Source organism: Roseovarius sp. THAF8 (assembly GCF_009363735.1).
GTDB lineage: Bacteria > Pseudomonadota > Alphaproteobacteria > Rhodobacterales > Rhodobacteraceae > Roseovarius.
Window position 1 is genome coordinate 3,496,415 of the sequence record NZ_CP045410.1, and the last position, 220,140, is coordinate 3,716,554.

Annotated in this window: 227 protein-coding genes, 1 tRNA gene, 1 other RNA gene and 2 riboswitches (2 of these 231 only partly in view); of the genes, 117 read left to right on the forward strand and 112 right to left on the reverse strand. The window is 65.2% G+C overall.

Annotation, left to right across the window (positions count from 1 at the left end; genetic code table 11):
* Positions 1–586 carry the 5' portion of an SDR family NAD(P)-dependent oxidoreductase gene (locus FIU85_RS17020; protein ID WP_254702933.1) on the reverse strand. It extends 182 nt beyond the left edge of the window, so the window shows 586 of its 768 coding nt (coding positions 1–586); the start codon lies at positions 584–586; its stop codon lies beyond the left edge, outside the window.
* The gene (locus FIU85_RS17025; RefSeq protein WP_254702934.1) at positions 583–1,368 is read right to left on the reverse strand and encodes an MBL fold metallo-hydrolase; all 786 of its coding nucleotides are present in this window, start codon (positions 1,366–1,368) and stop codon (positions 583–585) included. The genes FIU85_RS17020 and FIU85_RS17025 overlap by 4 nt, the downstream gene beginning before the upstream one ends.
* Before the next feature lie 171 nt (positions 1,369–1,539).
* Here FIU85_RS17025 and FIU85_RS17030 point away from each other — a divergent pair, with 171 nt between their 5' ends.
* From FIU85_RS17030 to FIU85_RS17040, 3 genes are all read left to right on the forward strand, one after another.
* Positions 1,540–2,472: an ABC transporter substrate-binding protein gene (locus FIU85_RS17030; RefSeq protein WP_152497737.1), complete on the forward strand. Its 933-nt coding sequence runs from the start codon at positions 1,540–1,542 to the stop codon at positions 2,470–2,472.
* A gap of 75 nt (positions 2,473–2,547) precedes the next feature.
* Positions 2,548–3,630, forward strand: a complete 1,083-nt coding sequence (locus FIU85_RS17035; RefSeq protein ID WP_152493203.1) for a glycine betaine/L-proline ABC transporter ATP-binding protein — start codon at positions 2,548–2,550, stop codon at positions 3,628–3,630.
* Positions 3,627–5,690 carry an ABC transporter permease subunit gene (locus tag FIU85_RS17040; protein ID WP_152493202.1) on the forward strand — a complete coding sequence of 688 codons (2,064 nt, stop codon included), beginning with the start codon at positions 3,627–3,629 and terminating at the stop codon, positions 5,688–5,690. Before FIU85_RS17035 ends, FIU85_RS17040 begins: the two co-directional genes overlap by 4 nt.
* A 39-nt stretch (positions 5,691–5,729) precedes the next feature.
* Here the strand turns inward: FIU85_RS17040 and bchO are convergent, their stop codons facing one another.
* Genes bchO through crtA form a run of 4 tightly spaced genes read right to left on the reverse strand, consistent with a single transcriptional unit; the run spans position 5,730 to position 10,019 of the window.
* Positions 5,730–6,593 (reverse strand): alpha/beta fold hydrolase BchO, encoded by an 864-nt coding sequence (gene bchO / locus FIU85_RS17045; protein ID WP_152497738.1) that lies wholly within the window; start codon positions 6,591–6,593, stop codon positions 5,730–5,732.
* A 5-nt stretch (positions 6,594–6,598) separates the two neighbouring features.
* Positions 6,599–8,269, reverse strand: coding sequence for a magnesium chelatase subunit D (locus FIU85_RS17050; RefSeq protein WP_152497739.1), 1,671 nt, complete (start codon positions 8,267–8,269; stop codon positions 6,599–6,601).
* Positions 8,266–9,270 (reverse strand): magnesium chelatase ATPase subunit I, encoded by a 1,005-nt coding sequence (gene bchI / locus FIU85_RS17055; RefSeq protein WP_152493199.1) that lies wholly within the window; start codon positions 9,268–9,270, stop codon positions 8,266–8,268. Before bchI ends, FIU85_RS17050 begins: the two co-directional genes overlap by 4 nt.
* Entirely contained in the window at positions 9,267–10,019 is a 753-nt protein-coding gene (gene crtA / locus FIU85_RS17060; RefSeq protein WP_152493198.1) for a spheroidene monooxygenase, read from the reverse strand. The genes bchI and crtA overlap by 4 nt, the downstream gene beginning before the upstream one ends.
* A gap of 100 nt (positions 10,020–10,119) precedes the next feature.
* Here crtA and FIU85_RS17065 point away from each other — a divergent pair, with 100 nt between their 5' ends.
* From FIU85_RS17065 to FIU85_RS17080, 4 genes are read left to right on the forward strand one after another with little or no spacing between them, the layout of a single operon-like run.
* Positions 10,120–11,673 carry a phytoene desaturase gene (locus FIU85_RS17065; protein WP_152493197.1) on the forward strand — a complete coding sequence of 518 codons (1,554 nt, stop codon included), beginning with the start codon at positions 10,120–10,122 and terminating at the stop codon, positions 11,671–11,673.
* Positions 11,670–12,728 (forward strand): 15-cis-phytoene synthase, encoded by a 1,059-nt coding sequence (gene crtB, locus FIU85_RS17070; RefSeq protein WP_152497740.1) that lies wholly within the window; start codon positions 11,670–11,672, stop codon positions 12,726–12,728. Before FIU85_RS17065 ends, crtB begins: the two co-directional genes overlap by 4 nt.
* On the forward strand, positions 12,725–13,201 hold the full coding sequence (locus FIU85_RS17075) for a TspO/MBR family protein (protein WP_152497741.1): 477 nt from the start codon (positions 12,725–12,727) through the stop codon (positions 13,199–13,201). The genes crtB and FIU85_RS17075 overlap by 4 nt, the downstream gene beginning before the upstream one ends.
* A gap of 51 nt (positions 13,202–13,252) precedes the next feature.
* On the forward strand, positions 13,253–14,284 hold the full coding sequence (locus FIU85_RS17080; protein ID WP_152497742.1) for a sodium:calcium antiporter: 1,032 nt from the start codon (positions 13,253–13,255) through the stop codon (positions 14,282–14,284).
* Between the two features lie 57 nt (positions 14,285–14,341).
* Here FIU85_RS17080 and crtC read toward each other — a convergent pair whose 3' ends face one another.
* Positions 14,342–15,220: a carotenoid 1,2-hydratase gene (crtC, locus tag FIU85_RS17085; protein WP_302849166.1), complete on the reverse strand. Its 879-nt coding sequence runs from the start codon at positions 15,218–15,220 to the stop codon at positions 14,342–14,344.
* The gene (gene crtD / locus FIU85_RS17090) at positions 15,217–16,764 is read right to left on the reverse strand and encodes a 1-hydroxycarotenoid 3,4-desaturase CrtD (RefSeq protein WP_152497743.1); all 1,548 of its coding nucleotides are present in this window, start codon (positions 16,762–16,764) and stop codon (positions 15,217–15,219) included. The genes crtC and crtD overlap by 4 nt, the downstream gene beginning before the upstream one ends.
* Before the next feature lie 96 nt (positions 16,765–16,860).
* Here crtD and FIU85_RS17095 point away from each other — a divergent pair, with 96 nt between their 5' ends.
* From FIU85_RS17095 to FIU85_RS17160, 15 genes are all read left to right on the forward strand, one after another.
* On the forward strand, positions 16,861–17,730 hold the full coding sequence (locus tag FIU85_RS17095; RefSeq protein WP_152497744.1) for a polyprenyl synthetase family protein: 870 nt from the start codon (positions 16,861–16,863) through the stop codon (positions 17,728–17,730).
* A 123-nt stretch (positions 17,731–17,853) separates the two neighbouring features.
* The gene (locus FIU85_RS17100) at positions 17,854–18,867 is read left to right on the forward strand and encodes a methyltransferase (protein WP_368372969.1); all 1,014 of its coding nucleotides are present in this window, start codon (positions 17,854–17,856) and stop codon (positions 18,865–18,867) included.
* 145 nt (positions 18,868–19,012) lie between these two features.
* A complete protein-coding gene (bchC, locus tag FIU85_RS17105) occupies positions 19,013–19,954 on the forward strand; it encodes a chlorophyll synthesis pathway protein BchC (protein WP_152497746.1) in 942 nt (313 codons plus the stop codon).
* Positions 19,951–20,955: a chlorophyllide a reductase iron protein subunit X gene (locus FIU85_RS17110; RefSeq protein WP_152498295.1), complete on the forward strand. Its 1,005-nt coding sequence runs from the start codon at positions 19,951–19,953 to the stop codon at positions 20,953–20,955. The genes bchC and FIU85_RS17110 overlap by 4 nt, the downstream gene beginning before the upstream one ends.
* Entirely contained in the window at positions 20,942–21,076 is a 135-nt protein-coding gene (locus tag FIU85_RS22555; RefSeq protein WP_302848993.1) for a hypothetical protein, read from the forward strand. The genes FIU85_RS17110 and FIU85_RS22555 overlap by 14 nt, the downstream gene beginning before the upstream one ends.
* Positions 21,073–22,635 (forward strand): chlorophyllide a reductase subunit Y, encoded by a 1,563-nt coding sequence (gene bchY, locus FIU85_RS17115; protein WP_152497747.1) that lies wholly within the window; start codon positions 21,073–21,075, stop codon positions 22,633–22,635. The genes FIU85_RS22555 and bchY overlap by 4 nt, the downstream gene beginning before the upstream one ends.
* Before the next feature lie 100 nt (positions 22,636–22,735).
* A complete protein-coding gene (bchZ, locus tag FIU85_RS17120) occupies positions 22,736–24,235 on the forward strand; it encodes a chlorophyllide a reductase subunit Z (RefSeq protein ID WP_152497748.1) in 1,500 nt (499 codons plus the stop codon).
* Positions 24,228–24,452: a cytochrome PufQ gene (pufQ, locus tag FIU85_RS17125; protein WP_057794646.1), complete on the forward strand. Its 225-nt coding sequence runs from the start codon at positions 24,228–24,230 to the stop codon at positions 24,450–24,452. Before bchZ ends, pufQ begins: the two co-directional genes overlap by 8 nt.
* A gap of 133 nt (positions 24,453–24,585) precedes the next feature.
* Positions 24,586–24,735, forward strand: a complete 150-nt coding sequence (gene pufB / locus FIU85_RS17130; RefSeq protein WP_057794645.1) for a light-harvesting antenna LH1, beta subunit — start codon at positions 24,586–24,588, stop codon at positions 24,733–24,735.
* 13 nt (positions 24,736–24,748) lie between these two features.
* On the forward strand, positions 24,749–24,916 hold the full coding sequence (gene pufA, locus FIU85_RS17135) for a light-harvesting antenna LH1, alpha subunit (protein WP_152493186.1): 168 nt from the start codon (positions 24,749–24,751) through the stop codon (positions 24,914–24,916).
* A gap of 110 nt (positions 24,917–25,026) precedes the next feature.
* Positions 25,027–25,866 carry a photosynthetic reaction center subunit L gene (gene pufL / locus FIU85_RS17140; RefSeq protein WP_152493185.1) on the forward strand — a complete coding sequence of 280 codons (840 nt, stop codon included), beginning with the start codon at positions 25,027–25,029 and terminating at the stop codon, positions 25,864–25,866.
* 3 nt (positions 25,867–25,869) lie between these two features.
* Complete coding sequence (pufM, locus tag FIU85_RS17145; protein WP_152493184.1) at positions 25,870–26,856, forward strand: photosynthetic reaction center subunit M; 987 nt, start codon at positions 25,870–25,872, stop codon at positions 26,854–26,856.
* A gap of 3 nt (positions 26,857–26,859) precedes the next feature.
* Positions 26,860–27,954: a photosynthetic reaction center cytochrome PufC gene (gene pufC / locus FIU85_RS17150; protein ID WP_152497749.1), complete on the forward strand. Its 1,095-nt coding sequence runs from the start codon at positions 26,860–26,862 to the stop codon at positions 27,952–27,954.
* A gap of 104 nt (positions 27,955–28,058) precedes the next feature.
* Positions 28,059–29,987: a 1-deoxy-D-xylulose-5-phosphate synthase gene (dxs, locus tag FIU85_RS17155; RefSeq protein ID WP_152493182.1), complete on the forward strand. Its 1,929-nt coding sequence runs from the start codon at positions 28,059–28,061 to the stop codon at positions 29,985–29,987.
* Positions 29,988–30,148: 161 nt separating this feature from the next.
* Positions 30,149–30,949: a MauE/DoxX family redox-associated membrane protein gene (locus tag FIU85_RS17160; RefSeq protein WP_152498296.1), complete on the forward strand. Its 801-nt coding sequence runs from the start codon at positions 30,149–30,151 to the stop codon at positions 30,947–30,949.
* A 6-nt stretch (positions 30,950–30,955) separates the two neighbouring features.
* Here FIU85_RS17160 and FIU85_RS17165 read toward each other — a convergent pair whose 3' ends face one another.
* The 16 genes from FIU85_RS17165 to bchF form a co-directional block, all read right to left on the reverse strand.
* On the reverse strand, positions 30,956–31,492 hold the full coding sequence (locus tag FIU85_RS17165) for a putative glycolipid-binding domain-containing protein (RefSeq protein ID WP_152497750.1): 537 nt from the start codon (positions 31,490–31,492) through the stop codon (positions 30,956–30,958).
* Positions 31,493–31,624: 132 nt separating this feature from the next.
* Positions 31,625–32,047: a cytochrome c family protein gene (locus FIU85_RS17170; RefSeq protein WP_152493180.1), complete on the reverse strand. Its 423-nt coding sequence runs from the start codon at positions 32,045–32,047 to the stop codon at positions 31,625–31,627.
* A 125-nt stretch (positions 32,048–32,172) separates the two neighbouring features.
* Positions 32,173–33,387: a 5-aminolevulinate synthase gene (gene hemA / locus FIU85_RS17175; protein WP_152497751.1), complete on the reverse strand. Its 1,215-nt coding sequence runs from the start codon at positions 33,385–33,387 to the stop codon at positions 32,173–32,175.
* Positions 33,377–34,195 (reverse strand): putative photosynthetic complex assembly protein PuhE, encoded by an 819-nt coding sequence (puhE, locus tag FIU85_RS17180; protein ID WP_152497752.1) that lies wholly within the window; start codon positions 34,193–34,195, stop codon positions 33,377–33,379. The genes hemA and puhE overlap by 11 nt, the downstream gene beginning before the upstream one ends.
* A 121-nt stretch (positions 34,196–34,316) precedes the next feature.
* A complete protein-coding gene (gene acsF / locus FIU85_RS17185) occupies positions 34,317–35,447 on the reverse strand; it encodes a magnesium-protoporphyrin IX monomethyl ester (oxidative) cyclase (protein ID WP_152497753.1) in 1,131 nt (376 codons plus the stop codon).
* Positions 35,444–35,740 (reverse strand): hypothetical protein, encoded by a 297-nt coding sequence (locus FIU85_RS17190; protein WP_152497754.1) that lies wholly within the window; start codon positions 35,738–35,740, stop codon positions 35,444–35,446. The genes acsF and FIU85_RS17190 overlap by 4 nt, the downstream gene beginning before the upstream one ends.
* Before the next feature lie 17 nt (positions 35,741–35,757).
* On the reverse strand, positions 35,758–36,231 hold the full coding sequence (gene puhC / locus FIU85_RS17195) for a photosynthetic complex assembly protein PuhC (RefSeq protein ID WP_152497755.1): 474 nt from the start codon (positions 36,229–36,231) through the stop codon (positions 35,758–35,760).
* Between the two features lie 17 nt (positions 36,232–36,248).
* Positions 36,249–36,908 (reverse strand): photosynthetic complex putative assembly protein PuhB, encoded by a 660-nt coding sequence (gene puhB / locus FIU85_RS17200; protein WP_152497756.1) that lies wholly within the window; start codon positions 36,906–36,908, stop codon positions 36,249–36,251.
* Between the two features lie 31 nt (positions 36,909–36,939).
* On the reverse strand, positions 36,940–37,713 hold the full coding sequence (gene puhA / locus FIU85_RS17205; RefSeq protein ID WP_152497757.1) for a photosynthetic reaction center subunit H: 774 nt from the start codon (positions 37,711–37,713) through the stop codon (positions 36,940–36,942).
* Positions 37,714–37,740: 27 nt separating this feature from the next.
* The gene (locus tag FIU85_RS17210; RefSeq protein ID WP_152498297.1) at positions 37,741–39,102 is read right to left on the reverse strand and encodes a PucC family protein; all 1,362 of its coding nucleotides are present in this window, start codon (positions 39,100–39,102) and stop codon (positions 37,741–37,743) included.
* A 74-nt stretch (positions 39,103–39,176) separates the two neighbouring features.
* Complete coding sequence (gene bchM, locus FIU85_RS17215) at positions 39,177–39,857, reverse strand: magnesium protoporphyrin IX methyltransferase (protein WP_152493172.1); 681 nt, start codon at positions 39,855–39,857, stop codon at positions 39,177–39,179.
* A 112-nt stretch (positions 39,858–39,969) separates the two neighbouring features.
* Positions 39,970–40,866: a ferredoxin:protochlorophyllide reductase (ATP-dependent) iron-sulfur ATP-binding protein gene (gene bchL / locus FIU85_RS17220; RefSeq protein WP_152497758.1), complete on the reverse strand. Its 897-nt coding sequence runs from the start codon at positions 40,864–40,866 to the stop codon at positions 39,970–39,972.
* 28 nt (positions 40,867–40,894) lie between these two features.
* Entirely contained in the window at positions 40,895–44,458 is a 3,564-nt protein-coding gene (locus FIU85_RS17225; RefSeq protein WP_152497759.1) for a magnesium chelatase subunit H, read from the reverse strand.
* Entirely contained in the window at positions 44,448–45,977 is a 1,530-nt protein-coding gene (bchB, locus tag FIU85_RS17230; protein ID WP_152497760.1) for a ferredoxin:protochlorophyllide reductase (ATP-dependent) subunit B, read from the reverse strand. The genes FIU85_RS17225 and bchB overlap by 11 nt, the downstream gene beginning before the upstream one ends.
* Positions 45,974–47,260, reverse strand: a complete 1,287-nt coding sequence (locus FIU85_RS17235) for a ferredoxin:protochlorophyllide reductase (ATP-dependent) subunit N (RefSeq protein WP_152497761.1) — start codon at positions 47,258–47,260, stop codon at positions 45,974–45,976. Before FIU85_RS17235 ends, bchB begins: the two co-directional genes overlap by 4 nt.
* Positions 47,257–47,757: a 2-vinyl bacteriochlorophyllide hydratase gene (gene bchF, locus FIU85_RS17240; protein WP_152497762.1), complete on the reverse strand. Its 501-nt coding sequence runs from the start codon at positions 47,755–47,757 to the stop codon at positions 47,257–47,259. Before bchF ends, FIU85_RS17235 begins: the two co-directional genes overlap by 4 nt.
* 330 nt (positions 47,758–48,087) lie before the next feature.
* On the opposite strand from bchF, the gene FIU85_RS17245 reads away from it, so the two are divergent.
* The 12 genes from FIU85_RS17245 to FIU85_RS17300 all read left to right on the forward strand — a co-directional run bounded on the left by FIU85_RS17245 (position 48,088) and on the right by FIU85_RS17300 (position 63,330).
* Entirely contained in the window at positions 48,088–48,897 is an 810-nt protein-coding gene (locus tag FIU85_RS17245) for a B12-binding domain-containing protein (protein ID WP_152498298.1), read from the forward strand.
* 79 nt (positions 48,898–48,976) lie between these two features.
* Complete coding sequence (ppsR, locus tag FIU85_RS17250; protein WP_254702935.1) at positions 48,977–50,359, forward strand: transcriptional regulator PpsR; 1,383 nt, start codon at positions 48,977–48,979, stop codon at positions 50,357–50,359.
* 122 nt (positions 50,360–50,481) lie between these two features.
* The gene (chlG, locus tag FIU85_RS17255) at positions 50,482–51,384 is read left to right on the forward strand and encodes a chlorophyll synthase ChlG (RefSeq protein WP_152497763.1); all 903 of its coding nucleotides are present in this window, start codon (positions 50,482–50,484) and stop codon (positions 51,382–51,384) included.
* Positions 51,381–52,631 (forward strand): BCD family MFS transporter, encoded by a 1,251-nt coding sequence (locus tag FIU85_RS17260; RefSeq protein WP_152497764.1) that lies wholly within the window; start codon positions 51,381–51,383, stop codon positions 52,629–52,631. The genes chlG and FIU85_RS17260 overlap by 4 nt, the downstream gene beginning before the upstream one ends.
* Positions 52,632–52,634: 3 nt before the next feature.
* Complete coding sequence (locus tag FIU85_RS17265) at positions 52,635–53,813, forward strand: geranylgeranyl diphosphate reductase (RefSeq protein WP_152497765.1); 1,179 nt, start codon at positions 52,635–52,637, stop codon at positions 53,811–53,813.
* A complete protein-coding gene (gene idi / locus FIU85_RS17270; protein WP_152497766.1) occupies positions 53,810–54,343 on the forward strand; it encodes an isopentenyl-diphosphate Delta-isomerase in 534 nt (177 codons plus the stop codon). Before FIU85_RS17265 ends, idi begins: the two co-directional genes overlap by 4 nt.
* Before the next feature lie 84 nt (positions 54,344–54,427).
* Positions 54,428–55,318: a LysR family transcriptional regulator gene (locus tag FIU85_RS17275; protein ID WP_152493161.1), complete on the forward strand. Its 891-nt coding sequence runs from the start codon at positions 54,428–54,430 to the stop codon at positions 55,316–55,318.
* 85 nt (positions 55,319–55,403) lie between these two features.
* Positions 55,404–57,089: an NAD(P)H-dependent oxidoreductase subunit E gene (locus FIU85_RS17280; protein ID WP_152497767.1), complete on the forward strand. Its 1,686-nt coding sequence runs from the start codon at positions 55,404–55,406 to the stop codon at positions 57,087–57,089.
* Between the two features lie 3 nt (positions 57,090–57,092).
* The gene (gene fdhF, locus FIU85_RS17285) at positions 57,093–59,855 is read left to right on the forward strand and encodes a formate dehydrogenase subunit alpha (protein WP_152497768.1); all 2,763 of its coding nucleotides are present in this window, start codon (positions 57,093–57,095) and stop codon (positions 59,853–59,855) included.
* A 189-nt stretch (positions 59,856–60,044) separates the two neighbouring features.
* Positions 60,045–60,740 (forward strand): GntR family transcriptional regulator, encoded by a 696-nt coding sequence (locus tag FIU85_RS17290; protein ID WP_152497769.1) that lies wholly within the window; start codon positions 60,045–60,047, stop codon positions 60,738–60,740.
* Positions 60,741–60,744: 4 nt separating this feature from the next.
* On the forward strand, positions 60,745–62,019 hold the full coding sequence (gene frc, locus FIU85_RS17295; protein WP_152497770.1) for a formyl-CoA transferase: 1,275 nt from the start codon (positions 60,745–60,747) through the stop codon (positions 62,017–62,019).
* Between the two features lie 327 nt (positions 62,020–62,346).
* The gene (locus FIU85_RS17300) at positions 62,347–63,330 is read left to right on the forward strand and encodes a tripartite tricarboxylate transporter substrate binding protein (RefSeq protein WP_152493156.1); all 984 of its coding nucleotides are present in this window, start codon (positions 62,347–62,349) and stop codon (positions 63,328–63,330) included.
* A 383-nt stretch (positions 63,331–63,713) separates the two neighbouring features.
* On the opposite strand, the gene FIU85_RS17305 is transcribed toward FIU85_RS17300, so the two are convergent.
* From FIU85_RS17305 to FIU85_RS17330, 6 genes are all read right to left on the reverse strand, one after another.
* The gene (locus tag FIU85_RS17305) at positions 63,714–64,697 is read right to left on the reverse strand and encodes an NAD(P)H-quinone oxidoreductase (RefSeq protein WP_152497771.1); all 984 of its coding nucleotides are present in this window, start codon (positions 64,695–64,697) and stop codon (positions 63,714–63,716) included.
* Between the two features lie 106 nt (positions 64,698–64,803).
* Positions 64,804–65,547: a proteasome-type protease gene (locus FIU85_RS17310; RefSeq protein ID WP_172978910.1), complete on the reverse strand. Its 744-nt coding sequence runs from the start codon at positions 65,545–65,547 to the stop codon at positions 64,804–64,806.
* 12 nt (positions 65,548–65,559) lie between these two features.
* Positions 65,560–66,357, reverse strand: a complete 798-nt coding sequence (locus FIU85_RS17315; protein ID WP_152497772.1) for a transglutaminase family protein — start codon at positions 66,355–66,357, stop codon at positions 65,560–65,562.
* A 4-nt stretch (positions 66,358–66,361) separates the two neighbouring features.
* The gene (locus tag FIU85_RS17320; protein ID WP_152497773.1) at positions 66,362–67,303 is read right to left on the reverse strand and encodes an alpha-E domain-containing protein; all 942 of its coding nucleotides are present in this window, start codon (positions 67,301–67,303) and stop codon (positions 66,362–66,364) included.
* Position 67,304: 1 nt separating this feature from the next.
* Entirely contained in the window at positions 67,305–68,729 is a 1,425-nt protein-coding gene (locus FIU85_RS17325) for a circularly permuted type 2 ATP-grasp protein (RefSeq protein ID WP_152497774.1), read from the reverse strand.
* Positions 68,730–68,849: 120 nt separating this feature from the next.
* Positions 68,850–69,764 (reverse strand): LysR family transcriptional regulator, encoded by a 915-nt coding sequence (locus tag FIU85_RS17330; protein ID WP_152497775.1) that lies wholly within the window; start codon positions 69,762–69,764, stop codon positions 68,850–68,852.
* A 113-nt stretch (positions 69,765–69,877) separates the two neighbouring features.
* Between FIU85_RS17330 and FIU85_RS17335 the strand changes: the two genes are divergently transcribed.
* From FIU85_RS17335 to FIU85_RS17345, 3 genes are read left to right on the forward strand one after another with little or no spacing between them, the layout of a single operon-like run.
* Positions 69,878–70,810, forward strand: a complete 933-nt coding sequence (locus FIU85_RS17335) for a ring-cleaving dioxygenase (RefSeq protein WP_152497776.1) — start codon at positions 69,878–69,880, stop codon at positions 70,808–70,810.
* 4 nt (positions 70,811–70,814) lie between these two features.
* Positions 70,815–71,417, forward strand: coding sequence for an alpha/beta hydrolase (locus FIU85_RS17340; RefSeq protein ID WP_152497777.1), 603 nt, complete (start codon positions 70,815–70,817; stop codon positions 71,415–71,417).
* Positions 71,418–71,431: 14 nt separating this feature from the next.
* Complete coding sequence (locus FIU85_RS17345; RefSeq protein WP_152497778.1) at positions 71,432–72,403, forward strand: pirin family protein; 972 nt, start codon at positions 71,432–71,434, stop codon at positions 72,401–72,403.
* A 301-nt stretch (positions 72,404–72,704) separates the two neighbouring features.
* On the opposite strand, the gene FIU85_RS17350 is transcribed toward FIU85_RS17345, so the two are convergent.
* Positions 72,705–74,048, reverse strand: coding sequence for a YihY family inner membrane protein (locus FIU85_RS17350; RefSeq protein ID WP_152497779.1), 1,344 nt, complete (start codon positions 74,046–74,048; stop codon positions 72,705–72,707).
* Positions 74,049–74,208: 160 nt separating this feature from the next.
* On the reverse strand, positions 74,209–75,804 hold the full coding sequence (locus FIU85_RS17355) for a GMC family oxidoreductase (RefSeq protein ID WP_152497780.1): 1,596 nt from the start codon (positions 75,802–75,804) through the stop codon (positions 74,209–74,211).
* Between the two features lie 105 nt (positions 75,805–75,909).
* Here FIU85_RS17355 and FIU85_RS17360 point away from each other — a divergent pair, with 105 nt between their 5' ends.
* The 7 genes from FIU85_RS17360 to FIU85_RS17390 all read left to right on the forward strand — a co-directional run bounded on the left by FIU85_RS17360 (position 75,910) and on the right by FIU85_RS17390 (position 83,104).
* Positions 75,910–77,142, forward strand: a complete 1,233-nt coding sequence (locus tag FIU85_RS17360) for a TRAP transporter substrate-binding protein (RefSeq protein ID WP_152493146.1) — start codon at positions 75,910–75,912, stop codon at positions 77,140–77,142.
* 103 nt (positions 77,143–77,245) lie between these two features.
* Positions 77,246–77,914 (forward strand): TRAP transporter small permease, encoded by a 669-nt coding sequence (locus FIU85_RS17365; protein WP_152497781.1) that lies wholly within the window; start codon positions 77,246–77,248, stop codon positions 77,912–77,914.
* On the forward strand, positions 77,914–79,272 hold the full coding sequence (locus tag FIU85_RS17370; RefSeq protein WP_152497782.1) for a TRAP transporter large permease: 1,359 nt from the start codon (positions 77,914–77,916) through the stop codon (positions 79,270–79,272). The genes FIU85_RS17365 and FIU85_RS17370 overlap by 1 nt, the downstream gene beginning before the upstream one ends.
* A gap of 12 nt (positions 79,273–79,284) precedes the next feature.
* Positions 79,285–80,058, forward strand: a complete 774-nt coding sequence (locus FIU85_RS17375) for an IclR family transcriptional regulator (protein WP_152497783.1) — start codon at positions 79,285–79,287, stop codon at positions 80,056–80,058.
* Positions 80,059–80,074: 16 nt separating this feature from the next.
* The gene (gene hisD, locus FIU85_RS17380) at positions 80,075–81,382 is read left to right on the forward strand and encodes a histidinol dehydrogenase (RefSeq protein ID WP_152497784.1); all 1,308 of its coding nucleotides are present in this window, start codon (positions 80,075–80,077) and stop codon (positions 81,380–81,382) included.
* Positions 81,375–82,136 carry an SDR family NAD(P)-dependent oxidoreductase gene (locus tag FIU85_RS17385; protein WP_152497785.1) on the forward strand — a complete coding sequence of 254 codons (762 nt, stop codon included), beginning with the start codon at positions 81,375–81,377 and terminating at the stop codon, positions 82,134–82,136. Before hisD ends, FIU85_RS17385 begins: the two co-directional genes overlap by 8 nt.
* Positions 82,133–83,104 carry a zinc-binding dehydrogenase gene (locus tag FIU85_RS17390; RefSeq protein ID WP_152497786.1) on the forward strand — a complete coding sequence of 324 codons (972 nt, stop codon included), beginning with the start codon at positions 82,133–82,135 and terminating at the stop codon, positions 83,102–83,104. The genes FIU85_RS17385 and FIU85_RS17390 overlap by 4 nt, the downstream gene beginning before the upstream one ends.
* A gap of 1 nt (position 83,105) precedes the next feature.
* On the opposite strand, the gene FIU85_RS17395 is transcribed toward FIU85_RS17390, so the two are convergent.
* Both FIU85_RS17395 and FIU85_RS17400 read right to left on the reverse strand, forming a co-directional pair.
* Positions 83,106–83,513 carry a rhodanese-like domain-containing protein gene (locus tag FIU85_RS17395; RefSeq protein ID WP_152497787.1) on the reverse strand — a complete coding sequence of 136 codons (408 nt, stop codon included), beginning with the start codon at positions 83,511–83,513 and terminating at the stop codon, positions 83,106–83,108.
* 25 nt (positions 83,514–83,538) lie between these two features.
* Positions 83,539–83,760, reverse strand: a complete 222-nt coding sequence (locus FIU85_RS17400) for a hypothetical protein (RefSeq protein ID WP_152497788.1) — start codon at positions 83,758–83,760, stop codon at positions 83,539–83,541.
* Positions 83,761–83,896: 136 nt separating this feature from the next.
* Here FIU85_RS17400 and FIU85_RS17405 point away from each other — a divergent pair, with 136 nt between their 5' ends.
* The 13 genes from FIU85_RS17405 (at position 83,897) to FIU85_RS17465 (ending at position 96,711) form a co-directional block, all read left to right on the forward strand.
* The gene (locus FIU85_RS17405) at positions 83,897–84,820 is read left to right on the forward strand and encodes a hypothetical protein (RefSeq protein ID WP_152497789.1); all 924 of its coding nucleotides are present in this window, start codon (positions 83,897–83,899) and stop codon (positions 84,818–84,820) included.
* A gap of 138 nt (positions 84,821–84,958) precedes the next feature.
* On the forward strand, positions 84,959–85,912 hold the full coding sequence (locus FIU85_RS17410) for a MoxR family ATPase (RefSeq protein ID WP_254702936.1): 954 nt from the start codon (positions 84,959–84,961) through the stop codon (positions 85,910–85,912).
* Positions 85,909–86,811 (forward strand): DUF58 domain-containing protein, encoded by a 903-nt coding sequence (locus tag FIU85_RS17415; RefSeq protein WP_152497790.1) that lies wholly within the window; start codon positions 85,909–85,911, stop codon positions 86,809–86,811. The genes FIU85_RS17410 and FIU85_RS17415 overlap by 4 nt, the downstream gene beginning before the upstream one ends.
* A complete protein-coding gene (locus FIU85_RS17420; RefSeq protein WP_152497791.1) occupies positions 86,808–87,170 on the forward strand; it encodes a hypothetical protein in 363 nt (120 codons plus the stop codon). The genes FIU85_RS17415 and FIU85_RS17420 overlap by 4 nt, the downstream gene beginning before the upstream one ends.
* Positions 87,163–88,128 carry a VWA domain-containing protein gene (locus tag FIU85_RS17425; RefSeq protein WP_152497792.1) on the forward strand — a complete coding sequence of 322 codons (966 nt, stop codon included), beginning with the start codon at positions 87,163–87,165 and terminating at the stop codon, positions 88,126–88,128. The genes FIU85_RS17420 and FIU85_RS17425 overlap by 8 nt, the downstream gene beginning before the upstream one ends.
* A complete protein-coding gene (locus FIU85_RS17430) occupies positions 88,125–89,018 on the forward strand; it encodes a VWA domain-containing protein (protein ID WP_152497793.1) in 894 nt (297 codons plus the stop codon). The genes FIU85_RS17425 and FIU85_RS17430 overlap by 4 nt, the downstream gene beginning before the upstream one ends.
* Entirely contained in the window at positions 89,015–89,689 is a 675-nt protein-coding gene (locus tag FIU85_RS17435; protein WP_152497794.1) for a hypothetical protein, read from the forward strand. Before FIU85_RS17430 ends, FIU85_RS17435 begins: the two co-directional genes overlap by 4 nt.
* Positions 89,690–90,045: 356 nt before the next feature.
* Positions 90,046–91,257 (forward strand): hypothetical protein, encoded by a 1,212-nt coding sequence (locus FIU85_RS17440; RefSeq protein WP_254702937.1) that lies wholly within the window; start codon positions 90,046–90,048, stop codon positions 91,255–91,257.
* A gap of 154 nt (positions 91,258–91,411) precedes the next feature.
* Complete coding sequence (locus tag FIU85_RS17445) at positions 91,412–92,125, forward strand: response regulator transcription factor (protein WP_152497795.1); 714 nt, start codon at positions 91,412–91,414, stop codon at positions 92,123–92,125.
* Between the two features lie 37 nt (positions 92,126–92,162).
* The gene (locus tag FIU85_RS17450) at positions 92,163–93,287 is read left to right on the forward strand and encodes an FIST N-terminal domain-containing protein (RefSeq protein WP_254702938.1); all 1,125 of its coding nucleotides are present in this window, start codon (positions 92,163–92,165) and stop codon (positions 93,285–93,287) included.
* The gene (locus FIU85_RS17455) at positions 93,287–95,581 is read left to right on the forward strand and encodes a PAS-domain containing protein (protein ID WP_254702939.1); all 2,295 of its coding nucleotides are present in this window, start codon (positions 93,287–93,289) and stop codon (positions 95,579–95,581) included. The genes FIU85_RS17450 and FIU85_RS17455 overlap by 1 nt, the downstream gene beginning before the upstream one ends.
* A gap of 15 nt (positions 95,582–95,596) precedes the next feature.
* The gene (locus tag FIU85_RS17460) at positions 95,597–96,271 is read left to right on the forward strand and encodes a hypothetical protein (protein ID WP_368372970.1); all 675 of its coding nucleotides are present in this window, start codon (positions 95,597–95,599) and stop codon (positions 96,269–96,271) included.
* 113 nt (positions 96,272–96,384) lie between these two features.
* Entirely contained in the window at positions 96,385–96,711 is a 327-nt protein-coding gene (locus tag FIU85_RS17465; protein WP_152498305.1) for a hypothetical protein, read from the forward strand.
* Positions 96,712–96,718: 7 nt separating this feature from the next.
* Here the strand turns inward: FIU85_RS17465 and pqqE are convergent, their stop codons facing one another.
* The 7 genes from pqqE to FIU85_RS17500 form a co-directional block, all read right to left on the reverse strand.
* Positions 96,719–97,828 carry a pyrroloquinoline quinone biosynthesis protein PqqE gene (pqqE, locus tag FIU85_RS17470; protein WP_152497797.1) on the reverse strand — a complete coding sequence of 370 codons (1,110 nt, stop codon included), beginning with the start codon at positions 97,826–97,828 and terminating at the stop codon, positions 96,719–96,721.
* Positions 97,825–98,100, reverse strand: a complete 276-nt coding sequence (gene pqqD / locus FIU85_RS17475; protein ID WP_152497798.1) for a pyrroloquinoline quinone biosynthesis peptide chaperone PqqD — start codon at positions 98,098–98,100, stop codon at positions 97,825–97,827. Before pqqD ends, pqqE begins: the two co-directional genes overlap by 4 nt.
* A complete protein-coding gene (gene pqqC, locus FIU85_RS17480) occupies positions 98,100–98,849 on the reverse strand; it encodes a pyrroloquinoline-quinone synthase PqqC (protein WP_152497799.1) in 750 nt (249 codons plus the stop codon). The genes pqqD and pqqC overlap by 1 nt, the downstream gene beginning before the upstream one ends.
* Positions 98,846–99,742: a pyrroloquinoline quinone biosynthesis protein PqqB gene (pqqB, locus tag FIU85_RS17485; RefSeq protein ID WP_152497800.1), complete on the reverse strand. Its 897-nt coding sequence runs from the start codon at positions 99,740–99,742 to the stop codon at positions 98,846–98,848. The genes pqqC and pqqB overlap by 4 nt, the downstream gene beginning before the upstream one ends.
* Positions 99,743–99,770: 28 nt before the next feature.
* Positions 99,771–99,869, reverse strand: a complete 99-nt coding sequence (gene pqqA, locus FIU85_RS17490) for a pyrroloquinoline quinone precursor peptide PqqA (RefSeq protein ID WP_057796095.1) — start codon at positions 99,867–99,869, stop codon at positions 99,771–99,773.
* A gap of 87 nt (positions 99,870–99,956) precedes the next feature.
* Complete coding sequence (locus FIU85_RS17495; protein WP_152497801.1) at positions 99,957–100,643, reverse strand: response regulator transcription factor; 687 nt, start codon at positions 100,641–100,643, stop codon at positions 99,957–99,959.
* A gap of 47 nt (positions 100,644–100,690) precedes the next feature.
* Positions 100,691–102,259 carry an ATP-binding protein gene (locus FIU85_RS17500; protein ID WP_254702940.1) on the reverse strand — a complete coding sequence of 523 codons (1,569 nt, stop codon included), beginning with the start codon at positions 102,257–102,259 and terminating at the stop codon, positions 100,691–100,693.
* A gap of 168 nt (positions 102,260–102,427) precedes the next feature.
* Between FIU85_RS17500 and FIU85_RS17505 the strand changes: the two genes are divergently transcribed.
* Positions 102,428–102,631, forward strand: a complete 204-nt coding sequence (locus FIU85_RS17505) for a hypothetical protein (RefSeq protein WP_152493123.1) — start codon at positions 102,428–102,430, stop codon at positions 102,629–102,631.
* A 6-nt stretch (positions 102,632–102,637) separates the two neighbouring features.
* Here the strand turns inward: FIU85_RS17505 and FIU85_RS17510 are convergent, their stop codons facing one another.
* The 9 genes from FIU85_RS17510 to FIU85_RS17550 all read right to left on the reverse strand — a co-directional run bounded on the left by FIU85_RS17510 (position 102,638) and on the right by FIU85_RS17550 (position 109,366).
* Positions 102,638–103,429 carry an ABC transporter permease gene (locus FIU85_RS17510; protein WP_152497803.1) on the reverse strand — a complete coding sequence of 264 codons (792 nt, stop codon included), beginning with the start codon at positions 103,427–103,429 and terminating at the stop codon, positions 102,638–102,640.
* Complete coding sequence (locus tag FIU85_RS17515) at positions 103,426–104,145, reverse strand: ABC transporter ATP-binding protein (protein ID WP_152497804.1); 720 nt, start codon at positions 104,143–104,145, stop codon at positions 103,426–103,428. The genes FIU85_RS17510 and FIU85_RS17515 overlap by 4 nt, the downstream gene beginning before the upstream one ends.
* Positions 104,142–104,762, reverse strand: coding sequence for an ABC transporter ATP-binding protein (locus FIU85_RS17520; protein ID WP_152497805.1), 621 nt, complete (start codon positions 104,760–104,762; stop codon positions 104,142–104,144). The genes FIU85_RS17515 and FIU85_RS17520 overlap by 4 nt, the downstream gene beginning before the upstream one ends.
* Positions 104,759–105,505, reverse strand: coding sequence for an ABC transporter permease (locus FIU85_RS17525; RefSeq protein WP_152497806.1), 747 nt, complete (start codon positions 105,503–105,505; stop codon positions 104,759–104,761). Before FIU85_RS17525 ends, FIU85_RS17520 begins: the two co-directional genes overlap by 4 nt.
* On the reverse strand, positions 105,506–106,426 hold the full coding sequence (locus tag FIU85_RS17530; protein WP_254702941.1) for an ABC transporter substrate-binding protein: 921 nt from the start codon (positions 106,424–106,426) through the stop codon (positions 105,506–105,508).
* A gap of 75 nt (positions 106,427–106,501) precedes the next feature.
* Positions 106,502–106,753, reverse strand: a complete 252-nt coding sequence (locus FIU85_RS17535; protein ID WP_152497808.1) for a PepSY domain-containing protein — start codon at positions 106,751–106,753, stop codon at positions 106,502–106,504.
* A gap of 13 nt (positions 106,754–106,766) precedes the next feature.
* A complete protein-coding gene (locus FIU85_RS17540) occupies positions 106,767–107,216 on the reverse strand; it encodes a hypothetical protein (RefSeq protein ID WP_103764963.1) in 450 nt (149 codons plus the stop codon).
* A gap of 17 nt (positions 107,217–107,233) precedes the next feature.
* Positions 107,234–108,208 carry a YVTN family beta-propeller repeat protein gene (locus tag FIU85_RS17545; RefSeq protein WP_152497809.1) on the reverse strand — a complete coding sequence of 325 codons (975 nt, stop codon included), beginning with the start codon at positions 108,206–108,208 and terminating at the stop codon, positions 107,234–107,236.
* A 9-nt stretch (positions 108,209–108,217) separates the two neighbouring features.
* A complete protein-coding gene (locus FIU85_RS17550) occupies positions 108,218–109,366 on the reverse strand; it encodes an ABC transporter substrate-binding protein (RefSeq protein ID WP_152498306.1) in 1,149 nt (382 codons plus the stop codon).
* Between the two features lie 177 nt (positions 109,367–109,543).
* Here FIU85_RS17550 and FIU85_RS17555 point away from each other — a divergent pair, with 177 nt between their 5' ends.
* The 4 genes from FIU85_RS17555 to FIU85_RS17570 are packed head-to-tail and all read left to right on the forward strand — an operon-like array spanning position 109,544 to position 112,311.
* Complete coding sequence (locus FIU85_RS17555) at positions 109,544–110,050, forward strand: DUF3280 domain-containing protein (protein WP_152497810.1); 507 nt, start codon at positions 109,544–109,546, stop codon at positions 110,048–110,050.
* On the forward strand, positions 110,047–110,589 hold the full coding sequence (locus FIU85_RS17560) for an SRPBCC family protein (protein ID WP_152497811.1): 543 nt from the start codon (positions 110,047–110,049) through the stop codon (positions 110,587–110,589). The genes FIU85_RS17555 and FIU85_RS17560 overlap by 4 nt, the downstream gene beginning before the upstream one ends.
* On the forward strand, positions 110,573–111,505 hold the full coding sequence (locus tag FIU85_RS17565) for a YncE family protein (RefSeq protein WP_152497812.1): 933 nt from the start codon (positions 110,573–110,575) through the stop codon (positions 111,503–111,505). The genes FIU85_RS17560 and FIU85_RS17565 overlap by 17 nt, the downstream gene beginning before the upstream one ends.
* Positions 111,502–112,311, forward strand: a complete 810-nt coding sequence (locus FIU85_RS17570; RefSeq protein WP_152497813.1) for a quinoprotein dehydrogenase-associated SoxYZ-like carrier — start codon at positions 111,502–111,504, stop codon at positions 112,309–112,311. Before FIU85_RS17565 ends, FIU85_RS17570 begins: the two co-directional genes overlap by 4 nt.
* A gap of 49 nt (positions 112,312–112,360) precedes the next feature.
* On the opposite strand, the gene FIU85_RS17575 is transcribed toward FIU85_RS17570, so the two are convergent.
* From FIU85_RS17575 to FIU85_RS17610, 8 genes are all read right to left on the reverse strand, one after another.
* The gene (locus FIU85_RS17575; protein WP_152497814.1) at positions 112,361–113,911 is read right to left on the reverse strand and encodes a hypothetical protein; all 1,551 of its coding nucleotides are present in this window, start codon (positions 113,909–113,911) and stop codon (positions 112,361–112,363) included.
* A gap of 101 nt (positions 113,912–114,012) precedes the next feature.
* Positions 114,013–114,468: a PQQ-dependent catabolism-associated CXXCW motif protein gene (locus FIU85_RS17580; RefSeq protein ID WP_254703065.1), complete on the reverse strand. Its 456-nt coding sequence runs from the start codon at positions 114,466–114,468 to the stop codon at positions 114,013–114,015.
* A gap of 86 nt (positions 114,469–114,554) precedes the next feature.
* Positions 114,555–115,340, reverse strand: a complete 786-nt coding sequence (locus FIU85_RS17585) for a substrate-binding domain-containing protein (RefSeq protein WP_254703066.1) — start codon at positions 115,338–115,340, stop codon at positions 114,555–114,557.
* 67 nt (positions 115,341–115,407) lie between these two features.
* The gene (locus FIU85_RS17590) at positions 115,408–115,935 is read right to left on the reverse strand and encodes a c-type cytochrome, methanol metabolism-related (RefSeq protein ID WP_152497816.1); all 528 of its coding nucleotides are present in this window, start codon (positions 115,933–115,935) and stop codon (positions 115,408–115,410) included.
* 106 nt (positions 115,936–116,041) lie between these two features.
* Positions 116,042–117,841: a methanol/ethanol family PQQ-dependent dehydrogenase gene (locus FIU85_RS17595; RefSeq protein WP_152497817.1), complete on the reverse strand. Its 1,800-nt coding sequence runs from the start codon at positions 117,839–117,841 to the stop codon at positions 116,042–116,044.
* Between the two features lie 120 nt (positions 117,842–117,961).
* On the reverse strand, positions 117,962–118,339 hold the full coding sequence (locus tag FIU85_RS17600) for a cytochrome c family protein (RefSeq protein ID WP_254703067.1): 378 nt from the start codon (positions 118,337–118,339) through the stop codon (positions 117,962–117,964).
* 52 nt (positions 118,340–118,391) lie between these two features.
* Entirely contained in the window at positions 118,392–119,219 is an 828-nt protein-coding gene (fghA, locus tag FIU85_RS17605; protein ID WP_152498309.1) for an S-formylglutathione hydrolase, read from the reverse strand.
* Between the two features lie 7 nt (positions 119,220–119,226).
* On the reverse strand, positions 119,227–120,354 hold the full coding sequence (locus FIU85_RS17610; protein ID WP_152497818.1) for an S-(hydroxymethyl)glutathione dehydrogenase/class III alcohol dehydrogenase: 1,128 nt from the start codon (positions 120,352–120,354) through the stop codon (positions 119,227–119,229).
* A gap of 163 nt (positions 120,355–120,517) precedes the next feature.
* Here FIU85_RS17610 and FIU85_RS17615 point away from each other — a divergent pair, with 163 nt between their 5' ends.
* The gene (locus FIU85_RS17615) at positions 120,518–121,132 is read left to right on the forward strand and encodes a hypothetical protein (RefSeq protein ID WP_152497819.1); all 615 of its coding nucleotides are present in this window, start codon (positions 120,518–120,520) and stop codon (positions 121,130–121,132) included.
* 3 nt (positions 121,133–121,135) lie between these two features.
* On the opposite strand, the gene FIU85_RS17620 is transcribed toward FIU85_RS17615, so the two are convergent.
* Positions 121,136–122,167 carry a quinoprotein relay system zinc metallohydrolase 2 gene (locus tag FIU85_RS17620; protein ID WP_152497820.1) on the reverse strand — a complete coding sequence of 344 codons (1,032 nt, stop codon included), beginning with the start codon at positions 122,165–122,167 and terminating at the stop codon, positions 121,136–121,138.
* Positions 122,168–122,274: 107 nt separating this feature from the next.
* Here FIU85_RS17620 and FIU85_RS17625 point away from each other — a divergent pair, with 107 nt between their 5' ends.
* Positions 122,275–123,084 (forward strand): quinoprotein dehydrogenase-associated SoxYZ-like carrier, encoded by an 810-nt coding sequence (locus tag FIU85_RS17625; RefSeq protein WP_152497821.1) that lies wholly within the window; start codon positions 122,275–122,277, stop codon positions 123,082–123,084.
* A gap of 84 nt (positions 123,085–123,168) precedes the next feature.
* On the opposite strand, the gene FIU85_RS17630 is transcribed toward FIU85_RS17625, so the two are convergent.
* From FIU85_RS17630 to ectA, 4 genes are read right to left on the reverse strand one after another with little or no spacing between them, the layout of a single operon-like run.
* Positions 123,169–124,602 (reverse strand): aspartate kinase, encoded by a 1,434-nt coding sequence (locus FIU85_RS17630; RefSeq protein WP_152497822.1) that lies wholly within the window; start codon positions 124,600–124,602, stop codon positions 123,169–123,171.
* Positions 124,603–124,606: 4 nt separating this feature from the next.
* Complete coding sequence (locus FIU85_RS17635; RefSeq protein ID WP_152497823.1) at positions 124,607–125,008, reverse strand: ectoine synthase; 402 nt, start codon at positions 125,006–125,008, stop codon at positions 124,607–124,609.
* Between the two features lie 5 nt (positions 125,009–125,013).
* Positions 125,014–126,303 (reverse strand): diaminobutyrate--2-oxoglutarate transaminase, encoded by a 1,290-nt coding sequence (ectB, locus tag FIU85_RS17640; protein WP_152497824.1) that lies wholly within the window; start codon positions 126,301–126,303, stop codon positions 125,014–125,016.
* 52 nt (positions 126,304–126,355) lie between these two features.
* Positions 126,356–126,880 carry a diaminobutyrate acetyltransferase gene (gene ectA, locus FIU85_RS17645; RefSeq protein WP_152493099.1) on the reverse strand — a complete coding sequence of 175 codons (525 nt, stop codon included), beginning with the start codon at positions 126,878–126,880 and terminating at the stop codon, positions 126,356–126,358.
* A gap of 246 nt (positions 126,881–127,126) precedes the next feature.
* On the opposite strand from ectA, the gene FIU85_RS17650 reads away from it, so the two are divergent.
* A complete protein-coding gene (locus FIU85_RS17650) occupies positions 127,127–127,609 on the forward strand; it encodes a MarR family winged helix-turn-helix transcriptional regulator (RefSeq protein ID WP_152497825.1) in 483 nt (160 codons plus the stop codon).
* A gap of 27 nt (positions 127,610–127,636) precedes the next feature.
* On the opposite strand, the gene FIU85_RS17655 is transcribed toward FIU85_RS17650, so the two are convergent.
* The 10 genes from FIU85_RS17655 to thiO form a co-directional block, all read right to left on the reverse strand.
* The gene (locus FIU85_RS17655) at positions 127,637–128,080 is read right to left on the reverse strand and encodes a response regulator (protein WP_172978911.1); all 444 of its coding nucleotides are present in this window, start codon (positions 128,078–128,080) and stop codon (positions 127,637–127,639) included.
* A gap of 2 nt (positions 128,081–128,082) precedes the next feature.
* On the reverse strand, positions 128,083–129,234 hold the full coding sequence (locus FIU85_RS17660; RefSeq protein ID WP_152497827.1) for a PAS domain-containing sensor histidine kinase: 1,152 nt from the start codon (positions 129,232–129,234) through the stop codon (positions 128,083–128,085).
* 124 nt (positions 129,235–129,358) lie between these two features.
* Positions 129,359–131,365 carry an ATP-binding protein gene (locus FIU85_RS17665; protein WP_152497828.1) on the reverse strand — a complete coding sequence of 669 codons (2,007 nt, stop codon included), beginning with the start codon at positions 131,363–131,365 and terminating at the stop codon, positions 129,359–129,361.
* A gap of 135 nt (positions 131,366–131,500) precedes the next feature.
* The gene (locus FIU85_RS17670; RefSeq protein ID WP_172978111.1) at positions 131,501–131,866 is read right to left on the reverse strand and encodes an Hpt domain-containing protein; all 366 of its coding nucleotides are present in this window, start codon (positions 131,864–131,866) and stop codon (positions 131,501–131,503) included.
* A complete protein-coding gene (locus FIU85_RS17675; RefSeq protein WP_152497829.1) occupies positions 131,863–132,810 on the reverse strand; it encodes a PleD family two-component system response regulator in 948 nt (315 codons plus the stop codon). Before FIU85_RS17675 ends, FIU85_RS17670 begins: the two co-directional genes overlap by 4 nt.
* Positions 132,811–133,011: 201 nt before the next feature.
* Positions 133,012–134,025, reverse strand: coding sequence for a HesA/MoeB/ThiF family protein (locus FIU85_RS17680; protein ID WP_172978912.1), 1,014 nt, complete (start codon positions 134,023–134,025; stop codon positions 133,012–133,014).
* Complete coding sequence (locus FIU85_RS17685; protein ID WP_152497830.1) at positions 134,022–134,618, reverse strand: thiamine phosphate synthase; 597 nt, start codon at positions 134,616–134,618, stop codon at positions 134,022–134,024. The genes FIU85_RS17680 and FIU85_RS17685 overlap by 4 nt, the downstream gene beginning before the upstream one ends.
* Positions 134,615–135,388, reverse strand: coding sequence for a thiazole synthase (locus tag FIU85_RS17690; protein ID WP_152497831.1), 774 nt, complete (start codon positions 135,386–135,388; stop codon positions 134,615–134,617). Before FIU85_RS17690 ends, FIU85_RS17685 begins: the two co-directional genes overlap by 4 nt.
* Positions 135,389–135,391: 3 nt before the next feature.
* Positions 135,392–135,589, reverse strand: a complete 198-nt coding sequence (thiS, locus tag FIU85_RS17695) for a sulfur carrier protein ThiS (protein WP_152497832.1) — start codon at positions 135,587–135,589, stop codon at positions 135,392–135,394.
* Entirely contained in the window at positions 135,573–136,571 is a 999-nt protein-coding gene (thiO, locus tag FIU85_RS17700) for a glycine oxidase ThiO (RefSeq protein ID WP_152497833.1), read from the reverse strand. The genes thiS and thiO overlap by 17 nt, the downstream gene beginning before the upstream one ends.
* A gap of 96 nt (positions 136,572–136,667) precedes the next feature.
* Positions 136,668–136,768: riboswitch (TPP riboswitch) on the reverse strand.
* 222 nt (positions 136,769–136,990) lie between these two features.
* Here thiO and FIU85_RS17705 point away from each other — a divergent pair.
* From FIU85_RS17705 to FIU85_RS17735, 7 genes are all read left to right on the forward strand, one after another.
* On the forward strand, positions 136,991–137,971 hold the full coding sequence (locus FIU85_RS17705; protein ID WP_152497834.1) for a peptidoglycan-binding protein: 981 nt from the start codon (positions 136,991–136,993) through the stop codon (positions 137,969–137,971).
* A gap of 229 nt (positions 137,972–138,200) precedes the next feature.
* On the forward strand, positions 138,201–138,797 hold the full coding sequence (locus FIU85_RS17710) for an exopolysaccharide biosynthesis protein (RefSeq protein ID WP_172978913.1): 597 nt from the start codon (positions 138,201–138,203) through the stop codon (positions 138,795–138,797).
* Positions 138,794–139,768 carry a cytochrome c oxidase subunit II gene (gene coxB / locus FIU85_RS17715; protein WP_152497836.1) on the forward strand — a complete coding sequence of 325 codons (975 nt, stop codon included), beginning with the start codon at positions 138,794–138,796 and terminating at the stop codon, positions 139,766–139,768. Before FIU85_RS17710 ends, coxB begins: the two co-directional genes overlap by 4 nt.
* A gap of 95 nt (positions 139,769–139,863) precedes the next feature.
* A complete protein-coding gene (gene ctaD / locus FIU85_RS17720; RefSeq protein WP_254703068.1) occupies positions 139,864–142,374 on the forward strand; it encodes a cytochrome c oxidase subunit I in 2,511 nt (836 codons plus the stop codon).
* A gap of 10 nt (positions 142,375–142,384) precedes the next feature.
* Positions 142,385–142,756 carry a hypothetical protein gene (locus tag FIU85_RS17725; protein WP_152493085.1) on the forward strand — a complete coding sequence of 124 codons (372 nt, stop codon included), beginning with the start codon at positions 142,385–142,387 and terminating at the stop codon, positions 142,754–142,756.
* Positions 142,753–143,319 (forward strand): cytochrome c oxidase assembly protein, encoded by a 567-nt coding sequence (locus FIU85_RS17730; RefSeq protein WP_152497838.1) that lies wholly within the window; start codon positions 142,753–142,755, stop codon positions 143,317–143,319. The genes FIU85_RS17725 and FIU85_RS17730 overlap by 4 nt, the downstream gene beginning before the upstream one ends.
* Positions 143,316–144,389 (forward strand): c-type cytochrome, encoded by a 1,074-nt coding sequence (locus tag FIU85_RS17735; protein ID WP_152497839.1) that lies wholly within the window; start codon positions 143,316–143,318, stop codon positions 144,387–144,389. Before FIU85_RS17730 ends, FIU85_RS17735 begins: the two co-directional genes overlap by 4 nt.
* 143 nt (positions 144,390–144,532) lie before the next feature.
* On the opposite strand, the gene urtE is transcribed toward FIU85_RS17735, so the two are convergent.
* From urtE to FIU85_RS22085, 6 genes are all read right to left on the reverse strand, one after another.
* Positions 144,533–145,228, reverse strand: coding sequence for an urea ABC transporter ATP-binding subunit UrtE (gene urtE, locus FIU85_RS17740; RefSeq protein WP_152498311.1), 696 nt, complete (start codon positions 145,226–145,228; stop codon positions 144,533–144,535).
* A 1-nt stretch (position 145,229) separates the two neighbouring features.
* Entirely contained in the window at positions 145,230–145,970 is a 741-nt protein-coding gene (gene urtD, locus FIU85_RS17745) for an urea ABC transporter ATP-binding protein UrtD (protein WP_152493083.1), read from the reverse strand.
* Positions 145,967–147,229, reverse strand: a complete 1,263-nt coding sequence (gene urtC, locus FIU85_RS17750; protein ID WP_152497840.1) for an urea ABC transporter permease subunit UrtC — start codon at positions 147,227–147,229, stop codon at positions 145,967–145,969. The genes urtD and urtC overlap by 4 nt, the downstream gene beginning before the upstream one ends.
* Position 147,230: 1 nt before the next feature.
* The gene (gene urtB, locus FIU85_RS17755; RefSeq protein ID WP_152497841.1) at positions 147,231–149,186 is read right to left on the reverse strand and encodes an urea ABC transporter permease subunit UrtB; all 1,956 of its coding nucleotides are present in this window, start codon (positions 149,184–149,186) and stop codon (positions 147,231–147,233) included.
* Positions 149,187–149,256: 70 nt separating this feature from the next.
* Positions 149,257–150,531, reverse strand: coding sequence for an urea ABC transporter substrate-binding protein (urtA, locus tag FIU85_RS17760; protein ID WP_152497842.1), 1,275 nt, complete (start codon positions 150,529–150,531; stop codon positions 149,257–149,259).
* 292 nt (positions 150,532–150,823) lie between these two features.
* Positions 150,824–151,066, reverse strand: a complete 243-nt coding sequence (locus FIU85_RS22085; RefSeq protein ID WP_172978914.1) for a hypothetical protein — start codon at positions 151,064–151,066, stop codon at positions 150,824–150,826.
* Between the two features lie 367 nt (positions 151,067–151,433).
* On the opposite strand from FIU85_RS22085, the gene FIU85_RS17770 reads away from it, so the two are divergent.
* The 10 genes from FIU85_RS17770 to FIU85_RS17815 all read left to right on the forward strand — a co-directional run bounded on the left by FIU85_RS17770 (position 151,434) and on the right by FIU85_RS17815 (position 158,763).
* Entirely contained in the window at positions 151,434–152,267 is an 834-nt protein-coding gene (locus tag FIU85_RS17770; protein WP_152497843.1) for an urease accessory protein UreD, read from the forward strand.
* Positions 152,268–152,273: 6 nt separating this feature from the next.
* Positions 152,274–152,576, forward strand: a complete 303-nt coding sequence (locus tag FIU85_RS17775) for an urease subunit gamma (protein ID WP_152497844.1) — start codon at positions 152,274–152,276, stop codon at positions 152,574–152,576.
* Between the two features lie 20 nt (positions 152,577–152,596).
* Positions 152,597–153,172 carry a HupE/UreJ family protein gene (locus FIU85_RS17780; protein ID WP_152497845.1) on the forward strand — a complete coding sequence of 192 codons (576 nt, stop codon included), beginning with the start codon at positions 152,597–152,599 and terminating at the stop codon, positions 153,170–153,172.
* A 4-nt stretch (positions 153,173–153,176) separates the two neighbouring features.
* Positions 153,177–153,482, forward strand: a complete 306-nt coding sequence (locus FIU85_RS17785; RefSeq protein ID WP_152497846.1) for an urease subunit beta — start codon at positions 153,177–153,179, stop codon at positions 153,480–153,482.
* On the forward strand, positions 153,482–153,796 hold the full coding sequence (locus FIU85_RS17790) for an antifreeze protein (protein WP_152497847.1): 315 nt from the start codon (positions 153,482–153,484) through the stop codon (positions 153,794–153,796). The genes FIU85_RS17785 and FIU85_RS17790 overlap by 1 nt, the downstream gene beginning before the upstream one ends.
* Positions 153,797–153,800: 4 nt before the next feature.
* Positions 153,801–155,561, forward strand: a complete 1,761-nt coding sequence (gene ureC / locus FIU85_RS17795; RefSeq protein WP_152497848.1) for an urease subunit alpha — start codon at positions 153,801–153,803, stop codon at positions 155,559–155,561.
* A 5-nt stretch (positions 155,562–155,566) separates the two neighbouring features.
* Positions 155,567–156,040 (forward strand): urease accessory protein UreE, encoded by a 474-nt coding sequence (locus tag FIU85_RS17800; RefSeq protein WP_152497849.1) that lies wholly within the window; start codon positions 155,567–155,569, stop codon positions 156,038–156,040.
* Positions 156,030–156,668 (forward strand): urease accessory protein UreF, encoded by a 639-nt coding sequence (locus FIU85_RS17805; protein WP_152497850.1) that lies wholly within the window; start codon positions 156,030–156,032, stop codon positions 156,666–156,668. The genes FIU85_RS17800 and FIU85_RS17805 overlap by 11 nt, the downstream gene beginning before the upstream one ends.
* On the forward strand, positions 156,665–157,279 hold the full coding sequence (gene ureG, locus FIU85_RS17810) for an urease accessory protein UreG (RefSeq protein ID WP_152497851.1): 615 nt from the start codon (positions 156,665–156,667) through the stop codon (positions 157,277–157,279). The genes FIU85_RS17805 and ureG overlap by 4 nt, the downstream gene beginning before the upstream one ends.
* Positions 157,280–157,641: 362 nt before the next feature.
* Positions 157,642–158,763, forward strand: coding sequence for an AAA family ATPase (locus FIU85_RS17815; protein ID WP_152497852.1), 1,122 nt, complete (start codon positions 157,642–157,644; stop codon positions 158,761–158,763).
* Here FIU85_RS17815 and FIU85_RS17820 read toward each other — a convergent pair.
* Positions 158,732–159,007 carry a hypothetical protein gene (locus FIU85_RS17820; RefSeq protein ID WP_152497853.1) on the reverse strand — a complete coding sequence of 92 codons (276 nt, stop codon included), beginning with the start codon at positions 159,005–159,007 and terminating at the stop codon, positions 158,732–158,734. The two genes, FIU85_RS17815 and FIU85_RS17820, sit on opposite strands and share 32 nt — an antisense overlap.
* Before the next feature lie 109 nt (positions 159,008–159,116).
* Between FIU85_RS17820 and FIU85_RS17825 the strand changes: the two genes are divergently transcribed.
* Positions 159,117–160,292 carry a MobA/MobL family protein gene (locus FIU85_RS17825; protein ID WP_172978915.1) on the forward strand — a complete coding sequence of 392 codons (1,176 nt, stop codon included), beginning with the start codon at positions 159,117–159,119 and terminating at the stop codon, positions 160,290–160,292.
* Here FIU85_RS17825 and FIU85_RS17830 read toward each other — a convergent pair.
* From FIU85_RS17830 to FIU85_RS17845, 4 genes are all read right to left on the reverse strand, one after another.
* Positions 160,252–161,280 (reverse strand): hypothetical protein, encoded by a 1,029-nt coding sequence (locus FIU85_RS17830; protein ID WP_172978916.1) that lies wholly within the window; start codon positions 161,278–161,280, stop codon positions 160,252–160,254. The genes FIU85_RS17825 and FIU85_RS17830 overlap by 41 nt on opposite strands.
* Before the next feature lie 84 nt (positions 161,281–161,364).
* Positions 161,365–162,594 (reverse strand): hypothetical protein, encoded by a 1,230-nt coding sequence (locus FIU85_RS17835; protein WP_152497856.1) that lies wholly within the window; start codon positions 162,592–162,594, stop codon positions 161,365–161,367.
* Between the two features lie 118 nt (positions 162,595–162,712).
* Entirely contained in the window at positions 162,713–163,999 is a 1,287-nt protein-coding gene (locus FIU85_RS17840) for a site-specific integrase (RefSeq protein WP_152497857.1), read from the reverse strand.
* Between the two features lie 125 nt (positions 164,000–164,124).
* Positions 164,125–164,214, reverse strand: a tRNA-Ser gene (locus FIU85_RS17845).
* 202 nt (positions 164,215–164,416) lie between these two features.
* Between FIU85_RS17845 and FIU85_RS17850 the strand changes: the two genes are divergently transcribed.
* The 10 genes from FIU85_RS17850 to FIU85_RS17895 all read left to right on the forward strand — a co-directional run bounded on the left by FIU85_RS17850 (position 164,417) and on the right by FIU85_RS17895 (position 173,459).
* Positions 164,417–165,358 carry an SPOR domain-containing protein gene (locus tag FIU85_RS17850; RefSeq protein WP_152497858.1) on the forward strand — a complete coding sequence of 314 codons (942 nt, stop codon included), beginning with the start codon at positions 164,417–164,419 and terminating at the stop codon, positions 165,356–165,358.
* Between the two features lie 14 nt (positions 165,359–165,372).
* Positions 165,373–166,539 carry a D-alanyl-D-alanine carboxypeptidase family protein gene (locus FIU85_RS17855; protein WP_152493068.1) on the forward strand — a complete coding sequence of 389 codons (1,167 nt, stop codon included), beginning with the start codon at positions 165,373–165,375 and terminating at the stop codon, positions 166,537–166,539.
* On the forward strand, positions 166,536–167,162 hold the full coding sequence (gene tmk, locus FIU85_RS17860; RefSeq protein WP_152497859.1) for a dTMP kinase: 627 nt from the start codon (positions 166,536–166,538) through the stop codon (positions 167,160–167,162). The genes FIU85_RS17855 and tmk overlap by 4 nt, the downstream gene beginning before the upstream one ends.
* A complete protein-coding gene (locus tag FIU85_RS17865) occupies positions 167,162–168,319 on the forward strand; it encodes a DNA polymerase III subunit delta' (protein ID WP_152498312.1) in 1,158 nt (385 codons plus the stop codon). Before tmk ends, FIU85_RS17865 begins: the two co-directional genes overlap by 1 nt.
* A gap of 22 nt (positions 168,320–168,341) precedes the next feature.
* On the forward strand, positions 168,342–169,148 hold the full coding sequence (locus FIU85_RS17870) for a TatD family hydrolase (protein ID WP_152493066.1): 807 nt from the start codon (positions 168,342–168,344) through the stop codon (positions 169,146–169,148).
* Positions 169,148–169,945 (forward strand): MBL fold metallo-hydrolase, encoded by a 798-nt coding sequence (locus FIU85_RS17875; RefSeq protein WP_152498313.1) that lies wholly within the window; start codon positions 169,148–169,150, stop codon positions 169,943–169,945. The genes FIU85_RS17870 and FIU85_RS17875 overlap by 1 nt, the downstream gene beginning before the upstream one ends.
* A 4-nt stretch (positions 169,946–169,949) precedes the next feature.
* Positions 169,950–170,879, forward strand: coding sequence for an AEC family transporter (locus FIU85_RS17880; protein ID WP_152497860.1), 930 nt, complete (start codon positions 169,950–169,952; stop codon positions 170,877–170,879).
* A 111-nt stretch (positions 170,880–170,990) separates the two neighbouring features.
* Positions 170,991–171,542 carry an RNA polymerase sigma factor gene (locus tag FIU85_RS17885; protein ID WP_152497861.1) on the forward strand — a complete coding sequence of 184 codons (552 nt, stop codon included), beginning with the start codon at positions 170,991–170,993 and terminating at the stop codon, positions 171,540–171,542.
* Entirely contained in the window at positions 171,539–172,165 is a 627-nt protein-coding gene (locus FIU85_RS17890) for a hypothetical protein (RefSeq protein ID WP_152497862.1), read from the forward strand. The genes FIU85_RS17885 and FIU85_RS17890 overlap by 4 nt, the downstream gene beginning before the upstream one ends.
* Before the next feature lie 82 nt (positions 172,166–172,247).
* Positions 172,248–173,459 carry a S8 family serine peptidase gene (locus tag FIU85_RS17895; RefSeq protein WP_172978917.1) on the forward strand — a complete coding sequence of 404 codons (1,212 nt, stop codon included), beginning with the start codon at positions 172,248–172,250 and terminating at the stop codon, positions 173,457–173,459.
* 89 nt (positions 173,460–173,548) lie between these two features.
* Here FIU85_RS17895 and FIU85_RS17900 read toward each other — a convergent pair whose 3' ends face one another.
* The 11 genes from FIU85_RS17900 to FIU85_RS17950 form a co-directional block, all read right to left on the reverse strand.
* A complete protein-coding gene (locus tag FIU85_RS17900) occupies positions 173,549–174,781 on the reverse strand; it encodes a mandelate racemase/muconate lactonizing enzyme family protein (protein WP_152497864.1) in 1,233 nt (410 codons plus the stop codon).
* Between the two features lie 272 nt (positions 174,782–175,053).
* Positions 175,054–176,139, reverse strand: a complete 1,086-nt coding sequence (locus tag FIU85_RS17905; protein ID WP_152497865.1) for a zinc-binding dehydrogenase — start codon at positions 176,137–176,139, stop codon at positions 175,054–175,056.
* 52 nt (positions 176,140–176,191) lie between these two features.
* On the reverse strand, positions 176,192–177,430 hold the full coding sequence (locus tag FIU85_RS17910; RefSeq protein ID WP_152497866.1) for a TCR/Tet family MFS transporter: 1,239 nt from the start codon (positions 177,428–177,430) through the stop codon (positions 176,192–176,194).
* A gap of 79 nt (positions 177,431–177,509) precedes the next feature.
* Positions 177,510–178,298 carry a 3-oxoadipate enol-lactonase gene (gene pcaD / locus FIU85_RS17915; RefSeq protein ID WP_152497867.1) on the reverse strand — a complete coding sequence of 263 codons (789 nt, stop codon included), beginning with the start codon at positions 178,296–178,298 and terminating at the stop codon, positions 177,510–177,512.
* 86 nt (positions 178,299–178,384) lie between these two features.
* Positions 178,385–180,316 (reverse strand): hypothetical protein, encoded by a 1,932-nt coding sequence (locus FIU85_RS22230; RefSeq protein WP_216648881.1) that lies wholly within the window; start codon positions 180,314–180,316, stop codon positions 178,385–178,387.
* Between the two features lie 247 nt (positions 180,317–180,563).
* Complete coding sequence (locus FIU85_RS17925) at positions 180,564–180,887, reverse strand: 5-aminolevulinate synthase (protein WP_152493056.1); 324 nt, start codon at positions 180,885–180,887, stop codon at positions 180,564–180,566.
* 180 nt (positions 180,888–181,067) lie between these two features.
* The gene (locus FIU85_RS17930; RefSeq protein ID WP_152497868.1) at positions 181,068–182,276 is read right to left on the reverse strand and encodes an endonuclease/exonuclease/phosphatase family protein; all 1,209 of its coding nucleotides are present in this window, start codon (positions 182,274–182,276) and stop codon (positions 181,068–181,070) included.
* A 118-nt stretch (positions 182,277–182,394) separates the two neighbouring features.
* A complete protein-coding gene (locus tag FIU85_RS17935) occupies positions 182,395–182,859 on the reverse strand; it encodes a macro domain-containing protein (RefSeq protein WP_152497869.1) in 465 nt (154 codons plus the stop codon).
* Positions 182,856–183,842, reverse strand: coding sequence for a threonine/serine dehydratase (locus FIU85_RS17940; RefSeq protein WP_152497870.1), 987 nt, complete (start codon positions 183,840–183,842; stop codon positions 182,856–182,858). Before FIU85_RS17940 ends, FIU85_RS17935 begins: the two co-directional genes overlap by 4 nt.
* Positions 183,839–184,672, reverse strand: coding sequence for an alpha/beta fold hydrolase (locus tag FIU85_RS17945; protein WP_152497871.1), 834 nt, complete (start codon positions 184,670–184,672; stop codon positions 183,839–183,841). Before FIU85_RS17945 ends, FIU85_RS17940 begins: the two co-directional genes overlap by 4 nt.
* Positions 184,672–185,355, reverse strand: a complete 684-nt coding sequence (locus FIU85_RS17950) for a haloacid dehalogenase type II (RefSeq protein ID WP_152493051.1) — start codon at positions 185,353–185,355, stop codon at positions 184,672–184,674. The genes FIU85_RS17945 and FIU85_RS17950 overlap by 1 nt, the downstream gene beginning before the upstream one ends.
* 181 nt (positions 185,356–185,536) lie before the next feature.
* Between FIU85_RS17950 and FIU85_RS17955 the strand changes: the two genes are divergently transcribed.
* The gene (locus FIU85_RS17955) at positions 185,537–185,968 is read left to right on the forward strand and encodes a peptidylprolyl isomerase (RefSeq protein ID WP_152493050.1); all 432 of its coding nucleotides are present in this window, start codon (positions 185,537–185,539) and stop codon (positions 185,966–185,968) included.
* 837 nt (positions 185,969–186,805) lie between these two features.
* The gene (locus FIU85_RS17960) at positions 186,806–187,456 is read left to right on the forward strand and encodes a hypothetical protein (protein ID WP_172978918.1); all 651 of its coding nucleotides are present in this window, start codon (positions 186,806–186,808) and stop codon (positions 187,454–187,456) included.
* Positions 187,457–187,531: 75 nt separating this feature from the next.
* Here the strand turns inward: FIU85_RS17960 and FIU85_RS17965 are convergent, their stop codons facing one another.
* The 3 genes from FIU85_RS17965 to irrA all read right to left on the reverse strand — a co-directional run bounded on the left by FIU85_RS17965 (position 187,532) and on the right by irrA (position 190,345).
* On the reverse strand, positions 187,532–188,794 hold the full coding sequence (locus FIU85_RS17965) for a SulP family inorganic anion transporter (RefSeq protein WP_152497873.1): 1,263 nt from the start codon (positions 188,792–188,794) through the stop codon (positions 187,532–187,534).
* Between the two features lie 132 nt (positions 188,795–188,926).
* Positions 188,927–189,910 (reverse strand): NADPH:quinone reductase, encoded by a 984-nt coding sequence (locus FIU85_RS17970; protein WP_152497874.1) that lies wholly within the window; start codon positions 189,908–189,910, stop codon positions 188,927–188,929.
* Positions 189,911–189,919: 9 nt separating this feature from the next.
* Complete coding sequence (gene irrA, locus FIU85_RS17975; protein ID WP_152493046.1) at positions 189,920–190,345, reverse strand: iron response transcriptional regulator IrrA; 426 nt, start codon at positions 190,343–190,345, stop codon at positions 189,920–189,922.
* A 156-nt stretch (positions 190,346–190,501) separates the two neighbouring features.
* On the opposite strand from irrA, the gene fabA reads away from it, so the two are divergent.
* On the forward strand, positions 190,502–191,011 hold the full coding sequence (fabA, locus tag FIU85_RS17980) for a bifunctional 3-hydroxydecanoyl-ACP dehydratase/trans-2-decenoyl-ACP isomerase (RefSeq protein WP_152497875.1): 510 nt from the start codon (positions 190,502–190,504) through the stop codon (positions 191,009–191,011).
* A 24-nt stretch (positions 191,012–191,035) separates the two neighbouring features.
* Here the strand turns inward: fabA and FIU85_RS17985 are convergent, their stop codons facing one another.
* Positions 191,036–191,254 (reverse strand): hypothetical protein, encoded by a 219-nt coding sequence (locus FIU85_RS17985; RefSeq protein ID WP_152497876.1) that lies wholly within the window; start codon positions 191,252–191,254, stop codon positions 191,036–191,038.
* A 99-nt stretch (positions 191,255–191,353) separates the two neighbouring features.
* Positions 191,354–192,241, reverse strand: coding sequence for a sulfotransferase (locus FIU85_RS17990; protein ID WP_152497877.1), 888 nt, complete (start codon positions 192,239–192,241; stop codon positions 191,354–191,356).
* Between the two features lie 292 nt (positions 192,242–192,533).
* Between FIU85_RS17990 and FIU85_RS17995 the strand changes: the two genes are divergently transcribed.
* The 7 genes from FIU85_RS17995 to FIU85_RS18025 all read left to right on the forward strand — a co-directional run bounded on the left by FIU85_RS17995 (position 192,534) and on the right by FIU85_RS18025 (position 198,395).
* Positions 192,534–193,940, forward strand: a complete 1,407-nt coding sequence (locus FIU85_RS17995) for a PAS domain S-box protein (protein ID WP_152493042.1) — start codon at positions 192,534–192,536, stop codon at positions 193,938–193,940.
* Positions 193,941–194,017: 77 nt separating this feature from the next.
* Positions 194,018–195,247 carry a beta-ketoacyl-ACP synthase I gene (fabB, locus tag FIU85_RS18000; RefSeq protein WP_152497878.1) on the forward strand — a complete coding sequence of 410 codons (1,230 nt, stop codon included), beginning with the start codon at positions 194,018–194,020 and terminating at the stop codon, positions 195,245–195,247.
* A 7-nt stretch (positions 195,248–195,254) separates the two neighbouring features.
* Positions 195,255–196,046: an enoyl-ACP reductase gene (locus FIU85_RS18005; RefSeq protein WP_152493040.1), complete on the forward strand. Its 792-nt coding sequence runs from the start codon at positions 195,255–195,257 to the stop codon at positions 196,044–196,046.
* A gap of 134 nt (positions 196,047–196,180) precedes the next feature.
* Complete coding sequence (locus FIU85_RS18010; RefSeq protein ID WP_152497879.1) at positions 196,181–196,492, forward strand: hypothetical protein; 312 nt, start codon at positions 196,181–196,183, stop codon at positions 196,490–196,492.
* Between the two features lie 164 nt (positions 196,493–196,656).
* Positions 196,657–197,094, forward strand: coding sequence for a PACE efflux transporter (locus FIU85_RS18015; protein WP_152497880.1), 438 nt, complete (start codon positions 196,657–196,659; stop codon positions 197,092–197,094).
* 193 nt (positions 197,095–197,287) lie between these two features.
* Positions 197,288–197,791, forward strand: coding sequence for a twin-arginine translocation pathway signal (locus FIU85_RS18020; protein WP_152497881.1), 504 nt, complete (start codon positions 197,288–197,290; stop codon positions 197,789–197,791).
* Positions 197,792–197,798: 7 nt separating this feature from the next.
* Positions 197,799–198,395, forward strand: coding sequence for a ferric reductase-like transmembrane domain-containing protein (locus tag FIU85_RS18025; RefSeq protein ID WP_152497882.1), 597 nt, complete (start codon positions 197,799–197,801; stop codon positions 198,393–198,395).
* A 123-nt stretch (positions 198,396–198,518) separates the two neighbouring features.
* Here the strand turns inward: FIU85_RS18025 and FIU85_RS18030 are convergent, their stop codons facing one another.
* Positions 198,519–199,388: a hypothetical protein gene (locus FIU85_RS18030; protein ID WP_152497883.1), complete on the reverse strand. Its 870-nt coding sequence runs from the start codon at positions 199,386–199,388 to the stop codon at positions 198,519–198,521.
* A gap of 130 nt (positions 199,389–199,518) precedes the next feature.
* On the opposite strand from FIU85_RS18030, the gene miaB reads away from it, so the two are divergent.
* The 10 genes from miaB to FIU85_RS18080 all read left to right on the forward strand — a co-directional run bounded on the left by miaB (position 199,519) and on the right by FIU85_RS18080 (position 209,179).
* Positions 199,519–200,850 carry a tRNA (N6-isopentenyl adenosine(37)-C2)-methylthiotransferase MiaB gene (gene miaB / locus FIU85_RS18035; protein WP_152497884.1) on the forward strand — a complete coding sequence of 444 codons (1,332 nt, stop codon included), beginning with the start codon at positions 199,519–199,521 and terminating at the stop codon, positions 200,848–200,850.
* Between the two features lie 303 nt (positions 200,851–201,153).
* A complete protein-coding gene (locus FIU85_RS18040) occupies positions 201,154–201,657 on the forward strand; it encodes an OmpA family protein (protein ID WP_254703069.1) in 504 nt (167 codons plus the stop codon).
* A gap of 13 nt (positions 201,658–201,670) precedes the next feature.
* A complete protein-coding gene (locus tag FIU85_RS18045; protein ID WP_152493032.1) occupies positions 201,671–201,967 on the forward strand; it encodes a hypothetical protein in 297 nt (98 codons plus the stop codon).
* Between the two features lie 146 nt (positions 201,968–202,113).
* Entirely contained in the window at positions 202,114–203,136 is a 1,023-nt protein-coding gene (locus tag FIU85_RS18050) for a PhoH family protein (protein ID WP_152497885.1), read from the forward strand.
* Positions 203,137–203,226: 90 nt separating this feature from the next.
* Positions 203,227–203,721, forward strand: coding sequence for an rRNA maturation RNase YbeY (gene ybeY / locus FIU85_RS18055; RefSeq protein ID WP_152497886.1), 495 nt, complete (start codon positions 203,227–203,229; stop codon positions 203,719–203,721).
* 45 nt (positions 203,722–203,766) lie between these two features.
* Positions 203,767–204,699, forward strand: a complete 933-nt coding sequence (locus FIU85_RS18060) for a hemolysin family protein (protein ID WP_152497887.1) — start codon at positions 203,767–203,769, stop codon at positions 204,697–204,699.
* 3 nt (positions 204,700–204,702) lie between these two features.
* Positions 204,703–206,241 (forward strand): apolipoprotein N-acyltransferase, encoded by a 1,539-nt coding sequence (lnt, locus tag FIU85_RS18065; RefSeq protein ID WP_152497888.1) that lies wholly within the window; start codon positions 204,703–204,705, stop codon positions 206,239–206,241.
* 32 nt (positions 206,242–206,273) lie between these two features.
* A riboswitch (SAM-SAH riboswitch) is annotated at positions 206,274–206,323 on the forward strand.
* 5 nt (positions 206,324–206,328) lie between these two features.
* Positions 206,329–207,495 carry a methionine adenosyltransferase gene (gene metK, locus FIU85_RS18070; RefSeq protein ID WP_152493027.1) on the forward strand — a complete coding sequence of 389 codons (1,167 nt, stop codon included), beginning with the start codon at positions 206,329–206,331 and terminating at the stop codon, positions 207,493–207,495.
* Positions 207,496–207,600: 105 nt separating this feature from the next.
* Complete coding sequence (locus tag FIU85_RS18075; RefSeq protein WP_152497889.1) at positions 207,601–208,464, forward strand: bile acid:sodium symporter family protein; 864 nt, start codon at positions 207,601–207,603, stop codon at positions 208,462–208,464.
* Position 208,465: 1 nt separating this feature from the next.
* On the forward strand, positions 208,466–209,179 hold the full coding sequence (locus FIU85_RS18080) for a tRNA (guanosine(46)-N(7))-methyltransferase TrmB (RefSeq protein ID WP_152493025.1): 714 nt from the start codon (positions 208,466–208,468) through the stop codon (positions 209,177–209,179).
* Positions 209,180–209,254: 75 nt separating this feature from the next.
* On the opposite strand, the gene FIU85_RS18085 is transcribed toward FIU85_RS18080, so the two are convergent.
* From FIU85_RS18085 to FIU85_RS18120, 8 genes are all read right to left on the reverse strand, one after another.
* Positions 209,255–209,620 (reverse strand): hypothetical protein, encoded by a 366-nt coding sequence (locus FIU85_RS18085; protein ID WP_152497890.1) that lies wholly within the window; start codon positions 209,618–209,620, stop codon positions 209,255–209,257.
* Between the two features lie 63 nt (positions 209,621–209,683).
* Complete coding sequence (gene argE / locus FIU85_RS18090) at positions 209,684–210,856, reverse strand: acetylornithine deacetylase (RefSeq protein ID WP_254702942.1); 1,173 nt, start codon at positions 210,854–210,856, stop codon at positions 209,684–209,686.
* 324 nt (positions 210,857–211,180) lie between these two features.
* An RNA gene (gene rnpB / locus FIU85_RS18095) (RNase P RNA component class A) lies at positions 211,181–211,556 on the reverse strand.
* Between the two features lie 29 nt (positions 211,557–211,585).
* Positions 211,586–212,254, reverse strand: coding sequence for an N-acetylmuramoyl-L-alanine amidase (locus FIU85_RS18100; protein WP_254702943.1), 669 nt, complete (start codon positions 212,252–212,254; stop codon positions 211,586–211,588).
* Positions 212,255–212,270: 16 nt separating this feature from the next.
* On the reverse strand, positions 212,271–213,140 hold the full coding sequence (locus FIU85_RS18105) for a hypothetical protein (RefSeq protein ID WP_152497892.1): 870 nt from the start codon (positions 213,138–213,140) through the stop codon (positions 212,271–212,273).
* Between the two features lie 34 nt (positions 213,141–213,174).
* Positions 213,175–214,659 carry an Asp-tRNA(Asn)/Glu-tRNA(Gln) amidotransferase subunit GatA gene (gatA, locus tag FIU85_RS18110; RefSeq protein WP_152497893.1) on the reverse strand — a complete coding sequence of 495 codons (1,485 nt, stop codon included), beginning with the start codon at positions 214,657–214,659 and terminating at the stop codon, positions 213,175–213,177.
* A complete protein-coding gene (gene gatC / locus FIU85_RS18115) occupies positions 214,659–214,946 on the reverse strand; it encodes an Asp-tRNA(Asn)/Glu-tRNA(Gln) amidotransferase subunit GatC (RefSeq protein WP_152497894.1) in 288 nt (95 codons plus the stop codon). Before gatC ends, gatA begins: the two co-directional genes overlap by 1 nt.
* A gap of 34 nt (positions 214,947–214,980) precedes the next feature.
* Positions 214,981–215,640 (reverse strand): ceramidase domain-containing protein, encoded by a 660-nt coding sequence (locus FIU85_RS18120; protein ID WP_152498316.1) that lies wholly within the window; start codon positions 215,638–215,640, stop codon positions 214,981–214,983.
* Between the two features lie 58 nt (positions 215,641–215,698).
* Between FIU85_RS18120 and FIU85_RS18125 the strand changes: the two genes are divergently transcribed.
* A complete protein-coding gene (locus FIU85_RS18125) occupies positions 215,699–216,391 on the forward strand; it encodes a metal-dependent hydrolase (RefSeq protein ID WP_152497895.1) in 693 nt (230 codons plus the stop codon).
* A gap of 133 nt (positions 216,392–216,524) precedes the next feature.
* Here the strand turns inward: FIU85_RS18125 and FIU85_RS18130 are convergent, their stop codons facing one another.
* Complete coding sequence (locus FIU85_RS18130) at positions 216,525–216,980, reverse strand: nucleoside deaminase (RefSeq protein WP_152497896.1); 456 nt, start codon at positions 216,978–216,980, stop codon at positions 216,525–216,527.
* A gap of 61 nt (positions 216,981–217,041) precedes the next feature.
* Here FIU85_RS18130 and FIU85_RS18135 point away from each other — a divergent pair, with 61 nt between their 5' ends.
* Positions 217,042–217,845 (forward strand): pseudouridine synthase, encoded by an 804-nt coding sequence (locus FIU85_RS18135; RefSeq protein WP_152497897.1) that lies wholly within the window; start codon positions 217,042–217,044, stop codon positions 217,843–217,845.
* Between the two features lie 38 nt (positions 217,846–217,883).
* Here the strand turns inward: FIU85_RS18135 and FIU85_RS18140 are convergent, their stop codons facing one another.
* On the reverse strand, positions 217,884–218,894 hold the full coding sequence (locus FIU85_RS18140) for a GlxA family transcriptional regulator (protein ID WP_152497898.1): 1,011 nt from the start codon (positions 218,892–218,894) through the stop codon (positions 217,884–217,886).
* 49 nt (positions 218,895–218,943) lie between these two features.
* Here FIU85_RS18140 and dtd point away from each other — a divergent pair, with 49 nt between their 5' ends.
* Both dtd and FIU85_RS18150 read left to right on the forward strand, forming a co-directional pair.
* On the forward strand, positions 218,944–219,381 hold the full coding sequence (gene dtd / locus FIU85_RS18145) for a D-aminoacyl-tRNA deacylase (protein WP_152493014.1): 438 nt from the start codon (positions 218,944–218,946) through the stop codon (positions 219,379–219,381).
* 59 nt (positions 219,382–219,440) lie between these two features.
* The gene (locus FIU85_RS18150; RefSeq protein WP_152497899.1) at positions 219,441–219,959 is read left to right on the forward strand and encodes a DUF2244 domain-containing protein; all 519 of its coding nucleotides are present in this window, start codon (positions 219,441–219,443) and stop codon (positions 219,957–219,959) included.
* 64 nt (positions 219,960–220,023) lie between these two features.
* Here FIU85_RS18150 and FIU85_RS22090 read toward each other — a convergent pair whose 3' ends face one another.
* A protein-coding gene (locus FIU85_RS22090; RefSeq protein WP_172978919.1) for a hypothetical protein crosses the window boundary here: on the reverse strand, positions 220,024–220,140 show its 3' portion. 633 nt of this gene lie beyond the right edge of the window; only the last 117 of its 750 coding nucleotides appear in the window; its start codon lies off the right edge, out of view; the stop codon is at positions 220,024–220,026.

Consider the following 220,140-nt stretch of genomic DNA (forward strand, 5'->3'; position numbering starts at 1 on the left):
TTGCGGCGGATGAGCGCAGCATTTCCGTTTCGACCCAGGTGGGGCTGACCGTGGTGCAGGTGACGCCGTGGGGGGCGCCTTCCAAAGCCACGGCGCGGGAGAGGCCGAGCACGCCGGACTTGGACGCGCAATAGGCGGGGTGGTCGGCGACCGCCGAGGATGCGGCGGTGGAGGCGATGTTGACGATCCGGCCCCAGCCCGACGCCATCATGTCGGGCAGACACGCGTGGATCATCAGGAAGGTGCCGGTGAGGTTTGTCTCGATCACGTCGTCCCACGCGTCGAGATCGTGCTCGGAGACCGTCTGGTGCCGGGTGACGCCGGCGGCGTTCACAAGGATCTGCGGCGTGCCGAACTGGTTTTTGACGGAGGTGCAGAAAGCCGTGACCGAGCCGCGCTGGCGCACGTCGAGCGGGGCGACGAAGACATCCGCACCGACGGTGTCGCGGGCCATGTCCTGAAGCGATGTGTCGTCGCCGCGCCGGGCACCGATGGCGACGGTATGCCCGGCCTCGTGCAGCAGGCGGGCGGTGGCGAGGCCGATGCCCGCCAGCCCGCCGGTGATGATGGCCGTGCGTTTGGTCAATGGGGTCTGCTCCTTGCGATCATGTCGGCAAGCCATGCGTCGGCATCGCCCAGACGGCGGCCACCGTCGCGGTATTCGTCGAGGATTTCAATCAGCTTGTCGCGGCCGAAGGATTTGAAGTGGCCGGCGTGTACTGTGGTGACATCGAGCTCGCGCAGGCGGGCGTGGGACTCGGCCAGAACATCGGGGTCGGAATGGTCCATATCATCGATGAGGTCGCCGTCATAGACCACGTCGCCGCTGAAGAGGAGGCCAGTTGCGGACTCGTGGAGCGCGATGGAGCCGGGGCTGTGGCCGGGCAGGTGAAAGACCGTGAATGCGCGGTCGCCAAGGTCGACCACGTCGCCTTCGTCCAAGAGGGCGGAGAGCGGCGCGGGTGTCACGGTGTAGTGCTCGTGGGAGAAGCCCGCGTATGGCAGGGCGGTGAAGGTTTCGGCCCGCACGAAGCCTGCGTCGGCATAGGTGTTGGACGGCGTGGGGTTGGCGATGAGGTCGGACTCTGCCGTGTGACCGCAGCGGTGGTCGAACTCGTGCAACCCGCCCGAATGGTCGAAATGCGTATGGGTGACGATGGCGCTGAGGGGGCGCTCGGTCAGCTGTGCCAGCTCGTGCGTCATGGGACGCAGGCCCATGCCGGTGTCGATCACGAGATCGCGGTCGCGCCCGTGGATATGCCAGATATTGCAGCGCAACCATGGCGCGACATGCGGCTCCCATATCAGGGTGACGCCATCGCCCATATCCTTGGTCTGGAACCATTTTTCAGCGACTTTCAACGGCACGGCATCCTCCCTTACACAATGCTCATGAAATCGGCAGCCGCGCCGCGGACGCCTGATATCAGCCTTGTTTTTATTAACTCTCCGGTCAACAAACATTTCTGCTTGGGTCCACGGTGCGGACGTCGCATGATGGCGGCCATGATCTGCATCAATAAAAACGGGGAGAGAACGATGAAGATGAATTCTGTCTTGTGGGCGGCGAGCCTGTCGCTGGCCGGGGCCGGGATGGCGCAGGCCGAGACGGTGCGCATCCCGATCAACGAATGGACGGGGCAGCATATTTCGGCGCGTATCACCGGGACGCTGCTGGAAAAGGCCGGGCATGAGGTGGAATACGTGACCGCGGGCGCGGTGCCGCAATTCGCGGCCATCGCCAACGGCGATCTGCACCTGCAACCCGAGACCTGGACGAACAACGTGGGCGACATCTATCCCAAGGCTGTGGAAGCGGGCGACATCACCGTTGTGGGGCAGCTGGGCCTGCAACCGCAGGAGGGCTGGATCTATCCGCCCTACATGAAGGAAAAGTGCCCCGGCCTGCCGGATTACGAGGCGCTTTATGACTGTGCACAGGCGTTTGCCGCCGCGGACACCTTTCCCAAGGGCCGTCTGATCACCTATCCCGCCGACTGGGGCACAAGGTCCAAGGACGTGGTGGCGATGATCGACATGCCGTTCGAGCCGGTCGCGGGCGGATCCGAGGGCGCGATGATCGCCGAGCTGAAATCGGCCGTGGCAACGCAGGACCCGATCCTGATGATGTTCTGGCAGCCGCATTGGCTGTTTGCCGACATGGAGATGGAATGGGTCGCGTGGGACCCTGCCGACGGCGAGTGCATCGAGGAAGAGGGCCAGGAGCGGGGCAAGGCCTGCGGGTTCCAGCAGGCCTCGATCGACAAGATCATCAATGCCGAGTTTGCCGAGGCGAACCCGGGCGTGGCGGCGGTGTTCGAGCAGATCTCGATCGACAACGAGGTGCAGAACGCGCTGATGCTGGAGATCGACCAGAAAGGTCGTGACCTGGAAGAGGTCGTGGCCGAGTGGATCGACGCCAACGAAGAGACCTGGGGTCCCTGGGTCGAGGCCGGAAAGGCTGCGCAGTAAGGTGCGTATGGACGTATCGGAAAGGCCGGGGGTCGTGACGCCCGGCCTTTTCGTATCAGCGGGGGCAGGGTCAGCATGAGCGACACGCAAGAGAGCGATGGCGCCGGGACGGACCAGCCGAGGCTGTCCTGTCGTCATATCTGGAAGGTCTACGGCAAGAAACCGGAACAATATTTTCCGGGCGGCGAGCCTGCCGAAAAGACACCTGCGCTGGCCGAGCGCATCCGCGAGGACGGCGCGATTCCGGCGGCCGCGGATGTGAGCTTTGACGTGGCCGTGGGCGAGATTTTCGTGATCATGGGCCTGTCTGGGTCGGGCAAGTCCACGGTGGTGCGCTGTCTGTCGCGGCTGGTGGAGCCGACGCATGGCGAGATCCTGTTGGACGGCGAGGATCTGCGGGCGAAATCCGACAAGGAGATGATCGAGGTGCGCCGCCACCAGATCGGCATGGTGTTCCAGAATTTCGGCCTGATGCCGCATCTGAGCGTGTGGGAGAACATCGCCTTTCCGCTGAGCCTGCAGGGCGCGGCGCAGGACCATACCCGCGAGAGGGTGGGCAAGGTGATCGAGCTTGTGGGGCTGGAAGGGCGCGAAAAAAGCTATCCGCACCAGTTGTCTGGGGGACAGCAGCAGCGGGTCGGCATCGCCCGGTCGCTGGCCGTGGACCCGGATCTGTGGCTGCTGGACGAGCCGTTTTCGGCGCTGGATCCGCTGATCCGGCGGCAGATGCAGGACGAGTTCCTGCGCATCCAGAACGATCTGCAAAAGTCGATCGTGTTCATCACGCATGACTTTCTTGAGGCGCTGCGCGTGGCGGACCGGATGATGATCATGCGCGGCGGGCGCGTGGTGCAGACCGGCACGCCGGCCGAGCTGATCACCAATCCGGCGGACGATTACGTGGCCGAGTTCACCAATGACGTGCCCATGGTGCGCGTGCTGCGCGCCCACGAGGTGACGGACCCCGAGGCCGGATCCGCCGAAGGGCGCGAGCGGGTTTCGGGCGACGTGTCGGTCGAGGCGCTGTTGCCGATGCTGTCGGCGCATCCCGAGGGGCTGGCGGTGGAGCAGGGCGGCACGGTGACGGGCGTGGTGACGGCGCAAAGCGTGGTCCGGGCGCTGGCGCGATTGTCCGAACAGGAGGAAGCCCCGGCATGAGCGGGGACCGCACGCATTGGGCGTGGTTCGCGTTGATCGGGCTGACGCTGGTGGCGCTGGGCTTTCGTGACCGGCTGGGCTGGCTGATGGAGTTTCCCGAGGCGTGGGAATGGCCGATGACCGACTGGCTGAACACCGGCATGGACTGGGTGGTAGACACAGCGGGGCCGGCGTTTCGCGCGTTCTCGGACCTGATGGATTACCCGATGTCCTGGGTGCGGGAGTTTTTGCATTGGATGCCCTGGGCGCTGACCGTGGGTCTGCTGGTGATCGCGTCCTTCGCGGTGTCTGGCTGCAAGCTGGCGGTGTTCACGTTTCTGGCGATGTTCTACATGGTCGTCATCGGCTACTGGACCGAGTCGATGAATTCGCTGGCGCTGGTGATGGTGTCGGTGCCGCTAGCGGTGGCGATCGGGTTCTGCGTGGGGACCTGGGCGTTCTATTCCGACCAGGCCGAGCGGGTGATCACGCCCACGATGGACACGTTGCAGACGATCCCGGTCTTTGCCTACCTGTTGCCGATCCTGTTGCTCTTTGGCTTCGGGCCGGTGGTGGGGCTGATCGCCTCGGTGCTTTACGCGGTGCCGCCGATGGTGCGGAACACCACGCTGGGGCTGGCCCGCGTCGATGAGGAGGTAATCGAAGCGGGCATGATGGCGGGGGCCACGGCGGGCCAGATGTTCTGGCGCGTGCGGGTGCCGAGCGCGCTGCGCCAGATCCTGCTGGGGGTGAACCAGACCATGCTGGCCGCGTTTTCGATGATCATCATCGCGTCCATTATCGGCGGCACGTCCGATATCGGCTGGGAAGTGCTGACCCATATCCGCAAGGCGAACGTGGCCGAGGCGATACTGGCGGGCGTGGTGATCGCGCTGATGGCGATGGTGATGGACCGGATCACGGCGCGGGCCGCGATGGGGCGGTCGCCGGACGCAGGCGAGGACGAGAGTTTCGTCGCGCGCTATCGGTACTGGATCGTGGCGGCGGTGTTCACGGGCGTGATGCTGGTTCTGGCGCGGGTGTTTCCGTTCCTGCAGGAGTATCCGCGGGCCTGGGAATTCTATCCGGCGGACGCGATGAACGATGCGTTCAACTGGCTGCTGGTAGAATACGCGGGCGCGATCAAGGCGATCAAGACGACGGCGCTGTTTTACCTGATGCTGCCGGTGAAGATGGGGCTGGAGCAGACGATCAGCCCGTTTTCCTGGGGGTTCGAGTTCACCATGCCGATGAAGATCGGGTACGCCGTGGCGATGGCGGCGCTGGCCGGGTGGCTGTTGCTGCGGCGCCGGGTGCGGGCGGCCATCGGTGTCGCGCTGTTGGCAATCCTGCTGTATTTCGGGATCACGGGGCTGCCGTGGCTGTCGATTGCCGGCGTGATGGTGTTGCTGGCGTGGCAGGCGGGCGGGCGACGCCTGGCGATTGGCACGGGCGTTGGCCTGGCCTTCCTGATGGTGGCGGGGGTCTGGCCCGAGGCGACGATTTCGTTCTACCTGTGCGGGCTGGCGGTGGCGCTGTCGTTCCTGATCGGCACGACGCTGGGGGTGATCGCGTCGGAGAATGACGCGGTATCGGCCTTTCTGCGCCCGATCAGCGACACGTTGCAGACCATGCCGCTGTTCGTGATCCTGATCCCCTTCGTGATGTTCTTCAAGCTGGGGGATTTCACGGCGCTGCTGGCGATCATGGCCTATGCCATCGTGCCCGCCATCCGTTATGCTGAGCACGGGCTGCGCGGGGTCAGCCCGGAGGTGATCGAGGCTGCGAAGGCGTGCGGGTCGAGCCGGTGGCAGATGCTGTGGCGGGTGCGGTTGCCGCTGGCGTTGCCGCAACTGCTGCTGGGGCTGAACCAGACGATCATGTTCGGGGTGGCGATGCTGGTGATCACGGCGCTGGTGGGGACAAGCGATCTGGGGCAGGAGATTTACATCGGGCTGAACAATGGCGACTTTGGCGTGGGGATGATTGCCGGGATCGGGATGGCGACGCTGGCGATGATCGCGGACCGGATGACACGGGGGTACAGCCGGAAGGGGCGGGCGGCGCTGGGGCAAGGGTGAGCGGACAAAAGCTTTGAGAAAGCTTTTGCCAAATCTTTTCTAGAAAGATTTGCCGCGCAGCCAATCCAGCATGACGTCGCAAAGACGGTCGGGGTCTTCCTCGTGGGCAAGGTGGCCCAGGCCGTCCAGCCGGATGCGCTCGGCATTGGGCAGTAGGGCGGCGGCGCGGTCCGAGACCTCGGGCGCGACGGCGGTGTCTCGGTCGCCGGTGACCAGAAGAACCGGGCTTTCGATTTCGGGCAGGTGGTCGAGCAGGGCGTCGGTACTCCAGCGGGACATCATCTGTAGCGTGCTGTCCACATGCGCGCGATCGGCGAGGAGGCGGCTGTACCAGGCAAGGCCCTCTTCGGAGAGGGTGGAGCCGGTGGCGCGGATCACGTTGCGGGCGCGGCCCAGGCGGGCGCCACCGGCCGAAAAGGCGATGGCGGTGAGCGGGTTGAGCGCGAGGAGCTTGGCCAGCATCGGAAAAAGCCAACCCGCCATGCCTTCGAACCGGTCGAGCGCGGCATTGAGGCCGATGACGGCGGGGGTGCCGGGCAGGCGTGTTGCCAGGTCGAGCGCCACGGCGGCGCCGGCGGAATGGCCGATGAGCGCCTGCGGCTGCCAGTTCTGATCGGCGCACAGAGCCGCGATGTCCTCGGCGGTGGTGGCGAGGCCGAGGCGCGAGACGCTGCCGGCGCGGGTGAAGCCGTGGCCGGGCAGGTCGAGGGCAATGATGTGGTGGTTTTCAGACAGGCGGGGAATGAGGTCGCGCCAGGTATGCGTGCTGGCGCCCGCGCCGTGCAGTAGCAGGAGCGTGGGGCCGGTGCCCCATTCCTGCACATGCCAGTCGTGCGGACGGTGGCGGACGCGGCGCGACGCATCGGCATGGGGCCAGTCGGGCAGGTCGCGGGCCCAGTCCATGCGCTTTACGCCTCGAGCGCCGAGGTGACGGCGGTGCTTATTCCGTGGGCGTCGGCGCGGGGCAGGGCGAGATAGCGCGCGCCCAGAGCGGCGGCGATGGTGCGGGCCGTGTCGGTGGGGCGGTTGGAGGTGTCGACCAGCACGCCGGAGAGGCCTTGCCCGCGCAGGCTGACGGCGAGGCGGGTGGCGTCGTCGTTCGCGGTGGCGCGGTTGGGGTCGCCGGAGAGCGGGATGTTGGCGCGGCCGTCCGTCAGCAGGACCAGCATGGGCGTGAGGCCACGGCCGCGGGCCAGCTGTGCGAGGTCGCCCGCGGCCATCAGGCCAGAGGCGAGGGGCGTGCCGCCGCCGCCGGGCAGCGAGGCAAGGCGGCGTTTGGCCTGTACCAGCGAGCGGGTTGGCGGCAGGAGCGTTTCGGTGCCGGTGCCGCGGAAGGCCAGAAGGGCGACCTGATCGCGGCGGGCATAGGCCTGGGCCAGCATGAGTTCCACCGCGCCTTTCGCTTCGGCCAGGCGGGCGACGGCGGCGGAGCCGGAGGCGTCGACGGTGAAGATGAGCAGGCGGTCGGAGCGGTCCTCGAACCGTTTGATGCGGATGTCCGAGGGCAGGATGACCAGCGCGCGGTCGGCGTTGCGTCCGGTTTTGCGGAGGGTCTGCCACGGGGCGGCAGCGCGGAGCGTGGCGATCGGGTCGATCCGGGATTGGGCCGAGGGGCGGCCCGGGCGCGAGGGCAGGGGGCGGCCCCGACGGTTGCCGCGGCGGCCGTCGCCCGCGCCGCTGCCTGCCGCATTGGCGGGGCGGGTGGATTTGGCGGCGAGGCGGTCGAGAATGTCGGGCGGCAGCAGGGCGGCGATGGCGGAGACGAGGATGTCGTCGGGCAGGTCGGTGAGGGATTGGTCGCCGTTGGTGTCGGACGCATCGGACTGGTCCGGTTCCGGCGTCTCAGGCGGTGTTTCCTCTTCCGCCTCGGCAGGCATCACCGTTGCGCGGGAGGGAAAGACCAGTTCCGCGGCTTCCTGAAGCTGGGCGTCGCTGACCGTCATCTCGGCGTCGAGCGCGGCGAGGGCGCGGGCGGCGCGCAGGGCGAGGCTGGGCGCGCGCAGGCTGTGGATGCCGAAGCGGGCGGCGAGGGTGACGAGCAGGGGCAGGGCGTCGTCGGGCACTTGCACGCGGGGCAGGCGTTTGCGGGCCGCATCCAGATCGGCGGCGGCGGGCAGGCGGACGGGGGTGACGGCCTCGGTTGGCTCGATATGAAAGGCGAGGCGGTCGAGCAGGGTTTGCGGCGCGCCTTCGTCCGCGCTGGCGGATTCGTCGAGCAAGATGAGGGCGTGGCCGTGATCGGCGTCGAGCAGCTGCGCGAGGCGGGCGGCGAGGCCGGGGGGCGTGCGTTCGGCCATTGTAAGGGTAAGAGTGGAGGGCTGGTCGGCGAGGCCCGCGTCGCGCACCGGGCGGCCTTCGGCCAGCGAGGCGGCGATGTTGAGGCCGCCGAAAAGCTGGTCGTCGGTGATAGCGGGGTGAATGCGGTGCTGGGCGCCGGGCAGTTTGCGCAGAGCGGTTTCAAACGCCTGCCGGGCGGGGCCCATGCGGGCGCGGAACGTCAGGCCCTTGAGGCCGCCGGGATCAACTGCAAGGGCCGCGAGGGCGCGCTGGGTGCGGGCGGTGTCGGCCTCGGCGGTCATCCGAAGGTTTCGGCGACGGTGCGGGTGACGCGGGTGGTGGAGCCGGCCTCGTCCAGCGGGTCGCGGCGCAGGCGGTGGCTGAGTGCCAGGGGGGCCACGGCGGCGAGATGATCGCGGGTGATCGCGGCGTCGCCTTCATAGGCGGCGAGGGCGCGGGCGGCGCGCAGCAGGGTCAGCTCGCCGCGCAGGCCGTCGGCGCCGAGGGCCACGGCCAGGGTCGCGCAGTCGCGCAGGATGGCGTCGGTCGCTTCGAGTTTGCGGAGTGCGGTGCGTCCGGCGAGGATGGCGTCGCGGATTTTCGCATCCTCGGGCTGCCACGTGGCGACGAAACTTTCGCGGTCCATGTCGAAGGCGTCGCGGCGGCGGACGACCTCGATCCGTTCGTCGATGTCGGTGGGCGAGGCGACCTCGACAGAAAGGCCGAAACGGTCGAGAAGCTGCGGGCGCAGCTCGCCCTCTTCGGGGTTGCCGGAGCCGACCAGAACGAAGCGGGCGGGGTGGCGGATGGAGAGGCCTTCGCGCTCGACGGCGTTGACGCCGGACTGGGCAACGTCGAGCAACAGATCGACGATGTGATCCTCGAGCAGGTTGACCTCGTCGATATAGAGATAGCCGCGATTGGCGCGGGCGAGAAGGCCTGGCTCGAAGGCCTTCTCGCCCTTGGTGAGCGCGCGTTCGATGTCAAGCGCGCCGGTGACGCGGTCCTCGGTGACGCCCAGGGGCAGGTCGACGACGGGGGTGGGGCGTTCAACCAGGTTGGTGTCGGGCACGGTGGCCCAGTCGGGGCAGTCCTCGGGGCGCTCGGAATTGACCGGGCAGCCTTTGACGGCGGTGATGGGCGGCAGGAGGGCCGCGAGGGCGCGGACGGCGGTGGACTTGCCTGTGCCGCGGTCGCCAAAGACAAGCACGCCGCCCAGGCCCGGGTCGATGGCGGTCAGGATCAGCGCCTGTTTCATGGTGTCCTGTCCGACGATGGCGGAGAACGGAAAGGCGAGGCTCATGCGCCGACCCCCAGGTGTTGAAGTGGTTTGGCGCCCTGCCATGTGCCGCGTTCCGCGACGACGTTGAACCGGGCGTAGAGTTCTTCGCGGAACCAGTTGCCGTCACGCACGGCCTTGATGGCGCGGGCGTGGGGGCCGTCGTGGCGGGCGAAGGCGGCCATGCCCGCGGTGTCGGGCCAGACCGAGAAGGTGACCTGGTGCAGGAGCGGCACCTCGCCGATGCCGATCTTGAAGGCAACGTTGGTATCGGCGCCGATGACGGTGCTGATGTCGGGCACGTGGCGCCAGAACCTGAGCGCCACAAGGGGCTTGATCGTGGCGCGGGTGAGGGCGGCGACGGGGCCGGTGTCTGCCGTTCCCTCGGGTTCGAAAGGGGTCCTGCCGGACCAGGCGCCGCGCACGGAGGTGGCTTGCATGAAGAGAGTATAGCATTCGATGGCGCGGCGGGCGTAGCGGCGGAAGATCGGCGCCTCGGCGGTCTGGCGCTGCGCGGTGGCAAGGTCGGGCCAGGTGGCGAGAATGGCATAGACGCCGGTGTTGGGTTTCGGCGTGAAGCCTTCGCCGGTGCCAGAGCCGCACAGCTTCCAGAAGCCGATGCCGGGGACGCGGGCCAGCGCGGGACGCGCAAGGCCCATCATGGTAAAGGCCCAGAGCCTGGAGAGGCCCGGTGCAAAACGGAAAAAGCTGAGGCTGACGATTTGGATGACCCTGTCCCCCTTCGGCCAGTGCGTGCGGTTCGGCAGTCCCATTCATGCCAACCGCGACGTCCGGTTGTCCAGCGCGTTCCGGCCCATAAAAGAACTTCACTCGGCGATTGTCAACTTAACTTGACACATGTAGTCTTCTGGTATGTTGACACGTCTTGACCCCGCACTTCGTGAGCAGGCCGAGAGGGCGCTGAGGCCGCGCGCGGTGGTGATCGGCGCGGGGCTGGGCGGGCTGGCGTCGGCCATGCGGCTGGGCGCGAAAGGCTATCGCGTGACGGTGCTGGACCGGCTGGACAGCCCCGGCGGGCGCGGGTCGAGTATCTGGAGAAACGATCATCGGTTCGATCTGGGGCCGACCATCGTGACGGTGCCGCAGATGTTCGAGGAGCTTTGGGCGGCCTGCGGGCGGCGGTTTCGCGATGACGTGGATTTGCGTCCGCTTGATCCGTTTTATGAGATTCGCTGGCCTGACGGCAGCACGTTTACCGCGCGTCAGGATACCAACGCGATGCGAGCCGAGGTGGCGCGGCTGAGCCCCGGCGATGCGCAGGGCTATGAGCGGTTCCTTAAGGACAGTGAACGGCGCTATGCGTTCGGGTTCGAAGATCTGGGGCGGCGGCCGATGCACCGGCTGCGGGACCTTTTGAACGCCTTGCCCGCCTTCGGGCTGCTGCGGGCGGATCGGTCGGTTTATGCCCATGCGGCGAAGCGGTTCGGGGATGAACGCCTGCGGATGGCGTTTTCGTTCCATCCGCTGTTCATCGGGGGCGATCCGTTCAACGTGACGTCGATGTATATTCTTGTCAGTCACCTGGAAAAGGAATTCGGTGTGCATTACGCCATGGGCGGCGTCGACGCGATTGCCCGCGCCATGGCGAATGTCGTGGCCGACCAGGGCGGTCTGGTGCGGCAGGGCGCGGAGGTGGACGAGATCGTGGTGCGCGACGGCCGTGCGGCGGGCGTGCGCCTGACAGGCGGCGAGCTGGTCGAGGCCGATGTGGTCGTGTCGAATGCTGATGCCGGGCACACCTATGACCGGCTGATGCGCAACGTGAAGAAACGGCGCTGGACCGCGCCCAAGTTGAGGCGGTCGCGCTGGTCGATGGGGTTGTTTGTGTGGTATTTTGGCACGAAGGGCACGCGCGGGAAATGGGCCGATGCGGGGCATCACACGATCTTGAACGGGCCGCGTTACAAGGGGCTGGTCGAGGATATCTTTCTGAAGGGCAAGCTGGCCGAGGACATGAGCCTTTACGTGCACCGGCCCACGGTGACGGACCCGAGCGCCGCGCCGGATGGGGATGACACGTTCTATGCGCTGAGCCCGGTGCCGCATCTGGGGTTCGACGATCCGGTCGACTGGGGCGCGATGGCTGAGACCTATCGCCGAAAGGTGCAGGCGGTTCTGGAAGAGCAGTTGTTACCGGGGCTGGGGGATCTCTTGACCGCGTCGGAAGTATTCACGCCCGAGACGTTCCGGGACAGGTACCTGAGCCCGCATGGGGCGGGCTTTTCGCTGGAGCCGCGGATTTTTCAGAGCGCCTGGTTCCGGCCGCATAACGTGAGCGAGGAAGTGGCGGGGCTTTATCTTGTCGGCGCGGGGACGCATCCCGGTGCGGGGCTGCCGGGCGTGGTGTCGAGTGCCGAGGTGCTGGGCAAGCTGGTGCCGGATGCCGACGAGGTGCGGGTGAGATGAGATTGAAGCGAACCGAAGCCGCCGACATGGCGCATTGCCGCGAGGCGATCCGGGATGGGTCGCGGTCGTTCCATGCGGCCTCGAAACTGTTGCCGCGGCGCGTGCGCGATCCGGCGCTGGCGCTTTACGCGTTCTGCCGGTTGGCGGACGACTCGGTGGACCTGCATTCCGAGAAGGCCGAGGCGGTGGCACGGCTGCACGAACGGCTGGACCTGGCCTATCGCGGAGTGCCGCGGAATGCGCCTGCGGACCGGGCCTTTGCCGCCATGGTGGCGCGGTTCGACATGCCGCGCGAATTGCCTGAGGCGCTTTTGGAGGGCCTCGCGTGGGACGCGGAGGGCCGGCGGTATGACAGCTTGTCGGAGTTGCGGGCCTATTCGGCGCGCGTGGCCTCGGCGGTGGGCGCGATGATGTGCGTGCTGATGGAGATGCGCGAGGCCGACGGGCTGGCGCGAGCTTGCGACCTCGGCGTGGCGATGCAGCTGACGAATATTGCCCGCGACGTGGGCGAGGACGCCCGCGAAGGGCGGCTGTACCTGCCGCGCGACTGGATGGAAGACGAGGGGTTGGACGAGGCGGCGTTTCTGGCCAACCCGCAGATGTCGCCGGCGTTGCACCGGGTGATCGCGCGGCTGTTGCGCGAGGCAGAAGGGCTATATGCCCGGTCCGAGGCGGGGGTGGCGACGCTGCCCGTGAGTGCCCGGCCCGGGATTTTTGCTGCGCGGTATATCTATGCCGGGATCGGGCGGCAGTTGCGGCGGTTGGGGCACGACTCGATCACGCATCGGGCGCGCACGACAGGCGCGCAGAAGCTGGGCTGGCTGATACTGGCAAGCCTGCGGGCGGGCGGCACGATGATGATGCCGCGCTCGGCCGTGCTGCACGCGCGGCCCTTGCCCGAAGTGTCCTATCTGGTTGAGGCGGCGGCGGAGCGACCGGCCCCGGGGCGCAACTGGAGCGAGGCGCTGTGTTCCACCATGGCGACGCTGAAGGCGCGGGACCGGGACGATCCGGCCTTGCCGGTCTCGGGGAGGCACGCTAGATCGAGATCATGATCTGGCTTTGCTTTGCAATCTTTCTTGCGGCCTGCTTTGCGGCGGGTGCGACGGGGGCTTTGTTCCCGCCGGGCAAATGGTATGAGGACCTCAACAAGCCGACATGGACGCCGCCTAATTGGCTGTTCCCGGTGGCGTGGACGACGCTTTACCTGCTGATCGCCGGTGCGGGCGCACGGGTGGCGGTGAGCCCTGACAACTCGGTGGCGATGGCGCTTTGGGCGTTGCAGATCGCGCTGAATGCTTTGTGGACGCCGGTATTTTTCGGGCTGCAACGGATCCGGCTGGGGCTGGTGGTGCTGGTTTTCCTGTGGATCGCGGTGTTCTGGGGCACAATCGAGCTGTGGCAGGTGGATTGGCTGGCCGGGCTGATGTTCGTGCCTTACCTCGCCTGGGTGAGCGTGGCCGGCGCGCTGAACCTGTCGGTGATGCGGCTCAATCCCGAAGTGGTGCGGGCCGAGGCGCGGCGCTGAAATTTCCATGCGGCAACGGAACTTGCCGCAAAGCTACGCGGTTGAAGCGTCATGCTCGGTGACTTATCCCTGACTGCCAACCTGATCGTTTTCGCCGGGGCGGCGCTTGTCATCCTTGTGGCGGGGACCAAGATGACCGGGATGGCGGACCGCATCGCGGACCGTACCGGGTTGGGCGAGGCCGTGACCGGCGGGCTGTTGCTGGGGGCGGCGACGTCGCTGTCGGGCACGGTGGTTTCCATAACGTCAGCGCTGGACGGGCGCGCAAGCCTCGCCTTTTCCAACGGCATCGGGGGTATCGCGGCGCAGACGGCGTTTCTTGCCTTTGCCGACCTGATCTATCGCCGGGCGAACCTTGAACATGCCGCGGCGGACGTGGCGAACCTGTTTCAGAGCACGTTGCTGATGCTGATGCTGGTGGTGCCGCTGGCAGCCTTCGTGATGCCCGATGTGGCGTTCTGGTCGGTGCATCCGGCCTCGGTGGTGCTGGTGGGGCTCTACCTGTTTGGCGCCTATGCCAGCGTGGGCATCCGGCAAAGCCCGATGTGGCGGGCCGTGGACACGAAGGAGACGCGTGACGACCAGCCCGAGGACGATGAGGACGCGCAGAAAAGCGCGGTATCGCTTCTGGTGCCGTTCGCGGCGCTGATGGTGCTGCTGGGGCTGGCCGGCTATGCGATTGCGCGCTCGGCGGGCGCGCTGACAGAGCAGTTGGGTCTGTCGTCGGCGCTGGTCGGCGCGTTGATGACCGCCGTGGTGACGTCGTTGCCTGAGCTGGTGACCACGCTGGCGGCGGTAAGGCGCGGGGCGTTGCAGCTGGCCGTGGGTGGGATCATCGGGGGCAACACGTTCGACGTGCTGTTCCTGACCCTGTCGGACATCAGCTATCGCGACGGATCGCTGTATCATGCGATCGGCACGGGCGACCTTTTCTGGGTCGTGGTCGGGCTGGCGATGACCGCCGTGCTGTTGATCGGGCTCATCCTGCGCGAAGAGTCGGGCCCAGCAAACATGGGGTGGGAGAGCCTGACGATGCTGGGGATCTACGGCGGGGCCGTGGGGCTTCAGGCGTGGAGCGGGTAGCGGTGCCGATTTCTTGAGAAGAAATCGGACCGAAATCTTTTCAAGATTTCGACTGCGTCAGGTGTCGGGGAAGCGCCAGCGCGTCCGGCGTGGCACGCGGACGGCCAGCATTGGTTTCAGGAATGGCGAGCGGAACCGCTTGAGATCGAGCGCCTCGTGCACGCCGGTGGTCTGTTCGCCGTCGATCACGCTGCGCACGGCGGCGCGGGCGTAGAAAGGCGCGTCGAGCATGGGTTGCACTTGCGTCGGGGTGTGGCCCGGGTCTGCGCGGCCTTCGCGGTAGAGGCCCCAGGCGGTGCGCTTCATGCGGGTATTCGGCGGAGGCGTCACGATCCGGGCGTCGCCTTGTTCATCGAAGCGGATGCCGAGGCCCAGCTGCGAGCCGTCGAGGCGAGTGGCGTCGTAGAAGCAGGTGCTGCCCGTCCCGGTCGGGAAGCGGCCCCAGGTCCAGTAGGTGAAGTCCTGCTCCAGCGCGCGGGTGCCGAAATTGGCGTCGAAATAGCCGTGGCCGTCCCATTGCCAGCCGGGCGCGTCGAGATCGACCTCGATCCGCGCGGTGGGGGCGAAGGGGCGCCAGACATGGGCGCCGTCGGGCGTGAGCGATAGTTCGACATTTGTCATCGCGGAGGGGGTGACGGTGACGCGACCCCTTACGCGGGAGATCATCGGCGGGGCGCCGATCTCGTCGATGTCGATGACGAGACGGCCGTTTGTCCAGTGCAGCGAAGACGGTCCCACGGTAAAGCTGTCCGCCGTCTGGCGCAGGGCGCTGCTGCCCCGGTCGGTCATGGTGAAGCGCCCGCCGGGGCCGTAGGTGGCGACGTTGATGCAGACATGGTTGTCCGGGTTGCGCCGCCCGGACCAGGCGTACCAGGGCGAGAAAACCGAGCCGATGAAGGCGATGATCGAGATGGCGCGACCGCCGCCGTCTTTCAGGCCGTCGACATACCACCATGCGTAGCCGTTGGGCGGGACGGCGAGATTGAAGTTGGGTCCGTCAGTATCGCCTCGGCCGCATGCCTGCCGGAGAGGGCCGCCATCGGCACCCCCGCCCCCGGATGGACCCCGCCGCCCGTCAAATAGAGGCCCTTGACCGGCGTCCGGGCCGTCGGGCGCTGGAAGGCCGCCATCGTGCCATGCGGGCTTTGCCCGTAGAGGGATCCGCTGCTCTCGGGAAACAGTCGGTCGAAGCCCGGGGGCGTTGTCAGCGCGTCCGGCCCCGGCAGCGGATCGAAGTCGAGGCCAAAACGGGCCAGCGTCCGGAAGGTGCGTGTCTGACATGCGGTGAACTCCTCTGGGCCTTGCGGCTCCTGCAGGGATGGGGCGTTGGCGATGATCTCGAAGCGTTCGAGGGTTGGCGGGGCCGCGGGAAGGCCGCGATCCATGGCGCAGACATAGAGCGTGGGATCGGGGATGCGGCGGCCCTGCATCAGCGCGTCGAACTCCGGCTTGGGATCGGCGCGGAAGAAGACGTTGTGATGGGCGAGGTCCGGGCCGGACGGCCTGGCCGCGAAGGCCCAGACCTCGGCCGAGAAGCTGCGGGGGATTTCGGCGGTTTGCGGTGCGACGCTCTCGAGGCCGGGACCGAGCGCGCCGGTGGCCAGCGCGCGCGGGTCGCCGTTGAAGACGACCACGTCGGCGGGCAGGAAGGCGCCGCCCTGAAGGGTGACGCCGATGGCGCGGCCTTTCTCGGTGAGGATGCGGTCGACATGGGTGTCGTAGAGGAATTCGCTGCCGTGGGCCGTGATGGTGTCGGCCAGGGCCTGCGCCAGCCGATGCAGTCCGCCCTCGACCACCCAGACGCCCGAAACCTCGGCCTGCCAGATCAGCGCCAGAAGGGCGGGCACGTGGTAGGGGGAGCCGCCGACATAGGTGGCGTAGCGGCCGAAAAGCTGAACGAGGCGCGGATCGCTGAAGCTGGAGTCCAGAAGTTGCGCGAGGGTCTTGTTCGGGGCCATCTGGCGGATCAGGTGCGGATGGCGCAGCACGTGGGAGGTGAGGGCCGCGAGCGTCGGTTCGGGCGACTGCATCACCGGGGCGTCGAAACCTTCGAAAAGGGCGCGGGCGCGCTCGGAGAATTTGCGCATCTGCCGGCCCGCGCGCGCCCCGGCGAAGGCGGCCACGGCCTTGATGTTGGCATCGGGGTCGTCGAAGAGATCGAGCGTGCCGCCATCGGGCCAGAAATGCCGGGCGAGGAGGTGTTGCCGGTGCAGGGTGACGTGATCCGTCAGCCGGGTGCCGAGAGCGGCGAAGAGATCCTCGAACACCGGGCGCATGGTCAGCACGGTCGGGCCGGCGTCGACCGGACCGGCGGCGGAGGGCATTGTGCGCATCTTGCCGCCGGGGTGACCGTGGCGCTCCAACACGGTGACGCGCAGCCCTGCGCCCGAGAGACGCGCGGCAGTGGCAAGCCCGCCGATCCCAGCACCGATGATGACGGCGTGGGGCGCGCTGGTGTCCGGAACGCGAGACCTTGTCATGCAAGGGATTGTTGACTCGAAACCCCAAAGTGTCCAGTATAGTTTACATAATATATGTCGTTATGATGTGACATATGGCTTGACAAGGAGCGACCCATGCCCCTCTCGCAGCGAATTGACGCCGCCGTTCTGCGCGCGCTGGACATGACGCAGGGGAAGGAGGCTCCGGCGCAGCTCGGCGAGGCGTTGAGATATGCTTGCCTGCCGGGCGGGGCGCGCATACGGCCGACGATCCTGATGTCGGTGGCGCAGGCCTGTGGCGACGATGCGCCCGCGCTCAGCGATGCGGCGGCGGCGGCACTGGAGGTGATCCATTGCGCCAGCCTGGTGCATGACGATCTGCCCTGTTTCGACGATGCCGACCTGCGGCGCGGCAAGCCGTCGGTGCACAAGGCCCATTCTCAGCCGCTGGCCGTGCTGACCGGCGACAGCCTGATCATCCTGGCCTTCGACGTACTGGCTCGCGCGGCCGAGGCGGAGCCATTGCGCGGTGTGCGCCTGATACAGACGTTGGCAAGGCGCACCGGGATGCCCGGCGGCATCTGCGCGGGCCAGGGCTGGGAAAGCGAGCCGGAGGTGGACCTGGAGGCCTATCACCGCTCGAAGACAGCGGCGTTGTTCATCGCGGCGACGGAAATGGGGGCGGTTTCCGCCGGCCATGATGCGGAGCCGTGGGGTGACCTTGGGGCGTTGATCGGTGAGGCATTCCAAGTGGCAGACGATCTGCGCGACGCGGTTCTGGACGAGAAAAGCCTGGGCAAGCCCGTGGGGCAGGATGACCTGCACGGAAGGCCCAACGCGGTGGCGGCCTATGGGGTCGAGGGCGCGGTCGCGCGGCTGAAGGACATCCTGGCAGGAGCGATCGCGTCGATCCCATCCTGTCCGGGCGAGGCGGCGCTGGCCGAGATGGTGCGTCTGCAGGCGCAGGCCATCATGCCGAAGATGCCCGCCGGTTACCGGGTCTAGCGGCCCATGGCGGTGCGGGACCCCGAGATGCGGTCACGTGCCGGACTCTCGGGCTGGCTGAACCGTCTGATAGCACGGCCGCGATTTCAGAGTATCGCAGGCGCATTGCCTTTCGGACGCGGCATGGCGCGCCGGGAGGGGGCCGGGATCTTCGATCTGCTTCAGGGTTTCGTGGCAAGCCAGGTCCTGACGGCGCTGGTCGACACCGGCATTCTCCGGGCCTTGCTGGACGGGCCGCGCAGCGCCGAGGCGCTGGGGTTTCGCCATGATGTGCCCGCCGACCGGATGGATCAGCTGTTGCGAGCGGGCGCTGCGCTGGGCCTGCTGAAGCGGCGGCGCGACGGGGCTTATGCGCTGGCCCGGAAGGGGGCGGCGATATTGGGCGTGCCGGGGTTGGAGAACATGATCCGGCACAATGCCGAGCTCTATGCCGACATGGCCGACCCGATGGCGCTGTTGCGCGGGCAGGGGGAGACGCGGCTTGCGCGGTTCTGGCCCTACGTGTTCGGCGCCGAGGGCGAGGTCGCGCCGGAGGTGGCGGACAGGTATTCGGCGCTGATGGCCGAAAGCCAGGTTCTGGTGGCCCGCGACACGCTGAAGATGCTGCCCATCAAGGGCGCGCGGACGGTGATGGACGTGGGCGGCGGATCGGGCGTGTTCCTGGTCGAGGTCTTGCGGCGAAACAAGGCCGCGCGGGGGATCCTGTTCGATCTTCCCGAGGTAATGCCGCAGGCCAGGGGTCGATTGAGCGAACCAGGCCTGACGGATCGGGTTGCGCTGCAGGGCGGCAGCTTCCGGGACGGCCCCTTGCCGCGGGGGGCGGACACGATCTGTCTGATCCGCGTGCTTTACGATCATGCGGACGACACGGTCGAGGATTTGCTGGGCAAGGCGTATGCCGCCTTGCCGCCGGGCGGATGGCTGATCGTTTCAGAGCCGATGTCGGGCGGCGATGCGCCCGAGCGGGCGGGCGACGTCTATTTCGCGTTCTACACGATGGCGATGGGCACCGGGCGCGTGCGGTCGCAGGCGCGGATTGCCGAGATGTGCAGCAGGGCGGGATTCGAGGGCATCGTTACGCCGAAGCCCATCCGCCCGTTCATCACAACGGCGCTGGCCTGCCGCAAGCCGGGCTGACCCGGCAGAGCGGTGACAGGCAGGCGATTCGCTGTAAAGTGTAAAGTTTAGTTGACACAAACTGGTGTCCGAATAGACTGACATACAACCGGATCGCGCCCTGCGTCGGCGCGACTCACACAATAACCGGGGGGAGTTCAGACAGTTGGAGACGCGCGCCGTATTCCTGAATGGTCCGAAAGACCTGCACCTGGACACGCTGCCGCTCAAGCAGCTGCGCCCTGCGGATATCGTCGTGGACATTGCCCATTCGGGGATCTCGACCGGCACGGAAAAACTGTTCTGGACCGGTGAGATGCCGCCTTTTCCGGGGTCTGGCTATCCGCTGGTGCCGGGATACGAGGCCGCGGGCGAAGTTGTCGAGGCCGGGCCGGACAGCGGCTTCAGGACAGGCGAGACCGTGTTCGTGCCGGGGGCGGATTGCTTTGACGGTGCGTTCGGGCTGTTCGGAGGGGCGGCGAGCCGGTTGGTGACGCCAGCCCACAGAGTGACAAGAATCGATTCGACTTTGGGCGCCGAGGGCGCGCTGCTGGCGCTGGCCGCCACGGCGCGGCACGCGATGGCCGGACTGGACAAGCGCGTGCCCGAACTGATCGTCGGGCATGGCGTGCTGGGCCGCCTTCTGGCGCGGCTGACGATCGCCGCCGGTGCAACAGCGCCCGTGGTCTGGGAAACCGACCCGGTCCGGCGCGGCGGTGCCGAGGGCTACGAGGTGATCGCGCCCGACGACGACGCGCGCCGCGATTACCGCGCGATTTACGACGCCTCGGGCAATGCCGGCATTCTGAACGACCTGATCGGACGGCTGACCAAGGGTGGCGAGATCGTGCTGGCGGGGTTCTATCCCGGCGGCCTGAGCTTTGCCTTTCCGCCCGCCTTCATGCGCGAGGCGCGGTTGCGCATCGCCGCGGAATGGGCGCGCGAGGACCTCGCCGCCGTGGGCGCGCTGCTGGACAGCGGTGCGCTGAGCCTGGGTGGGCTGATCACTCACAATGCCCCGGCCGAGCAGGCCGAGGACGCGTACAGGACGGCCTTTGAAGAGGCGTCGTGCCTGAAAATGATACTCAACTGGAAGGACGCCGCGTGAAGGACGACATCCCGAATCTGAAGGATTTCGACAAACGCCTGCGGGACGAGGCGGGCGAGGAGCCCACGCTTGAAGTGCCGCAGGGCGAACCCACCAGCAAGACGCAGATCATCGCGATCTATGGCAAGGGGGGGATCGGCAAGTCGTTCACCCTGGCCAACCTGAGCCACATGATGGCCGAACAGGGCAAGCGCGTGCTGCTGATAGGGTGCGACCCGAAATCGGACACGACCAGCCTGCTGTTCGGTGGCAAGGCGTGCCCGACCATTATCGAGACCTCGACCAAGAAGAACCTCGCTGGCGAGCAGGTGAAGATCGGCGACGTGTGTTTCAAGCGGGGCGGTGTGTTTGCCATGGAGCTGGGCGGCCCGGAAGTGGGCCGCGGCTGTGGCGGGCGTGGGATCATCCACGGGTTCGAACTGCTGGAGAAGCTGGGCTTCCATGACTGGGATTTCGACTATGTCCTGCTGGACTTCCTGGGTGACGTGGTGTGCGGAGGCTTCGGCCTGCCGATTGCCCGTGACATGGCGCAGAAGGTGATTTTGGTGGCGTCGAACGACCTGCAATCGCTTTACGTGGCCAACAACGTGTGCTCGGCGGTGGAGTATTTCCGCAAGCTGGGCGGCAACGTCGGCGTCGCGGGGCTGGTGGTCAACAAGGACGACCATTCGGGCGAGGCGCAGGCCTTTGCCAAGGCGGTGGATATCCCCGTGCTGGCCGCGATCCCGCAGGATGACGATTTGCGCAAGAAATCGGCGAATTACCAGATCGTCGGTACCGAAAAGAGCCAGTGGGGCAGCCTGTTTGCCGGGCTGGCCGAGGCGGTATCGCTGGCCCCGCCGGTGCGCCCCGCGCCGCTGGACCAGGACGGATTGCTTGGGCTGTTCGACGAGTCCGAGACGGGCGGCAGCGTCACGCTGGAGCCTGCGACGGACGAGGACATGCGCGGCAAGAATGCTGCGCCGAAAGAAAGCCTGGAGGTGGTCTATGACGACGCCTGACCCCACCCGGGCACAGCAGTTGATCCGGGCCTGCCGGATGGTCGCCGAGGCGCGGCCCGAGCAGATCGCCCGGTTGTTGAAGGATATCGCGGCCCAAGGCGGGTCGGAAAGGGCTCTATGAGCGATGAAGTCACATATGACGATGCCGGCAAGGCCGAGGTCATTCGCGGCAAGGCGCGCGAATACGCGCCGGAGCTGACGAGCGATTCCGGTCTGGGCTGTCATTCCGGTAACGAGATGAAGAAAGCCGCGCGCATGGCCGGGCAGAGCGATCTGCTGGACCAATATGCACGCGACTATCCGCAAGGTCCGCACGACAAGCCGCAAAGCATGTGTCCCGCTTTCGGCAGCTTGCGTGTCGGCCTGCGGATGAAACGTGTGGCGACCGTGCTGAGCGGTTCGGCCTGTTGTGTGTACGGGCTGACCTTCGTGAGCCATTTCTACGGCGCGCGTCGGTCGGTGGGCTATGTGCCGTTCAATTCCGAGACGCTTGTGACCGGCAAGCTGTTCGAGGATATCCGCGACTCTGTGCACGAGTTGGCCGATCCGGACCGGTTTGATGCAGTCGTGGTGACAAACCTGTGCGTGCCGACGGCGAGCGGCGTGCCGCTGCGGCTGTTGCCGAAAGAAATCAACGGCGTGCGGATCGTCGGGATCGACGTGCCGGGCTTTGGCATTCCGACCCACGCCGAGGCCAAGGACGTTCTGGCCGGCGCGATGCTGAACTACGCGCGGCAAGAGATCGAGGCAGGGCCAGTCGCGGCCCCTGATGGCGGCGTGTCCGACAGGCCGACCGTGACCTTGCTGGGCGAGATGTTCCCCGCCGATCCGGTGATGATCGGTCAGATGTTGGCGCCGATGGGGCTGGCCGCGGGGCCGGTCGTGCCGTGCCGGGAATGGCGAGAGCTTTATGCCGCGCTGGATTGCGGCGCGGTGGCGGCGATCCATCCGTTCTATACCGCCGCCGTGCGGGAATTCGAGGCCGCCGGTCGGCCTGTCGTCGGCAGCGCGCCTGTCGGACGGGACGGGACGGCGGCGTGGCTGAGCGCGATTGGCGATGCCTTTGGTGTGACCGCCGACAAGGTGGCGCAGGCGCAGAACGCGTTCCTGCCCGCGATCGAGGCGGCCTTGGGCGCCAAAAAGATCGACGGCACCATCACGCTGTCGGGCTATGAGGGCAGCGAGCTACTTGTGGCGCGCCTGCTGATCGAGAGCGGGGCGGATGTGCCTTATGTGGGCACGGCCTGTGCCAAGAGCCCGTGGTCGGCGGAGGATGCGGCCTGGCTGGAAAGCAAAGGCACCAAGGTGCAGTATCGCGCGTCGCTGGAAGACGATTGCGCGGCAATGGAAGCCATCCGGCCGGATCTGGCCATCGGGACGACGCCGGTGGTGCAGAAGGCCAAGGAACTGGGCGTTCCGGGGCTTTATTTCACCAACCTGATTTCCGCGCGTCCCCTGATGGGTCCGGCCGGGGCCGGAAGCCTGGCCGAAGTGGTCAACGCGGCCATCGCCAACAAGGGGCGGATGGACCGGATGCGCGACTTCTTCGAGGGCGTGGGCACTGGCGATACCGCCGGGGTCTGGGAGGGCCAGCCCAACCTGCGCGAGGATTTCCGGGCGACGAACCAGAAAAAGCTGGAAAAAGCCGCGCGGGCCAAAAAAGCGCAGGAGATGATCTGATGCCGAGGGGCTTGCCATCAATTTGGATGAAACTGGGTCACAGAATGTGGCTGGTCGTCCTGATTGTTGCGGTGATCTTCTTTGCTGGGAGATGCTCGGTATGACGCTCATTCAGGATCATGATCGCGCGGGCGGATACTGGGGTGCGGTTTATGCCTTCTGCGCCGTCAAGGGTTTGCAGGTGGTGATCGACGGCCCGGTGGGCTGTGAGAATCTGCCGGTGACCTCGGTGCTGCATTACACCGACGCGCTTCCGCCGCATGAGCTGCCCATCGTGGTAACGGGCCTCGGCGAAGAGGAGCTGGGCCGGGAAGGTACCGAAGGCGCGATGAAGCGGGCCTGGGGCACGCTCGATCCGGCACTGCCGGCGGTCGTGGTCACCGGCTCCATCGCCGAGATGATCGGCGGGGGCGTGACGCCGCAGGGCACCAACATCCAGCGGTTCCTGCCGCGCACCATCGACGAGGACCAGTGGGAAGCCGCCGACCGGGCGATGACCTGGATCTTCACCGAGTTCGGGATGACCAAGGGCCGGATGCCGCCCGAGAAGAAGCGCGCGGAGGATGCGAAGCCGCGGGTCAATATCCTGGGGCCGATGTATGGCACGTTCAACATGCCTTCGGACCTGGCCGAGATCCGTCGGCTGGTCGAGGGGATCGGGGCCGAGGTCAACATGGTGATGCCGCTGGGCGCGCACCTGGCCGAGATGCGGGACCTTGTGAATGCCGATGTGAACATCTGCATGTATCGCGAGTTCGGGCGTGGCCTGTGCGAGGTGCTGGACAAGCCGTACCTGCAAGCGCCGATCGGCATCGACAGCACCACGAAATTCCTGCGCAAGCTGGGCGAATTGCTGGAGCTGGACGCCGAGCCCTTCATCGAGCGCGAGAAGCATTCGACGATCAAGCCGGTGTGGGACCTGTGGCGGTCGGTGACGCAGGATTTCTTTGCCACGGCCAGTTTCGGGATCGTGGCGAACGAGACCTATGCGCGGGGCATCCGCAATTTCCTGGAAAACGACATGGGGCTGCCCTGCGGGTTCGCGGTGGCGCGCTGTGCGGGGACCAAGACCAACAACGAGGAAGTGCGGTCGCTGGTGCACAACAAGCGCCCGCTGATCCTGATGGGGTCGATCAACGAAAAGATGTACTTGGCCGAGATGAGCGCCGGGCACGGGCCGAAGCCGGCCTTCATCCCGGCGAGTTTTCCGGGCGCCGCGATCCGGCGCGCCACGGGCACGCCCTTCATGGGGTATGCCGGGGCGACCTACCTGATCCAGGAAGTGTGCAACGGGCTATTCGATGCGCTGTTCCACATCCTGCCGCTGGGGTCCGAGATGGATGCAGGGTCTGCCACGCCGACGCCGTTGCGCCGGGATTTCCCGTGGGATGCCGATGCGCAGGCCGAGCTGAACCGGATCGTGGAAAGCCACCCGGTGCTGACCAGAATTTCCGCCGCCAAGACGCTGCGCGATGCCGCCGAGGAGGCCGCCCTGCGAGAGGGCGCCGAGCGGGTCGTGCTGGAAACCGTACAAGCCCTTTCGCCCGCGGCCAAAGTCGCCGCGGCAGATGTCCAAGAGGAGGACAACACCCATGACTGACATGACGTCCAACCCGCCGAGACGCAGCACAACGGGACGCCGCAGAACCGCGGAGTTCTGGGTGTATTTCACGCTGATCTTCTTTTGCGCGGTGCCGTTCACGACGTTCCGGTGGGTTCGCGATATCGCGGAGCGCCACACGTTGAACGTGCGCGGCCCGCTGGCGCGCGCCTGGTCCGAAGCGGACCGGATCACGCCGCTGATTTTCTCGGTCTGAGGCATAGTGCCCCGACCGAAACCCGAGCTGTATCCGCCCGACTGGGCGAGCAGACCTTCAAGGGCCCGCAAGGCCCTTGAGGAACCCGGCCGCGGGGTTCGCGGCGTCAGCATAACGTTCCGGAGGAAAGTTCATGGCTGATAACACCGACCTGTCCTTTACAGGTCTTACCGACGAGCAAGCCCAGGAGTTGCATTCGGTGTACATGAGCGGCCTTACGCTCTTCACACTGGTTGCGGTTATCGCGCACATCGCGACGTACATCTGGGCGCCTTGGTTCTGAGGAAGGAAAGAAAATGTCGAAGTTCTACAAGATCTGGCTCATTTTCGATCCGCGCCGCGTGTTCGTAGCACAAGGCGTATTCCTGTTCCTGTTGGCCGTCATGATCCACCTGGTGGTTCTGTCGAACGGCGTCAACTGGTTCGAGAATGCAGCAGCGTCCCGCGCTGCGGCGTCCGAGTGATCCAAGACAATCGTCAAACCTCGTTGCGGGCGGGTCCGCCCGCCCGCAACAAACCGAACGAAGAGTGACGGCCGGGCAGGACTGGCCGGCCGAAAACGCGGAGAGAAACAATGGCGTTGCTCAGCTTTGAGAGAAAATACCGGGTCCGCGGGGGGACACTGATCGGAGGCGACCTGTTCGACTTCTGGGTCGGTCCGTTCTACGTGGGCTTTTTCGGCGTGCTGGGCGCGTTCTTTGCGCTTCTTGGCACGATCCTGATCTTCTGGGGAGCGGCCCACCAGGGCACATGGAACCCCTGGCTGATCAACATCGCGCCGCCCGACCTGTCCTACGGCCTGGGCGCGGCCCCGTTGATGGAGGGCGGTCTGTGGCAGATCATCACGATCTGCGCGATCGGCGCCTTCTGCAGCTGGGCCCTGCGAGAGGTCGAGATCTGCCGCAAGCTGGGCATCGGGTATCACGTGCCTTTCGCCTTCAGCGTAGCGATCTTCGCATATGTCACGCTGGTGGTGTTCCGCCCCGTCCTGATGGGCGCGTGGGGACACGGGTTCCCCTACGGCATCTTCAGTCACCTCGACTGGGTCAGCAACACCGGCTACGCGTACCTGCATTTCCATTACAACCCGGCGCACATGCTGGCGGTGACGTTCTTCTTCACCACCACGCTGGCCCTGGCGCTGCATGGCGGTCTGATCCTGTCGGCGGCCAATCCCGAGAAGGGCGAGGTCATGAAGACGCCGGATCACGAGGACACGTTCTTCCGGGATTTCATCGGCTATTCGGTCGGCACGCTGGGCATCCACCGCGTCGGACTGCTGCTGGCGCTGAACGCGGGCTTCTGGTCGGCGGTCTGCATCATCATCAGTGGTCCGGTCTGGACCAAGGGCTGGCCCGAATGGTGGAACTGGTGGCTCGAACTGCCGATCTGGCCATCGCAGATGGGGATATAAGACATGATCGAGTATCAGAACATATTCACGCAGGTCCAAGTCCGGGGAAATCCCGAATGGGGCATGGACAACGACAACCACATGATGGACGAGCGGGCGTTCAAGCCGCGGTTCAGCAACCTGGTGGGCTGGCTTGGCAACGCGCAGATCGGGCCGATCTACCTGGGCTGGACAGGACTTGTCAGCGCGGTCACCTTCATCCTGGCGCTCAACATCGTCGGCTTCAACATGCTGGCGCAGGTCAACTGGTCGATCCCGGAATTCCTGCGCCAGGGTTTCTGGCTGGCGCTGGAGCCGCCGGGGCCGGAACATGGTCTGTCCATCCCGCCGCTGAATGACGGGGGCTGGTTCATCATCGCCAGCTTCCTGCTGCTGGTCAGTGTCATGACATGGCTTATCCGCAGCTACCTCTTGGCGGCGCAGCACAAGATGGGCAAGCACGTCTTCTGGGCCTTCGCGAGTGCGATTTGGCTGATGCTGGTGCTGAACCTCTTTCGTCCGATCCTGATGGGATCGTGGAGCGAGGCGGTGCCTTACGGCATCTTCCCGCACCTCGACTGGACCACGGCGTTCTCGATCCGGTACGGCAACCTTTACTACAACCCGTTCCATTGCCTGAGCATCGTGTTCCTCTATGGCTCGACGCTCTTGTTCGCCATGCACGGCGCGACCATCCTGGCCGTGACGCGCTATGGCGGCGACCGGGAGCTGGAGCAGATCGTCGACCGGGGCACGGCCACGGAACGCGCCGCCCTCTTCTGGCGCTGGACCATGGGCTTCAACGCCACGATGGAAGGCATCCACCGCTGGGCATGGTGGTTCGCGGTCCTGACGCCGGTGACCGGCGGGATCGGCATCCTGCTGACGGGAACGGTCGTGGACAACTGGTTCATCTGGGCACAGGAGCACAATTTCGCACCGGCTTACGATGGCTCTTACGGCTACGAGGCTTACGGGTCTTACGAAGCCTTCATCGGCAAGGAGGACTGAGCCATGCTACCGAACTGGTTCAACAAGTGGAACTCCGACAACCCCACGAACATCTATGGCCCCGCGATTGCCATCGGGGTCGTGGGGGGCGCGGTCCTGGTGGCGGCCTGGTTGGTTTCTGCCAATCAGTCCAGCGCCGTCGACAGCCTTCAGACGGGCCCGCGCGGCACCGGCATGTCGGTGCCCAAGTTCAAGTCGGACCTCGGTGAACCCGATCCGGGCATCGCGGGCTACATGGCCACGCGCTCGGACCCGGTGGTGCCGCAGGGCGGCGAAGAGCTGGCCGGCGATGCGCGTGAGAACGTGCCGCCTGGGCTGGAGGGGCTGACGGTCGAGAACTACGACCGCCTTCTGGCCGCGATGCGGCAGTGGACGGGCATTCCCGACCTATTCGAGGACATGGACAACTACCAGACCTCGGTGGGCTATACCATGATCGGCATGACCCAGAACCTGAACGAGAACTGGGACGGGCACGTCAACGCCAATGCGGAGGTGGGCGTGACCTGTTACACCTGCCACCGTGGTCAGCCCGTGCCGAGCGACGTCTGGTTCGATATCAGCCCGGTCAACGAGCGGGTCCAAGGCTGGGGGGCCGTGCAGAACCGGGTGACGCCGCTGTCGAGCTATACCTCGCTGCCGTCGGACGCGTTGCAGACCTACCTGGTGGATGGAGAGTCCATCAAGGTGCACGACCTCGACAGCCGCGTGGCGGGTGTGCCGGGCGTGGACGACTACCCCGGCATTCAGCACGCGGAACGTACCTACGCGTTCATGAACTACATCTCGAACTCGCTGGGCGTGAACTGTGTGTTCTGTCACAACTCCCGCGCCTTCTATGACGGGGCGCAGGTGACGCCGCAATGGGCGACCGAGACACTGGGCATCCAGATGGTGCAGGAGTTGAACAACGACTACCTGATCCCGATCGGAGGGCTGCTGCCGGAAAGCCGGCTGGGGCCAGAGAACGGCGATGCGCCCAAGGCGGCGTGCCGGACCTGTCACAAGGGCTATCAGCAGCCGTTGCAGGGCACGAACGTCATCCAGGACTGGCCGGAACTGGCCACGACCTCGGGCGAGCCGGACTACGGCGAGTAACACGTGCGGGGCCGGGCGGCGCGATGTTGCCCGGCCCCGCGAACATCGCGCTGCTTGCAGCCACTGTTGCGGGCCGCGCCGGATCTCGTCTTGAGGGGGATGCGATGCAACAGACCAGACCACACACACCGATACTGGACCGCGTGGCGGGGCCGCAGGACCTGCGGCAGATGCCCGACGAGGACCTGGCGGCGCTGGCGAACGAGCTGCGCGCCGAAGTGATTTCCGCGGTTTCCGAAACGGGCGGGCACCTGGGGTCGTCGCTGGGCGTCGTGGAGTTGGCCGTGGCGATCCATTCGGTCTTCAACACGCCGATGGACAAGCTGGTGTGGGATGTCGGGCACCAATGCTATCCGCACAAGATCCTGACCGGACGGCGGGACCGGATCCGGACGTTGCGGCAGAAAGGCGGCCTGAGCGGCTTCACCAAGCGCAAGGAAAGCGAATACGATCCATTCGGGGCGGCGCACAGCTCGACCTCGATCAGTGCGGCGCTGGGCTTCACGGTGGGGCGCGACATGGGCCGGCCCACGGGCGATGCGATTGCCGTGATCGGGGATGGCTCGATCAGTGCAGGCATGGCCTATGAGGCGATGAACAACGCGGGCGCCGAGGGGCGGCGGATGTTCGTGATCCTGAACGACAACGAGATGAGCATCGCCCCGCCGGTGGGGGCGATGTCATCCTACCTGAGCGGGCTTTACGCCAACGAGCCGCTGGCGCGGGTAAAAAGCCTGGCCGAGGGGTTCGAGGCGGCGCTGCCCGCGCCGATGCGCGAAGGGGCGAAGCGGGCGCGGCAGCTTGTGACAGGGGTAAGCCAGTCCGGCACGCTGTTCGAGGAGCTGGGGTTCGAGTATGTCGGGCCGATCAACGGGCATGACATGGGGCAGTTGCTGCCGGTGCTGCGCGCGGCGCGGACGCGGGCGACGGGGCCGGTGCTGATTCATGTCTGCACGGTGAAGGGCAAGGGATATGCCCCCGCCGAGACCAGCGCGGATTGCGGGCATGGCGTGTCGAAGTTCGACCCCGAGACCGGCGTGCAGGCCAAGAAGGCGGGCGGCCCGCCGTCCTACACGTCCGTCTTCGGCAAGGCGCTGACGGATGAGGCCGCGCGAGACCCCAACATCGTGGCGGTGACGGCGGCGATGCCGTCGGGCACGGGCGTGAACGTGATGGCCGAGCGGTTTCCCAGCCGCGTGTTCGACGTAGGTATCGCCGAACAGCATGCCGTGACTTTTGCCGCCGGGATGGCGGCGAGCGGGCTGCGGCCGTTCTGCGCGATCTATTCGACTTTTCTGCAACGGGGCTATGACCAGCTGGTGCATGACGTGGCCTTGCAAGGCCTGCCGGTGCGGTTTGCCATTGACCGGGCGGGGCTGGTTGGCGCGGATGGGCCGACCCATGCAGGTGCATTTGATGTTGGGTATATTGGCGCTTTGCCGGGCATGGTCTGCATGGCCGCCGCCGACGAGGCGGAGCTGATCCATATGGTCGCCACGGCGGCGGCGCATGACGAAGGGCCCATAGCCTTTCGCTATCCGCGCGGGGCGGGGACGGGGGTCGCTTTGCCGGAGCGCGGCGAGGTGCTGGAGATCGGCAAAGGCCGCGTGCTGCAAGACGGCGACGACGTGGCGATCCTGTCCTATGGGGCGCATCTGGCGGAATGCCGGACGGCGGCTGCGGAGTTGGAGGCCGATGGCGTGTCTGTCACGCTGGCCGACGCGCGCTTTGCCAAGCCGCTGGACATGGACCTGATCCGCCAGCTGGCACGGCATCACCGGGCGCTGATCACGGTGGAAGAGGGTGCCATGGGCGGCTTCGGTGCCATGGTGCTTCAGGCGCTGGCCGCGGAAGGCGCGTTCGACAGGGGGCTGGCGATACGGACCATGCACCTGCCGGACCGCTATATCGACCAGGCAAGCCCCGACGACATGTATGCCGATGCGGGCCTGACGGCGGCAGATATTGCCGCCACCGCGCGCGGGGCCGTCGGCCGGGCGGCGGAGGTTGTCACGCTGAACGCGGTCGGCTGACGCGCTTTCAGGCGTCTTTTGGCCGAGGGGCCGGCGATGATTGCCGGAACCAACCGGCTGTCTTTCTGTTGACTCAGTGAGTTGCGAAGCGCCTGCGCAAGGCGTGGCGTTTTGCCCTGAAACGCACAAGCCAAAAGGCATTCAAGATGACATCCACGGACATGATCGACGGCCCCGACACGGCCCGCGCCAAAAGCGAGGGGAGTGAAAAGACCGCGTCTCTGTACCGGATGGTGATGCCGGGGCATCTGTGTCCCTTCGGGCTGAAGTCCCTGTCCATGCTGAAACGGCGCGGATACCGGATTGACGACAATCCCCTGATCACGCGCGAGGAGACGGACGCGTTCATGGACGCGCACGGGGTCGAGACCACGCCGCAGACCTTTATCGACGGCAAGCGGATCGGCGGGTACAGCGATCTGAAAGAGCATTTCGGCTATCGCGTGCTGAAAGAGGGTGAAACGACCTATACGCCCGTCATCGCGATCTTTGCCAGCACCGCACTCATGGCGCTGGCGATCGTGCTGAACTTGTACCAAGGCTTCCCTGTGCTGACGTGGCTCAAGTGGTTCTTTGCAGGCTCGATGGTCGCGCTGGCGATCCAGAAGCTTCAGGACCTCGAAGGCTTCGTGAACGGGTTTCTGGGCTATGACCTGCTGGCGCAGCGCTATGTGCCGTACGGCTATGCCTATCCGTTTGCCGAACTCTACGCAGGTGTCGGGATGATGGCGCTGATCGGGACGGGCAGCGCATTGGTCTGGCTGGTGGCGCCGGTGGCGATATTCATCGGGACGGTCGGCGGCTGGAGCGTCTTCAAGGCCGTCTACATCGACAAGCACGAATTGACCTGCGCCTGTGTCGGCGGCGGCTCGAACGTGCCGTTGGGGTTCATCTCGTTGACCGAAAACCTGGTGATGCTGGGCATGGGCCTCTGGATGCTGGCGGGGCAGGTGGCCGGTTAGCGGGCGTCAAGCCTGTGCCGTCCACTGGCCCGGCTGCGATTGGACGATACCCTCCTCGTTGACGGTAAATCGCGAGGTTGTGCCCGTTTCGGCGATGTCCATTTCGTACGTGTCGCCCGCAACACGTCGAAGGACAAGATCGAGCGGCGTCAGTCGCCCGGTTTCGACATCCAGCCTTGCGACGAACAGTTCGGTTTCCTTGCCGACCTCAAGGTGCAGGCGGCGGATCGGCAATGTGAGCGTCGCGGGCGTGAAGCCCAGGTCGATGTCCTTGGCGCCGGTCACGTCCGGCATGGGCGTGTCGTTCAGCGTCCACGTGTCATCCTTGGCACGGCGCGCGATCAGCCGGGATTTCCTGCCAATGCGGGCGCGGCGGGTGGTGCCGTCTTTCCGGGCGCGGACGCGATAGCGCAGCACCTCTCCATCCGAGCCGGTTGACGATCCGTCGATCAGGTAGCCGCCTTCGGCGTCGGCGAACCGGCAGGCGTCGTTTCCGGTGCCGTCCTCGCGCAGCCAGAGAATTGCGTGTGCCCCTGCGATCATGATGTTCCCCCGCGGTTGAATGTCATCCTAGCATGCGCCCGGCGCCTTGCGTCCGGAAATTTCAATGCCGGGGCCTGAACATGAAAAAGACCGCCTTCAGCGGCGGCCTTTGTTCCGTTGCGCGGTGCGACCTCAGCTCTCGGGACCGACCGAGGCAAGATAGGCCCAGATATCCGCCGCATCCTCTTCCTTGCGCAGCTTGAAGGTCATTTTCCCGCGACCGTCTTCGCCGGTGTATTCCTTCAGCCAGGGCGTCGGGTCCTGTACGTAGCCCGCGAAGCTTTCCTGATCCCATTCGAGGCCCGCTTCGCCGGCGGCGACCAGCAGGTCGGAATAGTTGAAGTCTTCGACCGAGCCTGCGGTGCGGCCCGAAAGACCGTAAAGGTTGGGCCCGACCTGACCGCCCTTTACGATGGTTTCGCCTGCGTCGTCGATGACCATGTGGCAGGCCTTGCATTGGCGAAAGGCTTTCTCGCCGGCTTCGGCGTCGCCATCCTGGGCAAGGGCGGGGGCGGCGAGGCTGGCGAGGGCGATGGCTGTAACGTGGATCTTCATTCAGTCCTCCATGCGTTTGGCTGTCTGTATGAAATAGCTGGTACAAGGCTAAATCAACCGGCATTTTCTTAACCCTGCGGCGGGTTCTAAGGTTCCGCGCGCTTGACGGATTGCCGCAGCGGTACTCAGGCGACGGCGTGGGCTATTGCGCACTGTTTCCAGAGCACGCCGAGAGCCTCGACCAGATGGTCGATATCGTCGTAGCTGTGCAGCGGGCCTGGGGTAAAACGCAGCCGTTCCGTGCCCTTGGGGACCGTGGGATAGTTGATCGGTTGGACGTAGATGCCCCAGTCCTGCATCAGGATGTCGGCCAGCATCCGGCATTTGACCGGATCCTTGATCATCACCGGGATGATGTGGCTGGGGTTGTCCATATGCGGGATGCCGCGCTTGTCGAGCTGGGCGCGCAGATAGGCGACGCGGTCGCGCTGGGCGTCGCGTTCGGCGCGGCTCTCCTTGAGATAGGCCACCGAGGCCTGTGCCGCCGCGGCCACGGCGGGGGGCAGGGCGGTGGTGAAGATGAAGCCCGAGGAAAAGCTACGGACGAAGTCGCACATCGCGGCGGAGCCGGTGATGTAGCCGCCCATGCAGCCATAGGCCTTGCCCAATGTGCCCTCGATCAGCGTGATGCGGTGGGCAAGCCCCTCTCGCTCGCTGACGCCGCCGCCGCGAGGGCCATAGAGGCCGACGGCATGGACCTCGTCGAGATAGGTCATGGCACCGTGTTTCTCGGCCACCTCGACGATCTCTTTCATCGGGCAGATGTCACCGTCCATGGAATAGACGCTCTCGAAGGCCACGATCTTGGGTGCATTGGCCGGAAGGGTGGCCAGCTGGCGATCGAGATCCTCGGGGTCGTTGTGCTTCCAGATGCGCTTTTGCGCGCGGGAGTGGCGGATGCCCTCGATCATCGAGGCGTGGTTCAGTTCGTCCGACAGGATCACCGCGTCGGGCAGGCGGGCACCCAGCGTGCCGAGCGCGGCCCAGTTCGAGACATAGCCCGAGGTGAAGAGCAGGGCGCTGTCCTTTCCGTGCAGATCGGCCAGTTCGCGTTCCAGGGCGACGTGATACTTGTTGGTGCCCGAGATGTTTCGTGTGCCGCCCGCGCCGGTGCCGCATTGGTCGATGGTATCCTTCATGACTTGCCGGATATGGTCATTCTGGCCCATGCCCAGATAGTCGTTCGAGCACCAGACAGTGACCTCATCCGGAGTGTCGGCGTCATGACTGCGAGCCTTCGGGAATGCGCCGCAGCGGCGTTCGAGTTCGGCGAAGATGCGATAGTTGCCCTCTTCCTTGAGTGCGCCGAGCTGCGCGTTGAACATGGCATCAAAATCCATGGGATTCCTCCGGTCTTGCAGTTTTGTCGTTTTGGGTTTTGGGCGCGGGAAGCATCCAGCGCCAGAGTTTGGCATCGGGCAATGGCAGCACCATCAGCCAGTGTTCAAGCAAGGCGAGGCCCGTGATGGCCGAAAGCAGGGCGAAGCCTGCCACCTCGGCGCCGGTCTGCGCGGCGTAGAGCCGCTCCAGCCAGCAAGCAACGGCGAAGGTCAGTGCCGACACCGATATCGGGAAGACCCAGTTCAGCCGCTGGATGCGGAAATGGCTGGCGAGGTGGCCAAGCGCCTCGGGCAGGAACTCGGTATTGATGCGCGGCACGCCGAAATAGAGGTTCAGCTTGGCAGAGACGCGCGCGAAATAGAGGATCGTGAAGGTCCAGAGCCCAAAGGTATTCACCGACCCGGCCGCGTGCAGCCACATCGCGACGAATATCAGCGTCAGCAGGGTTTCGTGATAGGCCACGGTGCCCCAGGCGCGGAGGAAACGCTCCCATTCCGGCAGGCCGTCGGGACAGGCGCGCAGGTTCGGGCCGGTGATCATGCCGGTCAGGAAGGTCAGTTCCACCCAGCCCCAGACCGCCAGCGCCGCGAGGAACGCGCCGTAGACGGCAAGGGTCGAGTCCATCGCCAAGGTTGCATGGAAGCCCCATAGCCCAAGAGCCAGCAAGGGCAGGGACGACAGCAAACAGATCATGCGGGCGTTTCCGCCCGCACGGTCGGCATGGCGCACCACCATCAGGATCGCCCCGGTGGAGAACCACCAGAGGAAAAGCGCCATGAGCGCCGCGATCCAGGGCGAGGTCAGCATCGAAAGCCCTCGCTTCCTCTGGCCGAAAATATCCCGGGGGGGGCGTTGAAATCCCAAGGGGATTTCAACGTGGGGGGCTGGCCCCCCTCCCGTCCGGGATCATATGCGCGGCCGCCGGCCATCAGTAGGCCGGCTCCAGCCGCACGTTTTCCGGCACCTCGTGCGACTTCGACGGGATCAGCATCAGCCGCACGAAGGCAGTCCCCGCGCGGGCCTGCGCCGACAGACGCTTGACGAACCCCATCGGACCGCCCTGCTTACGGGCGGTGTCGAGATCGACATTGGCCTTTTGCAGCTTCTCCAGCAGGGGCTGCCATTTCGGGCTTTCGATATCCAGCGTGATCGGGAAAATCTGCTTGCTGAGTTCCGACGTCTTGGTGAAGACCTCGTGCGCGTACCAGTCGGGATCGACGCCGAGTGCGGCGTGAAAGGCCGGGCGCTGGTGGTCGCGGACATACATCGTGGCGTAAACGGCCGTCAGGAAGAACTTGATCCAATAGACGTTTCGCCCCGAGGTCAGCTTGGGGTCGGTCTTCATCAGCAGGGCGAAGGCCTCGCCATGGCTGAACTCGTCGTTGCACCATTCGCGGAACCACTTGAAGATCGGGTGAAAGCGATGCTCGGGGTTGGCCTCGAGATGGCGGTAGATGGTGATGTACCGCGCATAGCCGATCTTTTCCGAAAGATAGGTGGCGTAGTAGATGAACTTGGGCCGGAAGTAGGTGTATTTCTTCTTCTGGGTCAGGAAACCGAGGTTTACCCGCAACCCCGCCTCGCGCAGGGCGTCGTTGATGAAGCCGGCGTGCCGGGCCTCGTCACGGGCCATCAGTTGGAAAAGCTGCGTGATGTCCTTGTTGTTGCCGCGGCGCTTCATCTCCTTGTAGAGAACGCAGCCGGAGAATTCGGCGGTGCAGGAGGAGATCAGGAAGTCGATGAATTCCTTCTTCAAGGCAGGGTTCATCCCATGCCAGTCGACATGGTCCCAGTCCTCGTTCTTCTTGAAGTGGCCCTTGTTGGGGTCGGCCTCCATCTGGTCGATCAGCTTGTCCCAGTCCGCGCGCACCGAACTGACGTCGATGGCGTCAAGCTCATCGAAGTCGGTGGTGTAGAAACGCGGCGTGAGCAGCGTGTTGGCCATCGCCGTCTCGGTCGCCATTTCATCGTTGTACTGGCGATCCTGCGCTTCGGCGATCGCGAGTCCCTCTTCAACGGTGGTGGCGTCGGCGGTGTGTTTTCCGGTGTGGGCGTTCATAGCGTGACCTCCTCGGAGAAGGAAAACTCGCACAGCTCCATCACCTCGAAATCACCCGTGAGGCGTGTCCAGAGCTGTTCCAGTTTGCTGGCGCGAACGATGGTGGCCTCGCGCTCCTCGCAGACCACTTCACCGAAGGGCGCCATGATCTCGGGCCCGTGGACCTTTACCTCGTCGCCGGGGTGGATCACCGCCCCGTTGTTGAACCGCACATGCGCGTGCAGGGAGTCAAAGCAATGCGATACTTCGACCGTGCAGGGCGCCCTTTCTATGTCTTTGGTCAGCCATCCCATTTTGGCGTCTCCTTTTGCTATTGTGCCAGGAGCCTTGCAAAGGCCTTGGCGTTGTCGATGCCGAACCCCATGAGGTCGGCATTCCAGCCCGTGGACGGGTCGTGGATCGCGATGCGTCCGTTGTCGTAGCGGACGAGTGTCAGCGGGCCTTCCAGGGCCACGCGGTGTTTGGTGCGCTCGCGCTGGATCACCCTCCAGACGCCCGAGATGAACCCGCCCTCTTTCGGGTTCAGGTCGGCGATGAGCGTGCCGTCCAGTTCGGTCACGGTGGCGCTGCCGGACATGTCGCCCGACAGGTGGAACGTGCGTTCATGCGTGATCGCGCCGGTGGGCGGCGTATAGGTGACCGGCTGGCCAGACAGGCGCGACCAAGTTACCAGCGCCAGAACGATCAGCACGAAGGTGCAGACCGCGAAGACCAGCGCGCGCGGGACAAGCTCCTTGTCATGTCCGGCGCGGTCGGTGGCGTGGATATTGTCGGTCTGGGCCATGGTCTGTCAGGTCCTTGTCATTCCGCAGGCACGGCGCCGGGGGCGATGTCATCCGCGTCGGTTTCGGCAGCGGGTGTGCGGGCCAGCCTGGGTGCGTTCAGCTGCGCCTCGGCCGTCTCGGCGATAAGGCTGGCGATGCGGGCGGCGTCGTTGATGGCGCGCAGCGCGGGCTGCGGCTTGCGCACGTGCCAGGGGCGCACATGCGGCCAGCAGGTCAGGTAGCTGAGCGGCGGCGGGTCCATCAGGTCGAGTGCGATGGTGCCGTTGCCCGAACGGCGCAGCGCGAGGTCCGCGCTGGCGATGCGGCTGAAGGGCAGGTTCAGCGTGACGGTCAGCGCCGCGCCGACGCGCATCGCCACGCGCCGGTTGGTGATGGTGTAAACGGTGGCGCGGGCCTGCACGTAGCCGATCAGAAGCAGGAGCGCCGCGGCCACCGCGCCGATGATCAGGAACGGGAAGGATACCCGGAACGCATGGGCCATCCCCACCTGATCGAAGAGCGTGACAAAGCGCCAGGCGAAGAGGAGCACGAAATAGCCCGCCACCCAGTAGAGGTTGAGCGATTGCACCGTCAGCGCCCACCAGTTCGGCCGGCCCTGCCACAGGATCTGCTCGCCCTCGGGCGGGCGTTCGGGCAGGCCGGGCACCGGCTCCACGTGAAAGTCGTCATGGGGCATCATCATCTCCTCCTTCCGTCTTTTTCCCGGTTCAGCCCAGCTTGGGGTTGAGGCGGGCGTCGTCGGCGTAGATCGTGCCGCCGCCGTAATAGGCCGAGATCTTGTCTTCCTCGAGCTTGGTCACCTGGTTGGGCGAGGCATGTTTCGGCACGCCGGCGAAGTGTTTGCCGTAGAGCTTGAGCACCTTGACGTGGTTGCTCTTGATCCGGGTGAGCGTCATCGGCACCAGCCGCTTGCCCGCGCCATGCGCGGCGTCGAGTTCGATCTCGAGATAGCGCACCAGCTGTTCGGGCTCGTCGACCCAGAGGTCGGTGATCATGCCCACGACCTCGCCGTCGCCGGCCACGACGGGCAGGCCGCGCGGGTCACGGCCCGCAGCCACGTGGAAGTGTTCGTTGGCCGACATCGGCACGATCTTGGGGTGGCCGTGACCGTCCAGTTCCGGCACGTCCTCGCGGTTGGCCCAGGAGGCCGGGCCGACGCCATCGGCAAGCGGGTCGCCCGTGGGCTCGAACGGAAACCCGTTGCCCGCTGCGGTTTTTTGCAGCGCCACGTTCTGCCGGTCGGGGCGTTGGCCCGAGGGCACCGTCAGCTCGCCCCGGCCATGGGGCAGGATGAAGGTCTTGTCGCCGGGGATCGGGAAGGGCCCCTGGTTGGCGGACAGGTTGCCGTCATCATCCTCGAGCGGGTAGCCCTCGCGCATGTTCTCGCGCTGAATGTAGACGATCAGGCCGGCGAAGAAGATCCAGAACAGCCAGATCGAAAGACTGGCAAGATCGAAATTGGCGAAGAAAGCGTTACTCATGGCATATCCTTTCCATGGATCGGCACATCATGTCGGGAAGTCGGCCAGGCCGATGCGGGCCGCCTCCGATGGGGTGGGATGGCACGCGGCGCGAGGGTTGCGCACCAGTGGCCCGATCACGGCAAGCGTGACGAAGAGAAGGGCGATTTCGGTGTGGTAGACGAAGGTGTAGCCGGTGGCGGGCGTGTTCAGCACCTCGCCCCAGGCGCCGGAGGTCGCGGCGGCGTTGACCGCGTCACGGATGCCGCCGCCGAAGGCGATAGCGAGCCCTGCCGCTGTGGCCTGCGCGGCGCCCCAGGCACCGAGCGCAAGGCCGTGGCCGGCTTTGCCCTTCGTGGTAATCGTCATGGCGGCCGTCAGGGTCGAGACGGCGAAGACGCCGCCACCCAGCCCGATCAGGCAGGCCCCGGCAAAGAACAGGGCGGTCGAGTTCATCGGCGCGGCGAAGACGACGATGGCGAAGGCTGCGATGCCGATCAGCACGCCGAGTGCGGCCAGCCGGTGCGCGTTACGCCCCTGCGCCAATGAGCGCCCGGTCCAGACGAAACCAGCCAGCGCGCCCGCGGCCCAGAGCGCGGTCAGAAGCGTGGTGGACGACACCGAGAGGCCCAGGATCTCGCCGCCATAGGGCTCCAGCAGGACGTCCTGCATGTTGAAGGCCATGGTGCCGATGAACACCACCGCCAGAAGGCGTCCGGCCTGTCCGCCCGACATCAGGTCGGCCCAGGCAGCGGAAAAGCGGGGGCGGGGGGCGGCGCGTTCCGCGCGTGTCATCGGCGCCATCTTTTCCTGTTTCCACAGCGCGATGAGGTTGAGGACGATACCTGCAAGCGCCGCGCCTTGTACCACGCGAATGAGTGCCAGTTCACTGAAGTCGCGTAGCAGCCAGCCGATGACGATGGCAGAAATGCCCATACCCAGCAGGAACATCACGTAAAGCAGGGCCACGACGCGCGGACGGGTTTTCTCGTCGGCGCGGTCGGTGGCGAGGGCCAGACCGGCGGTTTGAGTCATGTGCAGGCCGAGGCCGGTCATCAGGAAGGCGAGTGCCGCCAGCACCTCGCCCGCGAAGGGCACGTCGTGGACCGTATTACCCGACAGGACCAGCAGGGCAAAGGGCATCACCGCCAGCCCGCCCATCTGCCAGAGCGAGCCGAACCAGAGGTAGGGCACGCGCTTCCAGCCGATGGCGCTGCGGTAGGTATCCGAGCGGAAGCCTAGAAGCGTGCGGAAGGGGGCGATCAGGACGGGCAGGGCGATCATCACGGCCACGATGGTGGCCGGGACGGAAAGTTCGACGATCATCACGCGGTTGAGCGTGCCGAGCAGCATGACGGTGGCCATGCCGACCGAAACCTGGAAGAGCGAAAGCCGTAGAAGCTCGCCCATCGGCAACCCCTCGCTGGCTGCGTCCGCGAAGGGCAGGGCGCGCAGGCTGAGATGCTTTAGGGGCGAGGGACGGCTCACTGTGTGACCTCCATCGCGTGGGAAATGTAGAAGCCCGAGGTCACGCGCTGGAGCGGGGCCAGGGTGCCGGTGCCTTCGGTCCGTGCATAGGCGCGCGCCAGCCGCGCGGGGCTGTGCGGGATCATGGTGGGCGACCGGTCGGAGCGCGGAAAGAGCTTGCCGGCGTACCACATGCCCATCAGGAGCGGCGTGCGTGGGGCGACGGTAAAGACGATCCGGCCCGAGGTGCGCGCCATGAGCGTCGCGAGCGACCGGGCGATATCGGCGTCGCGGTAGTAGATCAGGCTGTCCATCGCCAGAACGTGGTCGAACCGGCCTAGCCCCGCATCCAGCATGTCGCCCGCGTGGAAGGTCACGCGGTGGGCCAGCGTTTCGGGCAACCGGCGTTGGGCTATGCCCACGAGCGACGGCGAAATGTCGACCGCCACCACGGCGGCCCCGCGCGCGGCAAGTTCGGTGGTCATGGCGCCCGTGCCGCAGCCCGCATCGAGGATGCGCGCGCCGCGCAGATCATTGGGCAGGCGCGACAGCATCTGTTCGCGCATTGCGTCCCGCCCACGCCGCACGGTTTCCCGGATCTTAGAGACCGGCGCATCACTGGTCAGCGCCTCCCACGTGCGGGTGGCGGTCTTGTCGAAATAGGTTTCGACCCGGGTCAATGTGCGGTCGTAGGTCATGCCGTGCCCCCTGCGCGCGCCGCGCCCCGGACGTGATCCGGGGCCTCCGCGTCGGCCAGGAGGTGCCGGGTCAGGCCCGGCACGGGGAAGCGATATGTGGCAGCGTCGCGCATCAATCGAATCCCAAAAGCTCGAAGATATCGCGGTCTTCCATCGGGGCGGGGGCCAGAGCTTCGGTTCCGCGCCAGAGGGTTTCGGCCAGTTGGACATATTCCTTGCGGGCCATGACGATGTCTTCCTCGTCGGGCATCTCGAACAGGGTTTTCTTCTTCAGGCGCGAGCGGCGGATAGCGTCATAGTCGGGCATGTGCGCGATCCGGTTGAAGCCGACCTTCTCGCAATAGCGGTCGACCTCGTTCGTCTCGCGCGAGCGGTTGGCGACGCAGCCCGCCAGCCGGACCTTGTAGTTGGCCGACTTGGCCTGCACCGCGGCGATGATGCGGTTCATGGCGTAGATGCTGTCGAAATCGTTGGCGGTGACGATCACCGCGCGGTCGGCGTGTTGAAGCGGAGCCGCGAAACCGCCGCAGACCACGTCGCCCAGCACGTCGAAGATCACCACGTCAGTGTCTTCCAGCATATGGTGCTGTTTCAGCAGCTTGACGGTCTGGCCCACGACATAGCCGCCGCAGCCGGTGCCCGCGGGAGGCCCGCCTGCCTCGACGCATTTCACGCCGCCCCAGCCATCGGCCACGAAATCCTCGGGGCGCAGTTCCTCGGGATGGAAATCGACCTCTTTCAGGATATCGATCACCGTGGGCTGCAAGCGGCCCGTCAGGGTGAAGGTGCTGTCATGCTTGGGGTCGCAGCCGATCTGCAGCACGCGCTTGCCCATCTTGGCGAAGGCGGCCGACAGGTTCGAGGACGTGGTCGATTTGCCGATCCCGCCCTTGCCGTAGACCGAAAAGACCTTGGCTCCTTCGATCTTCATCGATGGGTCCTGGTGAACCTGAACCGATCCTTCGCCGTCTTGGCCCCGGAGGGCCGGAATGTCGTCGCGAGGGCTCATATGTCGCCTGTCCTTTCGGGATTGCGTGTCATTCTGCGGCGACTCCTTCGAGATGATCTTCGAGGGAGTCCGCGGCGTTGCGCAGGGCCGAGAGGGTGTCCTCATCGGGCTGCCAATAGGAACGGTCATGCGCTTCGAGCAGGCGGTTGGCCATGCGCGAGGAGGCGGTCGGGTTGAGATCCGCCAAGCGCTGGCGCATGTCCGCGTCAAGGATGAAGGTCTCGCTGAGGCGCTGGTAGACCCACGGTTCGACCTGTCCGGTGGTGGCGGACCAACCCATCGTGTTGGTGAAGGCGCTTTCGATCTGGCGTACACCTTCGGCGCCGTGTTGCAAGAGCGCCTCGTGGAACTTGGGGTTCAGGGCGCGCGAGCGGGATTCCAGCGAGACCTGGTCGGCCAGCGTGCGCACCTTGCCCGCACCGCGCGTGGTGTCGGAGATGTAGATCGCCGCCTCTTCGCCGCCGCGGGCGCGTTTCACCGCGCGGGAGATGCCGCCCAGCGTGTCGAAATAATGGTCGACGGTGGTGACGCCCAGTTCGACCGACTCGAGGTTCTGATAGGCCAGTTCCACGTCGCCGAGCGCGGTTTGCAGCAGCTTGTCGTTGGCCGCAGCCTTGCCGTCGACACCGTATGCGAAGGATTTGCGCGACAGGTAGGCGTCGGCCAGTTCGTCTTCGTCATCAAAGGCGGAACTGTCGACCATCATGTTGACGTTCGAGCCATAGGCGCCCTCGGCATTGGAGAAGACGCGCAGGGCGGCGGTTTGCAGGTCGCAGCCGATCTTTTCCGCATAGGCCAGCGCGTGGGCGCGGATGAAATTCTGTTCGACCGGCTCGTCGGCCTGCGCGGCCTTGAGCGCGGCTTCGGCCAGAAGCTTGGTTTGCAGGGGCAGAAGGTCGCGGAAGATGCCCGAGAGGGTCATGATGACGTCGATGCGGGGACGGCCCAGTTCGGCAAGTGGGATCAGGTCCGCACCGCAGAGGCGGCCGAAACTGTCGAAGCGGGGAGTGGCGCCCATGAGCGCCAGCGCCTGCGCCAGTTGCGAGCCGTCGGATTTGATGTTGTCGGAGCCCCAGAGGACGATCGCCACGGTGCGAGGCAGGGTCTTGTGCGTGTCCAGCAGAAGCTGCGCCTGGGACGCGCCTTCGCGGCAGGCGAATTCCGAGGGCATGCGGAACGGATCGAACGCGTGGATATTGCGGCCCGTGGGCAGGATATCGGGCGAGCGGATGAGGTCGCCGCCATGCACAGGCGCGGTGTAACCGCCTGCCAGCGCGTGCAGGATGGCAGGGATCTCGGTGCTTTCCCGCAGGTGCTTGTCGGCGGTGGCACGGGTCTCGGCATCGGCGTCGGCCATCAGATCGAGATACTCGGCGCGGGCCGTGTCGGACATGGGCCGGCCCACCACGTGCAGGCCCTCGGGGATCAGTGCGTCCTCGGTCTCCAGCAGCTTGAGCCAGAGCGTTTCGGGGCCGGTGTCGCCCAGGTCCACAGCCTCGGCCTGTTCGGCGATGAGCGATTCAAGATCGGCGCGCTCAGACGCGCCGGGGCGGGTGGCGCGCCAGCGGGTCAGGCTGTCTTTCAATTCGGCCAGGCCCTTGTAGAGACCGGCGGTGGCCAGGGGCGGGGTGAGGTGCGAAATGGTAATGGCGCCGGAGCGGCGTTTCGCGAGCGAGGCCTCGGACGGGTTGTTGGCGGCGTAGAGGTAGATGTTGGGCATCTCGCCGATCAGGCGGTCGGGCCAGTCGCGGGGGCCGAGACCGGCCTGTTTGCCCGGCATGAATTCCAGCGCGCCGTGCATTCCGAAATGCAGGATCGCATCGGCCTGGTAGGTGTCGCGCAGCCATTGGTAGAATTGCACGAAAGCGTGGGTGGGCGCGAAGCCGCGCTCGAACAGCAGACGCATCGGGTCGCCTTCATAGCCGAAGGCGGGCTGGACGCCGACGAAGATGTTGCCGAAGTCCTGCCCCAGAACGAAGACGCCGCGCCCGTCCGATTGCACCTTGCCGGGGGCGGGGCCCCAGACCTCTTCGATCTCGGTAAGATGGGGCGTGTTTGCCACGATGGTGTCGGCGCTGACATGGGCGGCGACGTTCGCCTCTTGTCCGTACTGGGCGGCGTTGCCTTGCAGGACGGCGGCGCGCAGGGCGTCGACGGTTTCAGGTACCTCGATGTCGTAGCCTTGGGCCTGCATTTCCAGCATGGTGTTGTGCAGGCTCTCGAACACGGACAGATAGGCGGCGGTGCCCACGGCACCCGCGTTGGGCGGGAAGCCGAAGAGTACGATGGCGACTTTTTTCTCGGCCACCTTGCGGCGGCGCAGGCGGATCAGGCGCTCGGTTTTCTCGACGAGGCTGTCGATGCGCTCGGGGCAAGGGGCCATGGACTTGGCGTCGGGCGCGGCGCGGCATTTGTGACGGCATCCGTCACAGCCTTCGGGGCCGTGGCGGCCGGCAAAGACCGTGGGGCAGGTCGCGCCGTCAAGTTCCGGCAGGGCGATCAGCATCGTGGTCTCGATCGGGCCGAGGCCCTGGGGCGAGGCGGCCCACTGGCCCAGCGTCTGGAATTCCAGCGGGTGCGCGGCGATGTAGGGCAGATCGAGGTCCTTGAGCACGGAAATGGCCGCGTCGTTGTCGTTATAGGCCGGGCCGCCGACAAGGCTGAACCCGGTCAGCGAGACAAGCGCGTCGATCTTGGGGCCACGCTCGGTGCGGAAGAAGGCGTCGATGGCCGGGCGCCCGTCAAGACCGCCGGCGAAGGCGGGCAACACGTTGAGGCCGCGGGCATTCAACGTGCGGATGACGGCGTCGTAATGCGCGGTGTCGCCAGACAGCACGTAGGAGCGCATCATCAGCAGGCCCACGGTGGGTGCGCCGGGAATTTGGGCCGGCAGGTCGGCGGGGTCGGTGGTAATACGGTCGGGCAGGTCGGGATGATACAGCCCGGTATCGGGATATTCCACCGGCAGGGCCACGCGGGCGCCGCGCCACTCGTCATGGCGGCAGTAGCGCGAGATGAGGAAGCGGATCAGCCCCTCGACGTTCTCGTCGGACGCGCCCAGCCAGTATTGCATGACCAGGAACCAGGCGCGCAGGTCCTGCGCCTTGCCGGGGATCAGCTTGAGGATGCGCGGCAGGCGGCGCAGCATCTTCATCTTCTTGGCGCCGCTGTCGACATTTTGCTTGGTCTGGCCGCGCAGCTTTTTCATCAGCTTGCGGGTGCCGGATTCGGGCGCTTGCATGTCGAGCGTGCCCATGCGCGTCAGGCGCACGATCTTGGCGTCGGCGATGATGCCCGCCAGCGCGTCGCAGTCCTCTCGCCGCGCCTCGAGGTCGGGCAGGATCGCGTTGATGTGGTCCTCGAGGAAGAGAAGGTTGGCGATGAGGATGTCGCCCGTGGCGATATCGGCGCGGGCGGCGGCCAAGGCGGCGTCGCTTTCACCCCATTCGGCGGCGGCATGAACCTTGAGTTCCAGCCCCGGGAAATCCATGCCTAGATTGAGCGCCGCGCGTTCGCACGGGCCGGCGGCGTGGCTGTCCAGCGTCAGGATCACGACCTTGTAAGGCCGGGGTATCATGGCGTCATCGCGCATAATGGGCCTTTGCCTCGTAAAGCGTGTCGAGGCTGATCTGCGTCATGCCGCGTTCGGCGGCGAAGGTTTCGGTATTGCGGCGGGCCTTGCCGCGCACGAAGAAGGGGATCTTTTTCAGTTCTTTTTCCGCATCGTCGAGCCAGGTGATCGAGCTATTGTCGTTGGCAGGCTGCGGCTCTTCGGCCTTTTCAGGCTGCGGTGCAGGCTTCGCCTTGTGGCCGTGATGGCTGGCGCCGGCATCGTCGTGGAATTCGAAATCGTCGCGGAACATGTGCAACAGGTGCTCTTCCAGCCCCATGACCAAGGGGTGGACCCAGGTGTCGAAAATGACGTTCGCGCCCTCGATGCCCATCTGCGGGCTGTAGCGGGCGGGGAAATCCTGCACGTGGACGGGGGCGGAGATGACGGCGCAGGGGATGCCAAGGCGTTTGCCGATATGGCGCTCCATCTGCGTGCCGAGGATCATCTCGGGCGCCAGTTCCTCGATCCGCTGTTCCACGTCGAGGTAGTCGTCGGTGATCAGCGCCTCGACGCCGTAGTCCTTGGCCAGCGCGCGGATCGGGCGGGCCATCTCGCGGTTGTAGCAGCCAAGGCCGACCACCTCGAACCCCATCTCGTCGCGGGCGACGCGGGCGGCGGCGGCGACATGGGTTCCGTCGCCGAAAAGGAACACGCGCTTGCCGGTGAGGTAGGTGGAGTCGACCGAAGCCGAGTACCACGGCAGGCGCAGGCGGCTGTCGTCTAGATAGGGCTCTTGCCCGGTTATCTGGGCCACCTCGGCGATGAAATCGCGGGTGGCGCCGACACCGATGGGGACGGTTTTGGTGAAGGGCTGGTCCAGCTCACGTTCCATCCAGCGGCAGGCGGCCTCGCCGGTCTCGGGGTACATCAGAACGTTGAAATGTGAGGCGCCAAGGCGGGTGAGATCCTCTGGTGTGGCATTGAACGGCGCGCAGACATTGACCGAGATACCCATGTCCTCAAGCAGGGCGGTGACCTCGGTGATGTCGTCGCGGTGGCGGAAGCCGAGCGCGGTGGGGCCGATCAGGTTGGCGGTGACATGGCCCGTGCGGTCCATCGGGCGGGCGAGGTTGCGCACCAGTTGGAACAGGGTCTCGTCCGCGCCGAAGTTTTCCTTGCGTTGGTAACTGGGCAGATCCAGCGCGATCACCGGGCAGGGCAGGCCCATCTGTTCGGCCATGCCGCCGGGGTCGTCCTGGATCAGTTCGGCGGTGCACGAGGCGCCGACGATCATCGCCTGGGGCTGAAACCGGTCATAGGCCGCCTGAGCCGCGGTTTTGAAAAGGTTTGCGGTGTCCGCACCCAGATCGCGGGCCTGAAATGTCGTATAAGTGACAGGCGGGCGATGGTTGCGCCGCTCGATCATGGTGAAGAGCAGGTCGGCATAGGTGTCGCCCTGCGGCGCGTGCAGGACGTAATGCAGGCCCTTCATCGCGGTGGCGACGCGCAATGCGCCGACATGCGGCGGGCCTTCATATGTCCAGACCGACAGCTTCATTCCGCCGCCTCCAGCCGCAGCTTGGCGCGGCGGTTGAGGGGACGCGAAAAGAGGCCGGCAAGGTCGCCGGCCTGTTCGTAGAAATGCACCGGGGTGAAGACCAGTTCGATGGCCCACTTCGTGGCCAGACCTTCCGCTTCCAGAGGATTTGCGAGGCCAAGGCCGCAGACCGTCAGGTCGGGCTGGGCGGCGCGGCAGCGGTCGAGCTGCATCTCGACATCCTGGCCTTCGGAGAGCGTCGGTCCCTCTTCCAGCAGGTCGAGATCTGGGCCGACAACGCCCTTGTGGATGTAAGGTGCACCGACTTCGATGGCGGTCATCCCGCATTCGCGGGTCAGGAACCGGGCCAGCGGGATCTCAAGCTGGCTGTCGGGGAAAAAGAAGACGGATTTGCCATCCAGTTTCTCCGACGCCTGCGAGATCGCTTTTTTGGCCCGTGCGCGGGGCGCGTGTGTTACAGTGTCGAACAGGGTGATGTCGACACCAAACTCCATTGCCACGGCGCGAAGCCACGCAGTGGTGCCTTCTTCGCCGAACGGGAAAGGCGCAGGAATGTGACGCGCCCCGCGCTTTCCAAGTGCGGCGAGGGTGCCGCCAAGGAAAGGCTGGGTAAGGATGAAAGAGGTGTTGGGACCAACCGCGAGAGTGCTGTCGGCGCGACGCGCTGGCAGCACTTTTACGTTGTCGATGCCCATTTTGGACAAAAGATCGAGCATCTGGTCCTCGACCACGTCCGGTAGCGCGCCGACCACGAGAAGCTGACGCTCGTCGGTGTCCGGCAAGACCGGGACCATGGAGGCAAGGCAAGCGTCCTCGCCCTCGGTAAAGGTCGTCTCGATGCCGGAGCCCGAGTAATTCAGCACCCTTACATGCGGGGCGTGTTGCAGCGACAGCTTTTCGGCGGCGCGGGCGAGGTCCAGCTTGATCACCTCGGACGGGCAGGAGCCCACAAGGAAAAGCTGGCGGATATCCTTGCGGCGTTCCAAAAGGCGGGCGACCTCGCGCTCAAGCTCGACTTGCGCATCGGCCAGGCCGGCCAGGTCGGTTTCCTCGAGAATGGCCGTGCCGAAGCGGGGTTCCGCGAAGATCATCACGCCGGCGGCGGATTGCAGCAGGTGGGCGCAGGTGCGGCTGCCCACGACCAGGAAGAAGGCATCCTGCATCTTGCGGTGCAGCCAGATGATTCCCGTCAGGCCGCAAAAGACCTCGTGCTGGCCGCGCTGTTTCAGGACCGGGGCGTCGCGGCATCCGGCGGCCGGAAGGGGCGCGGAGTCATCGGTCATGCCGGCACCTCAGACAGGACTGCCGATTGCAGTCGCGCGGCGCGCAGTTTGAGCAGGAACTGGGTGGCATTGATCGCGTAGGCGGCATAAGCCGCTAGGGCGAGCAACATCAGCCCCTGGGGCGGCAGGTAGGCCGTGAAAAGTGCCCAGATATAGGCCGTGTGAAGGGCGATCACCGCGAAGCTGAACACGTCCTCCCAGAAGAAGGACTCGGCGAAAAGGTATTGACCGAAAACGACTTTTTCCCAGATCGCCCCCGTCACCATGATCAGGTAGAGAAATCCTGTCTTGATCAGGATCGACCATGTTGCCAAGGCGTATCCCTCGCCGGTCGAAAGATATCTCAGGACAAGGCCGAGAGAGACCAGGAAAACCAGGAACTGGGCGGGCGCAAGAATGCCTTGCACAAGCGTCCAGATGCTGGAGTCGCGGCGGGCGCGCTGCTCGGGTGTGTAGAGCAGGCCCCGGTTCGCTTTTGGTGGCGCTGGCAGCGACATGGGCTCCCCCTCCTGGGCCATGAGGTCCTTGGATGATGCTAGGGTCTGGCGCGCAGAAGTGTCAACTAAAATTTACACATTGCGGCGTTAGGTTTTGCCGACAAAAGTGGACATTCCTACGTGTCGGCGAGCCGTGTTTTTCAAGCCGTTCGCGCGTCATCGGAATAAATCGGACGCGAAACAAACATACTGTAAACAGTGGGTTGGGCGATCTCCCTAAGCGTGCATGTCAGGAAAAATTGACATTGAACACGCGCGGGCGCACAGTGGGAGGGTTAACCTGGGCGTCGCCGTTACCGCGACGTACCCATGTTGCCAGACGCGGGGGAGATGCGCGTGGAAGATTCTGCTGACACAAGGGGCCACGGCCTTTCAAAGTCCCAGCAGCCGGCCATCCGGTTCTTGGTGGAGTCGGCTCTGCGCACTGTCATATCGAACAAGGAGCGCGCCGAACCGCGGACGCGCGAGCAATGGATCGAGAGGCTGTGCGAAGCGCTGATGTCCGACTCGAGCAGCGGCTACCGTGCGGTCATGGCCTCGCTTGTCGCGAGCGGTGTCAGCACCGAAGAGGTCTTCCAGTCTTACATCCCCGCGGCCTCGGCATTTCTTGGTGAGCTCTGGGTCAGTGACCGGGCAAGTTTTGTCGATGTCACTGTCGGCGCCTCGCGGCTGCAGAGCCTGTTTCGTGAACACCAGACCGACTTCCCGGGACGTTGGAGCGACCGGAGCATTCCCCTTGGGCAATCGGCCCTGATGGTCGTGCCGCAGTTCGAGCAGCACGCGCTTGGGGCCTTCGTGGCCGCGGATAACCTGCGCAGGCACGGCCTTTGGGTGCACATGGCGATTGGCCTTACCAAAGAGGAATTGGCCGCGCTTTCGGGCACCCGCCGCTTCGCGATGATCGGAATTTCGATCGCGACGCGGAATTCGGTTGAAAAAACCACTGAACTCATAGACTACCTGCGTTCGAATGCTGATTATGTGCCACCTATCGTGATCGGGGGGCGAGCTGTCGAGGTAGATCCAAAGGCCGTTTCGAGAACGGGCGCGGATCATGCGGTTCGCACTGCGCGTGAAGTGATCGAGAAATGTGGGCTGTCAAGTGCAGCAGAGGCAGTGCCTTTCAGCGGCGCGATCTGATGCTCCTTGATTTGGGGAATGGCGGAGTGGTCTGGTGACCCGAGAGAGTCGGAAGTCTGAGAGACTGCGTGCGGGAGCCTTGCCCGATCCAACAGAGGTGCAGAACATCGTCGAGCAGGCCGGTGACATGGCCGTCTACGTATCCGACGAAGGCGAGGTTGCAGGCATTTCGGTCAACCCGGACTGTCCGTCCCTGGGGTGCCTCGATCACTGGGTTGGGCGGCCGTTCAAGAATTTCCTGACATTCGAAAGCAAGGAAAAGTTCGATTTGCGCGTGGCGGCCATGCAGGCCGATCCCGACATGACGCCGAGGGCGCTGGAGTTGAACCACGTCGATAACGCGACCTGGGAATTCCCCATCCGCTACACGCTGCACAGGGTCTACAGGAACGGCGGGCTGCTCTTGCTGGGGCGAGACATGCAGCCGATTGCCGAGGTGCAGCAGCGTCTTGTCGCGGAACAGACGGCGCGCGAACGGGATCAGCAGCGGCTGCGCGGTGAGCAGACATTCTACAATGTGGTCCTGCAGGCGTCCGAGACGCCGCTGATTCTGGTGGAACCTGAAAAAGGCCGGATTCGCGACCTCAACGGCGCCGCGGCCATGCTCTTGGGGGCAAGTCCCGAAACGCTGAGCGGATCGTCGCTGGCGCAGGCGTTCGATGGACGCCGCCGGGAAGAGTTGATCGAGGCGATGCGCGCGGCGGCGGGATCTCGCGAGGTGCAGGGCATCAACCTTGTGGCCCGTCGCAATGAACGCGACGTGACGCTTCATCCGGAGTTCTTCCGCGCGGCGGGCGACCTGTTCATCCTGTGCCACCTGCGGTCGGCAGACGGCAAGGCGGGGACGACTGCGGAATCCGGTGTGGTCATGGGGGCGCTTTACGCTGCCACCAGCGATGCGATCGTGATCACGGACGGCAAGGGCGTGATCCGCGATGCGAACGAGGCGTTCCTGACCATGGCCGACGCAGCACAGCTGCGGGATATACGCGATGTCAACCTGTCGGACTTTCTTGTGCGTGGGGCGGTCGATACGAAGCTCATGCTGGAAACGGCGGCCAAGCAGGGGCGGTTGCGCAACTATTCCACGCAGGTCGCCAGCCTTGTGGGGACCCGGGCGACCGTGGACGTATCGGTGGCGCGGCTGCGCAATCCCTCCGGGGATTTCGGTTTCGGTTTCATCCTGCGCAACACTGCCATGAACGAGGCCGGTGAGACGGAATTCGGCAGCGTCGTCAGCGAAGAGGCCATGAAGAACGTCATGGATCTGGTCGGTACGGCGTCGCTGAAAGAGCTGGTTTCGGCTACGTCGGACGTGATCGAAAAGCTATGTATCGAGACCGCGGTGCAACTGACCGGAAACAACCGCGTCGCTGCGGCCGAAATGCTGGGTCTGTCGCGGCAGAGCCTGTACGTCAAGCTGCGCAAGCACGGATTGATCAACTCGAATAGTGACGAATAGGCGCGCTAGAGCTTTGAAGAAGCTTTTTGGCACGTCCGGTCTGACGGGGTTCGGTCGTTGAAGCATTCCTAACGCCAAAAAAGACCTTTCCCGAATCCGATATGTAAACCATACTTGACACTATGAGTGTCTCGTTAGACATACGCGCGCCGCGACGCTGGCCCGAAGCCCGCGCCGTCCTGACCCTGATCAAGCCGATCACGTGGTTCCCGCCGGTCTGGGCGTATCTTTGCGGCGTGGTGTCCAGCGGCGTGCCCGTCCTTTCCGCGCCTTGGCTTGTGCTGATCGGCATGGTGCTTGCAGGGCCGGTGGTCTGCGGCATGAGCCAAGCGGCCAATGACTGGTGCGACCGGCATGTCGATGCCATCAACGAGCCGTATCGCCCGATCCCGTCGGGCCGGATTCCCGGGCGGTGGGGCCTGTGGATCGCGCTGGTCATGAGCGCTGCGGCATTGGCCTTGGGGGCGACACTGGGGCCCTGGGGGTTTGCCGCGACAGTGTTCGGCGTCCTGGCGGCCTGGGCCTACTCGGCCGAGCCGGTCCGGCTAAAGAAGTCGGGCTGGTGGGGGCCGGGTCTTGTCGGGCTGTGCTACGAGGGACTGCCCTGGTTCACGGGCGCGGCGGTCTTGTCGTCCGGCGCGCCGGCATGGCAGATCGTGCTGCTGGCGCTGCTCTACGCCGTGGGGGCGCACGGCATCATGACGCTCAACGATTTCAAGGCGTTGGAGGGAGATCGTCAGACTGGCGTGAAGTCGCTGCCGGTCACGCTGGGTCCGGCGCGCGCGGCACGGGTGGCCTGCTGGATCATGGCCGTGCCGCAGGTCGCGGTGATCGCGCTGCTGGCGGGCTGGGGGCAGGTGTGGCACGCCGCCGCCATCGCCGCGTTGTTGGCGGTGCAGGTCTGGGCGATGAGGGTGCTTTTGTCTGACCCCAAGGGCCGGGCGCCCTGGTACAACGGCACGGGCGTCACTCTTTATGTCAGCGGAATGATGGTGGCGGCTTTCGCCCTGAGGGGGCTGGTATGACCCTGGGATGGGGCGGTATCGCGCGTTTGTGCCTGGCCAATGCCGCGATTGGGGGGATGGCCGCGCTTCCGGTCAACCTGTTCAACCGCCTGATGACGGTGGAACTGGCCTTGCCCGCCTTGCTGCCGGGGTTTCTGGTGGCGTTGCATTACGCCGTTCAATTGTCGCGGCCAGTCTGGGGCCATCGCTCGGATGCCAGGGGCAGGCGCACGCCGTTCATCTTGAGCGGTACGCTTGTCGTGGGCGCGGGGCTGGTGTTGACAGCATGGGGAATCGCCTTTGCGCCGAGCACGCAGGTGGCGATTGCGGTCTGGATCGTGGCCTACGCGCTGATCGGCTTCGGTATCGGGGCCGCGGGGACGTCCTTCCTGGCGCTGCTTGCGACAGCCGCGCCGGATGAAAAGAAGGGCGCGGCCGCCACGTTCGCCTGGCTGATGCTGATTGCCGGGGCGATTGCGGCGTCGGTGGGTGCGGGCATCGCGCTGAAGCCCTACAGCCCGGAGCGCCTGATGATGGTGGTGCCGGTCGTGGCTGCGGCCTGTTTCGTGGCGACGTTGATTGCGACCTGGGGCGTGGAAAGACGTCTGGGATCCGTCCCTGCGCCGCAGGAGCCGAACTTGGGTCCCGCGTTGAGAGCAACCTGGGGGGACCCGGCGGCGAAGGCCTTTACCGGGTTCGTATTCCTGTCGATCCTAGCCTTCTACCTTAGTGAATTGGTGCTGGAGCCTTTCGCAGGCCATATCCACGGGCTGACACCCGACGAGTCGACCAAGCTGTCGGGTGGCAAGGACGGTGCTGCGCTATTGGGGATGCTGCTGGCCGGAGCGTTTTCGACGTTCAGGCTGGGCAGCTTGCGGACATGGGCCGTCATCGGCTGCGTGGTCTCTGCGGTGGGCCTGATGGGCCTTGGCGCGGGTGCGGCGCTGGTGCCGTTCACGGTCATCCTGGGGCTGGGCAACGGCCTGTTCGTCGTGGGCGCCATCGGGTCCATGATGCGCCTTGCTGCAGCGCAGGAAGGCGCGACCGGCACGCGGATGGGCGTCTTCGGTGCCGCCCAGGCGGTGGCCGCCGGTCTGGCCGGGCTGATCGCCACGGGCACCCTCGACGTGGCGCGGAGTTTCATGAGCGACGGCGCGGCCTATGCCGCCGTCTTCGGTCTCGAGGCCGTGCTTTTCTTGGCCGCTGCGCTGGTCGCGGTGCGCATCCTGCACCGGCCCTACGCGCCGCTGCTGCAACCGGGAGAATGAGCGATGTTTGACGTTGTGGTAGTCGGAGGCGGCCCGAGCGGGGCCACGGCGGCCGAGGATCTGGCGCGGTCCGGGCACAAGGTGGCGCTTCTGGACAGGGCGGGCCGCATCAAGCCCTGTGGCGGGGCGATCCCGCCGCGTCTGATCGCGGATTTCGACATTCCGGAGGATCTGTTGGTGGCCAAGATCACCACCGCGCGGATGATCTCTCCGACCGGACGCAAGGTGGATATCCCCATCGAGAACGGCTTTGTCGGCATGGTGGACCGCGAGGATTTCGATGAGTTCCTCCGCGCTCGGGCCGAAGAGGCCGGCGCGGTTCTGGCCACGGGAACCTACAAGCGGATCGAACGCGGAAATGGTCAGGTCAAGGTTGTCTATCGCGACAAGGTCAGCGGAGCCGAGCGTGACCTGCCCTGCAAGCTGGTGATTGGCGCGGATGGCGCGCGGTCGAACGTGGCGCGCGACGAGGTCGAGGGCGGGGACCGTATTCCCTACGTCATCGCCTATCACGAGATCATCGCGGCCCCGGGCAAGGTGGGCGCGTACGACCCGGCCCGCTGCGACGTGATCTATGACGGCCGGATCAGCCCAGATTTCTATGGCTGGGTCTTTCCGCATGGCAAGTCGGCCAGCGTCGGCATGGGATCGCTGGTCAAGGAGGTGGATGTCAAACAGGCCACCGCCGATCTGCGCATCGCCAGCGGGCTGGCGGACTGCGAGACGATCCGCAAGGAAGGCGCGCCCATCCCGCTGAAGCCACTGGACCGCTGGGACAATGGCAAGGATGTCGTCCTGGCCGGGGACGCGGCGGGTGTGGTTGCACCCAGTTCGGGCGAGGGAATATACTATGCCATGGCCGGCGGGCGCGTTGCGGCCACGGCGGCGGTGGCGACCCTGGCCTCGGGGCGGGTCAAGGACCTGCGGCTGGCGCGTCAGCTTTTCATGAAAGAGCACAAGACGGTGTTCCGGGTGCTGGCGTCGATGCAGAATGCCTATTACAAGTCGGACGAGCGGCGCGAACGGTTCGTGTCGCTGTGCCATGACGTCGACGTGCAGCGTCTGACCTTCGAGGCGTACATGAACAAGAAACTGGTCAAGGCCCGCCCCATGGCCCACCTCAAGATCGGGTTGAAGAACCTGGCGCACCTGACGCGCCTGGTGCCGGCGGGCTATACATGAGCGTCATGATCCCGACATGGATCGGTGGCGACCTGGTGGCCGTCGAAAAGCTGGAGGCGCACGAGCGTGGACTGCGGCACAAGGCCGTGTCCGTCTTCGTTCTTTGCGGCAACGACGTGCTGATCCAGCGGCGCGCTTTCAGCAAGTACCACACGCCGGGGCTGTGGGCGAATACCTGCTGCACCCATCCGAACTGGGGCGAAGACCCCGAGGCCTGCGCGGTGCGGCGGCTGAACGAGGAATTGGGCATCGAGGGCCTGGCGCTGGACTACCGCGACCAGATCGAATACCGCGCCGATGTCGGCGGCGGCCTTGTCGAGCATGAACTGGTCGATGTCTTCGTGGCGACGGTGCGGGAGCGTATCGGCGTGCATCCGAACCCGGATGAAGTGATCGACACGGCCTGGGTCGATCTGGACGAACTGGCCGAGTGGGCGCAAAGCATGCCGGACATCTATACGCCCTGGCTGCGCATTTACCTGGCGAAACACGCGGCGCAGATATTCGGTCAGGTGGACAGCCCGGTGTGATCCGGCAACGTGCCGGTTTGAATAGACATCCGGCGCGGGGCTTGATTTAACGCGGCACGACTGGCTGCCGAAGATGGAGCGCGCGTGCTTGACCTCAAAGACCTGCAATTTCTGACCGCGCTGGCGCGGCAGAAGCATTTTGCCCGCGCCGCCGAGGAATGCGGCGTGTCGCAGCCTGCGTTTTCCATGCGGATCGCTAAGCTGGAAGAGCACCTCGAGACCAAGATCGTGCATAGGGGCAACCGCTTTCAGGGGTTGACGCCCGACGGCGAGAGCATCGTGCGCCACGCGCTTCAGATCCTCGAGGATGTGAAGCGGCTGGAGACCGAGTTCAGCGCCGAGCCGGGGGACGTGACAGGTGTCCTGTCGCTGGCGGTAATCCCGACTGCGACGGCGCTTGCGGCCAAGACGGTGATCCGTCTGCGCGAGGCCAATCCGGGGATCACCGTGCGGGTCAAGACGATGAACTCGTTGGCCATCCTGCACGGGTTGGAGGCCGGCACCTACGATGCGGGGATCACCTATACAGACAGCGCCAACTCCGAGAGTGCCATTCACAGTTTTCTGAGAGTGATGCCGATCGACGACGAGGAATACGTGCTGCTGGTGCCGGCGCAGATGGTGGATGACGACAAGACCGAGATCACCTGGAAAGAGGCGGGGGCGCTGCCGCTTTGCTTGCTGGAGCCGGGAATGCAGAACCGGCATATCATCGACACCGTGTTCCAGGATGTGGGTACGCGGCCGCGCGTCGTGGCGGAATTGTCGGGCCTGACGGCGGGCGTGGTGATGGCGATCCAGGGCGCGGCGGCAACGGTGGTGCCGAAGGTGCTGGTCGAGAATACCGGCGCGCCAAGGTCGGTGCGCATCCTGCCGCTGGTGGAGCCCGAAGTGCACAAATCCCTCAGCCTCGTGACGGCGGATCGTGGCCCTGCATTGCGCACGGTGCAGGCGCTGAAAGAAGTTCTGCGATAAGGCCCGCTTATCGTGGGTTTGAATCATACGAATTTTGATTGAAAATGGTATGCTTTAGTGTGCTCCCAGCAACGGGAGGGTCCACATGGCACTTGATGATCGCAGCGGCGTCTGGAAGTCGGGCAAAGGCAAGGGGCGGCGTACGCCCAAAGGCCGGCAGCTCGAGGATCAGGCGTGGGAAGAGGTTCGCGACCTTCTGGGCGATGCGCCCCGGCGGCGTGATCTGCTGATCGAATACCTGCATTTGATTCAGGACAAGTTTGGCCACCTGTCAGCAGCGCATCTGCGCGCGCTGGCCGAGGAAATGCGCATCGCGCAGGCTGAAGTTTATGAGGTTGCAACGTTTTACGCGCATTTCGACGTCGTCAAGGAAGGCGAGGTTCCGCCGCCCGCACTGACCATCCGGGTGTGCGATTCGCTCTCGTGCGAGCTGGCGGGGGCGCAACAATTGAAGGCCGCGCTGGAAGACGGCATGGACCCCAGCGAAGTCCGTGTGCTGCGCGCGCCCTGCATGGGGCGCTGCGACACGGCGCCGGTCCTGGAGCTGGATCACAACCACATCGACAACGCGACGGTGGAGAAGGTCGAGGCGGCGATCTCCGCGGGCGACACCCACACGCATGTGCCCGAGTATGAAGATTTCGCCGCCTACAAGGCGGAGGGCGGTTACGACAAACTGGCGGAGATCCGCAAGAGTGGCGAGTTCGAGACCATTCAGCAGACCTTGCTGGATTCGGGCTTGCGCGGGCTTGGCGGCGCGGGTTTCCCCTCGGGCAAGAAATGGGGCTTCGTCCGGGCCGAGGCCGGGCCGCGCTATCTGGCTGTCAACGGTGACGAAGGCGAGCCGGGCACGTTCAAGGACCGCTATTACCTGGAGCGCACGCCGCACCTCTTCCTCGAGGGCATGCTGATCGCCGCCTGGGCGGTCGAGGCGAAGACCTGCTTTATCTACATGCGCGACGAATACCCCGCAGTGCTGAAGATCCTCGCCAAGGAGATCAAGGCGCTGGTAGAGGCGGGTATCGTCGAGCAAGGCTATATCGAACTGCGCCGCGGCGCCGGGGCCTATATCTGCGGCGAAGAAAGCGCGATGATCGAATCGATCGAAGGCAAGCGCGGCCTGCCGCGCCATCGCCCGCCCTTCGTGGCGCAGGTCGGCGTCTACAACAAGCCGACGCTGGTGAATAACGTCGAGACGCTCTACTGGGTGACCCGCGTTCTGCGCGAGGGCGGCGAAATCCTGTCGAGCGTGGAAAAGAACGACCGCAAGGGCCTGCGCTCCTACTCGGTGTCGGGCCGGGTCAAGAACCCGGGCGTGCACCTGCTGCCGGCAGGGTCCACCATCCTCGACATCATCGAGGCCGCCGGCGGGATGCTGGACGGTCACACCTTGAAAGCCTATCAGCCGGGCGGTCCGTCCTCGGGCCTCTTGCCCGCGCACATGGATGACGTGCCGCTGGATTTCGACACGTTGCAGCCGCATGGGTCGTTTATCGGCTCGGCTGCCGTGGTCGTCCTGTCCGACAAGGACAGCGCCAAGGAGGCGGCGATCAACATGCTGAAGTTCTTCGAGGACGAAAGCTGTGGCCAATGCACGCCATGCCGCGTCGGCTGTGAAAAGGCCGTGAAGCTGATGCAGGCGGACAAATGGGATCAGTCGCTGCTGGAGGAGCTGAGCCAGACCATGGTCGACGCGTCGATCTGCGGCCTGGGGCAGGCTGCGCCCAACCCCATTCGCCTGACCATGAAACATTTCCCGGACGAGGTGTAAGACATGACCGACACGATCAAGTTCACACTCGATGGCAAGGAAGTCGAAGCCGAGAAGGGCATGACCATCTGGGAGGTGGCCAATGGCCGGGGTCTGAAGATTCCGCATCTGTGCCACAAGCCCGCGCCGGGGTACCGCCCCGACGGCAATTGCCGCGCCTGCATGGTGGAAGTCGAGGGCGAGCGGAACCTCGTCGCCTCGTGCATTCGCGAGCCCAGCGAGGGCATGAAGGTCACGACCGACTCCAACCGAGCCGAGACCGCGCGCAAGATGGTGATGGAGATGCTGGTCGCCGACCAGCCCGAGCCGGAAAAGGCGCATGACAAGTCGAGCCACCTTTGGGATATGGCCAAGCTGGCCGGCGTGTCGGAAAGCCGCTTTCCCAAGCTGGAACAGGACCGCGTGCCGCTCTTGGATGACAGCCACGTCGCCATGAGCGTCAACCTGGATGCCTGCATTCAGTGCAACCTGTGCGTCCGCGCCTGCCGAGAAGTGCAGGTCAATGACGTGATCGGCATGGCGGGTCGCGGGCATGACAGCTTTCCGGTGTTCGATTTCGACGACCCGATGGGCGAAAGCACCTGCGTGGCTTGCGGCGAATGCGTGCAGGCCTGCCCCACGGGCGCGCTGATGCCGTCCACCGTGGTGGATGACGCCCAGGTGGGCGACAGCGCCGACTATGACCGCGAGGTCGAGAGCGTCTGCGCTTTCTGCGGTGTGGGCTGCCAGATCAGCCTGAAGGTCAAGGACGACAAGGTGAAATATGTCGAGGGCATCAATGGCCCTGCGAATGAAGGGCGCTTGTGCGTCAAGGGCCGGTTCGGCTATGACTATATCCACCACTCACACCGTCTGACCAAGCCCCTGATCCGGCGCGACGATGCGCCGGCCAAGGGGCTGAACGTCGATCCGGGCAACTGGCGCGACTTTTTCCGCGAGGCCTCCTGGGACGAGGCGCTGGACGTGGCGGCAAACGGCCTGAAGGGCCGGGGCCGCGAGGTGGCCGGTTTCGGCAGTGCGAAATGCACCAACGAAGAGGCCTACCTGTTCCAGAAATTCATCCGCCAGGGTTTCGGCCACAACAACGTTGACCACTGCACGCGGCTTTGCCATGCCTCGTCGGTCGCGGCGTTGATCGAGAACGTCGGTTCCGGCGCGGTGACCGCGACCTTCAACGAGATCGAGAATGCCGACGTGGCGATCATCATCGGGGCCAACCCGATCGAGAACCACCCCGTTGCGGCCACCTATTTCAAGCAGTTCACCAAGCGTGGTGGCAAGCTGATCGTGATGGACCCGCGCGGCGTGGGGATGAAACGCTTCGCGACCCACATGCTGCAGTTCAAGCCGGGCGCGGACGTGTCCATGCTGAACGCGATCATGCATGTGATCGTCGAGGAAGAGCTGTACGACCAGCAGTATATCGAGGCCTTCACCGAGAACTGGGAGGCCGAGAAGGCGCATCTGGCGCAGTTCCCGCCCGAGAAGATGGAAGAACTGTGCGGCATCCCCGCCGAAACGCTGCGGCAGGTCGCGCGGGAGTTCGCGACGGCGCAGTCCGGCATGATCTTCTGGGGCATGGGCGTCAGCCAGCACATCCACGGCACGGACAATTCCCGCTGCCTGATCAGCCTCGCGCTGATGTGTGGACATGTGGGGCGTCCGGGCACGGGCCTTCACCCGCTGCGCGGCCAGAACAACGTGCAGGGCGCTTCCGACGCGGGCCTGATCCCGATGTTCCTGCCCGACTACCTGTCGGTTACGGACGATGGCGTACGCAAGGCGTTCACCGAAGTCTGGGACTCCGGCGATTTCAGCAGCGAGAAGGGCCTGACGGTCACCGAGATCATGGATGCGGTGCACGAGGGTCACATCAAGGCGATGTACGTGCTGGGCGAGAACCCGGCGATGAGCGACCCGGACGTCGAACATGCCCGCGACGCGCTGGCGATGCTGGATCACCTGGTGGTGCAGGACATCTTCATCACCGAAACGGCCAACTATGCCGATGTGATCCTGCCGGCCTCGGCGCTTTATGAAAAGTCCGGCACGGTGTCGAACACGAACCGGACGGTGCAGATGCTGCGCCAGGCGGTGCCGCCGCCCGGAGAGGCGAAAGAGGACTGGTGGATCGAGGTCGAACTGGCCAAGCGCTGCGGTCTGAACTGGACCTACACGCATCCCAGCGAAGTGTTCAACGAGATGGCAATCAACATGCGCAGTCTCGACAACATCACCTGGGAGCGGCTGGAACGCGAGGCGGTGACCTACCCGTCGCTCAGCCCCGAGGACCCCGGCCAGGCCGTGGTGTTCGGCGATGCCTTCCCGCGCCCCGAGGGCCGTGCCCGGTTCACCCCGGCCAGCGTGATCCCGCCCGACGACCTGCCGGATGCGGACTATCCGATGGTTCTGACCACCGGCCGGCAACTGGAGCATTGGCACACCGGGTCGATGACCCGCCGGGCCAGCGTGCTGGACGCGGTCGAGCCCGAGGCGAACTGCTCGCTGCATCCCTCGACCCTGCGCAAGCTGGGCGTCGAGCCGGGCGGCATGGTGCGGATCACCACCAAGCGCGGTTCGATCGACGTGATGGCCCGCGCCGACCGGGCGATTGCGCCGGACATGGTCTTCATGCCGTTTGCCTATGTCGAGGCGGCGGCGAACATCCTCACCAACCCGGCCATCGACCCCTATGGCAAGATCCCCGAGTTCAAGTACTCGGCCGTGCGGGTGGAGAAGGCCGAGGCGGCGGTGGCGGCGGAATAATCCGCACCGAAATCATGATTTTCGAAGGGCCGGGGGTTTCCCGGCCCTTTTGTTTTGACCCTCGGGAAAGGCGGTCTGCCCCGCGACAGGGCGGTATTCTTGCTGCATCCGCGGAAGTTTGCCGTTGATTTGCGTTGGTTCGTGGTATACCAGACTACGGATTTAACGACTCAAACGTGGTGGGCCGTCATGAAACTCAATCCGATCGACACGTCGGTCACGCTCAAGGACCACATCTATAACCGGATGCGGGAAGCGATTCTCGAGATGGACATCTATTCCGACAGCGTGGACTTGCGGCTGGACGAACGCAGCCTGGCGGACCAGCTGGGCGTCTCGCGCACCCCCCTGCGCGAGGTTCTGGTACGGCTGGAACAGGAAGGCCTTCTGGAGGTCCGCCCCCGTCGCGGCATCTTCGTGCAGCGCAAGACGCTGTCGGATATCCTGGAGATGATCATCGCCTGGGCCGCGCTGGAAAGCATGGCCGCCCGGCTGGCCTGCGAGCGTGCCACGGACCGCGAGATCACGAGCCTGCGCACGATAGCCGCGAAATACTCGGTCTCCAAGACCGGCGCGGATATCGCGGAATACTCCGATGACAACATCCGCTTTCACCAGAAGATACTGGAAATTTCGGGTTGCGAATTGCTGTCCAGCATGGCCGAGAACCTGTTCGTGCACATGCACGCCGTGCGCCGCCGGTCCATGGCCGAGGAAGACCGCGTGCCGCAATCGGTGGCGGATCACATGGAAATCATCGAGGCGATGGAAGCGCGCGATGCGGACCTCGCCGGGGCTCGCGTACGCGACCATACGATGCGCCTGCATGACCACGTGCGCGAGGTCTGGACCCGCGCGGGAATCACGAAAAACATGGGGGAATGACCTGATGAAAGCATTGGACGGCATCAAGATTCTGGACTTCACGCATGTTCAGTCGGGTCCGACCTGCACGCAGCTTCTGGCGTGGTTCGGGGCGGATGTGCTGAAGGTGGAGCGGCCCGGCGTGGGCGACGCCACGCGGCAGCAGCTGGTGGATGTGCCGGGGGCGGACAGCCTCTATTTCACCATGCTCAACCACAACAAGCGCTCGATCGAGCTCAATTCAAAGAACGAGACCGGCAAGCAGGTGCTGACCCGCCTGATCGAGGAATGCGACGTGCTGGTCGAGAACTTCGCGCCCGGCGCGCTCGACCGGATGGGGTTCAGCTGGGAGCGGATCCAGGAGATCAACCCCCGCATCATCATGGCCTCGGTCAAGGGGTTCGGCCCCGGCAAGTACCAGGATTGCAAGGTCTACGAGAACGTGGCGCAATGCGCCGGCGGCTCGGCCTCGACCACCGGGTTCCGCGACGGCCCGCCGCTGGTGACGGGCGCGCAGATCGGTGACTCGGGCACCGGCCTGCATCTCTGCCTCGGCATCATGACGGCGCTCTTCCAGCGCGAGCGCACGGGCCGCGGCCAGAAGGTGCTGGCGCCGATGCAGGACGGGGTGCTGAACCTCTGCCGCGTCAAGCTGCGCGACCAGCAGCGGCTGGAGGCGGGCCCGCTGAAGGAATACAGCCAGTACGGCGAGGGCATCGAGTTCGGCGAGGCGACACCGCGCGCGGGAAACGACTCGGGCGGCGGCCAGCCGGGGCGGATCCTGAAGTGCAAGGGCTGGGAGGACGACCCCAACGCGTACACCTACTTCATCACCCAGGCCGCGGTGTGGGAGCAGATCTGCGACGTGATCGGCCGCCCCGAATGGAAGACGCAGGAGGGCTATGCCACGCCGCCCGAGCGGCTGGACAAGCTGAACGAGATCTTCGGGGCCATTGAAGAGTGGACCATGACCAAGACGAAGTTCGAGGTGATGGACATCTGCAACCCGCTGAACATTCCCGTGGGCCCGATCCTGTCGACCAAGGAACTGATCGAGGACGAGGGGCTGCGGGCGACGGGCACGATCGTCGATGTGGATCATCCCAAGCGCGGCAAATACGCGTCGGTGGGCTGCCCGATCAAGCTGAGCGACAGCCCGGTGGAGGTGACCCGCTCGCCGCTTCTGGGCGAACACACGGTGGAGATCCTGCGCGACGTGCTGGGCTATGACGGCGACGAATTGCAGGCGGTGCTCGACAGCGGCGCCGTGGGCGACCCGCGGAAAACCGCGGCGGAGTGAGATCGCGCGAGGAAGGGCAGTCCGAAAGGCGGGCTGCCCTTTTGATATGTGCTGAAGTATCGCGTGAATAATATGTCGTAACTATCTGTTACCAAGTATTTTTCAGGTTTTCCGAATGCCATTTTCCTCGATGCTCACGGCAGTCGGGCCGGCAAGGCGAAGAAATCCTTGCAATGAGTCTGGACATGTTATTTGTTGCCGTGGTGCGAAATTTTATTTCACGCAATGGTTTCTGTATGCAATTAAATACCATTGCATACATCGCCAGCTGATTAGGAGGATCGGCTCAAGTCCGGCCAAGACCGGAAACCAACAGGGAGGATAACCATGAATACCTTTAAGCTACTTGTTGCGAGTGCGTCCGCACTGGCATTGACGGCGCCGGCAGCGCTGGCGGAATGGCAGCCGAAAAAGCCGGTCGAGTTCATCATCATGGCCGGCACCGGCGGCGGCGCTGACCAGATCGCGCGGCTGTTGCAGGGCCTTATTCAGAAGAAGGACCTGAGCCCGCGCCCCTTCATCCCGATCAACAAGCCGGGCGGTTCGGGCGCCGAGGCGCTGCGCTATCTGCAGGACAAGGCGGGCGACAACCACGTGGTGATGATGACGCTGAACAGCTTCTACACCACGCCCATCATCCAGGAGGATCTGGGCGTCGACGTGACCGAGTTCACCCCGATCGGGCTGATGGCGATGGACACGTTCCTGTTGTGGGTCAACACGGACCGCGATGACATCACTGATCTCGAGAGCTTCAACGCCGTCGTGTCCGAGGCGGGCAAGGACTGGAAGGTCGGCGGCACCGGGTCGGGCCAGGAAGACAGCGTTCTGACCGCGATGATGGAAGCCGAGTTCGGTTATGACGTGACCTACATCCCGTTCCCGGGTGGTGGCACGGTGGCGAAAAACCTTGTTGGCAATCAGATAGATAGCACCGTCAACAATCCCGCCGAGCAGATGGAGTTCTTCCGCGCGGGCAACACCAAGCCGCTGGTGCAGTTCACCGCCGAACGCATGCCGGCCTTCCCGGATGTGCCGACGGCCAAGGAACTGGGTGTGGAGATCGAATACTACATGCAGCGCTCCGTGAACGGCCCGCCGGACATGGATCCGGAAGCGGTGGAATGGTACACCAACCTGTTCCAGGAGCTGTTCGACAGCGAGGAATGGCAGGCATTCTGCAAGTCCGACGGTCTGACCTGCGAGACGATGATGAAGGGCGAGGACCTCGCCACGTTCCACGAGAACCAGAAGGTCGCGCATGAAAAGCTGATCGAAAAGGTCGGCGCCGCGTCCATCACCGGCGAGTAAAACAAGGGATATCACCGCGGAGTTAACGGTGGTTGAAGGTCAAGGGCGGCGCGGGTCATGCGCTGCCCTTTTCCGTTCAGGATCAAAACGTTGCGCGGCAAACCTGAACCAGATATGCCGCCTGAAACGCGGCGCATTATCCAATTTCGCCTTTGACCGACGCCCCGGCTCAAAGGCGAAACGCCTTGGTTAACGGAGGCGTTTTAGGTCGAAAACGGGACGTCGGTATTGCGTCGGTATCGCTGGAGGTAACGCGTCGGTGCGCATTTCCCGGCCTGGCGGGATTGACGAAGGGCGCGGTGCAAAAGTCTCTTGAAGACTTTTGCCAGGACTTTTTCTGCAAAAGTCCTGGCCGGTCCGACGCGACTCAGGTGCGACGGGACTCAGGGGCGCAGGAGGATCTTGCCGCGGTGGGTGGCGGATTCCATCAAGGCGTGCGCCGCCGCCGCTTCCTCGAACGGGAAGACCTTGTGGGTGTAGGTGCCGACCGTGCCCTCGGCCAGAAGCGGCCAGACTTTTTCCAGGAGGTCCTGCGCCACGCGGGTCTTGAACGTGTCGGGGCGCGAGCGCAGGGTCGAGCCGGTATAGGTGAGCCGCTTGAGCATCACCGGCATCAGGTCGATTTCCATCTTCGAGCCGCCGTTGAACGCGAGTTGCACGATGCGGGCGTCGGCATGGGCGGCTTTGATGTTGCGGGCCACGTAATCGCCGCCGATGATGTCGAGGATGAGATTGGCGCCGCCCGCTTCGCGGACGATCGGCACGAAATCCTCGGTCTTGAAGTCGATGGCGCGTTCGGCGCCGAGTTCGGTGACATAGTCGATGTCATCCTTGCCGGTGCAGGTGGTGAAGACGCGGCAATCCAGGGCGCGGCCAAGCTGGATCGCGGTGGAGCCGATCCCGCCCGCGCCGCCATGGACGAGCAGGAGGTCTTTGGGGGCCGGGGGCCTGTCGAGAAAGAGGTTGGACCAAACGGTAAAGTAGGTCTCGCAGATACCCGCCGCATCGGTGGTGTCCATGCCCTTGGGGATGGGCAGGCAATGGGTGGCGTCGACGGCCACGTACTCGGCATAGCCGCCGCCATTGGTGAGGCCGCAGATCGCGTCGCCCACGGCCCAGCCCGAGACGCTGTCGCCGACGGCGGCCACTTCGCCCGAGACTTCGAGCCCCAGGAGGTCGGAGGCGCCCTTGGGCGGCGGGTAATGCCCCCGGCGCTGGACAAGGTCGGGGCCGTTGACGCCCGTGGCGGTGACCTTGATGAGCACTTCGGACGGCGCGGGGGCGGGAACGGGGCGTTCGCCCACCTCCAGCACGTCGGGTTTGCCGGGTTCGCGCATTTCCACGGTTTTCATCGTCTCGGGCAGCATATGGGTCGTCCTTTTCCTGTCGTTGACCCTGAATGTGCATTTAATGCGGGGGGTTTCAACCGGATTGGCCGGGGCGGTGGGTTTTCACCCACCCTACGTGACGCGGCTAGCCGAGGTCCGACAGCTTGACGTCGGGCAGGCTGTCGAGGGCGTTCTTCAGCGCCTCGCCCCAGCCCTTGGAGACGGCCTCGAACCAGGGGCTGTCGGCCTCTATCCGGCCGGTCTGGCCGATGGTCAAGCTGTCGGTTTCGTAGATGTGGAAATCGAACGGCGCGCCGACGGTCAGGTTGGCCTTGAGCGTGGAGTCGAAGCTGACCAGCAGAAGCTTCATCGCGGCCTCGAAGCTGAGGTCGGGATCGAAGGCGCGCACCAGGATGGGGCGGCCATACTTGGTTTCGCCCATCTGGAAGAAGGGGGTGTCGTCGCCGGCTTCGATGAAGTTGCCCTCGGGGTAGATCAGGAACAGGCGCGGCGGGCTGCCGGCGATCTGGCCGCCCAGCATGATGGTGGCGTTGAACGTGCCTTCCGCGCGCTGGCCTGACTCACCGGTGCGTTCGATCACCTCGCGCAGGGTGTCGGCCACCATGCGAGCGGCCTGGAACAGCGAGGGGACGCCCAGCAGGGACGGTGTGCGGTCACCGGGGGACTTGGAGCGCTCGTCCAGCAGGCTGATCACCGACTGCGTGGTGGCGAGGTTGCCGGCGGAGAGAAGCGTGATGACGCGGTCGCCGGGGCTTTCCCAGGTGGTCAGCTTCTTGAAGGTCGAGATATTGTCCAGCCCGGCATTGGTGCGGGTGTCCGACATGAACACGAGGCCCCGGTCGAGAACCATTCCCACGCAATATGTCATGCCCGTCCTTCGCTATTGTTGGATGACGTCGATCTCGACCTCGAGGCGTTCCTCGGGGCCGCCGATTCTGGTGCCTGTGATGGGCGCAGCATCCGCGTAATCGAGACCCGTTGCAACGCGGACGTAGCGTGTGTCGGGGGAAATTCCGTTGGATATGTCGAAGCCAACCCACCCCAGCGCCTCGACATGCGCCTCGGCCCAGGCGTGCATCGCGTCCTGGGCGGTGCGGTCGTCGAGCATGAGATAGCCCGAGACGTAGCGGGCGGGAAAGCCCATGGCGCGGGCGCAGGCCAGAAAGATGTGGGTATGGTCCTGGCAGACGCCCTTGCCGTGGCTGATCGCGTCCTCGGCGGACCAGCTGGGCTCGGACGCGCCGACCTGGAAGGCCACGCTGTCGCGGATCGTCTTGCTGAGCGCGTGCAGGCGGTCGAGCGGGTCGGGCTCGTCGACCTTGCGGATGAGGGCGCGGGCGCCGGACTTGGCCTCGGTGCGCTTGGTGGCCTGTTCGTAGAGCCAGAGCGGCGCGGGGCCCAGGTGCCGGCCCAGCACGCCGCTGACATCCTCGAGCACCACTTCGCCCTGGCTGGTGACGGTCAGTTCGGTGGTGTCGCGGTCGAAGCTGATGAGTTCGACCGCGTTGTTGTGGTGGTCGGTGAAGTCCGCCTCCTTGCGGCCGTTCTCGATGCTGGTGGACCAGGTCAGGATCTGCTGGGCGCGCGTGGTCTTGGGCGTTTTGCGCAGCTGTTGCAGGCCATAGGTCACGGGGCCGGAAAAGCGGTAGCGCGTGATGTGCTTTATGTGCAGGTGCATGGGGTCACTCATAGAAGCGGTACTCGCGCTCGATCTCCTGCGCCAGGTCGGCGAGCAGGGCGATGATCTCGGTGATGTATTCGTGCAGGCCGTAGTCGAAGATCGCATCGACCTCGTGGGCGAGGTACTTGCGGTTGATGAAGTCGAGCTTTTTCATGGCGTCCGACGGGTGCGCGTTGCCGGCATTGAGGCTGCGCAGGTTTTCCTGAAGCTGGGCGGCGCAAAAAGCGAGGCTGCGCGGCAGGCGTTGGTCGAGGATCAGGAAATGGGTGATGTCGCGCGGGCCGGAATCGGCGCCGTATTCCATGCGGAAGCCGCCGCGCGCGGCGACCGAGCGCAGGATGGTTTCCCATTGCACGTTGTCGAGCGCGGAGCCTACGGCACGGGCCGAGGGCAGCAGGACGTAGTATTTCACGTCGAGGATGCGCGCGGTGTTGTCGGCGCGTTCGAGGAACGTGCCGAGCCGGGCGAAATCGTAGCGTTCGCCGCGCAGCATGGTGCCGTGGGTCATGCCGCGCACCAGCGAGGTGTTCTGGCGCAGGGTGCGCAGGCAGCCGGGCAGGTCGCGTTCGGCCACCTGGCGGCCAAGGTTTTCCTGGGCGTTCATGTAGGCGCTGTTGATCGCCTCCCACATGTCGCCGGTGAGCGCGGTGCGCACCAGGCGCGCGTTCTGCCGCGCGGCGCAGATGCAGGAATAGACCGACGAGGCGTTGCCGCGGTCGCGCAGCAGCCAGTTGATCGCGGCCTCTTTGGTGACCTCGCCGCGGGCCGCCTCGAAGGCGGGCCAGACGCCGGCGGATTGAAGTACCGAGCGCCATTCCGACGCGCTGTCGCCCAGGCGGGTCAGCGCGATGCGCTGGCCGGTCTCGATCAGGCGGGCGGTATTTTCGGCCCGTTCGAGGTAGCGGAAGAGCCAGAAGAGGCCGTTTGCGGTTTTGCCCAGCATGTCAGTCCTCCAGCACCCAGGTGTCCTTGGTGCCGCCGCCCTGCGACGAGTTCACCACCAGCGAGCCTTTCTTGAGCGCCACGCGTGTCAGGCCGCCGGGCGTGATCTGGATGCCATCGGGATTGACCAGCACGAAGGGGCGCAGGTCGACGTGCCGCGGGCTGAGGCCCTTGGCGGTGAAGGTCGGCACCGTGGACAGGCTGAGCGTGGGCTGGGCGATGTAGTTCGAGGGCTTGGCGTCGAGCTTTTTCGCGAAGTCGGCGATTTCCTTTTTCGACGCGGCGGGGCCGACGAGCATTCCGTAGCCGCCGGAACCGTGAACCTCTTTCACCACCAGTTCGGCGAGGTGTTCGCGGACATAGGCCAGGTCGTCGGCATCCGAGCAGCGCCAGGTGGGGACGTTGGGCAGAAGCGGCTGTTCGCCGGTGTAGAATTCGACGATGTCGGGCATGTAGGAGTAGATCGCCTTGTCGTCGGCGATGCCGGTGCCCGGCGCGTTGGCGATGGTGATGCCGCCCGCGCGGTAGACATCCATGATGCCCGCGACGCCCAACTGGCTGTCGGGGTTGAAGTTGAGCGGATCGAGAAAGTCGTCGTCGACGCGGCGATAGAGCACGTCGATGGGCGTGTAGCCGCGCGTGGTGCGCATGGCGACGCGGCCGTCGACCACGCGCAGATCGTTGCCTTCGACCAGTTCGACGCCCATCTGGTCGGCCAGGAAGGCATGTTCGAAATAGGCGGAATTGTAGATGCCGGGGGTCAGAACGGCCACCACGGGCGCGTCCTTGGTAATTTCGGGCGCGCAGGCGGCGAGCGAGCGGCGCAGGTTGGTGGGATAGTTCTGCACCGGCTGGACGCGGTTGCGCGAAAACAGCTCGGGGAACATCTGGAGCATGGTTTCGCGGTTTTCCAGCATGTAGCTGACACCCGAGGGGGTGCGGGCGTTGTCCTCGAGCACGAAGAAGTCGCCGGGGCCGGTGCGGACCACGTCGATGCCGACGATGTGGGTGTAGACGCCGCCCGGCGGTTCGACCCCGATCATATGGGGCAGGAAGGCCTCGTTGCGGGCGATCATCTCGGCGGGTAGGCGGCCGGCCTTCACGATTTCCTGCTTGTGATAGATGTCGTGCAGGAAGGCGTTGATCGCGCGGACGCGCTGTTCGATGCCGCGCGACAGCTTGTACCATTCGTTGCCCGACAGGATGCGCGGGATGATGTCGAAGGGAATGAGCCGCTCCTCAGCCTCGGCGCGGCCGTAGACGTTGAAGGTGATGCCGGTCAGGCGAAAGAGATCCTCGGCCTCGCGCTGCTTGGCGCGCAGGCGGGCGGGGTCCTCGGCGTCGAACCATTGGTGGAACGTGGCATAGGGATCGCGCAGGGTTTGCGACGTGCCCCACATTTCGTCGAAGAAAGGGTCTGATGACATGTTCACCTCCGGCGTTTCATAGAAGCAGGCGGACGCGGGGCTGGCAAGATAGACAGTTGCCGGGGGCTGAGCGGGCTTGGCTAAGGCGCCGGAACTGCTGGATTTTTGTGCAGGGCCTTCTCAGGCGAAGCGGAAGAAGACGGGTGCCGTGCGGCGGATGTAGTCTTCGAAGAAGGTGGTGAAGGTGGCCACCAGCGGGGGAAATGCCTCGTAGGGCGGGTAAAAGAGCGTGAGCCAGAGCGGGCTGACCTGCCAGTCGGGCAAAAGGATCGTGACCTCGCCCGCCGCCAGATCGTCGGCCACGAGGAAGTCGGGCAGCACGGTGATGCCCTGGCCCAGGCGGGCCACCTGGCAGAGCAGGTCGCCGTTGTTGGTGATCAGGCGGCTGCCCGCCTGGACGGAGCGGTTGGCCCCGTCGCGGGTGAACTCCCACGTCTCGGGCGTGGCTGTGGCGCTGTAGGACAGGCACAGGTCGCGCGGCAGGTCGGCGGGATCGGTGGGCGGCGTGGTGCCCGCAAAGAGGGAGGGGGCGGCGACGGCGTGGCGGGGCACCTCGCAGATCTTGCGCCAGATGGTGGATTTGTCGGACGGAGGCCCGGAGATGCGGATCGACAGGTCATAGGGGTCTTCGATGATGTCGACGAAACGGTCGGTCAGGGTGACGTTGAGGTCGATCCGGGGATAGGCGTCGCGGAAGGCGGCGATCAGGCCCGGCATCAGGCGCAGGCCCAGCGACATGGGCGCGTTGAGGCGCAGGCGGCCGGCGTCGGGGTGGGCGGCGTGCATCAGCGCGTCGGTGGTGGCGTCGAGTTCCGCCAGAAGGGGGCGGTAGCGGGCGGCCACCACGGCGCCGGCATCGGTGAGCGAGACCTTGCGGGTGGTGCGCAGAAGGAGTTGCTGGCCAAGGCTGTCTTCCAGTTTTGCCACGATGCGCGTGACGCTGGAGGGGGTCATGTCGAGCGCGCGGGCAGCGGCGGCAAAGCTGCGGCGTTCGGCCACTTCGAGGAAGACGCGGATGGGTTTGATATCCTGCATGACGCTATTATTGCATCATGCGCAATAGTCTATGCAAGTTTGTTGCTATTCTCATGCGAGGGTCATTGCCCCAGATTGCACGGTAACAGTTCCTCAACCGAAAAGGCGACAGGATGATTACCGAGATCAAGGGCCTGCATCACGTGACGTCGATGGCGGGCGATGCGAATGACAACAACGCTTTCTTTACCAGGGTGCTGGGATTGCGCCGGGTGAAGATCACGGTGAATTTCGACGCGCCGGAGGTGTATCACCTGTATTTCGGCGACGAGGTGGGCACGCCGGGGGCGGTGATGACGACCTTCCCATTCGGCCAGATGCCGCGCGGCACGCGGGGCGTGGGCGAAGTGGGCGTGACCGAGTTTGCCGTGCCGCATGGCGCGCTGGGCTATTGGAAAGAGCGACTGGCGGCGGCGGGCGTGACCGGGCTGGCCGAGGGCGAGGCCTTTGGCGAGAAGCGTCTGAGCTTTGATGGGCCGGATGGCGACGGTTTCGCGCTGGTGGAGACGGATGTGCGCGGGCGGACGCCCTGGACGGGGGCGGACGTGCCGGAAACTGCCGCGATCCTGGGCTTTCATGGCGCGCGGTTTGCGCTGCGGGATGCGGATGCGACGGGCGAGTTGTTGCGCTTCATGGGGTATCAGAAGATGGACACCGAAGGCGACCTGACGCGGTACGTGGTCGAGGGCGGCAATGCGGCCGACACGATCGACCTGCTGGAGGCGCCGAGCGCAAAGGCGGCGCATCAAGGCGCGGGATCGGTGCACCATATCGCGTTTTCGGTCGAGGACCGCGCGACGCAGCTCGCTGTGCGCAAGCGGCTGGTGGACACAGGGTACGACGTGACGCCGGTGATCGACCGTGACTATTTCTGGTCGATCTATTTCCGCACGCCGGGCGGTGTGCTGTTCGAGGTCGCGACCAACGAGCCGGGGTTCGACCGGGACGAGGATACGGCGAACCTGGGTTCGGCGCTGAAACTGCCGGACCGCTACGAGCCGCACCGCGCCAAGATCGAGGCGCATCTGCCGAAGCTGGTGGAGTAAGGCGATGGCGCTGGATCTTTACCATGCGAAAACGCGGGCGCCCGATGTGGGCGCGCCGCTGGTCTTTGCCTTTCACGGCACGGGCGGGGACGAGACGCAGTTCTTCGACCTCGTGCGGCAGGTGAACCCCGGGGCGGGTATCGTTTCGCCCCGGGGCGACGTGTCGGAGCACGGCGCGGCGCGGTTTTTCCGGCGCACGGATGAGGGCGTTTATGACATGGACGACCTTGCGCGGCGCACGCAAGCGATGGTGCGCTTCGTGGAGGCGCGGAAGGCAGAGCATCCGGGCATCAAAACATATGGCTTCGGCTATTCCAACGGGGCGAATATACTGGCCTCGGTCGTGATGGCGCGGCCGGATCTGTTCGACCGGGTGGGTCTGCTGCATCCGCTGATCCCGTGGGCGCCGGAGGCTGTCGCGGGGCTGGACGGGCGACATGTGCTTGTCACGGCGGGGCGGCACGATCCGATCTGTCCCTGGCCGCTGAGTGCGCGGCTGATAGAGTGGCTGGCGGCGCAGGGCGCGGAAATCGAGACGGTGATCCATGACGGCGGGCACGAGATACGGCCCGAGGAAGTGAAGGCGCTGGCGCGCCACTTGACCTGAGACAGGAGAGCGAGATGAGCTGGAATCCGACGCAGAACCCCGATTGCCCCGATGCCGCGGGACTGGATGGCATAGAGACGCTGATCATCCCGCGGGCGCGGGATCTGGGCGGTTTCGAGGTGCGGCGCGCGTTGCCGAGCCCGGAGCGGCAGATGGTCGGCCCGTTCATCTTTTTCGACCAGATGGGGCCCGCAGAGTTCATCACCGAAGGCGGGATCGACGTGCGGCCGCATCCGCATATCGGGCTGGGGACGGTGACGTATGTCTATCAGGGCGAGTTCGAGCATCGCGACAGCCTGGGCACGCACCAGATGATCTATCCCGGCGAGGTGAACTGGATGCTGGCGGGGCAGGGTGTGACCCATTCCGAGCGCACCAGCGCGGAGACGCGGGGCACGCGGCATAACCTCTTCGGGATCCAGACGTGGATCGCGCTGCCCGAGGACCGCGAGGACATGGCGCCGGATTTCGAGCATCACAAGGAGGCGGCGCTGCCGTTTTTGAATGATGGCGGGGCGGAGGTGCGGCTGATCCTGGGCACGGGATGGGGCGAGAGAAGCCCGGTGACGATGCAATCCGAGATCTTCTATGCCGATGCCGTGCTGGCGCCGGGCGCGGCGTTTCCGTTGCCGGACGAGCACGAGGACCGGGGGCTTTACGTGACGCAAGGCAGCGTGGAGATCGCGGGCGAGGTGTTCGAGGCGGGCCGGATGATGGTGTTCCGGCCGGGCGACCGGATGAGCGTCAAGGCGGGGCCGCAAGGCGCGCGGGTGATGGCGCTGGGCGGTGAGACGTTCAACGGGCCAAGGTATATCTGGTGGAATTTCGTGTCGTCGGACATCGAGAAGATCGAGGCGGCGAAAAAGGCCTGGAAGGCCGCCGATTGGGATGGCGGGCCGTTCAGGCTGCCGCCGGGAGACACCGACGAGTTCATTCCGATCACGGACGACATGGAGCGGATGAAGGTGAAGCGGCCCAAGGGGTAGGCGCGGGACGGGAGCCGCGAGGTCCCGGATCGGGTCCGGGACGGGTGGACTGGGGTGTGGTGGGGTGGAACCCCACCCTACAATGCGTGGATCGCGTGGAATCAAGGGCCTTCAGGCCCGCCACGCGATCGTCCGCTGACCGAAAGGCGATTGCACGCAATCGCCGAAAGGGGGGCCGCCCAGACGGGCTGGCGATATGGGGCATGTTGAAGTTCAGACCAAGGCGTGCGCGGATAAAGCAGGAATAAAGTGCGCCGTCACACCGTTGGCTCGCCATCCCGCGGTCCGGCGATCGCGTGTCTCAGTAGAGCTTGATCGCGCCGGAGGTGTTGTCGGTGCCGGGGTCGCGACCGGCGATGACGGAGGCGATGGGCTGGTCGAGGATGTCGTCCTCGGCCTTGCGCAGGCGGGCCAGCAGGTCGGGCAGGGTGCCGGTCGACTCGATCACCTGGGACAGCGAGGGGCGGCCGGAGAGGTCCCGCACGCCGCCGAGGCTGAGGCCGATGTCGTGGGCCAGTTCGGCCACGCTGACGCGGTGCAAATCGCGTGCGAGGCACAGCTTGGCGTCTTCGGTTTCGACGATGTAATTGGCGTCGAGCAGGGCCTGGAGCACGGAATCGCGGGCCAGGACCGGCACGGCCTCGGCCAGGTCGTCGGGGGGCAGGGACTTGCCCTCGGGCGCCTTGCGCGCCAATGCCGCCAGAAGGGCCACCGCCACTTCGAGCGTTTCGGCGGGGCTGAGTTCCTCGCCCGAGAGCGCGTCGCGCCGGCGCCACCAGTCGGGGAAGGAGGCGGCCAGCAGGGCGCCGAGGATGATCACCGTCCAGGACGAGTAGACCCAGAGCAGGAAGATCGGAAAGATGGCGACCGCGCCGTAGACGGTGGAATAGGTCGAGGAGGAGGTGACGAAGGTGTTGAACCCCCATTGCAGCACCTGGAAGGCCACCGCGGCGAAGGCGCCGCCGATGACGGCATTGCGGATGCGCACCTGCACCGCGGGCACGACGCAGTAGAGCAGGGTGAAGACGATCGTGGTGTTGACCAGCGCCAGCACCTTGCGCGGCCAGTCGGCCCGCAGCTGGACGGCGGGGATGTAGCCCGCGTCCCGTGCCCAGTCCTGGAGCGGGCGCATCATGTCGGTGGTCAGGGTGAAGCTGGCCCCGATCAGCAGCGGCCCCATCGTCAGCACCGCCCAGAAGGTTAGCAGGCGGACCACCAGCGGCCGGGGCCGGGAGACGCGCCAGACCTGGTTCAGCGTGGCCTCGATGGTCGACAGCAAAAGCACCGCCGTGACCGGGAGGGCGATGATGCCGGCGACGGTCAGGTCGCTGGCATTGCTGGTGAAATCCGAGATGTAGGTGCGCACGTCCGAGCCGACCTCGGGAACGAGGATGCCGAAGAACATTTCCTGCATCCGGATCTTGACCGGGTCGAAGGCGGGAAAGCCCGAGAGCACGGCGAAGGCGATGACGAGAAGCGGCACGAGGGCCAGCAGGGTGGAGTAGGTCAGCGCGCCGGCGGCCTGACCCAGGCCGTCGCTGACGAAGCGGCGCATCGTGTAGTAGAGGAAACTGCCGATATCCGAGACGATTCCGAGGAAACGGGTCTCGCGCCAGTAGTCCAGTCGGGATTTCTTCTCTGCCATGTCAGGGTGATAGCATAGGCCGGACGGAGCGTCTTTCAAACCGGCGCGGCTTGCCGAGGGTTTTCGGCAGGCGTGGGATTTTGGGCACCCGTGGGGTATGCGTGTCGCGGTGCGCGTGGGTTTTCACCCACCAAAGGTGGGTTGTCACCCACCCTACGGGTCAGGCGTCTTCCAGCACGAGGTCGGCGCATTTCTCTCCGATCATGATGGCGGGGGCGTTGGTGTTGCCGGAGACGATTTCGGGCATGATCGAGCAATCGGCCACGCGCAGGCCCGTAAGCCCATGCACGCGCAGGCGGGCGTCGACCACGGCCTGCGGGTCGTCGCCCATCTTGCAGGTGCCGGTGGGGTGATAGATCGAGACCGAGTGGTTGCGCGCCCAGTCGAGCGTGGCGGCGTCGTCGTTCATCGGCAGATCGGCGTTGGGGCGGAATTCCTCGGCGATCTTGGTGGACAAGGGCGCGTGGCGGGCGATGCGGCGGGCGATCTTGACGCCTTCGGTGAGGGTGCGGCAGTCGAGATCGGTCGAGAGGTAATGCGGGTGGATCTTGGGATAGGTCTTGGGGTCGGGACCATCAAGGCGGATCTCGCCCCGGCTTTCGGGGCGCAGCTGGCAGACCGACATGGTGAAGGCCGAGAACGGGTGCACGCCCGCGCCGGGGCTGTCGGCGGACCAGGGCTGGACGTGGAACTGGATGTCGGGGGTGTCCACGTCGGGGCGGGTTTTCAGGAAGCCGGTGGCGAGGCTGGCGGCCATGGTCATCGGCCCGGCGCGGAAGAGCGCGTATTTGAGCGCGATGCGGGCTTGCGAGGCGAGGCTGCGCACCTCGTCATTCAGGGTGGGTTCGTTGCATTTGAACACCAGCCGCGCCTGCAGGTGGTCCTGGAGATTGCGGCCCACGCCGGGCAGGGCGTGGTGCGGCCTGATGCCGTTCTGCCGGAGGTGCTCGGGGTCGCCCAGGCCTGACAGCATGAGGATCTGCGGGCTATTGATGGCGCCGCCCGATAGGATCACTTCGCGGTTCGCGCCGATGGTCTGAAGCTGGCCGCGCTTGTCGCGGTATTCGACGCCGGTGACGCGCTTGCCGTCGATCAGCACGCGGGTGACCTGGGCGTTTGTGACGATCCTGAGGTTCTTGCGGTCGCGGATGGGGCGCAAGTAGGCCACGGCGGCGCTGCACCGGCGGCCGTTGCGGGTGGTGAGCTGGAAGTAGCCCACGCCCTCCTGGTCTTCGCCATTGTAATCGGGGTTGAAGGGGTAGCCTGCGGTCTGGGCGGCGGCGACCCAGGCGTCGCAGATGGGGCGCTGGATGCGCATGTTGGAGACCGAGAGCGGGCCGGCGTCGCCGTGATGCGCGTCGGCGCCGCGCTCGTTGTTCTCGGCCCGTTTGAAGAGGGGCAGAACGTCGTCCCAGCCCCAGCCGGTGTTGCCCATCTGGCGCCAGCGGTCGTAATCCTGCGGCTGGCCGCGCACGTAGAGAAGCCCGTTGAGCGAGGACGACCCGCCCAGCACCTTGCCGCGCGGCCAGTCGATGGCGCGGCCGTTGAGACCGGGGTCGGGCTCGGTCTTGTAGCACCAGTCGACGGTGGGATTGTGCATCGTCTTGAAGTAGCCGACCGGGATGTGAATCCACGGATTGCGGTCTGGCGGGCCCGCTTCGAGCAGGGTGACGCGCACCTTGGGGTCCTTGCTGAGCCGGTTGGCCACGACGCAGCCCGCAGAGCCCGCGCCGACGATCACGTAATCGGTATCCACCAGTTTTCCTCCCGCTTCTCAAAAAAACTCTATGCAGAACGGGAAAGCTATTCTAGTCTTTTTTGAAACGTTACGTCTCAAAAGTTGTCAAAATGGGAGGATTAAATGGCAATTTATGACCGAGTGAAGGGCGTTTCGCGCCGGGATTTTTTCAAGATAGCAGGCACTTACGGCATGAGTTCGACGCTCATGGCGGCGGGGGCCTTTGGTGGTGCAATGACGGCGGCGAACCTGGCGCGTGCGGCGGAATCGACCTATGAGAAGCGATTCTCGAAGGAGGCGAAGCACACGCTGAAACTGGGGGCGGCGGGGTTCAACCCGCAGAACCTGCTGATCGAACGGGCGGGCGTGCTGGACTTTGCCCGCGACCTGGAGAGCCGGACGGACGGGGAGATCCGGATCGAGTTCATCGGCAACAACCAGATCTGCAACCAGCTGTCCTGCGTGGAGAAAACGCAGCAGGGCATCACCGACATGTACGCGGCCTCGACCCAGAACTCGGCCGGGGGCGCGCCTTATCTGAACGTGCTGGACTATGCCTATATGTTCCGCAGCCGGGCGGACCAGTATTATTTCCTCTATCACCCGAAAAGCGTGGAAATCCTACGGGACCCGCTGGAGAAGCGGCACGGGCTGAAGTTCCTGTTCAGCCACGCGGAGCTGCGCGGCATCCAGTTGGGCCTGTCGTGGGAGGACAAGCCGACGGTGACCAAGCTGGAGGAGATCTTCGGCACCAAGAACCGTGTCACGGGCACGCAGCTGGGGCGGATCGCGATGGAAGCGCTGAACCTGAACCCGGTGCCGATCGCGTGGGAGGAAACGCTGGACGGTCTGAAGCAGGGCCTGATCGACGGGGCCGAGACCTGGGCCTCGGCGGTGGCCTATGCCAACATGTCGCCGGTCGTAAGCCAGTGCGTGGACCTGAAGTTCTTCTGCGGGACAGAGCACACGGCGATGAGCGCGTCGGTCTTCGACGGCCTGGACGGCGCGTTGCAGGACGCTGTGATGGAATCGGCGTATTACGCGCAATCCTACGTGCAGGCGGCGAACGAGGCCGCGCTGGTCAACACGGTGGGCTTCAGCCATCCTCACCAGGGCCCCGACACGATCTTTGCACAGAACAACGTGCGGGTCGCGGCGCTGCCGGACGAGGAGATCAAGAAGGCCGAGGAAATGTGCAGCCCCGAGTTCCAGCCGCAGCTGTGGGAACAGTGGCGCGAGCGGCTGAACCAGTGGTCGGGCGGTCTGGATACCTACCAGGAGATCTATGACACCGTGCGCGAGCATGACGTGACTCTGGCCGAGAATGTCGAGCCGCGCCGCTGGTGGAAAGGCTGACGCTTTCATAGACATCATGGTGCCGGCCCCTTCAAACGGGGGCCGGTAGCAACCAGTCCGAGACCGGCGGAGCACGCCGGCGCAACGACAATGGGAGGATGCCATGTCGATCATGACCGACGTGGGAGAGATTTTTTCGGCCGTCGCGTCGAACGATGCGTGGATGATCCGGGAATCGCTGCAATCGAATGCCGCATGGTACTTGGGCACGGTCGTGGCGCTGGTGGGCGGGCTGGCGCTGGCGGCGATGTACCGCGCGCTGCCCTTCGTCGAGCGGCACCTTGAGCGCACGATCATGGTGGTGGCCTACCTGGCGGTGGCGCTGATCATCTTCTGGGGGGTGATCGACCGCTTCGTCTTTTCCAGCCAGCTGCCGTGGTCGACGACGATCCCGCCCTTGCTGTTCATGATCATGGCGTGGTTCGGGGCGACGTATAACGTGGCCCTGCGCACCCATCTGAGCTTTGCGGAGTTCCGCAGCCGGATGCCGCGGAGCGGACAGTTCGCCTGCCTGATGCTGGACGCGGTGCTGTGGTTCGTCTTTGCCGTCATCGTGATGGTCACCACGGCGCGGGCCGCCGCGCTGTCGGCGTCGAATTTCCAGATCGTGCTGGGCACGGACAACACGCTGCAATGGTGGTTCCTGATCACCGCGCCGATCGCGTTCCTGCTGATGGCGGCGCGGACGTTCCAGAACCTTTTCGAGGATATTTCCAATTGGCGCTCGGGGCGGCCGCTGATCAAGCAGGCCGTGATCGGTGGAGATGTGTGATGACCGACGGGACCCTGATTACGCTGATTTCACTGGGCGTGACGTTCCTGTTCATGCTGGGTGTGCCTGTGTTCCTGGTGATCGCCTATTGGGTGATCGGGTGCAGTTTCGTGCTGGACCTGACGTTGGACAACCTGGGCGCGGAATTGCTGAACGTGTTCAACAAGGGGTTCGCCCTGCTGGCGATGCCGCTGTTCATCCTGACCGGCGACCTGATCAACAAGTCGGGGATTGCGCGAAGGCTGTCTGACTTTGCCTATGCCTGTCTGGGCTGGTTGCGAGGGGGTCTCGCCATGGCGAGCCTTGGGGCGTGCGGGCTGTTTGCCGCGATTTCGGGCTCGAACTCGGCCACGACGGCCACGATCGGGTCGATGCTGCATCCCGAGATGGTCAAGGGTGGCTATGACGAGCGGTTCAGTGCGGCGACGGCGGCGGCGGGCGGCACGGTCGGGATCATCATCCCGCCGTCGATCATCTTCATCGTCTACGGCTTCCTGATGAACCTGCCGATTTCGGACCTGTTCGTGGCGGGGATCCTGCCCGGCGCGCTGATGGTCATCGGGATGCAGTTCGCCTGTTGGATCATCTGCCGGATGAATGGCTGGGGCTACCTGATCCCGCTGCAACTGAACCGGGTTCTGAAAACCGCGTTCGGGGCCTGGCTGGGGTTCTTTGCCATCGGGCTGGTGCTGTGGGGCATTTATACCGGCAAGTTTTCCCCGACCGAGGCGGCGGGCGTGACGGTGGGCTTTTGCATCATCGCGGGGCTGCTGAGCTGGGTGGTGAGCCGCATGTTCCGCCTCGACGGGACGAAGCCTTGGAACGAGAAATCGTACCTGTCGATGCTGGTGGTCGAAGGCTTCACCATCCCCGAGATCCCCGGTATCGTGATGCGCTCGGCGCAGATCACGGGCATCCTGGCGCCGCTGATCGCCATCTCGGTGGTGATGCAGCAGATCCTGTCGCTGCTGGGCGCGCAGGTTGTGATCGGCGATTTCCTGACCTCGATGGGGGGCTATTATCCGGTCCTGTTCACCGCGATGCTGATCGTGTTCTTTTCCGGCATGATCCTGGAATCGCTGCCGGTCACGATCATCCTGGCGCCCATTCTTGCGCCGATTGCGGCCAGCGTGGGCGTCGATCCGGTGCATTTCTCGGTGATCTTCCTGGTGGGGGCGTCCATCGGGTTCATCACTCCGCCCTATGGTCTTAACCTTTATGTGGCGTCGGGGGTGACGGGGGTGCCATACTTCAGACTGCTGAAGTATACTGTGCCGTATCTCATTGCCTTGATCAGCGTGTGGGTTCTTGTCTCGCTGGTGCCCGACCTGGCCTTGGCGCTGTTGCCGAACAGGTAGGAAAGATGTGACATGCCCGACGACCAGTCCAAGGACGGAAAATACCTGATCCCCACCAACCTGCGCCTGCTGGTGCTGCTGGAAGAGGTGGCGAAGGCGGGTGTGCCGGTGGCGCCGTCGACGATGGTGGCCGCCCTCGGCCTGCCGAAGCCGACGGTGCATCGGTTGCTGGCCACCGCCGAGGCGGAAGGGTATTTGCAGCGCGACGTGGACGGGCGGTCGTTCGGGCCGGGCAAGCGGCTGCGGACGCTGTCGATCAACACGCTGTCTTCGCAGCGCATCCGCACCGAGCGGCTGATGATCATGAAGGCCCTGGCCGAGGATGTGGGCGAGACCTGCAACCTGGCAGCACCCGGGCGCTATGGGATGGTATACCTGGACCGGGTCGAGACGCATTGGCCGCTGCGCATCCAGTTGCCGGTGGGCACGCAGGTGCCGTTCAACTGCACCGCGAGCGGCAAGATGTACCTGTCGTCGCTGCGCACCGACAAGCTGGCGCGGCTGTTGCAGAACCTGGAGATGCCGCGCCGGACCGGGCGGTCGCTGACCGACCCCGACGCGCTGATGGCCGAACTGGCGCGCATCCGCGAGCGGAATTATTCCACCGACAACGAGGAGTTCATGGACGACATGACCGCCGTGGCGGTGCCGATAAGGGATGACCAGAACCGGCTGGTGACCACGCTGTCGCTGCATTCGCCCGTCCAGCGGCGCAACCTGCCGGATTTGGAGGAGTATTTGCCACGCCTGCGAGAGGCGGCGCGGCAGTTGGAAGAGTTGATCTGAAGGAGGGCCAGCCGGCATGGCGCGGGAGTATCTGAAAAAGGCGAAACTGACCTCGCGCTCGGGGGCGTCGGATGTCCATGCGACGGTGCAGGGCATCCTGGACGCTATCGAGGCGGGTGGCGACGCCGCCGCGCTGGAATACGCACGGAAGTTCGACCAGTACGAGGGCAGTATCCTGTTGTCGGATGCCGAGATCGAGGCCGCCTGCGCGCTGGTGCCGGAAAAGCTGAAGGCCGATATCCGGTTTTCGCATGACAACGTGCGGCGCTTTGCCGAGCGGCAGAAGGCTACTGTGGCGGACGTGGAGCTGGAGGTGGTGCCGGGGCTGATCGCGGGGCAGAAGGCGATCCCGGTGGATGCCGCCGGATGCTATGTGCCGGGCGGGCGGTACAGCCATATCGCCAGTGCCATCATGACGGTGACCACGGCCAAGGTCGCCGGGTGCAAGCATATCGCCGCGTGCAGCCCGCCGCGCCCCGGCGTGGGCGTGGCCCCGGCGATCATTTATGCCGCGCATATCTGCGGGGCGGACAAGATCATGGCGATGGGCGGCGTGCAGGGGGTGGCGGCGATGACCTTCGGCCTGTTCGGCCTGCCGCCGGCGAATATCCTGGTGGGGCCTGGCAACCAGTTCGTGGCCGAGGCCAAGCGGATACTATTCGGTCGCGTGGGGATCGACATGATCGCGGGGCCGACGGACAGTCTGATATTGGCGGACGGCAGTGCCGACGCGCATATCGTGGCGACGGACTTGGTCAGCCAGGCGGAGCATGGGTATAACAGCCCGGTGTGGCTGGTGACCGATGACCGGGCGCTGGCCGAGGCGGTGATGGACGCGGTGCCGAAGCTGATCGACGACCTGCCGGCGGTGAATTGCGAGAACGCCACGGCGGCGTGGCGCGACTATGCCGAGGTGATCGTCTGTGCCAACCGCGAGGAGATGGCGGCCTGTTCGGACGAATATGCGCCCGAGCACCTGACGGTGCAGGCCGAGGATCTGGATTGGTGGCTGGAGCGGCTGACCTGTTACGGGTCCTTGTTCCTGGGCGAGGAGACGACCGTGAGTTACGGCGACAAGGCGGCGGGGACGAACCACGTTCTGCCGACCTCGGGGGCGGCGCGTTACACGGGTGGGCTGAGCGTGCACAAATACATGAAGATCGTGACCTGGCAGCGGGCGACGCGCGAAGGCTCGAAGCCCGTGGCGCAGGCCACCGCGCGGATTTCCCGGCTGGAGGGCATGGAAGGCCACGCGCGCGCGGCGGATGCGCGGCTGGCCAAGTATTTCCCCGGCGAGAATTTCGACCTGAGCGCGGATGGCTGACCCGGCCCGCCTGTTCGATCTGAGCGGGCGGGTGGCGTGCGTCACCGGGGCCAGCTCGGGGCTGGGGCAACGGGCTGCGGAGGTGCTGGCCGCCGCTGGCGCGAAGGTCGTGGGCGTGGCGCGGCGAGAGACGCGCTTGGCGGAGTGGGCCGGACGCGTTGGAAATGCTGCGGCCTATGTCGTGGGCGACGTGGCGGAGCGCGAGGGCTTGCCCGATTTGGTGGCGAAGGTGTCCGCGCCGTTCGGGGCGCCGGATATCGTGGTGCACGCGGCGGGGGTGAACACGCGGCAGGCGGCGGATGACGTGACGGCGCAAGGCTGGGACGCGACGCTGGCGCTGAACCTGAGCGCGCCGTTTTTCCTGAGCCGGGCGCTGGTGCCGGCGATGAAGGAGAAAGGCTGGGGCCGGATCGTGAATTTCGCCTCGTTGCAGACGACGCGGGCTTTTCCCGGCGGCATCGCCTATGGTGCGACGAAGGGTGGAATCGCGCAGTTGACGCGGGCGATGGCCGAGGCGTGGTCGGGCCACGGGATCACGGCGAACGCCATCGGGCCGGGATTCTTCCCGACCGAGCTGACGCAGGCCGTCTTTGGCGACGAGGCGCGGGCGGCACGCAACGCGGGGCAGACCTGTATCGGGCGCAACGGGCGGCTGGAGGATATCGACGGGCCGGTCCTGTTCCTGTGCTCGGATGCAAGTGCATATGTCACCGGGCAGGTCCTGATGGTGGACGGGGGGTTTACCGCGAAATGAAGGCATTGATCTATGACGCGCCCGAGCGGCTGGGGTTTCGCGAGGTGCCGGAGCCGGTGGCGGGCGCGGGTGAGCACCTGATACGGATCGAGGCGGTGGGGATCTGCGGCTCGGACATGCACGCCTATCTGGGACATGACGACCGGCGGCCCGCGCCGCTGATCCTGGGGCACGAGGCGGCGGGGGTGATCGTGGAGGGGCCCGACGCGGGGCGGCGGGTCACGATCAATCCGCTGGTGACCTGCGGGGAGTGCGCCGCCTGCATGGCGGGGCGCGAGAACCTGTGCGAGGCGCGGCAGATCATCTCGATGCCGCCGAGGGACGGCGCGTTCGCGCAGTTCGTGGCGATGCCGGAGCGCAGCCTTGTCACCGTGCCGGAGGGTGTGCCGCTGGACCGCGCCGCGCTGGCGGAGCCCCTGGCGGTGAGTTGGCACGCGGTCAGGCTGGCGCTGCAGGTTGTTCCGGGCCCCGACCGGGCTCTGGTGCTGGGCGGCGGGGCCATCGGGCTGGCCGCGGCGCTGGCCCTGACGGCGATGGGGGTGCCGGGCGTGACGGTGGTGGAGCCGAACGCGTCGCGGCGGGATTTCCTGGCCGGTGTGTGCAGGGACCATGTCGTGGCCGAGGCCGACGGCCTGTTCGATATCGTGGTGGATGCCGTCGGCTATGCCGCGACGCGCAAGGTGGCGTCGGCGCGGGCGCGGCCGGGCGGGGTGATCGCGCATGTGGGTTTGGGCGAGGATACGGGCGGCCTCGATATCCGGCGGATGACCTTGCAGGAGATCACGTTCATCGGGACCTATACCTATACCGACCAGGATTTCCGTGACACGGCGCAGGCGCTGTTCGACGGGCGGCTGGGGAGGCTGGAGTGGTTCGAGACGCGGGGCCTCGGCGAGGGTGCTGCGGCGTTTGCCGACCTGCGGGCGGGCAAGGTGGCCGCGCCGAAGATCGTTCTAAAGCCTTGGTAGGTCAGGTTTTATTGTCTTCGGGGTATTCGACCGGGCCGCCCTGGTCGGCCCAGGTGGAGAAGCCTTCGCGCAGGTGCGACGCCTGAAACCCCATGTCCTGAAGCGTGGCGGTGGCCAGTGCCGAGCGCCAGCCGGAGGCGCAGTGCAGCACGTAGCGCTTGCCCGGCTGGGCGAAGACATCGCGGTGATAGGGGCTATCGGGATCGACCCAGAATTCGAGCATCCCGCGCGGCGCGTGGACGCTGCCGGGGATGAACCCGCTGCGCTGGCGTTCGCGTACGTCACGGATATCGACGATGACGACGTCCGGGTCGTCCAGCGCCGCGATGAGGTCGGGTGTCTCGACTTCGTCGATGCGGGCGCGGGCGTCGGCGACCATCTGGGCGGCGGTGGTCCTGAGTTGGGTCATCAAAGCTCCTTCGGGGGCGGGGCGGTCAGGCGCTGGGGCGCGCGTCGAGCCAGGCGATCTGGTCGCGAATGAAATGCGGGTCGGTTTCCATGCGGATGAACACCGCCGTCAGGGCGGCGACCGCCGCGGGCATCTCATCCTCGGGGTTGGCGTCGGGCATGAGGATTTCGCGAGACCCGTCGGGCGCGACTGTCAGCGCGAACGTGTTCGCCGGGATCATCGTGCCGGTTTTGGAATGCTCTGGCATCGCTGTCTCCTTTTCAGGGGAAAAGGGATATGCCTTGAGCGACGGGTTGTCAAAATCCGTGCCCTGTCCTGCGGTTGGCGGGATTTGTGGAAACGATCCCGCGACTGGCCTATGTTGCGCGATCAGGGGAGGTGCCATGCGCATCATTCGACTTGCACTCATGCTGATCTTTGCCGGGCTGGCCGCGCAGGCGGACCAGCGCGAGGATTACCTGGACATGGCGCGGCGCGGCTGGAGTTACGAGCTGCGCACCACGATGATCGGGCGGGACATGGCGATCCCGGTCAGGATCAACGGGCGCGACATGGCAGGCGCCGCCCTGTGCGTGGTGGGCGAGAAGCCGCACGCCGAGACCCGCGCGGTGCTGACCGCGTTCCGGGGGTTGATCGGCGAGGTCTACGGCAAGCCGCTGCCGATGCGGTTCGCCGGCGCGACCGCACAGGGCTGCGGCGCGGGGCGGGTGGTTCTGCTGCGGCTGTATTCGGGGCGGCCGCCGAACCGGGCGCTGTCGGCCGACGTGGCGTGGATGAACAGCGCCTTCGGGCTGGGCCTGCCCCGGGGGCGGGACTATGCGGCGATGTCGCCGGCGATGGCGCAGACGTTTTTTGGGCATTTGGGCCAAGTCACGCATATCATGGTCAAGCAGCCGGGGCCGTCGACGCCGGGCAACCTGGAGCGGAAGTTCTATCGCTCGATCCTGGTGGAAGAGCTGTACCAGTCCTTCACCTTCGGGATGGATGTGCTAAAATTCGACCGCGACGCGCGGTTCGTGTCGAAATTGCAGGAATTCCCGGTGAACATGGGCCGGATGCCGTGGAGTTCGCGCGGGTTCATGCGGGCGATCCTGGGGTCGAACCCGGTGGGGCTGTGCCGGTTCGACGTCTTCATGCTGCACGCGGTGGCGCAGTCGCCGGGGGCGCAGACCAATGCGCCGGAGTTCATCGAGTTCATAGACGCCAATTACGAGCGGCTGGACGCGCTGAGCGCGGAGAGCTTTGCCGACGCGCGGTTCGCGCCGCTGATGGACCCCGATTGCGCGGCGGACCGGACGGTGCGGTAGGACCGTGGGCGGCGGCGGTTACGACTTTCGGTTAGGTAGGCGGCGACAGGCCGCTTGGCCTAGCGTTAACGGCATGTGTCGCGCGGCGGGAGAGACCGCGCGGCGCTGGTAAACGTCCGTGTTTCGGGAGGGCAGGATGTGCTGAAAGACGCCGGCCAGCGCGATATCGCGTCTTTGTTGCAGCAATTGGGAGATGGGCTGATCGGGCATGAGCGCCTGATCGAGCGGATGACGATCGCGCTGTTGACCGGGGGGCACCTGCTGGTGGAAGGCGCGCCGGGGCTGGCCAAGACGCGGGCGGTGAAATGCCTGGCGCGGGCGGTGGAAGGCTCGTTCGCGCGCATCCAGTGCACGCCCGACCTGATGCCCGCCGACCTGACCGGCACGCCGGTCTACAAGCCGGGCGATGGCAGTTTCGAGTTCGTCAAAGGGCCGGTGTTTCATAACCTGGTGTTGGTGGACGAGATCAACCGGGCGCCGCCCAAGGTGCAGTCGGCGCTGCTGGAGGCGATGGGCGAGGGGCAGGTCACCGCGGGAAGCGAGACGCACGGCCTGCCCGATCCGTTCCTTGTGGTGGCGACGCAGAACCCGATAGAGCACGAGGGGACGTTTCCCTTGCCCGAGGCGCAGCTGGATCGGTTCCTGCTGCACGTGGTGCTGGACTTGCCGGATATCGAGACCGAGCGGGCGATCCTGAACCTCGTCGAGGCCGAGACCCATGGCGAGGCGGTGCTTTCGGACGCGACGATCAGCCAGCAGAGCCTGAAGGACGCGCGGAAGGCGGTGGCGGATGTGCACCTGGCCGCGGAGCTGCGCGACTATATCGTGCGGCTGGTGATGGCGACGCGGGGCGGCGAGCTGGCCGGGGATATCCAGCACGCGGTGTCGCCGCGCGGCACGCTGGCGCTGGCGGCCTCGGCGCGGGCGCGGGCGTTCCTGAAGGGCCGCGATCATGCGCTGCCCGAGGACGTGGCGGCGTTGGCGCCCGACGCGCTGGCGCACCGGATGGTGCTGAGCTGGCGGGCGATGGCCGAGGGGCGGCGCGCGCGGGACGTGGTGGCGGAGATCGTCAAAGCGGTGGAGCCGCTGTGAGTGCCGCGCTGGAGCAGCCGGGGGTCCGGCTTGCCGCCGGGGACCTGATTGCGCTGCGCGCCCATGCGTTGACCGGGCCGGGCGGGGCGGAGCAATGCGCCACGCTGCCGGGCGGTCATGCGACGCGGGTCAAGGGGCAGGGGATCGAGGTGGCGGATATCCGGGATTACCTGCCCGGCGACGACATCCGGCATCTGGACCGGGCCAGCACGGCGCGGACCGGCAAGCTGCATGTGCGGCAGTTCCAGGCGGAGCGGGACCGGGTGCGCTACCTGGTGGCGGATATGCGCAGCGAGATGCTGTGGGGGCTGCGGCGGGCGCTGTTGTCGGTCGCGGCTGCCGAGGCGCTGGTGTTGGATGCCTGGCCGCTGGTCGAAGAGGGCGGGCGCGTCGGCCTGCTGGCGGTGACGGACCGGGACGTGACGGTGGTGCCGCCGAGGGGTCGTATCCGCGGGATGCTGGACGTGATCGGCGGGCTGGTCGAGGCCCACGCCCGGGCGCTGGAGGACGCGGTGCGCGACAAGGGGGCGACCGGCGGGGCGCTGTCACTGGACCGCGCGTTGCACCGGCTGGAGCGGCTGGCACCGTCGGGGTCGGAGATCGTGATCGCCTCGGGCTTCGATGCACCGGGCGAGGAGCTGGTGAAGGTTTTGGACGGGTTGGGGCAAAGGCGGGGGATCCGGCTGCTGCTGGTGTCCAACACCGACGCGTTGCCGGCGGGACGCTACCCGGTACGGCTGGCCGACGGGCGACGGGCGAATTTGCGGATCGGTGTGAATGACGCGGTGCCGACGATGGTGAGGATCGCGGGGCGCGAGGCGCTGGTGGTGGATGCGGGCGCCGACCCGAGGGAGACTGCGCGCGTGTTGATCCGCTATCACGATGAGCACGCGGCATGAGTGGGGAACCCCTGTCGGAGGCGGCGATGCGCGACAGCCTGCTGGACATCCGGTTGCCACCGGGGGGCGCGTTGGAGGCCGTGGCGGATGTGCTGGTGTCGGCGGGGCTGGCGGGGTGTGCTGCGCTGGCGGTGGTGGGCCTGTTACGGCTGGCGTTCATGCGACGGCGCGGTGCCGCGAGACCGGGGCTTGACGCGCGGATCGCCGCGTTGGCGGAGTTGCCCGAGGATGCGCGGCGGGTGGGCTTGCTGCATTTGCTGAGGGAGGTGGCGCCGGAGCGGTATGATGCGCTGCGCCCCAACCTGTATCGGCGGGACGCGGAGATCGACGTGGAGGCGGAGGTCAGGGCGCATGTTTGAGCTGGCCCAGCCGCTGGCGCTGCTGTTGCTGCCGCTGCCGTGGCTGGTGCAGCGGTACGTGGCGGCGCGAAGCGTGGGCGGCCGCGCGCTGGTGCTGCCGCGCCGGGTGGGCGAGGAGTTGGTGGCACGTGCGCGACGTGGTGGCGCGGGCGTGGCGGGAGTGCCGCTGCGTGACGGCGCGTTGTGGCTGGCGTGGGCGTTGCTGGTGGTGGCGCTGAGCGGTCCGAGGGACCTGGCGCCGGTGTCGGCGCTGAAGGTGTCGGGGCGGGACCTGGCGATCGCGCTGGACCTGTCCGGCTCGATGGTGCGGGACGATTTCGACCTGGACGGCCGGCAGGTGACGCGGCTTGAGGCGGTCCAGACCGTGGGCGCGGAATTCGCGCGGCGGCGGGGCGGCGACCGGCTGGCGCTGATCGTGTTCGGATCGGAAGCCTATTACGCGACGCCCTTCACCTTCGACATCGAGGCGGTGGCGCAGGAGATCGAATCCTCGGTGATCGGGATCTCGGGGCGGGCGACGAATATCTCGGACGGGCTGGGACTGGCGCTGAAGCGGATGAGCGAGAGCGAGGCGGCGAGCAAGGTGGTGATCCTGCTGTCGGACGGGGTGAACAATGCGGGCGCGACGAAGCCCTTGGGCGTGGCGGAACTGGCCGCCGATATGGGTGTGCGGGTGCATACGATCGCGCTGGGGCCGAAGGACCTGGAGAGTGCCGAGGAGGGCGAGCGCGGCGTGGTCGACGCGCGGACCTTGCGGGCGATTGCGGAGGTGTCGGGCGGCGAGAGTTTCCGGGTGCGCACGACGGAGGATCTGCAAGAGGTGGCCGAGGCGCTGGACCGGCTGGAGGCCAATGACAGCGACGGGCTGGCGGCCGAGGTCTATCGCGATTACTGGCCGTGGCCCGCCGCGGCGGCGGCGTTGCTGTGCCTCTTCGTGATCGCGAGGGACCCGGCATGAGCCTGGACGTGACATTGCTGCGGCCCCTGTGGCTGCTGGCGCTGCCGGTGCTGGCGGGGCTGGCGTGGTGGTTGTGGTCGCGGCGGCAGGGGCTGGGCGACTGGCAGCGGGCGGCGGATCCGGGGATGATCCGCGCGATGGCGGCGCTGGGCCGGGTCGAGGCGCAGCCGGGGCGGTCGGGCCTCTGGGCCGGGATGGCAGTGCTGGTGATCGCGGTGCTGGCACTGGCCGGCCCGGCAGTGGAGCGGCGGGACACGCCAAGCTTTCGCAACCTCGACGGGGTGCTGTTCGTGGTCGATGCCTCGGCCAGCGTGACGGAGGACGCCCGCTGGCCGCGGATGCAGGCGCTGGGCCGGTTCGGGCTGGCCAGCCTGGGAACGCGGCCCGGTGGGATCGTGGTTTACGGCGGGGATGCGTATCTGGCCACCGGCATGACGCTGGATCACGTGCAGCTGGGGCAGACCTTTTCGCTGATCGGGCCGGAGCTGGTGCCGGACCCCGGCACGCGGCCCGAACGGGCACTGGCGCTGGCGGTGGCGCGGCTGGAGGAGGCCGAGATCATCGCGGGCGACGTGGTGCTGTTCACCGATGGGGCGGGGCTGGGGCCGGAGAGTTTGCGGCTGGCGGCAACGCTGGCGGAGATGGGCGCGCGGCTGTCGGTGGTGGGGATGGGCGATGATCCGGCGTTCGGGACCCATGCGCAGGCGGGTGGGGGGCAGGTCTTTGGCGTTGATGATGGCGAGGCGCTGGCGGACATGCTGGGGCAGGACATGGCGGCGCGGCTGGAGCGGCAGGACTATCCGCTGATCTTCTGGAGCGACATGGGGCGGTACCTGCTGCTGCTGGCCGGTGTGCCGATGCTCTTGATGTTCCGCAGGCAGGGCGCATGAGGGGGCTGGCGCTGATCACGGCGGTGTTCCTGCTGGCGGGAGGGGCTCTTGGCGGTGCGGCGTCGCTGGGGCGCGTGCTCTTGGCGGTGGGGCTGCCGGGCTGGGCGGCGGAGGTGTTTCAGGCGCCGGAGTGGCAGGGTGTGGCGCTGTTCCGGGCCGGGGAGTTTGGCATGGCGGCGGAGGCGTTCGCGGCGGCGGGAGAGGAGTACAACCGGGGCAACGCGCTGGCCTTTGCGGGGGAATATGCGCGGGCGTTGGAGGCCTATGATCTGGCCATTACCGCGGGCGACCCGCGGGCGCGGGCGAATTTCGACGTGGTCGCGGCCTATTACGCGGGGCTGGCGATCGACCCCGAGGCGCTTGACCTGCTGCCCGAGCGCAAGCGGGGTCCGACGGCGGAGGCCGAGGTGGGCCAGGGCGACGCGCGCGCGGCGGGGACCGGGGACGGGGTCAGCAATACCGGCGCGGTTCTTGGCATGGCGGAGCTGGAGAGCCGCGGCAAGCTGGGGGTGCGGCGGGTGTTCAAGGACTATTTCATGGTGGCCGACGAGCGTTGGCTGTTGCAGCTGGAGGACGTGCCGGGCGAGTTCATGGCCGAGCGGATCCTGCAGGAGCACAAGCGGCGCGACAAGCTGGGGCTGTCGCCGCCAGAGCCGGAGGACCCGCGATGAGGGGGATCTTGCAGGCGACACGAGAGCTGTTGCGCGCGGCGGCGGGAGGTCCCGGATCGGGTCCGGGACGGGGGAAAGGAAGTGCGGCGCGCATGTTCCTCGCGGGCTTGGCCGGGTGGATCTGTCGGCACCTGTGGCGGTGGCGCGCGAGAGGTCCCGGATCAAGTCCGGGACGGCGGGGTAGTGTCATGGGGCGCGTGTTTTTTGCGGGCCTGGCCGGGTGGTGCGGGCGGGAATGGTCAGCGCGGCTTGCAATGGCGGACCGGGGGGACAGGGTCGTGGGCCCGCCCCGGCCTGAGGGCCGGGGCCTCTGGCGATGGCGGGCGGGAGGTCCCGGATCAAGTCCGGGACGGGGGGTGCGTGCAGCGGGCCTGTGCGTCTGGATGGTGGCGATGGTCGTTCCGATGATCCCGGACATCGCGGTCGGGCAGACGCGCGAGGTGCATCCCGGCGAGTTGTCCCTGGAGGTCAGCGTGGAAGAGCGCGCCGTGACGCCCTACACGCGCGAGATGGTGCTGTTGACGATCCGCGGCACCTATCGGCGTTACATCACGCGCGAAACGCTCGTGCAGCCGGAGCTGGAGGGGTTCAACTGGTCGCAGCTGGGGCCTGACACCTGGCGCGAAGAGCGGGTGGAGGGGCGCGCGGTGAAGGTCTTTATCCGGCGCATGGCGGTGTACCCGGAGCGCCCCGGCACCCTGACCATCGGGGCGTTCCGGCACCAGCTGACGCTGACGGACGAGGGAGACGACTGGTTCGCGCACGAGATCGCGTCCGAGCCGATCACGATCGAGGTGGACCCGGCGCCGGAGGGCAGCGACTGGTGGTTCCCGGTACGTCAGTTGCAGGTATCGGACCAGTGGTCGAACGCACCCGACCAGCTGACGCCGGGGGAGGGCGTGTTGCGGGTCATCCGGATCGAGGCACTGGGGGCCACGCCCGAGATGATCCCGCCGATGCCGGAGCTGACCTCGCCCACGGGCATGATCTTCGCCCACCCGGAAAAGCGGCTGATCCAGCTGACGCCGGAGGGGCCGAAGACCATTGCCTTCTGGCGCTGGACGATCCGGCCGGGCAACGACGTGTCGGCCGTGGTTGAGCCGCTGAGCTTTGATTACTTCGACACCACGACGCGGCAGAGCCGGACGGTCGAGATCAATGCGCAGCGGGTGGCCTATGGCGCGCGGGTGCCCGGCAGCGGCGATGATCCCGCCGACACCGGGCAGGCGGCGCCCCGGCCCGACCCCGCCGAAGCGGTCATGCCGGGAGTTCCGGCGCTGGGCGCGGCGCTGGCGGTGTTCGCGGCGGCGCTGATGCTGGGCCTGCGCGGACGGGCGTGGTCGGGCCTGCCGCGGCTGTCGGACCGGGTGCCGGCCCTGCATCCGCAGCGGCGCGCGCTGCGCCGGGCGGCGCGGGCCGGGCGCGTCGGGGAAATGCGGCGGGCGCTGGTGGCGCTGTCCCGGTCGGGCCCCGGCGCGGACCGCTATCGCGCCCGGCTGGCGGAGCTGGACCGGGCGATCTATTCGGACGCGGCCCCGGCGGGCGACCTGGCGCGGTTTGCACGCTGAAGGGCGGGACGGTCGCGGGCCCTGCAGGGCAAGGCGACGTCTTGCTGCGCGCCGAGGCGGAGCGGGTGGCCGACAGCCGCCGGTTCCGCCGCGCCTGTTCCAAACGGTTGATCATTCTCGATTTGGTGCTACTTTTCCCTTCGGGAGGATCGGCATGTTGGCAGCAAGAGACGAATGCGCGGGCGCGCAGCCTGTGTCGTCCGTGATGATCGTGGACGACCATCCGCTTTACAGCGACGCGCTGGAAACGGCGCTGACGCTGGGGTTTCCGGGATGCGACATCCGAAAGGCCGGCAGCCTCCAGGCCTGTTTCGACCTGGTGGACGACGATTTCAGACCAGACCTGGTGATGTTCGACCTCAAGCTGCCGGACGTGACCGGCGTGTCGGGATTTGAAAAGCTGCGCGAGCGCTTGCCCGAGGCGCGGGTTCTGGTGATCTCTTCTCTGGCATCGAGCGAACTGGTGCGCAGGCTGTTGCGGTCCGGCGCGATGGGGTTCCTGCCGAAGGACGCCTCGGCCAAGACGTTGCAATTCGCGGTCACCGAGATCGCGGCCGGGCGGCGCTATGTGCCCGCCGAGTACGTCGATGCGGAAGCCGGCGAGGAGCAGAACGATCTGTTCAAGACCACGCCGGAGTTGAGCATCCTGACCCCGCAGCAGGTCAATATCCTGAAGCTGATCTGCGCCGGCAAGCCCAACAAGCAGATCGCCTATGAGCTGTCGCTGGCGGAGGCCACGGTGAAGGCGCATATCACCGCGCTGTTGCGGCGGCTGGACGTGCGCAACCGGACCCAGGCGGTGGTGTTCGTGGAATCGGTGATGGCGCGCCATGCCGAACCCGAGGCGCGCGCCTTCCTTCAGCACTAGGCGCGGACGCGTGAAGCCCGCCCCCCCTGAATTCGTTGTGATCGGGGAATCCCGGGCCGAGGACCCCGCCGCGGCGGTGGCCGAGGCGAGCGAGGCGCTGATGGGCAAGGGCCTGTGCTTTGTTTTCGCGATCCTGCCCGGTTGCCTGGACGTGGACGAGACCAGCGCGCTGTTGTCCGGCGCGTTTCAGGGCGTGCCGGTCTTCGGCTGCAGTTCGGCCGGGCAGATCACCACTGACGGCTATGACGACCAGGCGCTGTTGCTGCTGGGCTTTCCGCGCCGGAATTTCCGCTGCGCGTCGATGCTGTTTCGGGACCTGCGGCCGGATCACGCCACCGCCTTTGCCGCCGAGGCGCAGAAGCAGGCCGAGCGGTTCCGGCATACGGCGGGCTGGAACCGGTTCGCGCTGATCGTGGCGGACGGGTTGTCCAAGCAGGAGGACCTGCTGGTGTCGACGCTGGACGCGGTGCTGGGCGACGTGCCGATCTTCGGCGGCTCGGCCGGCGACGGGCTGAAGTTCGAGCGGACCTTTGTGCTGCATGACGGCGAGGCGCATTCGGGCGCCGCCGTGCTGTTGCTGATCGAGACCGACCTGCAGTTCCAGGGCGTGGCGTTCGACCATTTCCAGCCCGAGGGCGCGCAGATCGTGATCACCTCGGCGGACCCGGAGGAGCGGCTGGTCTACGAGATCAACGGCGCGCCGGCGGCGGAGGAATACGCGCGGCTGGTGGGCTGCCCGCCCGAGGCGCTGAGCCCCGAGGTGTTTGCGGAAAACCCGATGATGCTGCGCCACAACCTGACCCATTACGCCCGCGCGATCAGCGATACCAAGCCGGGCGGCGCGCTGTCGCTGCTGGCGGCCATCGACGACGGGCTGATCCTGACCCTTGGCAAGGCGAAGGGCAGCCTGGATGCGCTGCACGAGGGGTTGTCGACGCGCGATGCCGCGGGGCAGGAGCCGGATTTCATCCTGGGCTTCGACTGTTTCCTGCGGCGGCTGGAATTCGAGCACAAGCAGCTGACGCAGGAGGTGTCGAATATTCTGCGCGCCCACCGCGTGATCGGGTTCAACACCTATGGCGAGCAGAAATCGGGCCTGCACATGAACCAGACCTTCGTGGGCGTGGCGTTCTTCAGGCCCGAAGCGCGGGTGCTGAACTGATGCTGGTGAACCCCGACGAGCCGCTGGATGTGCAGGTCGAGCGCCAGGCGCGGATCATCGACGCGCTGATGCGGCGGGCGAACCGGCAGGACGATGTGCGCCCCTCGGCGTTTCGCGCCTTCCAGTCGGCCATCGAATTGCAGGAGAAGATGCAGGCGCAGGGCCGCGACCTTGCGCGCGCGGTGTCGGAACTGGAAACGGTACGCGGCGAACAGGAGCGGATGCGCAAGAGCCTGGTGGCGGCGCTGTCGTCGATGGAAGGGGGCTTTGCGCTCTTTATCGACGGCAAGCTGGAGCTGTGCAACCATCTGTTCCTGCAGCTGTTCCCGGATATCTCGAACAAGATCGACACCGGGCTGAGCATCGGGCGGTTTTTTGCGAAACTGGTGTCGAGCAAGTTCTTCCGCTCGGCCGACCGCAACCTGGCCACGCTGCCCACGACGCTTGAGAAGCGGCGCGACGAGGGGGTGATTACCTCGGTCATGATCGAGATGGCCGATGACCGCTGGTTTCAGCTGAGCGCGCAGCACACGTCGGGCGACAACGTCGTGCTGCTGTTGACCGAGATCACCGATTTCGTGCGGCGCAACCGGTCGGAGAAGGAAAGCCTGATCGACCGGCAGGAGGATTACCTGAAGGCGGTGTTCCAGACGCTGACCTCGGGGGTGTGCACGTTTTCGTCGCGGGGCCGGGTGTTGATGCATAACGGCCAGTTCCGCGAATTGCTGGGGCTGCCCGCGTCCTATGTCGCGGAAGGCGAGCCGGTGACGGCGCTGGTGGAGTATCTTTTCGCCCACGGGCTGGCGGTCGAGGGCGATGCCGTCAACATCGAGGCGATCTATCGCAAGCTGGTGACCGAGGGCGCGTTTCGCCAGCGCGTGCGGCTGGGGCCCGAGCGGGTGCTGGAACTGCACATGCACGAGATGCCCGACAGCGGCTACTTGGTGGAGGTCGAGGACGTCACGCTGGAGGCCCGCGCAACCGAAACGCTGGAACGCCGGGTGATGGAGCGCACCGCCGAGCTGACCCGCGCCAACGAGAAGCTGACCGAGGAATACGAAAAGAAGGCGCGGGTCGAGGAAGCCTTACGCGACGCCAAGGACAAGGCGGAAAAGGCGGTGTCGTCGAAGACGCGTTTCCTGGCCGCTGCCAGCCACGACCTGTTGCAGCCGATCAATGCCGCCAAGCTGTTGATTTCGACCCTGCTGGAGACGTCGCGCGGCACCGACATGCATGGCATGGTGGAGCGGCTGGAAGGATCGTTCCGGTCGACCGAGCAACTGCTGCACCTGCTCTTGGACATCTCGCGGCTGGAAAGTGCGGCGCCCGACACGGTGTCGCCGCTGGTGGTGAACCTGACCTCGATGATGAACAGCATCCATGCCGACCAGAGCCTTGTGGCCGAGCAGAAGAACGTGAGCCTGAAGATGGTGCCCTGTTCGGTGCTGGTGCGGTCCGATCCGGTGTATCTGTTGCGGTCGATCCAGAACCTGGTGGTGAACGCGATCCAGTACACCCAGCCGGGGGGGCGCGTTCTGGTTGGATGCCGCCGCCGCAAGGGGCTCGTGGTGCTGGAGGTCTGGGACACCGGCATCGGCATTCCGAAACGCGACCAGCAGCGGGTGTTCGAGGAGTTCGCCCGCGCCGATGGCGAGAAGCTGGCCGCGGGCGTCGGCCTGGGCCTGTCGGTGGTGGAGCGGGCCTGTCGGCTGCTGGGTCACAAGCTGTCGGTGAAGTCGAAGCCCGGCGTGGGGTCGGTCTTCCGCATCGAGCTGGAGACGGTGTCGGACGCGCCGGCGGTCAATGAGCCCCTGAGTCTTGCGTCGAATGCCGACGACCTTCTGGAAAACCAGATCGTTCTGCTGATCGAGAACGACGACGACGTTCTGTTCGGCACCACCAAGCGGCTGGAACAATGGGGGGCGGACGTGCTGGCCTGCCGGTCCATCGACGAGGCGGTGACCTGCGTCGAGGACATGGGCATGGCGCCGGATATCATCCTGGCCGACTATACGCTCGACGATGACGAGACCGGGGTGGATGCCATCGGACGGGTTCGCAATCTGACCAAGACGCATGTGCCGGCGATCCTGATCACCGCCGATCGCAGCCCCCGGGTGCGGGCGGCGGGGCTGACCTATGACATCTCGGTGATCTACAAGCCGGTGAAGCTGAACCGGCTGCGGCCGCTGATGGCGTGGAAGATCGGTCAGCAAGGGGATGCCGAGGCGCGGGGTGATACGAAAGTGGCCGGTGACAGCGCCGCCGGAGCCTTTAGTGTCTGGCCTGAATAGGGAGGAGATTTGAGCATGATGATGCGCGTGACGAGCTTTCTGGTCGGCGTCGCCTTAAGCTGTGCCGCCGCCGTGGCCGCGCCGCTGAGCGGGCAGGAAACCTATGACCTGTTGTTCCGCAACGGCACGCTGGATGACGTGTCGCGGGACCAGTCGCTGGTTTACGAGCGGCAGGTCAGCAACGCGCTGGCGCCTGAGGCGGCGGAGCGCGACAGCGGCAAGGTGGCGCTGACCGTGGGCGAGGGGGAAAGCCCGCTGGCGGTGCTGGAGCTGCGGCAGGGCGAAAAGTACCGCAAGCTGGGCCAGTTTCCGGCCAGCGTGGGCAACCCTATGATCATGTTCTTTTACGAGACCGCCGTGCGCGACATGGCCGAGAGCGCCGGCGGCAGCAAGTTCTACATCCGCAACCGGGTGAAGGAGGCGCTGGTGCAGCCCAACGAGGTGACGAGGGGCGAGGCCGAGTTCGACGGGCAGACGGTTCAAACGCAGACGGTGACGATGCAGCCTTTCGCCGAGGACCCGAACCGCGCGCAGATGCGCGGCTTTGGCGACCTCGAACTGACGGTCACGATGTCCGAGGAGGTGCCGGGCTGGTACCTGAGCCTTTTGGCAGAGGCGCCGGGGCCGGAGGGTGGCGACGGCTATCGCTCGGAGGTGACGTTCGAGACGCTGGAGGAGGTGACGCAATGAGACAGCCGGTTGAGTGTGGCACTGCCCGTCCCGGGCTTGACCCGGGACCTCTGCGTTCGGGCAAGAGGCCCCGGCGCGGGGGCCGGGGCGGCGTGGGGCGGGCGTTGGTTGCGATGCTGATCGCGGCGCCGGGGTTGGCGCTGGGCCAGACCGCCGCCGAGCGGCTGAACGATTTTCCCACGGCAGCGCGGGCGGATTACGTGTTCGCCTGCATGTCCACCAATGGCACGACGCGCGAGATGCTGCAGAAATGCTCGTGCTCGGTGGACGAGGTGGCGCAGATCCTGTCCTACGAAGAGTACCTGGAGGCCGAGACGGTGCTCTCGATGCGCCGGGTGGGCGGTGAGCGCATGGCGGTGTTCAACAGTTCGGCTGCCGCGCAGAACCTGGTGGCAGAGTTGCGGCGGGCGCAGGCAGAAGCCGAAATCGTCTGTTTCTGAGCCGGCCCTAGTTGGTCGGCTCGACCGCTTTCTTGCCGGGCATGGTGCGGTAGACCAGCGGCGCGCCGGTGTTGGACGCGTGTGTGTCGGCCTGTGCCTGCAACGCCCCATGATGCGGTGACTTGATGCAGACGGGGTCGGTCGCGGCGGGGTCGCCGACGATGGCCATGGCCTGGCACCGGCAGCCGCCGAAATCCACCAGCTTGCGGTCGCAGGATTTGCAGGGTTCCTGCATCCAGTCGGTGCCGCGATAGGCGTTGAAGGCGCTGCTCTGGTACCAGATCTTGTCCAGCGGCTTGTCGCGGACGGTCTCGAATTCCAGATGCGGGATGGACTGTGCCGCGTGGCAGGGCAGCACTTGCCCGTCGGGGGCAACGTTGAGGCCGGTGGAGCCCCAGCCGCCCATGCAGCGCTTGGGATAGTCGTCGTGATAATCCGCGGGCACGTAGTCGATCACCAGCTTGCCCTTCAGGGCGGCGCGGGATTCCGCGACGATGCGCGTGGCCTCGCGGGCCTGTTCCTTGGTGGGCATCAGGGTGTCGAGATTCTTGAGCGCCCAGCCGTGGAATTGCACGGTGGCCACCTCGATGCGGCGGGCGCCCATTTCCTGGGCCATCTCGATGGCGCGGGGCAGCTGGTGCAGGTTGCGCCGGTGCAGGACGGCGTTGAGCGTCAGGGGAAAGCCGATCTGGCCGATCCACTCGGCCACCTGCATCTTGCGCTTGTAGCCCCCGTTATAGCCGCCGATCTCGTCGGCCATTTCGGGCGTGGTGCCTTGCAGGGACAGCTGGATGTGATCGAGGCCGGCCTCGTCCAGTTCGCGCAGGCGGCGTTCGGTCAGGCCGATGCCAGAGGTGATGAGGTTAGTATAAAGCCCGGCGTCGCGGGCCGCCCGGACGAGTGGCACCAAGTCACGGCGCGAGGCAGGCTCGCCGCCTGAAAGGTGCAGTTGCAGAACGCCGAGCCTTGCCGCCTCGGAAAAGACGCGGACCCAGGTGTCGGTGTCCAGTTCGCTGTCCTGCCGCGCGAGTTCCACCGGGTTGGAACAATAGGGGCAGGAGAGCGGACAGCGGTGCGTCAGCTCGGCGAGCATGGCGATGGGGGCGGGTATTTTCATTGCGCTACGTCCAGAAATCGGCGGTCGCGCAGGGCCGTAAGGAAGCCGTTGCTGTCTTGCGCGATCTGCTCGACCGGGGCGTTGTACTTGTCCGACAGGGCCTGCGTGATCTCGCCAAAGCTGCGTTGGCCATCGACCTCGGTCAGGATGGCGTGACCGATCTGGTCGAGGGTGATGGCGCGTTCGGGGGCGAGCAGGACCCACGTGTCTCGCACCTTGTCGAAATGCAGGCGCACGCCGCGGGGCAGGGAGGGGATGTCGGTGGTGTTCATCAGGAGGCCCTTTCGAGAAGAAGGCCCTCGCCAGGCTGCCAGGCGCCGGGGGGAATGCGGGCGGGTTCTACATAGGCGCTCCAGAGGGCGTCGAGTTGGCACCAGAGCACGTCTGTCTTGAAGATCAGCGCGTTGGCGGCGGCGTCCTGCTTTTCCTGTGTATCGGCGTGGTCGAGCACCCAGGCGAGGCCGAAGGCGACGTCCTTGGGTGCCTCTTTAAGCCTGGTCTTGAAGTAGCTGAGCGAGCTGTCGTCGGCGAAATCGTAATTCTTCAACAGCCCCTCGATCCGGTTGGCGTGGATCTTGGGGGCGAAAAGCTCGGTGAGGGAGGACGCAACGGCCTCCAGCAGCGACTTGTCGCGGACGAAGCGGACATAGGCGTCGCATGCAAATTTGGTGGCTGGCAGCACGCCTTCGCGCGAGGCGACATAGGCGGGATCGAGGCCTACGGCTTCGGCCAGCCGGAGCCAGCGCTTGATGCCGCCTTCGTTCTCGGCCGTGCCGTCGTGGTCTTCGATCCGGCTGCGCCAGGCGCGGCGCAGGTCGGGATCCTCCACTCGGCTCATGAAGGCGGCGTCTTTCATCGGGATGGTGTGCTGGTAATAGTAGCGATTCAGCACCCAAGCGCGGACCTGGTCGGGCGTGCAATCGCCGCCGTGCAGGCGGTCGTGGAACGGGTGTAGGTCGTGATACCGCTCGGCGCCGATCTGGCGCAGGCGGGATTCAAAATCGTCGCGGCTTTGCGTCATGGGGTGATCTCCATTCCGTCTTGTCCGATGATCCAGCCCGCTGCCTGTGCCTCGGCCTTTTCCGCCGAATCCGGGCGCAGCACCGGGTTGGTGTTGTTCATATGCACGAAGACCTTCTTGCCGATGTCGACGCCTGCGAAGGCGGCGATGGAGCCGTCGGGGCCTGACATGGACATGTGGCCCATGCGTTTGCCGGTTTTCTGGCCCAGCCCGGCGCGGACCATTTCATCGTCGCGCCAGAGTGTGCCGTCGAAAAAGACCAGGTCGGCGCCCTGAAGGCGGTCGCGCAGGTCGTCATTGAGCCGTGCGCAGCCGGGGATGTAGAAGGCCGTCGTGTCGCCGTTTTCCAGCACGACACCCACGGTCTGTTCGCCCATCAGGTCGGTCTCGACCGTCTCGCTCTCCATGTAGAGCGGGACCTTTCCCGGCACGGCGAAAAGCGTCGCGGTGAGGTCGGGGGCCAGTTCGAACGGTGCGTCGAGGGCGATGTTGGTGCGGGTGACGACGTCGGAGTTGAGCGCGTCGAAGATGGGATTCGCGGCAAGAACCTCGTGGATGCCTTTGGTGGCGAAGAGCGTGAAGGGCTGCATTTCGCGCAGGGTGAGCAGGCCCGCGACATGGTCGATATCGCCATTGGTCACCAGCACGGAGGTCAGCGGCAGCTTGCGCAGGTCCGTGGGGTGAAGCGCGGATGTGTTCGCCAACTGGTCGCGTATGTCGGGCGATGCGTTCAGGATCGCCCAGTCCGTACCGTTGCCGGTCACGGCGAGGGACGATTGCGTCTGTGTGGGAATGTCGCCCGAACGCGCGAGATTGCAGTTGTCACAACCGCAATTCCACTGGGGCAGGCCGCCCCCGGCAGCAGCGCCGAGAATATGCGCGCGGAATGACATCGAGATATCCTCCCGCGCGCAAACAGTCTTAGATCAGGACTTCGCGCTCTTCGTCGAAGTCAGGTCCGTACATGTTGATTTCCATGCCGCATTCGATTTCGCGGATGATCGGTTTTGCCCATGCCATGATGGTTCTCCTCCTTTGAATGACGCTGTAAACATGACAACTCGGCCGCGGTATTGCGACTCTTATTTTCTATTAAACGCTTAGACTTTAGTCCAAGTTCCGGCATTCCGTGCGCGGCGCGAGGCCGTCGATGACGAAGCCCTGATTGCGTACCGTCTTGATCTCAAACCCGAAATCGGCGTCGCGCAGCTTTTTCCGCAAATAGCCGATATAGACGTCCACCACGTTTTCGTTGCCCGATCCCTCGGTCTGCCAGAGCGCATCGAAGATGTCGCCGCGTGGCAAGGGCGTGCCGTCATGGGCGATGAGAAGGCGCAGGAGGTCGTCCTCGCGCTCGGTCAGGGAGACTCTGGCGGTCTGGGTCTGCAGGCTCCGGTCGGGGGTCAGCGTGGCGGGCTGGGGGCGTTGCGAGGTCGCGCGGCGTTCCTGCACGCGCAGGCGGGCGACCAGTTCGTCGAAGCTGAAGGGTTTGACCACGTAATCGTCGGCCCCGGCCTCGAGCCCCGCCGCGCGGTGTTCGACATCCGAGAGCGCGGAGAGCATCAGGATGGGCAGGGTGGCGCCGCTCTCGCGGGCGCGGCGGACGAGGTCGAGGCCGCTGTCGGCGCCCAGCATGACGTCGATGATGGCGCCCGAGAAGGTCTCGGTCCGCAGCTTTTCAAGAGCGTGGTCATAGCGGTTGACCGTCTCGGCCTCGTAGCCGTGCAGGCCCAGCCCCCGCGCCAGGGCGGAGGTGATTTCCGGGTCGTCGTCGACGATCAGGAGGCGGGTCATGGCGGGGCGGTCTCTTTCGCGGCTGCGGGCTTGAGGATAGCGCCGTTTTAGCCGGATGAAAGGGAAAGGCGAACCGCGATCTTTGTCCCGGGTGCATCGCCGAGGGCGGTGTCGCGGGGGACGGGACTTTCAAGGGTGATGGTGCCGTCATGGGACTCGATCACCCAGCGGGCCAGCGCCAGCCCGATGCCGAACCCCTGGGCCGAGGCGCTGCCCGATTGGGAGAAGCGCTCGAAGATGCCGGGCTGGTCCTCGGGCGGGATGCCGGGGCCGTTGTCGGTGACGGCGATCCGGGCCGTGGCATCGTCAGCCTGCGCGTCGAGCCGGATCCGGCCGCCTTCGCGGGCGTGGCGGATGGCGTTGCGGACAAGGCCCACCAGCACCTGCCGGATCCAGTTGCGGTCGCAGGTGAGGGTGACAGGGGGCACGTCCGAGAGGGTGAGGGTCATGCCCGCGCTGTCGGCCTCGGCGCGGACTTCCTCGTGCACTTCGGTCATGAGGTCTGGGAGGGGAACGGGCGCGGACTCCAGCGCCAGTTGGCCGCTGTCGGATCGGGCGACGCGCAGAAGGTCGTCGATGCGGCGGTTGAGGCGGGCGGCGCGGGCCTCGATCGTGGCGAAGGCGTCAGCCTCGGGTCCGCCCGCGGCGCGGCCGATCTGCGCCTCCATCAGGATGACGGTCAGCGGTGTGCGCAATTCGTGGCTGACATCGGCGAAGAAGCGGCGGCGGTTCTCGTCGATCTCGGCCAGGGTTTCGTTGGCGGCGCGCAATTCCTCGGTCCGGGCGGCGATGATGCTGCTGAGTTGCGCGCGGTCCTCTTCGACCGCCGATTTGCGGGCGGCGAGAGCGTGGGCCATGCGGTTGGTCTCGGCGTAAAGCCCGCCGATCTCGTCGCGGCGGGTTTCGGGCAGGTCGATGGCGAAATCCTCTTGCCCGATCTTCTGTGCCGCCTCGCGCAGGCGGTCGAGCCGGGCGAATTGCGGACGGATGAGGCCGAAATAGAAGGCCAGCACCATCACCACGGCGGCGACGGCGATGCCGATGGCCGCCAGGCTCAGCTTCTTGCGAAGGGTGACGATCTCGGCGCGGATGTCGGCGCGGAACATCTGTTCGGTCTGGACCGCCTGGCTGAGCAGGGGGTCGAAGCCGGTGGCGAAGCTGTCGATATGGGCTTGCAGGCGGGGGCGGTCGATATCGTCTTCGCTGAGGCCGCGCATGGTGCTGGACAGGAGCGCCTCCATCCGGGCGAGGCCAAGCGATTGCGTGCCGAAGCGGGACTGGGCGTCGAGACCGAGATCCTGGGCTTCCTCTACCGCCTGGGCGACGTTCTGTTGCAGGCGCACGAAGGAGCTGCGGAGGTTTTCGACCACGGGCTCAAGCCGCTCGGTGCGGGTGTCGGCGGGCATCTCGCGCTGCACCGCCTCGGTTGCGACGACGAGGAAGGTGGCGGCCTGGGTCGAGAGGCCCGCATAGCCCGACATGCGCTGTTCGGCCTTGAGCGTGGCGTCGAGACGGTCCGAGACGGCCAGCAGACCCAGCCAGAGGATGAGGGCGGTGACCCATGTGCCGACGCCCAAAGCGAGGGCGCCGAGGCCGAGGAGGGTTTTCAGCGACATGGCGCAAGCGTCTTTATCATGGGCATTTGCGATGAAGTGCCGCATTTTTTCGCACAAATTCTGGCGTGACGCGGTGCGCACGGTGCGGTTACGCTTTTCTTAGCGCCAATGGTGTCGGATGGCTGGAGGCACGGGAGCGAGGACCAACGCAACGCGTAAGGAACGATCATGATAGAGCTCCTGTTCGTCGCCTGCCTGGCGACAGATCCCACCCAATGCCGCGAGCGCAGCCTTGTGTTCACCGATGTCACGCCGATGCAGTGCCTTGCCGGGGCGCAGCCGGAACTGGCGCGCTGGGTGTCGACCCATCCCAACGAACGTGTACGGAGCTGGCGCTGCCGGACGGTGAACGATACCGAGTTCGACATCTGAGCGCCCTCAGGTCTTGCGCTTCATCAGGCCGCGGGCGGGGTCGTAGCCCCAGATGGCCAGCGCGCAGAAGACGAGCGTGCTGCCCAGGACCCAGGCGAGCGCGGTCCAGTTGACCTGCAGGTAGAGCGAGAAGCGGATCAGCTCGACCGCGTATGTGAAGGGGTTGAGGGCACAGATGTCGCGTAAAAACGGTGAGCTTTCGGCCATTTTCCACAAGGGGTAGAGGGCCGAGGACATGAAGAACATCGGGAAGATGACGAAGTTCATCACGCCCGCGAAGTTCTCCAGCTGCTTGATGAAGCTCGACAGGACCAGCCCGAGGCCGCCGAGCATCAGCCCGCCGAGGATCAGGCTGGGCAGCACGGCGAAGTAGCCCCATGTGGGCATGGTGATGCCGAAGGCGGCGGCGATGGCAAGGAACGTGTAGACCTGCAGCACCGAGATGATCGTGGCCCCGAAGAGGCGGCAGATCAGCAGCCACCAGCGGGGGAAGGGGCTGGTCAGCAGAAGGCGCATCGAGCCCATTTCGCGGTCATAGACGAGGCTGAGCGAGGATTGCATCCCGTTGAAGAGGAGCACCATCGCGCACAAGCCCGGCACGATATAGGTCTCGTAGGTGATGTAGGTCTGGTAGGGCGGGATAATCGAGAGGCCGAGGGCGGCGCGGAACCCTGCGGCGAAGATCAGGAGCCAGACGAGGGGGCGGACAAGGGCCGCGATGAAGCGCTCGCGCTGGTGCACGAAGCGCAGGAACTCGCGGGCGATGATCGCTTTTGCGACGCGGATGGTGCCGGTCATGCGGCCTCCCCCGTGCGGCTGAGGAACCAGTCCGATAGGCTTTGATCGCCGCGGGCGGCCCCGGCAGTGCCGCGGTGGATGATCTGCCCCTTGTGCAGGACGACGAGGGCGTCGCCATCGCGCACCTCGTCGGTCAGGTGCGTGGTCCAGAGGACGCAGAGGCCGGTTTTCGTGAGGTCGTGGACGTGATCGGTGATGCCTTGCCGCGAAGCGGCGTCGAGGCCCACGGTGGGTTCGTCCAGCAAGAGCACGTGCGGGTCGTGGATGAGCGAGCGGGCGAGTTCGGTGCGGCGGCGGTGGCCGCCGTTGAGGTCGCGGGCCTTTTCCTCTGCGCGGTGGCGCATGTCGAGCTGGTCGAGGGCGGCGTCGATGCGGCCGGGGATCTCGGATTTCGGCAGGCCCTGGAGGGCGGCGAAATAGGCGAGGTTCTGGCGGACCGACAGGTTGAGGTCGAGCGTGGATTGCTGGAAGACGACGCCGAGTTTGCCCAGGGCCTTGCGTGGTTCGCGGCGCATGTCGTGACCCGCCACGGTGATCTCGCCCTGGGGGGCCACCAGCAGGCGGGTCAGCAGGGCGATGAGCGTGGATTTGCCCGCGCCGTTCGGACCGAGAAGCGCGCAGAAGGTGCCGGGGGCGACGTCGAACGTCACGTCGTCCAGCGCCTGCTTGGCGCCGTAGTTGAAGCTGAGGTTCTGAACGGTCAGGCCTTGGGTCACGTGGTCCGGTCCTTTGTCTTTCCGGCGAGTTGTGCGCCGTTTGGTCCAGTTTCCAGTGTCAGGGTCCGGTGTGCAAGACGTGTCGCCTCGGCCATGTCGTGGGTGACGAAGAGCGTTGCGGGCTGGTGGCGGGCGATCAGCGCCTCGGTGAGGGAGAGCATCCGGTCTGCGGCGGCGGCGTCGAGCGAGACGAAGGGTTCGTCCATGATCAGGAGGTCCGGCTGGCCGGCGAAGGCGCGGGCGAGGGCGAGGCGGCGCTGCTGGCCGAGGGAGAGCTGGCCGGGGAAGAGGGTTTCCTTGCCGGTGAGGCCGACCTCTTCGAGTGCGGCGAGGGCGCGGTCGCGGGGCAGGCTGGGGTGCAGGAGCGTGAGGTTGTCGAGGGAGGAGCGCCACGGCAGAAGGGTGGGTTCCTGAAAGACCATCGCCATCGCTTCGGGCCGGTCGATATTGCCCGTGAAATCTGTGTCGATTCCCGCGACAAGGCGCAGGAGGGTGGATTTGCCGATGCCGGAGGGGCCGACAAGGGCGACGGTTTCGCCCTGCGCGATCTCGAAGGAGATGGGGCCGAGCACGCGATCGGTGCCGAAGCGTTTCTCGGTGATGGAGACGGTGATCATGCGCGGCGCCACCGGGTTGCGTGGCGTTCCCACGGTTGCAAGAGCGCCCATTCGACCAGCAGCATCACGGTGATGAAGGAAAAGGCGTAGACCAGCACCATGGCGACGTCGAAAAGCTGGAAATAAAGGTGGATCTGGAAGCCGATGCCGGAGGAACGGCCCAAGAATTCGACCACCAGCACGATTTTCCAGATGACGGCCACGCCGCCCCGCGCGGCGGCGGCGATGAAGGGGCCAAGTTGGGGCAGGATGACGTGGCGCAGGCGGGTCCAGCGGGACATGGCGTAGACGCGGGCCAGCGCGTCAAGCTGCGGGTCGAGCGCACGGGCGCCTTCGCGGATGACGATGGCGACGTTGGGCACCTTGTTGAGTGTGACGGCCGCGATGGCGGCGGCCTCGGTCAGGCCGATCCAGAGGTAGCAGAGGACGATCAGCACCAGCGCGGGCAGGTTCAGGAAGACGACCAGCCATGGGTCGAGCCAGCGGTTGAGAGCGGGCGACCGGCCCATGGCGAGGCCGATCACGCCGCCCAGTGTCATGGCGAGGCAGAAGGCCCAGAGCACGCGCAGGAGGGTGGCCGAGAGGTGTGTCCAGAGCTCTCCGCTGGCGATTTCCTGAGCGAATAGTGGCGCGAGGGCCCAGGGGGTGGGCAGGACCTGCGGGTCGGCCTTGAGCGTTGACGCCACGACCCAAAGGGCCAGAAGCCCCGCGATTGAGAGAAGCGGCGTCAGTCTGTTCTGCATTTACTGGACGTCGGCGAAGAGGCCGTCGGGGAGTGTGTCGGCCTGCCCCACCAGTTCGGCACCGCCGAGGTCGTGCATCAGGCTGAGAAAGGCCTGGGCGGCGTCTTTGTCGATGGGTTTGCGGGCCGGGATGCCGGCGATCCAGTCGGTGCGCAGTTGCTCGAATTCGGCGTCGCTGTCGGCGTTCATCATCGGGCGCAGGTCTTGCCAGATATCGTCGGAGGACATCAGCAGGGTCTTGGCTTCGCGGCTGGCCTCGAAGAAGGACTGGGCGAGGTCGGGGCTCTCCGACAGGAAGTCCTCCTTGAAGTAGTAGCCCAGCAGGGGCGTTTCGGGGTCGAGGCCCAGTTCGCGGGCGGCGGTGTCGACGGAAATGAGTTCGCGCATCCCGGCGGCCTTCATCTTGGCGAGGTAGTGCCAGTAATTGATGGCCCCCGCGAGGCCACCGTCAAGGGCGGTGCGGAAGATGAGGGGCGGGGCGCCGTAGACCTGCTCGGTTTCCGCCTCCAGGTCGAGATCGTAAGCTTGCGCAGCATAGGCGCGCAGGATGAGCCAGGATTTGTCGAGCGGGCCGCCGGCGATGCCGAGTTTCTGCGCGGCAAGGTCGGCAAGGGTTTCGGCGGTGGACGCTGCGGGTACGACCACGCCGCCCACGGCGCGGGAGTAGGGAATGAAGACGTAAGGTTTGCCCGCGGCACGCTGGCGGGCGACCCAGATCCAGTCGGCGACGGCCATGTCGGCCTCGCCGCCCTCGACCGCGATGCGGGTGGCGCCATTGTCGGCATAGGGCTGGATGTCGAGGGTGAAGCCGTGTTTTTCGTCGAGGCCTTCATCGACGATGGTCTGAAGCTCCCAGTTGACAGTGCCGATTTTGAGAGTCGCGGCGCGGATCGTGGGAGTTTCCTGGCCGTAGGCCGCCATGCTGCATAGCAAGAAGGAGAGAGATGCTATGATACGCAACATGGCGGGCCTTCACTCCATGGGAGAACGGAGAATTTACTCGGCGCGGCGCTCGACCTCGTTCAGGTCGGCGTCGAGGACGATGTCGAACTGGTCGCCGCCCTTGCAGATGACGTCGTCAAGCTCGTAGCCGCCATCGTCTTCGGCTTCGATATCGTCGGGGTCCATCTGGCATTCGACGGAGGCGAGGTAGGCCTCGATCTTTTCGACGGTGGCGGCATCGACCGCGTCGTCATCGGCGAGGGCGGGCGAGGCGACCAGCGCCGCGATTGCGAAAATACGTTTCATTGTTGGGTCTCCGTTACTGGATGTTGAAAGTGACTTGTTGGGTTTCGCCGGTGGAGCCGGGGATGCGCAGGGTGTGACTGCCCGGCTTGATGGCGATGAAGGAAATTGTGGCCACGCCCGCCTTGTCGAATTCAAGGGAGTCGACGGCCATGGGGCGAATCTCGATCTGGTTGATGACGATTTCGTTCATCCAGATCGCGCGGAAGAAATCGCTGCCGGTGACGGCCAACTCGGCCGAGCCGTCGGCGGTGATTTCAAGCGTGTAATAGGCGCCCGATTGCAGGTTCACGGAGCCTGTTTCGTGCAGGGGCTGGCCCGAGGCGAGGGTGATCGGGATATCGTCACCGCGGTTGCAGGCGGCCAGCAGGCCGGCAAAGCCGAGGTCGTCGCAGAGCGGGGCTGCGGCGGCGGGGCCGGTGAGGCAGGTGGCGGCGGTGGCCGCGGCCATCATCAGTTTCTTCATCGTATCAGTCTCCTTCATTATTCGATGGTCACCACGCCCCAGGGCTGTTCGCCAACCTGGATGGAGCGCACTGCCTCTTCCTTGGCCACGTCGATGACGGTGATGTCGTTGGAATTGCCGTTGGTCGTCAGCAGGTATTTCTCGTCCGGCGTGAAATCGAGCTGCCAGACGCGCTGGCCCACGAGGATGTAGTCGAGCACCTCGAGGCTTTGGGCATCGACGACGGCGACCCGGTTCGAAGGGCCGAGCGCCACGAAGAGGCGCTTGCCGTCGGAGGTGACCTTGGCGCCCACGGGTTGCAGCCATTCGGGCTGGACGTTCGGGACCTCGAAGCTGATCTTCTCGATCAGGGTGGGCGTGCCGTCCTCGGCAATGTCCATGACGCTGACGGTGCCGCCGATCTCGGACGTCACGAAGAGGCGGGTGCCGTCGGCGGTGTACTGGGCGTAGCGCGGGCGCTGATCGACCAGGATGTTGTGCTTGATCTCGTAATCCTCGGTCGAGATGAAATGCGCCATGTTTGTGGTCTCGGAGGTGTTCACGACCCACTTGGCGTCGGGGCTCATGCCCATGCCTTCGGGTTCCACGCCCACGGGGACCTCGGCCAGCACGGTGCGGCTTTCGGTATCGGTGACGGTCACCAGGTTGTCATCCTCGTTGGCGATGTAGAGCCGCTTGCCCGAGGGTTCGATGATGAAAAGCTCGGGGTCGGGGCCGGAGGGGAGCGAGGGCAGTTCCTCGTAGGTTTCCGAGTCAAACACCCGGACGAGGTTGTCGTCGGAGGCGCAGACATAGATCTTGGTGCCGTCGGGGCTGGCGGTGATGCCACGGGGGCGGTTGCCGGCGAAAAACTCGTCGGTCACTTCCCAGGTTTCGGTGTCGATCACGGTGATGGTGTTGCCGCGTTCATTGGTCACGAAGGCCTTGCCGGCCAGCGCGGGCCCGGCGGCGAGCGCCAGGGCGGAGGTCAGAAGGAGTGCCTTGAGTTTCATGTGTTCCCCTTAGTTGCTGAAGGCCGTGCAGGCCGATTCCGGGCGATCGAGGCCGAGCGTGTCCTGCACGGCGTTCTGGTGCAGGAACCCTTCCTGCGGGCTGACGCTGACCGTGACGCGGTCGTCATAGAGCATGACCTGCTGGCGCATCTGGCCGTTCCAGTCGCGGAAGGTGACTTCCTGCCCCTTGAAGCCGGCCAGTTCGAACTGGTCGGAGAGCAGGTATTCCTTCACGCCGTCGGGCTCGGCGGTCTGGGCGCGGGTCACGGCCTCGCCCACCGCGCGCAGGGCGATCCAGACGTTGTAGTCGGCATCCTTGATGTAACGGCCCGCCAGGTCCTCGAACCGGGTCTGAAGCTGGGTCGCGCCGTAGGCTTCGTGGCCGCCATGCATCTGCACGGGGCGCAGACCGGCCGAGCCCATCACCGGGCGGGGGTCCCACAGGTGATAGGTGAGGTAGGCAGCGAAATAGTCGGTCTCGTCGGCGGTGATGACCACGTCATGCTCGGGCAAACCTTGCATGAAGGTGGGCAATTGGCGTTGGACGAGGACGTGGCCCGAGTCGGTTCGGCGGGCGCCGCCGGTGTCTTCGAAGGTGCGTTCCTCGACAATATTGGCGCCGAACTTGGTGGCGGCACGGCGGTAGGCGTCGGCCAGTGCCATGTCGGCAGGGTTGGAGCCGGAAATGAGCACCCAGCGGGGCCATTTCTTCCAGATGGCGAATTGCGCGATGGCGTCGGCCTGCTGGGCATAGCTGGTGGCGGTGTGCAGCAGGTTGGCGCGGCATTCCTCGTTGCGCATCGGCATGTCGCCTGCGCGGGCGTTGAAGACCAGCGCGCCATCCTCGGCGGCGCGGTCGGCAAGGCGCAGAACGTCCTCTTCCCGGGCGTGGACGACGATCAGGCGGATGCCGTCCGCGAGAATTTCGTCCAAGGCGGCATCGGCGGCGTCGGGCGCGGCGGATTTCTGCACCGTCTCGTAGGTATGGCCCATGAAACTGCCGGTGGAGTTGTTGTCCTGATCGGCCAGCGCGGCGCCGGCAAAGCCCAGATCTTCGGGCGCCTCGTCAAAGCGCGAGATGGGGCGCTGGACCTGGTAATCCACCCGCAGAACGGCGGCGCGGACGTCAATGGCCGCGGCTGTTCCTGCGGTGAAAATCAGCGTGGCGGCGCAGAGCAGCGCGGCCGCGAAAAGCGTCGCAAAACGGTTCAGCACTTTATCCTCCCTTACCGCCAGATTGCCTCTCGCGGCCCGACCAATACCAATTGCCGTGTTTCGCAATCACTGTACGCACCCCAGAATGAAGGGCGACTCTTAACTTCTAAGAACGTCCGTATGCGATTGATATTGTTCCTGTTCCTGGCTTTCGCCCCGGCTGCGCACGCGCAAGGGGAGGTGGCCTTTTTCGGGCTGCATCTGGAGGACAGTTCAAACCAGACGACGCAGTCGTCTGCGCTGATGGCCGAGGGGCCGGATGACGCTGACATGGCGCGGGTGGCGATGCTGGAAGGGATGCTGGCGGAGCGATTCGAGGCCGAGGGCTACACGCTTTTGGACCTTGCGCCGGTGGCGGAGGAGTTGGAGCGCGTGAGCAACCCGGCGAGCTGTTACGGGTGCGATATTCGCATGGCCGAGACGCTGGGCGCGGAATTCATCCTTGTGGGCGAGATCAACATGGTGTCGCCTGTGCTGGTGTCCATCGCAGTTCAGTTGAAGGATGGAACCAGCGGCGAGATTGTAAAGGGCGGCAGCGTCAGCGTGCGCGGCAGCACCGACGAGATCTGGGCGCGGGGGATGCGACAAATCTTGAAAAACCGAATCTTCAGGGAGGAAGATACATGAGAAGACGAGTGTTCATGGCCAGCCTGACGGCGCTGATGCTGCCGGGTATGGCGCTGGCGCACGGGCCGACGCGGCAGAAGGTGACGCTGACCACCGAGGTGGCGGCGGAGCCGGCCGAGGTTTGGGAGGCGATCGGAAATTTTCAGGACATGTCCTGGCACCCGGCGGTGCATTCGACGGAAGGCGAGGGCGGAAACGAGATCGACGCCACGCGGGTGCTGACGCTGGGCGAAGAGGGTGGCCCGACCATCGACGAGATCCTCTACAAGTACGACGCCGAGAAGATGAGCTATTCCTACCGGATCACCGAGGTGGCGGTCGAGACGCTGCCGGTGACGAATTACTCGTCCCACCTGACGGTGAAGCCGCGTGACGGGGGCGGGTCGATCGTGGAATGGCGGGGCGCGTTCTATCGCGGCTATCCCAACAACGATCCGCCGCCGGAACTGAACGACGAGGCGGCGATTGCGGCCGTGAGCGGAGTCTACCAGGCGGGGCTGGATGCCCTGACCGAGCGGTTCGGTGCGCCGGGTTCTTGATGCGCTGGCGTTTTGCCTGGCCACGCCGGTGGCCGGGCAGACCGCCTTTGTCACCTGTCAGCCTGCCGATGCGTTGAGCGTGATCGACGTGGCCCGAGGGGTCGAGGTTGATCGCTGGGACGTGGCGGGCAAGCCTGCCGGGGTCGCCGTTGGTGGCGATGCGGTCTATTCCGTCTCCCCGGATACCAAGACCGTGCGGCGGTTTTCGCCCACCGGCAGGCTTTTGAATGAAACGGTATTGGATGGCGGACCGACCGGCGTGGCGCTGGATGCCGCGCGCGGGCGGCTGTTCGTGTCGGACTGGTATAAAGCGCGGCTTTGGGTTCTGGACGCCGAAAGCTTGGAGGTTTTGCAGGAGCTGGAGACCGGGGCGGAGCCGGCGGGGATCGCGCTGTCGAGCGATGGCCGGTTCCTGGCCAGTGCCGAGAAGGATGCCGACCGGGTATCGGTGTGGGATGCCGGGACCCTTGAGGTTTTGCACAGGGTCGGCGTGGGCGTGCGGCCCTATGGGTTGGGGTTTGCGCCGGACGGGCGGCTTTTCGTGGGCAACGTGGGCAGCAATGACGTGAGCGTCGTGGATGCCGAAGCCGGCGCTGTGCTGGCCACGGTGCCGGTGGGCGAGCGGCCCTATGGCGTTGCCTTCGCAGGCGGTCGGGCCTTCGTGACCAACCAGTATGCGAATTCCTTGAGCGTGATCGACCTTGAGACGCTCACGCCGGTGGAGGAGGTCGGCGTCGGCGAATATCCCGAGGGGATCGACGCCACGGCGGACGGGAGCCGCGTGGTCTTTGCCAACTGGTTCGAGAACACGGTGACCGTGATGGACGCCCGAACGCTGGACGTGATATATGACGTGGAGACATGCGACGGCCCGCGGGCCTTTGGCATATTCCTGTCGGGAGGAGGCACGGAATGATCGCAACATCCATGCGCGCGTTGAGTGCGCTGTGCCTGATGGCGGTGCCGGCATTGGCCGGGACATGGGAGGATCTGAGCGCCGAGATCTATGGCGAGCGGGCGCTCTTGGACGGCACACAGGTGATTGCCATCGATGCGCCGTATCGGACGGGCAACGACGCGCGCACGCAGCTGGCGGCGCAGGTGGTGGCGCCGGAGGGGGCCGAGATTGCCAGCGTGACGCTGGTGATCGACGAGAACCCGATGCCGGTCTCGGCGGTGTTTGACCTGGATTCCCCGCTGCCGGCGTTCTTTTTCGACGTGACCATGCGGATCAACGGGCCGACACCGATGCATGTCGTGGCCGAGACGACCGACGGACGGCTGTTCGTTGCCGAGGCCTTCGTCAAGACCTCGGGGCAGGGGGCCTGCGCGGCGCCGCCGGGCACCGATCCGGAGCTTGCGCTGGAAACACTGGGACAGATGGAAATCGAATTGGCCGGGCGTCTGACGGGCCTGGGGCAGAGTGCGGCGGACAAGCTGGCGAACCGTCTGAACCGGATGGACGTGGACATTTCGCACCCGTCGCATTCGGGGATGCAGATGGACCAGATCACGCTGCTGTTCTTGCCCATGCGCTATGTCGAGACGGTCGAGATCGACCTGGACGGCGCGGGATATGTCAAGATGACGGGGTCGATTTCGCTGTCGGAGAACCCGCAGGTGGCGCTGTCGGTGCCGAGCCGGGCGCAGGCGGTGGACGTGACCATGATGGATACCGATGGCACCGTCACCCACGCGCACAAGAAACTGACAGGATACTGAGACGGAGTGACCCCGGGCACGTGATGCGCCCGGGGTCATTCGTTCGTGTTTATTCGCAGGCTGTGGCGAAGCGTGCGGTGTTGTTCTCCACGGCTTCGACCGTCAGCATGCAGCCGTTTTCAAGCTCGACCTCAGAGCCCGACTCGGCGGATTGCACGTTGAAGCCGTTGACGGCAAAGCGCACGGTGTCGTCGGCGATGGAGCTGACGAAGATGCGGACGTCGCCATCGTTCAGGACCGCGGTGGAGCCGACGCCGAAGGTTTCGGTGTCTTCGCCTGACGCGGATCCACTGTCGCCGGAGCCTGAGCCGCCTTCGCTGAGCTGAGCCTCGAGCGCTGCGACACGTTCCTCGAGCGCGGCGATCTGGTCGGCGCTGGATTGCGTGCCCTCGGTGCTCTCGCTATCGCTCTCAGAGGAGGCTGCCTGTTCTTCGGAGCCTTCGCTATCGCTCTCGGAGGAGGCGGCTTGCTCTTCAGAGCCTCCGCTGTCGCTTTCGGACGCGGCGGCTTGATCTTCGGAGCCTTCGCTGCCGCTTTCGGATGCGGCGGCTTGATCTTCGGCACCTTCGCTGCTGCTTTCGGAGGCGGCTTGTTCCTCGGAACCTTCGCTGTCGCTCTCGGATGCGGCGGCTTGTTCCTCGGAACCTTCGCTGTCGCTCTCGGATGCGGCGGCTTGTTCTTCGGAACCTTCGCTGCTGCTCTCGGATGCGGCGGCCTGTTCCTCGGAACCTTCGCTGTCGCTCTCGGATGCGGCGGCTTGTTCTTCGGAGCCTTCGCTGCCGCTTTCGGATGCGGCGGCTTGTTCCTCGGAACCTTCGTTGTCGCTCTCGGAGGCGGCGGCTTGCTCTTCAGAACCTTCGCTGTCGCTCTCGGATGCGGCGGCTTGTTCTTCGGAACCTTCGCTGCTGCTCTCGGATGCGGCGGCTTGATCTTCGGCACCTTCGCTGCTGCTTTCGGAGGCGGCTTGTTCCTCGGAACCTTCGCTGTCGCTCTCGGATGCGGCGGCTTGTTCTTCGGAGCCTTCGCTGCCGCTTTCGGAGGCGGCGGCTTGGTCTTCGGAGCCTTCGCTGTCGCCTTCGGATGCGGCGGCTTGCTCTTCAGAACCTTCGCTGTCGCTCTCGGATGCGGCGGCTTGTTCTTCGGAACCTTCGCTGTCGCTCTCGGAGGCGGCGGCTTGGTCTTCGGAGCCTTCGCTGTCGCCTTCGGATGCGGCGGCTTGTTGCTCGGAACCTTCGCTGTCACTCTCGGATGCGGCTGTTTGGTCTTCTGAGCCTTCGCTGTCGCTCTCGGCCGAGGCGGCTTGGTCTTCTGAGCCTTCGCTGTCGCTCTCGGCGGAGGCGGCTTGGTCTTCGGAACCTTCGCTGTCGCTCTCGGCGGCGGCTGCTTGGTCTTCGGATCCTTCGCTGTCGCTCTCGGCGGCGGCTGCTTGGTCTTCGGAGCCTTCACTGTCGCCTTCGGCGGCGGCATCTTCCTCAGAGGTTTCGCTGCTGGCCTGGGCGGTCTGGTCGCCCAGCGGTTCGGGTTTCGGGCGCAGGGCTGCCACTGCCAGAAGCACGGCGACGGCCGCGATCAGGACCCCGTAAATCAACTTGTCATTCAATGTTTCCACTCCCAGGTCTAAGTGTCTTCGTTGCGTGAGTCGCTTTCAAACCATATGGGACGACCCGGCCAAACGGCAAATTTACTGCGCCTCGGCGCGTGTCAGGGGGTGGGGAAAGGCTTGATTTCCTGCAGCGGATAATCCTGAAATGCCCACCCGTCCGTACCATCGGGGAACCAGTAGACCTGCGAATGGTTCCATTCGATTGCGCGTTTCGCGGCGTTCCAGCTCATCCAGCAATCTTCGAGGCAGAAGAAAACCACCGGGTGGGCGGGGTCGCCCCCGGTGGCGTGATCGAGCCCGGCGCGGAAATAATCGGCGGTGATATCGGCCAGCGCGCCGTAACCGACGTTGGGCAGCCAGATCGCGCCGGGGATGCTGGGGCGCGGCTTGTCGCGCCAGATGGTGCCCTCGGGCAGGTTATCGGGCTTGGGTGCGCGGGGCAGGACGTCGATGAAGGCAGCTTCGTCAGCTTCCCACAGGGCATGGGCTTCTTCGGCGTCGATGACGGTGCCGCCCTCAAGCGTGGCTGGCACAGGGGCGCGGTAGTGGTCCATTCGGTAGTCGGAGGGTTCGGCCACGTCTTGGGCGGTGGCTGCGGTGGCGGCCCAGGCCGCAAGGGCGAGGGCCACCAAGAGACGTTTCACTGTCCCAGATCCAGAAGCTCGTTGCCCATGTCGCTGACCAGCGGCACGCCGGCCTCGGTCAGAAGCGCGTTGATTTCGTCCTGGTGGCGGCGGATGAGCGAATTGAGTTCGCGCTGCCAGACCTTTTCACCTTGCCGCACGCCCATGGTGATGCGGAAGAAGAGGCGCGGGGGCAGCTCCTCGTTGATGAGGGGGATCACCTTCATGCCGGGGTAGTCGGTCTTGACCAGCGGGCCACCGAGGGGACCCCACAGGATGGCGGCGTCGATGTCGCCGGCCTTGAGGTCGTCGAGCATGCTGATGGCGGGGTTCTCGTGCCGGCGGTCGACGACGAGGTTGTAGGGCTTGGCCTTGCCAATGAGCCCGTGCCGCGCGAGATGCGCCGAGGGCGGCGTGCCGGCGATGATGCCGATGCGGGTGTCTTTCAGGGCCTTGTCGGTGAGGGTCTCGACCGAGGCGAGCGGGCTGTCCTGCGGGACGATCAGGGTATAGACCGAGCTGAAGTAGTGGTTGGTGTTCAGCACCAGTTCGTGGCCTTGCGCGTAGCCCATCACGATGTCGCAGCGCTTGACCTTCAGAGTGTTGCGGATGAACCCCGTGGCTTGCGGATACCAGGTGTATTGCACAGGCAGGTCAAGCTTGGACGCGATGAGTTCGGCCAGCTTGTTTTCGTACCCCGTGCCCTCCTTGGTGGACATGGGATAATTGGCCGGATCCGCGCAGACGCGCAGCGCGTTCTGCGACACGAGATCGGAGGTCTGGGCCGTCGCCGGCCCGGACATCAGCAGCGCGGAAAGGCAAAGCGCCGCCGAGCCGGTGAGGCGGGCGGCGGCGCGTGTCGCGAGAGATTTAGCCCATGCAGGCATCTTCATCCTCTTGGATCGCGTCGGACTTGGCCTCTTTCGAGCCAGGGCGTCCGCGTGGGACAGCCTCCATGCCGCGGGCCTTGAGATAGACGTAGATGTCGTCGAGATAGCACATCACGTTCGGGTTGTCTCCGAAGTGGGGCATGACGGAGTTGCCGTTGCCGCGTCCGTTCACGACCACGTCGTAGAAATCGTAATAGCCCATGTGGACGGCGGAATTCTTGACCTTGGGGGCGTAGGACGAGCCTTCGCCATCGGGGCCGTGGCACACGTGGCATTCGGCGTGATAGCGGCGGAAGCCCGAGAAGGTCATCCAGTCGACGGTGCCGTCCTCGGCCACGTTGTAGGTGGGCACGTCTTCTTCGTTGTAGTAGCGCCCGCCTTCTTCGTAGGCGACGGTCTCGTCGTGGTTTGCAGGATCGACCGGCTGATCGCTCCAGTTCTGAGCCGAGGCGGTGATCGGCAGCGCGACCAGGGCCGAGGCGAGTGTCAAGCGGAGTCCGGTGCTCATGATGCGGTCATACCTTTCCTGTTTTTGGTACTGATTATGCGTCGTTTATCTTGGGCACAGGGCCGGCCTTCCCGAAGGAGGACCGGCCCCGGCTGTTGCGTTTCGCTTAGTCCGGCAGAGCGAACACGGTCAGCTGACCACCCAGTGCGGTGTAGTCGCTGAGAGCGGCGTAGCCACCCACGGCGCCCAGACCGTCGTTGGGGTTGGTCAGACCGGCCGCGAGACCGATGCCGGCCCAGCCACCGACGCCCGAGAGGACGGCGACATACTGTTTGCCGTCGCGCTCGTAGGTCATCACGTTGCCGATAATGCCCGAGGGCGTGCGGAACTTGTAGAGTTCCTCACCCGTGGAGGTGTCGACCGCCTTCAGGTAGCCTTCGAGCGTACCGTAGAAGGTGATGCCACCGGCGGTGGTCAGAGCACCGGACCAGACCGAGAACTGCTCGGGGTTGGACCACTTGATTTCGCCGTTGATGTTATCCCAGGCGATGAAGTTGCCCATGCCGCCATGGCTGTCCGGGGCAGGGTACATCGACAGGGTCGCGCCCACATAGGGCTGACCTGCGGTGTAGCTGACGCGGAACGGTTCGTAGTCCATGCAGACGTGGTTGGTCGGAACCAGGAACAGCTGGGTTTCCGGGTCATAGGCCGCCGGTTGCTGGTCCTTGGTGCCAAGCGCCGCCGGGCAGATGCCGGTGGAGTTGACGTCTTCGCCGTTCTGCTCGGTGGAGTATTGCGCCACCACTTCGGGACGACCGTAGGTGTCGGACTCGGGGTCCATGTCGACGCCGGAGGTCCAGTTCACGACCGGGTCGTACTTTTCGGCGACCAGAAGTTCACCTGACACACGGTCCATCGTGTAGGCCAGGCCGTTACGGTCGAAGTGGGTCAGAAGCTTGCGCTCCTCGCCGTCAATTTCCTGCTCCGTGAGGATCATTTCGTTGACGCCGTCGTAATCCCACTCGTCATGCGGGGTCATCTGGTAGAACCACTTGGCCTGGCCCGTGTCGATGTCGCGGGCCATGACGGTCATGGACCAGCGGTTGTCGCCGGGACGCTGCGAGGGGTTCCACGTCGACGGGTTGCCGGTACCGTAGTACATCAGGTTCTCTTCGAGATCCGCCGAGTACCAGCCCCAGGTGGTGCCGCCGCCGATTTGCCACTGGTCGCCTTCCCAGGTGTTGGTGCCGGAGTTTTCGCCGACAGGCTCGCCCAGGTGGGTCGTGTTCTCGGGGTCCACGAGGATATCCTCGTCGGGGCCCATCGAGTAGGCGCGCCAGGCCTGGGTGCCGTCCGACATGTTGTAGGCGGTCACGTGACCGCGCACGCCGAATTCGCCGCCCGAGATGCCGACGATGACCTTGTCCTTGACCGGAAGAACGGTCGCGGTGTTGGTTTCGCCGATGGACGGGTCGCCGTTGACGACTTCCCATTCGACCGAACCGTCGTCAGCGTTCAGAGCCACGACCTTGGTGTCGGCCTGGTGCAGGAAGATCTTGCCGTCGGCATAGGCCACACCGCGGTTGACGGTGTCACAGCACATCACCGGAATGACGTCCGGGTCCTGCTTGGGCTCGTACTTCCACTTGATCTTGCCTTCGTCGGCCAGATCGAGCGCGTAGACGATGTTGGGGAAGGGCGTGTGGACATACATGGTGTCGCCCACGACGAGCGGCGAGCCTTCGTGACCGCGCAGGACGCCGGTCGAGAAGGTCCATGCGACCTGCAGGTCACCCACGTTTTCCTTGTTGATCGAATCCAGCTTGGAATGGCGCTGGTTCTTGTAGTCGCCCGTCTGGATCGCCCATTGAGTGGGGTCGTCCATCTGCGTGACAAGGTCGTCGTTGGCGACGGCCATGCCAGCGCAGAGCGCCAGACCCGAGGTTAAAAGCATAAGCTTCTTCATTGTAGTCCTCCCATGTAAGCAGCGGTGTGCCGCTGCATTGGAATGGTCGATGATCGACCGTTAAAGCGGGGATCCCAAGCTCTCTCCTTCCTGGAGCCCCCGCGTCTCGGACGTGCCGCGTTATTCGCCCGTGGAGGCGAGATACGCGATCACGTTCATTCTTTCTTCCTCCTTGCGCAGACCGGCAAAGGCCATCTTGGTGCCCTTGGCGTAGTCGCGCGGCTTCTCGAGGAAGGCCGCCAGTTCGCCGGGCGTCCACTCCTTGCCCTCGGCACCCATCTCGGCGAGCACGTCGGAATAGTCGAAATCCTCGTTCGCCGCGACGGGCGCGCCAACGATGCCGGTCAGCACGGGGCCGACCTTGTTCTTGGCGCCTTCGCCGACGGCGTGGCAGGCCATGCATTTGCGGAACACTTTTTCACCGGCTTCGGCGTCGCCTTCGACGTCTTGGGCAAAGCCCAGGGCGGGCGTGGTTGCCAGGATGCTGGCGGCGAGGATGGTACGGATGGTCAAGTTGATGTCTCCCTAGTCAACAGTGTCAGTACACACATCAGTGATGCAGGCGGTCGGCGTGCCACGAGACGTGGTCGGCGGCGAAGGTCTGCACAAAGAAATACGAATGGTCATAGCCCGGCTGGATGCGGATCTGGCCGGGCTGGCGGCGTTTGGCCATGGTGTCGGCCAGCGCCTCGGGTTTCAGCAGGTCGAGGAACTGGTCGCTCGATCCCTGGTCGATCAGGACGTCGCCCTTCCAGCCGTGTTCTTCCAGCAGAAGGGTGGAATCGTGCTGCGCCCAAGTGCTTTCGTCGTCGCCCAGATAGGCGCTGAGTTGCTTGCGCCCCCAGTCCGAGCGGGTTGGGTTGGCGATGGGGGCAAAGGCCGAGAGCGACTCGAACTTGTCGGGGTTGCGCATGGCGATGGTCATGGCGCCATGCCCGCCCATCGAGTGCCCGGTGATGCCGTGACGGTCCTGCACCGGCTGGGTTTCCGCGATGATCGAGTAAAGCTCGTTCACGATGTAGTCGTACATCCGGTAATGCTGCCGCCACGGGTCGCAGGTGGCGTTGACGTAAAAGCCCGCCCCTTGGCCCAGATCGTACGCCTCGTCATCGGCCACGTTCTCGCCCCGGGGCGAGGTGTCGGGGAACACCAGCGCGATGCCTTCGCGCGCTGCGTGTTCCTGAAAGCCGCCCTTGGTCATGGCGTTTTCGTGGTTGCAGGTCAGGCCCGACAGGTACCAGAGCACCGGAACCGGGCCATCCTTGGCCTGCGGAGGCTGGTAGACGGCGTAGGTCATCTCGCAGGCACAGGTGTTGGAACTGTGCTTGTAGACGACCTGTTCGCCGCCGAAGCTCCTGTTCTGAGAGACGACCTCGATGGACAAATCAGAACTCCACCACGGCGCGGATCGACTTGCCTTCGTGCATCAGTTCGAACCCGTGGTTGATCTCTTCCAGCTTGAGCTTGTGGGTGATCATGGGGTCGATCTCGATCTTGCCGTCCATGTACCAGTCGACGAATTTCGGCACGTCCGTCCGGCCCTTGGCGCCGCCGAAGGCAGTGCCTTTCCAGACCCGGCCGGTGACCAGCTGGAAGGGGCGGGTGGAGATTTCGGCGCCCGCGGGGGCCACGCCGATGATGACCGAGCAGCCCCAGCCGCGGTGCGAGCATTCCAGCGCGTCGCGCATCACCTTGACGTTGCCGGTGGCGTCGAAGGAGTAGTCCACGCCGCCGATCTGGTCGTTGCCCCGTTTGGTCATATTCACGATCTCCTGGACCGTGTTGTCGACCTTGGTGGGGTTCACGAAATGGGTCATGCCGAACTTCTTGGCCATCTCGGCCTTGTCGTCGTTCAGGTCGACGCCGATGATCATGTCGCAGCCCGCCATGCGCAGGCCCTGGATCACGTTAAGGCCGATGCCGCCGAGGCCGAAGACCGCCGCGGTGGAGCCGATCTCGACCCCGGCGGTGTTGATGACCGCACCGATGCCGGTGGTGACGCCGCAGCCGATGTAGCAGATCTTGTCGAAGGGCGCGTCCTCGCGCACCTTGGCCAGCGCGATTTCTGGCATGACCGTGTGGTTGGCGAAGGTCGAGCAGCCCATGTAGTGATGGATCGGGGTGCCGTCGAGCATCTTGAACCGGGTCGTGCCGTCGGGCATCAGGCCTTGGCCTTGGGTGTTGCGAATCGCGGTGCAGAGGTTGGTCTTGCCCGAGAGGCAGGAGGCGCATTCGCGACATTCGGGCGTGTAGAGCGGGATCACGTGATCGCCGGGTTTGAGCGTGGTGACGCCTTCGCCCACTTCCATCACCACGCCGGCGCCTTCATGGCCCAGAATTGCGGGAAAGATGCCCTCGGGGTCGTCGCCCGAGCGGGTGAATTCGTCGGTGTGGCACAGGCCGGTGGCCTTTATCTCCACCAGAACCTCGCCGGCCTTGGGGCCTTCGAGTTCGACTTCCATAATTTCCAGTGGTTTGCCGGCCTCGAGGGCCACGGCAGCTTTGGTGCGCATGATAGTGTATTTCCTCCCGTTCGCGCCGCAGACAGGCACGTGAATCAAGGTTATGGTAGGGGGCGGCCATGCCGCCGCACAATTAGTACCTTGGTTGGTATTCCAAAGTGAACCCTTGCCGGGAATGGATGTCCGTGTTCCCATGGGATCAAGGGAGGACCGTATGAGGACGCTGGTTTTAACGGCATTCGCCGCCGTCATGGGCACCGCCGCGCCATTGGTGGCGGCGGATTTTTCGGACCCGACATGGCCCTGCGTTCAGCGCAAGGTCGAAGAGCTGTCGCTGGGGCTGATGTGGCCCATCGCGCTGCCGGAGGACGAGGTCGAGGATTCGGCGCTGGCGGCGGATATCCGGGACCTTGCCGGAACGCTTGCGGTGCGGCGGCTGGAGATGGACGCGCTGCGGCAGGCGGCGGAGGAGTTTGCCGGGCGCTGGCCGGAGGACAGGGCGGACAATCTGGGCCGGGTGTTCGCGCAGACGTTCAAGTCGCTCAACACCCGCCGGTCGCGGATCATCAACGGGATCGCGGATTTCTCGCTGGGGCAGATCGCGCTGGCCGAGAAGATCGACGAGATGCGGCTGGAGATGGATACGGCCCTGGAGGCGGACGCGCCGGATTACGACCGGATCGACGCGTTGGAGGAAAAGCTGGACTGGGACCAGGTGATCTACTCGGACCGGCAGCAGTCCATCACTTACCTGTGCGAGACGCCGCAGCTGATCGAAAAGCGGCTGTTTGCCATCGCGCAGATGCTGCAGGACGTGGCCAAGGACTAAGCTCTATTCCCATTCCAGTTCGGTAAAGGCGACGGTGGCGTTGCGGGGATTGTAGGCCTCGAAAAGCTGCCATTTGTCCGCCTCACTGTCCGCGATCGTGGTGACGGCATCGCCAAGGCGGGTGCCGTTCGCAATGGCAGCGCGGGTGTCGTCGCGCAGGGTTTCGAGATAACGGCGCTGGTCCTTTGCGCCTTCGGGCCAGTCCAGCACCGGGCCGCCATGCCCCGGCACGATGCGGGCGATGTCCAGTGTTTGCAGCTGTTCCAGCACGTCGAGCCAGCCCAGCACGCTGCCGTCGAGGGCGGGGGTGTGCAGGTGGAAGACGAGGTCGCCGGTGAAAAACGTGCCGGTTTCCTGGTCCAGCACGGTCAGGTCGTTGCCGGTATGCGCGGTGGGCCAGGCGTGCAGGGTAAGGATGCGGTCGCCGAGGTCGATCTGCACCGGCGCGTCGGGCGGCACGGTGATGTCGGCCTCGGGCGCGGCGGAGCCGGCGAAGGCGGGGCCGATGAGGCGCGTGAGGCTTTCCGCGTAATTGGCCTGCCGGTCGGCCAGCGCGCGGGGCAGGGTGGCGTGGGAGACGATATTGGCCCCGGTGGTGCGAAAGGCGTCGGTGCCCAGCACGTGATCGGGATGCATGTGGGTCAGGATGACGTGGCTGACGGGCTTGTCGGTGTGCTGGCGGATGGCGCGCCAGAGCGACTCGCCGATCCAGCGGGCGGAGCCGGTGTCGATCACCGCGACGCTGTCGGCGCCCAGGATGAAGCCGAGATTGGCGACATCGCCGCGATTGTCCTGGTCGGGTTCCTCGATCCGGCCCAGATGGGCGAAAACGCCCGGTGCGACCTCGGTTATCTCGAGCGCGCGGCCGATGGGGACACAGTGCGGGTCGTCGTATTTCCGTGAAAGATCGGGCAGTTGCGCCTCGCACGCGGCCTGCGTGGGAGTCTCGTACCCCGCCAGCAGCATATCGCGGCAGGCCGGGTCGGCCCCGCCAGAGGCAAGCGCAAGACAGGTTGTGACCACGACTTCGAACATGGGCGAAGGATGCCACACGCGATTGTGAGGTCCATGCCCCATTTCGTATAAGTGGATTTTGCCGCCGTTTCGTGGCATAACACGGTCGCATTACGGGAGGAGACCGTATGAGACATGCAATTGCATCCGCCCTGGCGCTGGGCCTTGCGGCATCTGCTGGTTGGGCTGAGGAGGCGGTCAAGAACCCCTTGACCGACAGCCCGACCTGGCAGGATCTGCGCCATGACGTTCTGGGCGAGGCCACGCTGGAGGAGGCGGAGGTCCCGCTCAGCGTTAAGGCGCCGTACCGGGCGCATGATGCGGCGACCGTGCCGGTGCAGCTGAAGCAGACCGATCCCGACGCACGGATAAAGTCGGCCATTGTTGTGATCGACGAAAACCCCGCGCCAGTTGCCGGTGAATTCACGTTCGGTCCCGGCATGGGCCCGCTCGATTTCGAGATGCGGGTGCGGGTGAACCAGTATTCCAACGTGCGCGTGATCACTGAAACCCAGGACGGTCTTTACATGACCGGGCGGTTCGTGAAGGCGTCGGGCGGCTGTTCGGCCCCGGCCTCGAAAGACCCCGAGCAGGCACTGGCGGGCATGGGCCGGATGAAGCTGCGCAGCTTTGGCGAGACGGCGGCGGTGTCGACGCCCCGGCGCGAGGCGCAGATCATGATCCGGCATCCGAATTATTCGGGGCTGCAACGCGACCAGATCACGCAGCTGTTCATACCGGCGCATTTCATCGACACGATCGAGGTGCGGCAGGGCGACGAGATGCTGTTCAAGATGACGGGCGGGATTTCGATTTCGGAGAACCCGTCGTTCCGGTTCTTCTACAACGACAACGGATCGACCGACCTGACGGTGAAGGCCACGGATACCGAGGGTAACGTGTTCGAAAGCACCTTGCCTAAATCGCTGGACGGCTGAGCACCGCTTGATCGCCGGAATGCAAAAAGCGCGTGCCGGGATGTCGGCACGCGCTTTTCTCTTTTCATTGGGGCAAGGCCGCTGTCAGGCAGCGATGGTGATGTCAGACTTTTTTGCAGGGTCGGACGCCTTGCCGAAGAACACGTCGTGCAGCGCCTTTATCGCCGGGTCGCGGTCTTCGCGTTCAAGGATGAACTGCGTGTCGACGTGGCGCGGACCCTGGGTGGCCCCGAGCGAGGCCATGCCGTTGTCGTCCAGCGCCTGAAGGCCGCGTTGCAGGGTGCTGAGCCCGTCGAGATCGCGCCCGATGACGGAGACCAGGGCAAGCTTGCGGTTGCGGATCTCAGACTGGGGGTACTTCTCGGCCAAGTCGTCGGCCACCTTGCGCATGGCCTTGACCGATGCGTCCACGTAATGCGTGATGGTGTTGGCGTTCGACGCTTTCGACACGATGCGCACGTCATGACGCGTCAGGGTGTCGAGGATGGCGGCGTCGTAGCCTTTGACGCCGACCATGTCCTGTTCGAACACTTCCAGCGCGATGATATCAAGGCCCGTGACCATTTCGACCGCCGGTGTGTCGGCAGGCTGGTCGTCGATGACCGTGCCGGGCTCATCCGGCTCGAACGCGTTGGTGACGCGCAGGGGCACGCCGGCCTGGCGCAGGGTCTTGGCGGCGGAGGGGTGGATCGCCTCCATCCCGAGATTGGCCATCTGGTCGGCCACGTCGTAGTTGGTGTGACCCAGGGTGCGCACGTTCTCGGCGCCGACCAGCTTGGGGTCGGCGGAGGAGAGGTGGAACTCCTTGTGAATGATGGCTTCGCGCGCGCCGGTGAGGGCGGCCATCTGGGAAAACGTGACCTCGGAATAGCCGCGGTCGAATTCCTTCATCAGGCCCTCGCGGCACTGGGCATAGCCGGTGACGATGGGCATCTCGGTGGCCGGGTCGACGCTGGACATGGCGTTGTTGATGCGCTCGTCCAAGGTGACCTCGCCATCTTCGCGCCAGCCGGTCAGGTCGACGGCGCGGGCATTCACGCCGGCGCGCTTCAGCACCAGTGCGGCCACGTGGGCGCTGTGCGCCTCGCCGAGGCCCGACAGCAGCTCGCGAATATGCATCAGGTGCGCATTCAGGCGGAAATGGCCGTAGGAGCACAGGCGCTGCAGGTCGATCAGGCAGTTGCGCGCGCCCTCGATGCGTTCATTCACGAAGGCCGTGGCCTGCGATATGTCGCCGGGATGTTCGAGCACGTCCTCGTGCGCCTTGATCATGGCGCGACAAGCGCGGGTCAGCGCGTCGTGCCAGCCGTGTTCGTCTTCGGCATCGGCGAACGCCGCATAGGCACCATCCTCGCCCGTCTTCTTGTGCTCCAGCAACATGTCGGTGATGCCACCGAAGGCCGAGACCACGAAGATGCGGCCGTACTGAGGCTCTCCATCCTTGATGAACAGCGTGTCGCGCAGTTCGTGCAGGCGGGACATGGACGTCCCGCCGATCTTTTCCACTGTGTGGGTCATTGGTTCACGCCTCGGCAGGTTCTGGCGCCGCGTAAGAGCCATCTTCCTGATGGACCTCGTTGCCGGTGACCGGCGGGTTGAAGCAGCAGGCCATGACCAGCTCTTCGGTGGCGCGCAGGATGTGGCGATCGTGCTTGTCCAGCGCATACATCACGCCGGGCTTGATCTCGTGGGTTTCGCCGGTGGCGATATCGGTGATCGAGCCGGTGCCCTGCATGCAGTAGACGCTCTCGAAGTGGTTCTTGTATTCGAACGTGTGTTCGGAACCGGCTTCGAGGAAGGTGATGTGGAACGAAAAGCCCATGTTGTCGTCGGCCAGCAGCATCCGGACGCTTGTCCAGTTGGCGTCCGAGACGACGCGGTCTTTTTCGTTCTCGGTGATCTTGTTGAAGTCTCTGACAATCATTTCGGTTACTCCGCAGCGATATTGTGGCCTTCGACGCAGGTCGAGGCGGCTTTTTCGAGGATATCCAGGCCCTTTTCGAACAGCTCGACCGGGATGGTGAGCGGTGCAAGCACCTTGACCACCTCGTCGAAGCTGCCGGAGGTCTCGATGATCAGGCCGTTGCGGAACGCTTCGCCGCAGATCTGTTCGGCCAGCTCGCCCGAGCCCACATCGACGCCGCGCATCATGCCGCGGCCCTTGAGCCTGGCGCCTGGCACCATGTCGGCGATGCGTTGCAGGCGGGTCTCGAGGATCTTTGCTTTCTCGGCGATCTCGTTCTTGAAGGTGTCGTCGGACCAGAACTTCTCGAGCGCGATGCGGGCGGTGACGAAGGCATGCGTGTTGCCGCGGAACGTGCCGTTGTGCTCGGCCGGTTTCCAGATGTCGAGGTCGCGACGGATCAGCAGCGCGGCGAACGGCAGGCCAAAACCGGACAGCGATTTCGCCAGCGGGATCATATCGGGTTCGACATCCATGTCGTCGAAGCTGAAGAAGCTGCCGGCGCGGCCGATGCCGGCCTGGATGTCATCGACGATCAGAAGGGTGCCGTGTTTCTTGGCCAGGCGGCCCAGGCGTTCGACCCATTCCTTCGATGCGGCGTTGAGGCCGCCTTCGCCCTGCACCAGTTCCACCAGGAACGCGGCGGGGGCTTCGACACCGGACGAGGGGTTGTCGAGCATCATTTCCATCTGGGCGATCGTGTCGACGTCGTCGCCGAACGCGCCTTCGTAGGGCATCCGGTTCACGTCGGGAAGCGACACGCCCCCCGCGCCACCACGTTTCCCGGCATTGCCGGTCGCGGCCAGGGCGCCCATGGTCATGCCGTGGAACCCGTTGGTGAAGGCGATGATGTCGCGCCGGCCTGTGACCTTGCGGGCAAGCTTCAGCGCGGATTCGACGGCGTTGGTGCCGGTCGGGCCGGTCATCATGATCTTGTGATCCATGCCGCGCGGCTCGAGGATCAGCTTCTCGAACGTCTCGAGGAACTGCGCCTTGGTGTCGGACATCAGGTCGAGCCCGTGGGCGATGCCGTCATTCGAGATGTGCTCGAGCAGCGCCGCCTTCATGTCGGGATCGTTATGGCCGTAGTTCAGCGAGGAACAGCCGGCCAGGAAGTCGATATAGGTGCGACCGTCCACATCAGTCATTTCGGCGCCGGATGCGGAGGTGAACACCGTGTCGAACCCGCGGCAATAGCTGCGGGCTTCGGATTCGCGGCGTTCAAACACAGCTTTGGGTGAGGTATGCGTAGACATTACGACCTCTCTTTCGGAATTGAATGTGAGGGGAAAACTGTGCGGCCCTGGGTCAGGCCGCCTTTGCAAACTCTTCGGCGAGCGTAATGGTTACGAGGTTTTCAGTCTTGCTTTGACCGTTAAAATGCTCGTCCTTTTCGTAATACGCCTGAGCGTCGAGTTTGGTTCCGAACTCGTCGGTGAATTTACGGAAAAGCGCCCAGGAGGCGTCGTTATCCGAGGTGATCGTGGTCTGGATGCGCGTCACGCCTTCGCAGGCCTCACGCTCCAGCGCTTCTTTCAGCATCAGGGAACCCAAGCCCATGCCACGCGCCGTCTCGGACACGGCGACCTGCCAGACGAACAGGGTCTCGGGATCGCTCGGCATCACGTAGGCCGACACCCAACCGACCGGCTGACCTTCGATCTCGGCCAGTACGCACGTGTCTGCGAAATGATCGCACTGGATCAGGTTGCAGTACATCGAGTTCTCGTCGAGCGGCTTGCACTCACGGACGAGCTCCCAGATCTCCGAGCCGTCGGTCGGCTCAGGGCTTCGCAGGGTCGGGATCGTTTCTTTCGCAAGGTCGCGGGGCATGGTTTGGTTCTCCGATTTGCTTTGGCAAACAAAGTAGCACTGGGGCGGGGGTGCTTCAAGAGGCTAAGCATATTTTTTGTAATGATGGTCGAAACGGCCGAAATAGCCTTGTTATTAAGGTGTGTGGGGGAAATTTACTTTGGTATTCGCAGAGGGTCGTTATTAGTTAGTCTAACTACATAGGGCTTCACAAAACGGTTTTTCGGATATATGTTTAGCTATCCAAACGAAACGCAACAGGTAGGAATGGACCGCATCGATACCTCATTAGTCGCACTCAGACGCATTCTCCGCGCGACCGACCGTTTCGGCCGCGAAGTGAAGGAATCTGCCGGCGTGACCCCGGCGCAGTTTCGTGTGTTGCAGATCATCGGCGAAACTGGGCAGGCGACCGCGACGGCGATTTCATCGCGGATGCGCGTCACCCAGGCCACGGTCACGTCCCTGGTCGACAAGCTCGTCGGCGAAGGCATGGTTCTGCGCGAGAAGTCGACGCGCGACCGGCGCCAGACCAATATCCATCTGACCACGAAGGGCAGGGAGACGCTCGCCAGGGCCCCGGACCCCCTGCAACAGCGCTTCGTGCGCAAGTTCTCGGTCATGGAGGACTGGGAACAGGCGATGCTGGTGTCGAGCCTAGAGCGCGTGGCGGCCATGCTGGATGCCGACGAGATAGATGCCGCGCCGGTCCTCGACTCGGGCGATTTCAAGAATCTGTCTGACGCCTGACGGCGCGCTCTGAGGCCGTCGAGGGCGTCAGGACTGGATGGCTTTTTGCCAGATCTCTTTAATCTCAGACGCGAGCAGCATCGGGTCCACCGGCTTGGTGATGACCGCGGCCGCGCCTTTCCGGCGCAATTCCTGCGAAAAGGAATCCTCCGCCTTGGCGGTCAGGAACACGGTCGGGACAGTCGCCAGCCCGGGCTGCTGCGTAATCAGTTTCCAGACTTCCTCGCCGGACATGTCGGGCATCATCATGTCAAGGAGCAGCATTTGCGGTTGCACGGATGCGGCCGCCTCGACGGCCTCCTGCCCCGACGCAAATTGATGAACGTTGAACGAACCGACTGTTTCCAGGGACATCTTGATGATGACGCGGATATCGGCGTCGTCGTCGACGTGCAGGATCGTTTCAAGAGGTTTACTCATTACGCTGATTTCCTCGGACTCTTTGGCAGGAAATTCCACGATAGTTGTCATGTTCATGCTCTCGCAACCCCGCGTGTTTCAATCGGATCGGTCCAGAGCACCAGATGCGCGGGGATGCGGAACTGGAACGTGCTGCCCTGGCCCACTTCGGACGTGAACGAGACAGGGTAGTCGAGACGCTTGAGGATGGCGTCGACGATGGCGAGCCCCAGCCCGGTGCCGGGCCGTTTCGTGCCGTCGCTGGCGCGGGCCTGCGAGAAGGGTTTGAACAGCATTCGAGTCTGATCCTGGGTGATGCCCGGGCCTTCGTCGGAGACGGATACGACAATGCCGCCGTCCTCTTGCTCAAGGCCGAAACGCACGGTCGCGCCGGCAGGTGAGTACTTGATGGCGTTGGAGGCGAAGTTCGTGATGACCTGCGCAATGCGGTCGGAGTTGCCCATGACCATCGCACCGCGCAGGTCGCTGGAGATCTCGAGCTCGATGTCATGTTCGAAGGCGGTGCCGGACACCAGTTCCACCGTGTCATTGAGGCATTCGATGATGTCCGTCTCGGCGATCGAGAAATCCATCTTGTCGCTGTTGATCTTCTCGAGATCGAGGATGTCGTTGACGATCGAGAGCAGGCGATCGGTGTTGCGCACGGCGATGTCGACCACGCTTTGCGTCTTGTCGTCGAGATCGGCGACGACGCCGGCCTTGAGCAGACGCAGCGCGCCGTGGATGGAGGTGAGTGGGGTGCGCAACTCGTGGCTGACGGTCGATACGGTCTGCACCTTTTCAAGCTCCAGGCTCTTGCGACCCGTGATGTCGCGCAGGACGGAGACGAAGAAATCTCCCTCGTCGGTGGTGCGGATCAGGCGCGTGGAGACCTCGATAGGGCCGGTAAAGTGCGTCAGTTCCAGGGTGATCGATTCGAGCTCGCCATTGAAAAGGGGGACCGCGGCGCGAAAGAAGGCCTTTTTGTTGAAGGTGGCTGCAGTGTCGCTGATGGTTTTCTCGCGGGCCTCTTCCCTGGTCCAGCCGTGCCGGTCGAGGGCGGCCGCGTTCATGTAGCGGATGCGCAGGGAGTCGCTGCTGTACACGTAGACGCCGTCGTGGAGCGACTCGAGAATGGTTTCAAGAAATGCGAGCTCGGTGGGCGACCTGTCGAGCCCGGGGTGCCCGGTGCTTGCGTGCCTTTGTGGTTTAGACGTCTGTTGCATAGAAGCCCTTTCGAGTCCCGCTGGAAGTCGACAAAACCAGGGTAGCTGAACGCCATGGTGCCGATTGGGCCGGAACGTGGAAAACTTTAGGCAATGTCATAATGATATCCTCTTCCCGCATAACTCACGCGGCGATCTCCAGGGCCTTTGATTTGATGGGTAAAGTGATGCTGAAAGTGCTGCCGTGACCGATTTCGCTTTCGACCGCGACGGAACCGCCGTGAAGTTCGATCAGTTCGCGCGTGATCGCGAGGTCCAGTCCGGCGCCGGAATTGCGCCGGGTGACGGAAGTGTCGACCTGCACGAACTGGTGGAAAATCTGGTCCAGCTGGTCTGCCGGGATGCCGCATCCGGTGTCGCGCACGTGGATGCGCAGATGCGTCTCGTCATGGTCGGATGAGATGTGGACTTCGCCGGTCTGGGTGAACTTGATAGCGTTCCCCACGACGTTGATCAGCGCCTGGCGCAGGCGCTTGGGATCGGCGCTGATGGGCAGGGAGGCAATGTCGGAGGTCAGCGCGATTCCCTTCTCGGCGGCCTTGATGCCAAGGCTGGAGGTCACGGTGCCGACCACCTCCTTTATGTTCAGTGTTTCGATCTCGAGCTCGACCGTCTCGGCCTCGAGCTTGGCGCGATCGAGCACGTCGTTGATCAGCGCCAGCAGGTGGTCGCTGGACGTGGTGATGCGGCCGGACATGCCAGTCACCTCGTCACGCAGAACCTTGAGCGCCTTCAGGCGTTCCGGGCCGGACGCATCGTCGCGCAGCTTGCTGTCGAGCGCCTTGTAGCCCGGCAGGACATCCACGTTTTCGAGGAACCGGGCATAGCCGATGACCGAGGTCAGGGGGGTGCGCAGTTCGTGGCTGATGATGTTGAGGAAGTTGTTTTTCGCCTGGTTCGCCGCCTCGGCCTTTTCGCGGGCCTGCTTGAGTTCGGTGATATCGACACGGAACCCGACCGTGTTGCCGTCGGGCGAGCGGGTTTCGGCCACTTTCAACCAACGTCCGTCGCCCAGCTTCTGCTCCATCGGCGCGGTCGGATTTGCGTGTTTGGCGAGACGCTCCTCGAGCCATTCCTCTTCGCGGCCGATGGCATCGGTGTACTGGCCGTTCTTGAGCCCCTCGCGCAGGATGTTCTCGAAGGTGTTGCCGGGGACGATCGCGTCGCGCGACAGTTCGTAGTAGGACAGGTATTTCTCATTGGCAAAGACAAGGCGGTCGCGTGAATCATACAAGGCGAACCCGTCTTCGATGGAATTGATTGCCGAGCGCAGCTGGCTTTCGGCGGCACGCTTGGATCGGTACATGGTCCAGAGTGCCAGGATCATGGCGCCCAGGAAACCGATGGCGAGAAAGCTGAGCGCCCATACCAGGTTCTTCATCCCGCTCCCGGTGGGCCAGCCAGCGGTGGGGACAAGGCCAATCTGCCAAGTGCTGCCGTCGGCAATGACGTGGCGCAGGACGGGCCTGTTGGCGAAAGTCTTTTGCGAACCGTAGAGCATGTTAATCGGATGCTGGTCATCGCCCAGGCTGCGGATCGCGATGTCATATAGCATGAAACCGTGGCTCTGGGAAATCTCGGTCAGCAGGCGGTCGCGGTCGATGACGATCGACACGATACCCGTGGCAATGCGGGACATGTCGCTGTCGTTCGAAGCGTAGTACGGCATTCGTTGAATGAAGGCCTGTCCACCCTGAACGAGATCCACGGGTCCCTGCAACGAGGTCTCGCCGAACTGCAAAGCCTTGTCGACGCCGAGCAACTGCTGCGGCACGAGGCGGTAATCCAGACCGATCGCCTTTTCATTGCCGACGACCGGATAGATCTGTTCCACGACGTAACCGCGCGACCGTCCGACCACGAGGATCGCGGGCGTCCGCGCGATCAGGGGCGCAACCAGGGCGCCGAAGCCTTCCTGCGTGACATCGGGGGATTGTTCGATCGCGTGGCGGATCGCGCGAGTGATGACATCGACCTTGGTCAGTTCGCGTTGCAATGCAGTTGCGATTGCATCTGCGTCATCATGCGCTTCGTCATGCGCGGCTTGTCGCGCAAGGTTGAGAAGGTGCGCATTGATCTTGCTGGCCGCAAGCGCGGTCAGAGCCAGAACGAGCATGATCGTGAGTGACACCGATATCCAGCTTTTGCGATATCGGCAAAGGTTCCAAAGTCTTTTTACTCGTTCATCCACACCAAATGCCCCTTCTTCGGTGGTTGGGGGATCTGTGCGTGCCCGGGGTTTGCCCCTCTTGGCCGCGCAGACCAATCAGCTCTCCGTCAGGTGATGCTCCATAAGATCGAGAAACAATTCGATCCGTTCGTTCAGTCCGGTCCGTTCAGATTGTGACAAGTCCTGTCCCGCGGCCGTGGTGACGTGCTCTTCCAGCGCGCGCGCCTGCGTCGACAGATCGTGAAGTCCAAGGCTTCCGGCAACGCCGCATATGCGGTGCGCCTCGAAGCCGACGGTTTCGAGCGCCGTGGCCGGGTCGGCGTCCAGCGCGATCCGGGCGGCTTCGATCCGGCAGATCCGTGCGTCGAGCCCGGCGCAGAACTGAACGCGCATGTCGTCCAGTGCGCGACTTATCGCGGTGCGTGCGGGATCGGCGGGGTGCCGATTGGCGGAGGCGTTCATGCGATGGCCTGCATCGGGTGATGATCCTCGACTTTTCCGGTCGCGCGACGGGCGCGGTCGATCAGGCTGGTCGGGCATTGCATGCGAAAGAACCCGGTGCGCACGGGCGTACCGACCGTCACCCGCGGCAGCGTCATGTCGATGGCGTCATAGCGCAGGCGCAGGGCCTCAAGCTCTTGGGTGAGGTTTTCCTCGATCCGCGCGCAATCGACATTGGGCTGGTCGAGCAGAAGGGCGACGATATCGCCGCTGCCCGGGCAGGTCAGCATGTGCGGAAACGCCGAAAGCGCCCGCGAGACGGCCTGTGCCATGTCGCCGATCAGGACCGCGTAGTAGGTGGAGTCCATCATCTTGAAATAGGTTTCCGCCATGGGCAGGTTGACGCAGATGGCGGAGGTCTGGCGCAGGCGCAGGTTGCCCTGCTTGAGAAGGAAGTTCTCCATCGACACCATGCTGACGGCACCTTCGACGTCGTCGAGAATGATCTCGCCGTCGAACGCGGCGGTTGGGAACAGTATGGCTTCCTGCTTGAGCACATGTTCGTGCAGCAACCGCGCCTGGGCGCGTTCCGCAAGAATGTTGCGGGCCATTTCCAGGCGGATCTTCAGTTCGACCATTTCGAGCGGCTTGGTGATGTAGTCGTTGGCGCCGGCCATGAAGGCGGCGTCGATGGACGCCTTGTCGGTCAGCGCGGAGAGCATCACGATGGGTGTCGCCTGGTGGTGCGGGATGGCTCTCAGTTGCCGAACCAGTTCGATCCCGTCCATCGGCATCATGCGGATGTCGACGATGAAGCACTCCACGGGCTTGGTCTTGGCGGCAGCGATCTGCAGGGCCTCTGGCCCGGTAAAGGCGGTTTCGACGTCCCTGTAGCCCAGCTGTTCAAGCCGCGTTCTGAGCAAGTCGCAGAAGATCGGCTCGTCATCTATCGCAAGGATCCGCATTGTTTCTCTTTCCAGCCTATTATTCTGTTCGCTCCCTGATTGTTCTCGCCCAATTCGGGCATTATTGTGGCGCAACGTTGAAATAAAGAGATTTTTCAAAGATTAATCGCGCCAGGATGGTGTTGGCGTTCTCGGTGGGGCGCGACCGGCCGCTATTCAACGCACCAGGACCGCAATCTTCGGGTGTCCTGCCCCGGCGGTTCAGCCCAGATCGGTCGGCTCCGGCAGCGCGCTCGCGCCGGGTGCGTCGCCGGTGGCGACAAGAGCGATATCGCCGTCCCAGTGGCGTTGCAGATGCCTGGCGGCCTGCCAGGCTCGCAGGCCGGAGCGACAGGCAAAGACCGCGCGCTGTCCGGTCGCGGGGGGCTGGAGCCGGCCCGCGATGACGTCCGATACGCTGCTCCGCCGTGCTTGGGGCGAGACAGGGGTCGGCGCTTCCTCGGTGCCGCGAAGGTCGACGACGATATCGGTTGGCTTGAGGTGGTCGGTCGCGATGAAATGCAGGCCCTGCGCCGGCTCGGGGGCCGTGTCGAAGCGAAAGCTGCTGCTGCGAAAGGCCTGCATGTCGACGGTGAGCAGATGGCCCAGCGGGGACGGAGTCTGCCCGGTGAGGCAGGCCAGCGCCATCTGGGCCTGCGCCGCGCCGATCATGCCCACCACCGGCCCCATCACGCCCGCCGTGGCACAGGTGGCGGCGCGGTCGGGAAGATCGGGAAACACGGCGCGCAGCGAGGGCGCGGTGCCGCAGAAGCCGCCGACATAGCCCGAAACGCCCAGCACGGAGGCGCTGACAAGGGGCACGCCGGCGGCAAGGCACGTGTCGGAGAGGATGTAGCTGACCGCGAAACTGTCGGCGCAATCGAGCACCAGGCTGGCCTGCGCCACGAGGTCGGGCGCATTGGCGGGATCGAGCGGGCGGGCAAGGGGGGCAATGCGGCAGTCGGTATTGAGGCGGCGCAACGTGTCATGCGCGGCCTCGACCTTGGGCCTGCCGATGTCGTCTTCGCGAAAGAGTGTCTGGCGGTGCAGGTTGCCCAGGGAAACCGTGTCGCCATCCACCAGGGTCAGCCGTCCGATCCCCGCGCCCACCAGGTATTGCAGCGCCGGGGCGCCCAATCCGCCAGCCCCGACCACAAGCACATGCGCCGCCTTCAGCGCGGCCTGTCCGGCCTCGCCCATGCCGGGCAGGCAGGTCTGGCGGGCATAGCGGGTCATCGCGTCGCCGCCAGCCAGGCGCGCACCCGGGTTTCGGGGGCGTCGTTGAGCGTGATGTCGGTGACCGCGGCCACCACGTCTGCGCCTGCCTCGAAGGCGCCGGGCGCGCGTTCCACCGAAAGGCCGCCGATGGCGATCAGGGGCAGGTCGCCGATCAGGCCGCGCCACTGGGTCAGACGGTCGAGGCCCTGTTCGTGCCATTTCATCTTTTTCAGGATGGTGGGATAGATCGGACCCAAGGCGATGTAGTCGGGATCGAGCGCAAGGGCGCGTTTGAGTTCGGCCCTGTCATGGGTGCTTATGCCGAGGCGCAGGCCGGCATCGCGGATGGCGGATATGTCAGCTGTATCAAGGTCTTCCTGGCCAAGGTGGATGTAGCTGCAGCCGGTGTCGATCGCCTCTTGCCAGTGGTCGTTTACGACAAGGGTGCAGCCGTGGCGCGCGCACACGGCCCTGGACCGCAGCACATGGTCGCGCAGCGTATCGGGCGCGGCATCCTTGACGCGCAGTTGCACCAGCTTGATGCCCAGCGGGACCAGCCGCTCGATCCAGTCGGCGCTGTCGAAGATGGGGTAGAAGCGGTCCAGTCTCATTCAAGAAACGCCTTGCCAAGAACCGGGGTGGAGGGGGCGGCCATGTCGCGCGGCTCCATCGGCTCGGCGGACTGCGCCAGTTTTCCGGCCCTGAGGGCGAGGGAGAAGGCTTCGGCCATGGCCGCCGGATCGCCCGCCTTGGCCACGGCGGTGTTGAGAAGGATCGCGTCGTAGCCCAGTTCCATCGCCGCCGTGGCTTGCGAGGGCAGACCCAGCCCGGCGTCGATCACCAGCGGCACGTCCGGGAAATGCGCCCGGAGCGCGCGCAGGCCGAAGATGTTGTTCAGGCCCAGCCCCGATCCGATGGGGGCGCCCCAGGGCATCAGAACCTCGCAGCCCGCGTTGAGCAGACGGTCGGCAACGACGAGATCCTCGGTGGTGTAGGGAAAGACCTGAAACCCGTCCTCGGTCAGGATGCGGGCGGCCTCGACCAAGCCGAAGACATCGGGTTGCAGTGTGTCTTCCTCGCCGATGACCTCGATCTTGATCCAGGGCGTGTCGAAGACCTCGCGCGCCATGTGGGCGGTGGTCACGGCCTCTTTCACGCTGTGGCATCCGGCAGTGTTGGGCAGGATATGCACGCCCAGGCCGCGGATCAGGTTCCAGAAATCCTGTCCGGCGCGGTCCTGCCCGCTTTCGCGGCGCAGCGATACGGTGGCGACGCTGGCGCCGCTGCGCCGGAACGCCTCGGCCAGGATGGCGGGCGAAGGGTATTGCGCGGTGCCGAGCATGAAGCCGTTGGCCAGCGTGGTGCCGTAGAAATCTCGCATCGCTCAGCCGCCCTGCATCGGGGCCAGAACCTCGATGCTGTCGCCGTCCGCCAGAGCGTGATCGCCGCGCAGGGATGCGGGCACGAACGTGCCGTTCACCGCTGTCGCCACCTTGGCGTCGCCATAGCCGTGGGCGTCCAGCAGGTCGGCCAGGGTGGCGGCCTCGGCGTGCACTGGCGTGCCGTTAAGCTGCAATCTCATCGGAAACCTCCGGTGTCTTGTCGTGAAGGATCAGGTCCGCGACCATGCGCGCGAGGGCCGGCGCCAGAAGGAAGCCGTGCCTGTAGAGTCCGTTGGCCCGGATCAGGTTCCCGTCGCGGCGGATGCGGGGCAGGTTGTCGGGAAAGGCGGGGCGGCTGTCGACGCCGATCTCGACCACCTCGGCCTCGCCGAAGGCGGGGTTGAGCGCATAGGCCGTGCCCAGCAGTTCCAGCATCGCACGGGCGGTGACGTGCCGGCCCGCCTGGCCTTCGACCATCGTGGCCCCCAACATGTAAAGGCCGTCACCCCGGGGCACCACGTAGATCGGCACGCGGGGGTGCAGCACGCGGACGGGGCGGGTGAGCGACACGTCCGGGCACGAGAGGATCATCATCTCGCCCTTGACGCCGCGCAGATCGGCAAGCCGGTCGCGCGCCGCAAAGCCGCGGCAGTCGATGGTCAGACCCTTCCGCGCATGGGCTTCGGGGTCGGCCTCTTCCTGAATGAGCTTCGCGCCATCGGCGGCGAGGCTGTCGCGCAGCGCGGCGAGGGCGGCGCGGGGCGAAAGATGCGCCTCTGTGTCGAAAAAGAGGCCCCGCGTGAAACGGGCGCCGAGGTCGGGCTCGAGCTGCGAGATCTCGGGGCCGGTGACGGCGCGGTGGCCGCTCGTCAGGCGTGCAAAGCGGGCGAGATCGGCCTTGTCGCGCCCGGGCGACACGACAAGAGAGCCGCGCCGCCGGACAACGGCGCCGGTCTGTGCCTCCCACCAGTCGGCGGCCTCGCAGCCCAGCCGCACCACCGCCTCTTCGGCGCTTTCGCCTTCGCAATGGGGCGCCAGCATCCCGCCGGCCCACCAGGAGCAGGCATGCGGACCCGGCGCGGCGTGACGATCGACAAGGGTCACTTTCGCTCCCCGGTCCAGCAGGGTGCGGGCGACACAAAGACCGGCAACGCCGGCGCCTATGATGACCACGGATGTCATGCCGATGCGTCTGACCGGCACTTGGATGGATTGAGGATCATTGACGCGCCTCTTTGCTTGGGGCGTGCCAACGCGGAAAAGAGGTAAGTGCTGTCGGTGCACGTTCTACCCGTTCCCTACGCCGGTATTGCCCGGATCAGGTTCGACGGGTCGGTGCGTGCACCTCTCAGCCCTTTGCGGCCCCCCGACGGATGATATGTGACTTGCGGACCGGAACGATGCGCCCCGGTGCAGCTTCGTGCGTCATGGATACGTGACGTTGCTTCAATCTGCAACATGCGAAACCAGACGATTGCGGCGCCGGGTTCCGCAACATGCTGCGCATTGGGCTGGCCCAGTGGCCGAATTTTGCCGTCCGGCTTGACCTTTCGGCGGCGGCAGGCGTTATTCTTTTCCAGACGTAATGGAAGGGATTTCCTTTGTTCGGATCGCGTACCTCGTTTCTGCCTTGGAAGGGTTATGTCGCCTCGGCCTTCGTAGTGGTGCTGGGCGGCGGTGCTGTGTTGGCGCAGACGGAAACGGCCGAGCCGTTGCCGGAACCGCCTGCAACCACTGTCAGCCCGCTGGACCCACCCCGGGAGTCGCAAGAGGGTGCCGGGATCGACGTCATGGGCGCGGAGACAGACCGCGATGCGCCTGCGGTGACGGAACCCGCCGCGGCGGAGGATCCCGGAACGACGGGCGCGGCCGAGACGGAGACGGCCGCCGCGACGTCGTCCCTGGTGGAGCAGGTGGCGGCCTGCTATGCCGGTACGTCCGATGCGGCCAGCGACGAAGAGGTGCGGTTGCAGTTCGTGCTGGACAGCGCCGGGCTGCTGCTGGGGATCCCCGAACATGTCGGCGCGGAGTCGCAATCGGCTGTCCAGCGGCGGCTGTATCTGGATGCCGTTGTCGCGCTGGAGGAGTGCGCGCCCTATTCCGTCAGCGGGGTTGAGACCACGTACGCGGCGACATTCACTCCGGCCGCGGTCACGTCGATTGCCGTTCTCGACACGGCAGGTTGGCCCGAGACGCCGCCCGTGCTTGGCACGGCGCGCGTGGATCAGACGGCGTCGGCCAGCGAGGATATTGAGGCCGCACTGGATCTGTCGCGCGACGAGCGGCGCGAGATCCAGAATCGCCTGCGCTTGGTCGAGTACGATCCGGGCGGCGCGGACGGGGTGTTCGGGCCGAATACGCGCACCGCGATTTCCACGTGGCAGGAGGCGCGCGGCTTTCCCGTCAGCGGCTATTTCAACGACGTGCAGCTGGCCGCGCTGCGGGAAGAAAGCCAGGCCGAATACGAAGCGTTTCAGCGGACCGAGCCCAAGCCCAAGCCAAAGCGCAAGGCCGAGAGGGTTCGCGTATGCAAGCGCGGTGTGTTCGGCGTGCTCTACGACTGCAGGTTCGTCTGGCGCTGACGCGCCGGCCTGCAGGCTCGGCTTTGCGCGGGGTTCATGCGATCGGCAATTATTCAGGTATGCCGGGAACTTGAGCGCAGTTGCGGCGTTCCTTCGTCGGAACGGAAAGTCGGGCAATGGGTCTGGGACAGTTTTCTAGCAGGACGAGTGAACCGCGCGGGCACGGCGCATGGGTGCCGGCGTGTGGTTGTGCGCGTTCGCGTGTTCACGGACCGCAGGGCGTGATGCCATGAGCCACGAGGCCGAAGCTCCTACGGCGCATCCGCTGACGGATGTGATCTCAAGGATCAGGTCGCTGGCCGATCGACCCGAGGTTACCGTGGACGAAATTGTCGGTGCCGCGGGGCAGGCGGGCATTCTGCCACTGATCTTTGTGCCGGCCCTGATCGCAGCCACACCGCTGTCGGGCATTCCCGGCGTGTCGATGGTGTGCGGGTTGCTGATCGCGCTTTTTTCCGCCGAGATGATCTTGGGCCTGAAAAAGTTCTATTTGCCCGAAAAGTTGAAGAAAAAGACGATTGACGGTGCCAAGCTGGACCACGCGATGCGGCAGATCCTGCCGATCATGCAATGGATAGAGCGCCATACCGGACAGCGCCTGTCCTTCCTTTTCCATCGCCCGATGACCTGGGTGCCGCAGTTGATCTGCCTGATGACCGGGCTGGCCATGCCGTTTTTGGAGTTCATTCCGTTCTCGGGGTCCGTCGCGGCCACAGGTGTCTGCCTGCTGGTCATGGCCATGTTGACAAGGGATGGCGTGGTATTTCTGCTGGCGCTGCTGCCTTACGTGATCGGCGGGGTTTTGATCGCGCGGTTCCTGTTGTGAGGCGGCTGGCGATTGCGGCCTCGGTCATCGGGCTGAGCGCATGCACCGGGCCGCAATCCGTGCTGGACCCGGCGGGGCGAGACGCCGAGGTGCTGGCGACGCTGTTCTGGGTGATGCTGGGCGGGGCGGTGGTGCTGTGGGTCGCCTTGAACGGGTTGATCTATTTCGTGACGAAGATCGCGCCGCGCCCGCTGAACGCGCGTGCGGCCGAGGCGCTGATCATCGGCGGCGGCGTGGTGGTGCCGGTGATCGTGCTGTCGATCCTGCTGGCCTATGCGCTGAACGAGATGCCCAGGCAGAGGGACGAAGGCGAGGGATTGCGGGTGGAGGTCACGGGCCACCAGTTCTGGTGGCGGGTGGCCTATTGGCCCGAGGGGGCGGAGGTGCCGGTGATGGCGGCCAACGAGGTGCGCCTGCCGACCGGCCAGCGCAGCGAGATCACGCTGAACGCCGAGCGGGTGATCCATTCGTTCTGGATTCCCGCGCTGGGCGGCAAGACCGACATGATTCCGGGGCGCGAGACGCGGATGTCGCTGGAGCCGACCAAACCGGGCGAATACCGCGGCCAATGCACCGAGTTCTGTGGCGAAAGCCATGCCTACATGGCGTTCGGCGCCGTGGTGATGGAGCCCGAGGCGTTCGAGGCGTGGCTGGACCGCGAGGCGGCGCCGGCAGTGGCACCGGCGACCGAGGAGGCACGGCGCGGGGCAGAGCTGTTCCTGTCGGAAGGCTGTGGCGGCTGTCACGCCGTGCGCGGCACCGAGGCCGAGGGGCAGGTGGGCCCGGACCTGACGCATTTGGTGTCGCGCGTCTCGCTGGCAGCCGGCATCCTGCCAATGACCGAAGACGCGCTGCGCGACTGGGTGCGTGACCCGGCGCAGTTCAAGCCGGGGGTCGAGATGCCGGGATATGATCATCTGCCGGAGGAAGACCTGTCGGCACTGGCGGCCTATCTTGGGGGACTGGAATGAGCGCGACCGACACCCCCCAGGGCACCGCCCGGCGCGGCGATGGCGGCAAGGTTTACGACGCAGGGCCCGAGGGCACCTATCCGCCGACCGAGGAGATGCTGGACGCGCCTGCCGACCCGGAGGTGAAGGCCAGGCGCGAGGCGGATCTTCGCCGCGCCTGGGAGACGCCGAAAGGCTGGCGTTACTGGTCGGCGGTCAACAACACCGAAGTGGGGGTGTGGTACTCGCTGACCGCGTTTTTCTTCATGCTGTGCGCGGGCGTGCTGGCGCTGTTGATGCGTATCCAGCTGGCGGTGCCGGACAACGATTTCCTGAGCGCGGACCGTTTCAACCAGTTCTTCACCATGCACGGCTCGGCGATGATGTTCCTGTTTGCCGTGCCGATGTTCGAGGCGGTGTCGATCCTGATCCTGCCGGCCTTCCTGGGGGCGCGGGACATGCCGTTTCCGCGCCTGTCGGCCTATGGCTACTGGTCGTTCCTGATCGGCGGCATCTTCGTGCTGGGCTCGATCCTGTTCAACGTCGCGCCCAGTTCGGGCTGGTTCATGTATCCGCCGCTGGCGACCAAGCAGGAGGGGATCGGGCCGGACATATGGCTGTTGGGCCTGTCGTTCATCGAGGTCGCGTCGATCGCGGCGGCGGTCGAGCTGATCGTGGGCACGATCAAGTGCCGCCCGCCGGGAATGCGGATCAACCTGATGCCGCTTTATGCGTGGTACGTGCTGGTCGTGGGGGTGATGATCCTGTTCGCCTTTCCGCCGCTGATCGCGGGGGATTTCCTGTTCGAGTTGCAACGCTCGATGGACTGGCCGTTTTTTGACCCCGACCGGGGCGGCGACCCCTTGTTGTGGCAGCACCTGTTCTGGATCTTCGGGCACCCGGAGGTTTACATCGTCTTCCTGCCGTCCATCGCCATCGCCGCGATGATCGTGCCCACGGCGGCGCAGCGGCCGATGGTGGGGTATTCCTGGATCGTGCTGTCTGCGGTCGGCGTGGGGTTCCTCAGCTTCGGACTTTGGGTGCACCACATGTTCACCACGGGGCTGCCGTCGCTGTCGCTGGGATTCTTCTCGGCGGCGTCCGAGGCGGTGGTGATTCCCACCGGCGTGCAGATCTTCGCCTTTGTCGCCACGCTGATGGTGGGCCGGGTGACGATGAGCCAGCCGATGCTGTGGATTGCGGGCGCGCTGGCGATTTTCACCGCCGGCGGGCTGACGGGTGTGATGGTGGCCATCGCGCCCTTCGACTGGCAGGTGCATGACACCTATTTCATCGTGGCGCACCTGCATTACACGCTCTTCGGCGGCATGGTCTTTCCGATCATCGGCGGGATCTATTATTTCTACCCGTTCATCACCAAGAAGAAGATGTCGGACCGGCTGAGCAGGTGGGCCTTCTGGCTGACATTCTCGGGATTCAACATCTGTTTTTTGCCGATGCACCTGACCGGCTTGCAGGGGATGCCGCGGCGCGTCGTCACCTATCCCGAGGCTGCCGGGTGGGACGTGCTGAACATGGTGTCGACATTGGGCAGTTTCATCGTGGCGGCGGGTATCCTCGTCTTTGCATGGGATCTGCTGCGGCCAAAGGGCAGGCAGCCGCTGACAGAGCGGAACCCGTGGAACGCGGGCACGCTGGAATGGTCACATGACGTGCCGGAGGAGGCGTGGGGCGTGCGGTCGGTTCCGTATATCTCGTCGCGCTATCCGCTGTGGGAGCAGCCGAAATTCCTGGAGCGATTCGACGACGGCAAGTTCTATATCCCCGACGCGCCCGAGGGCAAACGCGAGACCATCGTGACCTCGGCGGTGGATGCGGTGCCGCAGGCGGTGGTGCAGGTCACCGGGCCGGCCTGGGTCACGCTGTGGGCGGCGGCGTTCACCGGCGGGGCGTTCATCCTGCCGGTTTTCAAGTTCTACTGGCTGTCGGCGTTTTCAGGCGTGTGTGCCGTTGCCTGCGTGATCTACTGGCTGTGGACCTCGACCGCGCAGGTGCCCAAGACCCCGATGCGCGAGGCAGGCCTTGGCCTGCGCCTGCCGGTCTATGTGACCGGGCCCAAGGCGCCGGGGTGGTGGGCCGTCTTCATCACCATGCTGGGCGATGCGACGGCCTTTGCCAGCCTTGTCTTCGGCGTGTTCTTCTTCTGGACGGCGCGGCCGGATTTCCCGCCCGAGGGCGCGGCGCTGCCCGACATGATGTGGGCGCTGTTGGCCTTGCTGGCCTTCGTGGTCGCCTGGGGCGCGACGGTGGCGGCGCGAGAGCTGAACCGGGGCGGGCGACAGGGCGTGGCACGCTGGTGCATCGTCGGTGCGGTGGTGGCGACCCTTGCGGCACTGGGCGGCATGTGGCTGGCGATCGTGCTGCCGGGGCTGCAACCCGAAACCCACGCCTTTCCGGCGGTGATGTACGCGCTGACGGTCTGGACATCGGCGCATTGCGTGCTGGCGGTCGTGATGCTGCTTTATTGCCTGGCCGGCAGCGTGTTCGGCAAGCTGACGCAGCTTTACGATGCCGATCTGCGCAACACCACGCTGTTCTGGCATTTCATGTGCCTGTCAGGGGTGATCACCACGCTGCTGGTCGGCGTGGCCCCGAGGCTGATGTGAGGGTGCCGAGATGACAGAGGAAACCCCGTTCCGGCACGAAAGCATCTGGCACATGGTCGCCGCGCCCACCGTCTGGACGCTGCATTTCGCGATCATCTACGCGATTACGGCGGTGGAGTGCAGCAAGATCGGCACGCCCGAGGTGGCGCGGCTGTCGATCCTGGTGCTGACGGTGGTGGCGTTGGCGCTGATCGGCTGGATCGCGTGGAAGGCGTGGGTGCAGTGGGACTACCCCGACGATCAGGACTACGTGCATGACAAGCCAACGGTCGAGGACCGGCGCGAGTTCCTCGGGCACGCGGGCTTCCTGCTGAGCATCGCGTCGGCCATCGGGGTGATCTTCGTGGCGATGCCGGCGCTGTTCATCGAGACTTGCCTGTGAGGCTGGCGGGGATCTCTGCGCTGGCGCTGCTGGCCGGGCTGTACCTGCCGCCGTGGGAGGCATGGGCTGGGCCGTTTCCGGCGCACATGCTGCGGCACATGGGGCTGGTGGCGGGCGTGGCGCCCCTGATGGTGCTGGCGTGGCCGGGCGTGGCGCGGCGTTTCGCGGTGCCGGTGATTCTGGCGGCGGTTGCCGAGTTCGCCATCGTCTGGGCGTGGCACCTGCCGCACCTGCATGGGTTCGCGCAGCTGAGTTTCGGCGGGCGCGTGCTGGAGCAGGTGGCCTTCCTCGCCGCCGGGCTGGCGGTGTGGTCCGGGGCGCTTCATGCGCGGCAGGCGCTGGTGGGGGCAGGGGGATTGTTCCTGACCTCGATGCACATGACGTTGCTGGGCGCGCTGCTGGTTCTGGCCCCGAGCGACCTTTACGCCGAGATCTGCGGCCGGGACCCCAGCCTGTCGGGCCAGCAGTTGGGCGGTATCCTGATGCTGGCGATCGGGACGCCGATCTACCTTGTGGGGGCGCTGGTGCTGGCCGCGCGCGTGGTACGGGAGGAGACGGCATGAGATGGGTGCGTGACCTGCACGGAAAAACCGTGATCGCCATGGCGGGCGTCGCCGCCGCCATCGGCTTGCTGACGGCAGTTCTGATCATCGGCTTGGGTCTCTTCAACGTCTCGGCGCGGCAGGGGCACTGGCCAGGCGTGACCTGGGCCATGCACAGCACCTTCGAAAACTCGGTCGCCTTCCGTGCGCCGCCCGAAAGCGAAGTGCCGGACGATCTCGATACGCCCGATATGGTGGCCCTTGGGGCCGGGCATTACAAATCCGCCTGCATGGACTGCCACGGCGCCCCGGGCGTGCCGCGCAGCGCCACGGTGCAGCAGATGCTGCCCGAACCGCCCTCGCTGGCGCTGGTGAGCGATCACTGGAGCGCGCCCGAGATGCACTGGATCATCCACAACGGCATCAAGATGAGCGGGATGCCCGGCTGGCCCGCCGAGCGGACGGACGATGTCTGGCCGCTGGTCGCTTTCCTGCGGGCGCAGAAGGGGATGACGCCCGAGACCTGGGACGCGATGGTCGACGAGGCCGATGGCGGGTGTGCCGTCTGTCACGGCCCGGATGGGGTCAGCCAGAACGCGCAGGTGCCGCGGCTGGATATCCTGTCGGAGGAGTACATCGCCCAAAGTCTTGCCGCCTATCGCGACGGCACGCGCGACAGCGGGATCATGTACGAGGTCATGAGCCAGCGTCCCGGCGGATCGGTCGACCGGCTGGCGCGGACCTTTGCGGATGTCTCGCCCGAGGGCGGGGCGGCGGAGCCGTCGCAGCTTGCCGAGCAGGGTCGGGCGCTGGCCTTTGCCGAGGGCGGTTCGCAAAGCGTGCCGGCGTGCCGGGCTTGCCACGGGCCGTGGCCCGCGCCGATCAATCCGGCCTTTCCGTCGCTGGCCGGCCAGCACGCGCCCTACCTCGAACAACAGCTGAAATTGTGGCGCGAGGGCAATCGCGGTGGCGGCCGCGCGGCGGAACTGATGTTCAAGGCCGCGCGCGATCTGACCGATGCGGAGATCGCCGCACTCTCGGCCTATTACGCAGAACGTGCACCGGCAAAGCTGAGCGAAACGAAGGACTAGGGGTCGTTTGGTTGGTGGTTGCCGGTACCGCCAGGTTGTTTACGCGAGCGCTTTCGGGACGCTCGATCCGGTCTGCATAGCAATACCACGTGGCCTGTCCACTTGACTTGTGCGGTGCAAATCAGAGCGGTCGTGACGCGTCGTCAGATCGCCGTGCTTCTGGCGAGTTCCTCGCTTGTCACGGTATCCCTGTCGCCGCTCAGTTTCACCGCGCCGCGCTCGATCACGTAGAACCTGTCGCCAAGGTCGTAGGCAAAGCTGAAATATTGCTCGACGAGAATGATCGCGATTTCCCCCTGATCCCGGAGCAGGCGGATCGCCTCGCCGATCTGCTGGATCACGTTGGGCTGGATGCCCTCGGTCGGTTCGTCCAGCAGCAGGACTTTCGGTTGCGTGATCAGGGCTCGGGCAATCGAAAGCTGCTGTTGCTGACCGCCGGACAGGTCGCCGCCGCGGCGGGTCATGAACTCCTTGAGAATGGGAAAGAGGTCGAAGATATCGTTGCGCAGGTGGCGTTCGTTGCGGGGCAGGCAGGCGAAACCCGTCTCGAGGTTTTCCTCGACCGTCAGGAAGGGGAATATGTCGCGGCCCTGGGGCACGTATCCGACGCCGCGCCGCGCCATGTCGTAGGCGCCGAGTTTGCCGATGCTTTCCCCTGCCAGCCTGTAGGTGCCGCCGGAGCGGGGATGGGTGCCGGACAGGGCTTTCAGCAGGGAGGTCTTGCCGACGCCGTTGGTGCCCATGATGCAGGTGACCTCGCCCTGCCGCGCGCCCATGTCGATGCCGTTCAGGATCTGGCTGCCGCCATAGTGCAGGGTCAGGCCCTCGACGCTCAGGATGTCATCGGCCAAGATACACCTCGATCACGTTCTCGTTCTTGGTAACATGGTCGATGGAGCCTTCGGCCAGAACCGAGCCTTCGTGCAGGACCGTGACCTTGCAGCCAAGGCGGCGGACGAATTCCATGTCATGTTCGACCACCACCACGGCGCGTGTCCTCGCGGCCTCGCGCAGCAGGTCGGTTGTCTTTTCCCGCTCGGCCGTGGTCATCCCCGCCGCCGGTTCGTCCACCAGCAAAAGCTGAGGGTCCTGTGCCAGTAGCATGCCGATTTCCAGCCATTGTTTCTGCCCGTGCGAAAGCTCGCCCGATTTGCGCCCAAGCGCCTGCGCCAGACCGATGGTTTCGGCCAGCTCGGCGACGCGGTCGCGATCCTCGGCGCTGGGCTTGAAGAAGAGGACGGCGAAAGGCGAGCGGGGTTTGCGCAGCGCCATCATCAGGTTGGCCTCGACCGTCTGATCCTCGAACACGGTGGGGCGCTGGAACTTGCGGCCCACGCCGGCCATGGCGATGGTGCTTTCGGATTTGCCCAGCAGAGAGACGGGCGGCTCGCCCCACAGCACGCGGCCCTCGTCGGGCTTGGTCTTGCCGGTGACCACGTCCATGAAGGTGGTCTTGCCGGCGCCGTTGGGGCCGATGACGGCGCGCAACTCCCTGTTGCCGATGGAAAAGGACAGGTTGTTGAGCGCCTTGAAGCCGTCGAAGCTGACCGAGACGCCGGAGACTTCCAGAAGCTGGCTCATGTGTCTGCCTCCTTCTCGCGCAGGGTGCCCTGGTCGGGGCCGAGGTCCGCGCCGTGGCGGTGAGGAGTCAGGCGATCCGCCACGAGGTCGAAGAGCCCGCCGATGCCCTTGGGCGCAAAGAGCGTAACGGCGACAAAAGACAGGCCCAGAAGCACGGTCCACCAGTCGACCCACTGGATGCGCCAGCTGCCCAGCACGATGTCGGGGGCCTGTCCGCCAGTGAACCACGTGGACAGGAGCGACACGAAGGCCGCACCGATCACCGCCCCGTAAAGCCGCCCGCGTCCCCCGATGGCGACCCAGACGGCAAGGTAGATCGAGGCGATGGGGGCCAGTTCGGCGGGGTTGATGATGCCGGCCTGCGGGTAATAGAGCGCGCCGGCAATGCCCGCGATCACTGCCGATAGCGTGAAGACAAAGAGCTTATAGGACTCGACCGGGTAGCCGAGGAAGCGCACCCGGGCCTCGTCATCACGGATGCCGCGCAGGACCGAGCCGAACTTGCCCGACACGACCCAGTTCGCCAGCCAGTATCCCAACCCCAGCGCCAGGGCCGAGGCCCAGAGGAACCACATCGAGACAATCGGCTGACCGACGCCGCCGAGGCCGGGCAGGTTCTGCAGTCCGGAAAGGCCGTTGTTGCCGCGTAACCCGCTGTCGTTCTGGAAGAGGTACAGTGCGAGCGCCAAGGTCATCGCCTGGGTCAGGATCGAGAGGTACACGCCGGTCACGCGGCTGCGAAAGGCGAACCAGCCAAAGACCAGCGCCAAGAGCCCCGGCACCAGCATGACGGCGGCCAGTTGCAGCGGCAGGGAATGGGCGAAAGCCCAGACAGGTGGGAACTCGGACGCGCCCACCACGCCGAAGATCTGTGTGGCGATGCCGTCGGATATCTGCTGGGCCGTGGGGGGCAGGACCTCTGCCGCGAGGCTATCGACCACGATCAGACGCGTGCGTTCGTACATCAGCCACATGCCGATCGCGTAGCCGCCCAAGGCGAAGAAGGCCATGTGCCCGAGCGACAGGATCCCGCAATAGCCCCACACGAGGTCCATCGCCAGTGCCACGAGACAGAGGCACAGCGTCTTGCCCAGGGTCTTGACGAAACTCGTGGAGATCACGCCGATGCCGAAGCCTTCGGACAGGATCGTGACGCCGACCGTGAAGACTGCCAGCACGATCATGAAAACCAGTATCGCGGGGAAGCGCAGGACGATGGGCTGGCGTGCAGCGGCTCTGGCAAGGGTGCTGTCGGTCATGTCAGCTCCCCGCCGCCCGGCCCTTGAGCGCGATGATGCCGCGCGGCCGGAACTGGATGAAGAGGATGATGAAGAGGATCATGTAGGTCTGGGCCGCCAGCGTGTTCGACGGGTTCAGCCATTCGATGCCTTTCTGCAGCGACCCCACGAAGGTCGCCCCCAGAAGCGTGCCCCAGATGTTGCCGACGCCGCCCACCACCACGGTCATGAAGCTTTGCACGATGTAGTCGGCGCCCATCTCGGAGGTGACCTTGGCATATAGCCCGATGGCGACGCCCGCGATACCCGCGATGCCCGAGCCGAAGCCGAAGGTCAGCATGTTGATGCGGTCGGGGTTGATGCCCATCGAGGCGGCCATGCGCGGGTTCTGCGTCACCGCGCGCACCTCGAGGCCCAGGCGGGTGCGGTTCATGACCAGCAGGAACAGCGCGAGGAACACCAGGGCCAGCACGAAGATCGCGATGCGGATATAGCTGATCGACACGATGTCGTTGAACACCAGCGACCCGTCCAGCCAGCCCGGCGCGGTCAGCGGGCGGGCTTGCGTGCCGAAGATGTTCTTGGCGATCTGTTGCAGCGCGATCGAGATGCCGAAGGTCGCCAGCAGGGTTTCCAGCGGGCGGTGATAAAGCCAGCGGATCACCAGCCGTTCCATCGCCACGCCCGCCGCGAATGTCACTGCAAAGGCCAGCGGGATGGCGAGGATCACCGACAGCGTCTGGTCGGGGATGATCTGCTGCACGACGAAGCCGGTATAGGCCCCCATCATGATGAACTCGCCATGGGCCATGTTGATCACCCCCATCACGCCGAAGGTTATGGCAAGGCCGATGGCGGCGAGGAAATAGATCGAGCCGAGCGAGATGGCGTCGAGCGCGAGATCGGCGGCCTGGTTGACGGCGACGCGGGTCTCGATGCCGTTGAGCGTATTCATCGCGGCCAGCGCAACGGCGGGCGGGGCGCCGGTGAAGACCTCGTAGAAGGTGTATCGGTCCAGCGTTTCGTCGATCTCGGCCTCGGTGGCGACGGGGTCGACCGTGCCTTGCTCGGCCAGCCTGGCATAGGCCATGTCGCGGGCGTCTTCGGTGTCGAGCGTGGCAACCTGGATGCCGGCGACAGCCTCTCCGTCGATATTGGCCACGAGTGCCGCGGCCTTGTCGGCGCGGCTGATGCGGGGCTTGGCGAAGCCTTCGGACACCAAGAGGTCATAGGCATTTTCGCGGGGCAAAGCCTCCGATCCCGGCTTCAGCACGCGGGCGATTTCGGGGCCTTCGGGCGCGGTTTCCGCGGCTTCCAGACGGGTCGAGACAAGCGGGTTCAGCGCGCCACGCAGGTCGACGCCAAGATCGCCCTGAAAGCCCTCGATGGCGGCGATGCGCTCTTCTTCGGTTTCGCCGAATCGGATGGTCAGAAGGCGTTCGAGCCGTTCGGCGCGGGCCTTGAGGGTCGGGCTTGTCTCGGCCTTGATCGCCTCGCGCAGGGGCGCGAGGTGCGAGGCTTCGGCGTCACGCTCGATATTGTCGATGGCGGTAAGACGGGTGGCGGCGTCCTCAGAGGTCAGCTGGAACTTGACCAGCGCGGCACCGATCATCTTGCGCACCCCGGAATTGGGCTTGGACTGCTCAAAGTCGTCGTCGGGCAATTCGCCCAGGGCCGTGTCCCCGGCAATATCGAAACCGCGGATCGTGTCGCGGTCGATCTCTTCGGCCCAGATGAAGAGGCCGGTCTCTGTGTTTCGCCACAGTTCCTTGTCCTGCCATTTGCGCAGAACGGTTTGTGCCTCGGGCAGGCCGCTTTCGGCGATGGCGTCGATAGTGGGTGCGACCTTGGTGCGCGATGGCTTTGCCAACTGCCCGGCGTGCTCCTGCAAAAGCTGCTGGATCGGCGCATCGGCCTGCTGTGCCGCGGCGGGCAGGGATGCAACGAGAAGCGTGAGGATCAGCAACAGGCGTGCCATGCACGGGCCTCCGTGGGAAACAGAAAGGGGTGAAGGGCGGCGCAGGGCCGCCCTTCCGGTTCTCAGGGGATCAGTAGTTCGACTTGATCTGCACGCAGGTGTCGGTCTCGGTGTTGTACATACCGCACTCAAGCTCCTGCCAGTCGGACTTCAGCACGGCCGATTCCGGCAGGAAGTCGGTCCAGGCGTCGCCCGGCACTTCCTCGGTCTGGCTGATGATGTCGAACTGGCCGTCTTCCTGGATCTCGCCGATCAAAACCGGCTTGGACAGGTGGTGGTTCGGCAGCATGACCGCCGTGCCGCCGGTCAGGTTCGGGAATTCCTGCCCGTACATGGCGGTGCGGACCGCGTCGACGTCCGTGGTGCCGGCCTGTTCGGCGGCGTTCACCCACATGTTGAAACCGATGTAATGCGCCTCCATCGGGTCGTTGGTCACGCGGTCCTCGCCCATCCGGGCTTTCCACGCCTCGATCCATTCGGCATTGGCGTCCGTGTCGGCCGACTGGAAGTAGTTCCACGCCGCCAGGTGACCGACCAGATTCGAGGTGTCGAGGCCGGAAAGCTCTTCCTCGCCCACCGAGAAGGCGACGACGGGGATGTCATCGGCCGACACGCCCTGGGCTGCCAGTTCCTTGTAGAAGCCCACGTTTGCGTCGCCGTTGATGGTGGAAATCACGCCGACCTGCTTGCCGCCGGCCCCCAGCGCCACCACGTCCGACACGATCTTGGACCAGTCGGAATGACCGAAGGGGGTGTAATTGACGAAAATGTCCTCGTCAGCGACGCCCTTGGATTTCAGGTAGGATTCAAGGATGTTGTTCGTAGTGCGCGGATAGACATAGTCGGTGCCCAGGAGCGCGAAGCTCTCGACGCCCAATTCTTCCAGGAAATAGTCCGTGGCCGGAATGGCCTGCTGGTTGGGTGCGGCACCGGTGTAGAACACGTTCTTGGAGCTTTCCTCGCCCTCGTATTGGACGGGGTAGAACAGCAGGCCATTGAGTTCCTCGATGACCGGCAGGACAGATTTGCGGCTGACGCTCGTCCAGTTGCCGAAGATCACGTCGACCTCGTGCACGGTCAGCAACTCGCGCGCCTTCTCGGCGAAGAGCGGCCAGTCGGAGGCGGGATCGACGACCACGGCTTCGAGTTCGCAGCCCAGAACGCCGCCTTTCTCGTTCTGTTGTTCGATCAGCATCTCCATCGTGTCCTTGAGCGTCGTCTCCGAGATCGCCATCGTGCCCGACAGCGAGTGCAGCACGCCCACCTTGATCGGGCAGTCCTGTGCGAAGGCCGGAGCCGACAGGGCCGTCAGGACCGCTGCTGTGCCTAGAAGTGTCTTAGTCATGGAAAATCCCCTTTGCGTAACGCGCAGGGTTCTTGTGAGCCGAAACCGGATGTCCCATATCTCCCCCACGCAACTTGTTGCGGAGTGCGGTGGTGTTTCAGGATTGCAAGACTGGCACCATCGCACGTTCGAGCGGGCGGCATCCGCCCGTCGGACATATTGGTTTCACAAGATTCTGCGCTGCGGCGACAATTCCGTGGGTTTCACAGGGAAAGCCTTCGGTCGCGGCCTAATTATTCAGCGGTTTTCGGTGTGATCGCCTATTTTTTCTGCGCCGCGATGCTGGTTTCCCTCAACTTTCGAGGAGAAAGCTCTGGCAGTAGCCGATTTCGGCATTCGCCCGCCGGCGCGCCCATCGGGCCCGGTCCGGGTCGCGAGAGAATTGCGCGGTGCTGAGAATCTGGGCGTGCGCGCTCTTGGCCCTGATGCGGTGGTCCAGGAGATGGCTGCGCTGATCGGGGGCGGAGGCGGCGGCGAGAAGTTGCTCGAAACGCGCGCGCCGGGTTTCCAGGATGTCGGCGTCCGGGTCTTGCATCAGCCAGGCATGTTCAAGTTCGGCGGAAAAGCGGCCGGTGCATCCGGCGAAAATCTCTGGCAACGGCGCGGCAAATGACGCCGACCCGACGCAGAGGCAGCCTAGTACGAGGAAAGTTCTCAAACCGCTCATGTCTTGATCATCGCGCCGAAAATCCGGGCAATCAACTCCTGTAAATACGCAGACTCAACCTTCTGAGCCTGTGTGTTCTGCGGGTATCGAATGTGCCTGGAAATGCAGCATAAGCGCAAAAATATGCCACTTTCTTAATCGTCGGGGACAAGGCATCATGTGGAACGACCGCTTGATGTGGAACAGGCGCGCCCCTTGGTGCTGGCTTTGCGCGTTGCGAACTCGGAAAGCTGCCATGCTTCTTGCCCCGGATATCACTGCCCATGCGGACGGTCCGGCCCTGCCGCGGGCCCGAGGGACTTTGCGCGTCGCGTCCAAGCTGCGGGATGGGAAAAGTGCGCTGGACAGGCTGCACAGCGCGGGCTGTGCGCGGGCGCTTTTTCCGCGCCGGACGGACGCGTTAGAGGCGATCGTGGTGAACACCTCGGGCGGTCTGACCGGAGGAGACCGTTTCGATATCGAGGCCACTGCGGGGGCGGGCAGCCGGCTTGTCGTCACGACCCAGGCGGCCGAGCGGGCGTATCGCAGCAATTCGGGCCGGGCGCGGGTGCGGTCGCGACTGCATGTCGAGGTGGGCGCGACGCTGTGTTGGTTGCCTCAGGAACTGTTGGTGTTCGACGGTGCTGCGCTGGACCGGCGGTTGGAGGTCGAGATCGAGGATACGGCGGAGTTCATCATGGCAGAGCCGGTCGCGTTCGGACGCCTGAGCATGGGCGAGACGGTGACGCGGGCGGATTTCCTGGACCGCGTCAGCGTTCATCGTGACAACCGACTGCTTTACGAGGACCGTGTGGCGCTGACCGGCGACATTTCCGCGCGGCTGGGGCAGGCGGCCGTGGCGGCGGGGATGGCCGCGATGGCAAGTGCGCTTTACGTGGGGCGCCGGGCCGAGCGGCTGCTGCCAATGATGCGGGCGCTGCTGCCGGCGACCGGGGGCGCAAGCCTTTTGCGCCCCGATGTGCTGGTGGTGCGGGTGCTGGCGCGCGACGGGTTCGAGTTGCGCCGGACGCTGTGCCCGGTGCTCGAGGCGCTGTCGAACGCGGCCCTGCCAAGATCCTGGAGGCTTTGACCCAAGATGCAACTGACGCCCAGAGAGAAAGACAAGCTGATGGTGGCCATGGCCGCGGAGGTGGCTCGCAAGCGATTGGGACGGGGGGTCAAGCTGAATTACCCCGAGGCGATTGCGCTGATCACCGACGCCGTGGTCGAAGGCGCCCGCGACGGGCGTTCGGTCGCCGACATGATGGAGGCCGGGGCCGGGGTCATCGCCCGGGATGACTGCATGGAGGGCGTGCCCGAGATGATCCACGAAGTGCAGGTCGAAGCCACCTTTCCCGATGGCACCAAGCTTGTCACAGTACATAACCCAATTCGCTGACCCGACAGGAGACCTGACCCATGCGAAGCCTTGCTTTCACCCTCATCCCTGCCGTGCTGGCCGCTGGCCCCGCGTTCGCACACCTTGATCCGGGGGCGCACGGGTCCTTCGCCGCGGGGCTTTCGCACCCGGTGTTCGGCGCGGACCATATCCTTGCCATGGTTGCGGTGGGCCTGTGGGCGGCAAGTCTTGGAGGGCGGGCTTTCGTGGCCTTGCCGGTGGGATTTGTGGGCGCGATGGCGCTGGGGTTCCTGCTGTCGCTGGCTGGTCTGCCGCTGCCGATGGTCGAGCCGATGATCCTGGTGTCCGTCCTTGTCCTCGGCGTGCTGGTTGCCGCGGCGGCGCGGGTGCCGCTGTCGGCGGCGGTCGCGATCACGGCGGCGTTGGGCGTGTTTCACGGTCACGCGCACGGGACCGAGATCGGCGGCGCGGGGGCGCTGGCCTATCTCGCGGGCTTCGTCGCAGCGACGACGGCGTTGCACGCGCTGGGAGCCACCGCAGGCTGGGCGCTGGGCCGTTTCGGCGGGGCGCTGCTGACACGCGGGGCAGGGCTGGCTGTCGCAATCGGCGGCTCTGCCCTCGTCATGGCGGGGTGAGGCGATGATCCCCGGAGAGATTTTTCCCGCCGAGGGTATGCTGGAGCTGAACTCGGACCGGCAGGCGATCACGCTGGAAGTCGCCAATACCGGCGACCGGCCCGTTCAGGTAGGCAGCCATTATCACTTTGCCGAGACCAACCCGGCGCTGGAGTTCGACCGCGAGGCGGCAAGGGGGCACCGTCTGGACATTGCCGCCGGCACCGCCGTGCGGTTCGAGCCGGGCCAGCGCCGCGAGGTGCAGCTGATCCCGATAGGCGGGGGGCGGCGGGTCTACGGTTTCAACGGCGCCGTCATGGGGGATCTGTGATGGCGCGTGTGCTGACGCCGGTCGACCTGTGGTCGAATGCCTTTCAGGCGGCGATGATCGTGGCCGAGGCGCAGGCGGTCATCGCCATGCGCATGTGGGGGCTTGCCGGGATCTGGTCGGTCACCCCGTCCGAGAATTCTCGCATGGTCAGCGAAAAGGCCTTTGCCCTGACGCGCGCCGCGACGGATGCCGGGACGGCCGCGTTGCGTGGTCGCCGGGCGGACCAGGTCGTTGCCGCGGCCATGAAACCGATCCGGCAGAAGACCCGCGCCAATGCCCGCCGCCTGGCCAAGCGTGGATACAGGAAGAGGTAAGCCCATGCCCGCACGCGTCTCACGTTCCGAATACGCCGCCATGTTCGGCCCCACCACGGGCGACAGGCTGCGCCTGGCCGATACCGACCTGATCATAGAGGTCGAAAGCGACCTGACTGCACTGAATGCCGGGGCCGCCGCGACGGGCGGAACCGGCGGCAACGCGGCGCTTTACGGTGAAGAAGTCAAGTTCGGCGGCGGCAAGGTGATCCGCGACGGGATGGGCCAAAGCCAGGTGACGCGCGCGGCAGGGGCGATGGATACGGTCATCACCAACGCGCTGATCCTGGACTATACCGGCATCTACAAGGCGGATGTGGGTCTGAAGGACGGCGCGATTATCAAGATCGGCAAGGCGGGCAACCCCGATACGCAGCCCGGTGTCGATATCGTGATCGGTCCGGGCACCGAGATCATTGCGGGCGAGGGGCGTATCCTGACCGCAGGCGGCTTCGACAGCCATATCCATTTCATCTGCCCGCAACAGATCGAGGATGCGTTGCATTCCGGCCTGACGACGATGCTGGGCGGCGGGACCGGGCCCGCGCATGGTACGCTGGCCACCACCTGCACGCCGGGGCCGTGGCACCTGGGGCGGATGTTGCAGGCCGCCGATGCCTTTCCGATGAACCTGGCCTTTGCCGGCAAGGGCAACGCCTCGCTGCCCGCCGCGCTGGAGGAACAGGTCATGGCCGGCGCCTGCGCGCTGAAGCTGCACGAGGATTGGGGCACGACCCCGGCGGCGATTGATTGCTGCCTGTCGGTCGCCGACGCGATGGACGTGCAGGTGATGATCCACACCGACACGCTGAACGAATCCGGGTTCGTCGAGAACACTGTGGCGGCCATGAAAGGCCGCACGATCCACGCCTTCCACACCGAGGGTGCGGGCGGAGGCCATGCGCCGGACATCATCAAGATCTGCGGGCAGTCCAACGTGCTGCCGTCCTCGACCAACCCGACGCGGCCCTTCACGGTGAACACGCTGGAAGAGCATCTGGACATGCTGATGGTGTGCCACCACTTGGACAAGTCGATCCCCGAGGACATCGCCTTTGCCGAAAGTCGCATCCGGCGCGAGACCATCGCCGCCGAGGACATCCTGCACGACATGGGCGCGTTCAGCATCATCGCCTCGGACAGCCAGGCGATGGGCCGGGTGGGCGAGGTGATCATCCGCACGTGGCAGACCGCCGACAAGATGAAGAAACAGCGCGGTCGGCTGGCCGACGAGACCGGCGAGAACGACAACCTGCGCGTGCGCCGCTATGTCGCCAAGTACACGATCAACCCGGCCATCGCGCATGGCATTTCCGATCACATCGGATCCATCGAGGAAGGCAAGCGCGCCGACCTGGTGCTGTGGAGCCCGGCCTTTTTCGGGGTGAAGCCCGAGATGGTGCTGATCGGCGGCTCGATCGCCTGTGCCCAGATGGGCGACCCCAATGCCTCGATCCCGACGCCGCAGCCGGTCTATACGCGCCCCATGTTCGGGGCCTATGGGCGCGCGCTGCACGCTTCCGCCGTCACCTTCGTATCGGCGGCGGCGCATGACGACGGCATCGGCGATACGCTCGGGATCGCCAAGCAGACCCTGCCGGTGCAAAACACCCGTGGCATCGGCAAAGCAGATCTGAAGCTGAACGATTCCTGCCCCGAGATCGACGTGAACCCCGAAACCTACGAAGTGCGTGCCAACGGCGAGCTGCTGACCTGCGAGCCGGCCAGCGAACTGCCGATGGCGCAGCGCTATTTCCTGTATTGAGTCCCATGACAGACCTCCCGATCGCCCAACACCTCCGCAAGGCCGGAACCTGGACCGGAGACGCCGCGCTGTGCGCGTTGTCATACGAGGATCGTTTTTTCCGACGACGCAAGCTTACCGTGGAAGAAGGGTGGTCGCTTGTGGCCGATTTCGAACATACGATGTCCCTGGACGACGGAGACGCCTTGGAAACCACCGACGGGCGGCTGGTCCGGATCGTCGCGGCCCCGGAGGCGTTGTTGGCAGTATCAGGGTCCGACTTGGCGAGATTGGCCTGGCATATCGGCAACCGGCACACGCCCTGCCAGGTGGAAGCCCACCGGCTCTTGATCCGCGACGATCCGGTGATCGCGCATATGTTGGCCCATCTGGGTGCAACGTTCACCCCGGTCACCGAACCTTTCAAACCCGAGGGCGGTGCCTATGGGCATGGCAGGACCCACAGCCACGAACACGGGGCCACGGCGCATGCACACTGACGCGGGTCTTCTGACACTGGCACAATGGCTGTCCCCGGCCTATCCCATCGGCGCCTTTGCCTGGTCGCATGGGATAGAACAGGCCATCCGGGATGAGCAAATCAGGGATGCCGAGACGCTGCAGGCATGGCTGCGCACCAGCCTGACCGAAGGCGCGGGCCGGACGGACGCGATCTGGTTGCGGCTTGCTGCCGGGGCAGGTGACGTGACCGAGATCGACGCGCAGGCCCGCGCCTTCGCGCCCTCCGCCGAACGCCTGTCCGAGACGGTGCGGCAGGGAATGGCCTTCGTGCACACGACCAATGCCGTCTGGCGGCTTGACCTTCCGGGCCTGACCTTGCCGGTTGCCACGGGGCGGGCGGCGCACCTGATGAACCTCGACATCGACGCCTGCGTGCTGCTCTACCTGCAAACCTTCCTGTCCAACCTTGTCTCCGCGGCCCTTCGCCTGATGCCGCTTGGCCAGACAGACGGGCAGCGCGTCTTGGCGGCGCTTCAGGGGGACCTGCGTCGTGTCGAAGCCGAGACACGGGGTGCAGAGATCGACGATGTCTTCAGCAACGCTTTCCTGTCCGACATCGCGTCGATGCGGCATGAAACTCTCGAACCAAGGCTGTTTCAGTCATGACCAGGATGAACGGACCCTTGCGCATCGGAATCGGCGGGCCGGTCGGCGCCGGCAAGACGACGTTGACCGCCCGTCTGTCGGAGCGATTGAAAGACGCGTACTCGATCGGGGTGATCACCAACGACATCTACACCCAGGAAGATGCCGAAGCGCTGATGCGCATGCAGATCCTGCCCTCGGACAGGATCATCGGAGTCGAGACCGGGGGCTGTCCGCACACTGCGATCCGCGAAGACGCGTCCATAAACCTGGCCGCCGTCGCCGAAATGCGCGAACGTCATCCCGATGTCGAGGTGGTGCTGATCGAGTCGGGCGGTGACAACCTGTCCGCAACGTTCAGCCCGGAACTGGCCGACCTGACGGTCTATGTGATCGACACGGCCGCGGGCGAGGAGATACCGCGCAAGGGCGGCCCGGCGATAACGCGCTCGGACATCCTGGTGATCAACAAGACGGACCTGGCACCGCATGTGGGCGCGTCGCTCGAGGTGATGCGAACCGACGCCGCGCGGGTGCGTCAAGGTCGCCCTTTCATCTTCACGTCGCTCAAGGCAGGCACCGGCGCTGACGAGGTATTGAACGAAATCAAGGCGATGTCCGGTCTCGTTTGAAGGCGGAAAAGGAAACTTCAAATTCAAGCCGTGACGTATGCGTTCTCAGGCATAATGGCGGAGGCTCAGGCTGATAAACTTCTGGCCTAAGTGGCCGAGAGATATCAGTTTTTGGATGCTAACGCAATATTAGCCCACCATTTTGTCCCACACTTTTACAAAGCTTTGAAAAGGTAAATCGCAACGAGAACCACGAGGTTCCGGACGGACGGACACCCCGCCCCTAAGGGGCGGTTGGGGTGTCCGTCCGTCCGGAACTTTTTTGAGATTTTATTTTTGTCCGGTCAGCCTCCGAACAATGTTCTGCTTAGAAAGGAGAGGCGCGGTGCCGATCCTAACCACTCACAATCGACGGACAAACTATGACCACCACGCCCCTCCACCCTCTATCTAACTCTGCGCCAACTATCACCAAAGCCGGTGAGTTTGTGCCGAAGATCAACGTCCCATTTATTGTCAAAGACCTGTTCAAACCAGGGGAAGTTGGGATGATCGCAGGTGCGCCTGGCCTCGGCAAATCGACGATCACTGCTGCAATCGCAGCTCACGCTGCTCAGGGCAGAAACTTCGGCGGGCTTTCCGTCTCGAACGCTGTCGTGATCTACTACGCAGCGGAAGACGCGTATGGAGTTTTGTGCCGCGCACATCCTTATATGCGAGATCCGGCCTGGAACCACGCACCTTTCTATGTCGTGCACGGAGCGCCAAACCTTCTGGATGCCGACGCCCCAGGGAAAATCGCCCGTTTTGTATCTACGAAGCAAGCTGAACACGGCTGTGATCAAGCGCTCGTAATTTTTGACACACTGAATCGTTGTATCGGCGAAGCGGATGAAAACTCGTCAAGCGTAATGGGAACCGTCGTTGGTAATGCAACAAGTATTGCTCAAAGCACGAACTCTTCTGTCGTAATCGTCCACCATACTGGGCACGCAAATCCCGACAGACCACGTGGTTCCTCTGCATTTCACGGCAATGTAGATTGCCTGTGTCTGCTTAGCAAAGCTGCAGAGACGGGATCGGAGAAAGTCGCATTGCTGAATGCGGTGAAGCAGAAAAACGGACAAAAGCTGCCGCCGCTGCCATTTAAGCTTTCTGCGCTGGAGATCGGAACGGACCGAGAAGGCTGCACCGCCACTGTCCCAATGGCGATACCGATGGAACCCAATAGCTTTGCGAGCGATTTGAAGCATGCGAACGACAATGGCAAACCCTCGCGCATCGGACCTGAGAGGCGGAAAGATATCGAGCGTGTTCTGACTGAACTCGCTAAGTCCGATCCAGCCTCATTCTATTCCCCCACCGAAATCGCCGCACGATCCGGTTCCGTCTTCAATGACGTCCGCGGCTCCGACAGCCTACGAAAGGCGGTGAGCCGCGCATTGGAAGCATTGGTTAAGGCCAAAAAGGCAGAGCGAGGACAGAATGGATATCGTTGCGCCCATCCGGTTTCTACCGCAGGTGTGGCAACTGCCGACGAGTAAGGCCCAACATCGACGCATCCTCGGCGTCGCTACCCGAGGGTGCGTTCGAAGTGTCAATCACGCCACTCCTTTTTTCCAGGCGCTCCATTTTCTCTTCGAACAGATCGAGCATCGAAGACGCCAACTCACGACGTTCTTCGAGAGTGGTATCTGAAAAATCATAGTCTGCAAGGCGGAACCTAAAGCAATGCCGAGAGGCATGCGCCAAGACTACATCAAGAGACTTTGCCAGTTTTTCATCCAATGGTTTTGTTCCCTATGTTCCAGTTTTGAAGGCGCACAACGGATAAAATAGTCATTTTATCCCCCCTCAAAAATGGCAAGCAATGGCATTGTTTTCATTCCGACACTCTGTGAAAACTTTCTCTCCGAAGTGTGAGAGTGCGGGCCGCGTTGCCAAGCAAGGTCAGACCTTCGCGCATCTTCGCTACATCACTCGTACTTCGGCAGCCCGAACAGTAATCCGTGAGAGGCTCAATCATTCGACTGATTTACAACAGTCCCAAGTCGCAGAAAGAGAGGCACAAAAACGAAGGGGGCGTGTCTGTGAGAGGTTCATCGTTGCGCTTCCCATCGAGGCATCACTGGAGCAGCGAACGCAACTGGCGCAAGCTTTCGCAGAACAGCTAACAAAAGGAAAAGCCGGATATGTCTTAGCCATCCACGACAAAGCCGGAAACGACCAGCGTAATCCGCATTTCCATCTGGTCGCCTTTGACAAGCACGAGAAGTCTGGAGAACGTGGACGACCGAGAAGCATCATCGGTATGGCAAGAAAGAACGCGGTTGAAACGACTGCGAAGCAGTGGGCCGACATTCACAACAGAAAGATGACCGAATGGGGTTTCGGCATCGAAAGCACGATTACTCACCTGTCATTCCAGGACCGTGGTATCAATCGCGTTCCTGAGATTCACGAAGGCGCTTCATCTCGAGCCATGCTGAAGCGGGGTGCAATGCCCTCCAGTAAAAGAGAGTGGAAGCACATCGACGCTGGAAGAACGCGCGCCGAAGCGAATATCGCAATACGGCAAATCAACCAACTCAATGAGGAGATCGAGAATGAACCAGGTAATCGATTGGGAAGCAAAAATCGAAGAAATAAGGAGTCAGTCAACTGCAGCAGCCCGCCATTCGGAAAGGATTGTCAGCGGGGTCGCGCAATCGCTCTCGGAAATATCGGAACAAAGGAAAGCCCTGTCAGCCTTCGCAAAGAGCCAGGACGAGATCAGCAACCGCCTTGGATCGCTGGAGAGCGCCCAGGAAGCCCGACAAGTGCAAGTAGAGCCTCACTGCGGCGCAAGAGCCAGCGGCTTTCCAGCAATATTTGTGAGCGGCCTTTTGAGCCTTCTGTTCGGCGTCGTCGTGTCAGGCGCGTTTTTTTGGAACTGATCTTCCTGCGCGACACTCTTCGGGCGCGGTTCGCGACGGTTGGTAGGGCCCACCGCAATCTGCCAAATGCCTCATCATTAAAGCGCACTAACCAGATTAAGAAAAAAAGCCGTCTGCTCCAGGCTCCTCGAAGTTGAAAAAACAATCCAGAGCAACAGCGCGCAAGCAGATATTTACCGATGCCAGAGCGGTCAGATAATCAGGGCTTAACAGCTTGAACTGATTGTGAACGACGCTGTTTCGAACCAAATAAAGCAAGCTGTGCCAGGAAGTCCTGTTGCCTCGGTCGACGCCAACTTTATCAAGAAAATCTTTGCACGAATCCGCCAATCGCTCCTGACTTTGCCGATCTCTCAAGTCTGGCAGGCAATGGATATCCAATCTTTGAAGCCGCTTACGCTCTGCACCCAGGTCATTTAGCCTGTCTTTCACGTCCCAGGGCGTTGCATCGCCAGCTGCGACGTGCGGGATACCCCACTCAAAGACTTTGAGAATCATATACTCAAAGAACTGATAATACTGAATAAATTTGCCGATCTCTGAGTTGTCATTATCAGCGGTCTTCAAGAGAAGGCGAAGCCTCGCAAGGTCTTCGGCGTCTTCGATCTTTGGCTTGCTAAGGTTGACGCCGGGGTTGAATTCAAGGTCAGCAACGAAAGCCGGGCCACTTTTATTCTCATCACTTATTTCGACCTGGCATCTACGAAGCATCAGCTCGAGAACGTCTTCACTGACATCATGAGCATCCAAAACTTCCTTGCTGGCAACGAAAATAGAAAGCGAGTCGCTAACAATCTCGTCGAGAGAAACTTGCTCCACCGCTCCTCGGTCAATGGAAAACGACGACTGAAAGCGAGCCAGTCGCTCTAAGGTCAAAAACTTCCTGAATCCGGCATCCGCATATATAAGACCAAATTTTCTATCAAATCCCATCTCATTTCGGAATGAGGTGATTGGAAAAATGTATCCGAACGTATTTCGATCAGGCCCAATACGAAGTTCCGAGATTTGTGCCGCAGACGTAAACGCCGTATAGCACGGAGCAACTATGAAGCGATCCAACTGGTATTGTTCGTCTGGTCGCAGCTGGTGTTCGATGGTTAAAGCTTCAACATCATCAATCAATAGATGTGCACACCCGAAATCGTGCTCAATCCTTACATTAGAGGCGTCTGGCTCGGCCGTAGGTATTCCGAACAACACCATCTCTTAAGCGTGCAAAAGCTCGTAGTTTTCTTGTGCCTTTAGCCAGCAGGCCGATAAATCGAAGCGACAATCACTTTCAGGTTGGAAAAGAGCGCGAAACACCAACTGAAAATAAATGCGCTGAGCGTCGCCGATCCTTTTCGCTTTCTTGGCGATTTGGTCCAGGATTATGAGCATCTCGTTTAGTGCTCCTTCGACTTCACCGCCGAAACTAAGCTGATCAACCATATCGTTGAGTTCGTCGAGATTTTCGATGCTTCCTGTTTTCAGCATCCGTTTGCACTCTGCACCGAAGCCAGTCATCGGCTGTGTCCGCGAGAGGGTGGACGTCAGGTTAGGCGCGAACGGTCTTGTTGGCCCTCCTTCGTCCTCAGTTGGTGCGCGCCATTCCCCAGCAAGACCACCAGCCTTCGTTATCAGTTTGCTGTAGAGCAGCAGTAAGGCGCGCATGTCATCGCGATCAGCGGCGTCGGAAAAATCTTCCAGGAAATCAAGCTCGCGCAGCTCGGATACAAGAGCCTGACGATTGAACGGCATCGGCGATCCTGTCGTGTATGCATAAAACATATCGATCACGTCGGAGAACTTGTACTTTCTTTCGCCTCGAGCACGAGCATCATCCGTCTCTTTCAGAACGGTTATTCCCTCAGGTAAATCTTTGTTGTCAATGTAGTCATAATAGAGGATTTCGAGTTGATGCCTGAAGGTCATTGGCGTTTGGCCAGTATTTAGCGTTAGCATTCTATAAAGAATGCCTGGCTTTGATAGGCCCGCGTAAAACTCAACTCGGATCTTGTTTTTCAAGAAACCTTGATACTCTGCTTCGCCAATGTGATCTGGATAGTCGTCTTCGATACCCTTCATCGTAAGAGAGCGTTGGAGACCGTCCAGGATTATCACATCGTTATCGCCGACGGCTTTCTTAACCACTTCTTTGATTTTGTCCCAAGCCTTTTCATCGTCCTCATTCTTACTGACCCTCTCAATCATTGGGCGCAACTCCGCTTCGTGCTGCTCCGTGATGCCCAGGATGATTGGCGGGATAACGCAACCTTTTATCAAGTCAGCTCTGAGAAGGTCGTATGTTTTGCCGGAAGAACTTACCTTCTTTCTTTGGTAGGGATTGTTATCGAGGATATTCGGAAGAAACTCCAGATATTCTCCGATAGTCATTTCAGCGCCGATGTTGACGCCGCTTATTTTCCCATCCGAAAGCGTCGAGTAAAATTTCATCGCATCCTCTTTCAGCGTATCAACGACGCGTGAACGCCAATCTTAACCACAGTTGCCACAGGAGGATTTCCAAGTCCATCTTTGCTGGCGCATCGGCCTGGCAATCCGTGATCGCCAACTAATCATCTTCTGCAAACATTTGAATCGTTCGACGATTCACTTCAGACGTTCGCTTTACCGGGTCTGCATAGAGCTCTAACTCTCCCATTGCCCACATCCCCCACAACTCAAGCAGCTTGTGGCGTTCGTGAACGAGCTTTGCGCGATTGTAGGCTTGGACTGTTTTGGACCCGATCGCGTGGGCCAGAACCATCTCAGCTACATCATCCGGGGCGATGGCGTCCTCACGCGCCCATGTTCGGAACGCCGCCCGCATTCCGTGAACAGTGACTCCCGGCACGTGGCTTTGAAGCAGCTTACGCATCGTGTTTTCCGAAATCGGTTTTTTGGGGTTGCTCGGCGAGGGGAAAATGAGCGGGCTTGCATTCGTCCGGTGCTCGCGCGCAGTCAACAGCACTTCACGCGCGTGCTTCGTCATCGGCACAACGAACTCATTCCCGGTTTTCATAAGCCTGCCGGGGATCGTCCACTCTGTGAGCGCTTCATCGAAATGACCCCATTCCGCAAAACGGACTGATCCCGACCGTAGGGCTGTCAGGATTGTGAAGCGCAGCGCAAGAGCACCGACCACCTGTGAAGAAGCCAGCTTCTTCATCAACTCGGGAAGGTCGTGATAGTCCATAGCCGCGAAATGCTCAGGCTTTTGTCGTTGAGGACGCATAGAGCCGAGTATCCCCGTTGCTGGGTTGCCAGTCGTGCGATATCCCCGGCCACAGGCGAAGTCGAATACCGCCGAGATACGTTGCAGCACCCGGCGCGCGGTCTCCGGCTTAGATGTCCAGATGGGGTCAAGGACCACTTCTATATCGTCCTGGTGTATTTCGGAAACGGCCAGATTGCCCAGGGCCGGGAAGGCGTATGTTTCGAGCGTACGAATCCACTGAGCAATATGCTTGCCGTTGTTGGCGTTGTCCTTGAATTTCCTTTCGTGAACTTGCCGGGCAAGCTCCTCGAATGTCGTCGCCTTGCCCTCATCCTCACGCGTCCGCACTTTCGGATTGCCGCCGCTTCGGGCGATCCGGCGAAGTTCGAATGCTTTTTCTCGTGCTTCAGCAAGCGACACCAGGCTTGCAGACCCAAGTCCAAAATCCCGGCGGCGTCCGCGAACGACCGTCCGGAGTATCCATCGCCGTGCACCGGACGGATCAACTTTCAGGTAAAGGCCGCCCCCATCGGCGTGCCGGCCAGGGCCGGCCTTCCGGACAAAGGCTGCGTTGAGCTTCTTCTCGACGTGCGGCCCGGACTTCACGCGCCGCTCTGACTCAGGAAAGGAAAAACCGTCCATGTCTCGACCCTCATACTGTCCCACATTTTCTGCGGTACGATTGGGGCCAGATGTTGATGAGAACCTGTCAAAATCCAGCAAATATGGGCAATCTTGAAACCCGCCCCGGCAAATACCAGGGAAGCTGGCGGAGGCTCAGGGATTCGAACCCTGGGGACGCTTTCACGCCCGCCGGTTTTCAAGACCGGTGCATTCGACCACTCTGCCAAACCTCCGCGTCCGCGTGTGTTACTGTGGCTTTCGCGATTCTGAAAGTCATCAGTTGACGAGGAAAAACGCCGAAATGGCTTTGCGGACTTCCCAGAACGGTCCTGACCGGCTATTCTGCGCACAAACGCAGGTATCTGCGTGCTCGAGCAAACGTCGGAAAACCGGCACCCGCATCTAATACGGTGCATGACAGGCAAGGGACGAAACATGACATTTCAATGGACGGGCAAAGGGGCGCGTGCGCGCCTGATCACCGCCTCCAGCGCAATTGCGCTGGTTCTGAGCGGATGCACCGAGGGCGGAGAATTCGGCCTTTTCAAATCGCAGGCCGGTGGTGACACGGAGGACGTGACCTCGGCCGACAACTCGGTCAAGCTGATCGAGCGTGACGTGGAGGCGCCGGACGTCTTCCAGGTGACCGACAAGGGCCTGTGGGACGGACGCCCGTCGCTGGGCGGCGTGTGGGTCGCGCACCCGGATGTGCAGGAGCCCGAACGCGTCATTATCCGCAATACCAAGAACGGCAAGTTCGTCATCGGCGCATTGTTCCGCCGCGAACGCAGCAACCCGGGCCCGATCCTGCAGGTCTCGTCCGATGCCGCCGACGCGCTGGGCATGCTGGCGGGGGCTCCGTCGCAGCTCAATGTCACGGCCCTGCGCCGCGAATCCGCCCCTGATCCCGAGGCCCTGGCCGCCGCCGAGACCGAGGGCGAGGCAGGCACGCTGGCGCCTGCTTCTGTCGAACAGACCACGCTGGAGCCCCTGGCCGGGGCAGCCGCCGCGATCGAACGCGCCGAGGCCGCCGAGCCGGTGCGCCCGGCCCCCCAGACCGCGGGCGCGACCGCAGCCGTGGCCACCGAACCGGCCCCCACACCGACCCCCGCCGCAGCGACGCCGGTCCGGTCCGGGTCGTCCCTGTCAAAGCCGTATTTGCAGATCGGCATCTTCTCGGTTGAGCAGAATGCGCGGAATACCGCCACCGCCATGCGCCAGGAAGGCATGGTCCCGATCGTTAAAAAACAGAGCTCACAGGGCAAGACCTTCTGGCGCGTGATCGTCGGACCGGCCCAAAGCAAGTCCGAACAATCTGTCCTGTTGAAAAAGGTCAAGGACGTTGGTTTTGATGATGCATACGCTGTAACCAACTGATACGGGACCTGCCCATGACCCTTATTGCACGACTTGTGACCGCCTGTGTCGCGGTGATTGCGCTTTCCTTGCCGGCGCAGGCGTTCGACACCAGCGCCAAGGCCGCGTATGTGAAGGATCTGGGCACCGGCACGGTGCTGCTCAGCCGCAATGCTGACGAACCCCTGCCGCCGGCGTCGATGTCCAAGCTGATGACGCTTTACGTGGCCTTCGAGGCCATCCGGGATGGGCGGCTGTCGCTGCAGGAGAAACTTCCCGTGTCGGAGCATGCCATGAGCTATGGCGGCTCGACCATGTTCCTGGACACGACCGACCGGGTGAGCGTCGAGGACCTGCTGCGCGGCATCATCGTGCTGTCGGGCAATGACGCCTGCGCGGTGATTGCCGAGGCGCTGAGCCCCGATGGCACCGAAGCGGGGTTTGCCCGGTTCATGACGCAGCGGGCGCAAGACATGGGCATGACCAATTCGACCTTCGCGAACTCCAACGGTTGGCCCGCCGCGGGCCACCGGATGAGCATGCATGACCTGGCCATCCTGGCCGAGCGCCTGATCGTGGATTTCCCCAACTTCTATCCGATGTTCGCCGAGACGACCTATGAGTTCGACGGGCGCGCGCCGCAGAACACGCAGAACCGCAACCCGCTGCTGAAACTGGGCATCGGGGCGGACGGTCTGAAGACCGGGCACACAGAGGCGGCAGGCTATGGTCTGACCGGCTCGGCCGAGCAGGGCGGGCGCCGCGTGGTGTTCGTGCTGTCGGGATTGGACACTGCAGCCCAAAGAGCACAAGAGGCGGAAGCCCTTGTGAACTGGTCCTTTCGCCAATTCGCCGAAAAAGAGATCGTCAAGGCCGGCAGCGAAGTCTCGCGCGCCGACGTCTGGATGGGAAGCGCGGCAACCGTAGGGCTGACGCCCGCGAAGGACCTGACCACGCTGGTGCCGGTGCTGGGGTCGGACAACATGACCGCCGAAGTCGTCTATGAAGGCCCGGTGAGCGCGCCCATTTCGCAGGGTGACGAACTGGCCCAGCTGGTCTTTACGCCCGAGGGCCTGCCCGAGATGCGCGTGCCGCTTGTGGCCGCCGAAAGCGTTGCCGTGGGCGGCTTTGCCGTGCGGCTGAAGACGGTGGCGGGCGTGCTGTTGAAACGGCTGCAACAGGGACCCGAGGGGACGCTTTGAGCGGACAGGGCCGCTTTGTCACCTTTGAGGGCATCGACGGGTCGGGCAAGTCCACGCAGGCGCGTCTGCTGGCCGAGCATCTGCAAGGCACTGGGCGTGACGTTGTCCTGACGCGAGAGCCGGGCGGCAGCGCCGGTGCCGAGGAAATCCGCAAGCTGGTGCTGGAAGGCGAGGCCGACCGCTGGTCGGCGGAGACCGAGTTGCTGCTGTTCACGGCGGCCCGCCGCGATCACCTGGAACGGGTGATCGAGCCGGCGCTGGCAGCCGGCAAAGTCGTGATCTGCGACCGCTTTGCCGACAGCACGCGCATGTACCAGGGGCTGAGCCGGGGCGATTTGCGCCACAAGGTCGACGCGCTGCACGACCTGATGATCGGGCGCGAGCCGGATCTGACGGTGCTGATTGACATGGACCCCGGCACGGGGCTGGAGCGCGCGCTGTCGCGCGGCGGCAGCGAGGAGCGTTTCGAGAGCTTCGGTGCCAGCCTGCAGGCGCAGATGCGGCAGGGCTTTCTGGACCTTGCCGAGGAATTTTCCGACCGTTTCATCGTGATCGACGGCAATCGCGGGATCGAAGCGATTGCGGTGGATGTACGGGCCGCGGTAGAACCGCGCCTGACATGATGGACCGTGACATCCCGCTTCCCGACCGCATCGACGGTGCGCCGCATCCGGCAGAGACCGTACGGCTTTACGGGCAGGACGCCGCTCAAGGGGCCTTCCTGCAAGCGTTCAACGCGGGCCGGCTGCATCACGGCTGGCTGATCCACGGGCCCCGCGGCGTGGGCAAGGCGACGCTTGCGTGGCGCATTGCGCGGTTTTTGCTGGCGACGCCTGACCCGGAGGCAAATGGCGGCGGGTTGTTCGGCGATGCGCTGCCCGCGCCAGAGACGCTGGACATACCCGCCGACCATCCGGTCACGCGGCGCGTGCTGGCAGGGTCCGAGCCGGGGCTGCATCTGGTGCGGCGCGGCGGGCAGGGGACCAGCGACAGCGACCGGCAGAGGAATTTCGAGGAAGGCAAGTTCTCGCGCGAGATCCGGGTGGACGAGGTGCGCGACCTGGCCGATTTCGTGAACCTGAGCGCCGTGGATGGCGGGCGGCGGGTGGTCATAATCGACGCCGCAGATGAGATGAACACTTCGGCCGCGAACGCGCTTCTGAAAATGCTGGAAGAGCCGCCCGTACGCACCACGCTCTTGCTGGTCGCACATCAGCCGGCGCGGTTGTTGCCGACGATCCGCTCGCGTTGCCGCGAGTTGCGGCTGGAGCGGTTGAGCCCCGAGGACGTGATCGCGGCGCTGGACCAGGCAGGCATCGACCCGGGCGGGCAGGCGCCGGGGTTGGCGGAATTGTCGGGTGGTTCGGCCGGCGAGGCGGTGCGGCTTTACAACCTCGAAGGCCTGAAGATCTATGCCGAGATCGTCGGATTGGCGGCGAGCCTGCCGATGCTGGACCGTCCGCGCGCGATGAAGCTGGCCGAGGCGGCGGCACAGCGCGGGGCTGAGCAGAAACTGGACCTGCTGTTGGCCCTGATGGACATGTTCCTGGCCCGGGTCGCACGGGCAGGCGCCACCGGCATCATGCCGCCCGAGGCCGTGCCGGGCGAGGCCGAGGCCATCGGCAAGCTGGCGGGCAATCCGGTGCAGGCGCGGGCCTGGGCCGATTGCGCGCAAGAGGTCGGCGCGCGGGCGCGGCACGGGCGGGCGGTCAACCTTGACCCTGCCGCCTTGGTGCTTGATACGGTGTTCAAGTTGCAGCAGACCGCTACATCCCTCTGAGCACCATCAGATTCAAGGCCCCATGACCGACCAAGTCCAGATCACCGACAGCCATTGCCATCTTGATTTCGAGACCTTCGACGAAGAACGCGGCGACGTCATCGCCCGCGCCGTTGAGGCCGGGGTGACGCGGATGGTCAGCATCTGCACCAAGCTGCGGCTGGAGCCGCAGGTGCGGGCGATTGCCGAGGCGCATCCGCAAGTCTTCTATGCCGCCGGCACCCACCCGATGAGCGTCGCGGATGAGCCGATGGCCACGGTCGACGAACTGGTGGCGCTGGCGCAGCATCCCAAGTTTGTGGGCATCGGCGAAACGGGGCTGGATTATCACTACACCGCCGAGAGCGCGGGTGCGCAGCAGGAAAGCCTGCGCCTGCATATCGAGGCCGCGCGCCAGACCGGGTTGCCGCTGATCATCCACGCGCGGGATGCCGACGAGGACATGGCGCGGATCCTGACCGAGGAGCACAAGGCGGGCGCATACAGTTGCGTGATGCATTGCTTTTCGTCCGGTGCGGCGCTGGGCAAAGCGGCGCTGGACCTTGGGTTCTACCTGTCGATGTCCGGCATCTCGGCCTTTCCCAAAAGCCAGGAGTTGCGCGACATATTCGCGACCGCCCCGGTGGACCGGGTCCTGGTGGAAACCGACGCGCCTTACCTCGCCCCGCCACCCTATCGCGGCAAGCGCAACGAGCCGGCCTATACGGTTCATACGGCCAAGGTGGGCGCCGAGGTGTTCGGCCTGGACTGGCCCGATTTCGCGGCGCAGACCCAGGCCAATTTCGACCGGCTGTTCTGGAAGGCCGCGCAATGGAAAGCCGCCGCCTGATGGGGGAGACACGCTTCACCATCCTTGGCTGCGGGTCGTCCGGCGGGGTGCCGCGCCTTGGCGGGCACTGGGGCGACTGCGACCCGGAAAACCCGAAGAATTACCGCCGTCGCTGCTCGATGCTGATCGAGCGCGAAGGCGAGGACGGGACCACGCGGGTGCTGATCGACACCTCGCCCGACCTGCGAAGCCAACTGCTGGATGCGGGCGTGGGCGCGCTTGACGCGGTGGTCTATACCCACGCCCACGCCGACCATGTGCATGGGCTGGACGATCTGCGGATGATCGTGTTCAACATGCGCCAGCGCCTGCCGGTCTGGGCCGATGGCGACACGCAGAATGCGCTCTATTCACGCTTTGGCTATGCCTTCACGCAGCCCGAGGACAGCCCCTATCCCCCCATCCTCGACATGCACACGATCAAGGGCGACGTGGTCATCGAAGGGCAGGGCGGGGCCGTCACCCTGCGTCCCTTCGTGGTCAACCACGGCTCGATCGACGCGCTGGGATTCCGGGTCGGCGACCTGGCCTATCTGCCGGACGTGGCCGAGATCCCCGAGGAAAGCTGGAAGGTTCTGGAAAACCTCGATTGCTGGATCCTCGACGCGCTGCGGCGCACGCCGCACCCGACGCATTCCCACCTGGAGCAGTCGCTGGAGTGGCTGGAGCGCGCCGCCCCGCGTCGCGGTGTGCTGACCAACATGCATATCGACATGGATTATCAGACCCTTGTCTCGGAAACCCCCGACCATATCACCCCGGCCTATGACGGTATGGTGATCACCTACAGGGACTAGCGCAATGCAGGCCCTGCTGGACGTCATCCTGCCGGTCTTCATGATCATCGGCTTTGGCTATGTGGCGGTCTGGCGCGGCTGGTTCAGCCAGAGCGGCGTTGAAGGGCTGATGACCTTTGTCCAGAGCTTCGCGGTTCCCTGCCTTCTGTTCGTGGCCATCTCGCGGCTGGACCTTGGCCAATACTTCGAATGGCGTATGCTGGTGAGCTTCTATGCAGGAGCCTTGGCGGGCTTTGTCCTGGGCATGCTGGGCGGGCGGTTCCTGTTCGGGCGCCCCTGGGAGGATTGCGTGGCCATCGGCTTTTGCGGTCTCTTTTCCAACTCGCTTCTGCTGGGGTTGCCCTTGACCGAACGCGCCTACGGGCCGGACGCGCTGGAGGCCAATTATGCCATCATCGCGCTGCATTCGCCGATCTGCTACGGCATCGGGATCACGGCGATGGAGATTGTCCGTGCCAAGGGGCAGGCCGGTTCCGGGCTCGTGATGCGCGTGTTGAAGGCGATGTTTTCCAATACGCTGATCCTGGGCATTCTTCTGGGTTTTGCGGTGAATCTCAGCGGATTGCCGTTGCCGGGCACGGTGAACGACGCGCTGGACCTGCTGGTGCGCGCGGCGCTTCCGGCCGCGCTGTTCGGCGTGGGCGGGGTGCTGGCCAGCTATCGCCCCGAGGGCGACCTGCGTCTGGTTCTCTACCTGTGCCTGATCTCGCTCGTGGTGCATCCGCTGGTCACGAGGCTTCTGGGGGTGGCCTTCGATCTGCCGGTGGACGCAACGCGGTCCGCTGTGCTGACGGCGGCGATGGCGCCGGGCATCAACGTCTACATTTTCGCCAGCATGTACGGGCGCGCGATGCGCGTGGCCGCAACGTCCGTCCTGATGGCGACCGCCCTGTCGATCGTCACGGTCTGGCTGTGGCTGGGGCATCTGCCCTGAGGCCGGACTGCGCGAGGCGCATGTTAGGCTTTGACCGCGCGGGCCGTCTCATTGCATCCTGTCCGCGGCGGCGCATCGGGACCCTGCGCCGTGGGAAACGGACGGGACAGTATGCAGAACAGCGAACTTGCAGAGCTTCTGAGGCGCATGGCCGCCAGTGACCGTGATGCCTTTGCCGCCTTCTACAAGGCGCTGGAAAAGCCCGTTTTCCGGTTCATCGTCTCGAAAATGAACGATCCGCACGAGGCAGCCGACATACATCACGACGTCTTCATGGACATCTGGCGCTCGGCTGGGCGCTTCGAGGGACGGTCGACGGTGAAAACTTGGGTATTCGGTATAGCCTACAGGAAAACGATGGATCATTTTCGCAAGCACAAACGGGTCGACCTGACCGACGAGATCGACGAACGCGTGGACGACAGTCCCGACGCGGCGACCTGCCTGGCCTCGGCGCAGGAGGCGGAACATCTGCGCTATTGCATGGACCAGTTGAAGCCGCAGCACCGGGCGGCGGTGGAACTGGCCTTCTACCAGGACATGACCTATGGCGAGATCGCCACCGTGGCCGAGGTGCCGGAGGGCACGATCAAGACGCGGGTCTTTCATGCCAAGAAACTGCTGCTGCATTGCCTCTCAGGCCGGATGGAGGTGCGGTCATGACCGACGGATCGGACCTGTCCCGCGACGAGATCGAGGCGCTGCTGGTCTTTCTCGCCAATGACACGCTCGAGGGCGAGGAGCGTGCCGCCGTCGAGGCGGCCGTCGCGGCCGACCCACAGCTGGCCGGCGAGCTTGAGGCATTGCGGGCCATGCGCCTGAATATGCAGGCCGAGGACGTTTCGTCGCCCGGAGAATTGGGGCTGGCCCGCCTGATGCGTGAGCTCGACACCGAGGCCGCGGCGCCGGTTGTGCCGCAGGCCGGTTTGCCGGAGGCCGCGAACAGCCCGACCGCGCCCGGCAATTTCTGGAAGATCGCGGCGGTGGTTCTGTTCGGTCTGGTTGTAGCGCAGTCCGCCTATATCGGTTATGATGGGGGCACTGATTTTGAACTCGCGGGCGGTGAAGAGACGACGGCGCGCGCCGAGCACACGATCCGCGTGGCCTTTGCCGAGGACGCAACCGAGGCGGACATACGGGCGCTGCTTCTGGCGCAGGGCCTCGTGATCGTGGACGGGCCGTCGGCCATCGGACTCTACACGCTGGCGGCGTCGGACGAGGCGGCACGCACCGAAGCCGTGGCGGCGCTTCAGGCGCGGGACGATATTGTGGAAAGCGTTGAATGACATGACTTTTTTCCGGCTTCTCGTGGCGATCTTGAGCCTTTGTCTTCTTGCTATTGTGGCACCGCAAACGGCGCGAGCTGCCGTGGCCCTGCCGGACCCGGCTTGTGTCGGGACGTGCGGTCTGCCCGGTCTTGTCGAGGTGCAGCAGGGCACCGGCGGACGCGGCGGAAATGCAGGCAACAACCCGCGCACGAAACCGACCGGCGGGCTGCGCCGGGCGGCGCGGGACGAGGTGCAGGCCACCGACGGCTCGCCGGAATACGTGCTGCTGGTCAACCGGGGCCAGGCGACGGCCGCAGCGCAGGCACTGGTCAGCGCGGGCGCGACATTGCTGCGCGAACGCCCCCTGCCGCAATTCGGGCAGCAGATGTATTTCTTCGTCTTTCCGCGCACCTTGACGCTGCAGCAGGGGCGGGCGCTGTTGGCGGGCCGCACGCCTTCGGCGGTGCTGGACCTGCACAAGATTTATTTCCGGTCGGCGGGCCCGCGCGTCTATCACGCGGCGATGGTGGGCGACGCGCCGGGACAGAGCTGCCGTGTCGGCCGCAGCCTTCGCGTGGGCGTAATCGACGGTGCGATCAACGCGGGTCACCCGGCCTTTGGCGGGGTGCGGATCGTGCGGCAGAGCTTTCTGCGCGAGGGCGCGCGCCGCACCGGGGCCAGCCATGGTACCGCCGTGGCGGGGCTGATCGCGGGCTCGGCCGGGGCCGGGCCGCTGGCGGGCCTGGCGCCGGGGGTGCAGGTCTATGCCGCCGAGGCGTTCGGGCTGGAAAAAAGCAGCGACGGCGGGCGGTTGGAGAGCGTGGCGGCCAGCCTGGACTGGCTGGTCGGCAACGGCGTCCGGCTGGTCAACATGTCGTTTTCCGGCGCGAACAACCGGGTGTTCGCCAAGCTGCTTGCGCTGGCCCAGGGACGGGGCACGGTGATCGTGGCCGCCGCCGGCAACGACCGCAGCGGTGCGCCTGTCTTTCCCGCGGCCTCGCCCGACACCATCGCCGTGACGGCGGTGGACGCGAGCGGGCGGCTTTACGGGCGGGCCAATTACGGCAACCACATCGAGTTCGCCGCGCCCGGCGTGGACCTTTACGTGGCCTGGGGCAATGGCGGCAGCTATCGCTCCGGCACGTCCTTTGCCGCGCCGGTGGTGACCGCGATCCTGGCGCGGCAGGCCTCGCGCGGGGGGCTGTCGCTGAACGGGGCGCGGGCAGTGCTGCGGCGCTCGGCGCGGGATCTTGGCCCCGGCGGGCGCGATACGCATTACGGCTACGGGCTGGTCCAGTCCGGCGGCTGCTGAGCCCGATCCACGAGACACGCAGCGGGATCAGACCACGAAGGTGTTAAGCGCGTCTTAAAACGCCGGTGCGATGCCGCGCGGCGCGGCGTTCAGCCGGTCTTGACCGGGGCGCCGCCTGCAAAGGAATTGCCATTGACGTAGTCGCACGGCGCATCCTGCATCTGCAGGTGAAGGCCGTCGCCGGTGAAGGGGTGCGCGCGGGCCAGATCCTCGTCCACCTCGATCCCCAGGCCGGGGGCGTCGGGCGGTGTGATGAAGCCGTCCTCGACGCGGATCTTGTTCTTTATCAATCGGTTGTGAAAGTCGGTCTCGATGGTTTCGGCCATGAGGATATTGGGGATGGAGGCCGCAAAATGCACGTTGGCCGCCCATTCCACCGGCCCGGCGTAAAGATGCGGGGCCATCTGGGCGTTGTAGACCTCGGCCATGGCGGCGATCTTCTTGGCCTCCCAGATGCCGCCCACGCGGCCCAGGGCCGGTTGCAGGATCGACGCCGCGCCGGAACGCAGGACAGGCGCGAATTCGGCCTTGGTCGTAAGGCGTTCGCCGGTGGCGACGGGGATCGAGGTGGCGGCGGCAACCTTGGCCATTTCCCCAACGTTATCAGGGGGAACCGGCTCTTCGTACCAGAGCGGATCGTAGGGCTCGATCGCCTTGGCGAGGCGGATGGCGCCCGCCGTGGTGAACTGGCCGTGGGTGCCGAAGAGAAGGTCGGCCCGGTCGCCCACGGCCTCCCGGATCGCCTTGCAGAAGGCGGCCGAGAGCGAGATGTCGGTGCCGGCCGGCATGTGGCCGCCGCGCATGGTGTAGGGACCGGCGGGGTCGAATTTTACCGCGGTATATCCGCGGCTTAGCAAGTCGAGCGCGGACTCGGCGGCCATGTCGGGCGAGGTCCAGAACGGCGTAATATCGTGCTGCGGTAGGGGGTAGAGGTAGGTATAGGCGCGGATGCGGTCGTTCATGCGCCCGCCGAGCAAGGCCCAGACCGGGCGTTCGCGGGCCTTGCCGAGGATGTCCCAGCAGGCGATTTCCAGCCCGGAAAAGGCGCCCATGATGGTCAGGTCGGGGCGCTGCGTGAAGCCCGAGGAATAGGCGCGGCGGAACATGAATTCAATGTTTTCAGGGCTTTGCCCTTGCATGTGCCGGGTGAACACGTCGGTGATGACGGCGCGCATGGCGTCGGGCCCGACGCTGCTGGCATAGCATTCGCCCCAGCCTGTGATGCCGGTGTCGGTGGTGAGCTTCACGAGGATCCAGTATTGCCCGCCCCAGCCCGGCGCGGGGGGCGAGGTGACGATGATGTCGAGGTCCTTGAGTTTCATGGGGTTTCTCCCTGCTGGTCAGGCGCACGGTGGCCCGAGCGGCGGAATGGGGCAAGCCGGAAATCGGCGCGAGTCGCACGGAAGGGTTAACGGTGGGGAGTCGCCGAATTCGGCACGTCGGTATTGCGTCGGTATCCGGGTGGTATCGCGACGGTGCCGATTTTCGCGTTTCGCAGGGTGAACGGACCGACCGGAGGGGGGCGGAATTTGCGCAAATTCCGCTGACGGAAAATGCGCATTCTCCGTGTGGAAAATGTCGCCCAAGATCGGCCTCAGCGCAGCATGATGACGTTGCGCCGGGCCGTGCCGGACTTGGTATCGGCGATGGCGTCGTTGATCTGGTCGAGGGTCCAGCGGTTGGAAATCAGCTCGTCGAGCTTGAGGCGTCCTTGCTGGTAGAGATCGACCATCCAGGGGATGTCGCGGCGGATCACCACGTCGCCCATTTTCGAGCCGACCATGCTCTGCCCGGCGGCGGCGAAGTTGGCGGCCTCGTAGGTCGATTCCGACCCCGAGGCGGGCATCCCGACCATGATGACCTTGCCGCCGCCCGCGATATAGCGGGGGGCCTCGTCATATGCGCGGGCGGCGCCCACGGTGACCAGCACGGCGTCGGCGCCACGGCCCATGGCTTGTTTCGCGGCGCGCCAGGGTTTGTCCTGGGAGGCCAGCACGCCGTCGGTGGCGCCGAAGGCTTTCGCATCGGCCAGCTTGTCCTCGGTCATGTCCACGGCGACGATGCGGCGGGCGCCGGCGATGCGCGCCCCCTGAATGGCGTTCAAACCGACACCGCCCGCGCCGATCACCACCACGTCCTGACCGGCGCGCAACTGCGCCGCGTTCACCACCGCGCCGACGCCGGTGACGACGCCGCAGGCCAGGAGCGAGGCCGCGTCCATTGCCATGCCTTCGGGGATTTTCACCACCTGGGAGTGGTGCACGACCACGTCGGTGGCGAAGGCGCCGCAGGCCATGGCCTGGTGCAGGGTGCCGCCATCGGCTGTGCTGAGTGCGCCGTGGTCGCCGTCGAACGGGGTTTCGCAGCCCGTGGGCCGGCCCGCGCCGCAGCTGGGGCATTGCCCGCAGGCGCGAATGAGGGTCACCACCACCGGATCGCCCACGGCAAGGCCGGTCACGCCGTCGCCGAGGGCTGAGATGCGGCCTGCGGCCTCGTGGCCATAGACCGCCGGGAGCGATCCGCCCCAGGCGCCGTCGGCATAGGAAATGTCGGAATGGCAGATCGCCACGGTTTCCAGAGCGACCTCGACCTCGTTCTGTTCGGGGGCGCGCAGGCGGACGTCCTCGATCACGAGGGGCGCGCCGAATTCGTGGCAGACGGCGGCTTTGATGGTTTTCATGATCCCTCCCGTTCTTGCTGACCGCCAGCCTGATCGGTTTTTCCGCGCGGTTTCAAGGCCGATTGCGACCTGTCGCGACGTAATCGGCGGAGGCGTGGCGCCTGCGGGTGAGAAAGAGCACGAGGCCGAGGGCCACGAGCAGGAGTGCTGCGAGGAACGGCGCGCCGGGCAGGGTGAGGGGGGCGTCGGCATGGGTGAAGGCGGCGAAGATATTGGTCATCATCAGTGGCGAGATGATCATGGCCAGCGCCCCCACCGAGGTGAAGATGCCCTGGAGCTCGCCCTGGGCATCGTGTGGCGTGCGGCGGGACATGATGGCGTGCAGGGCGGGCACGCACATGGCCGCCAGCGCCGAGACGGGGGTGAGGGCGAGGGCCAGCCAGCCGGTCTGGATGACGCCCAGCACGGCGAAGCTGAGGATGGCGAAGCCGAGGGCCAGCACAACCGTTCCGGCCTCGCCCAGGCGCGCGATGGCGATGCCGATCAGCCCGGCCTGCACGGCGAAGATCGAGATGCCGAAGATGCCGAGTGAAAGCCCGATCATCGACGGGTCCCAGCCGAAGGCGGCGGTGGTGTAGTAGGACCAGATGGCGGGATAGACGTTGAACGCCAGTTGATAGAGCAGCAGGACGACCAGCAGGCGCCCGAGGCCGGGCAGGGCGCGGATCTGGCGCAGGGCGCCGAACGGATTGGCCCGGGCCCAGACGAAGGGGCGGGCGCGGTCGGGGGTTATGGTCTCGCTGAGGACCGCCCAGCCGAAGAGGAAGTTGGCGAAGGCGAGTGACGCTGCGGCATAGAACGGCGCGCGGGGGCCGAGATCGCCCAGAAGGCCGCCGATCACGGGGCCGAGCACGAAGCCCATGCCGAAGGCCGCCGACACGAGGCCGAAACCCGCGCCGCGTTTTTCCGGCGGCGAGGTGTCGGCCATGAAGGCGGCGGCGGTCGACTGCGTGGCGGCCATGATGCCGCCCACCAGTCGGCCCAGCACCAAGAGCCACATGGCGTGGGCCACGGCCATCACGAGGTAGTCGAGCGCGAGGATGAAGAGCGAGCCCAAGAGGATCGGCCGCCGCCCGAAGCGGTCGCTGAGGTTGCCCACCATAGGGCCGAAGAGGAACTGCATCACCGCGAAAAGCGTGGTCAGCACGCCGCCCCAGAGCGCCGCCGAGGCGAGCGTGCCGCCGTCGATATCCATTATCAGCTCGGGCATCACGGGGATGATGATCCCGATGCCCATGGCGTCGATCATGACGGTGATCAGGATGAACGCTGTGGGCAGGCGCGACGACATGAAGGCTCCGGTCTGGATCTATGCATCGGACTGTAGTCGGGGCCGTTCATCGCGGAAAGGGTGCGTCGGTCGTGCGCGGTTAGATGTGGCCTGTTTCTTGCAGGAACTGCGTCAGGCGGGCGGCATAGGCCTCGGGCGCCTCGACGCAGGGCAGGTGGCCCGTGCGGCGCATTAGGTGGAACTCGGAGCCGGGAATCAATTGGGTCGTTTCGCGCACCAGATCGGGCGGGGTGGCGCCGTCCTCGGAGCCGGCGATGCCCAGGGTGGGCAGGCGCAACCCGCTGGTGGGAGTGTAGAAATCGGTGCCGGAGATCGCCGCCGAGCAGCCGATGTAACCTTCGTCTGGTTGGCCGGTGAGCATGTCGCGCCAGGTTTGCAGCTCCGGCCTGGCGAGGAAGTCGCGGGAGAACCAGCGTTCCATCGTGGCGTCGGCCAGCGCCTCGATCCCGCCCGCGCGGACGGCGTCGATGCGCTCCTGCCAGAGTTTCTGGTTGCCGATCCTGGCGGCGGTGTTCGACAGGACCATGCAGCGGACGAGATCGAGGCGCTTGACCGCGAGGCCTTGCGCGATCAGCCCGCCGATGGAGAGCCCGACGAAGACGCAGTCGCGGATGTCGAGATGGTCGAGCAGCGCCTCGGCGTCGCGCACGAGGGTGCCCATGGCATAGGGCGCGGGCGGTACGCTGGTCTGGCCGTGGCCGCGCTTGTCATAGCGGATGAGGCGCAGGCCCTTTGGCAGGTGGGGCAGGATCGCGTCCCACAGGTGCAGGTCGGTGCCCAGCGAATTGGCGAAGACGAGGGCCGGGCCGTCCGCCGTGCCTTCGTCGCGGTAGTGAATGTCGATGTCGTTGAGATGAACATGGGGCATGGGCGCAAAGAGCCACACCCTGCCGGCCTTGTCCACTGCGAACGGCCCGGGAGGGAGTAAGCCCGGGCCGCCGCTTGGGGCGGACGCTACTTGCGTCCGATCCGGCGGATCTCGCCGTCGAACGTGGGGACTGACATGACGAAGTCATCCGCCGGATAGCCGAGAGCCTGCTCTTCGAGGATGCCGATGGCGATCCGCTCGCCCATGCGCAGGCTGTCGTAATAGTCGGAGAAATAGTGCACGCCGGCCATGTTGCGCCCGATCGAGATGTTGGCGGCGAGCTTGTTCAACTCGCCCTCGAGCGTCAGGGGGCAGCACTGTTCTTTCTTGTCGCTCGGGTGCAGCACGACATGTTCGGCGATGTTCTTCTTGGTGTCCTTCTTGACCAGCTTGTAGGTTCCGCAGGGCTTGAAGACGAGTTTGGACATCGGCAGGTGAACGCCACATTCCTTCTTGCAATGCTCGGCCTTCTTCTTTTCTTCCTTGGTCAGCATCTCGCAGCGATAGGCGCCGGCCTCGACCACCTTGCCGTCGCAGAGGGCGTCATGGATCGCAGCCTTGTCGTAGAAGCCTGCATCACAGTCGGTTTTGTCTTTGGGGTTCGTGATGCGCACGAAGACCGAGGACGTGTCGTAGAACGCCTTGAGCATGGTCACGCAGGCCCCGGCGACGGTGGCATGGCCCGCACCGTAGGTCGGGTGCATCGGCGAGCCCTCGCCGAAGGCCATGGGCAGGAGCGCCGCGTCGGCGCCGTTGCCGCTGGTCGGGTGGGCGTCGAGCGCGTCGAGGGTCGGCTTGAGCGCGTCGCGCATGTCGGTGAAGCAGCCGCAGATCTGCGGGAACCGTTTCTCGATCTCGTCGGCGCGCGCGATCCGCGCGGCCAGCGCCTCGGGGCGCAGGCGCAGGTGGACGTTGAACTTCTGGTAGCGGACGGCCTTGAGGCCGCGCGTGGCCACCTCGGTCACGAGACTGAGGATGTGCGGCCCGCCCCAGAGCGCGAAGCCGCCGGCGTTGTAGGGCACTTTCGCCCCGGTCGCGGGGTCGATCATCAGCCGGTCCCCCGGCGGGCCGGACAGAAGGTCGAAGGCCGGATCGAACGGCGCCTTCTGCGCCAGAAGGAGCAGACAGGCGTTGAGATAGGCCTGGTAGAGCGCGTCGAAATGCACGTAGGTCGCCAGGTCGCGCGGGGTGCATATGAAGCGGCGCTGGTCGAGGGAAAAGTCCTGGATGCCGGTGCCGCCATAGCCGCGCTGCACCCGCAGCCAGTCATTCCAGGTGGTCATGTAGTCGGTTTCGCCCGCAACCGGGACGGTCTGGTCGACAAGCTGGGCGCCGTATTCGATCAGCCCCTGGTCGGGTTTCTTGGCGCCGGGCGAGGAGCCGATCAGCAGGAATTGCGACAGGTAGGGGCCGTTGAGCACACCGGGCGAGGAGCCGCGAAAGACGGTGCCGGACGACAGATTGCCCGCGGCGTTCGTTTTTCGCGGGCGGCCCCTGAAGCCATCGGTTGCATAGGCCAGCCCGTCGAGGCGCGTGGCCGAGGCGTCGACCGCGGCATTGCCCGCGCCTTCCTCGAAGGCGGTGAAGGGCACGTCGCGCAGGATCGCGAGTTCGTAGACCTCGGCCATCTCGAAGGCCAGCTCGTCCGAGCAGAGCTCGGGCGCGGGCGGCATGGTGACGGCCTGTGCGTCGGGGCCTTGCAGGTCATGGACGATACCCGCGGTGGGCGCTTCCCAGAAGCGGCGCGGCTCGTCGCGGGGGACAGGTACCCGCGTGGTGAAGGGTTCGCAGAAACCGTTGTCGATGGCCTTGCGGAAGGCCTCGAACGCGTCGGTGTCGGCGACAAGGCCGGTGGTCTGGTCGTGATCGAGCCCCTTGGTGAAGCTCATCGGATAGCAGGCGGCGCCGTAGCGCGCCTCGTCGCCATTGGCGCGATGCTCGGGGTGGTGGCGGTGGCGGGCCAGTTCGGCGGCCTCGACACGGAATCGGTAGGTGGATTCGGCACGGTCCTTGGGCATTGGAAATTTCCTTTCATGAAAAAGTCTTCGGGCAAGAAATTGGTCAAAGGCAGTCAAGAAAAACGCCGGAGCGCGAATGTAATATCCTTTATAAATGACTCGTCATGGCAGGGTCTGTCAATGATTATTTAAATCTTGGGTTGTTTGTGCTGCCAGATTTGCAACCCTGAACAGGGCGGCATTGACCGCTCCGCGTTGCGCGGAGCGCCGCCGATTGGCACAGGCGCCGGCCCGCAGCAGAGGCCGGTCAGTGAGAGACGATCGCCAGCCCCAGAAGGATGAGCGCGCCGCCGCCCACGTCGCGAGAGGACAGGCCCTCGCCGATGGAATAGGCGTAGGTCAGCACGATCAGCGTCTCGATCGCGATGATCAGCAGGTAGAGCGTGCCGAGCGTCACCCCGCGCATCAGCACGACCTCGGCCTGTGTTGCGGCGATGAACCCAAGCAGGATGAGACCGTAGGCGACGAGTGACCAGTGGCCGGAGGCAATCTTCATTCCGATGGTGGCGATGCCGTAACCCAAGGCGGCGACGACCGCCAACCCCAGCAGTCTGATGTCGAGAATTTCCATGACGCAGAACGGTGGCCAGACTATTGGCACAGCGTATCGAACTGATTTTATTGAAAAAGGGCCACCGACCCTAAATTGTTTCAGCAAATAATGACCGAAGGTACCACGGGCGGACGAGTCGTTACAGTTGGGATTTCCTGACCCCCGGGTCCTTGAGGGCCTGGGCCTGCGCCGGCGGTGTTACGTCTCCTGCATCCGCAGGTGCGCCATGATCTGGCCGTGGTCCGAGGCGAGCTTGTTATAGGGCGCTTCGGGGTGCGAGCCGTCGGTGAGGTGGTCGTTGAAGACACTGAAATAGGTCATTTCGCCCGCCCGGTCGGGATTGTCGGGGTGGAAATGGCGGGACAGGAATATCTGGTCGATGCTCTCGAAGACGCCGCCGAAGGCCGAGGTGTAGACCATGTCGCGCAGGGATTTGCGGACGAACATCTTTTCCGCCGAATGCAGGCGGACGCGCTCGACCTCCTCGGTGATCCGGCGGTTTTCCTCGTCCGAATAGCGGTCGGAACGGTCCTGCGCGTCGTGGCGCAGCATCCAGGCATAGTTCTTGAAGGGCGCCTCGCCGGTGATGATCTCGGTCGAGACGGCATGTTCGCCGTCGTTGAAATCGCCCAGCACCATGACCGGGTGGCCGGCCTCGATCTCGCGCACGACCTCGCGGCGCAGCACCCAGGCCTCGGCCATGCGCCGGACGGTGGCGCGCAGCGCGCCCATGGCGCGGCCGATGGGATCGTATTGCGTCAGGTCCTCTTCGGGGGCGTAGTCGGCGCCGGGGGGCGTGATGTATTCGCCCAGCTTGGATTTCAGGTGGCAGTTGAAGACCGTCACGGTTTGGCCGCCCATGGGGATGCGCGCCTTGATGACAGGCCGCGACAGGCGGCGCAGGACGTAATGCCCGGCGTCCTGCGTGCCGTCCATGCCGCGCAAAGGCTGGAAGGGGATGGAAAGCGGCTCTTCGAGGTCCTGGATGATCTCGGGCGTGCCAGCAAAGCCCAGTCGCGACAGCATCGCGACCCCGGGGCGCCGTTTGCCCGGCTCGCCGGTGTCGGCGGCGTTGGGGGCGAAGGCCAGCGTGGCGTCGTCATAGGGCGTGACGGCCAGTTTGCGGAAGATCGCCTTGCGGTGATAGCGTTTGGAGCGGTCGGGGATGGCCGCGTCGTTGAGGGCGCGGGCGCGGATGGACGCCTCGTCGATGACGGCGTGCAGGGCGTCTTTCTCGAAGATCTCCTGGAAGCAGATCACGTCGGCGTCGAGCGTCAGGATCTGGTCGGCCATCCAGTCGAGCTTCCAGGCGTATTCCTCGGGGGTGTAGGATTGGAACTCGTAGTATTCCCGGTCGGGGCCGATGAGGTTCTTGACGTTGAAGCTGGCGATGGTGACGTCGGTCATGGGGCGATTGTCCTATGGTCCTGGCGGCGTTTTCCGCGCGGAAAACGTGATAGAAAATGCGTATTTTCTATCACGGAATTTGCGCAAATTCCGGTTGCGTCCGGGGCGGGCCACGGGCCTAGCCATCGGCGACGGGCAGGACCACGAGGGCGTGGTCCATCCCGTCGAGCGCGGTGTCGATGCGCGGGGCGATCTCGTCCCAGTCGCCGCCCGCCAGGCCTGCGCCGATCAGGGGATAGCCGATGCGGGCTTCGGGGAACTGGTCTGCGACCTTTTCGAAGGCCGATTGCAGCGCGTCGTAATCGACCTTTTGCCCGTGACCGCTGTGATCGAACTGGGTGTAGGCGTTGACGATGGTCAGGCTGTGGCCGTCGCAATCGACCGTGGCGTGAGAGATGGTGCCCAGCTTGGCGCGGTCGCCCTTGGATGTCTCCATGTCGGCCTGCGCTGCGGCGGGGAATTCCATGGCGATGATGCGGGCGATGCCCGCGCCCATGGCGTGAAAGCAGTTGCAGCCGTGCACCAGCACGTCGAACTGGCCGGATTTGGCGAGCGCGATCAGGTCGCCTTCGACGCGTCTCATGGGGTTTCTCCGAGTGTTTCGAGGGCACGCGCGAACATGGGCGCGTCGACATTGCCGCCGGAGATCGTGCAGATGACCGTGTCGGCGTTAAGTTGGTCGCCGTGGAAGAGGGCCGCGGCGAGGGCGGCGGCGCCGCCGGGTTCGGCCACGAGTTTCAGGCGCTGGAAGGCGTGGGCCATGGCGCGCAGGCAGTCGTCTTCGCTGACGACAAGGCCCGGGCCGCAGAGGCGTTTGAGGATCGGGAAGGTGATCTGGCCCGGCGCGGGGGTGAGGATGGCGTCGCAGATATTGCCGCTGACGCCTGCGTTGGTCTCGATCTGCCCCGAGGCGAGCGAGCGGGTGACGTCGTCGAAGCCTTCGGGTTCCACCGGGCGCACCTTGAGGCCCGATGCGTCGGCCTCTAGCGCCAGGGCGATGCCGGAGGTGAAGCCGCCGCCGCCACAGCAGACCAGCATTTCGGCCTCGTGAATCCCCATCTCGGCCGCCTGTTCGGCAATCTCCAGCCCGCAGGTGCCCTGGCCGGCGATGACCTGGGGTTCGTCGTAGGGGCGGATCAGGGTGAGGTCGCGCTCGGCCTGCAGTGCCTCGCCCAGTTCCTCGCGGCTTTCGCCGGCTGCGCGGTCGTAGAGCACCACCTCGGCGCCGAGGGCGCGGGTGTTGGCGATTTTCAACGCGGGCGCGTCGGCGGGCATGATGATGACGGCGGTGGCGCCCATCTGGCGGGCGGCGAGGGCCACGCCCTGGGCGTGGTTGCCCGACGAAAAGGCGATGACACCCTTGGCGCGGGTCGCGGCGTCGAGTGCCGACACGGCGGAGCGGCCGCCGCGATACTTGAAGCTGCCGGTATGTTGCAGGCATTCCGGTTTGACGAGGATGCGGCGGCCCGCGATTTCATCAAGGAAGGGCGACGACAGCAGCGGCGTGCGGCGGGCGTGGCCCTTGAGGCGCTCGGCGGCGGCGCGGATGAGGGTGATGTCGCTCATGCGGCGGCCTCCAGCAACTGGCGGATGGCGGCCAGCGATTGCGGCTCGTCGAGAAAGGGGACGTGGCCGCGGTTGGGCACGACGGTGGTGATCATGTCGGGGTGACGGGTTTGCATCTGCGCTTGCGTCTCGGCGGTGAAAAGGTCGGAGTTCTCGCCCCGGATCGAGGCGGTGGGGATGGGTTTCAGCCCGTCGAAGAGCGCCCAGAGGTCCACGGCCTCTCCCGCGCCGGCCTGGCCCACCAGCGCGTCACGCAGGCGGGGGTCGTAGCGCAGGGTGATGCCGCCCGAGGGAGCGTCCTGCCACATGAACTCGGCCTGTTCGCGCCAGCGGGAGAGCGGGATGTCGGGGAAGTCCCGTGCGTGGCCCGCGGCCAGCGCGTCGGCGGCGGCGTCGAGGGTGTCGAAGGGCGGCGTCTTGCCAACGTAATCCATGATGCGTTCGATGCCGATGGGGGCCACCTCGGGGCCGATGTCGTTCAGCACCACGCCGGCGAGGCGGTCGGGGTGGCTGTGCGAGAGCGCCATCGCGATGAGGCCGCCGCGGGAGGTGCCGATGAGGATGGTCCGCTCGATCCCGAGGTGATCGAGAAGTTCGATGGCATCCTGGCCTTCGCGCAGGATGTTGTAGGTCATGTAGTCTTCCGCGTAGTCCGACTGTCCCCGACCGCGATAGTCGAGCCGGATGACGCGGTGGTCCGACAGGTGCGGCACGAGATAGGTGAAGTCGGTGACGTTGCGGGTGAGACCGGCTAGGCAGAGGATGGGCGTGCCGTTTCCTTCGTCGGTGTAGTGCAGCGACAGGCCGTCGGACGTGGTGAAGTGCGGCATTATTGGGCAAGCTCCGGGATGCCGGTGAGGTCTGTCAGCACGTGGCCGGGGGTGGCGGGCAGGCGGTCCATCGGCGCGCCGGCGCGGTTGACCCAGGCGGTGGTGAAGCCATAGCCCGCCGCCGCCGCTGCGTCCCAGCCGTTGGAAGAGACGAAGAGGACCTCGGACCTGGCGCATCCGAAGCGGTCGCCGACGAGGTCGTAAACGCTGGCGTGGGGTTTGAAGATGCCGACGCTTTCGACCGACAGCACGTCGTCGAGCACGTCGCCGATGCCCGCCGATGTCACAGCGCCGTCCAGCATGGCGGGCGAGCCGTTGGACAGGATCGCGGTGTTTTTACCGGCGTCCTTGAGCGCGTGGAGCATGGCGGGGACCTCCGGGTAGGCTTCGAGCTCCCAGTAGAGCTGCAGCAGGCGTTCGCGCAGGTCGGCGTCGTCCGCGAGGCCCTCGGCCTCGAGCGCCCAGTCGAGGCCGTCTTGGGTGACCTGCCAGAAGTCCGTGTGCCGGTCCATCACCGCGCGCAGCCAGGTGTATTGCAGCTGCTTCAGGCGCCAGTGCTCGGCGATGGCGGGCCAGTGGGATTTGAACGCCTCGCGACCGGGCTCGTCTGCGGCGGTGCGGGCGGCGGCGGCGACGTCGAAAAGCGTGCCGTAGGCGTCGAAGATGCAGGTGGTGATGGGCATGGGAGGCCTTAAGGTCCGGGGTGGTTCGGGGGGCAGTTCGGGGGCAGAGTGGCACGTCTGGGGAAGGGTTGGAACCCTGTTTGCAATCGCTGCCATGGCAGGTTAGCCTTGGGGCAGACCAGCAAGTACCCGCGCGAGGCGCGGCCTTGGAAACCCATCCCCCAAACAGATTGGAAACCACATGACGCAGGTGAAATCCGGCGATACGGTAAAAGTTCATTACAAGGGCACCCTGGCCGACGGCACGACCTTCGACAGCAGCGAAGGGCGTGATCCGCTGGAATTCCAGGTCGGCTCGGGCCAGATCATTCCGGGCCTCGACAAGGCCATTCCGGGCATGGAAGTGGGCGACAAGAAGACCGTCGAAGTGCCCGCGGACGAGGCCTATGGCCCGCTGGACCCGGCCGCCAAGCAGGCGGTGCCGCGCGCCGACATTCCCGACGACATCCCGCTGGATATCGGCACGCAGTTGCAGGTGCAGACGCCGCAGGGCCAGACCCTGCAGGTGATGGTGGCCGAGGTCACCGACGAGCAGGTGACGCTGGACGCCAACCACCCGCTGGCGGGCAAGGACCTGACCTTCGACGTGGAGCTTGTCGGGATCGACAGCTGACGAAATTTTCGCACGGGCGGCGGTGGTCTTGCCGCGCCCTTGCGTGCGCGCCCCCGGGCTGACGGGGGGCGCGGATTGTGGGAGCGCGCGTGACCGGATGCGGTCATGCGCGTTTTCTGTTGGCGACACAGAGACGCGGACGCCGATGCGACGCCAAGCGAAGCGCTGCTTCGAGCCCTTTGCGGACACGTGTGATCAATAGCCCCGAGCGCCATTGACGGGCCGCGGCGCGGCGATCCGAGGGTGGTTCGGCAGCGTTTTGTCCAGGCCACATCCGAAACAAGATTGGGCGATGCACCGAGTTTCACCCAATCGCCGCGCCGTGGGGGCGGTCCGGCGATGGCGCGGGCCTGCGGCCTGTTTCCGCGCTGGGGCTTCAGATGACACGTCTTCAGTCCAGTCGCTCGTAACATACTGGTGTTGCGCCCCAGCCGGTTAACAGTCGCGAAGCGGCCCGGCCATCGTCAGCCCCTCCCACGGGCTGGCGATTTGGCTGAGGTGGGCGCAACGACCCTTCCGAGGACGTGTTTGGCGGGCATGAAGTGCTTGAGAATTGCCGTCGGATCGCCATCCCAGGGGCTGACGCTCGCCTCCGTCGTGAACGGCACCAAAGTCCGCAATGCGAATATCGGTTCTTTTCCCTGCGGGCCGTGGCGCGACCCTGACGGTGGCTTGGGGGCGCGTCTCGGGGTGAACCGGGGCGCGCGTTTTTCTTTGCGCGGCGGGGGCGGGTCCTGCCACTATGCAAGCGTGGCGACCCGCGCGGGTGGGAACACGCGCGCATGATCCGCGTTGGCCCTTTTGCAAAAGCCGGCAAGAGCGAGGGGCGTGACGACAATGATGGAGTTTCTGAAAGAGAACGTGGAGATCGTTCAGATCGCGGCCAGCCTGACGACGACTTTCGTGTGGCTGGTCTACCTGCATATCTTCCTGAGCGGCTATATCCAGCAGCGCCGGTCCAGCATCCTGATCAACCGCGGTGGCGGGCAGGACATGAAGGCGCGGTGCCTGGTGTCGAACATGGGCGCGCAGCCGGCCTATCTGCTGGACGTGCTGGCGTCGCTGGACACGGGCGAAGAGGTCGATGTCGCCAGCGTCGTCGACCGCGAGGAGTTGCGCAAGGAGGAGCTGGAGCAGCCGACGAGCGTAACCGGGCAGGGCCCGATCCCGTCGGGCGGGTACGTGGATATCGGAACCTTCGAGGATGTGGCCCGCCGGGCGGGGCACAGCGCGGACGAGAGCGACCTGAAGGACCGCTGTCTGAAACTGGTGGCGGTCTGTGCGACCAACCAGGCCAATCACGTGGTCGCGGCGGCGCGCGAGTTCGACCTTGTTCCGGGGGACGAGGGTGTGCGGCTGGCGCCCCGCAAGCTGGAGGCGCGGCAGATCCGGTCGCGGCGGCTGAGACGGAAGATCACGTCGATGCTGGAGCGGCTTGAGCGCAAGGACGGCGACGCCGAGATCGGCGCGGAGTTCGCGCGGCTGTAGCGCTGCGCCGGGGGCGTTGGCCAGGCGGCAGGCCCTGTCCCCGGTCGGCCGTGACGCCGGGGTGGCGTGCCGGGCCTATCGGTCCGGCTCCGACCAGTCGGAGGCCGGGACGTCGCGGCGGTGCAGGCGCAGGGCCAGACCCAGCGCGACGCCGACGCCGATGGCGACGGTCAGGTCGGCCAGAACGGTCAGGACCATGGTCAGGGCCAGCAGGAAGATGTCCGAGGCGCGCTCGGCCAGGTGGCCGCGCCACTTGTGCGGCTCGCTCATGTTCCAGGCGGTGAGGATCAGCAGACCGGCCAGCGCGGGCATCGCCATGTACCCCACCAGCGGTGCCGCGACCAGCATGACGATCAGGATCGTCACCGCGTGGACCAGACCGGCCACTGGCGTCTTGCCGCCCGCGCGGATGTTGGTCGCGGTGCGGGCGATGGCGCCGGTCGCGGGCATCCCGCCGAAGAGCGACGAGCCGATATTCGCGGCCCCTTGCGCCAGCAGTTCCGCGTTGGGCCGGTGATGTCCCGCGATCATCCGGTCGGCGACCATGGCCGAGAGCAGGGATTCGACCCCGGCCAGGAAGGCGATGACCAGGGCGGAGGGAAGAAGCTCGATCAACCTGTCGATGCTGACGACCGGCAGGGCGGGCCTGGGCAGGGTGCCGGGCAGGTCGCCGAACCGCGAGGCGATGGTGTCGACAGGCAGCCCGGTGACGGCGACGATGGCGGATGTCAGGGCCACCGCGACGATCAGTCCCGGCCATTTCGGCGCGGCGCGGCGGAACAGGACGATCAGGGCCATCGTCACGACGCCGATCGTCGCGGAAGCGCCCGAGACGGTGGGCCGGGCGGCCCAGAGCGCCTCGACCTTGGGCAGGAAATCCGCCGGCAGGTCGGTGACCGCGAGGCCCAGAAGGTCCTTGAGCTGGCTGGTGGCGATGATGACGGCGATGCCGATGGTGAAGCCGTTGATCACCGGCTCGGGGATCAGCCGGATGAGGTTTCCGGCCCGGAAGAAACCGGCGACCAGCAGGATGAGACCGGCCATGAGCGTGGCCAGCACCAGCCCGTCATAGCCATGATCCGCGATCACGCCGAAGACCACGACGATGAAGGCGCCGGTCGGCCCGCCGATCTGCACGCGGCTGCCGCCCAGAAGCGAGATCAGGAAGCCCGCGACGATGGCGGTCACCAGGCCCTTGGCGGGGTCGGCGCCCGACGCGATGGCGATGGCCAGGCTGAGCGGCAGGGCCACCATCGCCACGGTCACGCCGGCGAGGACGTCCTGCGCCAGAAGCGTCCGGGAATAGCCGGGCAGGGTCGTGAGGATTTTGGGTTTCATGCACTTATGTCAGGGGACGTGCCGGTTCGGTGTCATCCTGAGGTCTGGCGTAAGTGAAGCTGCGCGGCTCTGCAAGGGCGGCATGGCGGGGGTCGTGCCGCGAAGGCCGGTTTCAGGCCCGGCGGCGCGGACTCAGGGTTCCAGCAGGACCGCGCCGCGGCGGCCGGGGCTGAGCACCATGTTGTGCGCCGTGACGCAATCGGCGAGCGGCAGGCTGGCGTGGATGGCCGGGGTCAGCGCGCCTTCGGCCAGGGCCGCGTGCAGGCGGGCGATGGCCGCGGCGCGTTCCGCCGGGGGCAGGATGTAGATCAGGGAAATGTCGATCTTGAGCGCCTTGAACAGCATAGCGCCGAAGGGCAGTTCCGGCGTCATGTCCTTGGCCGAGCCGTAGGTGGCGATGGTGCCCATCGGTTTCATCACCTCGGCCAGAAGTGCGGCATTGGTGCCGAATTCGACCTCGACCGCGCGGTCGATGCCGCCCGGTGCGATGTCCTTGATTTTCGAGGTCAATTCCTCGTCGCGGTAGTCGAGCACGTGATCGGCGCCGGTCTCGGCCACGTAGTCGGCGGCATCGGCGGAGGCGGTGGTGATCACCGTCGCGCCGCCCCACTTGGCAAGTTGCACGGCCATGTGGCCCACGGCCCCCGCGCCGCCGGAAATGAGCAGCGTCTGCCCTGCGACATCGCCGCCGCCGAAAACCGTATGACAGGCGGTGAGGCCGGGGATGCCCAGCGTCGCGCCGACCTCGTGGCTGACGCCCTCGGGCAGGGGCACGGCCTGGTCGGCGGGCAGGGCGATCATCTCGGCCGCGGTGCCATGGGCGCGTTGCCACTGGGCGTTCCAGAGCCAGACATGCTGATCCATGCGGGCGGGATCCACGCCTTCGCCCACGGCGAAGATCGTGCCGGCGCCGTCGGAATGGGGGATGATGCGGGGGAAATCGGGTTTGGTCACGCCGGGGCGGGAGCCCGCGCGGGACTTGGCGTCGGAGGGATTGACGCCGGAATGGGTGAGCCGCACCAGCACCTCGCCCGGGCCGGGCGTGGGGGTGTCGACCTCTCCGACGGTCAGGACGTCTTCGGCGGGTCCGAATTGTTCGTAATGGGCGGCGCGCATTCCGGCGGGTCAGCCGGACTTGCGGCGCAGGCGGATCACCACGTCGACGCTTGCGATCTCGGCGCCTTCGGGCGCGCCGGGCAGGCGGGCGATCTCGAGCTCGTCGGCGGGCGCGTCGGAGAGGCGTTGCTCATCCTCCCAGAAGAAATGCGGGTGATCGTGGGTGTTGGTGTCGAAATAGCTTTTCGACCCGTCGACCGTGACCTCTTGCAGCAGGCCAACGTCGCAGAAGGCGCGCAGGGTGTTGTACACCGTGGCGAGCGAGACACTGTCGCCGTTCTCGCAGACGGCGGAGTAGAGGCTTTCCGCAGTCACATGGCGATGCTGCCCGTCGCCGACAAGCAGCGCGGCCAGCGCGACGCGTTGACGGGTCGGGCGCAAGCCTGCGCCTGCGAGCCATTCGGTGCCTCGGGTTGTCGCCTCGGTATCGGTCATGAAAGCTCCTGTCTCAATGCCAATATAGGGGTCTCCACAGGGGAATTTCAAACAAAATTCTGCACCATAGCGCGGCGCGGCAGGGCTTGCGCGGGGGTTTTGCGGGGTGTTACAGGATCGGATAACGGAACAGTTAAGAGAAAAGGGTGCGACCCTATGGCCGACTTCCCGAGCAGCTTCGACCGCGAAGACCTGCTGAAATGCGCACGTGGCGAGCTTTTCGGCCCCGGCAATGCGCAGCTGCCCGAGCCGCCGATGCTGATGATGGACCGGATCACCGATATTTCGGGCGATGGCGGGCCGCATGGCAAGGGGCACGTGGTGGCCGAGTTCGATATCACACCGGACCTGTGGTTCTTTGAATGTCATTTCCCCGGCAATCCGATCATGCCGGGATGCCTTGGCCTTGACGGGCTGTGGCAGCTGACCGGGTTCAACCTGGGCTGGCGCGGCTGGCAGGGGCGCGGCTATGCGCTGGGCGTGGGCGAGGTGAAGCTGACCGGCATGGTGCGCCCGGACCGCAACATGCTGACCTATTACGTGGATTTCACCAAGGCGGTGCAGACGCGGCGGCTGACCATGGGTGTCGCCGATGGCCGGGTCGAGGCCGATGGCGAGGTGATTTACCAGGTCAAGGACATGAAGGTCGCGCTGAGCGAAAGCTGAGGCGCGGCCCCCGAAGGTTTACCGCTAGAGCAGGAAGTCGAAGCCGTCCGTCATGTCGGGCGGCACGAGGTCGTCCCAGTCGGGTTCGGCGATGTCCTGTGCGGTGGCGGTGTCGCGGGCCTTGGGCTCGAAATATTCCATAATGCTGCGCTGCACGATGTCTTCGGCCAGGTCCTCTGCGAGAGAGCGTGTCTTTGCGTCCGGGATGGACCGGAAGTCGATGATGATGCCGTCTTCGGGCATGGGGGTATCCTCCGATAGGGCGCCGGGATGGGGGTGGCGCGTTGCGTAACGAGGATGGGTCGGAGCGGGTCGCGACAGGGTTCAAAGGTTTCTTCTGCGTCAGCCCTGCCAGCTTGCGGGGAGCGCGGTGCCGAAGCGGTCGCGGCAGAAGGCGTATTGCGGGGCAAGCTGTGCCGCCAGTGCCGTGCGCGCGGCCTGCGGCAAGGGCGCCTTGAGCGTGGTTTCGTTGTGACGGGCGTTCGCGTCGGCCGGGGTGAAAGGCACGTCGATGAAATCGCACAGGCGGCGCTGCGTGGCCTCGGTGAAGAGGGTTTCGTAGAAAAGGCAGAGCACCTCGCCGGCCCCGAAGGTGGCGTCCAGCGCGGTGAGGATGCCGGCGTAATCGGCGCGCGCGGTCAGGGCGGGCATCTGGCGGACGCGGTCCCAGTCCTGCGTGGCGCGGGTGTCGGGGGCCATCTGTTCGAGGTGGCGCAGCTGGGACCAGAAGCGCGCCACAGGGTCGCGCATGATGAACAGGACGCGCAGGCGGCAGCCCTGGTGCGCGACGACGTCGCGGATGTCGGCAAAGCCCGCCGCGCCGATGGCCGAGTAGCCCGGCGTGATGTCGGCGAAACAGCGCGTCTCGGCGCCGCAGAGCCGGGCGAAGTGGCCGAAATAGGCGGTCTCGTCCTGGATCATCTGCGCCCGGTCGAGGCTGGCGCGGAACGTGGCGCGCCGGCGGAGGTTTTCCAGCGCATCGCCGGGCTGATCGAGGTGGAACTTGAGCCGCGCGAGCGCCAGCGCGTCAGGATTGCCCAGGCAATGCGCGGGGTGGCGGGCGTCGAAGAAATGCACTTCCTTCAGCGGCGAGGGGGCGCATCCGGGCAGGTCGGAGAGGTAGGCGTGCAGCCAGCTTGTGGCGCATTTGGCCGCGCCGATGCAGACCAGGAATGTCTTGCCCGCAAGGTCGGGGTGGCGGGGCCGGGGATACGGGTGACGCAACGTCATGGTGAGGGATCCGCCGTGCGGGAGGGTCGGACGTGACAGAAATGCTGCCACATCGGTCGGACTCGCTCAAGTTTTCGCGCAAAATGCGGACTGCGCGTGCCTAAGTGGCTGATTTGAAAGCATTTGAGCGGATTCCCGCTTACGCCACGTAATGTTAACCCTATTTAAACGAGTTTATTGCAGGGCGCCTGCGCCCTTGGGATACGGTAGCCTTGATATACCAAGGTTGTGCCTGTGGGGGATCGTCCCCACGTGGGATGCCAACCGCTGACGAGTAACGAGGCAAGAGCACGTGCAAACCAACAGTGATGCTTTCGGGCCGGTGGGCCGGATGGGCGTGACGGAATTCATAGATGCACTGCCGGACGAGTTCGTGATCGTGGATTCCAGCGGCGTGGTCATCGCCGCCAATTCCGCCTGGAAGCAATTCGGCGCAGAGAATGACGGGGCGCCCTCGGGCTATGTCGGGAGCAACTATTTCGACATCTGCCGGAGCGCCGACGGCGAGTCGAGCATGGAGGCGCGGCTGATCGCGGAGTCGCTGGAGACGACGCTGCGCTCGGGCGAGACCTTCGTGTGCGAATACCCCTGCGACAGTCCCACGATGAAACGCTGGTTCGAGCTGACCGCGACGCGGATGATGTTCGAGGGGCAGCCCTTTCTGACGATCCAGCACCGCAACGTGACGCAGCGCCACCACGAGCGGGACGCGCTGAAGCGGACGGCGGTGGACAGCAACGCGCTATCGGCGCTGGTGGCGGGGACGTCGGACGCGATCCTGACCTATGACCTGGAGGGCAGGATCACGTCGTGGAACCCGGCGGCTGCGCGGCTTTACGGCTATGCCAGCGACGAGATCGTCGGGCGGTCGCTGGAGACGCTTTACCCGTCGGACGAAAAAAAGCCCGTGACCTGGTACCGCGACGAGATCATCGCCGGGCGGCTGGACCGTTTCGAGGCGGTGCGCATTGCCCGGGATGGCACGCCGCGCGAGGTCTGGATAAGTTGCGCCCCGATCCGGGGCGTGGATGGCGACGTGGTTGCGATTTCCAACATTCACCGCGACATCAGCGAGTTGCGCCGCGCCGAGAAGGCGCGCGAGCTGATGTCGCGCGAGGTGATCCACCGGGCCAAGAACATGCTGACGATCGTGTCGGCGGTGCAGCGCCAGACCGCCCGCACCGCGGCGTCCGTGGACGATTTCCAGGCCAAGTTCGGTGCGCGCATCTCGGCCCTGTCGAAATCGACTGACCTGCTGATCGGCGGGCAGTGGGACGATGCGGATCTGCGCGAGCTGGTGGTCGGCCACCTGCGCCCCTTCACGTCCGAAAACGATGCCCGCATCCGCCTGTCGGGGCCGGAGGTGCGGCTGATGCCGCAGGCGGTGCAGACGCTGGGGATCGCGCTGCACGAGCTGGCCACCAACGCGATGAAATACGGCGCATTGGCGCATGAGCGCGGCGAGGTGGAGCTGGCCTGGAAACTGTCGAAAGGGAGCCGGGGCCGCGCCCTGGACCTGAGCTGGCGGGAACGCGGCCTGGCGCATCCGCCCGAGGAGGACGCGCCGGGGTTCGGCAGTACCGTGCTGACGTCACTTGCGCCGTCGATGCTGGGCACGCAGGCGCTTTACCACGTGGCGCCGGACGGCGTTCAATGGACGATCTCGATCGACCCGGAGCATTTTTCGCTGCTGGGCTAGGTTCGCAGGGGCGGCATTGATCTTGCACCCGCCGCCTTGCATGTCCTACAACGCGGGCAATCAGGTAGGGAGGCAACATGCGTCGCGTCGTCGTCACCGGGTTGGGAATCGTCTCCAGCATCGGCAACAATGCCGAGGAGGTGCTGACCTCCTTGAAAGAGGGGCGTTCGGGCATCACCGCCAATGAGCAGATGGCGGAGCACGGGTTTCGCAGCCAGATCGCCGGGGACGTCAAGCTGGACGTGGCCGAGCATGTGGACAAGCGCACCCTGCGCTTCATGGGGCCGGGCGCGGCCTATGCCCATATCGCCATGCAACAGGCGATTGCCGATTCAGGACTGGAAGAGGGTGAGATCGTCAACCCGCGCACCGGGCTGGTGGCGGGGTCCGGCGGGCCGTCCACCTCGGCCATGCTGGCGGCGCACCAGACCGTGCTGGAAAAGGGCAGCCCCAAGCGGATCGGGCCTTTTGCGGTGCCGAAATGCATGTCCTCGACGATCAGCGCCAACCTGTCGACCGCCTTCAAGATCAAGGGCATCAACTATTCCATCACTTCGGCCTGTTCGACCAGCCTGCATTGCATCGGCAACGCGGCGGAGCAGATCATGATGGGCAAGCAGGACGTGATGTTCGCGGGTGGCGGCGAAGAGCTGGACTGGACGTTGAGCTGCCTCTTCGACGCGATGGGCGCGATGAGTTCCAAGTATAACGACACCCCCGAAAAGGCGAGCCGGGCCTTCGACGCGGGCCGCGACGGATTCGTGATTTCCGGCGGCGGCGGGATCGTCGTGCTGGAAGAGCTGGAGCACGCAAAGGCGCGGGGTGCAAAGATCTATGCCGAGGTGACGGGCTATGCCGCCACCAGTGACGGGCATGACATGGTGGCCCCCAGTGGCGAAGGCGGCGAGCGGGCAATGCGCCTGGCGCTGGAGACGCTGCCCAAGGAGCGCCGCGTTGGCTATATCAACGCGCATGGCACCAGCACGCCCGTGGGCGATGCGGGCGAGGTCGAGGCGGTGCGGCGCATCTTCGGCGAAGGCAACGTGCCCCCGATCAGCTCGACCAAGTCGATGACCGGGCACAGCCAGGGCGCCACGGGCGCGCAGGAGGCGATCTATTGCCTGCTGGCGCTGCACCACGATTTCATCATCCCGTCGATCAATGTCGAGACGCTGGACCCCGCCATCCGTGAGGGCGAGATCGCCACGACGCGCGTGGACGAGGCCGGGCTTGATACGGTGATGACAAACTCTTTCGGTTTCGGCGGCACGAACGGGTCGATGCTGCTGAGCCGGTTCGAGGGATAGGGCACGCATGACGAATTCTATGCAAGGATTGCGGGGCCTGATCATGGGCGTGGCGAACGACCGTTCCATCGCCTGGGGCATCGCCAAGGCGATGCACGAGGCGGGCGCGGAACTGGCGTTTTCCTACCAGGGCGAGGCGTTTGCCAAGCGGGTGGAGCCGCTGGCCAACTCGGTGGGGTCCAATATCCTGTTGGATGTGGATGTCACGAAGGACGAGTCGCTGGACGCGGCCTTTGCCGAACTGGCCGAGACATGGCCGACGATCGACTTCGTGGTGCATGCGATCGCCTATTCCGACAAGTCGGAACTGTCGGGTCGGTTCCTGAACACCAGCCGGACGAACTTCAAGCATTCGATGGATATCTCGGTCTATTCCTTCATCGAGGTGGCGCGGCGCGCCTATCCGATGATGAAGGAGAAGGGCGGCACGATGCTGACCCTGACCTACCAGGGGTCGAACCGGGTGGTGCCGAACTACAACGTGATGGGCGTGGCCAAGGCGGCGCTGGAGGCCACCACGCGCTACCTGGCCAATGACCTGGGGCCCGACAAGATCCGCGTGAACGCGATCAGCCCCGGGCCGATGAAGACGCTGGCGGGCGCGGCCATCGGCGGCGCGCGGCGGACGTTCCGGCACACCGAGGAAAATGCACCGATGCGGGCCAATGCCACGTTGGAGGCGATCGGCGGTACGGCAGTGTACCTCGCCAGCCCCGCGGGGGCCTGCACCACCGGCGAGGTGATAAAGGTCGATGGTGGCTATCACGTTCTGGGGATGCCGCAGCCGGAAAACCTGTAGCCCGAAGAGCCCGCGCGGCGGTGCGCCGGGGTGCCGGGCGGCCTTCGGCACTGACCGCCCCCCCCCGGGGGATGTCCCGATTTGGTCCGGGTCTTGCCTTAGATTCGCCACGGGAGGCCGGCACGCTGGGTGGCATGAGCTTTCAACCGAACCCCGCCGAGGCCCGCTTCGAGAAGCGCAACGCACGCGCCCTGACGGCGCGCAAGTGGGCGCGGGGCCTGAAGCTGGTGCTGGCCGGGCTGTGCCTGACCGCGATCTGGCAGGAACGGGCGCTGTATCCGGTGATGCATGACCGGATGCAGGCGGTCTATGTCCACGGCATGGACTGGATCGAACGCATGGAAGGCGGCAGCAGCTACCTGACGGCGATGGGCGATTTCGGCATCAAAGACAACAGCGGCGAGCATGATGCGCTGACCCGCGCCTTGCTGAACATGCGGCAATAGGCGGGCAGGCCGGGGCGGGGTGGTGCCCTGTCGGCCACATCTTCCACAATCGGACAGCCGCCGCTTGAAAGCCCAGCGTCGCACCGTCATTTACCATGTCAGAGGACGACCTCCCCAGCAGGGATTTGCGTCCGGGACGGCCCGGAATGATGTGGGAGGGTTCCATGCGATCCCCGTCCGACCGTCTGCGCCACGCGCTGAGCTTTGAAATCATCGCCCTTATTCTGATCGTGCCGCTGGGCGCGGTCGCCTTCGGCATGCCGATGCACGATCTCGGGGTGGTCGGCCTTGTCAGCGCGACCATCGCCACGCTTTGGAACATGGTGTTCAATTTCGGCTTCGACCTGGTGTTGCAGCGCCGGACCGGCGCGACACGCAAGACCGCGCGGGTGCGGGTGGCCCATGCGGTGCTGTTCGAGGCGGGGCTTTTGGTGGTGCTGATGCCCTTCATCGCCTGGTACCTGCAGGTGTCGCTGTGGCAGGCGCTCGCGATGGACCTGTCCTTTGCGCTGTTCTACATGGTCTATGCGCTGGGCTTTAACTGGCTATACGACATCGTGTTTCCGTTGCCGGAATGGACCGGGCAGGCGCTGCGCGACTGAGCCGCGATGGGGCGCTGCCGCCCGCGGCTGCGCCGACCTTCGCCGATCGGGCGCCGATCGGGACGAAACCGCGCGGTCACGGTGCCGTGAGGGTGCTTTGCCTGTGCCCGATCGGCGTTATCTTTGGAGGTGAACAGCGGTGCGTGCCATGACGACGGTGGTCCGCGCCCCCGACCCGACAGGAGAGACCGGAATGAGTACCCGACTGATCAATCGACGCAATCTGATCGCCACCGGCGGCGCGGCGGCCGCCGTGACGCTGGGCGCCGGCCTGATCGTGCCGGCACGCGCGGCCGGAGTGGAGCCGACGCCCACCATGCCGGGCGGGGCCAACAACTATCGCCCCGGCGCCGCCCTGACCGACCGGATCGGCAATGGCGGCTTCACCATGACCGGCACGGTGCGCCGGGCGGGCGATGGCGCGCCGCTGGAGGGCCGCCGCATCCAGATGTGGGCGCACACGACCGAAGGGCACGAGCGCGACCCGGAAAGCCATGGCGCGACCCTGACCGACCGCGACGGGCGGTTCGTGATGGACATGCCGCAGATCGTGCCCGCCTTCGGCCAGCCGCACGGGCACCTGGCCTATGACGCCGAATATGACGATGGCGGGTTCAGGACGGTGTTCCTGCGCCCGGTGATGTCGAGCCCGGGACAGACGTCGCTTGACGTGGAGTTTGTGCTGGTTCCGGCATAAACCCCCGATGCTGCGAAAGGTCCTGATATGGGCGGCGGTTTGCGCCGCCCTTGTCGTGCCGGTGGCGGCGGCGGGGTTCAGCCCGCTGTTGCAATGGCGGCAACCCGTCTACATCGTGGCCGGGTTTGCCGGGATCGCGGGCTTTGCCCTGATGTTTCTTCAACCGCTTCTGGCAGGCGGATACCTGCCCGGGATCGACGCATTGAAGGGCCGGCGGGTGCATCGCCGGGTCGGCGCGGGGATCGTGGCGCTGGTGGTGCTGCACGTGGCGGGCCTGTGGCTGACCAGCCCGCCCGACGTGGTGGATGCGTTGCTGCTGCGCTCGCCGACGCCGTTTTCTGTCTGGGGCGTGCTGGTGATGTGGCTGATCTTTGCCACCGCCGCGCTGGCGCTCACGCGCAAGCGGCTGGGGCTGCGGCCGATGACGTGGCGGCGGGCGCATACCGCGCTGGCGGTGCCGATCGTCGCGGGCACGGCCCTGCACGCGGTGCTGATCGAAGGCACGATGGAGACGGTCAGCAAGTACATGCTCTGCGCCTTGGCGCTGGGGGCGACGGTCAAGGTGATCCGGGACCTGCGGATCTGGGCGCGCCGGGCGAGGTGAAGCGGGCGGCATCCCGGACCTGATCCGGGATCTCGTGGTTCGGGAGATCCTCGGGTCGAGCCCGGGGATAACGGTTGAGTGGGCCGGCGCGGGAGGTCCCGGGTCAGGCCCGGGACGGGTGGTTCAGAACCACTGGCCGGGTTCCATCAGACCCAGGTCCAGCAATTGCCGCGAATGCCATTCGAACGGCGCGGAATTGTGCCACTTGAAGGTGTGGATGTCGAAGGTCGAGCCGGGGTTGCGCTTGAGCGCCTTGGCGGTTCTGAACGAGGCCACCGCCGCCGTCAGGTTGTGGTGCCAGGGGCAGGCGTAGGTGTTGTATTCCTCGTCGTTGAACGTGTGATCGGGGCGCAGCTGCAGGCCCGGCTGGGCGCGGAACAGCGAAATCCGGTCGATCTTGCGGCGCTTCACCGGGATATGTTCCTCGTACCGCCAGCGCAGGCCGCCGAAGAAATCCAGTTGCCGGTCGCGCGGGTGGTTGTGATTGTCGGGGTCGTTCCGCGCCAGCGCATAATAGCCGGAGCGGTCGAGGTGCGCATCCTCGAGCGAGACCGCGTCACGGTGCCGGTCGAGGTCGCCGGCATAGAGATCGACCACGTAGGTCAGCATCGCGTCGCGCCGTTCCTCGGTGTGGAAGGCCAGCATCTCGCCCACGGTGCGCGTCTCGCAGAACGGAAAGAACAGGTATTCGGCATTGAAGCAGTAATAGAGCCAGAGGCCCGGCGCGGCGGCGATGACCTTGTTCACCGCGTCGACGTAATTGTCGCCCGCGGCGACGTCGAAGGGGATGCGGTGCACCGCCGCGCTGACGTCGGGGGCCAGCGGGAACCCGGACGGCATCAGCGCCAGCACGGATTGGAAGCCGGTGTCGAGATGATGGCGAATGGCGCTGTCGACCTCGATCTGGTCCTCGACGAAGATCATCGCGACAGGCCCCTTGGCCAGCGCGGTGCCGGGCTCTTTCAGAAAGGCGGACAGGGTGGCGTGCTGCATCGTCGTCCTCAGGGCGTCTTTCTCTGGGCGTCTTTTCGGGTCAAAATCCCGCAATTCGCGGTGCATTGCAAGTCGGGCCGCAGGTGGTGTAGGCAGGCGCCTTGAAACCGCTTGAGCTGGGGGTGTGGCCATGTCCGAGGCCAAGAAGCTATACATCAAGACCTACGGGTGCCAGATGAACGTCTATGACAGCGAGCGCATGGCCGAGGCCATGGGCGGCGCGGGGTATGTCGAGACGGACACGCCCGACGACGCGGACATGATCCTGCTGAACACCTGTCACATCCGGGAGAAAGCCGCCGAGAAGGTGTATTCCGAGCTGGGCCGGTTCAAGGGGCTGAAGGACGCCAAGCCGGACCTCAAGATCGGCGTGGCGGGCTGTGTGGCCCAGGCCGAGGGCGAGGAGATCATGCGCCGCCAGCCGATGGTGGACCTGGTGGTGGGGCCGCAAAGCTATCACAACCTGCCGCAGCTCGAGGCCAAGGCGCGGGGCGGGGCCAAGGCGGTTGATACGCAGTTTCCGCTGGACGACAAGTTCGACACGCTGCGCAAACGGGGCGGCAAGGCGAAGCGGGGTCCGACCGCGTTCCTGACCGTGCAGGAAGGCTGCGACAAGTTCTGTGCCTTCTGCGTGGTGCCCTATACGCGCGGGGCCGAGGTCAGCCGCCCGGTGGCCCGGATCGTGGACGAGGCCAAGGAGTTGGTGGAGCGCGGCGTGCGCGAGATCACCCTTCTGGGCCAGAACGTGAACGCCTATCACGGGCAAGGGCCGGACGGGAACGACTGGTCGCTGGCGCAGCTGATCTGGGAGCTGGACAAGGTCGACGGGCTGGAGCGCATCCGCTTCACCACCAGCCATCCCAACGACATGGGCGACGACCTGATCGCGGCGCACGGGGAGTGCGCCAAGCTGATGCCCTACCTGCACCTGCCGGTACAGTCGGGCAGCGACCGGATTTTGAAGCGGATGAACCGCAGTCACACGGCCGAAAGCTATATCCGGCTGATCGAACGCATCCGCGCGGCGCGGCCCGATATCCTGCTGTCGGGGGATTTCATCGTGGGCTTCCCCGAAGAGACCGAAGCCGACTTTGCCGACACGATGGCGCTGATCGAGGAGGTCCGGTACGGCTATGCCTATTCGTTCAAGTATTCCACGCGGCCCGGCACCCCGGCGGCGGAGCGTGCGCAGCTGGACGAGGAGGTGAAGACCGAGCGCCTGCACCGCCTGCAAGCGCTGATCACCGAGCAGCAGCGCGCCATCCAGGACGCGATGGTGGGCCGCGAGGTGGGGGTTCTGTTCGAGAAGGCCGGGCGGCGCGACGGACAGATGGTGGGCAAGTCGGATTACCTGCACGCGGTGCATGTGAGTGATTCCACCGTTGCGCCCGGCGACCTGCGCCGGGTGATCATCACCGAGAGCGGTGCCAATTCCCTGGGCGGTCGGGTTCTGACCGCCTGAATTTCCGGCATTCTGGCGGTAACGCGTTCTGGTTGCCGGATATTTTGCCGAGACGGCGTGTGGATAACCCATGGGTGGCGATTGTTTCACGGACCGCCACAATATCTGGTTATTTATGCTTCACAACGCGCCGGAACTTGCTAAACTTTAACAATAATTCGTTTTTTGCTCCGGAATCGCTGCCTGCTACCGGGGCAAATGGGGGAAATAATAAAAAGGACAGTGGCTGTGACGAACACGTTTTCGAGAACAGTGCGCACCCTGATGAGCGGACTTGCCGCCGTCGCTCTGGGTGTGGTGGCGATGACCGAGGCCGGTCAGGCGCAAAGTGGCCAGCGGGTCGTGAAGGGCGAGCGCTACGTGCCGACGATCTGGGTCGATCCCGACGGGTGCGAGCACTGGGTGATGGATGACGGCTGGGAAGGGTACATGACCCCCCACGTGAATCGCCAGGGCATCCCGGTCTGCCGCCGGGGCAACGTGTGCGGCGTGGTCAACACCGACCAGCTTTTCGCCACCGACAGCGCGAATATCAGCGCCGCCGGACGGGCGCGCCTGCAGGAGTTCTTCCGCAGCACCGGGGCGATTTCCTACATCATCACCGGGCATACCGACAGCCGCGCCTCGGACGAGTACAATATCGACCTGTCCTATCGCCGGGCCAACTCGGTGGCGCGAATCGCTGCCGGAACCGGCGCCCGGATCGCGGATGTGCGCGGCTACGGCGAGCGTCTGCCGAAAACATCGAACAACACGGCCGCGGGCATGCAGCAGAACCGCCGCGTCGAAATCATCTGCATCCGCTGAGGGGACCTGAACCATGCAAGCATTCAAACTTATTGCCGTGCTCCCCCTTGTCGGTGCGCTGGCGGCCTGTGACGACAAGCGCGACAAGACCGTCGACCGGGGCTTTGATTCCAAGCACCTGAGCCAGCTTCAGGCGGGCATCTGGGTCGATCCCAACGGCTGTGACCACTGGATCATCGATGACGGCGCCGAAGGCTACCTGTCGCAGCGGCTGGACAAGTACGGCAAGCCCGTCTGTTCCGGCACCGCGCCGCCGACCGTGGCGACCGGCAACTACAAGGGCGGTTCGCCCGTGGCCGACTCGATTTGATCGCGCCCATATGCTCAATCCGGTGCCGCGGACCACAGGGTTCGCGGCATTTTTCGTTTCAAACCCGTGACAATTGCGGCCCGGCCCTTGCCCTTGGGGGCGCATCTTGGCAGCATTGATCATGGGCCTTTGACAGGGAGATTTGATTGGTCACGAACGTGCTGACGTCGCAATCCGAGAACAGCGACATTCTGGAAACGGTTGTCGAGTTCCCCGACAATTTCCTGTTGATCGACCTGTGCGGCGAATACGACCGCAACCTTGCCGAAATCGAGAAGAAGCTCGGTGTGCAGATCCTGCGCCGGGGCAACCAGCTGGCCGTGATCGGCGAGCCGGAGCAGGCCAAGGAAGCGCGCGACGTGCTGCTGGCGCTGTACCAGCGTCTGGAAGAGGGCCGCACGGTCGAGCATGGCGACGTGGACCGCGAGCTGCGGATGGGGGCGGGCGGCAGCGCCGACCGGATCGAGACCGACGACACGGGCGGCGAGGACCAGCTGGAGATGTTCAAGGGCGGGCGGGTCGAGATCAAGACCCGCAAGAAGCCCGTCGAGCCGCGCACCGACGCGCAGAAGGCCTATGTGCAGTCGCTTTTCGCCAACGAGTTGGCCTTCGGCATCGGGCCGGCGGGCACCGGCAAGACCTACCTGGCGGTGGCGGTGGGGGTCAGCATGTTCATCGAGGGGCATGTGGACCGTATCATCCTCAGCCGGCCGGCAGTCGAGGCGGGCGAGAAGCTGGGCTATCTGCCGGGCGACATGAAGGACAAGGTCGACCCCTACATGCAGCCGCTTTACGATGCGCTGAACGACTTTTTCCCGGCCAAGCAGGTGGCCAAGCTGATCGAGGAGAAGCGGATCGAGATCGCGCCCCTGGCCTTCATGCGGGGGCGGACGCTGGCCAATGCGTTCGTCGTGCTGGACGAGGCGCAGAACGCCACCTCGATGCAGATGAAGATGTTCCTGACGCGGCTGGGCGAGGGCAGCCGCATGGTGATCACCGGCGACCGCAGCCAGATCGACCTGCCGCGCGGGGTGACGAGCGGGCTGCACGACGCGGAGCGGCTGTTGAAGAATATCCCGAAGATCGCGTTCAATTACTTCACCTCGAAGGACGTGGTGCGCCATCCGCTGGTGGCGGCGATCATCGAGGCCTATGACGCGGATGTCTGAGGCCGGGGGCAATTTTCTTTGGAAGAAAATTGGCCGGAAAATTGCAATTTTCCGATCCGGAATTTTGCAAAATTCCGGCCCGCGCCCGGTGTGAGCGTTTCGGTCGATACGGTCGTCGAGGACGACCGCTGGCAGGACGCAGGCCTGGAACGGCTGGCCGAGCGGGCGGCAGAGGCCACGCTGGCGCATCTGGGGCTGGACCCCGCGGAGTGGGAGATCGCCGTGCTGGGCTGCGACGATGCGCGGATTGCCGCCTTGAACGAAGATTTCCGGGACAAGGCGGCGCCGACCAATGTATTGAGCTGGCCGAGCGCGGAGCGTGGCGCAGAGGTGGATGGCGCCATGCCGGAGCCGCCCGAGGCCGGCCCCGATCCCGAGCTTGGCGATATCGCGATCGCCTATGAGACCTGCGCGAGAGAGGCCGAGGCGGCGGGCAGGCCGATGCAGGATCACGTGACGCATCTGGTCGTTCACGGAATTTTGCATCTGCTGGGCTACGATCACGTTCGTGACAAGGATGCCACCCTGATGGAACGAACCGAGGTGGAGATACTTGGCAAACTGGGTCTGCCTGACCCATATTGAAACAGCCGTTACCGCGTGGACGCGGGCACGATTCGGAAAGGTACGATGAACGACAGCAACGACGCCTCTTCTATGGCAGCGCATGGCGCGCGGCCCGAGGCAAGCAAGGGCGACGATCCGGCGGAGGATCAGAACGACACGCAGGGCGGGTTCTTCCGCCGCTTCTTCGGCGCGCTGGGCGCGGACGAAGACCACAACGGTGAGGAAGATGACCTGGGCGGCGATGGCGGCGAGACGTCGGCCAACGGCCTTGCGCCGAACTTGGGCCTGGGCAACCTGCGGCGGCTGTCGGTCGAGGATGTCATGATCCCCAAGGCGGACATCGTTTCGGTTCCGGCAACAATCACCATGGACGAGCTTGTGCACACGTTCCGCGACAGCGGGCTGACCCGCCTGCCGGTTTACGAGGGCACGCTGGACACGCCCGTGGGCTTTGCCCACCTGAAGGATTTCGCGCTGAAGCACGGGTTCAACGGGCATGGGTCGGACTATTCGCTGGAAGAGCTGTTGCGCCCGCTGATGTACGTGCCGCCGTCGATGACCATCGGCGTGCTGTTGCAGAAGATGCAGGCCGAGCGCCGGCACATGGCGCTGGTGATCGACGAATATGGCGGTGTCGACGGCCTCGTGACGATCGAGGACCTGATCGAACAGGTCGTGGGCGAGATCGCCGACGAGCACGACCAGGACGAGGGCGCCTACTGGTCCGAGGAAAAACCCGGATCCTACGTGGTGCAGGCCAAGGCCCCGCTGGAGGAATTCGAGGCCGAGATCGGCCTGTCGCTGACCGATTCCGAGGAGATCGACGAGGAGGAAATCGACACGCTGGGCGGGCTGGTCTTCATGCTGCTGGGCCGGGTGCCGGCGCGCGGTGAGCTGGTCGAGCATCCCAGCGGCGTGGAAATCCAGGTGCTGGATTCCGATCCGCGGCGGATCAAGCGGCTGCGGGTGCGGCTGCCCGAGGCGATCGAGGTGTAATCCATGGCCAGTCTTGACGCGTTGGCGCGGCAGATCGGTGAGGGCCGCGTGTGGACGCGGTATGCGCTTGCCGCCGGGCTGGGTGCGGTCGCCGCCCTTGGGCAGGCGCCCTGGGGACTGTGGCCGCTGACGATCATGGCGCTGGCGCTGGTCTACGGCCTGTGGCGCGAGACGGGCGGCTGGCTGTCCGCGACGCTCTTGGGCCTGGTGGCGGGCACGGGGCATTTCGTCGTCGCGCTCAGCTGGATATTCGAGCCGTTCCTGGTGGATGCGGCGCGGCATGGCTGGATGGCACCGTTCGCGGTGCTGGGCCTGTCGGTCTTCATGGCGTCCTACTGGGCCGTGGCCCTTGGTGCGGCACGGGCGCTGGCCCCGCGCAGCGGCGTGGCGCTGGTGGGTGCGTTCGTCATTGGCGAGGCGCTGCGCGGGTGGCTGTTCACCGGGTTCGCCTGGGCGCAGGTGGGGCATGTGCTGATCGACACGGCGCTTTTGCACTGGGCGTCATTTGGCGGGGGCCTGGGCCTCTGTGCGCTGATCATGGGCGCGGCGGTGGCGCTGTGGCACCTGGGCGCGGGACGGCGCATGGCCGGGGCGGCGGGGCTGGCGGGCCTCGCGCTGCTTTACGGCGGGGGCGCGGCGCTGACGCCGGTGGAGGCTGCCGCACCGGGGCCGGAGGCGCAGACCGTGCGGCTGGTCCAGCCCAACGCGGCGCAGCACGAGAAATGGCTGCCCGAGAACCTGCAGATGTTCTATGACCGCCAGCGCCAGTTCACCGCCGCACCGGGCGAGACCGGGCGGCCCGACCTGGTGGTCTGGCCGGAAACGGCGATCCCCACCTTCCTGCACCAGTCCGACGACCTCTTGGGCGGGATCGCCGCGTCGGCGCAAGGCGCGCCGGTGGTGCTGGGCCTGCGGCGGCTGGACGGGCAGCGGTATTACAACTCGCTTCTGTACATGGATGGCGAAGGGGTGGTGGACCAGGTCTATGACAAGCATCACCTGGTGCCGTTCGGAGAGTTCATGCCGCTGGGCGACCTGATGGCGCGGTTCGGCATTCATGGTCTCGCCGCCGAGGAAGGCGGGGGGTATTCCGCCGGTCCGGGGGCCGAGATCGTGGACATGGGGCCGCTGGGCCGGGCGGTGCCGCTGATCTGCTACGAGGGCGTTTTCGCCCGCAACATCACCTCGGCGCCGGCGCGGCCCGACATGATCCTGATGATCACCAACGACGCGTGGTTCGGCAAGGTGTCGGGGCCGTACCAGCACCTGGCGCAAGGCCGGCTGCGCAGCGCCGAACAGGGCCTGCCGATGGTGCGGGTGGCCAACACCGGCGTGTCGGCGATGGTCGACGGTACGGGGCGGGTCCTGGCGCATATCCCGCTGGGCGAGGCGGGCTGGATCGACACGCCCCTGCCGCCGCCCTTGCCGGCGACGCTTTACAGCCGCACGGGCGACGCGCCGGTGCTGGTGCTGGCCGCGTTGCTGATGCTGGCCGGCGCGCTGCTGGCGCAGCGTGTAAAAGGCCAAGGAGTTAGCGATTGACCTTCCGGTGAGGCCCGCATAAGCAGGCACGAAACCCGTCACAACGGCTTCCTGGCGTGGCGGGGCTGACCCTAATGGAGCATTTTCATGTCCCGAGACAACTACGTTTTCACCTCCGAATCCGTTTCGGAGGGGCACCCCGACAAGGTGTGCGACCGCATTTCCGACGCCGTGCTGGATGCGTTTCTTGCCGAAGAACCCGATGCGCGCGTGGCTTGCGAAACCTTCGCCACCTCCGGCATGGTGGTGATCGGCGGCGAGGTGGGCCTGTCGGACCAGGAGCGCCTGAAGAACTACATGGGCCGGATCGGCCAGATCGCCCGCGACTGCATCCGCGATATCGGCTATGAGCAGGACAAGTTTCACTGGAACACCTGTCATGTTCTGAACTTCCTGCACGAACAGTCCGCGCATATCGCCCAGGGCGTCGACAAGGACGGGGCGGGGGACCAGGGCATCATGTTCGGCCACGCCACCAACGAGACCGACGCGCTGATGCCCGCGCCGATCCAGTTCAGCCACGCGATCCTGCGGCGGCTGGCGGAGGCGCGCAAATCCGGGCAGGAGCCCACGCTGCGCCCGGACGCCAAGAGCCAGATCTCGCTGCGTTACGAGAACGGCAAGCCGGTCGAGGTGACTTCGATCGTGCTGTCGACGCAACACGAGAGCGAGCACCAGAAGAGCGACGACATCCGCGCCATCGTCGAACCTTATATCCGCGAGGTGCTGCCCGCGGAATGGATCAGCGACAAGACCGAATGGTGGGTGAACCCCACCGGCACCTTCGTCATCGGCGGCCCAGACGGGGACGCGGGCCTGACCGGGCGCAAGATCATCGTCGACACTTACGGTGGCGCGGCCCCGCATGGCGGCGGCGCGTTTTCCGGCAAGGACCCGACCAAGGTGGACCGCTCGGCCGCCTATGCCGCGCGCTATCTGGCCAAGAACGTGGTCGCGGCGGGCATGGCCGAGAAATGCACCATCCAGCTCAGCTATGCGATCGGGGTGGCCAAGCCGCTGTCGATCTATGCCGAGACCTATGGCACGGGCGAGGTGGAGGCGGCAGCGATCGAGAACGCGGTGCGCAAGGTCATGGACCTGACGCCGCGCGGCATCCGAGAGGCGCTGGACCTCAACAAGCCGATCTACGAGCGCACCGCGGCCTATGGCCATTTCGGACGCGAGCCCGAGGCCGATGGCGGCTTCAGCTGGGAACGCACCGATCTTGTGGACGCGCTGAAGAAAGAAGTCTGATCCGGACCCGGGAACGGAAGGGCGCGGGGGTGGTTTCTCCCGCGTTTTTCATGCGCGACAGGGCGCCTTGCAAACCGTAGACTGCGCCAAAAAGGGAGGGACGGGATGATCCTGGATATCGGCCTGCCACTGGCGCTGGCCTTCATCATGTTTTCCTTGGGGCTGGGCCTGCATTTCGCCGATTTCGGCCGGGTGCTGCGCCTGCCCAAACCCGCGCTGACGGGTATCGTGGCGCAGCTCGTGCTGTTGCCGCTGGTGGCCTATGCGCTGATCGCGGCCTGGGGGTTTGCGGGCGGCATGGCGTTCGGGATCATGCTGCTGGCGTTCAGCCCCGGGGGCGTGACCTCGAACATGCTGACCAAGCTGGCGGGGGGCACCGTGGCGCTGTCGATCACGCTGACGGCGGTGGTGAGCCTCTTGTCGGTGCTGACGCTGCCGGTGCTGGTCGCCTGGGCGGCGGTGCATTTCATGGGTGAGGCCGCGCCCGAGATCAGCGTCGTGAAGGTCGGCGTGGCGATGTTCCTGATCACGGCGCTGCCGGTGTTCATCGGGCTGCTGATCCGCCGCTATGCCAGTGGCTTTGCATCGGCCATCGAGCGGGGCTGCGAGATCGTGGCGCTGATCCTCTTCGTGCTGATCGTGGCGGCGGCAATTGCCAGCAACTGGGCGCTTCTGACCGAGAGCTTCACGCGGCTGGGGCCGTTCCTGATCGTGCTGAACCTGGTCCTGCTGGCGGTGGGCATCGGACTGGCGCGGCTGATGGGCATCGCCGGGCGCGACGGGCTGGCCATCGCGGTGGAGATGGGGGTGCAGAATGCGACCGTGGGCATCACCATCGCCAATATCGTGGGGGCCAGCACGGGGTTGTCGGAATTCGCGGTGCCCTCGGCGGTGTACGGGATCTGCATGTATATCGTGAACATTCCCGCGTTGCTGGTGCTGCGTCGGGTCTTTGCGGCGGAGGCGTGACGTGGGACAGCAGAAGCATCCCTCTGGTGCGCCGTGGCGCAATTTCTATGGCCGGTTCAAGGGCAAGCACCTGAAGAAATCGCAGGAAGCCTATCTGGACGAAGATTTGGCCGCGTGGTCGCCGGGGGCGGTGGATTGGGATGTTAATCCCGAGCGAAAACCCATAGACCTCAAGGCCTTGTTCGGGGAACGTGATGTGTGGCTTGAAGTGGGTTTCGGCGGCGGCGAGCACATGATTCACCAAGCGGCGGAGAACGCGGATGTGGGGATCATCGGCTGTGAGCCCTACATCAACGGAGTGGCGAAACTGCTGGGGCAATTGCGCGACAGCCACGTGGAGAACGTGGCGATCTATCCCGGCGACGTGCGCGACATGTTCGACGTGCTGCCCGAGGCCAGCATCGCGCGGGCCTTTCTGCTGTATCCCGATCCATGGCCGAAGAAGCGCCATCACCGTCGGCGCTTCGTGACGCCCGAGCACCTGGAGCCGCTGGCGCGGGTCTTGAAGCCCGGTGCGATTTTCCGGGTGGCCACGGATATCCCCGATTACGTGCGCCAGACGATGGTCGAGGTGCCGCGCCACGGCTTCACCTGGCTGGCCGAGGGGCCGCAAGACTGGCGGCAGCCGTGGGGCGACTGGATCTCCACCCGCTACGAGCAGAAGGCCCTGCGCGAGGGGCGGGTGCCGCATTACATGACCTTCCGGCGGGATTGACCGCGACCGGCTGGTCTTGAGTATTTGAAGCAAGAAAAAGCCGGGACGCGGCGGGACATCCCGCCGGGAGCGTGCCTACATGTTGAAGCTGTCCGGGCAGGCGACCTCGAACGAATAGGCCGTGCCATCGACCTCGCCCTCGATCACCAGCGGAAAGCCCGCGGCCTCGGTGGCGGTGCCGAACTGGCGGGTTTCGGTGCCGGTGCGGATCTCGATGCTAGTGACGCCATTGGGCACGAAGGCGGCCTCGAATGCCGGGGCGCCGTCGCTGTCATGGGTGCGTGCAATGACGAAGGGATCGCGTTCGCACAGCAGCGGATGGTCGAAGGCGGTTTCGCCGAAATACCCGGTCACGGTGCCGTTGGGCGTCTCGACGGGGGCGGCATGGCCGGGCAGGGCCAGGGTCAGCAACAGGGCGATCGAGGCGGTTTTTCCAGGCATTCGAACCTTCCATCCGTATGGGCAAGGCGGCGGCGACGGTAGAGGGTCCGTGGCCGCCCATGGTTATGCAACCAGCTTGTCCTGCAATCGTTCCAGCATATCGAGACATTGCGACAGCTGGTCGAGCGCCACGAATTCGTCGGCCTTGTGGGCCTGTTCGATCGAGCCGGGGCCGCAGATGACCGCCGACATGCCCAGCGATTGGAAGATCCCGGCCTCGGTGCCGAAGGCGACGCATTCGGCGTGGTTGGCGCCGGTCAGTTCCGAGACGATGGTGCGCGCCTCGTTGTCGGTGGTGGGGATGAGGCCCTCGACCTCGCCGATGACCTCGGTGACGATGTCGGCGTCTGGATCGACGGCACGCATGGCGGGCAGAAGCTCTTTCTCGATATAGGTCTTGAGCGAGTCCTTGACGAAATCGGCATCCGAGGTCTGAACGGGGCGCATTTCCCAGTCCACCACGGCCTCGCTGGGGATGACGTTATGGGCCACGCCGCCCGCGAGGCGGCCTGTGTTGATGGTGGTCCAGGGCGGCTCGAACAGGCTGTCGGCGGGGGCGCGGGCGCGCAGCGCGTGCTTGAGGTCCAGGAGGCGGGCGATATAGCGCACGGCGTATTCCACCGCGTTGACGCCCCGGTCCGGCGCCGAGCCGTGGCCCGCCAGCCCGGAAAAGCGGGTGGTGTATTCGTAACAGCCCTTGTGGCCCTCGATCACGCGCATCATCGTCGGCTCGCCGACGATGGCCACGCCCGGGGTCAGGCCCTTGGCGCGCAGGGTATGCGCCAGCGCGCGGGCGCCGAAACAGCCCGTCTCCTCGTCATGGGTGAAGGCGAAATGCAAAGGCCGGTCGGGGTTCAGCGCGGCGTATTGCGGGGCCATGGCAAGGCAGGCGGCGATGAAGCCCTTCATGTCGCAGGTGCCGCGCCCGTAGAGCAGGCCGTCATGTTCCAGCATGTCGAAAGGGTTCGAGGCCCAGTCCTGGTCGGCCACCGGCACCACGTCGCTGTGGCCCGACAGGACGATGCCGCCGTCGCGTTCGGGGCCGATCGTTGCGAAGAGATTGGCCTTCTGCCCCGAGGGGTCGGGAAAGATCTCGACCCGGGCGCCGACCATGTCCAGACGGTTGGCGATCGAGTTGATCAGGTCGATATTCGGATCGGTCGATATGGTGGGAAAGCCGATCAGATCGCCCAGGATGCGCGAGGTGCTGTCCAGCAAATCGGTTCGAACCGCCACGAGTGTCCCTTTCTGTCAAAGCCCTCGAAGACGTTGATGCGCCTGCGGCAAAGGGTCAAGAGGTGAGCGGAAATTTGACCGGCCGGGAGGGCCACACCCAATGCGGGATCTTGGCCAGGGCGGCGCGGGAGCGTCCATCTCGGACAGTCTCGTCCGGGGTGTTGGTCGTGGGCGTGGGATCTCGTGCCGTGACGGCAAGAATCGGCCCCCCTTCCTCTGGCCGGAAATATCCCGGGGTTTGGGGCTGGCCCCAATAAAACAATAGAGCGCGGCGCAGCCGCACCATCGGATCGGACTTGCCAGATCGGACCGGACGGGTCGGAAGCGCGCGGAGGGCCTGTAAGCCGGATTCTGTCGTAGGACGACCATTCATCTGGTCCTGCGGTTGCCCGCAGGCTTTAGCTGCCAACCCGGATCGCGGGGCCAAGGCGGCCCGAATGCGATCCCTATTCGGCATTGCTCCCGGTGGGGCTTGCCATGCCGGTCCGGTTGCCCGTCCCGCGGTGGGCTCTTACCCCACCGTTTCACCCTGACTCACGTGATCCGCATGGCGGATTGCGAGAGCGGTCTGTTCTCTGTGGCGCTTTCCCTCGGGTTGCCCCGGCCGGGCGTTACCCGGCACCGTTGCCTTGTGGAGTCCGGACTTTCCTCCCAAACAATCCGCCAAGAGCGCATTGCAGGCGGCCGTCCGGCCCTCCGCGCAACAGGCGATGTAAGGGGTTTCGCGGCTCAGGTCCAGAGCGCGGCGTGGCCCAGCGGCGTGTAATCCTGCGGGCAGAGCGGGCCGGTGGCGAAGGGGCGGTAGCGCAGCCTGACAGCGGCGAGCAGGGCATCGTCATCCACATCCGCAGTATAGCCGGCATGGCGCGCCACGGTTCTGAACGTGTCCGGTTCCGGGGCGTCCGGGCCGGGGTCCTGGCCTCTCTGTCCGGCCAGTCCGGCCCGTTCCAGTCTTTCCCAATCGAAATGCGGTCCCGGGTCGGTTTTGCGGTCGGGCGCCATGTCGGAATGGCCGATCACCCGCTCGGGCGGAATGCTCCAGCGGCGCAGGATGCCGGGCAGGATGGCTTCCAGCGTGGCCATCAGCGGCGCGGGGAACGGGGTGTCGCCGGGATTGTCCAACTCGATCCCGACGGAGCGGGAATTGACGTCGGTCACGTCACCCCAGGATCCGGCGCCGGCGTGCCAGGCGCGGGCCACCTCCGCCACCATCTGCCAGGCGCGGCCGTCCGCGGCGATGAGGTAGTGCGCCGACACTTCCGCCGAAGGGTCGCAGAGACGTTCCAGCGCCACCTCGGCGCTGGCCATGGCGGTGTGGTGGATCACCACGATATCGGGTTTCGCGCCAAGGCGGCGCGGCCCGAAATTGGGGGAGGGATGCCAGAGCGGCGCTGTCACGCAGACTGCCCGGGGGTCAGTTCCGCACCGCCGCGCGGAATGGGCGCGGGTCCCAGGCGCAGGCATAGCCGTCGCCATCGGGATCGAGCCCCATGCGGTCGCGGCGCGGGCCGCCCTGGGCCAGGAAATCGGTCTGTGCCTGGTCGGCCGAGTTGTACTTGGCGCAGTTGCGCTGGAACTTGGCCTGCTTGTTGAGGCCGACGCGGGTATAGAGCTGCTGCCCCTTGGGATGGCTGGTTTCCAGCGCGTACTGCACGATGTTGGGCCCGGCATTGCCGGTCCGTTCGGGCAGCGCACCGGGCTGGACCACCTGGTACTGGGCGCGGTTCTGGGCAATCAGTTCGGCATCGTCCTGGATCGAGCGGGCGTTGCCCACGGCGTCGAAACTGTTCTCGTTCGAGATGCCGCCCGCGCTGGTCACCGTCTGGGGCGCGGGGTTCGAGGGGCTGGCATGGACGACCTGCTGGCCCGAGTTCTGCGAGGTTTCGGCCAGCCGCGCCGCGGTTTCGCGGGCGATCTCGTCGCTGGTGGAGGCCGAACTGAGCCCGCCGGTGGGCGTGTAGGCGCCCGAACCCGTCTGGCGCGTGGTGTTGGTGGACGAGGTCACGGTGCCGGGGGTTCCGGGCGCGGTCGCGCCTTGGGTCGCGCTGAGCGGGGTGCCGGGCGTGGCCTGGCCGTGGTTCTCGGGCGATATTGCGCCGGCCGGTGGCACGGCAGAGCCGCCGCTCAGCGCCGCGTCGCGGGCGCGTTGCTGGGCAATATACTCTTCCGACGTGCCAAAGCCGACGCCGGCGCCGCTATCGGGCACGCCCGCGCCGCTGTCGGGAATTCCGGGCGAACAGGCGGTCAGCCCGACAAGGGCCGTTACACAAAGGGAAAATCGCATCTGCTTAGTTCCTGCCGATTTGTTTTGCGGCAATTTACCACCATTTGCCGGGTTTGGCCACAAAGCCCGCCGCCGCCTCGAGCGCGTAGGCGGTGTTGAGCAGATCGCCCTCTTCCCAGGGCCGTCCGATCAGTTGCAGCCCGAGGGGAAGCCCGTTGCGGTTGAGGCCCGTGGGCACCGCGATGCCGGGCAGACCGGCAAGGTTCACAGTGACAGTGAAGACGTCGTTGAGATACATCTCGACGGGATCGTCGGACTTACGGCCCAGTTCGAACGCGGCCGAGGGGGTGGCGGGGGTCAGGATCGCGTCGATGCCTGCGTCGAAGACATCCTCGAAATCCTTCTTGATCAGGGCGCGCACCTTGCGGGCGCGGTTGTAATAGGCGTCGTAGAAGCCCGCCGACAGAACGTAGGTGCCGATCATGACGCGGCGCTGCACCTCTGGACCGAAGCCTTCGGCGCGGGTTTTCTCGTACATATCGGTGATGCCGTCGCCTTGGGCCAGCTTCGCGCGATGGCCATAGCGAACGCCGTCATAGCGGGCAAGGTTCGAGGACGCCTCGGCGGGCGCGATGACGTAGTAGGCCGGCAGGGCGTACTTGGTATGGGGCAGCGAGATATCGACGATCTCGGCCCCCGCATCGGCCAGCATGTCCTTGCCTTGGGTCCAGTGCGCCTCGATCTCCTCGGGCATCCCGTCCATGTGGTATTCGCGAGGGATGCCGATCTTCTTGCCGCGGATGTCGCCGGTCAGCATCGCCTCGAAATCCGGCACGGGAATGTCGGCGCTGGTGCTGTCCTTGGGGTCGTGGCTGCACATGGCTTCCAGCATGATAGCGGCGTCGCGCACCGACTTGGTCATCGGGCCCGCCTGATCCAGCGACGAGGCAAAGGCCACGATCCCCCAGCGCGAGCAGCGCCCGTAGGTGGGCTTGATGCCGGTGATGCCGGTGAAGGCGGCAGGCTGGCGGATCGAGCCGCCGGTGTCGGTGCCGGTGGCGCCAAGGCAGAGGTCGGCGGAGACGGCCGAGGCCGAGCCACCCGAGGAGCCGCCGGGCGTCAGCGCCATCTCGTCATTGCCGCGCCGCCACGGGTTGACGGCATTGCCGTAAACGCTGGTTTCGTTCGAGGAGCCCATGGCGAACTCGTCCATGTTGAGCTTGCCCAGCATGACCGCGCCCGCGTCAAAGAGGTTCTGGCTGACGGTGGATTCGTATTCCGGCTTGAAGCCGTTGAGGATGCCGCTGGCGGCCTGGGAGGGCACGCCCTTGGTGCAGAAGAGATCCTTGATGCCCAAGGGGATGCCGCACATCGAGGGCGCGTTGCCGGCCTGAAGGCGGGCGTCGGCGGCCTTGGCTTGTTCCACGGCAATCTCGGGCGTGTGGTGCACGACAGCGCCAAGCGCGCCCGCGCCTTCGATGGCCGTCAGGCAGGCCTCGGTCAGTTCTTCGGAGGTGATCTCGCCCGCGCGCAGGTTGTTGCGGGCGTCGGCGATGGTCATTGCATTGAGATCGGTCATTATTCCACCACTTTCGGCACGGCGAAAAAGCCCTCGCGGGCGTCGGGGGCGTTTGACAGCACCTTGTCCTGCTGGCCGCCTTCGGTCACCACGTCCTCGCGGCGCTTGAGGCGAAGGGGCGTGACCGAGACCATGGGCTCGACGCCCTCGACATCGACCTCGTTCAACTGGTCGATGAAGCCGAGGATCGTGTTGAACTCGTTGGCCAGCGCCGGCAGGTCGTCTTCCTCGACCCGGATGCGGGCCAGCTTGGCCACCTTGGCGGCGGTCGCGGTGTCGATGGACATGGGGGCATCTCCGTGTGCGTTATCGCATCCGCGTTTAGCGCCCGCGCCGGGACGGTGCAAGGGCGTGGCGGCGGTAGAGCTCGATCATCCAGCCCAGCATGAGCGCATTGAGGACGTGCCAGCCGAAATGGGTGCCGAGGGCGAGGCTGTCGCACAAGGGCGCGTCGAGGCTGCGGAAGGTGAGTGACAGCAGAAGCAGGCCCGCGCCGAGGGCGAGGCCGCGCGACAGGGCGGCGTCGGCGCGCAGCAGCCAGGCGTAGAGCAGGATGACCAGGGGTAGCGTCAGGTAAGAGGCCGAGGGGCCATAGAGCGGCAGCTGCGAAAGGAGCGGCATGGCGAGCGCGGTTGCGCCAAGGAAGGCCGGGATGGTGGCGGCGGAGGCGAGGGCGGAGAGGCCGAGGTAGTATCGCGTCGCGGCGTAGAGATAGGTCAGCGCGAAGAGCATGATCGGCAGGACATCGAGCATCGCCGCCCAAGGCTGGGCAAAGGTGTGAAACAGGAACGAGCCGATCCCGATCAGCGCCAGAAGCGCGACGAGGGGGCGGGCCAGAGCAAGCTCGGTGCCGCGCAGGCGCCACGCCATGACGAGCGCGGCGACGAGGAAGGCGGCGTTGGTGATCGCGTTGACCGGCTCGGCCCAGAAGCCGGGATCGGTGCGTTCGCAATAGGCGTCGATGGCGCGGGTCCAGTCCATGTGGAAATCGGTGGCCTCTCTGCTAACTTCCCCGTGGGAATGACATAAGGAGAGCGTCATGAAAATCATCTGGCTGGGACATTCGAGTTTCCGCATCGAGATCGCCGATCAGGTTCTGTTGATCGACCCGTGGCTGACGGGCAACCCGATGCTGGACGAGGCGCATCATGACGCGGCCACCGAGGGGGCGACGCATATCCTGCTGACCCATGCGCATTTCGACCATGCCTCGGACCTGCCGGACCTGGCCAAGAAACTGTCGGTGCCGGTGGTGGGGCAGTTCGACCTGATGGGTTGGTGGGAAGAAAGCGCGGGGCTGGAGGTTGTCGGCTTCAACAAGGGCGGCACGGTCGCCTTGGGCGAGGTGAAGGTGACGATGGTGCACGCCACGCATTCCTCGAGCTTTGGCGGAGAGAACGGTCCGCATGTGCCCGGCACCGAATGCGGGTTCATGATCGAGGGCGAGGGGCATGTGATCTATGTCTCGGGTGACACCGACGTGATGGCCGATATGGGCGTGTTCAACGACCTGCACAAACCAGATATCGGCATCCTGTGCGCCGGCGGGCATTTCACCATGGACATGAAGCGGGCGGCCTATGCGGCGAAAACCTTCTTCGATTTCAAGACGGTGATCCCGTGCCACTACAAGACCTTCCCGCTTCTGGAGCAGTCTGCGGAGGCGCTGAAGGACGGCCTGCCGGGGGTCGACGTGATCGAGCCGGAGGTGATGACGGCGATCGAGATCTGAGCGGGGCAAAACTTTTTAGAAAAGTTTTGGTAAAAGCTTTGAGAAAGCTTTTGGTGCCCGGACCTCCAGGTGGGGTTCGGGCATCGGCGTTGTTATATGAGTATTTTTGGCAAGAAAAAGAGCGCTTTGCGATTTATTCTTCACGCAGAGTTCTGAAGAATTGCGTCAACAGGGCTTCCGCTTCGGTGGCGTTGATCCCGTCGTAAATCTCGGGCGCGTGGTGGGTCTGGGCATGGGTGAAGATCCGGGCGCCCTGGGCCACGCCGCCGGATTTGGGGTCGGCGGCGCCATAATAGAGCCGCGCGATGCGGGCATTTGCGATGGCGGTGGCGCACATCGCGCAGGGTTCCAGCGTGACGGTCAGGCTGTGACCGGGCAGGCGCTCGCTGCCGGCGGCCGCGCAGGCGGCGCGGATCGCCAGGATTTCGGCGTGTGCGGTGGGGTCACTCAGTTCCCGCGTGCGGTTGCCGGCCTGCGCCACTATGCGTCCCGCCGGGTCGGCCACAACCGCGCCCACGGGCACCTCGCCACGGTCGCGGGCGGCGCGGGCCTCGGCCAGGGCCGTGTCCATATGGCTTTTGAACGTCATGCCCCTGATTGCCGTGCGGGCGGTGCTTTCGCAAGAGGCAAGGATGGGGTAAGGCCGTGGCATGACTCGCAAACCCACCCAGAATACGCCGCCAGGTGACAGGATCGCCAAGGTGATCGCCCGTGCCGGCGTGGCCAGCCGGCGCGAGGCCGAGCGCATGATCGAGGCGGGCCGGGTGCGCGTGAACGGTGCGGTGATCGACCGCGCGGCGCTGAACGTGACCGGCGCCGACCGGATCGAGGTTGACGGGCGCGCGCTCGATGCGCCGGAGCCGCCGCGCCTGTGGCTCTATCACAAGCCCGCGGGGCTGGTGACGACCACCAAGGACGAGCAGGGGCGCGAAACGATTTTCGACAAGCTTCCCGAGGACTTGCCGCGCGTTCTTAGCGTGGGGCGGCTGGACCTCAATTCGGAAGGCTTGCTGCTATTGACCAATGACGGGGGCGTCAAGCGCAAGCTGGAATTGCCCTCGACCGGCTGGGTGCGCAAATACCGCGTGCGCGTGAAGGGCCGGCCCGAGGATGCGACGTTCGAGCCGTTGCGCAAGGGGCTGACGCTGGATGGCGAGGTGTTTCAGCCGATGTCGGTGGTGCTGGACCGGCAGAAGGGCGCCAATGCCTGGGCCACGGTGGGGATTCGCGAAGGCAAGAACCGCGAGATTCGCCGCGCGATGGAGGCGGTGGGCTGCCAGGTGAACCGGCTGATCCGGGTGTCTTATGGCCCGTTCCAACTGGGGCAGCTGAAGGCGGGCGAGGTCGAGGAGATCCGGCCCCGGGTGCTGCGCGACCAGTTGGGCATGGACGAGACGCCGGGCAAGGAAAAGCCCGCGAAAGGCCGGCCGAAGGTTCAACGGAAGCGTCGGTAGAGGACAGTTTTGAATTTCAAAATCAGACAGTTCTGCGCTTACTTTGATGTGGCGCCGCGGCGGTAGGCTTGCGGTGTGGTGCCATAGCGCTTGCGGAATCGCTCTGCCAGTTGCGAGGCGCTGGCAAAGTCGGTTGCGGCGGCGATCTGGCCGATGCTGAGGCGCGTTTCGTTCAACAGCGCATGGGCGCGGGCGATGCGCAGGTCGAGATAGTATTGCGCCGGCGTGGCGGCGAGGTAGCGGGTGAAATGCCGCTCGAGCTGACGCCGGGAGAGGCCCACATCGGTGGCGACCTCGGAGATGTCCAGCGGGTCCTCGATATGGGCAGCCATCAGGTCGGTCGCGGCGATCAGTTGCGGATTGTGACTGCCCAGGGCGGCGGCATAGGCGGGGCGCTGGGGCGCGCTGCGGTTGCCGGCGCGGCGGTGCAGGCACATGTCGGCGACGATGGCCGCCAGCGCCGGGCCGTGGTCGCGCTCGATGATTTCCAGCATCATGTCGGTCGCGGCAGATCCGCCGCCGCAGGTGAACAGCCCGCCGTCTTCCTCGTAGAGGTGGCCTGTGGGTTCCAGCCCCGGAAAGGTCTCGCGAAAGGCCGGCTGGTTTTCCCAGTGCAGGGTAAAGCGGCGGTCCTTCAAGCGCCCGGCACGGGCGAGCGCGAAGGCGCCGGTGCAGATGCCGCCCACCTGGATGCCATGCGCCCATTGCCGGTTGACCCATGTCACCGCCCGTGGCGGCGCGGTGTCCAGCGGGGCGACACCGGCGCAGACGAAGGCCTTGTCGCTGCGCGACAGGTCGTGGGCCTGGCTGTCGGGGGTGATGGTCACGCCGCAGGAGCAGGATACAGCTTCGCCGTCTATGGTGCTGATGAACCAGCGATAAAGCTCCTGTCCCGCAACCTGGTTGGCGACGCGCAGCGGCTCGATCGCCGAGGTGAACGCGAGCAGCGTCAGCCGGGGCAGCAACAGGAAATGATAGTCCTGGGGCGGGCCGTCATACTCGACCCGCAAGCTGGCCGCGCCGCGCGGGACGAAGGATTTGCGTTCCATGGCGAATTGGTAGCATGTGGCCGGGAACTGGCAAGGGAGGACGCGCGCGATGCGGGCATTGATACAGCGGGTGAGCGAGGCCCAGGTGCGCGTGGATGGCGCGGTGATCGGGGCCACCGGGCCCGGGCTGCTGGTGCTGGTCTGCGCGATGCAGGGCGATGGCGCGGCAGAGGCCGAGGCGCTGGCGGCGAAGGTGGCCAAGCTGCGGATCTTCAAGGACGCAGCGGGCAAGATGAACCGCTCGGTGCGCGACGCGGGCGGCAGCGCGCTGGTGGTCAGCCAGTTCACGCTGGCCGCCGACACCTCGCGCGGGACACGACCGGGATTTTCCCAGGCGGCGGCGCCCGAGGAGGGCCGGCGCCTCTATGAGCGCTTCGCCGAGGCGCTGGCGGGCGAGGGTGTGCCGGTCGAAACCGGCGCGTTCGGCGCCGACATGCAGGTCAGCCTGGTCAATGACGGGCCGGTGACGATCTGGCTGGAGGTCTGAGGCCTTACGCGCAGAAATGTCGCGCTTTCCTCGTGCGCCTGGTGCGCTAAGGTTGTGCCATGCCGTATCAGTGGAACCAGACGCGGGACGGGGATGACGAGGTGTGCGAGCTGCGGCTCTGGCCGCATCGGTCGCTGCCGCGCCGGGGATTCGCGCTCTTCATCGTGATCACCTGCGGGATGCTGACCCTGCCGCTTTATCCGCTGATCGGGACGGTCACGCTGTGGGGGCTGCTGCCGTTCCTGTTGCTGGCGGTCTGGGGCGTGTGGGCGGCGTTGGAGCGCTCCTACAAGGACGCGCAGATGAACGAGGAGCTGACGATCGACCGCGAGGCGGTGCACCTTGTGCGCACCAACGCGCGCGGGCCGGTGCAGGAATGGGATTGCGAAAGCTACTGGGCGAAGGTCGAGATGCATCCCACGGGCGGGCCGGTGCCGCATTACGTGACGCTGAAGGGCAAGGGGCGACAGGTGGAAATCGGCGCGTTCCTGAGCGAGGACGAACGCAAGGCGGTTTACGGCGAGATCACCGATGCGCTGAAGCGTATTGCGCTGCCCGACCCGATGGGGGCCGGATAGGCGCCGGGCCGCAGCGGTCGCGGCGGCCCGGTGTGAGTGGTGGTTGCCGAATGCTTGGTTTGCCTCAGTTGATGAGGCGCACCAGGTTATCCATCGACTTTCTCAGCCGGATCTGCCCGGAGCGGGGGTTCGGCGAGGGCAGGATCAACTGGGTGGTCGTCTTGCCGATCCCGAGCTGATT

What these genes read in the sequence shown, in the direction of transcription:
- FIU85_RS17900 (WP_152497864.1), bottom strand. Translation starts at nt 174,781, where the DNA reads ATGAAACTCAAGGACCTCGACATCATCGTCACCTCGCCCCCCGCGCCG.
- FIU85_RS17930 (WP_152497868.1), bottom strand. Translation starts at nt 182,276, where the DNA reads ATGACCGACGTCACCATCGCCAGCTTCAACGTCAAGAACCTCATCGGC.
- FIU85_RS17035 (WP_152493203.1), top strand. Translation starts at nt 2,548, where the DNA reads ATGAGCGACACGCAAGAGAGCGATGGCGCCGGGACGGACCAGCCGAGG.
- FIU85_RS18125 (WP_152497895.1), top strand. Translation starts at nt 215,699, where the DNA reads ATGAAAATCATCTGGCTGGGACATTCGAGTTTCCGCATCGAGATCGCC.
- FIU85_RS17735 (WP_152497839.1), top strand. Translation starts at nt 143,316, where the DNA reads ATGAGATGGGTGCGTGACCTGCACGGAAAAACCGTGATCGCCATGGCG.
- bchY (WP_152497747.1), top strand. Translation starts at nt 21,073, where the DNA reads ATGAGCGATGAAGTCACATATGACGATGCCGGCAAGGCCGAGGTCATT.
- gatA (WP_152497893.1), bottom strand. Translation starts at nt 214,659, where the DNA reads ATGACCGATCTCAATGCAATGACCATCGCCGACGCCCGCAACAACCTG.
- FIU85_RS17570 (WP_152497813.1), top strand. Translation starts at nt 111,502, where the DNA reads ATGATCGCAACATCCATGCGCGCGTTGAGTGCGCTGTGCCTGATGGCG.
- FIU85_RS18105 (WP_152497892.1), bottom strand. Translation starts at nt 213,140, where the DNA reads ATGCGATTTTCCCTTTGTGTAACGGCCCTTGTCGGGCTGACCGCCTGT.
- idi (WP_152497766.1), top strand. Translation starts at nt 53,810, where the DNA reads ATGAGCGTCATGATCCCGACATGGATCGGTGGCGACCTGGTGGCCGTC.
- FIU85_RS17260 (WP_152497764.1), top strand. Translation starts at nt 51,381, where the DNA reads ATGACCCTGGGATGGGGCGGTATCGCGCGTTTGTGCCTGGCCAATGCC.
- FIU85_RS17300 (WP_152493156.1), top strand. Translation starts at nt 62,347, where the DNA reads ATGAATACCTTTAAGCTACTTGTTGCGAGTGCGTCCGCACTGGCATTG.
- FIU85_RS18135 (WP_152497897.1), top strand. Translation starts at nt 217,042, where the DNA reads ATGACTCGCAAACCCACCCAGAATACGCCGCCAGGTGACAGGATCGCC.
- pufL (WP_152493185.1), top strand. Translation starts at nt 25,027, where the DNA reads ATGGCGTTGCTCAGCTTTGAGAGAAAATACCGGGTCCGCGGGGGGACA.
- ureC (WP_152497848.1), top strand. Translation starts at nt 153,801, where the DNA reads ATGCCCGCACGCGTCTCACGTTCCGAATACGCCGCCATGTTCGGCCCC.
- crtB (WP_152497740.1), top strand. Translation starts at nt 11,670, where the DNA reads ATGAGATTGAAGCGAACCGAAGCCGCCGACATGGCGCATTGCCGCGAG.
- FIU85_RS17540 (WP_103764963.1), bottom strand. Translation starts at nt 107,216, where the DNA reads ATGAAGAAACTGATGATGGCCGCGGCCACCGCCGCCACCTGCCTCACC.
- FIU85_RS17225 (WP_152497759.1), bottom strand. Translation starts at nt 44,458, where the DNA reads ATGCGCGATGACGCCATGATACCCCGGCCTTACAAGGTCGTGATCCTG.
- FIU85_RS17210 (WP_152498297.1), bottom strand. Translation starts at nt 39,102, where the DNA reads ATGGGCGAGCTTCTACGGCTTTCGCTCTTCCAGGTTTCGGTCGGCATG.
- FIU85_RS17850 (WP_152497858.1), top strand. Translation starts at nt 164,417, where the DNA reads ATGACATTTCAATGGACGGGCAAAGGGGCGCGTGCGCGCCTGATCACC.
- FIU85_RS17400 (WP_152497788.1), bottom strand. Translation starts at nt 83,760, where the DNA reads ATGCCAGAGCATTCCAAAACCGGCACGATGATCCCGGCGAACACGTTC.
- puhB (WP_152497756.1), bottom strand. Translation starts at nt 36,908, where the DNA reads ATGCCCCATGACGACTTTCACGTGGAGCCGGTGCCCGGCCTGCCCGAA.
- FIU85_RS17580 (WP_254703065.1), bottom strand. Translation starts at nt 114,468, where the DNA reads ATGGACCACTACCGCGCCCCTGTGCCAGCCACGCTTGAGGGCGGCACC.
- FIU85_RS17395 (WP_152497787.1), bottom strand. Translation starts at nt 83,513, where the DNA reads ATGACCCAACTCAGGACCACCGCCGCCCAGATGGTCGCCGACGCCCGC.
- pqqD (WP_152497798.1), bottom strand. Translation starts at nt 98,100, where the DNA reads ATGAACACCACCGACATCCCCTCCCTGCCCCGCGGCGTGCGCCTGCAT.
- ectB (WP_152497824.1), bottom strand. Translation starts at nt 126,303, where the DNA reads ATGTCTACGCATACCTCACCCAAAGCTGTGTTTGAACGCCGCGAATCC.
- FIU85_RS17455 (WP_254702939.1), top strand. Translation starts at nt 93,287, where the DNA reads ATGCTGGTGAACCCCGACGAGCCGCTGGATGTGCAGGTCGAGCGCCAG.
- FIU85_RS17075 (WP_152497741.1), top strand. Translation starts at nt 12,725, where the DNA reads ATGATCTGGCTTTGCTTTGCAATCTTTCTTGCGGCCTGCTTTGCGGCG.
- FIU85_RS17655 (WP_172978911.1), bottom strand. Translation starts at nt 128,080, where the DNA reads ATGACAACTATCGTGGAATTTCCTGCCAAAGAGTCCGAGGAAATCAGC.
- FIU85_RS17800 (WP_152497849.1), top strand. Translation starts at nt 155,567, where the DNA reads ATGACAGACCTCCCGATCGCCCAACACCTCCGCAAGGCCGGAACCTGG.
- FIU85_RS22555 (WP_302848993.1), top strand. Translation starts at nt 20,942, where the DNA reads ATGACGACGCCTGACCCCACCCGGGCACAGCAGTTGATCCGGGCCTGC.
- FIU85_RS17925 (WP_152493056.1), bottom strand. Translation starts at nt 180,887, where the DNA reads ATGGAAATTCTCGACATCAGACTGCTGGGGTTGGCGGTCGTCGCCGCC.
- FIU85_RS17320 (WP_152497773.1), bottom strand. Translation starts at nt 67,303, where the DNA reads ATGCTGGGCAAAACCGCAAACGGCCTCTTCTGGCTCTTCCGCTACCTC.
- FIU85_RS17815 (WP_152497852.1), top strand. Translation starts at nt 157,642, where the DNA reads ATGACCACCACGCCCCTCCACCCTCTATCTAACTCTGCGCCAACTATC.
- FIU85_RS17560 (WP_152497811.1), top strand. Translation starts at nt 110,047, where the DNA reads ATGAGAAGACGAGTGTTCATGGCCAGCCTGACGGCGCTGATGCTGCCG.
- FIU85_RS18140 (WP_152497898.1), bottom strand. Translation starts at nt 218,894, where the DNA reads ATGGAACGCAAATCCTTCGTCCCGCGCGGCGCGGCCAGCTTGCGGGTC.
- FIU85_RS17365 (WP_152497781.1), top strand. Translation starts at nt 77,246, where the DNA reads ATGTCGATCATGACCGACGTGGGAGAGATTTTTTCGGCCGTCGCGTCG.
- FIU85_RS17065 (WP_152493197.1), top strand. Translation starts at nt 10,120, where the DNA reads ATGTTGACACGTCTTGACCCCGCACTTCGTGAGCAGGCCGAGAGGGCG.
- FIU85_RS17390 (WP_152497786.1), top strand. Translation starts at nt 82,133, where the DNA reads ATGAAGGCATTGATCTATGACGCGCCCGAGCGGCTGGGGTTTCGCGAG.
- FIU85_RS17685 (WP_152497830.1), bottom strand. Translation starts at nt 134,618, where the DNA reads ATGAGACTGGACCGCTTCTACCCCATCTTCGACAGCGCCGACTGGATC.
- pqqC (WP_152497799.1), bottom strand. Translation starts at nt 98,849, where the DNA reads ATGACGCAAAGCCGCGACGATTTTGAATCCCGCCTGCGCCAGATCGGC.
- FIU85_RS17375 (WP_152497783.1), top strand. Translation starts at nt 79,285, where the DNA reads ATGCCCGACGACCAGTCCAAGGACGGAAAATACCTGATCCCCACCAAC.
- FIU85_RS17280 (WP_152497767.1), top strand. Translation starts at nt 55,404, where the DNA reads ATGGCACTTGATGATCGCAGCGGCGTCTGGAAGTCGGGCAAAGGCAAG.
- FIU85_RS17660 (WP_152497827.1), bottom strand. Translation starts at nt 129,234, where the DNA reads ATGCAACAGACGTCTAAACCACAAAGGCACGCAAGCACCGGGCACCCC.
- FIU85_RS18040 (WP_254703069.1), top strand. Translation starts at nt 201,154, where the DNA reads ATGACCGAGGCCGGTCAGGCGCAAAGTGGCCAGCGGGTCGTGAAGGGC.
- FIU85_RS17525 (WP_152497806.1), bottom strand. Translation starts at nt 105,505, where the DNA reads ATGCAGAACAGACTGACGCCGCTTCTCTCAATCGCGGGGCTTCTGGCC.
- FIU85_RS17680 (WP_172978912.1), bottom strand. Translation starts at nt 134,025, where the DNA reads ATGACCCGCTATGCCCGCCAGACCTGCCTGCCCGGCATGGGCGAGGCC.
- FIU85_RS17805 (WP_152497850.1), top strand. Translation starts at nt 156,030, where the DNA reads ATGCACACTGACGCGGGTCTTCTGACACTGGCACAATGGCTGTCCCCG.
- FIU85_RS17500 (WP_254702940.1), bottom strand. Translation starts at nt 102,259, where the DNA reads ATGTCGCTGAAAACCCTCCTCGGCCTCGGCGCCCTCGCTTTGGGCGTC.
- bchM (WP_152493172.1), bottom strand. Translation starts at nt 39,857, where the DNA reads ATGACCTACGACCGCACATTGACCCGGGTCGAAACCTATTTCGACAAG.
- ectA (WP_152493099.1), bottom strand. Translation starts at nt 126,880, where the DNA reads ATGCCCCGCGACCTTGCGAAAGAAACGATCCCGACCCTGCGAAGCCCT.
- FIU85_RS17315 (WP_152497772.1), bottom strand. Translation starts at nt 66,357, where the DNA reads ATGCACCTGCACATAAAGCACATCACGCGCTACCGCTTTTCCGGCCCC.
- FIU85_RS17385 (WP_152497785.1), top strand. Translation starts at nt 81,375, where the DNA reads ATGGCTGACCCGGCCCGCCTGTTCGATCTGAGCGGGCGGGTGGCGTGC.
- FIU85_RS17955 (WP_152493050.1), top strand. Translation starts at nt 185,537, where the DNA reads ATGACGCAGGTGAAATCCGGCGATACGGTAAAAGTTCATTACAAGGGC.
- FIU85_RS17435 (WP_152497794.1), top strand. Translation starts at nt 89,015, where the DNA reads ATGAGGGGGCTGGCGCTGATCACGGCGGTGTTCCTGCTGGCGGGAGGG.
- FIU85_RS17650 (WP_152497825.1), top strand. Translation starts at nt 127,127, where the DNA reads ATGGACCGCATCGATACCTCATTAGTCGCACTCAGACGCATTCTCCGC.
- FIU85_RS17725 (WP_152493085.1), top strand. Translation starts at nt 142,385, where the DNA reads ATGACAGAGGAAACCCCGTTCCGGCACGAAAGCATCTGGCACATGGTC.
- FIU85_RS17870 (WP_152493066.1), top strand. Translation starts at nt 168,342, where the DNA reads ATGACCGACCAAGTCCAGATCACCGACAGCCATTGCCATCTTGATTTC.
- FIU85_RS18060 (WP_152497887.1), top strand. Translation starts at nt 203,767, where the DNA reads ATGAACGACAGCAACGACGCCTCTTCTATGGCAGCGCATGGCGCGCGG.
- urtB (WP_152497841.1), bottom strand. Translation starts at nt 149,186, where the DNA reads ATGGCACGCCTGTTGCTGATCCTCACGCTTCTCGTTGCATCCCTGCCC.
- FIU85_RS17510 (WP_152497803.1), bottom strand. Translation starts at nt 103,429, where the DNA reads ATGACCGGCACCATCCGCGTCGCAAAAGCGATCATCGCCCGCGAGTTC.
- ureG (WP_152497851.1), top strand. Translation starts at nt 156,665, where the DNA reads ATGACCAGGATGAACGGACCCTTGCGCATCGGAATCGGCGGGCCGGTC.
- lnt (WP_152497888.1), top strand. Translation starts at nt 204,703, where the DNA reads ATGGCCAGTCTTGACGCGTTGGCGCGGCAGATCGGTGAGGGCCGCGTG.
- FIU85_RS17875 (WP_152498313.1), top strand. Translation starts at nt 169,148, where the DNA reads ATGGGGGAGACACGCTTCACCATCCTTGGCTGCGGGTCGTCCGGCGGG.
- FIU85_RS18130 (WP_152497896.1), bottom strand. Translation starts at nt 216,980, where the DNA reads ATGACGTTCAAAAGCCATATGGACACGGCCCTGGCCGAGGCCCGCGCC.
- FIU85_RS17160 (WP_152498296.1), top strand. Translation starts at nt 30,149, where the DNA reads ATGATCGACGGCCCCGACACGGCCCGCGCCAAAAGCGAGGGGAGTGAA.
- FIU85_RS17245 (WP_152498298.1), top strand. Translation starts at nt 48,088, where the DNA reads ATGCGCGTGGAAGATTCTGCTGACACAAGGGGCCACGGCCTTTCAAAG.
- FIU85_RS18015 (WP_152497880.1), top strand. Translation starts at nt 196,657, where the DNA reads ATGCGATCCCCGTCCGACCGTCTGCGCCACGCGCTGAGCTTTGAAATC.
- fabA (WP_152497875.1), top strand. Translation starts at nt 190,502, where the DNA reads ATGGCCGACTTCCCGAGCAGCTTCGACCGCGAAGACCTGCTGAAATGC.
- FIU85_RS17590 (WP_152497816.1), bottom strand. Translation starts at nt 115,935, where the DNA reads ATGAGCACCGGACTCCGCTTGACACTCGCCTCGGCCCTGGTCGCGCTG.
- chlG (WP_152497763.1), top strand. Translation starts at nt 50,482, where the DNA reads ATGAGTGTCTCGTTAGACATACGCGCGCCGCGACGCTGGCCCGAAGCC.
- FIU85_RS17610 (WP_152497818.1), bottom strand. Translation starts at nt 120,354, where the DNA reads ATGCGCACCAAAGCTGCCGTGGCCCTCGAGGCCGGCAAACCACTGGAA.
- FIU85_RS17495 (WP_152497801.1), bottom strand. Translation starts at nt 100,643, where the DNA reads ATGACCCGCCTCCTGATCGTCGACGACGACCCGGAAATCACCTCCGCC.
- FIU85_RS17965 (WP_152497873.1), bottom strand. Translation starts at nt 188,794, where the DNA reads ATGAAACCCAAAATCCTCACGACCCTGCCCGGCTATTCCCGGACGCTT.
- FIU85_RS17620 (WP_152497820.1), bottom strand. Translation starts at nt 122,167, where the DNA reads ATGTTCGAAGTCGTGGTCACAACCTGTCTTGCGCTTGCCTCTGGCGGG.
- FIU85_RS17405 (WP_152497789.1), top strand. Translation starts at nt 83,897, where the DNA reads ATGCGCATCATTCGACTTGCACTCATGCTGATCTTTGCCGGGCTGGCC.
- FIU85_RS18005 (WP_152493040.1), top strand. Translation starts at nt 195,255, where the DNA reads ATGACGAATTCTATGCAAGGATTGCGGGGCCTGATCATGGGCGTGGCG.
- crtD (WP_152497743.1), bottom strand. Translation starts at nt 16,764, where the DNA reads ATGACAAGGTCTCGCGTTCCGGACACCAGCGCGCCCCACGCCGTCATC.
- FIU85_RS17630 (WP_152497822.1), bottom strand. Translation starts at nt 124,602, where the DNA reads ATGACCCACACAGTGGAAAAGATCGGCGGGACGTCCATGTCCCGCCTG.
- FIU85_RS18085 (WP_152497890.1), bottom strand. Translation starts at nt 209,620, where the DNA reads ATGCCTGGAAAAACCGCCTCGATCGCCCTGTTGCTGACCCTGGCCCTG.
- FIU85_RS17325 (WP_152497774.1), bottom strand. Translation starts at nt 68,729, where the DNA reads ATGTCATCAGACCCTTTCTTCGACGAAATGTGGGGCACGTCGCAAACC.
- FIU85_RS17100 (WP_368372969.1), top strand. Translation starts at nt 17,854, where the DNA reads ATGGCGCGCCGGGAGGGGGCCGGGATCTTCGATCTGCTTCAGGGTTTC.
- FIU85_RS17855 (WP_152493068.1), top strand. Translation starts at nt 165,373, where the DNA reads ATGACCCTTATTGCACGACTTGTGACCGCCTGTGTCGCGGTGATTGCG.
- FIU85_RS18075 (WP_152497889.1), top strand. Translation starts at nt 207,601, where the DNA reads ATGATCCTGGATATCGGCCTGCCACTGGCGCTGGCCTTCATCATGTTT.
- FIU85_RS17330 (WP_152497775.1), bottom strand. Translation starts at nt 69,764, where the DNA reads ATGCAGGATATCAAACCCATCCGCGTCTTCCTCGAAGTGGCCGAACGC.
- FIU85_RS17095 (WP_152497744.1), top strand. Translation starts at nt 16,861, where the DNA reads ATGCCCCTCTCGCAGCGAATTGACGCCGCCGTTCTGCGCGCGCTGGAC.
- bchZ (WP_152497748.1), top strand. Translation starts at nt 22,736, where the DNA reads ATGACGCTCATTCAGGATCATGATCGCGCGGGCGGATACTGGGGTGCG.
- pufQ (WP_057794646.1), top strand. Translation starts at nt 24,228, where the DNA reads ATGACTGACATGACGTCCAACCCGCCGAGACGCAGCACAACGGGACGC.
- FIU85_RS17840 (WP_152497857.1), bottom strand. Translation starts at nt 163,999, where the DNA reads ATGGACGGTTTTTCCTTTCCTGAGTCAGAGCGGCGCGTGAAGTCCGGG.
- FIU85_RS17595 (WP_152497817.1), bottom strand. Translation starts at nt 117,841, where the DNA reads ATGAAGAAGCTTATGCTTTTAACCTCGGGTCTGGCGCTCTGCGCTGGC.
- FIU85_RS17910 (WP_152497866.1), bottom strand. Translation starts at nt 177,430, where the DNA reads ATGTCGTCGCGCCTGCCCACAGCGTTCATCCTGATCACCGTCATGATC.
- bchL (WP_152497758.1), bottom strand. Translation starts at nt 40,866, where the DNA reads ATGAGCCCTCGCGACGACATTCCGGCCCTCCGGGGCCAAGACGGCGAA.
- FIU85_RS17430 (WP_152497793.1), top strand. Translation starts at nt 88,125, where the DNA reads ATGAGCCTGGACGTGACATTGCTGCGGCCCCTGTGGCTGCTGGCGCTG.
- FIU85_RS18030 (WP_152497883.1), bottom strand. Translation starts at nt 199,388, where the DNA reads ATGCAGCACGCCACCCTGTCCGCCTTTCTGAAAGAGCCCGGCACCGCG.
- FIU85_RS17425 (WP_152497792.1), top strand. Translation starts at nt 87,163, where the DNA reads ATGTTTGAGCTGGCCCAGCCGCTGGCGCTGCTGTTGCTGCCGCTGCCG.
- pcaD (WP_152497867.1), bottom strand. Translation starts at nt 178,298, where the DNA reads ATGCCCCATGTTCATCTCAACGACATCGACATTCACTACCGCGACGAA.
- pqqA (WP_057796095.1), bottom strand. Translation starts at nt 99,869, where the DNA reads ATGGCATGGGCAAAACCGATCATCCGCGAAATCGAATGCGGCATGGAA.
- FIU85_RS17950 (WP_152493051.1), bottom strand. Translation starts at nt 185,355, where the DNA reads ATGCCCATCACCACCTGCATCTTCGACGCCTACGGCACGCTTTTCGAC.
- crtA (WP_152493198.1), bottom strand. Translation starts at nt 10,019, where the DNA reads ATGGGACTGCCGAACCGCACGCACTGGCCGAAGGGGGACAGGGTCATC.
- FIU85_RS17445 (WP_152497795.1), top strand. Translation starts at nt 91,412, where the DNA reads ATGTTGGCAGCAAGAGACGAATGCGCGGGCGCGCAGCCTGTGTCGTCC.
- FIU85_RS17345 (WP_152497778.1), top strand. Translation starts at nt 71,432, where the DNA reads ATGAGCTGGAATCCGACGCAGAACCCCGATTGCCCCGATGCCGCGGGA.
- gatC (WP_152497894.1), bottom strand. Translation starts at nt 214,946, where the DNA reads ATGTCCATCGACACCGCGACCGCCGCCAAGGTGGCCAAGCTGGCCCGC.
- bchF (WP_152497762.1), bottom strand. Translation starts at nt 47,757, where the DNA reads ATGTCGCTGCCAGCGCCACCAAAAGCGAACCGGGGCCTGCTCTACACA.
- urtC (WP_152497840.1), bottom strand. Translation starts at nt 147,229, where the DNA reads ATGACCGACAGCACCCTTGCCAGAGCCGCTGCACGCCAGCCCATCGTC.
- FIU85_RS17615 (WP_152497819.1), top strand. Translation starts at nt 120,518, where the DNA reads ATGAGGACGCTGGTTTTAACGGCATTCGCCGCCGTCATGGGCACCGCC.
- FIU85_RS17555 (WP_152497810.1), top strand. Translation starts at nt 109,544, where the DNA reads ATGCGATTGATATTGTTCCTGTTCCTGGCTTTCGCCCCGGCTGCGCAC.
- FIU85_RS17460 (WP_368372970.1), top strand. Translation starts at nt 95,597, where the DNA reads ATGATGATGCGCGTGACGAGCTTTCTGGTCGGCGTCGCCTTAAGCTGT.
- FIU85_RS17985 (WP_152497876.1), bottom strand. Translation starts at nt 191,254, where the DNA reads ATGCCCGAAGACGGCATCATCATCGACTTCCGGTCCATCCCGGACGCA.
- FIU85_RS17880 (WP_152497860.1), top strand. Translation starts at nt 169,950, where the DNA reads ATGCAGGCCCTGCTGGACGTCATCCTGCCGGTCTTCATGATCATCGGC.
- FIU85_RS17970 (WP_152497874.1), bottom strand. Translation starts at nt 189,910, where the DNA reads ATGCGCGCCGCCCATTACGAACAATTCGGACCCGCCGAAGACGTCCTG.
- FIU85_RS17990 (WP_152497877.1), bottom strand. Translation starts at nt 192,241, where the DNA reads ATGACGTTGCGTCACCCGTATCCCCGGCCCCGCCACCCCGACCTTGCG.
- FIU85_RS18010 (WP_152497879.1), top strand. Translation starts at nt 196,181, where the DNA reads ATGAGCTTTCAACCGAACCCCGCCGAGGCCCGCTTCGAGAAGCGCAAC.
- fabB (WP_152497878.1), top strand. Translation starts at nt 194,018, where the DNA reads ATGCGTCGCGTCGTCGTCACCGGGTTGGGAATCGTCTCCAGCATCGGC.
- metK (WP_152493027.1), top strand. Translation starts at nt 206,329, where the DNA reads ATGTCCCGAGACAACTACGTTTTCACCTCCGAATCCGTTTCGGAGGGG.
- FIU85_RS17780 (WP_152497845.1), top strand. Translation starts at nt 152,597, where the DNA reads ATGCGAAGCCTTGCTTTCACCCTCATCCCTGCCGTGCTGGCCGCTGGC.
- FIU85_RS17960 (WP_172978918.1), top strand. Translation starts at nt 186,806, where the DNA reads ATGATGGAGTTTCTGAAAGAGAACGTGGAGATCGTTCAGATCGCGGCC.
- FIU85_RS17335 (WP_152497776.1), top strand. Translation starts at nt 69,878, where the DNA reads ATGATTACCGAGATCAAGGGCCTGCATCACGTGACGTCGATGGCGGGC.
- puhE (WP_152497752.1), bottom strand. Translation starts at nt 34,195, where the DNA reads ATGCTGACCTCGCCCTGGATCGCGGCGCTCATGGCGCTTTTCCTCTGG.
- FIU85_RS17675 (WP_152497829.1), bottom strand. Translation starts at nt 132,810, where the DNA reads ATGCGGATCCTTGCGATAGATGACGAGCCGATCTTCTGCGACTTGCTC.
- FIU85_RS17835 (WP_152497856.1), bottom strand. Translation starts at nt 162,594, where the DNA reads ATGAAATTTTACTCGACGCTTTCGGATGGGAAAATAAGCGGCGTCAAC.
- FIU85_RS17890 (WP_152497862.1), top strand. Translation starts at nt 171,539, where the DNA reads ATGACCGACGGATCGGACCTGTCCCGCGACGAGATCGAGGCGCTGCTG.
- thiO (WP_152497833.1), bottom strand. Translation starts at nt 136,571, where the DNA reads ATGACATCCGTGGTCATCATAGGCGCCGGCGTTGCCGGTCTTTGTGTC.
- FIU85_RS17530 (WP_254702941.1), bottom strand. Translation starts at nt 106,426, where the DNA reads ATGGCGGCCTACGGCCAGGAAACTCCCACGATCCGCGCCGCGACTCTC.
- FIU85_RS17360 (WP_152493146.1), top strand. Translation starts at nt 75,910, where the DNA reads ATGGCAATTTATGACCGAGTGAAGGGCGTTTCGCGCCGGGATTTTTTC.
- FIU85_RS17670 (WP_172978111.1), bottom strand. Translation starts at nt 131,866, where the DNA reads ATGAACGCCTCCGCCAATCGGCACCCCGCCGATCCCGCACGCACCGCG.
- miaB (WP_152497884.1), top strand. Translation starts at nt 199,519, where the DNA reads ATGTCCGAGGCCAAGAAGCTATACATCAAGACCTACGGGTGCCAGATG.
- FIU85_RS17635 (WP_152497823.1), bottom strand. Translation starts at nt 125,008, where the DNA reads ATGATTGTCAGAGACTTCAACAAGATCACCGAGAACGAAAAAGACCGC.
- FIU85_RS17305 (WP_152497771.1), bottom strand. Translation starts at nt 64,697, where the DNA reads ATGCTGCCCGAGACGATGAAAACCGTGGAAATGCGCGAACCCGGCAAA.
- FIU85_RS17040 (WP_152493202.1), top strand. Translation starts at nt 3,627, where the DNA reads ATGAGCGGGGACCGCACGCATTGGGCGTGGTTCGCGTTGATCGGGCTG.
- acsF (WP_152497753.1), bottom strand. Translation starts at nt 35,447, where the DNA reads ATGAACGCCCACACCGGAAAACACACCGCCGACGCCACCACCGTTGAA.
- FIU85_RS17885 (WP_152497861.1), top strand. Translation starts at nt 170,991, where the DNA reads ATGCAGAACAGCGAACTTGCAGAGCTTCTGAGGCGCATGGCCGCCAGT.
- frc (WP_152497770.1), top strand. Translation starts at nt 60,745, where the DNA reads ATGAAAGCATTGGACGGCATCAAGATTCTGGACTTCACGCATGTTCAG.
- FIU85_RS18045 (WP_152493032.1), top strand. Translation starts at nt 201,671, where the DNA reads ATGCAAGCATTCAAACTTATTGCCGTGCTCCCCCTTGTCGGTGCGCTG.
- pqqE (WP_152497797.1), bottom strand. Translation starts at nt 97,828, where the DNA reads ATGAAAATACCCGCCCCCATCGCCATGCTCGCCGAGCTGACGCACCGC.
- FIU85_RS17785 (WP_152497846.1), top strand. Translation starts at nt 153,177, where the DNA reads ATGATCCCCGGAGAGATTTTTCCCGCCGAGGGTATGCTGGAGCTGAAC.
- FIU85_RS18150 (WP_152497899.1), top strand. Translation starts at nt 219,441, where the DNA reads ATGCCGTATCAGTGGAACCAGACGCGGGACGGGGATGACGAGGTGTGC.
- FIU85_RS17050 (WP_152497739.1), bottom strand. Translation starts at nt 8,269, where the DNA reads ATGACCGCCGAGGCCGACACCGCCCGCACCCAGCGCGCCCTCGCGGCC.
- FIU85_RS17770 (WP_152497843.1), top strand. Translation starts at nt 151,434, where the DNA reads ATGCTTCTTGCCCCGGATATCACTGCCCATGCGGACGGTCCGGCCCTG.
- FIU85_RS17585 (WP_254703066.1), bottom strand. Translation starts at nt 115,340, where the DNA reads ATGTCCGGGCCGGCGACGGCCCAGACCTCCGATCTCGTGTCGCAGAAC.
- FIU85_RS18120 (WP_152498316.1), bottom strand. Translation starts at nt 215,640, where the DNA reads ATGGACTGGACCCGCGCCATCGACGCCTATTGCGAACGCACCGATCCC.
- irrA (WP_152493046.1), bottom strand. Translation starts at nt 190,345, where the DNA reads ATGACCGATACCGAGGCGACAACCCGAGGCACCGAATGGCTCGCAGGC.
- urtD (WP_152493083.1), bottom strand. Translation starts at nt 145,970, where the DNA reads ATGAGCCAGCTTCTGGAAGTCTCCGGCGTCTCGGTCAGCTTCGACGGC.
- FIU85_RS18020 (WP_152497881.1), top strand. Translation starts at nt 197,288, where the DNA reads ATGAGTACCCGACTGATCAATCGACGCAATCTGATCGCCACCGGCGGC.
- FIU85_RS17905 (WP_152497865.1), bottom strand. Translation starts at nt 176,139, where the DNA reads ATGAAAACCATCAAAGCCGCCGTCTGCCACGAATTCGGCGCGCCCCTC.
- FIU85_RS17545 (WP_152497809.1), bottom strand. Translation starts at nt 108,208, where the DNA reads ATGAAACTCAAGGCACTCCTTCTGACCTCCGCCCTGGCGCTCGCCGCC.
- puhA (WP_152497757.1), bottom strand. Translation starts at nt 37,713, where the DNA reads ATGAGTAACGCTTTCTTCGCCAATTTCGATCTTGCCAGTCTTTCGATC.
- FIU85_RS17935 (WP_152497869.1), bottom strand. Translation starts at nt 182,859, where the DNA reads ATGAGACGCGTCGAAGGCGACCTGATCGCGCTCGCCAAATCCGGCCAG.
- FIU85_RS22230 (WP_216648881.1), bottom strand. Translation starts at nt 180,316, where the DNA reads ATGCCCAAGGACCGTGCCGAATCCACCTACCGATTCCGTGTCGAGGCC.
- FIU85_RS17340 (WP_152497777.1), top strand. Translation starts at nt 70,815, where the DNA reads ATGGCGCTGGATCTTTACCATGCGAAAACGCGGGCGCCCGATGTGGGC.
- FIU85_RS17370 (WP_152497782.1), top strand. Translation starts at nt 77,914, where the DNA reads ATGACCGACGGGACCCTGATTACGCTGATTTCACTGGGCGTGACGTTC.
- dtd (WP_152493014.1), top strand. Translation starts at nt 218,944, where the DNA reads ATGCGGGCATTGATACAGCGGGTGAGCGAGGCCCAGGTGCGCGTGGAT.
- fdhF (WP_152497768.1), top strand. Translation starts at nt 57,093, where the DNA reads ATGACCGACACGATCAAGTTCACACTCGATGGCAAGGAAGTCGAAGCC.
- FIU85_RS17350 (WP_152497779.1), bottom strand. Translation starts at nt 74,048, where the DNA reads ATGGCAGAGAAGAAATCCCGACTGGACTACTGGCGCGAGACCCGTTTC.
- FIU85_RS18025 (WP_152497882.1), top strand. Translation starts at nt 197,799, where the DNA reads ATGCTGCGAAAGGTCCTGATATGGGCGGCGGTTTGCGCCGCCCTTGTC.
- FIU85_RS17790 (WP_152497847.1), top strand. Translation starts at nt 153,482, where the DNA reads ATGGCGCGTGTGCTGACGCCGGTCGACCTGTGGTCGAATGCCTTTCAG.
- FIU85_RS17775 (WP_152497844.1), top strand. Translation starts at nt 152,274, where the DNA reads ATGCAACTGACGCCCAGAGAGAAAGACAAGCTGATGGTGGCCATGGCC.
- ctaD (WP_254703068.1), top strand. Translation starts at nt 139,864, where the DNA reads ATGCTGGACGCGCCTGCCGACCCGGAGGTGAAGGCCAGGCGCGAGGCG.
- puhC (WP_152497755.1), bottom strand. Translation starts at nt 36,231, where the DNA reads ATGGCCCAGACCGACAATATCCACGCCACCGACCGCGCCGGACATGAC.
- FIU85_RS22085 (WP_172978914.1), bottom strand. Translation starts at nt 151,066, where the DNA reads ATGCAAGACCCGGACGCCGACATCCTGGAAACCCGGCGCGCGCGTTTC.
- FIU85_RS17420 (WP_152497791.1), top strand. Translation starts at nt 86,808, where the DNA reads ATGAGTGGGGAACCCCTGTCGGAGGCGGCGATGCGCGACAGCCTGCTG.
- dxs (WP_152493182.1), top strand. Translation starts at nt 28,059, where the DNA reads ATGCAACAGACCAGACCACACACACCGATACTGGACCGCGTGGCGGGG.
- thiS (WP_152497832.1), bottom strand. Translation starts at nt 135,589, where the DNA reads ATGAGATTGCAGCTTAACGGCACGCCAGTGCACGCCGAGGCCGCCACC.
- FIU85_RS17520 (WP_152497805.1), bottom strand. Translation starts at nt 104,762, where the DNA reads ATGATCACCGTCTCCATCACCGAGAAACGCTTCGGCACCGATCGCGTG.
- FIU85_RS17080 (WP_152497742.1), top strand. Translation starts at nt 13,253, where the DNA reads ATGCTCGGTGACTTATCCCTGACTGCCAACCTGATCGTTTTCGCCGGG.
- pufA (WP_152493186.1), top strand. Translation starts at nt 24,749, where the DNA reads ATGTCGAAGTTCTACAAGATCTGGCTCATTTTCGATCCGCGCCGCGTG.
- hemA (WP_152497751.1), bottom strand. Translation starts at nt 33,387, where the DNA reads ATGGATTTTGATGCCATGTTCAACGCGCAGCTCGGCGCACTCAAGGAA.
- FIU85_RS17030 (WP_152497737.1), top strand. Translation starts at nt 1,540, where the DNA reads ATGAAGATGAATTCTGTCTTGTGGGCGGCGAGCCTGTCGCTGGCCGGG.
- FIU85_RS17290 (WP_152497769.1), top strand. Translation starts at nt 60,045, where the DNA reads ATGAAACTCAATCCGATCGACACGTCGGTCACGCTCAAGGACCACATC.
- pqqB (WP_152497800.1), bottom strand. Translation starts at nt 99,742, where the DNA reads ATGTCATTCCGCGCGCATATTCTCGGCGCTGCTGCCGGGGGCGGCCTG.
- pufC (WP_152497749.1), top strand. Translation starts at nt 26,860, where the DNA reads ATGCTACCGAACTGGTTCAACAAGTGGAACTCCGACAACCCCACGAAC.
- FIU85_RS17945 (WP_152497871.1), bottom strand. Translation starts at nt 184,672, where the DNA reads ATGCCGCACTTCACCACGTCCGACGGCCTGTCGCTGCACTACACCGAC.
- pufB (WP_057794645.1), top strand. Translation starts at nt 24,586, where the DNA reads ATGGCTGATAACACCGACCTGTCCTTTACAGGTCTTACCGACGAGCAA.
- urtA (WP_152497842.1), bottom strand. Translation starts at nt 150,531, where the DNA reads ATGACTAAGACACTTCTAGGCACAGCAGCGGTCCTGACGGCCCTGTCG.
- FIU85_RS17505 (WP_152493123.1), top strand. Translation starts at nt 102,428, where the DNA reads ATGATAGAGCTCCTGTTCGTCGCCTGCCTGGCGACAGATCCCACCCAA.
- FIU85_RS17940 (WP_152497870.1), bottom strand. Translation starts at nt 183,842, where the DNA reads ATGAGCGACATCACCCTCATCCGCGCCGCCGCCGAGCGCCTCAAGGGC.
- pufM (WP_152493184.1), top strand. Translation starts at nt 25,870, where the DNA reads ATGATCGAGTATCAGAACATATTCACGCAGGTCCAAGTCCGGGGAAAT.
- FIU85_RS17235 (WP_152497761.1), bottom strand. Translation starts at nt 47,260, where the DNA reads ATGACCGATGACTCCGCGCCCCTTCCGGCCGCCGGATGCCGCGACGCC.
- FIU85_RS17190 (WP_152497754.1), bottom strand. Translation starts at nt 35,740, where the DNA reads ATGGGATGGCTGACCAAAGACATAGAAAGGGCGCCCTGCACGGTCGAA.
- bchB (WP_152497760.1), bottom strand. Translation starts at nt 45,977, where the DNA reads ATGAAGCTGTCGGTCTGGACATATGAAGGCCCGCCGCATGTCGGCGCA.
- hisD (WP_152497784.1), top strand. Translation starts at nt 80,075, where the DNA reads ATGGCGCGGGAGTATCTGAAAAAGGCGAAACTGACCTCGCGCTCGGGG.
- FIU85_RS17865 (WP_152498312.1), top strand. Translation starts at nt 167,162, where the DNA reads ATGGACCGTGACATCCCGCTTCCCGACCGCATCGACGGTGCGCCGCAT.
- bchO (WP_152497738.1), bottom strand. Translation starts at nt 6,593, where the DNA reads ATGGACTGGGCCCGCGACCTGCCCGACTGGCCCCATGCCGATGCGTCG.
- FIU85_RS17710 (WP_172978913.1), top strand. Translation starts at nt 138,201, where the DNA reads ATGAGCCACGAGGCCGAAGCTCCTACGGCGCATCCGCTGACGGATGTG.
- bchI (WP_152493199.1), bottom strand. Translation starts at nt 9,270, where the DNA reads ATGAGCCTCGCCTTTCCGTTCTCCGCCATCGTCGGACAGGACACCATG.
- FIU85_RS17170 (WP_152493180.1), bottom strand. Translation starts at nt 32,047, where the DNA reads ATGAAGATCCACGTTACAGCCATCGCCCTCGCCAGCCTCGCCGCCCCC.
- FIU85_RS17165 (WP_152497750.1), bottom strand. Translation starts at nt 31,492, where the DNA reads ATGATCGCAGGGGCACACGCAATTCTCTGGCTGCGCGAGGACGGCACC.
- FIU85_RS17690 (WP_152497831.1), bottom strand. Translation starts at nt 135,388, where the DNA reads ATGCGAGATTTCTACGGCACCACGCTGGCCAACGGCTTCATGCTCGGC.
- FIU85_RS17265 (WP_152497765.1), top strand. Translation starts at nt 52,635, where the DNA reads ATGTTTGACGTTGTGGTAGTCGGAGGCGGCCCGAGCGGGGCCACGGCG.
- FIU85_RS17310 (WP_172978910.1), bottom strand. Translation starts at nt 65,547, where the DNA reads ATGACATATTGCGTGGGAATGGTTCTCGACCGGGGCCTCGTGTTCATG.
- FIU85_RS17625 (WP_152497821.1), top strand. Translation starts at nt 122,275, where the DNA reads ATGAGACATGCAATTGCATCCGCCCTGGCGCTGGGCCTTGCGGCATCT.
- FIU85_RS17465 (WP_152498305.1), top strand. Translation starts at nt 96,385, where the DNA reads ATGCTGATCGCGGCGCCGGGGTTGGCGCTGGGCCAGACCGCCGCCGAG.
- FIU85_RS17535 (WP_152497808.1), bottom strand. Translation starts at nt 106,753, where the DNA reads ATGAAACGTATTTTCGCAATCGCGGCGCTGGTCGCCTCGCCCGCCCTC.